This is a genomic window from Desulfovibrio mangrovi (assembly GCF_026230175.1).
GTDB classification, from domain to species: domain Bacteria; phylum Desulfobacterota; class Desulfovibrionia; order Desulfovibrionales; family Desulfovibrionaceae; genus Halodesulfovibrio; species Halodesulfovibrio mangrovi.
Window position 1 is genome coordinate 975,031 of the sequence record NZ_CP104208.1, and the last position, 230,686, is coordinate 1,205,716.

General features: G+C 54.4%; 212 protein-coding genes, 6 tRNA genes, 1 other RNA gene and 1 riboswitch (2 of these 220 running past the window's edge). Of the genes, 127 read left to right on the plus strand and 92 right to left on the minus strand.

Features of this window, described 5'->3' with window-relative positions; translation table 11 throughout:
* The 5 genes from N1030_RS04440 to N1030_RS04460 form a co-directional block, all read left to right on the plus strand.
* Nucleotides 1–990 carry the 3' portion of a cation:proton antiporter gene (locus tag N1030_RS04440; RefSeq protein ID WP_265827932.1) on the plus strand. Its footprint begins 189 nt before the window's first position, so the window shows 990 of its 1,179 coding nt (coding positions 190–1,179); the start codon falls outside the window, past its left edge; its stop codon occupies nt 988–990.
* Between the two features lie 93 nt (nt 991–1,083).
* A complete protein-coding gene (locus tag N1030_RS04445) occupies nt 1,084–1,668 on the plus strand; it encodes a nitroreductase family protein (RefSeq protein WP_338033323.1) in 585 nt (194 codons plus the stop codon).
* Between the two features lie 21 nt (nt 1,669–1,689).
* Complete coding sequence (rsfS, locus tag N1030_RS04450; RefSeq protein ID WP_265827933.1) at nt 1,690–2,073, plus strand: ribosome silencing factor; 384 nt, start codon at nt 1,690–1,692, stop codon at nt 2,071–2,073.
* Nucleotides 2,074–2,078: 5 nt separating this feature from the next.
* Complete coding sequence (gene gpmI / locus N1030_RS04455) at nt 2,079–3,626, plus strand: 2,3-bisphosphoglycerate-independent phosphoglycerate mutase (RefSeq protein ID WP_265827934.1); 1,548 nt, start codon at nt 2,079–2,081, stop codon at nt 3,624–3,626.
* A gap of 14 nt (nt 3,627–3,640) precedes the next feature.
* Entirely contained in the window at nt 3,641–3,886 is a 246-nt protein-coding gene (locus tag N1030_RS04460) for a hypothetical protein (protein WP_265827936.1), read from the plus strand.
* Between the two features lie 75 nt (nt 3,887–3,961).
* Here N1030_RS04460 and N1030_RS04465 read toward each other — a convergent pair whose 3' ends face one another.
* Entirely contained in the window at nt 3,962–4,384 is a 423-nt protein-coding gene (locus N1030_RS04465; RefSeq protein ID WP_265827937.1) for a hypothetical protein, read from the minus strand.
* 628 nt (nt 4,385–5,012) lie between these two features.
* Between N1030_RS04465 and N1030_RS04470 the strand changes: the two genes are divergently transcribed.
* The 5 genes from N1030_RS04470 (at nt 5,013) to mtgA (ending at nt 9,451) form a co-directional block, all read left to right on the plus strand.
* On the plus strand, nt 5,013–6,500 hold the full coding sequence (locus N1030_RS04470; protein WP_265827938.1) for a sodium-dependent transporter: 1,488 nt from the start codon (nt 5,013–5,015) through the stop codon (nt 6,498–6,500).
* 9 nt (nt 6,501–6,509) lie between these two features.
* Nucleotides 6,510–6,620, plus strand: a complete 111-nt coding sequence (locus N1030_RS04475) for a MetS family NSS transporter small subunit (RefSeq protein ID WP_265827939.1) — start codon at nt 6,510–6,512, stop codon at nt 6,618–6,620.
* A 120-nt stretch (nt 6,621–6,740) separates the two neighbouring features.
* Nucleotides 6,741–7,442, plus strand: a complete 702-nt coding sequence (locus N1030_RS04480) for a type 1 glutamine amidotransferase domain-containing protein (RefSeq protein ID WP_265827940.1) — start codon at nt 6,741–6,743, stop codon at nt 7,440–7,442.
* Between the two features lie 164 nt (nt 7,443–7,606).
* Nucleotides 7,607–8,575 (plus strand): calcium/sodium antiporter, encoded by a 969-nt coding sequence (locus N1030_RS04485; RefSeq protein ID WP_265827941.1) that lies wholly within the window; start codon nt 7,607–7,609, stop codon nt 8,573–8,575.
* Between the two features lie 54 nt (nt 8,576–8,629).
* The gene (gene mtgA, locus N1030_RS04490; RefSeq protein ID WP_265827942.1) at nt 8,630–9,451 is read left to right on the plus strand and encodes a monofunctional biosynthetic peptidoglycan transglycosylase; all 822 of its coding nucleotides are present in this window, start codon (nt 8,630–8,632) and stop codon (nt 9,449–9,451) included.
* 17 nt (nt 9,452–9,468) lie between these two features.
* On the opposite strand, the gene N1030_RS04495 is transcribed toward mtgA, so the two are convergent.
* Both N1030_RS04495 and N1030_RS04500 read right to left on the minus strand, forming a co-directional pair.
* Nucleotides 9,469–9,861 carry a hypothetical protein gene (locus tag N1030_RS04495; protein ID WP_265827943.1) on the minus strand — a complete coding sequence of 131 codons (393 nt, stop codon included), beginning with the start codon at nt 9,859–9,861 and terminating at the stop codon, nt 9,469–9,471.
* A 68-nt stretch (nt 9,862–9,929) separates the two neighbouring features.
* Nucleotides 9,930–10,739: a phosphoribosylformylglycinamidine synthase subunit PurQ gene (locus tag N1030_RS04500; protein ID WP_265827944.1), complete on the minus strand. Its 810-nt coding sequence runs from the start codon at nt 10,737–10,739 to the stop codon at nt 9,930–9,932.
* 292 nt (nt 10,740–11,031) lie between these two features.
* Here N1030_RS04500 and N1030_RS04505 point away from each other — a divergent pair, with 292 nt between their 5' ends.
* The 14 genes from N1030_RS04505 (at nt 11,032) to N1030_RS04570 (ending at nt 22,449) form a co-directional block, all read left to right on the plus strand.
* Nucleotides 11,032–12,666, plus strand: coding sequence for a CTP synthase (locus tag N1030_RS04505; RefSeq protein WP_265827945.1), 1,635 nt, complete (start codon nt 11,032–11,034; stop codon nt 12,664–12,666).
* 176 nt (nt 12,667–12,842) lie between these two features.
* Nucleotides 12,843–13,664, plus strand: coding sequence for a 3-deoxy-8-phosphooctulonate synthase (kdsA, locus tag N1030_RS04510; RefSeq protein WP_265827946.1), 822 nt, complete (start codon nt 12,843–12,845; stop codon nt 13,662–13,664).
* Nucleotides 13,654–14,175, plus strand: coding sequence for a KdsC family phosphatase (locus N1030_RS04515; protein ID WP_265827947.1), 522 nt, complete (start codon nt 13,654–13,656; stop codon nt 14,173–14,175). The genes kdsA and N1030_RS04515 overlap by 11 nt, the downstream gene beginning before the upstream one ends.
* Before the next feature lies 1 nt (nt 14,176).
* Nucleotides 14,177–14,788 carry an LPS export ABC transporter periplasmic protein LptC gene (gene lptC / locus N1030_RS04520; protein ID WP_265827948.1) on the plus strand — a complete coding sequence of 204 codons (612 nt, stop codon included), beginning with the start codon at nt 14,177–14,179 and terminating at the stop codon, nt 14,786–14,788.
* The gene (locus tag N1030_RS04525) at nt 14,775–15,314 is read left to right on the plus strand and encodes an LptA/OstA family protein (RefSeq protein WP_265827949.1); all 540 of its coding nucleotides are present in this window, start codon (nt 14,775–14,777) and stop codon (nt 15,312–15,314) included. Before lptC ends, N1030_RS04525 begins: the two co-directional genes overlap by 14 nt.
* Before the next feature lie 5 nt (nt 15,315–15,319).
* Complete coding sequence (gene lptB / locus N1030_RS04530) at nt 15,320–16,042, plus strand: LPS export ABC transporter ATP-binding protein (protein ID WP_265827950.1); 723 nt, start codon at nt 15,320–15,322, stop codon at nt 16,040–16,042.
* Between the two features lie 237 nt (nt 16,043–16,279).
* On the plus strand, nt 16,280–17,710 hold the full coding sequence (gene rpoN, locus N1030_RS04535) for an RNA polymerase factor sigma-54 (protein ID WP_265827951.1): 1,431 nt from the start codon (nt 16,280–16,282) through the stop codon (nt 17,708–17,710).
* Nucleotides 17,711–17,815: 105 nt separating this feature from the next.
* The gene (gene hpf / locus N1030_RS04540) at nt 17,816–18,355 is read left to right on the plus strand and encodes a ribosome hibernation-promoting factor, HPF/YfiA family (RefSeq protein WP_265827953.1); all 540 of its coding nucleotides are present in this window, start codon (nt 17,816–17,818) and stop codon (nt 18,353–18,355) included.
* An 11-nt stretch (nt 18,356–18,366) separates the two neighbouring features.
* The gene (locus N1030_RS04545; protein WP_265827955.1) at nt 18,367–18,816 is read left to right on the plus strand and encodes a PTS sugar transporter subunit IIA; all 450 of its coding nucleotides are present in this window, start codon (nt 18,367–18,369) and stop codon (nt 18,814–18,816) included.
* Nucleotides 18,817–18,830: 14 nt separating this feature from the next.
* The gene (rapZ, locus tag N1030_RS04550; RefSeq protein WP_265827957.1) at nt 18,831–19,718 is read left to right on the plus strand and encodes an RNase adapter RapZ; all 888 of its coding nucleotides are present in this window, start codon (nt 18,831–18,833) and stop codon (nt 19,716–19,718) included.
* Nucleotides 19,719–19,774: 56 nt separating this feature from the next.
* Nucleotides 19,775–20,212 carry a PTS sugar transporter subunit IIA gene (locus N1030_RS04555; RefSeq protein WP_265827959.1) on the plus strand — a complete coding sequence of 146 codons (438 nt, stop codon included), beginning with the start codon at nt 19,775–19,777 and terminating at the stop codon, nt 20,210–20,212.
* Nucleotides 20,213–20,218: 6 nt separating this feature from the next.
* On the plus strand, nt 20,219–20,680 hold the full coding sequence (locus N1030_RS04560; RefSeq protein WP_265827960.1) for a PTS sugar transporter subunit IIB: 462 nt from the start codon (nt 20,219–20,221) through the stop codon (nt 20,678–20,680).
* A gap of 28 nt (nt 20,681–20,708) precedes the next feature.
* Nucleotides 20,709–21,374: a PTS sugar transporter subunit IIC gene (locus N1030_RS04565; RefSeq protein ID WP_265829017.1), complete on the plus strand. Its 666-nt coding sequence runs from the start codon at nt 20,709–20,711 to the stop codon at nt 21,372–21,374.
* A 154-nt stretch (nt 21,375–21,528) separates the two neighbouring features.
* Complete coding sequence (locus N1030_RS04570) at nt 21,529–22,449, plus strand: manganese-dependent inorganic pyrophosphatase (protein ID WP_265827961.1); 921 nt, start codon at nt 21,529–21,531, stop codon at nt 22,447–22,449.
* Between the two features lie 80 nt (nt 22,450–22,529).
* On the opposite strand, the gene N1030_RS04575 is transcribed toward N1030_RS04570, so the two are convergent.
* Nucleotides 22,530–23,651 (minus strand): tRNA nucleotidyltransferase/poly(A) polymerase-related protein, encoded by a 1,122-nt coding sequence (locus tag N1030_RS04575; protein WP_265827963.1) that lies wholly within the window; start codon nt 23,649–23,651, stop codon nt 22,530–22,532.
* 65 nt (nt 23,652–23,716) lie between these two features.
* Here N1030_RS04575 and N1030_RS04580 point away from each other — a divergent pair, with 65 nt between their 5' ends.
* From N1030_RS04580 to N1030_RS04590, 3 genes are all read left to right on the plus strand, one after another.
* The gene (locus N1030_RS04580) at nt 23,717–24,652 is read left to right on the plus strand and encodes a biotin--[acetyl-CoA-carboxylase] ligase (protein ID WP_265827965.1); all 936 of its coding nucleotides are present in this window, start codon (nt 23,717–23,719) and stop codon (nt 24,650–24,652) included.
* Nucleotides 24,653–24,715: 63 nt separating this feature from the next.
* Complete coding sequence (locus tag N1030_RS04585; protein ID WP_265827966.1) at nt 24,716–28,429, plus strand: pyruvate carboxylase; 3,714 nt, start codon at nt 24,716–24,718, stop codon at nt 28,427–28,429.
* A gap of 252 nt (nt 28,430–28,681) precedes the next feature.
* Entirely contained in the window at nt 28,682–32,260 is a 3,579-nt protein-coding gene (locus N1030_RS04590; protein ID WP_265827967.1) for a PEP/pyruvate-binding domain-containing protein, read from the plus strand.
* 386 nt (nt 32,261–32,646) lie between these two features.
* Here the strand turns inward: N1030_RS04590 and N1030_RS04595 are convergent, their stop codons facing one another.
* Entirely contained in the window at nt 32,647–33,957 is a 1,311-nt protein-coding gene (locus N1030_RS04595) for a M23 family metallopeptidase (RefSeq protein ID WP_265827970.1), read from the minus strand.
* 106 nt (nt 33,958–34,063) lie between these two features.
* Nucleotides 34,064–34,492, minus strand: a complete 429-nt coding sequence (locus N1030_RS04600; protein ID WP_265827972.1) for a CBS domain-containing protein — start codon at nt 34,490–34,492, stop codon at nt 34,064–34,066.
* A gap of 197 nt (nt 34,493–34,689) precedes the next feature.
* Here N1030_RS04600 and N1030_RS04605 point away from each other — a divergent pair, with 197 nt between their 5' ends.
* From N1030_RS04605 to N1030_RS04670, 14 genes are all read left to right on the plus strand, one after another.
* The gene (locus tag N1030_RS04605) at nt 34,690–35,331 is read left to right on the plus strand and encodes a protein-L-isoaspartate(D-aspartate) O-methyltransferase (protein ID WP_265827974.1); all 642 of its coding nucleotides are present in this window, start codon (nt 34,690–34,692) and stop codon (nt 35,329–35,331) included.
* A 10-nt stretch (nt 35,332–35,341) separates the two neighbouring features.
* The gene (locus tag N1030_RS04610; RefSeq protein ID WP_265827976.1) at nt 35,342–35,920 is read left to right on the plus strand and encodes a YqaA family protein; all 579 of its coding nucleotides are present in this window, start codon (nt 35,342–35,344) and stop codon (nt 35,918–35,920) included.
* Between the two features lie 134 nt (nt 35,921–36,054).
* Nucleotides 36,055–36,957 carry an Mrp/NBP35 family ATP-binding protein gene (locus N1030_RS04615; protein WP_265827978.1) on the plus strand — a complete coding sequence of 301 codons (903 nt, stop codon included), beginning with the start codon at nt 36,055–36,057 and terminating at the stop codon, nt 36,955–36,957.
* 49 nt (nt 36,958–37,006) lie between these two features.
* The gene (locus N1030_RS04620; protein WP_265827980.1) at nt 37,007–37,609 is read left to right on the plus strand and encodes a transglycosylase SLT domain-containing protein; all 603 of its coding nucleotides are present in this window, start codon (nt 37,007–37,009) and stop codon (nt 37,607–37,609) included.
* On the plus strand, nt 37,590–38,144 hold the full coding sequence (pgsA, locus tag N1030_RS04625; RefSeq protein WP_265827982.1) for a CDP-diacylglycerol--glycerol-3-phosphate 3-phosphatidyltransferase: 555 nt from the start codon (nt 37,590–37,592) through the stop codon (nt 38,142–38,144). The genes N1030_RS04620 and pgsA overlap by 20 nt, the downstream gene beginning before the upstream one ends.
* Before the next feature lie 108 nt (nt 38,145–38,252).
* On the plus strand, nt 38,253–38,525 hold the full coding sequence (locus tag N1030_RS04630) for a hypothetical protein (RefSeq protein WP_265827983.1): 273 nt from the start codon (nt 38,253–38,255) through the stop codon (nt 38,523–38,525).
* A gap of 2 nt (nt 38,526–38,527) precedes the next feature.
* Nucleotides 38,528–38,854 carry an FtsB family cell division protein gene (locus N1030_RS04635; RefSeq protein WP_265827985.1) on the plus strand — a complete coding sequence of 109 codons (327 nt, stop codon included), beginning with the start codon at nt 38,528–38,530 and terminating at the stop codon, nt 38,852–38,854.
* Nucleotides 38,838–39,752 carry a tetratricopeptide repeat-containing protein gene (locus tag N1030_RS04640; RefSeq protein ID WP_265827987.1) on the plus strand — a complete coding sequence of 305 codons (915 nt, stop codon included), beginning with the start codon at nt 38,838–38,840 and terminating at the stop codon, nt 39,750–39,752. Before N1030_RS04635 ends, N1030_RS04640 begins: the two co-directional genes overlap by 17 nt.
* A gap of 77 nt (nt 39,753–39,829) precedes the next feature.
* Nucleotides 39,830–41,086, plus strand: a complete 1,257-nt coding sequence (locus tag N1030_RS04645) for an SPOR domain-containing protein (RefSeq protein WP_265827988.1) — start codon at nt 39,830–39,832, stop codon at nt 41,084–41,086.
* Between the two features lie 25 nt (nt 41,087–41,111).
* Entirely contained in the window at nt 41,112–42,125 is a 1,014-nt protein-coding gene (gene fbp, locus N1030_RS04650; protein ID WP_265827989.1) for a class 1 fructose-bisphosphatase, read from the plus strand.
* Between the two features lie 131 nt (nt 42,126–42,256).
* On the plus strand, nt 42,257–43,348 hold the full coding sequence (gene tsaD, locus N1030_RS04655) for a tRNA (adenosine(37)-N6)-threonylcarbamoyltransferase complex transferase subunit TsaD (protein ID WP_265827990.1): 1,092 nt from the start codon (nt 42,257–42,259) through the stop codon (nt 43,346–43,348).
* 152 nt (nt 43,349–43,500) lie between these two features.
* Entirely contained in the window at nt 43,501–43,824 is a 324-nt protein-coding gene (trxA, locus tag N1030_RS04660; protein ID WP_265827991.1) for a thioredoxin, read from the plus strand.
* On the plus strand, nt 43,824–44,741 hold the full coding sequence (trxB, locus tag N1030_RS04665) for a thioredoxin-disulfide reductase (protein WP_265827992.1): 918 nt from the start codon (nt 43,824–43,826) through the stop codon (nt 44,739–44,741). Before trxA ends, trxB begins: the two co-directional genes overlap by 1 nt.
* A complete protein-coding gene (locus tag N1030_RS04670) occupies nt 44,741–45,472 on the plus strand; it encodes an outer membrane protein assembly factor BamD (RefSeq protein WP_265827994.1) in 732 nt (243 codons plus the stop codon). Before trxB ends, N1030_RS04670 begins: the two co-directional genes overlap by 1 nt.
* Nucleotides 45,473–45,593: 121 nt before the next feature.
* Here the strand turns inward: N1030_RS04670 and yihA are convergent, their stop codons facing one another.
* The gene (gene yihA, locus N1030_RS04675) at nt 45,594–46,223 is read right to left on the minus strand and encodes a ribosome biogenesis GTP-binding protein YihA/YsxC (protein ID WP_265827997.1); all 630 of its coding nucleotides are present in this window, start codon (nt 46,221–46,223) and stop codon (nt 45,594–45,596) included.
* A 143-nt stretch (nt 46,224–46,366) separates the two neighbouring features.
* Between yihA and N1030_RS04680 the strand changes: the two genes are divergently transcribed.
* The 4 genes from N1030_RS04680 to lolA all read left to right on the plus strand — a co-directional run bounded on the left by N1030_RS04680 (nt 46,367) and on the right by lolA (nt 50,730).
* Nucleotides 46,367–46,825 (plus strand): type II 3-dehydroquinate dehydratase, encoded by a 459-nt coding sequence (locus N1030_RS04680; protein WP_265827999.1) that lies wholly within the window; start codon nt 46,367–46,369, stop codon nt 46,823–46,825.
* Nucleotides 46,826–46,905: 80 nt separating this feature from the next.
* A complete protein-coding gene (gene efp, locus N1030_RS04685) occupies nt 46,906–47,466 on the plus strand; it encodes an elongation factor P (protein WP_265828001.1) in 561 nt (186 codons plus the stop codon).
* Nucleotides 47,467–47,615: 149 nt separating this feature from the next.
* Complete coding sequence (locus N1030_RS04690) at nt 47,616–50,003, plus strand: DNA translocase FtsK (protein ID WP_265828003.1); 2,388 nt, start codon at nt 47,616–47,618, stop codon at nt 50,001–50,003.
* Between the two features lie 49 nt (nt 50,004–50,052).
* Nucleotides 50,053–50,730: an outer membrane lipoprotein periplasmic chaperone LolA gene (gene lolA, locus N1030_RS04695; protein ID WP_265828005.1), complete on the plus strand. Its 678-nt coding sequence runs from the start codon at nt 50,053–50,055 to the stop codon at nt 50,728–50,730.
* 96 nt (nt 50,731–50,826) lie between these two features.
* On the opposite strand, the gene N1030_RS04700 is transcribed toward lolA, so the two are convergent.
* Nucleotides 50,827–51,846 (minus strand): pseudouridine synthase, encoded by a 1,020-nt coding sequence (locus N1030_RS04700; RefSeq protein WP_338033324.1) that lies wholly within the window; start codon nt 51,844–51,846, stop codon nt 50,827–50,829.
* Between the two features lie 24 nt (nt 51,847–51,870).
* Nucleotides 51,871–52,485, minus strand: a complete 615-nt coding sequence (gene yedF, locus N1030_RS04705) for a sulfurtransferase-like selenium metabolism protein YedF (RefSeq protein WP_265828006.1) — start codon at nt 52,483–52,485, stop codon at nt 51,871–51,873.
* A 107-nt stretch (nt 52,486–52,592) separates the two neighbouring features.
* On the opposite strand from yedF, the gene N1030_RS04710 reads away from it, so the two are divergent.
* The 5 genes from N1030_RS04710 (at nt 52,593) to N1030_RS04730 (ending at nt 60,005) form a co-directional block, all read left to right on the plus strand.
* The gene (locus tag N1030_RS04710) at nt 52,593–54,410 is read left to right on the plus strand and encodes an ABC transporter ATP-binding protein (RefSeq protein ID WP_265828007.1); all 1,818 of its coding nucleotides are present in this window, start codon (nt 52,593–52,595) and stop codon (nt 54,408–54,410) included.
* The gene (locus N1030_RS04715) at nt 54,411–55,034 is read left to right on the plus strand and encodes a lysophospholipid acyltransferase family protein (RefSeq protein ID WP_265828008.1); all 624 of its coding nucleotides are present in this window, start codon (nt 54,411–54,413) and stop codon (nt 55,032–55,034) included.
* Between the two features lie 15 nt (nt 55,035–55,049).
* Complete coding sequence (locus tag N1030_RS04720; RefSeq protein ID WP_265828009.1) at nt 55,050–55,958, plus strand: lysophospholipid acyltransferase family protein; 909 nt, start codon at nt 55,050–55,052, stop codon at nt 55,956–55,958.
* 90 nt (nt 55,959–56,048) lie between these two features.
* Complete coding sequence (locus tag N1030_RS04725; RefSeq protein ID WP_265828010.1) at nt 56,049–58,418, plus strand: CHASE2 domain-containing protein; 2,370 nt, start codon at nt 56,049–56,051, stop codon at nt 58,416–58,418.
* Nucleotides 58,419–59,405: 987 nt separating this feature from the next.
* Complete coding sequence (locus N1030_RS04730) at nt 59,406–60,005, plus strand: DUF3159 domain-containing protein (protein WP_265828012.1); 600 nt, start codon at nt 59,406–59,408, stop codon at nt 60,003–60,005.
* Between the two features lie 71 nt (nt 60,006–60,076).
* On the opposite strand, the gene fsa is transcribed toward N1030_RS04730, so the two are convergent.
* The 4 genes from fsa to N1030_RS04750 all read right to left on the minus strand — a co-directional run bounded on the left by fsa (nt 60,077) and on the right by N1030_RS04750 (nt 62,919).
* Complete coding sequence (gene fsa / locus N1030_RS04735; protein ID WP_265828013.1) at nt 60,077–60,724, minus strand: fructose-6-phosphate aldolase; 648 nt, start codon at nt 60,722–60,724, stop codon at nt 60,077–60,079.
* Between the two features lie 192 nt (nt 60,725–60,916).
* On the minus strand, nt 60,917–61,225 hold the full coding sequence (locus tag N1030_RS04740) for a transcriptional regulator (RefSeq protein WP_265828014.1): 309 nt from the start codon (nt 61,223–61,225) through the stop codon (nt 60,917–60,919).
* Nucleotides 61,226–61,249: 24 nt separating this feature from the next.
* Nucleotides 61,250–61,774, minus strand: coding sequence for a 2-amino-4-hydroxy-6-hydroxymethyldihydropteridine diphosphokinase (folK, locus tag N1030_RS04745; protein ID WP_338033335.1), 525 nt, complete (start codon nt 61,772–61,774; stop codon nt 61,250–61,252).
* Nucleotides 61,750–62,919 carry an LL-diaminopimelate aminotransferase gene (locus N1030_RS04750; RefSeq protein WP_265828015.1) on the minus strand — a complete coding sequence of 390 codons (1,170 nt, stop codon included), beginning with the start codon at nt 62,917–62,919 and terminating at the stop codon, nt 61,750–61,752. Before N1030_RS04750 ends, folK begins: the two co-directional genes overlap by 25 nt.
* Before the next feature lie 318 nt (nt 62,920–63,237).
* Between N1030_RS04750 and xerD the strand changes: the two genes are divergently transcribed.
* From xerD to N1030_RS04805, 11 genes are all read left to right on the plus strand, one after another.
* Entirely contained in the window at nt 63,238–64,152 is a 915-nt protein-coding gene (gene xerD, locus N1030_RS04755; protein ID WP_265828016.1) for a site-specific tyrosine recombinase XerD, read from the plus strand.
* A 2-nt stretch (nt 64,153–64,154) separates the two neighbouring features.
* Nucleotides 64,155–67,022, plus strand: a complete 2,868-nt coding sequence (locus tag N1030_RS04760) for a CBS domain-containing protein (RefSeq protein WP_265828017.1) — start codon at nt 64,155–64,157, stop codon at nt 67,020–67,022.
* A gap of 270 nt (nt 67,023–67,292) precedes the next feature.
* A complete protein-coding gene (locus N1030_RS04765; protein WP_265828018.1) occupies nt 67,293–67,775 on the plus strand; it encodes an HIT family protein in 483 nt (160 codons plus the stop codon).
* A gap of 84 nt (nt 67,776–67,859) precedes the next feature.
* Complete coding sequence (locus tag N1030_RS04770) at nt 67,860–68,222, plus strand: LapA family protein (RefSeq protein WP_265828019.1); 363 nt, start codon at nt 67,860–67,862, stop codon at nt 68,220–68,222.
* A gap of 4 nt (nt 68,223–68,226) precedes the next feature.
* Nucleotides 68,227–69,351 carry a tetratricopeptide repeat protein gene (locus N1030_RS04775; protein ID WP_265828020.1) on the plus strand — a complete coding sequence of 375 codons (1,125 nt, stop codon included), beginning with the start codon at nt 68,227–68,229 and terminating at the stop codon, nt 69,349–69,351.
* A gap of 101 nt (nt 69,352–69,452) precedes the next feature.
* Nucleotides 69,453–72,170, plus strand: a complete 2,718-nt coding sequence (gene mutS / locus N1030_RS04780) for a DNA mismatch repair protein MutS (RefSeq protein WP_265828022.1) — start codon at nt 69,453–69,455, stop codon at nt 72,168–72,170.
* Nucleotides 72,163–72,621 carry a hypothetical protein gene (locus N1030_RS04785; RefSeq protein ID WP_265828023.1) on the plus strand — a complete coding sequence of 153 codons (459 nt, stop codon included), beginning with the start codon at nt 72,163–72,165 and terminating at the stop codon, nt 72,619–72,621. Before mutS ends, N1030_RS04785 begins: the two co-directional genes overlap by 8 nt.
* Before the next feature lie 22 nt (nt 72,622–72,643).
* Nucleotides 72,644–73,891, plus strand: coding sequence for a diaminopimelate decarboxylase (gene lysA / locus N1030_RS04790; RefSeq protein ID WP_265828024.1), 1,248 nt, complete (start codon nt 72,644–72,646; stop codon nt 73,889–73,891).
* 236 nt (nt 73,892–74,127) lie between these two features.
* Nucleotides 74,128–74,835, plus strand: a complete 708-nt coding sequence (locus N1030_RS04795; RefSeq protein WP_265828025.1) for a LexA family transcriptional regulator — start codon at nt 74,128–74,130, stop codon at nt 74,833–74,835.
* A 95-nt stretch (nt 74,836–74,930) separates the two neighbouring features.
* The gene (locus tag N1030_RS04800) at nt 74,931–75,095 is read left to right on the plus strand and encodes a hypothetical protein (RefSeq protein WP_265828026.1); all 165 of its coding nucleotides are present in this window, start codon (nt 74,931–74,933) and stop codon (nt 75,093–75,095) included.
* Between the two features lie 229 nt (nt 75,096–75,324).
* The gene (locus tag N1030_RS04805) at nt 75,325–76,098 is read left to right on the plus strand and encodes an alpha/beta fold hydrolase (RefSeq protein WP_265828027.1); all 774 of its coding nucleotides are present in this window, start codon (nt 75,325–75,327) and stop codon (nt 76,096–76,098) included.
* 69 nt (nt 76,099–76,167) lie between these two features.
* On the opposite strand, the gene N1030_RS04810 is transcribed toward N1030_RS04805, so the two are convergent.
* The 4 genes from N1030_RS04810 to rimI all read right to left on the minus strand — a co-directional run bounded on the left by N1030_RS04810 (nt 76,168) and on the right by rimI (nt 78,056).
* Nucleotides 76,168–76,254 (minus strand) — tRNA-Leu (locus N1030_RS04810).
* Nucleotides 76,255–76,297: 43 nt separating this feature from the next.
* A complete protein-coding gene (gene secG / locus N1030_RS04815; RefSeq protein WP_265828028.1) occupies nt 76,298–76,639 on the minus strand; it encodes a preprotein translocase subunit SecG in 342 nt (113 codons plus the stop codon).
* A gap of 45 nt (nt 76,640–76,684) precedes the next feature.
* Complete coding sequence (gene tpiA, locus N1030_RS04820; RefSeq protein WP_265828029.1) at nt 76,685–77,437, minus strand: triose-phosphate isomerase; 753 nt, start codon at nt 77,435–77,437, stop codon at nt 76,685–76,687.
* Between the two features lie 82 nt (nt 77,438–77,519).
* Entirely contained in the window at nt 77,520–78,056 is a 537-nt protein-coding gene (gene rimI, locus N1030_RS04825; protein ID WP_265828030.1) for a ribosomal protein S18-alanine N-acetyltransferase, read from the minus strand.
* 56 nt (nt 78,057–78,112) lie between these two features.
* Here rimI and N1030_RS04830 point away from each other — a divergent pair, with 56 nt between their 5' ends.
* Nucleotides 78,113–78,700 carry an NUDIX hydrolase gene (locus N1030_RS04830; protein WP_265828032.1) on the plus strand — a complete coding sequence of 196 codons (588 nt, stop codon included), beginning with the start codon at nt 78,113–78,115 and terminating at the stop codon, nt 78,698–78,700.
* Nucleotides 78,701–78,715: 15 nt separating this feature from the next.
* Here the strand turns inward: N1030_RS04830 and N1030_RS04835 are convergent, their stop codons facing one another.
* The 3 genes from N1030_RS04835 to N1030_RS04845 form a co-directional block, all read right to left on the minus strand.
* Complete coding sequence (locus tag N1030_RS04835; protein WP_265828033.1) at nt 78,716–79,507, minus strand: inositol monophosphatase family protein; 792 nt, start codon at nt 79,505–79,507, stop codon at nt 78,716–78,718.
* Nucleotides 79,508–79,590: 83 nt separating this feature from the next.
* Nucleotides 79,591–80,613: a rod shape-determining protein gene (gene mreB / locus N1030_RS04840; RefSeq protein ID WP_265828034.1), complete on the minus strand. Its 1,023-nt coding sequence runs from the start codon at nt 80,611–80,613 to the stop codon at nt 79,591–79,593.
* Nucleotides 80,614–81,672, minus strand: a complete 1,059-nt coding sequence (locus N1030_RS04845) for a GAF domain-containing protein (RefSeq protein ID WP_265828035.1) — start codon at nt 81,670–81,672, stop codon at nt 80,614–80,616. It abuts the gene before it with no gap.
* Nucleotides 81,673–82,139: 467 nt separating this feature from the next.
* Between N1030_RS04845 and N1030_RS04850 the strand changes: the two genes are divergently transcribed.
* From N1030_RS04850 to N1030_RS04875, 6 genes are all read left to right on the plus strand, one after another.
* Nucleotides 82,140–83,867, plus strand: a complete 1,728-nt coding sequence (locus N1030_RS04850) for a hypothetical protein (protein WP_265828037.1) — start codon at nt 82,140–82,142, stop codon at nt 83,865–83,867.
* Between the two features lie 72 nt (nt 83,868–83,939).
* Nucleotides 83,940–85,037 (plus strand): glycine cleavage system aminomethyltransferase GcvT, encoded by a 1,098-nt coding sequence (gcvT, locus tag N1030_RS04855; protein WP_265828038.1) that lies wholly within the window; start codon nt 83,940–83,942, stop codon nt 85,035–85,037.
* A 198-nt stretch (nt 85,038–85,235) separates the two neighbouring features.
* Nucleotides 85,236–85,997, plus strand: coding sequence for a 16S rRNA (uracil(1498)-N(3))-methyltransferase (locus N1030_RS04860; RefSeq protein ID WP_265828039.1), 762 nt, complete (start codon nt 85,236–85,238; stop codon nt 85,995–85,997).
* Nucleotides 85,994–87,208, plus strand: a complete 1,215-nt coding sequence (locus N1030_RS04865) for a replication-associated recombination protein A (RefSeq protein WP_265828040.1) — start codon at nt 85,994–85,996, stop codon at nt 87,206–87,208. Before N1030_RS04860 ends, N1030_RS04865 begins: the two co-directional genes overlap by 4 nt.
* A 17-nt stretch (nt 87,209–87,225) precedes the next feature.
* Nucleotides 87,226–87,900 carry a glycosyltransferase family protein gene (locus N1030_RS04870; RefSeq protein WP_265828042.1) on the plus strand — a complete coding sequence of 225 codons (675 nt, stop codon included), beginning with the start codon at nt 87,226–87,228 and terminating at the stop codon, nt 87,898–87,900.
* The gene (locus N1030_RS04875; RefSeq protein ID WP_265828043.1) at nt 87,897–88,451 is read left to right on the plus strand and encodes a BON domain-containing protein; all 555 of its coding nucleotides are present in this window, start codon (nt 87,897–87,899) and stop codon (nt 88,449–88,451) included. The genes N1030_RS04870 and N1030_RS04875 overlap by 4 nt, the downstream gene beginning before the upstream one ends.
* A gap of 98 nt (nt 88,452–88,549) precedes the next feature.
* Here N1030_RS04875 and N1030_RS04880 read toward each other — a convergent pair whose 3' ends face one another.
* From N1030_RS04880 to ettA, 3 genes are all read right to left on the minus strand, one after another.
* The gene (locus tag N1030_RS04880; protein WP_265828044.1) at nt 88,550–89,818 is read right to left on the minus strand and encodes a multiheme c-type cytochrome; all 1,269 of its coding nucleotides are present in this window, start codon (nt 89,816–89,818) and stop codon (nt 88,550–88,552) included.
* 143 nt (nt 89,819–89,961) lie between these two features.
* Complete coding sequence (locus tag N1030_RS04885) at nt 89,962–90,543, minus strand: NapC/NirT family cytochrome c (RefSeq protein ID WP_265828045.1); 582 nt, start codon at nt 90,541–90,543, stop codon at nt 89,962–89,964.
* Between the two features lie 171 nt (nt 90,544–90,714).
* Complete coding sequence (gene ettA, locus N1030_RS04890) at nt 90,715–92,400, minus strand: energy-dependent translational throttle protein EttA (protein WP_265828046.1); 1,686 nt, start codon at nt 92,398–92,400, stop codon at nt 90,715–90,717.
* Between the two features lie 296 nt (nt 92,401–92,696).
* Between ettA and N1030_RS04895 the strand changes: the two genes are divergently transcribed.
* The gene (locus tag N1030_RS04895) at nt 92,697–93,476 is read left to right on the plus strand and encodes a lysophospholipid acyltransferase family protein (protein WP_265828047.1); all 780 of its coding nucleotides are present in this window, start codon (nt 92,697–92,699) and stop codon (nt 93,474–93,476) included.
* 657 nt (nt 93,477–94,133) lie between these two features.
* Nucleotides 94,134–94,712 (plus strand): TetR/AcrR family transcriptional regulator, encoded by a 579-nt coding sequence (locus N1030_RS04900; protein WP_265828048.1) that lies wholly within the window; start codon nt 94,134–94,136, stop codon nt 94,710–94,712.
* A 145-nt stretch (nt 94,713–94,857) separates the two neighbouring features.
* Here N1030_RS04900 and N1030_RS04905 read toward each other — a convergent pair whose 3' ends face one another.
* Together N1030_RS04905 and N1030_RS04910 are read right to left on the minus strand one after the other, a co-directional pair.
* Nucleotides 94,858–96,426: an ammonia-forming cytochrome c nitrite reductase subunit c552 gene (locus N1030_RS04905; RefSeq protein ID WP_265828049.1), complete on the minus strand. Its 1,569-nt coding sequence runs from the start codon at nt 96,424–96,426 to the stop codon at nt 94,858–94,860.
* Nucleotides 96,419–96,895: a cytochrome c3 family protein gene (locus N1030_RS04910; protein ID WP_265828050.1), complete on the minus strand. Its 477-nt coding sequence runs from the start codon at nt 96,893–96,895 to the stop codon at nt 96,419–96,421. Before N1030_RS04910 ends, N1030_RS04905 begins: the two co-directional genes overlap by 8 nt.
* Nucleotides 96,896–97,192: 297 nt before the next feature.
* Between N1030_RS04910 and N1030_RS04915 the strand changes: the two genes are divergently transcribed.
* Nucleotides 97,193–99,544, plus strand: a complete 2,352-nt coding sequence (locus N1030_RS04915) for an ATP-binding protein (protein ID WP_265828052.1) — start codon at nt 97,193–97,195, stop codon at nt 99,542–99,544.
* Nucleotides 99,537–100,976 (plus strand): sigma-54-dependent transcriptional regulator, encoded by a 1,440-nt coding sequence (locus N1030_RS04920; protein ID WP_265828054.1) that lies wholly within the window; start codon nt 99,537–99,539, stop codon nt 100,974–100,976. Before N1030_RS04915 ends, N1030_RS04920 begins: the two co-directional genes overlap by 8 nt.
* A 51-nt stretch (nt 100,977–101,027) precedes the next feature.
* Here the strand turns inward: N1030_RS04920 and N1030_RS04925 are convergent, their stop codons facing one another.
* On the minus strand, nt 101,028–101,411 hold the full coding sequence (locus N1030_RS04925; protein ID WP_265828056.1) for a pancreas/duodenum homeobox protein 1: 384 nt from the start codon (nt 101,409–101,411) through the stop codon (nt 101,028–101,030).
* A gap of 174 nt (nt 101,412–101,585) precedes the next feature.
* Nucleotides 101,586–102,602: a tRNA glutamyl-Q(34) synthetase GluQRS gene (gluQRS, locus tag N1030_RS04930; protein ID WP_265828057.1), complete on the minus strand. Its 1,017-nt coding sequence runs from the start codon at nt 102,600–102,602 to the stop codon at nt 101,586–101,588.
* Between the two features lie 179 nt (nt 102,603–102,781).
* On the opposite strand from gluQRS, the gene N1030_RS04935 reads away from it, so the two are divergent.
* The 10 genes from N1030_RS04935 to N1030_RS04980 all read left to right on the plus strand — a co-directional run bounded on the left by N1030_RS04935 (nt 102,782) and on the right by N1030_RS04980 (nt 111,542).
* Nucleotides 102,782–102,858, plus strand: a tRNA-Arg gene (locus tag N1030_RS04935).
* A gap of 451 nt (nt 102,859–103,309) precedes the next feature.
* Complete coding sequence (tmcD, locus tag N1030_RS04940; RefSeq protein WP_265828058.1) at nt 103,310–104,566, plus strand: electron transfer complex subunit TmcD; 1,257 nt, start codon at nt 103,310–103,312, stop codon at nt 104,564–104,566.
* Between the two features lie 15 nt (nt 104,567–104,581).
* Nucleotides 104,582–105,241 carry a TmcC family electron transfer complex membrane anchor subunit gene (gene tmcC, locus N1030_RS04945; protein WP_265828059.1) on the plus strand — a complete coding sequence of 220 codons (660 nt, stop codon included), beginning with the start codon at nt 104,582–104,584 and terminating at the stop codon, nt 105,239–105,241.
* Nucleotides 105,242–105,262: 21 nt separating this feature from the next.
* A complete protein-coding gene (gene tmcB, locus N1030_RS04950) occupies nt 105,263–106,582 on the plus strand; it encodes an electron transfer complex ferredoxin TmcB (protein WP_265828061.1) in 1,320 nt (439 codons plus the stop codon).
* A gap of 16 nt (nt 106,583–106,598) precedes the next feature.
* Nucleotides 106,599–107,006, plus strand: coding sequence for an acidic tetraheme cytochrome c3 TmcA (gene tmcA / locus N1030_RS04955; protein ID WP_265828062.1), 408 nt, complete (start codon nt 106,599–106,601; stop codon nt 107,004–107,006).
* 24 nt (nt 107,007–107,030) lie between these two features.
* Nucleotides 107,031–107,615, plus strand: coding sequence for a hypothetical protein (locus N1030_RS04960; protein ID WP_265828063.1), 585 nt, complete (start codon nt 107,031–107,033; stop codon nt 107,613–107,615).
* A 3-nt stretch (nt 107,616–107,618) separates the two neighbouring features.
* Entirely contained in the window at nt 107,619–108,527 is a 909-nt protein-coding gene (locus N1030_RS04965) for a universal stress protein (RefSeq protein WP_265828065.1), read from the plus strand.
* Nucleotides 108,528–108,558: 31 nt separating this feature from the next.
* The gene (locus N1030_RS04970) at nt 108,559–108,984 is read left to right on the plus strand and encodes a response regulator (RefSeq protein WP_265828067.1); all 426 of its coding nucleotides are present in this window, start codon (nt 108,559–108,561) and stop codon (nt 108,982–108,984) included.
* A gap of 22 nt (nt 108,985–109,006) precedes the next feature.
* Nucleotides 109,007–109,399, plus strand: a complete 393-nt coding sequence (divK, locus tag N1030_RS04975; RefSeq protein ID WP_265828068.1) for a DVU0259 family response regulator domain-containing protein — start codon at nt 109,007–109,009, stop codon at nt 109,397–109,399.
* Nucleotides 109,400–109,571: 172 nt separating this feature from the next.
* On the plus strand, nt 109,572–111,542 hold the full coding sequence (locus N1030_RS04980) for a hybrid sensor histidine kinase/response regulator (RefSeq protein ID WP_265828069.1): 1,971 nt from the start codon (nt 109,572–109,574) through the stop codon (nt 111,540–111,542).
* 91 nt (nt 111,543–111,633) lie between these two features.
* Here N1030_RS04980 and N1030_RS04985 read toward each other — a convergent pair whose 3' ends face one another.
* The 6 genes from N1030_RS04985 to N1030_RS05010 all read right to left on the minus strand — a co-directional run bounded on the left by N1030_RS04985 (nt 111,634) and on the right by N1030_RS05010 (nt 120,187).
* Entirely contained in the window at nt 111,634–112,818 is a 1,185-nt protein-coding gene (locus N1030_RS04985) for a sensor histidine kinase (protein WP_265828070.1), read from the minus strand.
* A 74-nt stretch (nt 112,819–112,892) separates the two neighbouring features.
* On the minus strand, nt 112,893–115,271 hold the full coding sequence (locus N1030_RS04990; RefSeq protein ID WP_265828072.1) for an ATP-binding protein: 2,379 nt from the start codon (nt 115,269–115,271) through the stop codon (nt 112,893–112,895).
* Nucleotides 115,272–115,352: 81 nt separating this feature from the next.
* Nucleotides 115,353–115,889 carry an RrF2 family transcriptional regulator gene (locus N1030_RS04995; protein WP_265828073.1) on the minus strand — a complete coding sequence of 179 codons (537 nt, stop codon included), beginning with the start codon at nt 115,887–115,889 and terminating at the stop codon, nt 115,353–115,355.
* 801 nt (nt 115,890–116,690) lie between these two features.
* The gene (locus N1030_RS05000) at nt 116,691–116,927 is read right to left on the minus strand and encodes a hypothetical protein (RefSeq protein WP_265828074.1); all 237 of its coding nucleotides are present in this window, start codon (nt 116,925–116,927) and stop codon (nt 116,691–116,693) included.
* Between the two features lie 323 nt (nt 116,928–117,250).
* Complete coding sequence (locus N1030_RS05005; RefSeq protein WP_420842824.1) at nt 117,251–119,740, minus strand: Lon protease family protein; 2,490 nt, start codon at nt 119,738–119,740, stop codon at nt 117,251–117,253.
* An 18-nt stretch (nt 119,741–119,758) separates the two neighbouring features.
* Entirely contained in the window at nt 119,759–120,187 is a 429-nt protein-coding gene (locus tag N1030_RS05010; RefSeq protein WP_265828076.1) for an Hsp20/alpha crystallin family protein, read from the minus strand.
* A 332-nt stretch (nt 120,188–120,519) separates the two neighbouring features.
* Here N1030_RS05010 and greA point away from each other — a divergent pair, with 332 nt between their 5' ends.
* A complete protein-coding gene (gene greA, locus N1030_RS05015) occupies nt 120,520–121,008 on the plus strand; it encodes a transcription elongation factor GreA (protein ID WP_265828077.1) in 489 nt (162 codons plus the stop codon).
* A 132-nt stretch (nt 121,009–121,140) separates the two neighbouring features.
* Here greA and N1030_RS05020 read toward each other — a convergent pair whose 3' ends face one another.
* Nucleotides 121,141–121,443 (minus strand): peptidylprolyl isomerase, encoded by a 303-nt coding sequence (locus N1030_RS05020; RefSeq protein ID WP_265829021.1) that lies wholly within the window; start codon nt 121,441–121,443, stop codon nt 121,141–121,143.
* Nucleotides 121,444–121,589: 146 nt separating this feature from the next.
* Here N1030_RS05020 and N1030_RS05025 point away from each other — a divergent pair, with 146 nt between their 5' ends.
* The 5 genes from N1030_RS05025 (at nt 121,590) to N1030_RS17735 (ending at nt 128,786) form a co-directional block, all read left to right on the plus strand.
* Nucleotides 121,590–123,068: a 30S ribosomal protein S1 gene (locus N1030_RS05025; RefSeq protein WP_265828079.1), complete on the plus strand. Its 1,479-nt coding sequence runs from the start codon at nt 121,590–121,592 to the stop codon at nt 123,066–123,068.
* A 152-nt stretch (nt 123,069–123,220) separates the two neighbouring features.
* The gene (locus N1030_RS05030; RefSeq protein ID WP_265828080.1) at nt 123,221–124,657 is read left to right on the plus strand and encodes a DegQ family serine endoprotease; all 1,437 of its coding nucleotides are present in this window, start codon (nt 123,221–123,223) and stop codon (nt 124,655–124,657) included.
* 120 nt (nt 124,658–124,777) lie between these two features.
* Entirely contained in the window at nt 124,778–126,136 is a 1,359-nt protein-coding gene (hslU, locus tag N1030_RS05035; RefSeq protein ID WP_265828081.1) for an ATP-dependent protease ATPase subunit HslU, read from the plus strand.
* A gap of 39 nt (nt 126,137–126,175) precedes the next feature.
* Nucleotides 126,176–127,072 carry an acetylglutamate kinase gene (argB, locus tag N1030_RS05040; protein ID WP_265828082.1) on the plus strand — a complete coding sequence of 299 codons (897 nt, stop codon included), beginning with the start codon at nt 126,176–126,178 and terminating at the stop codon, nt 127,070–127,072.
* A gap of 154 nt (nt 127,073–127,226) precedes the next feature.
* A complete protein-coding gene (locus N1030_RS17735; protein ID WP_476728713.1) occupies nt 127,227–128,786 on the plus strand; it encodes a methyl-accepting chemotaxis protein in 1,560 nt (519 codons plus the stop codon).
* 431 nt (nt 128,787–129,217) lie between these two features.
* On the opposite strand, the gene N1030_RS05055 is transcribed toward N1030_RS17735, so the two are convergent.
* Together N1030_RS05055 and N1030_RS05060 are read right to left on the minus strand one after the other, a co-directional pair.
* A complete protein-coding gene (locus tag N1030_RS05055; RefSeq protein WP_265828083.1) occupies nt 129,218–130,495 on the minus strand; it encodes a CgeB family protein in 1,278 nt (425 codons plus the stop codon).
* 39 nt (nt 130,496–130,534) lie between these two features.
* The gene (locus tag N1030_RS05060; protein ID WP_265828084.1) at nt 130,535–131,782 is read right to left on the minus strand and encodes a glycosyltransferase family 9 protein; all 1,248 of its coding nucleotides are present in this window, start codon (nt 131,780–131,782) and stop codon (nt 130,535–130,537) included.
* A gap of 273 nt (nt 131,783–132,055) precedes the next feature.
* Between N1030_RS05060 and N1030_RS05065 the strand changes: the two genes are divergently transcribed.
* The 6 genes from N1030_RS05065 (at nt 132,056) to N1030_RS05090 (ending at nt 137,361) form a co-directional block, all read left to right on the plus strand.
* Nucleotides 132,056–132,745 carry a precorrin-2 dehydrogenase/sirohydrochlorin ferrochelatase family protein gene (locus N1030_RS05065; protein WP_265828085.1) on the plus strand — a complete coding sequence of 230 codons (690 nt, stop codon included), beginning with the start codon at nt 132,056–132,058 and terminating at the stop codon, nt 132,743–132,745.
* Entirely contained in the window at nt 132,732–133,553 is an 822-nt protein-coding gene (locus tag N1030_RS05070; protein ID WP_265828087.1) for a cytochrome C assembly family protein, read from the plus strand. Before N1030_RS05065 ends, N1030_RS05070 begins: the two co-directional genes overlap by 14 nt.
* 9 nt (nt 133,554–133,562) lie before the next feature.
* On the plus strand, nt 133,563–134,876 hold the full coding sequence (gene hemA, locus N1030_RS05075) for a glutamyl-tRNA reductase (protein WP_265828088.1): 1,314 nt from the start codon (nt 133,563–133,565) through the stop codon (nt 134,874–134,876).
* A gap of 53 nt (nt 134,877–134,929) precedes the next feature.
* Complete coding sequence (locus N1030_RS05080; protein ID WP_265828089.1) at nt 134,930–135,262, plus strand: hypothetical protein; 333 nt, start codon at nt 134,930–134,932, stop codon at nt 135,260–135,262.
* 194 nt (nt 135,263–135,456) lie between these two features.
* Nucleotides 135,457–136,605, plus strand: a complete 1,149-nt coding sequence (tilS, locus tag N1030_RS05085; protein ID WP_265828091.1) for a tRNA lysidine(34) synthetase TilS — start codon at nt 135,457–135,459, stop codon at nt 136,603–136,605.
* Between the two features lie 84 nt (nt 136,606–136,689).
* A complete protein-coding gene (locus N1030_RS05090; protein ID WP_265828093.1) occupies nt 136,690–137,361 on the plus strand; it encodes an adenylate kinase in 672 nt (223 codons plus the stop codon).
* 85 nt (nt 137,362–137,446) lie between these two features.
* Here the strand turns inward: N1030_RS05090 and ilvN are convergent, their stop codons facing one another.
* The 4 genes from ilvN to N1030_RS05110 all read right to left on the minus strand — a co-directional run bounded on the left by ilvN (nt 137,447) and on the right by N1030_RS05110 (nt 140,006).
* Entirely contained in the window at nt 137,447–137,737 is a 291-nt protein-coding gene (gene ilvN / locus N1030_RS05095) for an acetolactate synthase small subunit (RefSeq protein ID WP_265828095.1), read from the minus strand.
* Nucleotides 137,730–139,409, minus strand: a complete 1,680-nt coding sequence (ilvB, locus tag N1030_RS05100) for an acetolactate synthase large subunit (protein WP_265828096.1) — start codon at nt 139,407–139,409, stop codon at nt 137,730–137,732. Before ilvB ends, ilvN begins: the two co-directional genes overlap by 8 nt.
* Nucleotides 139,410–139,526: 117 nt before the next feature.
* The gene (locus tag N1030_RS05105) at nt 139,527–139,661 is read right to left on the minus strand and encodes a hypothetical protein (RefSeq protein ID WP_265828097.1); all 135 of its coding nucleotides are present in this window, start codon (nt 139,659–139,661) and stop codon (nt 139,527–139,529) included.
* A 268-nt stretch (nt 139,662–139,929) separates the two neighbouring features.
* A tRNA-Met gene (locus N1030_RS05110) sits at nt 139,930–140,006 on the minus strand.
* Between the two features lie 89 nt (nt 140,007–140,095).
* Here N1030_RS05110 and N1030_RS05115 point away from each other — a divergent pair.
* Nucleotides 140,096–140,818, plus strand: a complete 723-nt coding sequence (locus N1030_RS05115) for a glycosyltransferase family 2 protein (RefSeq protein ID WP_265828098.1) — start codon at nt 140,096–140,098, stop codon at nt 140,816–140,818.
* Between the two features lie 364 nt (nt 140,819–141,182).
* Entirely contained in the window at nt 141,183–141,854 is a 672-nt protein-coding gene (locus N1030_RS05120; RefSeq protein WP_265828099.1) for a TVP38/TMEM64 family protein, read from the plus strand.
* A gap of 222 nt (nt 141,855–142,076) precedes the next feature.
* Here N1030_RS05120 and N1030_RS05125 read toward each other — a convergent pair whose 3' ends face one another.
* The 11 genes from N1030_RS05125 to N1030_RS05175 form a co-directional block, all read right to left on the minus strand.
* Complete coding sequence (locus N1030_RS05125; RefSeq protein WP_265828100.1) at nt 142,077–143,525, minus strand: TrkH family potassium uptake protein; 1,449 nt, start codon at nt 143,523–143,525, stop codon at nt 142,077–142,079.
* A gap of 6 nt (nt 143,526–143,531) precedes the next feature.
* Complete coding sequence (gene trkA / locus N1030_RS05130) at nt 143,532–144,929, minus strand: Trk system potassium transporter TrkA (protein WP_265828101.1); 1,398 nt, start codon at nt 144,927–144,929, stop codon at nt 143,532–143,534.
* A 275-nt stretch (nt 144,930–145,204) separates the two neighbouring features.
* Nucleotides 145,205–145,465, minus strand: coding sequence for a 30S ribosomal protein S20 (rpsT, locus tag N1030_RS05135; RefSeq protein ID WP_265828102.1), 261 nt, complete (start codon nt 145,463–145,465; stop codon nt 145,205–145,207).
* A gap of 165 nt (nt 145,466–145,630) precedes the next feature.
* Entirely contained in the window at nt 145,631–147,724 is a 2,094-nt protein-coding gene (gene glyS / locus N1030_RS05140) for a glycine--tRNA ligase subunit beta (protein WP_265828103.1), read from the minus strand.
* Nucleotides 147,725–147,744: 20 nt separating this feature from the next.
* Entirely contained in the window at nt 147,745–148,626 is an 882-nt protein-coding gene (glyQ, locus tag N1030_RS05145; RefSeq protein WP_265828104.1) for a glycine--tRNA ligase subunit alpha, read from the minus strand.
* 90 nt (nt 148,627–148,716) lie between these two features.
* Nucleotides 148,717–149,460, minus strand: coding sequence for a DNA repair protein RecO (gene recO, locus N1030_RS05150; protein WP_265828105.1), 744 nt, complete (start codon nt 149,458–149,460; stop codon nt 148,717–148,719).
* A gap of 5 nt (nt 149,461–149,465) precedes the next feature.
* Nucleotides 149,466–150,545, minus strand: coding sequence for a helix-turn-helix domain-containing protein (locus N1030_RS05155; RefSeq protein ID WP_265828107.1), 1,080 nt, complete (start codon nt 150,543–150,545; stop codon nt 149,466–149,468).
* Nucleotides 150,546–150,575: 30 nt separating this feature from the next.
* Nucleotides 150,576–151,535, minus strand: coding sequence for a peptidyl-prolyl cis-trans isomerase (locus N1030_RS05160; RefSeq protein WP_265828108.1), 960 nt, complete (start codon nt 151,533–151,535; stop codon nt 150,576–150,578).
* 212 nt (nt 151,536–151,747) lie between these two features.
* Complete coding sequence (locus N1030_RS05165) at nt 151,748–152,761, minus strand: peptidylprolyl isomerase (protein WP_265828109.1); 1,014 nt, start codon at nt 152,759–152,761, stop codon at nt 151,748–151,750.
* A 9-nt stretch (nt 152,762–152,770) separates the two neighbouring features.
* Nucleotides 152,771–156,145, minus strand: coding sequence for a transcription-repair coupling factor (gene mfd, locus N1030_RS05170; protein WP_265828110.1), 3,375 nt, complete (start codon nt 156,143–156,145; stop codon nt 152,771–152,773).
* A gap of 207 nt (nt 156,146–156,352) precedes the next feature.
* Nucleotides 156,353–156,829: a chemotaxis protein CheW gene (locus N1030_RS05175; protein WP_265828111.1), complete on the minus strand. Its 477-nt coding sequence runs from the start codon at nt 156,827–156,829 to the stop codon at nt 156,353–156,355.
* A gap of 246 nt (nt 156,830–157,075) precedes the next feature.
* Between N1030_RS05175 and N1030_RS05180 the strand changes: the two genes are divergently transcribed.
* Complete coding sequence (locus tag N1030_RS05180; protein ID WP_265828112.1) at nt 157,076–157,303, plus strand: hypothetical protein; 228 nt, start codon at nt 157,076–157,078, stop codon at nt 157,301–157,303.
* A gap of 125 nt (nt 157,304–157,428) precedes the next feature.
* Here N1030_RS05180 and N1030_RS05185 read toward each other — a convergent pair whose 3' ends face one another.
* Nucleotides 157,429–158,766 carry a UDP-glucose dehydrogenase family protein gene (locus N1030_RS05185; RefSeq protein ID WP_265828113.1) on the minus strand — a complete coding sequence of 446 codons (1,338 nt, stop codon included), beginning with the start codon at nt 158,764–158,766 and terminating at the stop codon, nt 157,429–157,431.
* A 194-nt stretch (nt 158,767–158,960) separates the two neighbouring features.
* On the opposite strand from N1030_RS05185, the gene N1030_RS05190 reads away from it, so the two are divergent.
* The 7 genes from N1030_RS05190 to cimA all read left to right on the plus strand — a co-directional run bounded on the left by N1030_RS05190 (nt 158,961) and on the right by cimA (nt 165,570).
* Nucleotides 158,961–159,686: a pyridoxine 5'-phosphate synthase gene (locus N1030_RS05190; protein WP_265828114.1), complete on the plus strand. Its 726-nt coding sequence runs from the start codon at nt 158,961–158,963 to the stop codon at nt 159,684–159,686.
* Nucleotides 159,687–159,725: 39 nt separating this feature from the next.
* The gene (locus N1030_RS05195; RefSeq protein WP_265828115.1) at nt 159,726–160,097 is read left to right on the plus strand and encodes a holo-[acyl-carrier-protein] synthase; all 372 of its coding nucleotides are present in this window, start codon (nt 159,726–159,728) and stop codon (nt 160,095–160,097) included.
* A gap of 37 nt (nt 160,098–160,134) precedes the next feature.
* A complete protein-coding gene (locus N1030_RS05200) occupies nt 160,135–161,718 on the plus strand; it encodes an NAD(P)H-hydrate dehydratase (RefSeq protein WP_265828116.1) in 1,584 nt (527 codons plus the stop codon).
* On the plus strand, nt 161,697–162,149 hold the full coding sequence (locus tag N1030_RS05205) for a CBS domain-containing protein (protein ID WP_265828117.1): 453 nt from the start codon (nt 161,697–161,699) through the stop codon (nt 162,147–162,149). Before N1030_RS05200 ends, N1030_RS05205 begins: the two co-directional genes overlap by 22 nt.
* A gap of 9 nt (nt 162,150–162,158) precedes the next feature.
* Nucleotides 162,159–162,644 (plus strand): tRNA (adenosine(37)-N6)-threonylcarbamoyltransferase complex ATPase subunit type 1 TsaE, encoded by a 486-nt coding sequence (tsaE, locus tag N1030_RS05210; protein WP_265828118.1) that lies wholly within the window; start codon nt 162,159–162,161, stop codon nt 162,642–162,644.
* 74 nt (nt 162,645–162,718) lie between these two features.
* Nucleotides 162,719–163,945 (plus strand): aspartate kinase, encoded by a 1,227-nt coding sequence (locus tag N1030_RS05215; RefSeq protein WP_265828119.1) that lies wholly within the window; start codon nt 162,719–162,721, stop codon nt 163,943–163,945.
* Nucleotides 163,946–163,947: 2 nt separating this feature from the next.
* Nucleotides 163,948–165,570: a citramalate synthase gene (gene cimA, locus N1030_RS05220; protein WP_265828120.1), complete on the plus strand. Its 1,623-nt coding sequence runs from the start codon at nt 163,948–163,950 to the stop codon at nt 165,568–165,570.
* A gap of 142 nt (nt 165,571–165,712) precedes the next feature.
* Here cimA and ribB read toward each other — a convergent pair whose 3' ends face one another.
* The 17 genes from ribB to N1030_RS05305 all read right to left on the minus strand — a co-directional run bounded on the left by ribB (nt 165,713) and on the right by N1030_RS05305 (nt 183,624).
* Nucleotides 165,713–166,366, minus strand: coding sequence for a 3,4-dihydroxy-2-butanone-4-phosphate synthase (gene ribB, locus N1030_RS05225; protein ID WP_265828121.1), 654 nt, complete (start codon nt 166,364–166,366; stop codon nt 165,713–165,715).
* A 110-nt stretch (nt 166,367–166,476) separates the two neighbouring features.
* Nucleotides 166,477–166,639, minus strand: a riboswitch (FMN riboswitch).
* 109 nt (nt 166,640–166,748) lie between these two features.
* Nucleotides 166,749–167,831, minus strand: coding sequence for a GGDEF domain-containing protein (locus tag N1030_RS05230; RefSeq protein WP_265828123.1), 1,083 nt, complete (start codon nt 167,829–167,831; stop codon nt 166,749–166,751).
* A gap of 114 nt (nt 167,832–167,945) precedes the next feature.
* The gene (locus tag N1030_RS05235) at nt 167,946–168,665 is read right to left on the minus strand and encodes a thermonuclease family protein (protein ID WP_265828124.1); all 720 of its coding nucleotides are present in this window, start codon (nt 168,663–168,665) and stop codon (nt 167,946–167,948) included.
* 48 nt (nt 168,666–168,713) lie between these two features.
* Nucleotides 168,714–170,483 carry an RNA polymerase sigma factor RpoD gene (gene rpoD, locus N1030_RS05240; RefSeq protein ID WP_265828126.1) on the minus strand — a complete coding sequence of 590 codons (1,770 nt, stop codon included), beginning with the start codon at nt 170,481–170,483 and terminating at the stop codon, nt 168,714–168,716.
* Nucleotides 170,470–172,419 (minus strand): DNA primase, encoded by a 1,950-nt coding sequence (gene dnaG, locus N1030_RS05245; protein ID WP_265828128.1) that lies wholly within the window; start codon nt 172,417–172,419, stop codon nt 170,470–170,472. Before dnaG ends, rpoD begins: the two co-directional genes overlap by 14 nt.
* A gap of 73 nt (nt 172,420–172,492) precedes the next feature.
* A complete protein-coding gene (locus tag N1030_RS05250; protein WP_265828129.1) occupies nt 172,493–174,805 on the minus strand; it encodes an endonuclease MutS2 in 2,313 nt (770 codons plus the stop codon).
* Between the two features lie 11 nt (nt 174,806–174,816).
* Complete coding sequence (locus N1030_RS05255) at nt 174,817–175,260, minus strand: GatB/YqeY domain-containing protein (RefSeq protein ID WP_265828131.1); 444 nt, start codon at nt 175,258–175,260, stop codon at nt 174,817–174,819.
* 124 nt (nt 175,261–175,384) lie between these two features.
* Nucleotides 175,385–175,588: a 30S ribosomal protein S21 gene (rpsU, locus tag N1030_RS05260; RefSeq protein ID WP_174405635.1), complete on the minus strand. Its 204-nt coding sequence runs from the start codon at nt 175,586–175,588 to the stop codon at nt 175,385–175,387.
* A 162-nt stretch (nt 175,589–175,750) separates the two neighbouring features.
* Complete coding sequence (locus N1030_RS05265) at nt 175,751–175,942, minus strand: hypothetical protein (protein WP_265828132.1); 192 nt, start codon at nt 175,940–175,942, stop codon at nt 175,751–175,753.
* A gap of 17 nt (nt 175,943–175,959) precedes the next feature.
* Entirely contained in the window at nt 175,960–176,232 is a 273-nt protein-coding gene (locus N1030_RS05270) for an HU family DNA-binding protein (RefSeq protein ID WP_174405637.1), read from the minus strand.
* Nucleotides 176,233–176,426: 194 nt separating this feature from the next.
* The gene (rsmA, locus tag N1030_RS05275) at nt 176,427–177,245 is read right to left on the minus strand and encodes a 16S rRNA (adenine(1518)-N(6)/adenine(1519)-N(6))-dimethyltransferase RsmA (RefSeq protein ID WP_265828133.1); all 819 of its coding nucleotides are present in this window, start codon (nt 177,243–177,245) and stop codon (nt 176,427–176,429) included.
* Between the two features lie 94 nt (nt 177,246–177,339).
* The gene (locus N1030_RS05280; RefSeq protein ID WP_265828134.1) at nt 177,340–177,975 is read right to left on the minus strand and encodes a DUF2062 domain-containing protein; all 636 of its coding nucleotides are present in this window, start codon (nt 177,973–177,975) and stop codon (nt 177,340–177,342) included.
* Nucleotides 177,976–178,022: 47 nt separating this feature from the next.
* Nucleotides 178,023–180,071 carry an elongation factor G gene (gene fusA / locus N1030_RS05285; RefSeq protein ID WP_265828135.1) on the minus strand — a complete coding sequence of 683 codons (2,049 nt, stop codon included), beginning with the start codon at nt 180,069–180,071 and terminating at the stop codon, nt 178,023–178,025.
* Between the two features lie 91 nt (nt 180,072–180,162).
* On the minus strand, nt 180,163–181,053 hold the full coding sequence (locus N1030_RS05290; protein ID WP_265828137.1) for a hypothetical protein: 891 nt from the start codon (nt 181,051–181,053) through the stop codon (nt 180,163–180,165).
* 10 nt (nt 181,054–181,063) lie between these two features.
* Nucleotides 181,064–182,254, minus strand: coding sequence for an LptF/LptG family permease (locus N1030_RS05295; protein WP_265828139.1), 1,191 nt, complete (start codon nt 182,252–182,254; stop codon nt 181,064–181,066).
* Nucleotides 182,245–183,417: an LPS export ABC transporter permease LptF gene (gene lptF / locus N1030_RS05300; RefSeq protein ID WP_338033326.1), complete on the minus strand. Its 1,173-nt coding sequence runs from the start codon at nt 183,415–183,417 to the stop codon at nt 182,245–182,247. The genes N1030_RS05295 and lptF overlap by 10 nt, the downstream gene beginning before the upstream one ends.
* A gap of 24 nt (nt 183,418–183,441) precedes the next feature.
* On the minus strand, nt 183,442–183,624 hold the full coding sequence (locus N1030_RS05305; protein ID WP_265828141.1) for a hypothetical protein: 183 nt from the start codon (nt 183,622–183,624) through the stop codon (nt 183,442–183,444).
* A 213-nt stretch (nt 183,625–183,837) separates the two neighbouring features.
* Between N1030_RS05305 and N1030_RS05310 the strand changes: the two genes are divergently transcribed.
* From N1030_RS05310 to N1030_RS05320, 3 genes are all read left to right on the plus strand, one after another.
* On the plus strand, nt 183,838–184,644 hold the full coding sequence (locus tag N1030_RS05310) for an undecaprenyl-diphosphate phosphatase (protein WP_265828143.1): 807 nt from the start codon (nt 183,838–183,840) through the stop codon (nt 184,642–184,644).
* Nucleotides 184,645–184,770: 126 nt separating this feature from the next.
* A tRNA-Met gene (locus tag N1030_RS05315) sits at nt 184,771–184,847 on the plus strand.
* Nucleotides 184,848–184,991: 144 nt separating this feature from the next.
* Nucleotides 184,992–185,068 (plus strand) — tRNA-Met (locus N1030_RS05320).
* Between the two features lie 96 nt (nt 185,069–185,164).
* Here the strand turns inward: N1030_RS05320 and N1030_RS05325 are convergent.
* Nucleotides 185,165–188,827 carry a PAS domain S-box protein gene (locus N1030_RS05325; RefSeq protein WP_265828144.1) on the minus strand — a complete coding sequence of 1,221 codons (3,663 nt, stop codon included), beginning with the start codon at nt 188,825–188,827 and terminating at the stop codon, nt 185,165–185,167.
* Between the two features lie 539 nt (nt 188,828–189,366).
* Here N1030_RS05325 and N1030_RS05330 point away from each other — a divergent pair.
* The 4 genes from N1030_RS05330 to N1030_RS05345 all read left to right on the plus strand — a co-directional run bounded on the left by N1030_RS05330 (nt 189,367) and on the right by N1030_RS05345 (nt 192,460).
* Complete coding sequence (locus N1030_RS05330; RefSeq protein WP_265828146.1) at nt 189,367–189,948, plus strand: hypothetical protein; 582 nt, start codon at nt 189,367–189,369, stop codon at nt 189,946–189,948.
* A gap of 190 nt (nt 189,949–190,138) precedes the next feature.
* Nucleotides 190,139–190,497, plus strand: a transfer-messenger RNA (tmRNA) gene (gene ssrA, locus N1030_RS05335).
* Between the two features lie 230 nt (nt 190,498–190,727).
* Nucleotides 190,728–191,606, plus strand: a complete 879-nt coding sequence (locus N1030_RS05340) for a DUF2971 domain-containing protein (protein WP_265828148.1) — start codon at nt 190,728–190,730, stop codon at nt 191,604–191,606.
* A gap of 215 nt (nt 191,607–191,821) precedes the next feature.
* Nucleotides 191,822–192,460, plus strand: coding sequence for an HNH endonuclease (locus tag N1030_RS05345; protein ID WP_265828150.1), 639 nt, complete (start codon nt 191,822–191,824; stop codon nt 192,458–192,460).
* Nucleotides 192,461–192,685: 225 nt separating this feature from the next.
* On the opposite strand, the gene N1030_RS05350 is transcribed toward N1030_RS05345, so the two are convergent.
* Together N1030_RS05350 and pyrR are read right to left on the minus strand one after the other, a co-directional pair.
* Nucleotides 192,686–193,195, minus strand: a complete 510-nt coding sequence (locus tag N1030_RS05350; RefSeq protein WP_265828151.1) for an O-acetyl-ADP-ribose deacetylase — start codon at nt 193,193–193,195, stop codon at nt 192,686–192,688.
* Between the two features lie 256 nt (nt 193,196–193,451).
* Nucleotides 193,452–193,988: a bifunctional pyr operon transcriptional regulator/uracil phosphoribosyltransferase PyrR gene (gene pyrR / locus N1030_RS05355; RefSeq protein WP_265828152.1), complete on the minus strand. Its 537-nt coding sequence runs from the start codon at nt 193,986–193,988 to the stop codon at nt 193,452–193,454.
* A 243-nt stretch (nt 193,989–194,231) separates the two neighbouring features.
* On the opposite strand from pyrR, the gene N1030_RS05360 reads away from it, so the two are divergent.
* Both N1030_RS05360 and N1030_RS05365 read left to right on the plus strand, forming a co-directional pair.
* A complete protein-coding gene (locus N1030_RS05360; protein WP_265828153.1) occupies nt 194,232–194,555 on the plus strand; it encodes an IscA/HesB family protein in 324 nt (107 codons plus the stop codon).
* A 210-nt stretch (nt 194,556–194,765) separates the two neighbouring features.
* Nucleotides 194,766–195,086, plus strand: a complete 321-nt coding sequence (locus N1030_RS05365) for an IscA/HesB family protein (RefSeq protein WP_265828154.1) — start codon at nt 194,766–194,768, stop codon at nt 195,084–195,086.
* Nucleotides 195,087–195,361: 275 nt separating this feature from the next.
* On the opposite strand, the gene N1030_RS05370 is transcribed toward N1030_RS05365, so the two are convergent.
* From N1030_RS05370 to N1030_RS05390, 5 genes are all read right to left on the minus strand, one after another.
* Nucleotides 195,362–196,186, minus strand: coding sequence for a hypothetical protein (locus N1030_RS05370; protein WP_265828155.1), 825 nt, complete (start codon nt 196,184–196,186; stop codon nt 195,362–195,364).
* 196 nt (nt 196,187–196,382) lie between these two features.
* Nucleotides 196,383–196,646 (minus strand): DUF1653 domain-containing protein, encoded by a 264-nt coding sequence (locus N1030_RS05375; RefSeq protein ID WP_265828156.1) that lies wholly within the window; start codon nt 196,644–196,646, stop codon nt 196,383–196,385.
* Between the two features lie 177 nt (nt 196,647–196,823).
* Nucleotides 196,824–197,489, minus strand: a complete 666-nt coding sequence (locus N1030_RS05380) for a LutC/YkgG family protein (protein ID WP_265828157.1) — start codon at nt 197,487–197,489, stop codon at nt 196,824–196,826.
* Nucleotides 197,482–198,912 carry a LutB/LldF family L-lactate oxidation iron-sulfur protein gene (locus tag N1030_RS05385; RefSeq protein ID WP_265828159.1) on the minus strand — a complete coding sequence of 477 codons (1,431 nt, stop codon included), beginning with the start codon at nt 198,910–198,912 and terminating at the stop codon, nt 197,482–197,484. Before N1030_RS05385 ends, N1030_RS05380 begins: the two co-directional genes overlap by 8 nt.
* Nucleotides 198,905–199,657 carry a (Fe-S)-binding protein gene (locus tag N1030_RS05390; RefSeq protein ID WP_265828161.1) on the minus strand — a complete coding sequence of 251 codons (753 nt, stop codon included), beginning with the start codon at nt 199,655–199,657 and terminating at the stop codon, nt 198,905–198,907. Before N1030_RS05390 ends, N1030_RS05385 begins: the two co-directional genes overlap by 8 nt.
* Nucleotides 199,658–200,104: 447 nt before the next feature.
* Between N1030_RS05390 and N1030_RS05395 the strand changes: the two genes are divergently transcribed.
* On the plus strand, nt 200,105–200,704 hold the full coding sequence (locus tag N1030_RS05395) for a MarC family protein (RefSeq protein ID WP_265828162.1): 600 nt from the start codon (nt 200,105–200,107) through the stop codon (nt 200,702–200,704).
* A gap of 193 nt (nt 200,705–200,897) precedes the next feature.
* On the opposite strand, the gene N1030_RS05400 is transcribed toward N1030_RS05395, so the two are convergent.
* On the minus strand, nt 200,898–202,067 hold the full coding sequence (locus N1030_RS05400; protein WP_265828164.1) for a hypothetical protein: 1,170 nt from the start codon (nt 202,065–202,067) through the stop codon (nt 200,898–200,900).
* Between the two features lie 628 nt (nt 202,068–202,695).
* Here N1030_RS05400 and N1030_RS05405 point away from each other — a divergent pair.
* On the plus strand, nt 202,696–203,619 hold the full coding sequence (locus N1030_RS05405; protein ID WP_265828165.1) for an esterase/lipase family protein: 924 nt from the start codon (nt 202,696–202,698) through the stop codon (nt 203,617–203,619).
* A 7-nt stretch (nt 203,620–203,626) separates the two neighbouring features.
* Here the strand turns inward: N1030_RS05405 and N1030_RS05410 are convergent, their stop codons facing one another.
* A complete protein-coding gene (locus N1030_RS05410; RefSeq protein ID WP_265828166.1) occupies nt 203,627–204,820 on the minus strand; it encodes a glycosyltransferase in 1,194 nt (397 codons plus the stop codon).
* Complete coding sequence (locus N1030_RS05415; protein ID WP_265828167.1) at nt 204,820–206,451, minus strand: glycosyltransferase family 4 protein; 1,632 nt, start codon at nt 206,449–206,451, stop codon at nt 204,820–204,822. Before N1030_RS05415 ends, N1030_RS05410 begins: the two co-directional genes overlap by 1 nt.
* A 355-nt stretch (nt 206,452–206,806) precedes the next feature.
* Between N1030_RS05415 and N1030_RS05420 the strand changes: the two genes are divergently transcribed.
* Together N1030_RS05420 and N1030_RS05425 are read left to right on the plus strand one after the other, a co-directional pair.
* Complete coding sequence (locus tag N1030_RS05420) at nt 206,807–208,276, plus strand: GGDEF domain-containing protein (protein ID WP_265828168.1); 1,470 nt, start codon at nt 206,807–206,809, stop codon at nt 208,274–208,276.
* A 116-nt stretch (nt 208,277–208,392) separates the two neighbouring features.
* Nucleotides 208,393–209,079: a queuosine precursor transporter gene (locus tag N1030_RS05425; RefSeq protein WP_265828169.1), complete on the plus strand. Its 687-nt coding sequence runs from the start codon at nt 208,393–208,395 to the stop codon at nt 209,077–209,079.
* A 214-nt stretch (nt 209,080–209,293) separates the two neighbouring features.
* Here the strand turns inward: N1030_RS05425 and mgtE are convergent, their stop codons facing one another.
* Nucleotides 209,294–210,742 carry a magnesium transporter gene (gene mgtE, locus N1030_RS05430; protein ID WP_265828170.1) on the minus strand — a complete coding sequence of 483 codons (1,449 nt, stop codon included), beginning with the start codon at nt 210,740–210,742 and terminating at the stop codon, nt 209,294–209,296.
* A 160-nt stretch (nt 210,743–210,902) separates the two neighbouring features.
* On the opposite strand from mgtE, the gene nadC reads away from it, so the two are divergent.
* The 4 genes from nadC to N1030_RS05450 are packed head-to-tail and all read left to right on the plus strand — an operon-like array spanning nt 210,903 to nt 214,844.
* Nucleotides 210,903–211,775 carry a carboxylating nicotinate-nucleotide diphosphorylase gene (gene nadC, locus N1030_RS05435; RefSeq protein ID WP_265828171.1) on the plus strand — a complete coding sequence of 291 codons (873 nt, stop codon included), beginning with the start codon at nt 210,903–210,905 and terminating at the stop codon, nt 211,773–211,775.
* 12 nt (nt 211,776–211,787) lie between these two features.
* A complete protein-coding gene (gene nadA / locus N1030_RS05440; RefSeq protein ID WP_265828173.1) occupies nt 211,788–212,822 on the plus strand; it encodes a quinolinate synthase NadA in 1,035 nt (344 codons plus the stop codon).
* 38 nt (nt 212,823–212,860) lie between these two features.
* A complete protein-coding gene (gene nadB, locus N1030_RS05445; RefSeq protein WP_265828174.1) occupies nt 212,861–214,444 on the plus strand; it encodes an L-aspartate oxidase in 1,584 nt (527 codons plus the stop codon).
* A 28-nt stretch (nt 214,445–214,472) separates the two neighbouring features.
* The gene (locus N1030_RS05450; RefSeq protein WP_265828175.1) at nt 214,473–214,844 is read left to right on the plus strand and encodes a hypothetical protein; all 372 of its coding nucleotides are present in this window, start codon (nt 214,473–214,475) and stop codon (nt 214,842–214,844) included.
* Nucleotides 214,845–214,920: 76 nt separating this feature from the next.
* Here N1030_RS05450 and N1030_RS05455 read toward each other — a convergent pair whose 3' ends face one another.
* From N1030_RS05455 to N1030_RS05465, 3 genes are all read right to left on the minus strand, one after another.
* Complete coding sequence (locus tag N1030_RS05455; RefSeq protein WP_265828177.1) at nt 214,921–215,349, minus strand: hypothetical protein; 429 nt, start codon at nt 215,347–215,349, stop codon at nt 214,921–214,923.
* A gap of 113 nt (nt 215,350–215,462) precedes the next feature.
* Nucleotides 215,463–216,860 carry an MFS transporter gene (locus N1030_RS05460; RefSeq protein WP_265828178.1) on the minus strand — a complete coding sequence of 466 codons (1,398 nt, stop codon included), beginning with the start codon at nt 216,858–216,860 and terminating at the stop codon, nt 215,463–215,465.
* Complete coding sequence (locus N1030_RS05465) at nt 216,860–217,312, minus strand: MarR family winged helix-turn-helix transcriptional regulator (RefSeq protein ID WP_265828180.1); 453 nt, start codon at nt 217,310–217,312, stop codon at nt 216,860–216,862. The genes N1030_RS05460 and N1030_RS05465 overlap by 1 nt, the downstream gene beginning before the upstream one ends.
* Before the next feature lie 178 nt (nt 217,313–217,490).
* Here N1030_RS05465 and N1030_RS05470 point away from each other — a divergent pair, with 178 nt between their 5' ends.
* Entirely contained in the window at nt 217,491–218,126 is a 636-nt protein-coding gene (locus N1030_RS05470) for a nitroreductase family protein (protein WP_265828181.1), read from the plus strand.
* 69 nt (nt 218,127–218,195) lie between these two features.
* Here N1030_RS05470 and metF read toward each other — a convergent pair whose 3' ends face one another.
* On the minus strand, nt 218,196–219,071 hold the full coding sequence (metF, locus tag N1030_RS05475) for a methylenetetrahydrofolate reductase [NAD(P)H] (protein WP_265828182.1): 876 nt from the start codon (nt 219,069–219,071) through the stop codon (nt 218,196–218,198).
* A 335-nt stretch (nt 219,072–219,406) separates the two neighbouring features.
* Here metF and N1030_RS05480 point away from each other — a divergent pair, with 335 nt between their 5' ends.
* The 3 genes from N1030_RS05480 to N1030_RS05490 all read left to right on the plus strand — a co-directional run bounded on the left by N1030_RS05480 (nt 219,407) and on the right by N1030_RS05490 (nt 220,999).
* Nucleotides 219,407–219,649: a hypothetical protein gene (locus tag N1030_RS05480; protein ID WP_265828183.1), complete on the plus strand. Its 243-nt coding sequence runs from the start codon at nt 219,407–219,409 to the stop codon at nt 219,647–219,649.
* Between the two features lie 37 nt (nt 219,650–219,686).
* The gene (locus N1030_RS05485) at nt 219,687–220,592 is read left to right on the plus strand and encodes a phosphodiester glycosidase family protein (protein ID WP_265828184.1); all 906 of its coding nucleotides are present in this window, start codon (nt 219,687–219,689) and stop codon (nt 220,590–220,592) included.
* A gap of 101 nt (nt 220,593–220,693) precedes the next feature.
* Entirely contained in the window at nt 220,694–220,999 is a 306-nt protein-coding gene (locus N1030_RS05490) for an FmdB family zinc ribbon protein (RefSeq protein WP_265828186.1), read from the plus strand.
* Nucleotides 221,000–221,136: 137 nt separating this feature from the next.
* Here N1030_RS05490 and N1030_RS05495 read toward each other — a convergent pair whose 3' ends face one another.
* From N1030_RS05495 to N1030_RS05525, 7 genes are all read right to left on the minus strand, one after another.
* Nucleotides 221,137–224,019, minus strand: coding sequence for a chemotaxis protein CheA (locus N1030_RS05495; RefSeq protein WP_265828187.1), 2,883 nt, complete (start codon nt 224,017–224,019; stop codon nt 221,137–221,139).
* A 142-nt stretch (nt 224,020–224,161) separates the two neighbouring features.
* On the minus strand, nt 224,162–224,530 hold the full coding sequence (locus N1030_RS05500; RefSeq protein ID WP_265828189.1) for a response regulator: 369 nt from the start codon (nt 224,528–224,530) through the stop codon (nt 224,162–224,164).
* Between the two features lie 9 nt (nt 224,531–224,539).
* Nucleotides 224,540–225,274 carry a chemotaxis protein CheW gene (locus N1030_RS05505; RefSeq protein ID WP_265828190.1) on the minus strand — a complete coding sequence of 245 codons (735 nt, stop codon included), beginning with the start codon at nt 225,272–225,274 and terminating at the stop codon, nt 224,540–224,542.
* Nucleotides 225,271–226,047, minus strand: coding sequence for a ParA family protein (locus tag N1030_RS05510; protein WP_265828191.1), 777 nt, complete (start codon nt 226,045–226,047; stop codon nt 225,271–225,273). The genes N1030_RS05505 and N1030_RS05510 overlap by 4 nt, the downstream gene beginning before the upstream one ends.
* Before the next feature lie 39 nt (nt 226,048–226,086).
* Entirely contained in the window at nt 226,087–226,965 is an 879-nt protein-coding gene (locus tag N1030_RS05515) for a CheR family methyltransferase (protein WP_265828192.1), read from the minus strand.
* A complete protein-coding gene (locus N1030_RS05520; RefSeq protein WP_265828193.1) occupies nt 226,966–228,894 on the minus strand; it encodes a HEAT repeat domain-containing protein in 1,929 nt (642 codons plus the stop codon).
* Between the two features lie 54 nt (nt 228,895–228,948).
* A complete protein-coding gene (locus N1030_RS05525) occupies nt 228,949–230,028 on the minus strand; it encodes a protein-glutamate methylesterase/protein-glutamine glutaminase (protein WP_265828194.1) in 1,080 nt (359 codons plus the stop codon).
* Between the two features lie 240 nt (nt 230,029–230,268).
* On the opposite strand from N1030_RS05525, the gene N1030_RS05530 reads away from it, so the two are divergent.
* Both N1030_RS05530 and N1030_RS05535 read left to right on the plus strand, forming a co-directional pair.
* Nucleotides 230,269–230,345: transfer RNA gene (locus tag N1030_RS05530), tRNA-Pro, on the plus strand.
* Between the two features lie 191 nt (nt 230,346–230,536).
* Nucleotides 230,537–230,686: the beginning of a hypothetical protein gene (locus tag N1030_RS05535; RefSeq protein ID WP_265828195.1), read on the plus strand. 342 nt of this gene lie beyond the right edge of the window; only the first 150 of its 492 coding nucleotides appear in the window; its start codon is at nt 230,537–230,539; its stop codon lies beyond the right edge, outside the window.

Sequence of the window (230,686 nt, forward strand, 5' to 3'; positions counted from 1 at the left end):
CTGATGCTCATGTTCCAGTCGGGCATGGAGATCGACTTCAGCGTGCTTTCCCGCCAGTCCGCAAGGGATATCGTTTTGCAGTTCCTTGTGTTCTGCGGAACTGTGCTGGGAGCCTTTATTGTCACATTGCTGCTCGGGTTGCACCCGTTCATGGCGCTTGTGCTTTCCACCACATCGCTGGGGCTCGTCATGCCCACGCTACGGGAAATGGGTGTGCTTAAAACCACATTTGGTCAGCGGGTGCTCATTGCATCGACCTTGGCTGATTTTCTCACGTTGCTGGCCATAACCCTGTTTATGCTGTGGGATGAATACGGGCTTTCAATCCGTCTTGTTGCACCTGTCCCGCTGTTCATTGGCTTCACCTTGCTGTTGCGCCTCGGTCGCCTATGGGCATGGTGGAATCCTGACAAGGCCCGCAGGCTGCTGGACTCCGAAGGAAGCCTTGAAATAGGCGTGCGGCTTTCGCTCGCGCTGCTGTTCCTGTTTGTGGCCTTTTCGGAGTTGGTACACCTTGAGCCGGTGCTCGGTGCTTTTATGGGGGGGTGCGTCCTGTCATATGTGTTCCGGGCCAAGGAAGAGCTGGAAAGCAAGCTTTCCGCTCTCGGTTTTGGCTTTCTGGTGCCTGTGTTCTTTATCAATGTGGGCATGCAGTTCGACCTTTCCAATGTCATGAGGCCGGATATGCTCGCCCTGACTGCAATATTGCTGGTATGCGCCTTTCTGGTCAAAGTACTGCCTGCGTTGTTATTCAGGGCGCGCGGCATGCCTTTGCGAGATGCCGTGCGTGCAGGTTTACTCCTTTCTTCGCGGTTGAGCCTTATCGTGGCTGCTGCAGAACTTGGCGTCAGCCGCGGTTTCGTGACGCAGGCGCAGCAGGATGCAATCATCCTTTTGGCCATGTTGACCTGCCTGCTCGGACCTACACTGTTCAAGATGCTCAGTCGCAGGCGGGCGGTTTCCGTGAATGCCACGGATGGCGTAGTGTAGCGACATGATTCGTGGGGTTTGCCACCCGTGCGAGAGTATTGTAGTAATTCCTGAGCATATGTTTGTGCTTTCACTCGACTCGTCAGGAGGCGCATGATGGATTTTGGAAAGCTGGTACTGCAGAATCGCAGTTACCGCAGGTTCAATGAAAAGGACAGGGTGCCTGTACAACTGCTGGAAGAACTGGTGGACTTTGCGCGTCACTCTCCGGCCAGTGCCAATCGGCAGCCTCTGAAGTATGTTCTTGTGACTGGGCAAGACATGTGCGATGACATCTTCCCCGCGCTGGGGTGGGCCGGATATCTGCCGGAATGGAAAGGCCCTGAGGCGGGAGAACGCCCTGCGGCCTATATCGTCGTTCTCGGCGATGACGCCATCAGCACGGACACGCAGATTGACCTTGGCATAGCCTGCCAGACCATCATGCTGGGAGCTGCATCCAAAGGACTCGGCGGATGCATGATGGGCTCCATAAACAGGGAAAAAATTCACGCCTCGCTGGCGTTGCCGGAGGCTCTGCGAGTGCTTCTGGTACTGGCGTTGGGGCGACCGGCTGAAAAAGTGGTCCTCGAACCTCTTGGCGAGGATGGAAATATCAAGTATTGGCGAGACGCCGAGGGCGGACATCATGTGCCCAAGCGCAGTCTTGATGATCTTATTGTCGCCCGACATGCATAATATCTTACCATCGGATTTGTTATGACGTTACCTACCAACAAAAAGTTCGCCGTTGTTCCCGTTGCGGAAAAGGTTGAAAATATTGTGAAGTGGCTTGAAGAAAAGCATGCCGCTGATGTTCTTGCGCTCAGCCTTGAACGTGTGAATTCCTTTACCGATGCGGTTGTCATCGCATCTGCCAAGTCTGTGCGTCAGGCACAGGCCATTGCCGAGCATGTGTATGCCATGGCCAAGCAGTCCAACTATGAATACCTGCGTATTGAAGGCAAGGACTCCGGTCAGTGGATTCTGGTTGACCTGAACGATGTTGTCGTCAACGTGTTCCAGGATGACGTGCGCAAGCTCTTCAATCTCGAAAGCCTCTGGGCTGACGCAACTGTCCTGCATCAGGACGAACCGAAATAAGCATAATGAGCAACTTCACTCCGACCCTGCTGCTGATTCTGGACGGTTGGGGTATTGCACCGGAAGGACCGGCCAATGCCGTCTCTTGTGCCTGCACCCCTTCGCTTGACGCTCTGCCTGCGACCTATTCCTCTACCAGCCTTGCCTGCTCCGGCCGTTCTGTCGGGTTGCCTGACGGCTTCATGGGTAACTCTGAAGTCGGGCATATGAACATCGGTGCCGGTCGTATCATCTATCAGGATATGACCCGTATCGATATTGCCATCGAGAAGGGCGAGCTTGCCGTCAATCCGGCCTTGCTGAAGCTTGTGGCGGACACCAAGGCCAAGGGCGGCAGGTTGCATCTCATGGGCCTTGTTTCCGACGGCGGAGTACACAGCCATTTACAGCATGTGTATGCCTTGCTGGAACTTGCCAGGGCGCAGGGTGTGGAGGTGTTCATTCACGCATTCATGGACGGGCGTGACACGCCTCCCTCAAGCGGCAAAGGATATATGGAGCAGCTTGTTGATGCCTGCAATCGCATAGGTGTCGGCACTGTTGCTTCCGTTTCCGGTCGCTTCTATGCCATGGACCGTGACAAGCGCTGGGACCGCGTGAAGGTTGCCTGGGACTGTCTGGTGCTGGGGCAGGGGGAGAAGGCTGCTGATCCCGTAGCTGCCATGCAGGCCGCTTACGATGCAGGCAAGACCGATGAATTCGTCATGCCGTGCAACATCGTTTCTGCTGACGGTTCTCCCGTTGCCTGCATTGATGATAACGACGGCGTGTTTTTCTTCAACTTCCGCGCCGACCGCGCCCGTGAACTTTCTCAGGCCCTGTTCGACGAATCATTCGCGGAGTTCGAGCGTGTTCGTATGCCCAGGCTGGCTGGCTTTGCCACCATGACTGCTTATGAATCCTCCTTCCCCATGGATGTGGCCTTCGTGAAAGAGAAGGGCACCGATACGCTGGGCGAGGTTGTTGCCTCTCTGGGCTTGAAGCAACTGCGTATTGCCGAGACCGAGAAGTATGCCCACGTGACATACTTTTTCAACAGCGGCCGGGAAGAGCCTCTGCCGGGAGAAGACCGTATTCTGGTCAATTCCCCCCGCGAAGTGGCTACCTACGATCTGAAGCCGGAAATGAGCGTGTACGAAGTGACGGACAAGCTCATCGCGGAATGGAATTCCGGTAAATATTCCCTTGTGGTGTGTAACCTTGCCAACCTGGACATGGTTGGCCACACCGGCATCCTGCCTGCCGCTCTTGCTGCGTGTCAGGCTGTCGATTCGTGTGTGGGGCGCATCATTGAGGCTGTTATTGCATCCGGAGGCCGTGCACTCGTGACTGCAGACCATGGTAATGCCGAGGAAATGCAGGATGCCTCCGGCAATCCGCACACGGCGCATACCATGAACAAGGTCCCCTTTGTGCTGGTGGAGAAGGACTCATCGGTATCTCTGAAAGAAGGCATTCTCGGAGATATTGCTCCCACCATTCTGGATTTGTGGGAGATTGAAAAACCTGCCGTCATGTCCGGCACAAGCCTGCTGGTAAAGCCGGTGGCGTAGTTGGGGATCAAGTAATGTCCCAGAAAAGCAATAAGCCTCTGGCTCCGGTGAAACCTGCCGGGCTTGAGATGATCTTTTTCTATCCGTGTCCGCATTGCGGACACAACGTACCGTTGCTGACGCCTGTACAGCCATCCATGGCTCAGTGCGACGCCTGCGCGCAGCATTTCCCCATCGTTCCGGTGGATGAGAAGACGTTGCGCTTCATGCGGACCATGCTGGCCAACGGCAGGGCAGCCATCGACCCGGATTTCATGTAGAGAAAGAACAGTGACTATAAAAAAAGCCCCCGCAGTGAGAACTGCGGGGGCTTTTTTCATTACCTTCGGCTGCGTTTAGGCCTTTGCGTTTTCATACGCTTCGGTCAGGCGGGCTTTGATGTATGCGCGCATATCTGCGTCATCTTCTTCAAGATTGAGGCAGCAGGCGTCTTCGCCCATAAGACCGCCGGGAACCCAGTCGCCGAGTTCGTCGGGGTCCTGAATCATGTCAGCATAGAAGCAGACGGAGAGCCAACGGGCTTCGGGCTCGTCATCGACAACGTCAACCAGTACAAACAGGCTGCGTTCCTTCTGTGCAGAATGGGTGGCCCGCAGGGAGTAGCTTACACCGGGGCGGCCCTTGAACTGCAGGGTAATGCCATCCATGGTGGCGAGGTGGTCCTTGAATTCAACAAAGGCTGCGCGGGTTCTGTTTTCGTTATCCGTCCACTGCTCGAGCAGTGCGTTCAGTTCCTTTTCGGCATTTTCAGCAAACATGCGAGTCTCCTTGGTCGGGCCATGCGTTCAGCGACGAATGTCATTCATGGATTACGATAAGTAAGTGGGTGCTTTCTCACGATAGGCCGCATCTGTCAACGAATCGCAGGAGCAGGCAAGAATTCGCCAGATCGCCAGCCATATACTTACTGTATGTAGAGAGACTGGCTGATTGATCCATGCCGCATCAGCCGTTTTTGTGCTGATTAGGTCGTCGCTGCAACATTGTGTGCGTGAACATGTGGTTTTGTAAGGAAGGCACTCATTATTTCATGTGCTTACGTTTGTATTCGTTAAAAAATGACAAAATAATGAATTTTCAATCAACAAAATTGTGGACAACTGAACGATACGAACGTAATTCAATCGGCCTTGAATGCCCGATCAGGGCGAATGGGCTTTCCGGAGATTTTTAGCATTCCTTGCCGGATAAACACGGTGTCGGGGCGCCCGGTGTGCCTCTGTCTTTTGATAGTATGTCTATCATGCCGGATTGATTGGTGTTGTTAAGTTGCAACGCATTCTTCCGGACACACCGACAGCGAGTGCTTTCAGTGGCGTGTGTGCTCACTGTGGCGATTTGCAAAAATGGTAAAACGGCAACCAAGACGTTCAGGACGGTACTTACATGAAATCACGTGAACAATGGGGCTCCCGGCTCGGATTCATTCTGGCAGCCGTAGGTTCCGCAATCGGTCTCGGCAATATCTGGCGCTTCCCGTACATGGCGTATGAAAACGGTGGCGGGGCGTTCCTTATTCCTTACATTTTCGCGCTGCTGACAGCCGGGATTCCTTTCATGATTCTGGAATTCGGGCTCGGTCAGAAGTTCCGTGGCTCCGCACCCAAGGTGTTTGCCATGCTCAATCCCAAATGGGAGTGGATTGGCTGGGCGCAGGTCATGGTGGCTTTTGTCATCTCCATCTACTATGTTGCCGTTGTTGGTTGGACCCTCAACTACACCTCCTTCGCTTTTGATCAGAGCTGGGGGGCAGATCCCAAAGCCTTCTTCTTTGGCGATTATCTTGGTCTGACCGACTCGCCGCTTAACCTCGGCGGTATTCGCTGGAATATCCTTGCTGCCTGCGCCTTTGCATGGCTGATCACCTGGGCGGCCTGTACTTCCGGTATCCGCAAGGGTATTGAACGCGCATGCAAGGTGCTTATTCCCTTGCTTTTCGTTCTGGTGCTGGTGCTGATTTCCCGTGTAGTGACGCTGGACGGTGCCATGACCGGTCTTGAATACCTGTTCAAGCCCGACTTCTCCAAGATTGCCGACTTCAGCGTATGGACCGATGCATACGGCCAGATTTTCTATTCTCTGTCCGTAGGCTTCTCCATCATGCTCGCATACTCCAGCTACCTGCCCAAGGAGTCCGACACTGCAAACAATGCAGCCATGACCGTGTTCATCAACTGCGGTTTCTCCCTGCTTGCCGGTGTCATGATCTTCAGCGTGCTGGGCAACATGGCGCATGAAACTGGCCAGTCCGTTACGGACGTAGCCGGTGCCGGCGTCGGTCTGGCCTTCGTGATCATTCCCAAGGCAATCAACACGATGCCCATGCCCACCTTCTTCGGCGTGCTGTTCTTCCTCTGTCTCGTCATGGCAGGCATCAGTTCCCTGATTTCCATTGTTGAAGCTGTCTGCTCTTCTTTCATCGACAAGTTCGGCTGGTCCCGCAAGGCCACCGTTACCGTATACTGTGTCGGCGGCTTTGCCCTGACCTCCATCTTCGCAACCGGCGGCGGCCTGCTGATTCTGGATATTGTTGACCACTTCATCAACAACCTCTGCCTGCTGCCTGTGGCATTGCTCGAAATCGTGCTCATCAGCTGGTTTGTGGGCCTTGAAGACTTCCGTAAGCACGTGAACCTCACTTCTGATTTTACTGTGGGTAACGTGTGGAAGACCTGTCTCAAGGTTGTGACCATTGTTGTTCTTGGTTACGCAACGTTCCAGAACCTGCAGGGCGACATTGCGACTCCCTATGGCGGATACGCTTTTGACGAACTGATCGTTCTCGGCTGGGCGCTGATTCCCTTTGTTCTCATGATGGGGGTATACCTGCGCAACAAGCAGGCTGCTCCCTCCTTCCTGACCAGCCAGCACTAGGAGACAGATATGACAACTTCCTCTATCATCATGATGTGCGTCGGTTTTGGTGTGACTTGGGGGGGAGCATGCTGGTGCATGCGCCTTGCCATACAGAAGCACCTTTCCAGCAAGGATTAGAAAAATGGACGGCCGCCATGAGCGGCCGTTTTCTTTTGCCGGGGAAATATGTAGGGCGTGGCCTTTACACGCCGCAGGCAATGTATACAATGGCAGGAAATGTTCACAAGGAGCGAACTGATGTCCAAAACTGTTCTGATGGTGCTTACTTCTCACGATACGCTTGGTGAAAGCGGTCATCCCACCGGATGGTGGCTTGAAGAAATGGCTGCCCCGTATCTGCTGTTTCGTGACGCGGGTCTTGACGTGACCGTTGCGACCCCGCAGGGAGGCAAGGCTCCGCTTGATCCCCGAAGCACCTTGGATGAAGCCCAGAACGAATGGACCCGTCGTTTCATGCAGGATAAGGAAGCGCAGGATGCCGTAAATGACACCATTCCCGTGGATATGGTGCGTGCCGAGGACTATGACGTGCTGTTCTTTCCCGGCGGTCACGGTCCGATGTTCGACCTGGCGGAAGATGAATCCGTGGCGGATATGATTACGGACTTCATTCTTGAAAAGAAGCCGGTGGCGGCTGTATGCCATGGCCCGGCCGCGCTTCTGTCCGCCATGGATGGTAACGGAAATCCCGTTCTTGCAAAGAAGCGGGTGACCGGTTTTTCCAACGCGGAAGAAACCGCCATTGCGCTGCACGAAGTGGTTCCCTTCCTTCTGGAAGATGCCCTGAAAGAGAAGGGTGCACGCTACGAATGTGGTCCTGAATGGCAGGCACATGTTGTGGAGGACGGCCTTCTGCTCACCGGACAGAACCCGGCTTCCTCTCTGCCTCTTGCAGAAGCCGTGCTCAAACGGCTGGGAGTGAACTACGTACGTAAGTAGGGCGGGTGTCGTCTTGACCAATCGGCCCTTGTAAACCATCTGAAGCGAGCGTATGGAGGGGCGTCGTTGATCGCGATGCCCTTTCTTTTCGAACTACAATCAGGCTGCATGTCTTTCAGCCGATAGTTATTTACCCCTGAGAAACACACAGGATCATTTCATTCATGCTTTACGCTATTGCCAGCATCCTCATAGGGCTTGTTCTGCTCGTCTGGAGCGCTGACCGTTTTGTGGATGGCGCTGCAGCTACTGCCCGCCACTTCGGCATGCCCCCCTTGCTTATCGGTATGGTCATTGTCGGCTTCGGCACTTCCGTGCCCGAAATGCTCGTTTCTGCCCAATCCGCCCTGCAGGGCAATCCCGGACTGGCGCTTGGAAATGCCTATGGGTCAAACATTGCCAACATCGCGCTTATTCTGGGAGCAGCTTCGCTCATAAGCCCCATTGCAGTCCATTCGCAGGTGTTGCGCCGTGAATTGCCGATTTTGCTCGGCATTTCCCTTGTGGCTCTTGTGCAGTTGTGGGATGGCCATCTTTCCCGTCTGGATGCAGCGGTACTCCTGCTGCTTTTCGCCTCCATCATGGGCTGGTCCATCATGCAGGGAATGCGGGAGCGGACCGATTCTTTCGGGACGGAGATGGACGAGGAGATGCGCTCCAATGTCATGCCCATCGGCAAGGCTGTCATGTGGCTTGTCATTGGCCTTGGCGTGCTCATGCTCAGTTCCCGCATGCTGGTGTGGGGCGCAGTTACCGTTGCCCAGTCGCTGGGGGTGAGCGACCTGATCATTGGTCTTACCGTTGTCGCTCTCGGAACCTCATTGCCGGAACTGGCGTCTTCTGTGGCGGCCGCGTTCAAGAAGGAACATGATATTGCTCTTGGCAACGTGCTTGGCTCAAACATGTTCAATACCCTTGCCGTAGTGGGCATTGCAGGTTCCATTCAGCCGCTGGATGTGGACAATGCCGTTCTTTTCCGGGATATGCCCGTAATGATTGGCCTGACTCTGTCTCTGCTGTTCATGGGCCTTCGGTTCCGCAAGGAGTCCCGCATCAATCGTTTTGAAGCGGTGTTGTTGCTTCTGGTGTATGTCGGCTACAACGGTTGGCTGGTGATGACCGCATTGTCATAAAACCTGTTTTGTCGCATGACGGCCCTTCCCGATACGGTGGGGTTGGAGGAGCATATGCGGCAATTGCTGGAATTTCTGAAACTACCCACGCGCTCCCTGTCGGCGGAGGATTCCTCCGATGGGGAGCAGCGTCAGCATATTCTGAAAAGACTGCCGGTAAAGCGCGTGCTGCGTTTTGGGCTGCGCATTCTGCTTATTCTGGCTGTCCTCGGCGTATTGGATGTCGCCCGCTTTCTGATCTGGCCCGATGTGGGGGCATTGAAAAAGCAGAACCCTCAGACCACCGCCTTCATGGAATACCGCAAGGAACAGTGGGCAGAGCAGGGGCGCAAGAAGACCTTGAAGCACCAGTGGGTGAAGCTGCGCGATATATCCCCGAATCTGGTCAAAGCGGTGACCATAGCCGAGGATGACCGCTTCTGGATGCATGAAGGGTTTGACTTTGAAGGCATCGAAGAGGCGTTGCTGCGCAATCTGGAAGAGGGGCGCTTTGCGGCGGGTGGCAGTACCATCTCGCAGCAGTTGGCCAAAAATCTCTATTTCACGCCCACAAAAAGTCTTGTCCGCAAACTGCGTGAAGCCGTGGTGACATGGCGGGTGGAAAACGAACTCAGCAAGTCGCGCATTCTTGAGCTGTATCTCAATTGCATTGAGTGGGGCGATGGCGTGTTTGGCGTCGGCGCAGCTTCCCGTCACTATTTCGGCAAATCTCCCTCTGCCTTGACCCCGAATGAGGCTGCCGCTCTGGCTGCCATACTTCCCAATCCTCTTAAATGGTCTCCCACATCACAATCCCGGGTGGTGAAGCTGCGCAAGCGGATCATCCTGAGACGCCTTGAAAGACGGCTGCAGCAGGATGCGCCTGTGACTCAATAGCACCAAGCAGTCGGTGGTCAGGAGGCGGCAGGAGTCTGCTCTTCGGATACATCGAACTGGCGTATGTGGAGCAGCGGAATGAAGCTTAATGCCTTGTCGGTGCGGGTGATCTGCAGCGTGCTTTGTTCCGTCACTTCCCACGAAAGGCAGGGAATGGTGGCAACGCCGCCGTCAGCATAGCGGATTGTCAGTTTGTAGGTCAGGGGAGCTTTGATTCTGCGGGCATTCTGTTCGTTTTGAGAAACCATGTCCGCCTTCATGGTCAGTATCCAGTGAAGGATGGCCTGCTTCTTGTTTTCCAGCGTGTTGTGCACGGCACACAAGCCCACCTTCTGGCTGTCCGGTGCCGGGACAAAGCCGTGTATGAAGCCGCCCGTGGCGTCTTTGCCGCAGATGAAACAGGGAACCATGACGCGCTCTCCCTTTGCATTGAATGGAAAAATCCCCCTGTGCCTCAAGCGCAGGGGGATTTTGTCAGTTACAGGCTCTTCAGGTATTCAATGCCTTTCTTGAGCAGGATGATGCCAAGCTCGCTGGTTTCGCCTGCCGTCCAGCCGGGGTGGTTCGTCGGGTGGTTGTAGGCCTCGGGGTGAGGCATCAGACCGAGAATGCGTCCGGTGGGATCGGTGAGACCGGCGATTCCCATGGGGGAACCGTTGGGGTTCAGCGGATAGGCTTCGGTTGCTTCGCCCGTGGCGGGGTCGGCATACTGCAGGGCAATGAGGTTGTTCTTGATCAGGGCCTCACGCACCGCATCGTCACGGAAGATGATCTTGCCTTCGCCGTGACGTACGGGGAGGTAAAGCAGATCAATGCCCTTGGTGAATACGCAGGGGCTGTTCGGATTGGCCTTCAGGTGCACCCAGCGGTCTTCGAAGCGAGCCGAATCGTTGTGGGAAAGCGAAACCTGGCGGTCAAAATATTCTCCTCCTATAGCGGGCAGCAGTCCCAGCTTCACCAGAAGCTGGAAACCGTTGCAGATGCCGAGGATGATGCCTCCATTGGCAAAAAAGGTCTTCAACTGGTTGAGCAGGGGTTCCTTCTGCTCTGTGGCGGCGTGGCGCCAGCGCTGTGCAGCGGCCAGTGCGGATCCGAGGTCATCCCCGTCCAGAAAGCCGCCGGGGAAGATCAGGAAGTTGTAGTCGGTAAGCCGGGTACGGCCGGCAACGAGATCGGAAAAGTAGGCGATATCCGCAACATCCGCGCCGGAAAGGCGGGCTGCATGGGCGGATTCCACTTCACAATTGGTGCCGTATCCGGTGATAACCAGAGTCTTAGCCTGGGCCATTGCTGCAATGTCTCCTGAAAAGTTGTCGTGTGGCAAAAAAGGGTCTTTACTTGCTCAACCGGTTCGGGTAGACCCTGTCGCTTTTGGGATGCTCAAATGTCCCCACAGAGTGATCCGCGCGACAAGGCGGTAGAGCAGTGCAGGGACCGATGATCATAGTTGCACACTCGGTAACAGTCAACGGCTGACGTTGGTTGAAATTTTGTGTATTACTGAGCGGATGTGTTGAAATCCGATTGTTCTTAGGATTTGGCACCAGTTTTTTCAAACACATACCCTTAGGCAGGAGTGTATGAAGACCAAGTTTATTTTTGTTACCGGTGGGGTATTGTCCTCTCTGGGCAAGGGTTTGGCAGCCGCTTCTCTCGGCGTGCTGCTCAAGGCCCGCGGTCTCAATGTGACCATTCAGAAGCTGGACCCCTACATCAACGTAGACCCCGGTACCATGAACCCCTTCCAGCACGGCGAAGTGTACGTGACCGATGACGGCGCTGAAACCGACCTGGACCTCGGTCACTATGAGCGTTTCCTCAACGTTCCCATGAGCCAGAAGAACAATTGCACTTCCGGCTCCATTTACTACCGGGTTATTACCAAGGAACGTCGCGGCGATTATCTTGGCGGCACCGTGCAGGTCATTCCGCACATCACCGACGAGATCAAGAAGAGCATTCTCGATCTGGCCAGCGATGATCTTGATGTAGCCATCGTGGAAATCGGCGGTACCGTGGGCGACATTGAAGGCCAGCCCTTCCTTGAAGCCATCCGTCAGCTCCGCAGCGATCTGGGACGTGAGCACTGCATGTATGTCCACCTTACGCTGGTTCCCTACCTGCGTGCGGCCGGAGAGCACAAGACCAAGCCCACCCAGCACAGCGTTAAGGAACTGCGTTCCATCGGCATTCAGCCTGACATCATCATCTGCCGCTGCGAAGAGCCCATCAACAGCGACCTTAAGCGCAAGATTGCTCTGTTCTGCAACGTGGATCACGATGCCGTGTTCTCCGCTCAGGACGTGAAGAATATCTACGAAGTGCCGTTGTTCTTCTATGAAGAAGGGCTGGACCAGAAGGTTGCCATCATGCTGCGTCTTCCTGCCAAGAACGCGGATCTTACCGCGTGGCAGAAGCTCATCCATACCTTCAACAATCCCGTTGGTACCGTTCGTATCGGTATCGTGGGCAAGTATGTGGACCTCAAGGAAGCATACAAGAGCCTTCACGAAGCGCTTGTGCACGGTGGTTTGGCTAACAAGGTTAAAGTTGAGCTTGAATATGTGAACTCGGAAGAAATCACGGCCCACAATGTCAAGAAGATGCTGAAGGACCTTGATGGCATTCTGGTTCCCGGCGGTTTCGGTCTTCGCGGGGTGGAAGGCAAGATTCTTGCCATCCGCCATGCTCGCGAAAACAAGATCCCCTTCTTCGGCATTTGTCTCGGCATGCAGCTTGCGGTAATCGAATATGCCCGCAACGTGCTTGGCCTTGAAGGCGCTACCTCCGAAGAGTTCGATGAGATGGCCAAGGACAAGGTCATCTACCTAATGACCGAATGGTACGACTTCCGCCGTCAGTCCACCGAAAAGCGCGACGAGCTCAGCGACAAGGGCGGGACCATGCGTCTGGGTACCTATCCCTGTACGCTCCGTCCTGATACCAACGCCATTCGTGCCTACTCCGTGGAGAACATCGAAGAGCGTCACCGTCACCGCTTTGAATTCAACAAGGCCTATTTCCAGCGCCTTGAAGAAGCCGGACTCGTGTTCTCCGGTCTTTCTCCCGACGGTGAACTGGTTGAAATCGTGGAAATCAAGGAGCATCCGTGGTTCCTCGGTTGCCAGTTCCATCCCGAGTTCAAGTCTACTCCGATGAATCCGCATCCGCTGTTCCGCGAGTTCATCAAGGCCGCAAAGAAGAACAAGGCGTAACCTGCCTATGCGGCTGCAAAACGGACGCCGCGTGGTGTCCACTCCTGCCTATCCCTAAGAGGTGTAATCGGGGGCTCACGCATGTGTGCCCCCGATTTTATGCTTTCTTTCACGGGATGATTGCGGTAGTTAATTGATTTCATGATCAAGACGCAAAACAGGATAGCAATCTCAGCATGTACGCACACTTAGCTAAGCCATTATATGACTCTTTCGTTTCCGGCCCGTTTGTCTTTGCAGGACCTTGCGCTCTGGAAAGCTTTGAGCTGGCGTTGGAAACCGCCCATGCAGTAAAGGAAGCCGCGGCAGCCTGCGGACTCACCGCCGTATTCAAAAGTTCTTATGACAAGGCAAACCGGACATCTTTGAGCAGTTTCAGAGGTCCCGGCATGTCCAAGGGCCTTGAGTGGCTTGCCCGAATCAAGGAAGAGACTGGGCTGCCGGTCGTGACCGATATTCATGAGCACGAGCAGGCTGCTCCGGTGGCCGAAGTTGCCGACATCCTGCAGATTCCCGCCTTTCTCTGTCGCCAGACAAGTCTGTTGCAGGCAGCGGCCAGTACCGGACGCATAATTAATGTGAAAAAAGGGCAGTTTGTAGCTCCTTGGGATATGAAGCCCGCGCTGGACAAGCTTTTTGCTACCGGCAACCGTTGTATCCTTTTGACGGAGCGTGGAGCTTCCTTCGGCTACAACAATCTTGTGGTGGATTTCCGCTCTTTCCCCATTATGCAGTCCTTTGGGGTGCCCGTGGTGTTTGATGCAACGCATTCCGTGCAGTTGCCGGGAGGCCAGGGCGGTTGTTCCGGAGGCGACAGGCAGTATGTGCCCAAGCTTGCCCGTGCAGCAGTGGCTGCCGGTGTAAACGGCGTGTTCCTTGAATGTCATCCCGATCCGGACAAAGCGCTTTGCGACGGTCCCAACAGTTGGCCGCTGAACAAGCTGGCTCCTCTTTTGAAAGATCTTAAAACATTGTGGGCTGTTGATTATGCGTGCTGAGCAACTTGCCAAGGAAATCAAGGTCATCGTGCTTGACTGCGACGGCGTGCTCACGGATGGCGGCCTGTATTACGATGCTGAAGGAAAGGTAACCAAGCGTTTCAATGTGCAGGACGGCCTTGGCATCAAGGTGGTGCAGAAGGTGGGCATTCCTGTTGCCGTCATTACCGGTCTGGAATCCGATGCCGTTAAGGCTCGTATTACCACGCTGGGTATCGACGATTATTTTTCCGGTTTTCTCGACAAGATGGACTGTCTTGAGATCATCCGTTCCAAGTACGGCATCACCATGCAGAATATCGCATATGTCGGAGACGACTGGGTTGACCTTGGTCCTATGCGCGCCGTTGGTCTGCCCATTGCTGTAGCCAACGCGCAGCCGGAAACCAAGGATGTTGCCCGTTTTGTCACACAGTCCCGTGGTGGTGACGGTGCCGTGCGTGAGGTTATCCGCTTTATTCTCAAGGCGCAGGGCAAGCTTGAGCAGGCCATGAGCCGCTGGAACGTATAGGATGCGCATTCGCTATCTGTTGATCGGGGCAGCGGTGCTCGCTATTGCCGGTGTGGTTGCCATGAATCTGGTCTCGGAAAAGGTGGTGCACGAAGTACGTATGGCTGTGCAGCAGAACCAGCAGGGACCTGAAGGCGTGGTGGACCTTACCCTGAAAGGGGTGGAACTCCTCCAGGGGGAACACGGCGAAGAGTTGTGGCACCTTGAGGCTCAGGGGGCATGGTACGACCAGAAGGAAGGTGTTATTCAGGTCTCCCATCCGGTCATTACCTATTTCCTCAAGCCTGATAAGCAGGAGCTTGTGGTCCGTTCCGTTCGAGGCGTGGTCAATCAGACAGCCAAGATTGCCCGTCTGTGGGAAGATGTTGAAATCGAACGTAATGGCGGATACATCCGTAGCAGTCTGATGATCTATAACGGCACCAGTCACACATTGCATATTCCCGGTGTTGCCCGTTTTGACGGGCCGGATCTGTTCGGCAATGCCACCAACGTGACTTGGCACCTCAATGAAAACTTCGTGCAGGCGGAACAGGATGTCTCAGTCGAAATGCGCATCCGCCAGCGTCTGGATGATTTGGTGGAAGGAGAAAACAAGGATGTTTCGAACTAGTCGTTTACTCATTGCCATGTGTCTTGTGGCTCTTTTTGTTGCTACCGGGAGCGCTGCGTACGCCGAAGAGATGGTACCCATAAAGGTTACCTCCGATAAGCTTAACTATGATGCATCTGGCCAGAAAGTGACCTTTGAAGGCAATGTGCATGTGACGCATCCTGACGCCCAACTCTGGTCCAAGAAAATCACCATCCTGCTTACTCCCAAAGACAACAAGCCCAAAGAAAAGAAAGAAGATGACGGAGCCGCCATGGATCCCGGCCAGATCGACAAGATCATTGCCGAAGGTACCGTCAAGGTTGTCATGACCGACGGCAAGACCGGTGACTGCGAGAAGGCGACGTACAACCTCGGCACCGGAGTTCTGATCATGGAGGGCTCACCCGTGCTGAGAGATGGCGCCAACAGCATTCAGGGCGAGACCATCAATTTTTATGTGAAGGAAAACAAGAGCGAAGTTCTTGGCTCTTCCGCACTTCCTGTAGAAGCCCTTTTCTCCGCTCCCAAGCGCGTTAAGAAGTAGGCAGCATGTCGGTTCTTGAAGCTGAATCTCTCCATAAGCAATACGGCAAGCGTGAAGTTGTTCGTGGTATTTCCCTGAGTATGAAGCAGGGCGAGGTGGTAGGCCTGCTTGGACCCAACGGGGCAGGCAAGACAACGACCTTCTATATGCTCATCGGCATGGTCAAACCCACAAGCGGTATTGTCCGCTACGATGGCAGCGAAATCACGGACTGGCCCCTGCACGAACGTGCCCGTGTCGGTCTGAGTTATCTTCCGCAGGAAAGCTCCGTATTCCGCAAGCTGACAGTTCGTCAGAATCTGGAGCTCATTCTGGAGCATACCGATATGCCCAAATCCGTCCAGCGGAAGAGGGCGGATACATTGCTTGAAGAGTTCCGCATTACCCACATTGCAGACTCCATGGCCATGCATCTTTCCGGCGGTGAGCGTCGTCGTCTGGAAATAGCCCGTGCCCTGATCCGCAAGCCGCGCTTTATCCTGCTGGATGAACCCTTTGCCGGTATCGATCCTCTTGCTGTAGACGATATTCAGGCTATCATTCGGGGGTTGAGCAACCGGGGTATAGGTGTCCTTATTTCTGACCACAACGTGCGTGAAACGTTGAATATCTGTGACCGTGCATATCTTGTGTTCGAGGGGCAGATCATCCTCAACGGCACTCCTGCGCAGATAGTGAACGATCCCAAGGCCAGACGCGTCTATCTTGGTGAAGGATTCAGCCTGTAAGTTTTCCAGTTTTTTCTGACAACTCTCTAAAAAGTTTTGAGAAGAGATTTCTCTATGCCGCAAAAGCCCGATTTTCGGGCTTTTCTTTGTTGCATGGTTATTGCTTGTATGGCAAAAAGGAGCCAGGCATAGAGATTTTGGAATGCTTCTTGATAGGGGTGGATTTTACTCAACGCAGAACAGATCTTTCCTGTCGGTGAAAATCTGGCAGGGTAACGATTTCGGATGACAGCGCCTATGGCACTTGAACTACGTCAGCAACTGAAGCTCTCTCAGCAACTCGTAATGACGCCGCAATTGCAGCAGGCGATCAAGCTGTTGCAGTTGTCCCGTCTTGAGCTCATGGAGACCGTGCAGCAGGAGTTGCTGGAGAATCCGTTTCTCGAAGAAGCTTCCGAAGCCCTCACACCGGCGGATGCCACGGAAAAGCCTGAGCTGCGTTCCGAGACCGCCGAAGCCTATGACAAGGAACTCGCCTCCAATGCCGACTGGGAAGACTATCTGGGAGACTTTTCCAGTACGACCAGACAGGTTGCTTCCCGCGAGACCGAAATTCCCGAGGAAGGCACCTCCTTCGAGGCCCGCTTGTCTTCCCGCCCGTCTCTGGACGGCCATCTTTCCTGGCAGCTCACACTCTCCAATATAACCGAACGCCAGCACACCATAGGCGAGATCATTATCGGCAACATCGGTTCCAACGGCTATCTGCATGCCTCTCTTCAGGAAATGGCGGAGATGGCAGGGCCCGATGTCGAAACGGCGGAAGTGGAAGAGATGTTGCGCCGCATTCAGCGCTTCGATCCAGTCGGCGTTGCCGCACGCACGCCTCAGGAATGTCTGCTGGTGCAGATTGAAGTGCTGGGCTACGACCGCGACCCCGTACTGGTGGAAATCGTCCGGGATCACCTTGAGGATCTGGAGAAGCGCCGCTACAAGCCGCTGTGTCGCAAGTTCCGTATCAACATGGATGATCTTCGGGAGTATCTTGAACTCATCCAGACCCTTGATCCCATGCCGGGTGCCAGTTTCGGCAGCAGCGAACCTCAGTATGTGGCACCGGATGTATTCGTGCACAAATATGACGGAGAGTTCGTCATCATTCTCAACGAAGAAGGTCTGCCAAGTCTGCAACTTTCTGATATAGTTGATACTCTTCCTGTGGTGACAGGATCTGACAAGGATTATTTCCAGGAGAAGATGCGTTCTGCTTCATGGCTCATCAAGAGCCTGCATCAGCGCCAGCGCACGCTCTACAAGGTTATGGAGAGTATCGTAAAATATCAGCGCGGCTTCTTCGAGGAAGGTGTAACCGCACTCAAGCCTTTGATTCTCAAGGATATCGCTGACGATATCGGTATGCATGAATCCACGGTCAGCCGTATTACCACCAGTAAATACGTGGCGACCCCGCACGGAATTTTCGAGCTGAAGTTCTTCTTCAACAGCGCCATCGGTATGGATGATGGCAGCTCCGTAGGCTCTGAGAGCGTTAAGGCCCTCATTAAGCAGCTTATTGGCGACGAAAATCCCAAACGTCCGCTCAGCGATGAGCGCATCGGTGAAATTCTCAAAGAAAAATTGCAATTGAATATTGCCCGAAGAACCGTTGCGAAGTATCGTACAGCTATGGACATCCCTTCATCGTCCAAGCGGAAGTCCGCTTTTTAACGGAGGGAGCTTCCGGCAGCGCCGGGTCGGGTTGGAGGCAACCTCAAAGACGTGAGAGGCATAACTGCACAAAGTGCAGTATCTCGAACATTTAAGGAGGCATATATGAACATCGCATTCACATTCAAGAACTTCGAGCCTTCCGATCATCTGAAGAAGTATGCCCGCCGTCGTTTTGAAAAGCTTGGCAAGTTCCTGCAGCCGCACGGTAAGTCGGAAATGCAGGTGGGAATGAGCGTTGACAATTACCGTCACAGAATTGATGTGACGCTGGTTGCCGACAACCTGAACCTCTCTGCCAATGAGAAGTCTGAAGATATGTATGCAACGGTTGACCTGGTCTTTGACAAGCTCTCTTCCCAGGTGAAGAAGCATGTGGAGAAGGGCAAGGATCACCGTCGCGGTGCAGAGATGGCTCTGCGTGAAGACATCTTCAGCTATGCTGATACCGGTGCCGGTCGCGAACGTACCATTGTCGGTACTGACCGCTTTACCCCCAAGCCGATGGGGATTGACGAAGCCGCTCTGCAGCTCGACTCCCTGGACTATGAGTTCCTTGTGTTCCTGAATGCCGAGACGGAGCGCGTAAACGTCATCTACCGTCGTGAAAACGGAGACTTCGGTCTCATTGATCCGACCTTCTAGGATTCTGAAAAATGAAACTGGGTGATTACCTGGATAAAGAAATGATTCTGCCCGAGCTGACCGCCAGCACCAAAGAGGAGGTGCTGGCGGAGCTCGTTGCGGCCGTGGTCAAGGCAAACCCGAATCTGGACAGTGAGCGTGTTCTCGCTGTTCTCAAGGAACGGGAAAGCCTCGGAACCACAGGCATAGGCGATGGCATTGCCATCCCGCACGGCAAGCTCGACACTCTGGACAAGATTATCCTCGTTGCTGGCCGCAGTACTTCCGGCGTGGACTTTGAATCGCTGGATTTCAAGCTCTGCAATATCTTCTTTCTTGTCCTTGCTCCGGAACAGGTGGCCGGAGTACATCTGCGCATTCTGGCTCAGATTTCCCGCCTGCTGAAGGACAAGGAATTCAGAAACGCCATTATGTCTGCCTCCGGCGTTGATGAACTCTGGCAGCTTCTTGCCGACGCCTGAGGACGCCACGCATTATGGACTCTACTTCTCCGTCATTTCCCGTCCTTGTCGTCACCGGGTTGTCCGGTGGCGGCAAGAGTACCGTTCTCAAGGTCTTCGAGGATCTGCGTTACTATACGATTGACGGACTCCCCGTATCCCTCGCCATGCAGTTGGTCTCCATTCTTGATGAACGGAGTCTGGCCAAGTATCGTGGTCTGGTGCTGGGAATGGACCTGCGCCATTTCGAGTTCGACAGCGGTTTTCATGCCATTCTGCAGGCAATGCGGGACAAGGGGGTGGCTCCTGCGATCATATTCATGGAAGCACGGCCCGACGTAATAGTCCGTCGTTACAAGGAAACACGTCGTCCGCATCCTCTTGAGAGCGGCGGACTGGGCCTTGAACAAGCCATGGAGACTGAACGTAAGCTGCTTGAGCCGGTCCGCGCCATGGCCGATCTTGTAATCGATACTTCCGATTATTCCATTCATGATATAAGGCGGGTCATCCAGCAGAAATGGACCATTATCGAGGGCAACAGGCGCAGCATGCGCGTGCATTTGTTGACCTTCGGCTTCAAGTACGGCACACCTGCCGAGGCCGATATGGTGTTCGACCTGCGTTTTCTGCCTAACCCTCATCATGAACCGGATCTTCGGCCCCTTTCCGGAAAAGACCCCGTCATATCAAAGTATGTGCTCGGTTCCGGCGTGGGGAAGGAATATCTGGAGCGTCTGACAGAATTCCTGCACTTCACGTTGACGCAGATGGAGTCTGAAGGGCGTTACCGCGCCACAGTCGCCATTGGCTGCACGGGGGGCAGGCACCGGTCGGTCGCCGCAGCTGAAGCCCTTTTTGAGGCTTTGAAAAACTTTGATTTTGCTGTATCCATTGAGCACCGGCATATGGAGCTGGTCTAGCTTCGTCAGAACGCACTTTTTGCCTATTATTTCCGCCGGTGGAGAATACTGCCCACATGACTGAATCCATTAAAGAAGTTGCCCCTGTCGGCGTGGTTATCGTTACCCACGCTGATTACGGTTCCGCTCTGCTGCGTGCTGCGGAAGTCATTCTTGGTACGCAGGACGACTGCGGTACGGTGAGTGTTGACGGTACGCAGGAAGTTGCGCAGACCGTTGCCCGCCTCAAGGAAACCGTTGCCCGTGTAGACAAGGGCAGGGGAGTTCTCATTCTCACCGACATGTTTGGTGGCACCCCCACCAACCTGAGCCTTTCTCTGCTCAGTTCCGGCAATGTTGAAGTGCTTACGGGGGTGAACCTTCCCATGCTGCTCAAAGTGTTCGGTTGCCGGAAGATGGATCTGCATAAACTGGCGGAAGAAGCCAAGACTGCGGGCGACAAGGGAATTGTCGTGGCAGGCGAAGTGCTGCGCCGAAAGGTTAAACACGGGTAGCGCGCCATGCAGTGGGTTCGTATAGACAACAGGCTCATACACGGGCAAGTCATCGAAACCTGGCTGCCCTACACACGCGCAAAGCGCCTTCTGGTCGTCAATGATGAAATGGCGGCCGATGATTTGCAGCAGCAGATCGCCTCACTGGCTGTTCCCGGCCGCATCAAGGCAGATTTCATTCACGTGCACTCCCTCAAGGATTACGCAACAAAGCATGCTGGCGAGATGCAGGATACCCTGGTTCTCGTAGCTAATTGCGGTGATGCGAGGCGTATTCTCGAGAATGGTTTTTCCTTTTCTGTGCTGAATATCGGCAATCTTCATTATTCCCCGGGCAAGAAGCAGCTATGCGCTCATGTGGCCGTAACCGAGGAAGATGAGGCCTGTCTGCGCTTTTTCTGCAAACGCAGCGTTGAGCTGGACTTCCGATGTGTTCCCAATGAGCCGGTCCAAGTCAAGGGGTGGTAATAATGGATAGTCTTCTTCCTTCCGTCCTCTGGGTAGCTCCCCTCGCTTTTTTTTTGCCTTCTCGTCTGTTCTGCGATTTGCGCTGAATTTTGGCTTTCTGGAGCGCCCGCTCGCTGCCGGCTTCCTGTGGGGAGTCGCAACAGGAGAATGGGCGCTGGCCATTCACGTTGCCATTTTCTTTGAGCTCATCTGGCTCGACCTGTTCCCCGCCGGTACGTACATTCCCCCCAATGCTGTAGCCTCAATGCTGCTTACTCTGGGTGTTTCTCGCTACTTCAATATTCAGGACGCCTCGCTGCTTGCTTTTCCCATGCTTGTCAGCCTGCCTGCCGCATTGCTTGCATCACGTATTGAATACTGGCAGCGCAAAATGCAGAACGCCGGGTACAACCGGCTTATCCAGTGGGGCAGAAAAGATGTGGAGGACAGCGAGCCGGGCCGGATTCTTTTCCGCTCACTCCTGCAATCCTTTGTCATGCATGTGGCGTTCTTCTGTCTCTGTCAGCTTGTGCTTATTGGCACGATCAGAGGTTTGTCCTGGTATCTTGGTCACCTGCCGGTAATTAATGGGGTGGAGTGGCTGCATCTCTGGTTCGTTGCAGGGCTTGGCGGCGTCATGTCTCTTCGTGTCCGACGTTCCTACTTCGTATTCGCGCTCGGCCTTGTCTCCATTGTCCTGATCGGCATTGCCTGATTTCGCTTTGAACTTCTGATTTTTCCAAAAAAAATGGGGCCTACCCCCTTGCTCCCACTTGGCAGACTTTTATGTTTGTGCTATTTGGCACAAACTATTTTAGGAAGAAGGCGAGCTAATCGCATAGTCAAACCCAATTTGGAGGAGTTTTACCATGGCAATTCTCGTTATGGGTCATATGAACCCCGATACCGACTCTATCATTTCCGCTATCGCTATCGCTGACCTGCTCAGCAAGCGCGGCATGGAAGCCAAGGCTGTTGCTCAGGGCGAAGTGACCCCCGAGTCCGCTTTCGTTCTCGCAAAGTTCGGCCTGACCGCTCCCGAAGTTGTTACTTCCGTTGCCGGCCAGAAGCTGTGGCTCGTTGACACCACCGACGGTGCTCAGCTGCCCGCAGACATCAAGGACGCTGAAGTTGTTGGCGTTGCCGACCACCACAAGCTGGGTGACGTAACTACCTCCAACCCCCTCGAAATGTGGGTATGGCCCGTAGGCTGCTGCGGCACCGTTATCAAGGCCATGTACGACTTCTACGGTGTTGAAGTGCCCAAGGGCATCGCAGGCGGCCTGCTCTGCGCCATCCTGTCCGATACCGTTATGTTCAAGTCCGTTACCACCACCGATGCTGACAAGAAGGCTGTTGCCGAACTCGCAGCTATCGCCGGCGTAACCGACACCACCGCAGTGGGCATGGAAATGTTCAAGGTGAAGTCTGCTGTTGACGGCGCTTCCATGGAATCCCTCGTATTCCGTGACTACAAGGACTTCGACATGAACGGCAACAAGGTTGGCATCGGCCAGCTCGAAGTTGTTGACCTGTCCATGCTGGACGCAGTGAAGGACGGCCTGTACGCAGAAATCCAGAAGGTGAAGGCTGCTGGCCGTCACTCTGTATTCCTGCTCCTGACCGACATCATGAAGGAAGGCTCTGAAATGCTGATCGTTTCCGACGATCCTTCCGTAGTTGGTAAGGCCTTCGGCGTTGAAGCAACCGGCAAGAGCGTATGGCTCGACGGCGTTATGAGCCGTAAGAAGCAGGTTGTTCCCAACTTCGAAAAGGCTTTCAAGGGCTAATCAAACAGCCTGTTGATTGAATGCCAAGGCCCGGTGCGTTTCGCACCGGGCCTTTTGTGTTCAGTGGGGCAGCAGCAAGCTTATCGCCGGATTCGGCTCAAGGCAACGCAACGCATTTCGCGAAGCCGTATGCCTGATTCCGGCCCCTTGTTCCGAAGCTCATCCGGCAGAACGACATTAAGGATTACCTCCCGGTCCTTACTCATGGTGTCAGAATGGTCAACGCCGCAGTCAGCCTTGATCAGTCGGCAAAATGATTCCAGCAGGCTGTGCTTGTTGATTTCCATGAGCAGGTCCACGCGTGTGCCAGCTTTTAACGACGGGTATGCTCCGCATTTCATATGTTGCCGAGCGGCAACCATGCCCGCCCGCATGAGTCTGTTGGAAAGCTTTAGGCGAGTTCCAAGTGCCCATGCCTCTTCCTCTCCCCGGTGTTCATGCTTATAATGATGAGGAAGCACTTCTGCCGGAGTCTTTGTTTTACCCAAATCATGACAGAGAGCCATGTAAACGGCTGTTGGGTCGCCCGCACATTGATCCATGACCTGCGCCGTGTGGACCAGCACGCTCTCCCGATGATAGGGTAGGGGGCCTGCCGGAACATCGGCCGCGCCTTGCAGTTCCTTGAACCATGGGCTCAGGCAGTTTGCCTCCTGCAGGACTCGAATGAATGTGCCGGGCATGGAAGTGTGCAGGGCCTTGAATAGTTCGCCTGCCACACGTTCCGGTGTCATCTGGTCAAGGATGCCGGAAGAGCCGATGTCGCGCATTTGTTGCAGCAGATCCGGGTGGATGGTGAATTCCGGGAGGTCTGCAGCAAAGCGGGCAGCTCTGAAAACACGTATGGGATCATCCTGTAGTGCGGTCGGATTGGTTGCCCTCAGTGTTCGGTTGCGCATATCCGCAAATGCCTGAGGATGAGCATAGAGTTTGCCGTTTGGATCAAGCGCAAGGGCGTTGATTGTAAAATCCCGCAACAACAGGTCTTCGTGGATAGACTTTCCACGTAGTGGGGCATGTTCAAGGCCATGAAGTATGCAGATTGAAAAATCATTTCCAGCCTTGCGTGCCGAGGGATTGCGGCATATAAACCCTTCCACGGTGTCCGCGAAGGCATAATCATATTCGTGCGGAGTGCGCCCGAGCAGTATATCCCTGACAGCTCCGCCCACTAAATATTCTTCCATTCCGGTAGTATGCATGTAGCCTATTCCGATGATCTTATTCGTTAAAAGCTTGATGACGGCATTCTATCAGGTGTGGCGTAATGTTGTATATCCTTAAAGACGGTCTTTCTGATGTGGCTTCGCCCCTTTCTCCAGAGGAGTTGGCAGACTCCTCTCCGGTGTGGGGTGATGAAATACGCAGTGCCCGATGGGCAGAGTGCGAGTTGAACGGGCTCCGGCTGTGGGCAACCTCTGATCTTTCTGTCCGGAAAGAGGAGAGGGGCAGTGCGGAGGCTGAACAATCCGTATTCATATGCGGTGCCTGCTCATCTAGTCTGGATGTTGTACGGATTCTGGCGCGGGAAGGACTTGTTTCGGAGTGGGATTCAGTTCTGGCTCTATCGCAATCTGCCGGACGGGGGCAGTTGCGCAGGCCGTGGAGTTCTCCTGCCGGTAACATCTATTCCGCACTCAGGCTGCCGTATGGGACTCCCCATCTGGATGACATCGCTTCGCTGACTGTGGGCTATCTGTTGGCAGAGGCATTCAGCGCGCAGGGTGTGCGCGTGGCGTTGAAATGGCCGAATGATTTGTTGCTGGGAGATAAGAAAACAGGCGGAATTTTGCTGGAAGATGTTGGTGGGGCGTTGTTCGCCGGAATAGGCGTAAACGTCGTATCCAGCCCCCCTGTGAGAGAGCTGAGGGATGGTTGGGCTGTGCCCGCTACGAACCTGAGGGAAGAAGGCTTTGACCTTTCCGTGACGACCTTGTGGCAAACGCTTGTGAATCAGGTACGTTTTTGTTATGAGACGCAGGTTGTTCGCTGCAACAGAGAAGAGTTGACTAGACGCGTGCAATTACATCTTGCCTGGGTGGGCCGTGAAATCATCATTCACGGTGGAGATGAGGAGTATCGTCCGGGCAGGCTATTGGGTGTCAACGAAAACGGAGCGCTCCGTCTTCTCCTGTCCGGTCACGAATATGCTGTTCATTCAGGCAGCATTGCCCTCTCGTCACATACAGACCTTCCCATTTGATGTTTCGGCTCGCCCTTTAACCCGGTGGCACTATGTCTCCGGATATTGGTATACGAGGATTGAATGGCCAAAAAGACGTTTCATCAGGTTTTGGACGAAGTGAAGGGCAAGCCAATTCTGGTTGCCAACCGCGGTATTCCCGCACGCCGCATCTGTCGTTCCATTCGTGAGCGGTTCGATGGAATCGCCATCATGACTGCGACTGACGTCGATAAAACGTCTCCGGCCGCCTCTGCCGCACAGGAGCTTCTGCTCCTCGGCAAAGATCCCAGAGGATATCTGGACATCGACCGGATAATCGACCTTGCGAAGAAGCGTGGCGTGGTCGCCATCCACCCCGGTTGGGGCTTTGCTTCCGAAGACGACACGTTCCCCAAACGTTGTGCCGAAGAAGGCATCATCTTCATCGGTTCTTCCGCTGAGGCAATGAATCTGCTTGGCAACAAGGTGCAGGTGCGCCGCATTGCCAAGAAGATTGGCGTGCCCGTTGTGCCCGGTTCCGAAGGTGCCGTGGACGTTCCGCTTGCCCGTGAACTTGCCGAGGAGATCGGCTTCCCCATCATGCTGAAAGCAGAGGGTGGCGGCGGTGGTCGCGGTATTTTCCTTGTACAGAATCAGGAAGAGCTGGAATCTGCCTTCATCAAGGCTTCCACCATGGCACAGGCCTCCTTCGGCAACCCCCGCGTGTATGTCGAAAAGTACCTTGCCTCTGTCCGGCATATTGAAATTCAGGTCATCGCGGACAAATACGGCAACGTATTCGCCTTTGACGAGCGCGATTGCACCGTGCAGCGTAACCACCAGAAATTGGTGGAAATCACGCCTTCTCCCTCTCCGCTCATTACGCCGGAACTGCGCGCCCAGCTTAAGGACTACTCCCGCAAGCTGGTGCTTGAAGTAGGCTACGATTCTCTGGCGACCGTTGAGTTCCTCGTTACCGCAGAAGGTGTTCCTTATCTTATTGAAGTAAACACCCGTCTGCAGGTGGAACACGGCATCACGGAATGCCGCTACGGCATCGACCTGGTGGAAGAGCAGATCGCCGTTGCCTTTGGTGCCGAATTGCGTCTTACCGAGGAAAACTGCCCGCCCGCACAGTGGGCCATTCAGTTGCGCATCAACTGCGAAGACCCGCAGGCCAACTTCTCGCCCAACTGTGGTGTGGTTTCCCGTTACGTTTCGCCCGGCGGCCCCGGCATCCGTATCGACTCCAACCTCTCTGCAGGCTACGAATTCCCCTCCAACTACGACTCGGCAGGGGCTCTGCTCATTGCCTACGGCCGTGGCTGGAACAAGGCGCTGGGAACCATTGAACGAGCGTTGAACGAGTACGCCATCGGCGGCGTGAAGACCACGATCCCGTTCTTCAAGCAGGTCATCAAGCATCCCAAGTTCCGCGATGCATCCTATGACACCAACTTCATCGCCAAGACTCCCGAGCTGCTTTGTTACACCGATGTGGCTCCGGAAGCCCTGCGTCTTTCCCGTCTCATTGCAGGCATCAGTGCCAAGGGATTCAATCAGCACGTTCTGCTGGGTGATTATCGCACGCCGGATACTCCCCGTGTTGGCAACGGCAAGTTTGAACCTGTTCTGCCCGCCATCCCCGCCAAGCAGCTCAAGGCTGAACCTCCGTATCCCCGGGGGGACCGCAAGGCTCTGCTGGATTACGTGCGCGATTCCGACTTCGTGCATTTCTGCGACACCACCCCGCGTGACATTACGCAGTCCAACTCCGGCAACCGTTTCCGTCTTGCAGAAGACATGATGATTGCTCCGTATCTGGATAACTGTGGGTTCTTCTCCATTGAAAACGGTGGCGGTGCTCATTTCCACGTGGCCATGATGGCCAACATGACCTATCCCTTCACCGAAGCGGAGCAGTGGAACCGCGTTGCTCCCAAGACGTTGAAGCAGATTCTCATCCGCTCCACCAACGTGCTGGGGTACAAGCCGCAGCCGCGCAATCTCATGCGCCTGACCGGCGAAATGATTTGCGACCACTACCATGTTATCCGCTGTTTCGATTTCCTGAACCACGTGGACAATATGCGTCCGTTTGCGGAAGTGGCCATGAGCAGAAAGGAAGTGGTCTTTGAACCCGCCATTTCCCTTTCCTGGGCCAAGGGCTTTGATGTTGAGCACTACCTTGGCGTCACCGCAGCCATCCTGAAGATGGTGAGCGATGTTGCCGGTGTGGGCGAAAACAAGGCCAGCGAGATGATCATTCTCGGCCTCAAGGATATGGCCGGGGTCTGCCCGCCCAGATTCATCTCCGCACTCGTAGCAGCGCTGCGCAAGAGATGGCCCAAGCTGGTACTGCATTGCCACAGACACTACACCGACGGTCTGTTCGTGCCTTCCGTAGGTGCAGCGGCCAAGGCAGGCGCACACATCGTGGATACCGGCATCGGCGCAGCAGTGCGCTGGTACGGTCAGGGCGAAGTGCTTTCCACTGCCGCCTACCTTGAGGATGAACTCGGTCTCAAGACCAATCTCAATAAGGACATGATCCGCGAGTGCAACTTCGCGCTCAAGCAGATCATGCCGTACTACGATCGCTATACCGCGCCGTACTTCCAAGGTATTGACCATGACGTTGTAGAACACGGCATGCCCGGCGGTGCCACTTCGTCCTCGCAGGAAGGAGCCATGAAGCAGGGGTATATTCACCTGCTGCCGTACATGCTCAAGTTCCTTGCAGGTACCCGCAAGATCGTGCGTTACCATGACGTGACCCCCGGGTCTCAGATCACGTGGAATACGGCGTTCCTCGCGGTGTCCAGCGCCTACAAGCGCGGCGGCGAAAACGAAGTGAAGTACCTTCTCAGCGTACTTGATGAAGTGAACAAGATGGATGCCTGTCAGGATTGCCAGGCAGAACTGGCTGAAGCGCGTCTTGCCCTTTATCAGGACAGCAATGACGCCTTCCGTGATCTGCTGCTCGGCAAGTTCGGCAAGCTGCCCCTCGGATTCCCTCCGGATTGGGTATACCAGAGCGCCTTCGGCGACGACTGGAAGCAGGCCATTGCCAAGCGTACCGAACAGTCTCCGCTGGAAATTCTTTCCGACATGGATCTTGTTGCCGAAGAGAAGAGCTTCATCGAACACATCAAGCGCAAGCCCACTGATGAAGAGTTCGTCATGTATCTCAATCATCCCGGTGACGCGCTCAAGACCGTTCAGTTCCGTAACGAATTCGGTAACCCCAATCAGGTGCCGCTGGACGTATGGTTCGAAGGTCTTGAAACCGGCCGCGAGTTGCAGTTTGTAGATAGCAACAAGAAGCCGCATACCATGACCATTCTGCACAAAACCACTCCGGACAAGTCCGGCAAGAGTGTTGTGCGATATGTGCTCGATTCCGAAATGCTCAGCTACGACGTTCAGGTCGCGCTGCCGCAAGAGGAAGAAGGCATCGGATATGAAAAGGCCGACAAGAACAACAAGAACCATGTTGCCGCTCCTTCCAACGGCGACCTCTGGGTCATGTACGTTCACCCCGGCGATTTGGTGAAAAAGGGCGAAGAGCTCTTCAATATCTCCATCATGAAGCAGGAAAAGGCCGTTCTGGCTCCTGTTGACGGCATGGTGGTTCGTGTAGTCAAGACCGCAGACTTCAAGGAAAACAAGGTCATGGTTCCCGTCAAGGAAGGGGAGCTGCTTGTTGAACTTGGCCCTGTGCCCCGCCGATGTGCAAACGAGGAGTGCCAACGTCCTCTTACCACTGAAGGCGGCGGCTTCTGCCCCTTCTGCGGCGTGAAACTGGAAGCGTAATTGGATAGCCGCCCGCCGGGTTGACCGTGCGGGCGGCATTGAGCGTTGAAACGGCCTATCGCGTCATTATATCAATGCAATCATCATTGACGCGAGTAACCATCAGAGATACATAGGACAATGCCTATACGTGACAGTTAATTCCTAGCCAGATTCAGACTGTTAATGGATGGGGCATCGGGTCCCCGTGAAGTCAACGTTTCCGGTTTTCAACGAAAGGCGCATTCGTCTTTCACCCAAGGAGTAACTTATATGGCCAAAACCAAGGCTGAAGAGGCCAAGGCCACCAAGGCCCCCGCGGCAGTGAATGTAGAAGAGATCAAGAAGAAGCTGGTTCTTACCGGTGCCGATATTGTCACTATAGGTGAAGAAGCCGAGCTCTGGGTTGGGGGCAAGAACTACAACACTGCCATCATCAGTCAGGTGCCCGGCATCCGCGCACCGCAGTTTCGTGCCATTTCCTCCATCGCCTTCCATAAGGTGTTGGATGAAACCAAGGTGAATGCCTCTCTCGTGCGTTCCATCGTCGATAAGGAATATAATCGTATCGACTGGAACGACCCCGAGATTAACAAGGATTCTGATTTTCTGCAGAAGTTTGTACGTAATCTCGCTAAGGAGATTCGTGCCGAAGTTCAGGCTACCGGTGTTACCAATCAGCTCAAGACCCGTACCTTCGTGAACAACGTGGTTGAAGGTTTTGCAACTTCTCCCGAAGGTATCGACCAGCTCCGCAAGCGTTCCGTGCTTGTTCAGGCCGGTATTCTTTCCGTTGAGCTGCCCAAGGAAGTCAACGAATGTGTGCGTCAGGCATACAACGATATTTGCAAGGAAGCAGGTGGCGAAGACGTTCCTGTAGCCGTGCGTTCCTCCGCCGCAGGTGAGGATTCCCGCAAGAAGGCCTTTGCCGGCCTGCAGGATACCTATCTGAACATCGTGGGCGAAACCATGTGCGTTGAGGCCTATCATTGGGACTGCGCATCCGCCTACAACCTGCGTTCCATGACTTACCGCCGTGAAGCCATTCTCGATGCCATGGCCAAGGCCGAAGAAACTGGTGACGAGTCCATCGCCATCAAGGCCAAGGAAGAGTGGGCAATCGAGAATACCTCTCTGTCCGTGTGTGTCATGCGCATGATCAACCCGGTCATCTCCGGTACCGCGTTCTCTGCTGATACCGCGACCGGTTGCCGCGGTACCGCACGCAAGGACCTCGTCTCCATCGACGCCAGCTACGGCCTGGGCGAAGCGGTGGTAGGCGGTATGGTTACCCCAGACAAATTCTACGTGTTCAAGCGTGACGACCAGCAGGAAGTGGTCATCCGCCAGATGGGCTGCAAGGACAAGAAGATCGTATATGATGAGAAGGGCGGCACCAAGATGGTCAAGGTGCCGGACAACGAATCGTATCGCTGGTCCCTGTCTCTTGCTCAGGCTGAAGAAGTCGCCAAGGGTGTCCGCAATATCTCCACCGCCTATGGCGGCATGATCATGGACACCGAATTCTGCATCGACAGCTCCGATCGTCTGTGGTTCGTTCAGGCTCGTCCTGAAACCCGCTGGAACGAAGAGCTGGAACTGCATCCCCACACCATCTTCATGCGCCGTCTGGAAGTGGATGCCAAGGCCGCTGCCGCTGCCGAAGTCATTGTGGAAGGCAACGGTGCCTCCCGTGGCGCAGGGCAGGGCAACGTCAAGTTCCTGCGTTCCGCTCTGGAACTCAACAAGATCAACAAGGGCGACATCCTTGCTGCCGAACGTACCGACCCTGACATGGTACCCGGCATGCGCATCGCCGCCGCCATTCTCGCAGACGTGGGCGGCGACACCAGCCACGCGGCCATTACCTCCCGCGAACTGGGTATTCCCGCCATCATCGGCATCCAGCGCATTGAAGCCCTGCGCGCTCTCGACGGTCAGGACGTGACTGTAGACGGTACCCGCGGCAAGGTTTATCGCGGATTGCTGCCCCTGAACGAGGTCGGCGGCGAGATGGATCTTTCCAAACTGCCCGCAACGAAGACCAAGGTCGGCCTTATTCTCGCTGACGTGGGACAGGCCCTGTTCCTTTCCCGCCTGCGCAGTGTGGACGATTTTGAAGTGGGCCTGCTGCGCGCCGAATTCATGCTCGGTAACGTTGGCGTTCACCCCCGTGCTCTGGAAGCCTATGACCACGGCGAGCTGGATCATGTGGTTAACGCCAAGATCAAGGAACTTGATGCAAGACTGACCAAGCTGCTGCGTGAACAGCTGGCAGCCGGTATTGTCGGCGTCGACATGAAGCTGCGTGATTACGTGGGCCACCTGACTGGGCTGGCGCTTGAAATTGCCCGCCTCACCGAGCAGGAAAACCTGCGTGGTACTGACGAGGTGCTGGCTGTTCACCGCAAGATGCGCGAGCTTGACCACAAACTCGATGACTACGTAGCTTACGCAACCCGTCGTCTGGACGTGTTGAAGACGTCTGCCGACCTCTATGAGCATGTACTGTGCGTCATGGGCTTCAAGGACGAAATCGCCGTTCTCAAGGGCAACGATCCCGAAACCAAGCGCCGTCTTGCCGAGATCGATGCCATCGTGAAGACCCGCGTGGAAGAAGCTTCCAAGATTCCTGCAGTGGCTGAAATGATCAAGAAGATCAAAGCGCTGCGCGATGAAGTGGCACTTACTACTGGTATGAAGAAGGAAATCGAGGATATCCGCCACATCCCCGAGAAGATCCGTGAGATCATCCGTGCACGCGGCTTCCGTTCCGGCAAGGAACATTACGTGCAGACCTTGGCGCAGGGCCTTGCTCTGTTTGCCATGGCCTTCTACGGCAAGGATATCATCTACCGTACCACCGACTTCAAATCCAACGAATACCGTAACCTGCTCGGCGGTTCGCTCTTTGAACACTTCGAAGACAACCCCATGCTCGGCTACCGCGGTGTTTCCCGTAACCTGCACGACTGGGAACTGGAAGCCTTCAAACTCGCCCGTGGCGTGTTCGGCGGCACCAACCTGCAGATCATGCTTCCCTTCGTACGTACTCTGGAAGAAGGCCGCTCCATGCGCCGTTATCTGGAGCAGGTACACAAGCTCAAGAGCGGTGTGGATGGTCTCAAGGTCATCCTCATGTCCGAAATTCCGAGCAACGCCATTCTTGCCAAGGAATTCATCAAGGAATTCGACGGATTCTCCATCGGTTCCAACGACATGACCCAGATGGTGCTGGCTACCGACCGCGATAACGCAAGCCTCTCTCATATCTATGATGAAGAGGATCCTGCCGTAGTCTGGGCCATTCTCAGCACGATCTTCACCGGTCAGAAATTCGGCAAGAAGGTTGGTTTCTGCGGGCAGGGCGTGTCCAACAGCGTTATCCTGCGCGGTCTTGTGGCCATTGCAGGTATCGTTTCCGCCTCTGTTGTTCCGGATACCTACTACCGCACCAAGATCGACATGGCTGCTGTTGAAGGCGAGAACATTCCTCCCAGCAAGCTTGGTGAATGGCTTGGTACCCAGTTCCTCAACAAGGTGCGCTCCTTGCTTGAAAACAACGGTTACGGCCATATCCTGAAAAAGTACAAGACCGCCAAGGACTTGATGGATTGGTATGAAGGCGAACTCTGCCGTCTGCACGAGCAGCTTCGCGACTCCATTGAAACGCCCAAGGAAAAGTTCTACCGTCAGGAGCTGGAACAGTTCCGTGCCACCTTCCATAAGCCTGTTATTTATGCAGGTTGGGATTGGAGCCAGACGGTTGAAGATGCACTGCATCAGGCCGGGTTTGCTAACTTTGAAGAGCAGGCCAAGGCTCTTGAAGCGCAGCGCGCAGCCAAGTGGTAGCAGCACGCCTGTATTGATACGGACAACGGGGCAGTCGAAAGGCTGCCCCGTTTTTTTATTCTGTCGTCAGTGGCAACAGCCTATATGAACCTCTTTGCTTCCGTGTCCTGTGGTCGCTTAGCGCATGAGGAGCCAAGAATCATCTCAGCCCGAAATGCGTTACCATAAAGGGTAGACGCCTTTATTGAACGTAAAATAGTTCGTAATTTCAGTAGGACTTTAACTATTTTGCAACACTTAAAGTAGATCTTGGCCCGTGTTTGCAACTGTACTGGCAGCCATCTGGCCACCTGAGCAGAGCAGATACCAGATATTTTGCGATACAAAAAAGGCAGCCTCCCATACAGGAGGCTGCCGTGAATGTCTGGCGCGCCAGAACGATATGACTAGTTCAGACGACCGGTGATGTTGTCCTGAATCCAGTGCGGGTCGAACCATTCGAGCGGGGTAACAGGGATGCCCGAGACGGTAACGCCATAGTGCAGGTGATCTCCGCCGGCCATACCGGTCAGACCGGTCTTGCCGAGGATGTCACCTTGTAGCACGCTCTGGCCGGGTTGCACTGAAATCTCGGAAAGGTGTGCATAGAGCGTCTGCAGGCCCATGCCATGGTCTACAATAACCACCTGACCGTATATCCCCATGTTGTCTGCAAAAACGATTTTTCCGTTATTGGCGGCAGGCACGGGGGCATGGCGCGTTGAGGCAAGGTCGTGTCCGAGATGGTATTGCTGGTCAACCTCCACGCCGTTGTATACGTATGTGCGTTTTTCTGCGAAACGGGCACGGTTGGCGGCGTTGGGCAGACGCATGAAGGCGCCTTTCCAGAGCATTTCGGGCGAAGTCTGCAGACCGATAGAAATGAGCGATGCACGGTTTGCTACGCGCATATCGCGGTTGACCTTGAGGAAGCGTTCCACGTGAGTCATTTCGCCGGGGAAATCCTGTTCAAACTCGGGCATTTTGGTGGAAAGGAAGGATTCGCTCAGATTGATGCGGTCGGCGGTAAAATCGCGGCCCAGAGGGTAGACGGCAAGAGGTCTGTCATAGGCGTTTCCGGCCAGATCCTTGGCAACGAGACGCGGATTGTATTCCTCAACGGTCATGTAGTACGGGAAGGCGAAGAAACACATGTGGTTGCCGGAGCTCTGCTTGTAGCCGGGGAAGAATGTGTCACCGATCTGAACGCCGGTGGAGGAGACTTCCTCGGATACGGAGTAGGCAACAACACCTACGCCGCCACGGCGGACATAGGGAGGCATGGTAATAACCGACACTCTGGGAGGCGTATTGTCCAGACGGTACGAATACTCGCGGGTTGCGGTATTCCCTTTGCCAAAGGCCGCAAAGGAGCCGTCAGAGGCTTTCACGATGAGTTCAAAAGCTCCTTCCTGCAGGCTTACGGACGAAAGGTTGATAGTCTCTTTGCGTTCCGGGAGCCGGTCCATCCAATCCTGTTGGTAGATGGTGCTCGTGGTGGTATTCTTTCTGATGAGAACAGTAAGATTTTTAAGGCCGGAGGCGTGGTCGGCAAGTGCAATTTCCAGAACGGAGTTCTTGCTCAAACGTCCGTCGCCGGGAGTGACGGTGATAAGAGGAGCCTGCTGGTCCTTGAGCAGCAGATAGCCCCCGCCACCTACAGCACCTAGCAATATGATGAAGAAGAGGGTCAGTAGAATACTTTTGGGCTTGGACATTATGGTTCCTTACTAGATGGCTCGTCGTGCATCATCATGATGCGGTTAAAGGCAAGAGAAAAGCCATCCTTGCGGATGGCTGATTAATAGCCGCCATAATCTGCCCCTACAGAGCTTCCACAGCATCCATAAGGGTAATAGTCAATTTGAGAAAGTCCGCTTCGGTGAGAATGCCGACAAGGCGGTCATTATCCACTACGGGAAGACATCCGTATTTGTGGTTGAACAGGATTTCGGCAGCATCGCGCAGGCGAGTCTCCGGCGCAACGATCAGCACGTCCGTACGCATGATTTCGCTCACCGGAATGCCGGAGTCAATCTCGTCCTGAACGTCCTGTCCCACATCCGCAAAGCGGGATACGGTGGAGGAGAGCAGGTCGCGATGTGTCAGCAGCCCGAGAAAGTATCCAGGCTCATCCACAATGGGAATATGGCGGATGCGCGCAAGGTTCATGAGGGAACGGGCGGTTTTAAGGGAGTCAGTCTGCTTCAATGTAAACAGGTTGGTGGACATGAGGTCGCTGACGTACAGCATGATATAGCTCCCGTGTTTGAAGTGTACGGTTCCAATTTTCGCACACTCTGGGCGTATGTCAAGGGAGTCCATTTTGTTGACTTGGAAGGAAAAATCTGCTTCTCAAACCAAGCACGTTTATTTTGACATACAGGTGAAAGACGTTCAAAGTTCCCAGGGCTGTTTGCATAGAATAAGAAAAGGGGTTCGGCGGTTTGATGGTTGATATGCGGCGTAACCGCGACAGAATGATACGTGAACAGTTGGAGGCCCGTGGCATTTCTGACCAGCGGGTTCTTTCAGCTATGCGCAAGATTCCGCGCCACCTGTTTGTTCAGGAGGCGCTTCGCCTGCAGGCGTATGAAGATCACCCGTTGCCCATAGGGTACGGCCAGACAATCTCGCAGCCCTATATTGTTGCCTACATGTCGGAGCAGCTTGAGGCAGCTCCGGGCATGAGCGTTCTGGAAATTGGCACCGGTTCGGGCTATCAGGCCGCAGTGCTTGCTGAAATGGGCCTTGATGTCTATTCGGTGGAACGCCTCAGGGAACTGCACTTCGCCACACAGAAGCTGCTGCGCGAACTCAAGTACTACCATATTCGTCTCAAGCTGGACGATGGTACCATGGGCTGGCCGGAAATGGGGCCTTTTGACCGCATCATCGTCACGGCAGGCGGGCCGACAATTCCCGAGCCTCTTGTGCACCAACTCGCTGACCCCGGTATGCTGCTTATTCCCGTGGGCAAGAACAAGCGTTCGCAGCAGCTTGTCCGTATACGCAAACAGAATGGCGATGTGACTCTTGAGCGTCTTTGTGGCGTTGCATTTGTAGATTTGGTCGGAACTCACGGATGGTAGCCCCTTGGGCATGATACAAAAATATCTCGACAAACTGTGGCGAGTAGCGGAATCGCAGGGGGCCCTTCGGGTACTTGCGGCTGTCTCCTTTACTGAATCGATTTTTTTCCCGCTGCCGCCGGATCTGCTCCTCATTCCCATGGCCCTTGCCCAGCGCAAGCAGGCCTTCCGCCTTGCCGCCATATGTCTGTTTACCTCTTTGTTCGGCGGTATTTTGGGGTATGCCATAGGCTATTTCTTCATGGATATTGTGGGGATGCCCATCATCCATTTTTATGGTCTTGATGATAAATATCTTATCATCAAAGAGTGGTATGATACCTACAGCGCCTGGGCGGTAGCAGCGGCTGGGCTTACGCCCATTCCGTACAAGCTGTGTACGCTTACGGCAGGCGCATTCCACATCGATTTTCTGGTGTTCATCATCGCCTCCACCCTCAGTCGGGGACTGCGCTTTTTTGCCATTGCCGGCCTGATTTATATGTTTGGTGAACAGGCCCGTTATTTTCTGGAAAAAAGATTCGATCTGGTGCTGCTGGCTACTCTCATACTCGGTATAGCCGGATTTGTGGCCATTAAGTATCTGTAACGGAATGCCCGAAGGGGCAGGGGACGTCCACCGCTCTTGACGGTGGCGTATTGTTGATTACATCTTCGGACAACACGTTCCGTTGCGGCAGCAATGCCGGTAGCCGCGGACGCTTTCGATAAAAGGAGAATGGTATGTCTTCATGCAGTGGATGCTCTTCATCGGGCGGCATTCAGCCCGGTACGGAAATAAAGGCGAGCGCCAAGCAGAATATTCAGGATGCCCTGATCTCTTCTACGCTGGACAAGATTCGCTACAAGCTTTTCATCATGAGCGGCAAAGGCGGTGTGGGTAAGAGTTCCGTCACCGTCAATACCGCAGCGGCTCTTGCGGCGAGAGGCTACAAGGTAGGCATTCTCGACGTGGATATTCATGGTCCCAGCGTTCCCAACCTGCTTGGAGCAACGCAGCTCGGCCTTGAGGCCGACCGCGGTGGCCTGCTGAACCCCGCACAGGTCAACGAGAACCTGTGGGTTGTTTCCATGGACTCCCTGCTGAAGGACAAGGATACCGCCGTGCTCTGGCGTGGTCCCAAGAAGACTGCGGCCATTCGTCAGTTCGTTTCCGACGTCAACTGGGGCGAGCTGGACTTCCTGCTCATCGACTCCCCTCCCGGCACCGGTGATGAACACATGACCGTGCTCAAGACCATTCCTGAAGCCCTGTGTGTGGTTGTTACCACGCCTCAGGAAATTTCTCTTGCCGACGTACGCAAGGCTATCAACTTCCTGCAATACGCCAACGCCAACGTGCTTGGCGTGGTTGAAAACATGAGCGGCCTTGCCTGCCCCCATTGTGGCGGCGAGATCACTCTGTTCAAGAAGGGCGGCGGCAAGGAGCTTGCCGAACGCTATGGCCTTGAGTTTCTCGGCAGCGTGCCCCTTGATCCTGCCACTGTTGTGGCCGCAGACAAGGGCGTGCCCGTGGTGATGCTCGAAGAGGATTCTCACGCCAAGACCGGATTCCTCAATCTTGCCGACAACATTGTAACCGCGCTGGATCGCAGTCTGGAAGCCATTTCCAGTTCCAACGCCTAGCGGGTAACGCATGCAAAGCCGCAACCACGGCAGGTTCGCAGTGGCTCGGATGACTCTGACGGTCTTCCTGCTCAGCTGTGTCCTGCAGGTTGCGGCTTTTACCGTTTCCTTCGCCGAAACGATATATTATTGGAAAGACCCTGCGGGCATTTACCACTTCTACAAGGATCCGCCGAAAGGGTTTGTTCCAAGAGTAAAGAAAGAGTCATCCCCGAGGCAGAGTAAGAAATCCCTTTCGAAACGCCAGATCGACAAACTGGCTGAGGTGTTCGGAAGACGACACCGGGTGAACGCCGACCTTGTGCGCGCCGTCATAGAAGTTGAGTCTGATTATGACCCTCGCAGCATATCTTCGGCTGGTGCACAGGGACTGATGCAGATAATGCCCGAAACCCAGAAAGACCTCGGGGTGGACAATCCTTTTGACCCGGTTGAGAATGTCGAGGCCGGAGTCCGTTATCTGCGCATGATGCTTGATCGCTTTAAGGATGTGCAACTTGCACTTGCCGCGTATAATGCGGGTCCTTTAACTGTGGAAAAATACGGAGGCATACCTCCCTTTGCGGAAACAAGGAAGTATGTTATCCAAGTGCTGAAACGTTATCGATACAACCGCTCAAAGGCCAGACAGAATGTTCAATTTAGCCAATAAAATTACGCTTGCCCGTATTCTCATCGTACCTTTCATCGTTGTGCTCCTGTATTTCCCCGGCAAGGTTACTGGTCTGATAGCGTTTTTCCTTTTCTTTGTGGCCTCGGCAACCGACATGCTGGACGGCTTTATTGCGAGAAGAGAAGGGCAGGTTACCAGCTTCGGCAAATTCCTTGATCCGCTTGCAGACAAGCTGCTCATCAGCTCTGTACTGGTCATGCTGACCTATCTGGGATGGGTTCCCGCATGGGTTACCATCGTCATCATCTGCCGTGAGCTGATTGTGACCGGCCTGCGTGCCATGGCAGCCGATGAAGGCATCGTCATTGCCGCTGACAAGTATGGAAAAATCAAAACCATCCTGCAGATGTTTGCATGCGCTCCTTTAATTATTCATGAGCCTCTCTTTGGTATTCCCATGCAACCTATTGGAGAGATTCTTCTTTACATAGCGCTTGTTCTCACTGTATTTTCTGGTGGAAACTACCTGTACGGTTTTTATGGCAATTGGTTACGAGAAACCGCCAAAGGGTAACAGACGGTACTGCCGGCGCCCGGTTACGAGTGGCGCGACACGAACGCCTGAACACAGCTGCGACTTCTGTCTTGTCAGTCGGGTTGTATTCCTCAAGGGGGGTTGAACATGCAAGAGTATGAAGAGCTGCAAAGCAGATTGCGAAACTGCCTGCAGACAATCCTTGAGCTTGAGCCTGATTTGGAAGGACTGGAACTCGGTCAGGATCTCATGAAGGAATTTGGCCTGCTCAAGTCCTTCATGGAGAAACTGGAGGATGTGGACCTGCAGGAAGAGGATGTGCGCCGCATAGAAACTGCGACAGCGAACTTCCTTGAAGAACTTAAAGGGCCTTTGTCTAATCTACGGGAAAAGAATTCCGGCAGGCGGTTCTTACATTAATCATGTTCTGGAAGCGTATAGTTCTAGGCGGGCTGATAGCCCTGAATATATTCCTCTTCGTGCGTATGCTGGTCAGCGACCAAGGCCTATTCGCGTACAGGGAGCTCAAGGCTGACTATATCGCTCTTGAAGAGCAGTTGGCGGAAGTGCAGCAGAAGAATCTGGCACTGAGTCAGGAAATACGCCTGCTGCAATCTGACTCCGGTTATATTCAGAGGGTTATTCGACAGCGTTTGAATTTTGTTAAGGATAACGAAATTCTGTATATTTTTCCGGATACAACCACAGAGGGTACAGCAGGAGCCGCGCAGGATGAAGGCAAAGATTAAGTGGTATCAGGAAGTGCTGGAGCTTGAACCGAGCTCCAAGGTTTTCTTCCCCCTTGCCAGACTGTTTGCTGAAAACGACCAATACGCCGAAGCGGTGGCAACCCTGAAACAGGGGTTGGAGCGCCACCCGGAACACTTTGAAGCCCGTATGCTGCTGATAGACTGCCTTGGCAGATTGGGCGCAAACGACAAGCTCGCTGCAGAGATTGCTTCCGTGGGCGAAGTCTTGAGCAAGTACCCGTCTTTCTGGAAGAACTGGGCAGCCGAGCAGGCGGCCACCCCTGATGGCAGGGACGCAGCTCTTGCGCTTTCCTTCCTTTCCGCCACGTTCAGCAATACCGATATTTCATGGTCCGCCATTATTGAGCAGGGACTGCGCAGTGTTATGCGCGGCGATTATGCTGCCCCTGCTGCTCAAGTTGCCACTGCCCCTTCTTCTGTTTCGCAGGTGATTGAAGAGATCGACGAGGACGTTGAAGACGCACCCGCTGTCATCGAAGAGGTAGAAGAACCTGTTCTGCGCAGTCACGCACAGTTTACGGAAGCAGAGACTGTCGCCTACATGGGCTTGGCCAGAGAGTCTGACTCCTTTGATGACGGAGAGGAGCATGAAGACGAACCTTTTTCCCTGCGCACTCTTACCATGGCGCATGTCCTGGCAGAGCAGGGCGACATCAAGGGGGCGTTGGATATCTGCGACGAACTTGATGCTTCCGCTCAGACAGACACGGAACGTCGCAGAGTCAACGATTTTCGCAACTCATTGACCAGCACTGACAAATCTTCAGTCCAAGTCTCACAGACAAAGGAAGATGCCCAGCCGCTGCAGGGCAAAACCAAGCTAATCAATACGTTGGAAATGCTGGCAGAAAGACTGGAAGCACGCGCAGCCCGATGAAAGGCTGCGTTTTCGTGTAAAAGGTTTTCCCGTTGCCGTTTCTTATTTCCGACCAAGTTCATATCAGGAGCGTATACGTGCGTCGTTTGATGTCTGTAGCCATTATCATGGCTCTTTGCGTAACCGTGCTCGCCGGTTGCAAGCAAACTGCGAAGAATGTCTGGAAAGACACGAAAAAATATTATCGGGAATATGTAAATACTCCCGCAACTCTTGAATTTGAACCTGCAGATCCAGAGCCGGTGGAGGACCGCCTTGCAACGGTCTATACTCCGGTAGGGATTGCGCTGGAATCCTTCCGCCGCGATATGGAGAATCAGGATCAGTTCCCCACTGATGTCTGGGTGGACAAGATGATGTCCAAGTATCCCTGGCTGAGTGGTATTGCCGTAGTTGCGACCGACGGCACCATCTATCTGCAGAAACCTGCCGTAAGCATGAAGGCGCTTGATTTCGCCCCCTTGTTTGCAGAAGATGAAAAGAGCGGCATGCGTGATATGCGCGCATACGCCGAAAGTAATCCCCTCGGTCCCGAGGTATACGCAGGCACTCCTTTCTTCGTGGATAATGAGCTCAAGGGTATGGTTATTGCCCATTTCGATCCCCGCAGTCTGCTTTCTGTTTGCCCCGATCCCGCACGCCTTGTCATTATTGCGCCTGAAGGGGTGCTGTGGTCCGGACATTACATTTACGATACCACGCCGCTGTCCAAGGTGGACTGGAAGAACACTCTTGAATCAGACAACTCGGACACCGAATCCAACGAATTGGGTGAGTTCTTCTGGGTATCTAAATACCTTGGCAACATGCCTCTCGTTTTTGCCGCCACTACTGGTGAGTTCCCCATTGATCCCAGCCAGTTGAACGCGCTTGTGCGTCCTGAGCCGGTTATGGATGTGCCCACCGTCATGCCTGAAAAGCAGGACAGTGGAGCAGAAGTCTTTGAAGCTGCTCCGGCAGAAGAAGTAGCCCAAGAGGTTGTTGCCGCCCCCATTCTTGAAAACGGCATGGTGCAACCTACTCTGAGCGATACCCCCGGCCCTGCGGCACCGACCAAGGATGTGGTTTATTCGGTTCAGGTTGGCGCCTTTCATAATCCCCAGTACGCACAGGAACGCATGGACCTTGTGCGAAGCCACGGTTTCACGCCCTGCCTGATGAAGCTTTATGACCATCAGGGACAGCTCTGGCACGTAGTTGAAGTATTCGACTCCCCAGACAAGGTTGCTGCTTTCAAAGTGCTGCGCGACTTTGCAAAACAGGCTCCTGGCGTTGAATACACCATGGGGATTCTGGATGCTGGCGTTGTAACTCGTAGAAAAGAGTGCCAATAGGCAAACCGCATTTACGGAGGGCATAATGCGTCAGGTTACTGTAACCGAACATCTTTTGCTGCATCAGACCAAGTCTCCTGCGGCTTCCGGTAAATTTACGGCACTGCTGTACGACCTTATTCTTTCGGCCAAAATGATTGCGCGTAGCGTGAACAAGGCTGGACTGCTCGATATCCTCGGTGCAACCGGTGAGACCAACGTGCAAGGTGAGCAGGTGCAGAAATTGGATGAATACGCCAATCGCACCCTCATCCATCGCATGGAACGTACCGGTGTGCTCTGTGCCATGGCTTCTGAAGAGAATGCTGACATCATCAAGGTGCCGGACAGATTCAAGCGGGGAGAGTACATCCTCATCTTCGATCCTCTGGACGGCTCTTCGAATATTGACGTGAATATCAATGTTGGCACCATCTTTTCCATCCTGAAGCGCACGTCTCCGCAAGATGAAGACGTGACACTGGCGGACATTCTGCAGAGTGGTACGGAACAGGTGGCCGCCGGGTATTTCCTTTATGGTTCTTCTACCATGCTGGTCTATACTTCCGGCGAAGGGGTGCACGGATTCACGTTGGATCCGACTGTGGGCGAGTTCCTGCTTTCTCACCCCAACATCCGCATTCCGGAACGCGGCAAGGTGTATTCCGTCAACGAGTCCTACTACCATTACTGGGATGATCCGACCCGTAAGGTCGTGGAGTATTTCAAGGGTACGGACAACGAACGCGGAGCACCATACTCGCTGCGTTATGTTGGTTCTCTTGTGGCGGACTTTCATAGAAACCTGCTTAACGGTGGTATCTTTATGTATCCCGTTGACTACCGCATTCCCCACAAGCCTCAGGGTAAGCTGCGCCTCATGTGTGAAGCCTCGCCGCTTGCCTTTGTTGCCGAACAGGCCGGAGGTGCCGCAACCGACGGCAAACGTCGCATTCTGGATATCAAGCCCGGCGAACTGCACGAGCGTGTACCGCTGTTCATCGGCTCCTCAAGAGACGTTGAACGGGTATCGCAAATATATGAAGAAGCAGGGCTGTAGCCCCGTCAAGTCAGAGATTACGGAAGCGGGGCCCTGCGTCCCGCTTCTTTCTTTTTCAGATTGAACGAATATTGGCAGCTCGAGCAAGACACCCCTCAGTTGCCTTGAAACCTGAGACCCCAGAGATGACCATGCTGACTCTTGGCATTGAAACTTCCTGCGATGAAACCGCCCTTGCCCTCGTCAAGGACGGAAAACTGCTGCACAGCGTCATGGCGACGCAGATTGACATACACGCCTTATTCGGCGGGGTAGTACCGGAACTTGCCTCGCGTGAACACTACAGACTCATTGGCCGTTTGTACGACGAACTGTTGCAGCAGGCAGGCATAACGGCCGGGGATATAGATGTAGTCGCTGTATCCAGAGGTCCCGGACTTCTTGGCAGCCTGCTTGTGGGACTGGGGTTTGCAAAGGGGCTTGTGGCTGCAGGCAGGGCTCGGCTGGTCGGTGTAAACCATCTGCATGCACATCTGCTTGCTCCCGGACTTGAAGAAGAGCTTGAATTTCCTGCAGCAGGTTTGCTGGTATCCGGCGGCCACACGCACGTTTACCGCATCTGCGGCCCCGATGACTTCACGCTTCTTGGCAGAACGCTTGATGATGCTGCAGGCGAGGCATTCGACAAGGTCGCGAAAATGCTGAATATGCCGTATCCGGGAGGGCGCTTCATAGATCAGCTCGGGAGAATGGCGGAGCCGGACTCGAAGCTATTTACGCGCCCCTATATTGATAATGACAATCTGGATTTCAGCTTCAGCGGGCTAAAAACCGCGGTTAGCTTGTACATTCAGAAGAACCCGCAGCTCGTGCTTGCATCTCAGGACATGGCCCCCAGACTGTTTGATGGCAGTATGGATGTCTCCGGCCTTGCTCATTTGTGTGCTTCCTTCAACCATACCGTGGCAGAGACGCTCCGCATCAAGGTGGAACGAGGCATTGACCAGATGCAGGGTAGGGGAGAGTCTGTCAGATCTCTCATCGTGGCCGGAGGAGTTGCGGCCAACAGCCGGGTTCGCGAAGCCATGAAAGCAGTGGCCCAGCGCTTCGGTATCAGGCTTTCGCTGCCGTCTCTCTTCCTTTGTACGGACAACGGAGCCATGGTGGCGTACGCGGGAGAATTGCTTGCGCAAAAGGGATTGAGCCATGGGCTTGATCTGGATGCCATTCCGCGTGGTCAGAAAATCCCGGATGACTACCTGAGAATGGACCTGAACCGTTGAACAAAGGCTCATAAATAATTACCGTCCCTTGACACGGTCTGAAACCCCTAATATTTGTATTTGATATCGACGCAGGACAGCTACGTGTTGTCGCGTCCCCAGAATGAACGATGAGGCCGAACTTTCGGTCAAAACCTACAAAGGAGCGAACTATGGCAGTTCAGGTAACCGACAGCAATTTCGAAGCTGAAATTCTCAAGTCCAATATTCCCGCTCTTGTTGATTTCTGGGCTCCCTGGTGTGGCCCCTGCCGTGCCATGGGACCGGTGATTGACGAACTGGCCTCTGAATTCGAAGGCAAGGTTCGTATCGCCAAGATGAACGTCGACGAAAACCCCGCTACCCCCAGCAAGTACGGTATCCGTGCCATTCCCACCATCATTCTGTTCAAGAACGGTGAAGTTGTGGAGCAGATCACCGGCGCTGTTTCCAAGAGCAGCATCAAGGACATGATCTCCCAGAAGGCTCTCGGCTAATGAAAGAATATGATTCCTTGGTGATAGGGGGGGGGCCGGCAGGAGTTACGGCCGCCCTTTATCTTTTGCGTTCCGGCATGACTGTGGCGTTCACGGAGATGCTGTCTCCCGGGGGCCAGTTGCTGATGACCGAGGAGATCGAGAACTATCCCGGTTTTCCCAAGGGCATCAAGGGCTACGAGCTTGCAGACTTGCTTGCCGCCCATCTTGAAGGCTACCACTACGACAAGTATACGGACGCCGTGAAGACCATTGAGCACAGCCCCAAGGGCAACAAGGTGCTCATCGGTGACGAGTGGGTGCTCGCAAAGACCATCATCATCTGCTCCGGTGCCAAGTACAAGAAGCTTGGCCTGCCCAATGAGGAGCGCCTCACCGGTCGCGGTATTTCTTACTGCGCCCTGTGCGACGGCAACTTCTTCCGCGGGCAGACTGTGGCCGTTGTGGGGGGAGGCAACTCCGCGCTTGAGGAATCGCTTTATCTGGCCAAGCTGGTAAAGAAGCTGCACCTCATTCATCGCCGGGACGACTTCCGAGCTACCAAATGTGTGCAGGATAAGGTGTGCATCATTCCCGACATCAATATCATCCGCAGTTCCGTGGTGACAGAGATTCACGGGGAAAATAGCCTTACCGGCGTGACCATCAAGAATATGAAGACCGGAGAGGAGCGTCTGCTCGAGCTTGACGGGCTGTTCATCTTTGTCGGGTACGAACCCGTCAAGGAGTTCTATCCTGTTGGTTTGAAAACGGACAGTTCCGGCTTCATCATCACCGATACGGAAATGGCTACCAACCTGCCCGGCATATATGCCGCCGGCGACTGCCGGTCCAAGAATTGCCGCCAGGTCGCCACTGCAGTTGGTGACGGCGCAACCGCCGCCAACTCGGTATTCCACTATCTGGAAACGAATTAATGCGTAGAACTGTCATTCGCTTTTTAGCGCTGCTGCCTGTTCTGTTCGTACTGAACGGATGCGGATTCATAGACTATTTCTATTTGCCGCCCCCAGAAGACACAGCTCAGGAACTTTTTGAAGCCGGGAACGATGCGATGCGTGAAAAAGATTATGCATCGGCCATCGAGTACTTCAACACGCTCAAGGACAAGTACCCCTTCAGCCCTTATACGATTGAAGCGGAACTGTCTCTGGGAGACGCCTATTTCCTTGATGAAGAATATCCGCTTGCAGTGGATACCTACAAGGAATTTGAAACCCTCCATCCGCGTCACGAAGCCATTCCCTATGTCCTGTTCCAGATCGGCAACGCCAACCTGAACAGCTTCATATCCATTGATCGGCCGCAGACGAACATTGCCGAGGCCTACGAGTACTTCCAGCGCCTGCAGGAATCATATCCCGGCACGGAGTACGCCGTTAAGGCTCAGGATTATCTGCACACCTGCCGCAAATACATGGCAGAGCACGAAATCTACGTTGCGGATTTCTACTGGCGTACGGAGCGGTATACAGCGGCTTATCGCCGTTACAACACTGTTGTGGAGCAGTATGCCGACGTTGAGGAATATCAGGAATACGCCCGTGAAAAGGCGAAAATATCCTACCTCAAGAGTCAGCAGCAGGAATCGCAGGAACGTCGTGAAAAGCGTGAAGGCTCGTGGAAAGACTACTTCGAATGGCTGTAGCTTAAGCGCATTGTCATGCATAAAAAAAGGGCGGTTCCTCAAGGAACCGCCCTTTTTAGTGTCGTGTCACAATCTATTCTGCACGCAATGGACCAGGTCGCTACTACAGAGAAGGGAAGGGTCAGGAGTTCTCCTCACCTGATTCAGGGCCTGCTTCGGTAGCCTCAGCCTGTGGTCCTAAGGCATGCAGCCTCATGGTTTCCCAGATGGTGCTGATGCCGATCCCCGAGGAGGAGGAAGAGATGATGGGCTTTACCCCATTAAGCAACCGTGCCCATTCAGCCTGTTTGGCGGCTCGTTCCTTCTGCTTGCACTTGTCGGCCTTTGTCAGAATGGGAAGCAGGGGAATATTGATGGAGCGGGCATAGGCCGTCAGGTCAATGTCGAGTTTCTGAGGCGGAATCCGGCAATCAAGCAATACCGCAAGGGCCTTCAGCGAAGGGGTGCTCGTGAGATAGGCGTTGATGAGCTGTGCCCATTTTTCACGGTCACTTTTGGATGCTTTTGCGTAGCCGTAGCCGGGCAGGTCCACAAGATAGAATCCCCAAGGCTCCACACGGTAAAAGTTGATGCTTTGGGTTTTGCCGGGGGTAGCGCTTATGCGGGCCAGTTTCTTGCGTCCGGCAAGAGCGTTGATGAGCGAGGACTTGCCCACGTTGGAACGCCCGGCAAGAGCAATCTGCGGAGCCTGCACGCTCTGGAGCTGCTCCAGCGTATATATGGTATCTTCCAGAATAAGTTGCGGTTGCATTGTATACCTGATGCTGAGGGAATGCCGGAGACCCGGCTTGACAGAAGAAGTCAGTTTGTAAATTATGCCTTGTTTCAATCCATATTGCGATATGATGCGCAAATGCTATCAGATGGATGGCATAAACACAAAGGGGAATGCGTATGACCCGCTACAGGTTTTTGATCCTCAACGGCCCCAATCTCGGCGCGCTCGGCAAGAGACAGCCGGAGATTTACGGAACGAGCGGAATGGATGCGTTGCCCTTTCTTGTCCATAAGGTGCTGGGTGACCGGACAGATGAGGTTGAACTGAGCTATTTTCAGTCCAACAGCGAGGGGGCGCTCATCGACAGGCTGGAACAGGCTAGGGAGGAGGGCATGCATGGCGTGGTCTTCAACGCCGGCGCATACACGCACACCAGTCTTGCTCTGGCAGACTGCCTTGCCTGGATAAATGTTCCCTGTGTGGAAGTTCACCTGAGCAACGTTCTGGCCCGCTCCGAACCATTACGCCAGAAAAGCTACATAGGCCGCCATGTCATAGGCGTTGTGGCCGGTTTCGGCATGATGAGCTATGCCCTTGCGGTACAAGCTCTTGTGCAGCATCACGAAAAAGAGTAATGTGCCGCTTCCCGTGATGGGGAACCATATTTAATTCAGAACATCACTTTCGGCATCATGCTGATTTTTTTGGAGGATTCATGCATTCCACTACCGATTTCAAGCGCGGCCTCAAGATCCTGATGGAAGATACGCCGTACGAAATTATTGAATTTCAGCACTTCAAGCCCGGCAAGGGCGGTGCAATGATCCGTACCAAGCTTCGCAACCTGCTCAACGGTCGCGTCGTGGACAAGACCTTCCGTTCCGGTGAAAAAGTGGGCAAGCCTGACATCGAACACCGTGACATGCAGTTCCTGTACATCGAGGACAACAATCTTGTTCTGATGGATATGGAATCCTACGAGCAGTACTACATGTCCAAGGATAACACCGACGGCAAGGAAGGCTTCCTCAAGGACGGCCAGCAGGTCAAGATCATGCTGTATAACGGCGAACCTCTCGATCTGGAACTCCCCACATCTCTGGTGCTGGAAGTTACCCATACCGAACCCGGCGCAAAGGGCGACACTGTTTCCAACGTGACCAAGCCCGCTACGCTGGAGACCGGCATCACCATCAACGTTCCGCTGTTCATCAACATCGGCAACCGCGTGAAGGTGAACACCGAAACCCGCGAATACCTGAGCCGCGAAAACTAGTATTCCGCTCCCTGTGCCGCCTGTACGCTCAGGCATTGCACCATGTGGACGGATGCCTTGTAATACGGTAAGGGATATGGCTGTAACAGGCTGTATCCCTTTTTTTCTTTATTGCTTTTACGGAGGATAGCGCTACGGACGGCAATCGCGTGGCCCGTGAACTGTTCGCCTTGTTTCTCGTCTTCTGGGGACTGCTGTTGCTGCTGAGTCTTGCGACCTACAGTCAGGCGGACCCCAGCCTGAACCACATCGTCAGTTCACCTGCTTCCATCAACAACGCCGCTGGCTTCTTCGGAGCATACCTTTCCGGTATGCTTGTGGATTTTTTCGGCATTGCATCATATCTCTGGGCATTCGGCTTCATCTTTGCCGGTGGCCGCAACTTCATACCCGGACTTACGGCCATGTGGTGGCGCTGGTTCGGCATCACTATTTTCGGCATTTGTCTGTGTGCCTTTGCCTCCGCCGTCTCCATGCAGATTGGCGACATGAGTGGCGGCGGTTTTCTGGGCACCAGCCTTTACAAGGTCGGTTGGTACTATTTGCGTCCCACCGGAGCCACATTGCTGTGGCTGTTCCTGTTCCTTTGTTCCTTGCAGCTGACCTTTGGCAGCACCTGGGCTGACCTTCTCAAACGTTTTCAGGGGCTCACCATGGACCGTATTCTCAAGGTTCTTGAGCGTCATAACCGTCGTTATGTCCTGAAAGGCAGCGGTCCCCATGATGATGCCGATGAGAAGGGGGGAGCCATCGGACGAAAGGTCAGCCGGCTTTTCCGCCCCAAGAAAAAGGCAGAGAGCAAACCGTTGGCGCTTGCCAGCGATAATGACGACCCCCATGTGCCGGAACTCGAACTCACTCAGCATGATGCTCAGGCCGTGAGCCCCGCCGCAATACGTGTTCGTCAGAGAATGGAAACTCCTGAGGAGTCGTCTGGCAGCGTCATCATAGATGAACGCCCAGTCGCTCCGGCCGGAGAGCTGCTTTCACCCTTCCCCACTATGCCCGTGGTTGAATCAAAGGCTCCCAAAGCTGCCCCCAAGGTTGCTGTCAAACCGCCTGCAAAGGGCAGGGTGCAGTTACCCAAGTTGGATCTGCTTTCGGATCACACCTCGGACATGAATCGGACTCCCAAGGAAGTGCTGGAGTCCAAGGGCCGTATGCTGATTGAAACCCTTGCCGACTTCGGCCTGCAGGGGGAACTGCAGCGCATTACACCCGGGCCGGTGGTAACCATGTTCGAGATCAAGCCCGCCCCGGGGGTCAAGGTGAGCCGCATTGCGAATCTCTCCGACGATCTCGCCATGGCGCTCAGGGCTCTCTCTGTGCGTATTCAGGCACCCATTCCGGGCAAGGATAGCGTAGGCATTGAAATTCCCAATGAACACAGAGAAATTGTCTGCCTGCGAGAACTCATCGGCGCAGAGGTCTTCCGCAAGTCCGACCTGCCCCTGACTCTTGCCATCGGCAAGGATATCTCCGGCGTTCCTTTTGCCACGGACCTTGCCAAAATGCCGCATTTGCTGGTTGCAGGCGCTACAGGACAGGGCAAGAGCGTATTCATCAACTCCGTGCTCATGAGCCTGTTATACCGCACCACCCCCGATGAACTGAAGCTGCTGCTCATCGACCCCAAGCGTATTGAACTGGCCGTATATGCGGATATGCCGCATCTGGTTCATCCGGTGGTGACGGACATGTCGCAGGCCAAAAATGCACTGGATTGGGCTGTGCATGAAATGGACAAACGCTATGAGGCCATGGCCGTGCTCGGCGTGCGCAATATCATTGGCTACAACGATAAACTTAAAGCAATGGGTGAAGATCGGCCGGAAGAATATGCCGCTCTGGAGTCCATGCCATATCTCGTTATCATTATTGACGAACTTGCAGACCTTATGCTCACGGCCGCCAAGGAAGTGGAAACCAGCATCGTCCGTCTTGCCCAGTTGGCCCGTGCCGCGGGCATACACCTCATTCTGGCTACCCAGCGCCCCAGTGTGGATGTCGTGACCGGCCTGATCAAGGCCAACTTCCCCTGCCGCATCTCTTTCCAGGTGACGGCCAAGCATGACTCCAGAACCATTCTGGATACTGTGGGAGCCGAGCATCTGCTGGGCAAGGGCGACATGCTCTTCAAGGCAGGCGGCGGCAGGCTGCAGCGCATGCATGGCGCCTTTGTCAGTGACGAAGACGTAGTATCCGTGGTCAGCTTCTGGAAAGGCCAGATGCCCCCGTCCTACAAGGTGGACTTTGCCGAATGGGGCAACGAGGGAACCGGCGATTTCGGCGGCATGGATGGAAACGGAGGTCCCATGGGGGCTGTTTCCGACGATCCCATGTACAACGACTGCGTCTCCTTCGTCATGCAGCAGGGCAAGGCTTCCATTTCGCTTATTCAGCGCCGGTTCCGCATCGGTTTCAACAGAGCGGCACGCTATGTTGAGCAAATGGAACAGGATGGCATTATTGGTGCAGCGGATGGCAGCAAGCCCAGAGCCGTTATCGGCGCTCCGGCGGGACGAGATGATTTTTGATGACAACCTGCTTTTATCATAAACAATCTTAGTTGGAGTACAACGCACAATGTGCCATATTCGTTCCATATTCCGTTCCGTTGCCATCGCAACGGGCCTCAGTCTGCTTCTGGCCGCTCAGGTCATGGCAAGCGATGTGACGGATGGTATTCAAAAACGCTACAGAGCGGCAAAGTCCATGACGGCGCAGTTCTCACAGGTGTTGCGTCACAAGGAAAGCGGTTCGGTTGAAAACCGCGCAGGGAGTTTCTACTTCAAGGCCCCCGAACGCATCCGCTGGGTTACGGAAACGCCTGCACCGGAATTGTTGGTGGTGAATCCCGAAGCTGTGTGGAACTACTTCAAGGATGAAGAAGTAGCTTACAAGTATCCGGCTTCTTTGGTGCACGAAACCAAAACTGCCCTGCGGTTCATCACCGGCAAGGCCAATCTTGAAGATGATTTCTATGTTGAAACGGCTCCTTCGCAGGATGGGCTGACCGTCCTGCACCTTTTTGCCAAGGAACCGACCACGGATCTCACTGAGGCTACACTCTGGATCTCTCCTGAATATGAAGTAGCCCGTATTCTTACCGTGGATTTCTATGGCAACGAGAATGAGATCCGCTTCAAAGACATGGCCTTTGACAAGCCGCTGGAAGATAATTTCTTTGACTTCACTCCGCCCAAGGGCGTGGACGTGGAAGACCGGACTCAAAGCGTGCCCGAGCAGAAGATCAAGGAGTAGCCTTGACTGGACGGGCAGTGGGCCTTGCCGCTTCCTGATTTCGTTACAGCCTTAAATTAAAAGCCCCTGAAGATGTCTTCAGGGGCTTTTAATTTTCTATTCAAGGCCGGTAGCTCGTCTGAGCATTCCAATTTCTGTGACATCAAGATAGCGGGCCTTGCCTTTATCAAGATTCCCCAGATCAAGGGGGCCGTGACGGAAGCGTTTCAGAGAGAGAATGGTCAGGTTCAGATCGCGGCACATGCGACGAATCTGGCGGTTAATGCCTTGCATGAGGTGCAGTTCAAGCGTGGTAACGCCATTTTCTTCACGCAGTACATTCACCTTGACGGGAGCCAGTTCTTCCCCCTCGGCCAACGTCATGCCCGAGCGCATAGTTTTGAGAGCTGAATCCGGCACGGTTCCGCGAATACGTACGCGGTAGACCTTGGGAAGATGCCACTTGGGGTGGGTAAGCCGGTAGGTCAGTTCGCCATCGTCGGTCAACAGGAGCAGTCCTTCTGAAAAGAAGTCCAGACGACCGACAGGGAAGAGCCTTGCGTTCTTCATTTCAGAAGGCAGGATGTCCAGAATGGTCGTGCGGCCTTGCGGGTCCTTGACCGTAGTGACGACTCGCACCGGCTTGTTCACGATGACATAGGTGAACGTCTGGCGGGAAGTGTTCAGATTCACGGTTACGCCGTTAACCGTAACAACGTCCTTGCTCAGCACGACTTTGACGCCGGGAGTCGTGACTACCTTGCCGTTGATGCCTACTGCTCCTTGAGCAATCAGCTCGTCAGCTGCTCTGCGGGAACAAATGCCTGCAAGAGCGAGGGCCTTGTTAAGGCGGACAGGTTCGTCAGGATTCATATAGGATGCAGGTACCTGCTCACGGGGAGCTTTCGGGCTTTGAGCCTCCCGCACGTAAGGCTTGTCATATCCTTCGGCTTTGGCAGGTCGATGTTGCGGCCCTTTTCTGTCGGAGCGGAAATGGCCATCACGCTGGGGATCGCCATCTCTTCCGGAACGGGAATGGCCGGATTCACCGCGTCGAGGTGCGGAGCGCTTTTCGCCTTCCGTCTGTTCCCGGTAGTTTCTTCTTGCTCCTGACGGCTTGTCGCTATTTCTGGACATGGGGTTCCTGAGTACTGTTGTCTGTTAGGGACGAATGACTTTGGTTGCGAGTTGCATGCTGGTCACAACGTCCAGCATATTGGTGGTCTGGCCTACGGCCTTGGCATCGAGAATGCCGAAGAAATCAAGGCAGGTGCCGCAAACCAGAATGGTTGCGCCTGCAGCTTCTAGCTTTTGCAGTTCTGCAATCACGGGGCTGTCCTTTACGGCAAGTTTGACGCCGCCGTTCACCAGAACAATCCGCCATAGCTCCTTGCCCAGTTCGGGCAGGGTGGCAAGAAAATTCTTCATGAGCTTGCCGCCCAATTCGTCATTTCCAGTACCGATAACATCAGAGGCAATAAATACGCAAACTTTCTGCTCCTGCTGCAAGGACTCCATTTGTGCCGGAGTCATGACTTCGCAGTCACAAGCCTTTGCATTGCCGCCGGAAGCAACGAGCCGCCAGCCGCCGGAGACAGCTTCAACGGCAACGGAATAGCCTTTTCCGGATACGAAACGCGTGACATTTTCCTTGGCAGCTTCATTGTCAAGCAGTATGGAGAACGCCGCAGGGGCGCTGCTTTCAATGAGCTTCTTGCATTCCAGAACAGGCTGGGGGCATGCAAGGTTCTGGCAGTTCAGTTCAATTTCTGGCATGGTGTTCCTCCTGCGCTTAGGAGATACCAGCCGTACGCGGCCGGTCAAGTTAAAACAGCACTATCAATACAGCAACGAAGCCCTTATTGGGCCGGGAAATACATTTCATGTCCGAATCGGCGAAATATGACAGAAAAAGTGAACATGTAAAGAGCATTCCTCTTCTCAAGCGGTGTCTCGGTTATTTCAAGCCATATTCAGGCAAAATCACCATAGCCATACTGGCCATGCTCATGGTTTCCGCAGCGGAAGGAGGCACTGCCTACATCGTCAAGCCAGCCTTCGACGAAGGTCTGAACGGCAAGGATATGAAATCGCTCATGTTCGTGGCGCTTGCTGCTGTTGGCATATTTTCGATGAAGGCTGCCGGACGGTACGTACAGAACTATCTCATGCGTTACAGCGCACTGAAGGTTCTGGAGCAGTTGCGTAACGAAATGTACGACAAGATGATCTTCCTGCCCATGAAGTTCTTTGAACGTGAGCAGGTGGGCAACCTCATGTCGCGCATTATTCAGGACGTCATTCTCATCCGTTCCAGTCTGCCAGCCGTCGTCATGATGGTGCGCGAGATCATAACCATGCTGGCTCTGGTCGGTGTGGTCTTCTATCAGGACTGGTACCTGGCCATATGGGCCGTTCTGGTACTGCCTGTTGCCATCATCCCCATTGCCTTTTTCGGACGCAAGCTCCGCAAGCTGGGACGCAAGAATCAGGTCAAGCTGGCTGATATTTCAGTGTTCTTGCAGGAAGTGTTCAGCGGCGTCAGAGTTGTAAAAGCCTTCCATACAGAACGTAAGGAAGGGGAAAATTTCCGTAAGGAAAACGGACGCCTGGTGAAGATCGCCATCAAGGAAGTCATCTACAGTGAACTTTCGTCACCTGTGATGGACGTTGTCGGCGCTATTGGAGCCGGAGCAGTGCTTATCGCAGGCGGTATGCGCGTCATCGATGGCCACATGACTGTGGGGGGGCTCATGTCCTTCCTCGCGGCTCTCGGTCTTTTGTATGCGCCGGTCAAAAAGTTCACCTCGGCCAACCTTGATGTACAGCGTGCGCTGGCCGGTGCCGAGCGTGTCTTCGAAATTCTCGACTCCACCGAGATAGTTGAGGAAAAGGACGGCACCGTTGCGTTTGAACCTCCGCTGCAGGAAGTGGAGTTCCGCAACATCACCTTTGCCTATGAAGACTGCGCCACTCCCGCGTTGGATAACGTGAGCTTCACCGTGCGTGCTGGTGAGCGTGTGGCAATTGTGGGGCCGAGCGGGGCGGGCAAGACTACTTTCGTCAACCTCATCCCCAGATTCTACGAACAGCAGGGCGGGCAGATACTGATCAACGGAAAGGACGTTCGTGATTACACATTGGCAACTCTGCGCCGTAATATTGCCATGGTTTCTCAGGATGCCTTCCTCTTCAACATCTCCGTGCGCGACAACATTGCATACGGGCAGGCCGAGATTAACGATGAAGCCGTATTCGCCGCTGCACGAGCTGCCTATGCCCATGACTTCATCGAAAAACTGCCCGAAGGCTATAACGCCGTGGTCGGCGAACGTGGCACCAAGCTTTCCGGCGGCCAGAAGCAGCGCCTGACCATTGCCCGCGCTATCCTCAAGAACGCACCGTTGCTCATTCTCGACGAAGCGACCAGTGCACTGGATTCAGAATCCGAACGCATCGTACAGAAGGCTTTGGAAAACTTGATGGCGGAACGCACCAGCATCGTGATCGCGCACCGTCTTTCCACCGTGCTTTCCGCAGACCGCATTCTGGTCATGGACAAGGGTAGAATCGCCTCACAGGGCAGACATGAAGACCTGCTGGGCAGTTGTCCTCTCTACACCAAACTCTACGAAATGCAGTTCAACACTCCTGAACCTGTTGAGTCTGCCACCTGCGTCATGGTTGAGGAGACTGCCTAGATGAAGATCCCGCCGAAGTTGCTCTATTCATGCATATATTGGGTTGTGCGTGCCATGTATGCCACTCTGCGCTTTCGGGAAACAGGTCGGAAGAGGGTGGATGCCATGATTGCGCAGGGCATTCCCATGGTCTTCTCCCTGTGGCATGATGAACTGTTTCCAGTGGTTCACGCCAAAAGGGATCTTGAACTCATTGCAGTGATCAGCCAGAGCAAGGACGGCGAGTTGCTTGCCGATTTCATGGAACGCTTCGGCGTGAAGACGGCTCGTGGCTCAAGCTCCAGAGGCGGAGTTAAAGCACTACTTAAAGTTTCGAAGGCCATGGAACGCGATCGCCTAAGCAGCTGCATTACTGTGGACGGGCCACGAGGGCCCAGACATAAGGTCAAGGAAGGGGCGGTATTCGTCGCCAACCGCGCCAATGCCCCGATCGTGCCCGTACGGCTGCACATGTCCCGCAGCTACAAGTTCAAGCGCGCCTGGGACAAGTTTCAAATTCCCATTCCGTTCTCCAGTGTCCATGTCGCCTTCGGCGAACCATATTATGTTCCGGAAGGCTCTCTTGAGAAGGACGCATTTGACCGGGAATGCCAGAAACTTGAAGATCGTCTTAATGCCCTTTAACCTTATGGATCATTAATGCGCCCCCCGTATTCCTATATTGCCAGAACAGCCCCCAAGCTCGGCTTCAAGGGCACAAAGAGACTTGCCTGCGTGCTGGGCGGCTGCATGTGGCATTTAGTCGGTTCACGTCGTCGACTTGCCGTGAACGCTATTGAGCATCATCTGAACGTATCCAGAGTGAAAGCTGAGGAGATCGCCAAGGCAAGCTTCATCCATAACTTCAGGTCTTTTCTGGAACTTGTTCTTGTCGGACGCATTGATGAGGACTTCTGTCGCAACACCATAAAAGAAGGGCGTCCGGGCGTCATTGAGCAGATTGCCAGTATTAAGGGGCCCGTTGTGGCTGCCACGGCGCATCTTGGTGCGTGGGAAATTCTCGCAGGCATGCTTGGCAGCCTGATTGCCTCCAAGCAACGCGATGCGCTGGTCGTCGTGCGCCGTAACAAGAATGAAGGATTACATGAATTGATCTGCCATTTCAGAGGCAGCCAGGGAGCCAGAGTTGTTGATCACCGCAAAGCCGTGTTCACCGTACTTAAAGCACTTAAGCGTGAAGGTCTGGCAGCTTTTCTTGTTGATCACAACTGCCCGCGTAATGAGGCAATTTTCCTGCCGTTTCTCAACGATATTGCTGCGGTAAACATGGGCCCCGCAGTTCTGGCCGTCAAAGCCAACGCCACAGTTGTCCCTGTTTTTCTCATACGGGACGAGCTGGGGGGCTATGTGTTCCATGTTGATACTCCCCTCACGCCGGATCAGCTGCAAGGCTCCCGCGATGACAAGATTCGCCAAGTAGCCGAGTTTTATACTGGTGCCGTTGAAAAGTATGTCAGAGACTACCCGGAACAATGGTTTTGGATGCACAAGCGCTGGAAAACCCGCCCTGAAGGGGCAGAGGCATCACGGAGCCACGACAGGCAATAGCTATTCATAGTCTGCGTATTCCGCTGTTCCTGCACCATTCCCCCTGCTGTCGCATGGGTTGGCTTTTCCGCGCACGAGGAGAGGGCAACTATGCGATTGGGCTTTCGCAGACTTCGTCTTTGGCTGAAGACTCAGCTTGGCGGACGCATAGCCGTTCTGATGACCGGCGTATGCATTACCGCCTTGATGCTCCTGTTCTATCTTTGGAATCCCTTTTCCCTCCGCGGGCTCGTTTACAAGGTCTATGACGAGCTGCTCATTCAGACACACACCCGTGAAACCACAGGTGTTCCCATCATCATTGATATTGATGAGAAATCATTGGAAAAATTCGGCCAATGGCCATGGCCCAGATACCGCGTGGCCATGCTGCTGGCGTTGGCGCAACGCTACGGCGCTGCCGCGGTCGGGCTTGATATCGTCTTTTCCGAGCCAGACCGGACCTCTCCGAGGATCCTCAAGGAAAGACTTGCCGAAGACTTGAAGGTTCGGATGAACATTTCCGGCCTGCCGGACGCCTTGCTGGATAATGATGTTTTGCTTGCCGAGAACCTGAGGCACGGCCCCTTTGTCCTTGGATATCACTTTAACTTTGAATCTTCTGGCTCTAACGAAAAAGCGTGTACGCTTCATCCTGTCAAGCCTGTCATTCTTTCAAGTGCCGGTGCAGCCGCCCCTGAAGACGTGCTCTATAACGCCCCGGAAGCCATATGCAATTTGCAGGTTCTGGGCGAAGCTGCTCCCAGTTCAGGTTTCTTCACCACCGTGCCGGACATCGACGGCATGCTGCGTCGCACCCCCCTCATCATCTATTTCAAGGGCAATATCTATCCCAGCCTGGCTCTTGCCATGCTCATGCAGGCCAGTGGTAATTCCCAGATTACTTTAAAGATGAAGGAGGGCGGTGTTGAGTCCATCAAATTCGCGGATATGGTCATTCCGCTTGATGAACGAGGCAGAATGCTTCTCAAGTATCGGGGGAAAGGGGGCACATTCGATTATATTTCAGCTGCGGACATCCTGGAACAAAAGCTGAAGCCCAATGCGCTTAAAGGAAGACTTGTCCTTATCGGGACATCTGCCGCGGGCCTCAAGGACTTGCGGGCACAGCCCTTTGACCCTGTTTTTCCGGGAGTTGAGGCGCATGCCACGGTGCTGGACACCATTCTTGCCGGCGACTTCATTACACGCCCATGGTATGCGCGAGCGTTGGAGTTCAACGCCATACTGCTGGTCGGTCTCATTTCAACAATAATCCTGTCGTTGACAGGGGCCATGCCGGCCCTTGTTGCCTGTATCATCATGGGGGCAGGGCTTCTTTTCGGCGCTAAATGGAGCTTTGCCACGCATGGCTTCTTCCTTTCCCCGCTCACAGCCATGTTCACACTTATTCTGAACTTTTCGCTGCTAACCCTCATGAAGTTCAGAAGGGAAGAAGGGCATAAGAAGTTCCTCACTGCAACCTTCAAGTCATACTTATCTCCTGAACTCATTGAGGAAATGATTGCGGAAAGAACCATGCCCGAACTGGGTGGCGAAGCCCGCATAATGACGGCCTATTTCACGGACATTCAGAAGTTCTCGACTTTCTCGGAAATCCTCACGGCCCCGCAACTCGTCGAACTATTGAATGAATACCTTTCCGCCATGACGGATATCCTTATTGCGGACGGTGGTACGCTGGATAAGTATGAAGGTGACGCCATCATCGCATTTTTCGGGGCTCCGTTGGATTTGCCGGATCACACGTTACGGGCCTGCAAGGTGGCTCTGGCCATGCAGAACTCATTGCTTGCCCTGAGAAGGAAATGGCTGGCGGAAACCTATGATCCTACGGTTGAAGACCGCAACACCAAGAGGTACCCGCCTGAAGTCTGGCCTCATGGCAGTAAATGGCCCGTGAACGTACATAACATGTGCATGCGCATAGGGATTAACAGCGGAGAAATGGTAGTGGGCAACATGGGGAGCGCCATACGAATGAACTATACCATGATGGGCGACCCCGTTAACCTTGCCGCACGTCTTGAAGCCGGCGCCAAGCAGTTCGGCATCTATACGGCTGTCAGCGGACATACACTTGATGTTTCCTTTAAGGATACACGTGGAGGCATGGTAACCGTCCGGGATTATGTGGAAACACGCTTTATTGACCGCATTGCTGTTGTCGGAAAAAGCGAACCGGTTGAAGTGTATGAACTTGTGGCCTTGAAGGGAGAACTCAGTGAAACTGAGCATTCATTGTTCGATCTCTTTGCTTCCGGCATCACCCTCTATCAAGCACAGCAGTGGGATAAAGCCATAGCCGCATTCACCGAAGCAAAGGCGTATGAACGTTTTCCCGATGCCCAGACAACGCCGTCAGATGTGTTTATCAAGCGCTGCTTGCAATACAGGGAGAATCCCCCGGTACCGACAGGGGAGCCATGGGACGGCGTGTATCGCATGACGAGCAAATAGGGTTCTTTTCGATACAATACAGCCCCCTTGTCATTTCAGGCCACGGAGTTTTAACACTTCGTGGCCTTTTTCATTCATATCTCAATTCTGAGGCCTGAAATGAAAATGGGGCGAGCCGTTGCCCATAAATCCAAAAAGGAAGCCTCAAATCTCCACGTAGAGCTTTGGCTCAAACCGCATAGAGAGAGGTGCACCATATGCCGTGGTGTCAGCCTGTCTGAATGATGGGTTTACAGAATTCAAAGAGAGCATTCGGGCGAGTGGCTGTGGAAAGCTTATCGATTGTTTCACGGATATCCACAGTGGAGTAACTTTGTGATTTTACTTATCATGCCATATTTAAAAGTTAACATAATTTACATTATGAGACATTATACAGTGACTTTTACTCCCCACTTTGGTCCATGCTTCAGCACCTGAGAATGTTCTTTCAAACATAACCACCTTTCCCGACAGCTGCCTCATTTCCAATCTTGGGATCGGTATTGCTGTTCATCCTTCCTGATGGACTGTCACGTTCTTCAAGTCATTCTCCACAACATGACAGGCATTCTGCCTCTGTCCCCCAAATCCATTTTGGGGGCTCAAAACGAAAAGTGCGATCCTGACCTTGGAAAAATAAAAAATGGAAGCTCTCGTCGCCGTACCCACTCTGGGGCGACGGCGTGGTCTGCACCATGGTCAGCCATCTTGACTGAGCCATGATCCCTAAGTGAAGAATCAGATGTAATCCGTCCTTTTCCCATGCCCGTAGGCCGCTGGCAGACCATTTACAAATGATTGCTCAATGAAAAAATACAAGGATTCAGTGGGTTGACGTAATCATCGACCTAGGGCACATACTCATTTCTTCATCGAATTGTTTGTCCTTCTTTCGGAAGGACCGTGCTCTACTACTTGTGCGAGTAACGTTTTGACGTTTTTGGGCTTTTCTCACTTGTAAACGGGTACGGAATGACAAACTCAGTGTTCAGAGTTGTGCGCCGCATGGTCGGCAAAGCTCAATTGGTGCGAATGCTCACGGGATTGGGCATTCCTTTCGGTGTGTATGGCATCATGTCCGGCATTGGTTTTCCCTTTGAGGGGCTGATGTGGGCTACTGCCGTGTGTTTTTGTATTCTGGGATGGCGTGTTGTGGCCGACAACAGGCTAGACGGGTTTTCCGGGGTGGCCTCGCTGCTGGTCCTGGTCGAATTCGCCGCGCTGTTTTCCGAACGCCACGAACTGACCGGAAAAACACCGGCCCTTTACGCCTTGCTTCTTGGTGCCGGCCTTTTGGTGTTTGCGCTGTTACGTATACCTCTCTTTCAGGGATTGGCAGAAGACCTGCTACAGGAGAGTTTTTTCCCGGAAAGGCTTCGACAGTCGCCCTACTACAATCGCGGCTGGCGTCTGGTGAATCTGGGCTGGGCGTTTCTTTTTCTGCTGAAAGGAGCCATCCTTTTCTCAAGTTATGGCACTATGCCAGACAATTCTCTGGCGGGTGTTCACCTGATTATGGGCTGGCCGCTCTTTGTATTTATGATGATACTGAGCATCTGGTTCATCCGTATCTATTGGAACAGAAAAGCACTCTGGGCCAGCTAACTCCCCTGCGTTGAATAAAAAAAGCGCTCCGGCACAAGCCGGAGCGCTTTTATCGTTTTTCCACACATCCCCTACTTCTGCACAACCTTCTTCCAATCTGCGAGAAAAGCTTCCAGACCACTGTCAGTCAATGGATGTTGGGTGAAGGACATGAGTACCTTGAAAGGAACCGTTACCGTGTGTGCTCCCATTGTGGCAGATTCCACCACATGCCTCGGATGACGTACACTGGCAACAAGCACCTTGGTGGCAAATCCGTAGTTGTTGAAAATGGTCACAATCTCATGAATGAGATGCATGCCATCCTGTGCTATGCCATCCAGACGTCCCACAAAAGGGGAAACGTATGTTGCCCCGGCCTTGGCAGCAAGCAGCGCTTGCAGGGGGGAAAAGACCAATGTCACGTTGGTTTTGATTCCCAAATCAGTAAGTCTGCGTACGGCCTTGATTCCTTCTGGAATCATGGGGATCTTCACAACGACATTTGAGCCGAATTTTACAAGCTCCTCGGCCTCGGCAACCATTTCATCGGCAGTAAGGCCAACGACTTCAAGGCTCACCGGCCCTTCAACCTCGTTGCAAACTGCCTGCGCAATCTCTCGCCAATTTCCTTTTTCTCTGGCAAACAGCGTCGGATTCGTGGTTACACCATCTATGAGTCCATAGGACTTGGCCTCGCGTATTTCATCCAGATTCGCCGTATCAATAAAGAATTCCATGTCGCCTCGCTTGGTGGTCAAGTGGTTCACGCGAATGATACAGTCATATTTTTCAATATATCATGCAATTCCAATGGATGACAATACAAAGCCGTCTGTTCCTTCCGGATACCTCCGTGTTTCCCAAATAAAAAAGAGGCCCGAAAGGACCTCTTGCTACGTTCGTTGAACGTTAAAAAAACGATGAAATGGTTAGGCCTCTTCTTTGACCTCTTGGGCAATCTCACGGCCGCCCTGCTCCAACTGGGCAAGATACTTGTCGCGGCACTCGTAGCTGCAGAAACGGTGAATGGTTTCCCCGTTGCGTACCCGAATTTCCTGATCAAGGGAGACGTATGCTCCACAGACAGGATCTTTGACCATCTCGCCGGTGGCTACCTTGCGTTCGATATCCTTGGCTTTTTTGGCGGCGTCCTTGTCTGTCTTTCGCTTGCTGTCGTTGGTGAACATTTTGAAGAGAGCCCAGCCGCACACGGCAAAAATCAGTAACTTGATGAGCATTGGCCTTCCCTTGTCGTTGTCGTTTTATTGCCAGATCTGATCGCCTACCAATCTGAATTGCAAGGCGTTCAAGGCTTGTAACAAAGTTTTCCCGTCGGGAAAAGTCAGTTCAGGGGCAATTTCGTGCAGAGGTATAAGAACAAAGGCGCGTTGCTGCATGCGCGGATGCGGCAGAACAAGCGTTTCTGTTGCCATGACGGAACTGCCGAACAGCAGCAGGTCCAGATCAATGATGCGGGGACCGAAACGGTCTTCAGGGGCGCTGCCGTCACGGCAACGCCCCATGGAAGACTCGATATTCAGCAAAGAGGCAAGAAGCGTCTCAGGACTCGTACGGGCATCGCACGAAACACGGATTACCTGATTGGCAAACCATGCCTGATCCTTTTTCTCCTGCGGCTCGGTCCGGTACACCCCGGAAGCGGCTTCCAGTGAGACTCCTTCCAGAGCGGATATGGCTTCAACGGCACGGGCAAGATTGCCGTCCGTATCCCCCATGTTGGAACCGAGGCAGATGAACGCTTCTACAGCTTGGAGGCTATTCTGGATACCGCCTCCTCAAGGCGTGCGTCGTTCACGGTAAGGGAAATACGGAAGTAGCCTTCGCCCGGAGCACCAAAGCCGTTGCCGGGGGTTACGACTACGCCGGTTTCCTGCAGCACCTTGGTGACGAATTCGGACGAGGTGTAGCCTGCCGGAACACGACACCAGATGTAGAAGGTGGATTCAGGCACGTTGCAGTGAATGCCCACCTTGCGCAGGGCTGCGATCACGGTGTCGCGACGCTGCTTGTAGATCTTGCGAAGCTCTGCGGTGAAGGGGTCACCGTCGCGCATGGCCACGATGCCCGCTTCCTGAACAGCCTGGAACACACCGGAATCCACGTTTTCCTTGATCTTGCCAAGGCCGTGAACCAGCTGTGGGTTGCCTACGGCCATACCCACGCGCCAGCCGGTCATGTTGTAGGTCTTGGACAGGGAGTGGAATTCAATGGCCACGTCCTTGCCGCCGGGAACGGACATGATGGACAACGGCTTGTTGTCTTCATTGTAGTAGATTTCAGTGTACGCGGTATCGTGAACCACGATCACGTTGTACTGCTTGGCAATCCTGATGAGCTTTTCGTAGAACGCCACGTCAGCCATGGCGGCCGTGGGGTTGTTCGGATAGTTCACGAAGATGGCCTTGGCCTTGATCCACGTTGCTTCATCAATGGCATCAAGGTCGGGCAGGAAGCTGTTGTCCTCGGTCAGAGGCACGAACTGCACAATGCCGCCGGCAAATTCGGTGGCAATATTGTATACGGGGTAGTTGGGGGTGCACACCAGCACCAGGTCGCCGGGGTTGATGAACGCCAGCGGGAAATGGGCGATGCCTTCCTTGGAACCGATAAGGCTGACAACTTCAGTCTTCGGATCAAGGTCTGCATCAAAGCGTCTCTTGTACCAGTCGGCCACGGCCTCACGGTAGGACAGCATGCCCACGTAAGAGGGATATGCATGGTTGGCAGGCTTTTCCACCGCTTTCTTCATGGCCTCAATGATGAAATCGGGGGTGGGCATGTCGGGATCGCCAATTCCCAGACTGATGATGTCCACACCGCGGGCGGCAACCTGTGCCTTGATCCGGTCGATTTCTGCGAAGAGGTACGGGGGCAGTTTAGCCAAACGGTCTGCAAGCTGGAACTGTGCCATAGCGTTGCGTTCTCCTTGAAATTTCAATCCCTTTTGCCGGTAAAAAAAGAAGGGCTCTGCCATAAGCCCTGTTCCTTCTCTATTGACTTGTGAGGCATATGCCATTTGTACGTCTAAAATACAAGTGTTTAGTGGACGTTCAATCACTCTCGAGCGCCAGTTTATAAAGCTGCTCCGGAAGGAAAGAGCAACCGGCTGTTGGTCAGATCTGTTCGACGCCAAGAAATCATCATCCCCTGCCCTTGTCTGCCATACCGACAGCGTGTAACCTGTTATGGCAATTGATATGTAACCAGCCAGTTCACCCATGGAAAACTGATGACCCAACAGGCACTCACCACTCCCCCAACCCATCCTCTTGTTGACAGCTACTTGCAGCACCTGCTTGTCACACGCGGGCTTTCAGAAAACACCATTGCGTCGTATGCCGCCGATCTGGAAAGCTTTCTGCTGTTCCTTGAAGAAAAACGCTTTCAGCTTGAAGCCGTAACCGACCAGTCGCTCTTTTTATATGTTATGTACCTGCGCAGGCGGGGACTCAACAGCCGGAGCCTTGCCCGGCACCTTTCCGCCTTGCGGGGATTTTTCGCCTTTTGTCTTGAAGAACGGACGCTGAGTGACAATCCGGTACAATACCTTGAGAATCCGAAGCTGCCTAAAACCCTTCCGGATGTGCTTTCGCAGGAGGAGGTAGCCGCCATCCTTGCCCAGCCCGACCTCAAGACCAAGCTTGGGTTCAGGGACAGAACCATGCTGGAACTGCTCTATGCTGCCGGGTTGCGCGTCTCCGAACTTATCTCCCTTGCTCCGGTGGATTTTGATGCCCAGACCGGCCTTGTCCGGGTCTTCGGCAAGGGCAGCAAAGAGCGCATTGTGCCGGTTCATGACGCCGCAGCCCAGTTTCTGACGAACTACCTCCGGGACTGGCGTCCGGCTTTTTCGCCGGTAGAGAACTTTGTGTTCCTGAACCGTTCCGGCAAGCAACTCTCGCGGCAGGCCATCTGGAAGAATATCCAGCGCTATGTGCTGGAAAGCGGCATACGTAAGAATGTGTCTCCGCATACATTCAGACATTCTTTTGCCACGCATCTGCTTGACGGCGGGGCTGATCTGCGCACTGTGCAGCTATTGCTCGGGCATTCCGACATTGCAGCCACGGAAATCTACACGCATGTTCAGGCCGACCGGCTCCGGCAGGTGCACCGCCAGTTTCACCCCCGCTCAAGGATGTAAGCGTGCCCAGCAATTCAAACAACAATGGTAACGGGCAATTGATTCACGCTCCCGTACTCATCACAGCGCACGCAAACGCGGATTTCGACGCCCTTGCGGCCATTGTCGCGGCCAGCAAGCTGTATCCTGATGCAGTACTGGTCTTTCCCGGCAGCCAGGAACGGAACCTACGCAATTTCTTCATTGAAAGCGCTACCTACATGTTCAACTTCAAGCAGGCCAAGGACATAGACTTCAGTTCCGTACGAAAGCTCATTGTCGTGGATACCCGCCAGCGCTCGCGCATTCCACACGTGGCGGCTGCACTCGACAATCCTGATCTGGAAATCCATCTTTACGATCACCACCCCGAATCCGATGACGATTTACCGGCGTCACTAAGCGTTTACCAGTCATGGGGCGCGACCACGACAATCATCACCCTGATGCTGCGCGACAAAGGCATCTCCGTTTCTGAAGAGGAAGCCACCCTGCTCGGTCTTGGTATTTTTGAGGACACGGGCTCATTTTCCTTTGCTTCGACAACGGAGCATGACTTTGCGGCAGCGGCGTGGCTCAAGACCAAGGGGATGGACCTGAACGCCATTTCCGAACTCATGACCCGCGAGCTGACGACAGAGCAGGTGTCCATTCTCAGCGCCTTGCTGCAAAGCGCCTCAACCCATGACATCAATGGAGTTTCCGTCGTCATGGCTGAAGCCACGATAGAGCATTATGTCGGCGACTTTGCCCTGCTGGCCCATAAAATGCTCGACATGGAAAACCTGAAGGTGCTCTTTGCGCTAGGGCGCATGGGGGACAGGGTTCACGTTGTGGCCCGCAGCCGTCTGCCTGAGGTGGATGTAGGCCAGATATGCTCTTCTCTCGGAGGCGGCGGCCACCCTTATGCTGCGTCCGTCTCCGTCAAGGACAGGACACTCTCTCAAGTAAAGGATGAACTTTTCGCCCTGCTCTTTTCTTCCGTGAACAAGCAGAAGCTTGTGCGCGACCATATGTCCGCCCCCGCCGTCAGCATTGATGATGGTTCAACCATCGCCAAGGCGGAAGAGGTCATGAATCGCTACGGGCTCAAGGCCATTCCCATTATCAAAAAAGACAACCACTTCGAGGTGGCCGGTTATCTGGAATACCAGACGGCAACCCGGGCCATGACGCATGGTCTGGGCAATATGCCCGTAAGCGTCTATATGCAGCGGTCAGTGCAAACGGTGCATCCGGACGACAGCTTGTATCCGGTAATGGAAATCGTGGTCAGCAACAGACAGCGACTTGTGCCCGTTGTCGAAAACGGAGCCATCATCGGTGTCATTACCCGCACGGACATCATCAATACCATTGTGGAAGAACCGGCACGCATTCCGGAAACACTGCTTCCTGAAAAACGACGGGAACGCAATGTGAAGTCCCTGTTGCGGGAGCGGCTTCCCTCACGCCTGTTCACTCTGCTGGAAGTGGCGGGGAACCTGGGAGACTCGCTCGGCATTCCGGTTTATGCTGTAGGCGGCTTTGTCCGTGACTTGCTGCTTTCGCGCACCAATCTCGACCTTGACCTTGTGGTGGAAAGTGACGGCATCGCCTTTGCCCGGGAGCTGGCAAGGGTGCTGAACGGCCGTGTGCGTGCCCACAACAAGTTCAAGACGGCGGTAGTCATATACAAGGGAGAGAACGGCAACCAAGAGCGTGTGGACGTAGCCACCGCCCGCCTTGAGTATTACGAATATCCTGCGGCCCTGCCTACGGTGGAATTGTCGTCCATCAAGATGGACCTGTACAGACGCGATTTCACCATTAATGCGCAGGCTATTCAGCTGAATAAAATGCAATTCGGTCGTCTTATCGACTTTTTCGGTGCGCAGCGGGACATGAAGGACAGAATGCTGCGCGTGCTGCATTCCCTGAGTTTTGTGGAAGACCCCACACGCATTCTGCGCGCCATCCGGTTTGAGAAACGCTTCGACTTTCAGATTGGCCCGCAGACCACCCGCCTGATCAAGAACGCGCTGCAGTTGGGACTAATGGACAAGCTTACCGGCAGCCGCATTTTCAACGAAGTGGATGCGATTCTGCATGAAGGTCGCCCCCTCGCCTGTCTGCGTCGGATGGAAGAGTTCGGCATTTTGACCATCATTCATCCGCAGCTGCGGCTCACCCAGACCAAGGAACAGGTGCTTGGAGAATTGGAAAGCGTGGCGAGCTGGTATCGCCTGCTGTACCTTTCCGATGTTCCTGAACCATGGATGCTGTATCTCATGGGCCTGTTGATGAACGCGACCTATGTTGAAGTGAAGGAAGTGGCTGCGCGCTTCAACCTGACCAAACGGCAGGAAGAGGATTTCCTCACGCTCAGGGAGAATATCCGCGAAGGCATTACGCTTCTGAATACCTGGGGGCGGCATGACCGCACCATGAGCGGACTGTATCGCACGCTTTCACCTATAGGTATAGAAGGCTTACTGTTCATTATGGCCCGTACCAAGGCCGATGAGCTTCGCAAGAGCATTTCGCACTACCTGACGCATCTGCGCGGCATGAAGATTGATATCTCCGGCGAAGATTTGAGAATCATGGGCGCACCGCCTGGTCCTGCCTATGGCAGGGTCCTCTCACGTGTTCTGGCAGCCAAGCTGGATGGAGAAGTCCCCACCCGTCAGATGCAACTTGAACTGGCCATGTCGCTGATATTGAAAGAAACAGAGAAAGATGCCGAATACTTTGCCAGAAGAAAGGTCTGTCACATCCCTGCTCCGGACAGCAATCCGGCGCATGCCGTGTTTTCTGAGGATATCCCGCTTGAGCCGGCGGCCGGTGGTTCGGATGGGCCTGCCCCTGAACAGAATGAGCCCGTTATCCCTCCGGATGACAGCAACTGATCTGCAAACGAAAGCCCGCAGTTTACTGGCATAAACCAAACAACAGCAACAGCCTAAGGGCTTGCCCTTGTGTCGTATCGCGTGTAGACCCAACAGACTTTATCTGCACATGAAGCAGTGCTGCATACATCCGGCTTCGGTCATGAGGCGGATACGGAGAAAACTCAGTCTCCGTTTGCAACCATCTTGAATGCTGAGGTATATCATGCATTGCTTGCATGAGCTTTGTTCATAATAAAGTTAAAGTAAAGGTTGAGACAAGGTCGAGATATGGAAGTGCTCTGGGCCCCATGGCGGCTCGATTACATTCTTGGTCCCAAGCCGGACTCATGTGTTTTCTGTCTGCCAGAACACACAGACGAAGATGAGCAGCGCCTCATTTTATATCGTGGTAAGCACAACTTCGTTATCATGAACAAGTTCCCCTACAATAATGGCCACTTGATGGTTACCCCGTACCGTCACGTCATGAATCTGGCCGACCTTACTCCGGAAGAAGCCCATGAAAACATGGACCTGCTGCAGGTATGCGTGCGCATCCTCAAGCAACGCTTCAACCCTGGCGGCATCAATGTGGGGCTCAATCTTGGTGAAGCGTCCGGCGCCGGTATCCGCGAGCACCTGCACTTCCACCTTGTTCCCAGATGGAACGGCGATTCATCCTTCATGGCTGTCATGAATGAAACTCGCGTGATTCCTGAACATCTGCATTCAACATATCAGGCATTAAAACCGTTGTTTGACGCGTTATAATATTGCATAACCATCAGGAAGGCCGGAAATTGGGACTGCCACAAGAACACCCCGAACCGGCATGAGTTAATTCAGGAGGAATATATGCGTTTTATCAAGGTATTGGGGCTCGTTATTGTTTTCTTCCTTACCATGGTCTTCTTCCAGCAGAATACCGCGGAGCTTTCCCAGACAATAACCCTCAAGTTCGACCTGCTCTTCCAGTCCTGGTCGACCATTCCCCTGCCCATCTATTTCCTTATTCTGGGCGCTTTTGCCCTTGGTGCCATGGTAGTCATTCTGTTCTTCTTTGTTGAGCGTATCCGTCTTGGCGCTGCAGTCCGCAAAGCCCGCAAGCAGTCCAAGAAGCTCGAAAAAGAAGTAAATGCCCTGCGCACCCAGCCGCTGGAAGCTTCCGAGCCTCTGGCTGTTGAAGCCGTTTCTGCAGAGTCGGAGAAGGCGGAATAACATCGTGTCCATTCTGCGACGTTTCTGGCCCGGCGTTTCCGGAAAACGCTCAGGGAACACCATCCTTTCTCCTGTCCGGGGTACTCCGCCAGGTGAACGGGATACACGAGCCGCCATACATGAGCTTTCTCAGGCTGTTCGCAACGATCCGGACGCCGTGGAGATATACCTTGCCCTCGGCAACCTGTTCCGTTCGCAGGGCGAAATTGAGCGCGCCGTCCAGATACGAAGCAATTTGATCGTTCGCCCGGGCCTTGATGATAAATTCAAGGCCCGGGCCTATTTTGAACTCGGCCACGACTACAAACGCGGCGGATTCATGGATCGGGCCATGCAGGCCTTTGAGCAGGCCAGAAAGCTCGGCGGCGAAACGGAAGATTTGCTTCGCTCCATGGCGCGCCTCTCCGCCGAGACCGGCAACTTCCAGAACGCATCCTCCCTTTACGGCAAACTGAACCACCGCATCGCACAGGCCCACTACATGGTCCGTCATGCGGAGGAACTCTACGATTCCGGAGCTGTTTCAGACAGCAAACGCCTGTTGAGCAAGGCACTGAAAGTCTACAGCGGATCTGTGGAGGCATGGCTCGCGCTTATCTCGCTGGCGACGACAGACCGGGAGTGGAAGAAGACCGGCTCCCTGCTGACGGAGGCCCTACGGGCCGTTGCGCCCTCCATGCGCTTTCTGCTGCTTGAAGGCATGATCGGCTTTGCCCCATCCAAGGCAGACATCGGCACGGAAGATGATGCCCAGTTTACCGCCAACCTCTGCAAAGTGATCATGCCCGCCATAGAAGCACAGGAGCCCGACCTCATTCTCCAGTACTACGGAGCTCTGTTCCTTCTACGCTGCGGTAATCCTGAAGAGGCAAATGCATGGCTTGCCAAGACCATGGTGCTGTGTCCCGATTTCTGGGCTGCACGCCTTGAGTTGCTGGGACTGTCCATGGACGACCAGCCTCTTTCGCCTGTCTTCCGCAACCACCTCGCCTTCTTTGTCGATCAGGCCAAAAAGGTGAAGCGTTTCGTCTGCAGCAGTTGCGGTATGCGGCGCTCAAATACCTTCTATGTCTGTCCGCGTTGCCGCAGCTGGCATTCCGCCGCTTTCAGAGTCTCGCTGCAAGACTGATTTTTCCCGCCGGACCTTCATGTCCGGCCCTCCTCCGAACAATTGGACATCGTGACAACTCTTACTATATTTTCATGACGTTACAGCCGAACAACAATACCATGAGCGATGCCGCAATTCCCAAATTGACTCCCATGTTTGAACAGTACCTCCAGATCAAGGAGGACTATAAGGACTGCCTGCTCTTCTATCGAATGGGCGACTTTTACGAGCTTTTTTTTGAGGACGCCGAGATCGCGGCCCGCGATCTGCAGATCACCCTCACCAGTCGTTCCAGCCCCAATGCCGACTACCGCATTCCCATGTGCGGAGTGCCTTATCACGCGGCTGAAACATATCTTCCCCAGTTGCTTGATAAAGGCCACAAGGTAGCAATCTGCGAACAGATTGAGGATCCCAAGGAAGCCAAGGGGCTGGTTAAACGCGCTGTTAAACGCGTGCTGACCCCCGGCACCGTGGTTGAAGATGCCAACCTTGCCGCCAAAGGCCATAACTTTCTGGCCGCACTCTTCTGGGATGAAGCCGCGGGAAGCGGCGGACTGGCATGGCTGGACTATTCAACCGGCGACTGGTCCGGTCTCTCTGTCAGCAAGGTCAATGAGTTATGGCAATGGGCCCAGAAGATGGGACCACGCGAACTGCTTGTGCCTGATAACGTGAACGTTCCCGAAGCCTTTGCACTGGTGGAAACGCATGTAAACCGCATGCCCGCACGTCCCGGATTTGATTACGCCAGCGCCCGCGACCGTGTCATGCAGTTGCACAGCATCACGGATCTCGCCGTCATCGGACTTGAGAAACACAAGGAGCTGACCCGGGCCTGCGGCGCCCTGCTCTCCTACCTCGGACAGACGCAGAAGCAGGAATTGACGCATCTTGGCCAGTTCAAGTTGCTCAACCTGAGCAAACACCTCATCCTTGACGAGATCACCGAACGAAATCTTGAAATTTTCCGGCGTCTTGACGGCAGAAAAGGACTGGGAACCCTGTGGCATGTTCTTGACCAGACCCAGACCCCCATGGGTGGACGCCTGCTTGAGGAGCGTTTGCGACACCCGTGGCGCGAGCTTGCTCCCATTACAGAGACGCTTGATGCCGTTGAGCATTTTTCAAGCCGTGACAGTTTGCGGAGCGAGTTCCGTGCTGCCCTGAAAGACGTCTACGATATTGAGCGTCTCAGCACGCGCATCCAATTGAATCGGGCCACACCCAAGGATTACATTGCCCTGCGAAATAGCCTTGGTGCCTTGCCCCGCATCCGCGCCATACTGGAAAAACCGGAGAGCACCGATCCGTATATTAATGCCGATGAGGAACAGGGGCTTACCATTCCCGCTTTCCTCAAACGCCTGCTCACCAACTGGGATGATCTCTATGATTACAGTGAGTTGCTTGATCGCGCGCTCGTGGATAATCCACCCCATCTGCTGACTGAAGGGGGGCTCTTCAAATTCGGCTACAAGCCGGAATTGGATGAGCTGATTGAGCTGACCGAGCATGGCGAAGCAAAGCTTGAGGAACTGCTGGCAGAAGAACAACAGGCCTCCAACCTTCCCAAGCTCAAGATGAAGTATAACCGCGTGTTCGGCTACTTCTTCGAGCTTTCCAACGCGGTTCGGGAATCCGTTCCGGAGCACTTTATCCGCAGGCAGACGCTGGCCAATGCCGAACGTTTCACCACGCCCCGTCTCAAGGAGCTGGAAGAAAAGCTGCTCGAAGCCTCAGACACCCGCAAGAGCCTTGAATACAAGCTCTTTCAGGAGTTACGCGATCTCGTGGCGCAGGCTCGTCCGCGACTGCTCTTCATGGCGGACATGCTGGCCTGCCTCGACTACTGGCAAAGCCTCGCCGAGACGGCCCGCAAGTGGAATTGGACCCGTCCCGAACTGCATAGCGGGCAGGATATAACCATTGTGGAAGGCCGCCACCCCGTTGTGGAAGCCGTGCAAGGCAGCAGCAATTTCATTCCCAACGACTTGCGCATTGATGACAAGCGGCGGGTATTGCTCATCACCGGCCCCAACATGGCAGGTAAATCCACCGTGTTGCGACAGGCCGCCATTATCTGCATTCTGGCGCAGGTTGGCTCCTTTGTTCCCGCGCGAGAAGCGCGCATCGGCCTGACAGACCGTATTTTCTCCCGTGTAGGCGCTTCAGACAACCTTGCGCAGGGGCAGTCCACTTTCATGGTTGAGATGATGGAAACCGCACGCATCCTGCGACAGGCGACCAAGCGAAGCTTCGTCATTCTGGATGAAATCGGCCGCGGAACATCCACCTTCGACGGGCTTTCTCTGGCCTGGTCCGTGGTGGAAGAGCTTTCCCGCAGGTCTGACGGCATCCGCACCCTCTTTGCCACGCACTACCACGAACTTACGGCCCTTGAAGGGGCCATTCCCGGCGTGCACAACATGAATATTGCCATCAAGGAGTGGAACGGCGATATCGTGTTCCTGCGCCGTCTGGTTCCCGGTCCTTCCGACCGGAGCTATGGCATTGAAGTGGCCAAACTCGCCGGAGTACCCGGTGGCGTTGTACGCCGCGCCAAGGAGATTCTCGGAGATCTGGAACGCAAGGCCAAGGCATCTGGCCAACATTTTGAGGCCCCGAGGCCTGCGCAGTCCATGTTGCCCGGTATGCCCGCCCCGGAACCACCCAAGCCCAAGGAACGCCCTGTGGTGGAAGCCCCCGTGCATCCCCTGCTGACGGCGTTACGCGATATTGATACGGATAACATGACACCGCTGGATGCCCTGAAACGCCTTACCGAATGGAAAATGCTCTGGGGCCACACCACAAGCGAGGAAAGCGATGAATAATTCCACTGTAGCCAGAATTTGCTCGGGTCTTCTTGTGGCGCTGCTTGCCGCTACTCCCCTGATTGCAGGATGCGGCAAAAAGGGATGGCCGCAGCCCCGAAACACCAACGATACCTTCAAGTGGATCCGCGCCAGCGCCGCTCCTGCCAATGAAGAATGCATCCGCTTTGAAGCGGAATTGAATGGAAATTTGCGCAACATAGAGTATATTGCTTTGGAGTTGCAGACTGCCGGTTCCGCAGAGGACTGCCCCACCTGCCCCTTCAATCCCAATGAACGGATGGAATACCTTCCGGAAGAATTGGGCATTACCTCGCAGCAGGGCGCGTTCTCCAGGCTGTATTGCCCCAAGCGCAAATCCTCCGCGTATCGCTGGCGATTTGTCGGGGTAAACGTACACGGCACGCTGGAACATGCCATCTCCACCGTTCGCGGTGTTGAGATGGAATAACCCTGTTCCCTCTGGAGGTCGCATGCATCATTTCGAATACCGCAACGGCGAACTGTACGCCGAAGACGTGCCTGTTCGCCAACTTGCGCAGGAACACGGCACTCCGCTGTATATTTACTCTTCCGCCACGTTCTCACACCACTTCAAGGCGTTTGATTCCGCGTTCGAAGGCATTCAGCACCTTACCTGCTATTCGGTGAAAGCATGCTCCAACGTGAGTATCCTCAAACTGCTCGGCGCTCTTGGCGCGGGCATGGATATCGTTTCCGGCGGGGAGCTGCATCGCGCACGCAAGGCAGGCATCCCTGCTGAGCGCATTGTCTATTCGGGGGTAGGTAAAAAACGCTCCGAGATTCGTGAGGCGCTTGAGGCCGGCATCCTGATGTTCAACGTGGAATCACGTCAGGAATTGGAACGCATAGCCGTTGTTGCCCGTGAAATGGGTGTAGTAGCCCGCATATCACTGCGTGTTAATCCGGATGTGGACCCCAAAACCCATCCGTATATTTCCACGGGCCTGAAGAAGAATAAATTCGGTCTGGATATCGAGCAGTCCCTTGCGGCATACCGCCGAGCAAAAGAGCTGGAGGGAGTGGAGCCTATCGGCATCGACTGTCATATAGGATCGCAGCTGACCAGCATCGAGCCCTTTATTGAAGCGCTTGAGCGGGTCATGAGCTTCTATGAAACCCTCAAGACGGAAGGAATAGACATCCGTTACCTTGATCTGGGCGGCGGCCTAGGCATCCCTTATAATACGGAAGAACCGCCCCACCCTGTGGAATATGGCAAGGCTGTCACGGAGCGCCTGAAGGGAACCGGGCTCACGCTCATTCTCGAACCGGGACGCGTTATTGCCGGCAACTCGGGCATTCTGGTTACCGAGGTTGTTTACACCAAGGACACGCCCAGCAAGCACTTTGTAATCGTGGATGCCGCCATGAACGATCTGGTTCGCCCCTCGCTCTACCAGTCCTTCCACCGCATAGCCGAAGTGGTTCCGCAAGGTCGCGAGCCTCACGACGTTGATGTTGTCGGCCCCATATGCGAATCAGGTGACTTTCTGGCGCAGGACAGAACCATCCCCGCAGTTGAGCAGGGTGAATTGCTCGCACTATTCTCGGCAGGTGCATACGGTTTCTCCATGAGTTCCCAGTACAACTCACGACTGCGAGCAGCTGAGGTCATGGTCGAAGGCAACACCGCCAAGGTCATCCGCAAGCGTGAAACGTACGCCGACCTCATCGCACTTGAAGAGGGTGCGTTGTAGCTCTTCGTTTTCCGACATCCGCCTGATCGCAAGACAGGTGCATATACCAAATAAACAATATGGGCCGGAAGCAATGCTTTCGGCCCTGTTTTTTTAGCTCATAGAAAAAATCTTTCACAATTTCAGCATATTAAATTTTACAATTTATATTTATAAACTTTATCGCAAAAAAAGCTTGCGTACGATGTTTATCTTTGTTTATAAACAGCAACAGAGCAACACAATAAGGAGAAAGCATGGCCTCACTGGATTTCCACACGTTCTTCCGCCGACTGGAAAAAGCCACAAGCATCAAGAGTCAGCAGGATCTTGCAACGGCGCTGGGAGTCAACCGCTCTGCCATTACGCAGGCGAAGCGACGTGATGCTGTGCCTCCCAAATGGATTCTGGCCTTGTCACGTCAATTCGGCCTTAATCCCGACTGGCTTGAATTCGGAAAAGGGGTGCCGCAGCAATCAAAAGCGGATGTTGCTGCACCGGTCTCCCCTGCTCCTGCCACTCATTCTGAGCACGAACAGGTGGCTGACATTCCTGCCATAGCGACAGTTCCCAAGGTCTATGCGCGCCTGTGCGCAGGCGGCGGCTCCTTTGACGTGGAGGCAGCCGTGGTGGAGGAACACATCTTCAGACAGGACTGGCTGGCCAAAAAAGGCAAGCCCGGCTCCATGGTTCTGATGGATGTTTTCGGCAACAGCATGGAACCCGAAATCCGGGAAGGCGACATGGTGCTTGTGGACCAGTCTCAGAAAGACATTTTTGCCGGTTCCATCTACGCCGTAGGCCTTGAAGATACTGTCATGGTGAAACGACTTGAACGCAAGATGAGAGAAGTTGTCCTGCACAGTGACAACCCGGATTACTCGCCTATCCACGTTCGGGGCGATGAGTTTGAAAGCTTTCGCGTCATAGGACGCATTGTCTGGATCTGTCGGGAATATCGCTAGATTTTACATAACCAATACAAAGGGCTATGCCCTTTTTTTGGCAACACGAAGTTAACTTACATAAACAATATTTGCAGCATACAAGGAGAACGGTCATGCAAAAGCGTTTCTGCACCTGCGGCTTCATGGTTCTGGTCGATTACATCATGAATACCAATTCCTTTGCCTACCGGATCTTCTCCGCAGGTATCAATGCCGGTCGAAAAGTTGAAACCTGTCCCTGCTGCGGCCGTCCGCTGGATATTGACTCCCTGCGATAATGCTGCGGCCTGTCTCTGTTCAGTCAGCATTGTCCTGTGCGGGATTCGTCCCGTTTTTTTGGCCCCTTCATGTTGCATTTTATAAACTTTTGATCGTGCGAAAAAACCGACTCTCGAAAAGGCTTCCCCGGTCGGTTGTTTCACTCAGCGCGGCATTCCGGTCTGCCCCCGGAGTGCCGCGCATTTTTTCATATAAACATTTCCGGTTTGTGACATGGGAGAACATTACATGATTCCATTCAATCATGCAGATGGTGAGCATCTTGAGGTAGAGGGAGCAAGGATCTATTTCGAAATTCAGGGAGACCCTAAAGCCACTCCCCTGGTCTTCCTTCATGGAGGCTTCGGCAGCATTGAGGATTTCAGCCAGATCATTCCGCTGCTTGATCAGCCTTACAGACTGATCGGCATAGACAGCCGTGGTCAGGGAAAATCCACCCTCGGTTCCTCCTCCCTCACCTATTCGCGCATGCAACACGATGTGGAAACTGTGCTAAGGCATCTGGGTATCACACAGACAAATTTCATCGGGCACAGCGATGGAGGTATTGTGGGCTTGCGCCTGGCTGCCGCACACGTCATCGAGATCCCGAAGCTTGTAACCATAGGGTCGCACTGGAGGCTGACTGAGGATGATCCGGCGCGTCCTCTCTTTGCAGGGATTACCGCCGAAAACTGGAAGTCCATGTTCCCGGAAAGCTACAACACCTACCAGCGCCTCAATCCGGAACCGGATTTCCCCATGCTTACACGCGAAATCGTTAGATTATGGCTGGATACCAGTTCTGGAGGCTATCCTGCCGAGGAGATTCGGAACATCACTTCCGACCTGATGGTTGTTCGGGGAGATGAGGATATTCTCATTACCAGGCAACATGCCATGGAATTGGCTGATATGATTTCCGGAGCATGTTTGCTTAACGTGCCTTTCAGCAGCCACGTTATTCATCAGGAAAAGCCTGAACTGCTCATGGACAGCATCAATGAGTTTCTGAACAGGTAAACGAGATAGCACCTGGGACACATAAAGGAAAAAGGCCTGCAGCGTTAAGCTACAGGCCTTTCTACCTTATGGTGCCGAGGAAGGGACTCGAACCCTTACGAGATTTCTCTCACTACCCCCTCAAGATAGCGTGTCTACCAATTCCACCACCCCGGCGATTTCCCGTGTATAGCAAGGTCACTAAGACCCGAATACCAATTTACTGAGCAGGCTTTTCAGCAGGCTCTTTGGGAGCAGCTTCTTCCAGAAGAATGGGCTTTTCCTGTGCAGACTTTTCTTCGATCTTCACATCAATGATGCCGGACTCGTCGGAACCCGTGTGACCGGTCATATAGTTGTAGCTCAGGGAAGTAAAGAGGAAGATCACAGCCATGATGCCGGTCAGTCTGGCAATCATACCGCCAGCGCCGCCGCTTCCGAACATGGACTGGCTGCCGCCGCCGAAGATGACCCCCATGCCTTCCTTGCCAGCCTGAAGCAGAACAAGGATAACAAGAGAGACACAGGCTACGATATGCAGGATAAGAATCAGATTTTCCACTGAGATTGTCCTCCTAGGAACAACGGAGATCGTTGAAATCCAGTTTTATGCGAGCACGATGCGGCTGAAGCTTTCAGCCTGCAAAGAAGCGCCTCCTACCAGAACTCCATTGACATTGTCAAGGCTTACGATTTCCGAAGCATTGTCAGGCTTCACGCTGCCGCCGTACAGAATGGGCATTTGCGCACCAATTGCGGGGAACATGCTCACCAGTTTTTCACGCACAATGGCGTGTGCTTCAAGAATTTCCTTGGGTCCAGCCACTTTGCCCGTACCAATAGCCCACACGGGCTCATACGCGATGGCAATATTCTCAGGAGCCAGATCCTTCGGCACATCCTTGAGGCCAGATTCAAGCTGGGTATGAATCACAGCGGTCAGCCTGCCTGCCTCACGCTCTTCCAGCTTCTCGCCGATGCACAGACAGACCTTGAGGCCCTTTGCGAGGCAGTAAGCGGTCTTCTGGCCGACAAAAGCATCAGATTCACCCAGAACATGACGACGCTCGGAATGCCCGGTCAGCACCCAGTTGCAGCCGCAGGCGGCAAGCATGGACGGAGAGATTTCGCCGGTAAAGGCCCCCTCATCGGCCGGATAGACATTCTGTCCGCCGACATTGAAGCCTGCTGCATCACGCAGGGCTTCCACGGTGCCGTGCAGGGCGGTAAACGGAGGGAAGATGAGCACTTCCCGGTCTGCAGGCAGTGCGCCAACCTTTTCCACAAGGGCACTCGCCGTTTCCTTCGCCTCATCGGCGGTCTTGTACATCTTCCAGTTGGCGGCCATCAGCTTCTTCATTTCCGTCGTCTCCTTCAGTAATATGCCAGCGTTCTGTGCGATGGTATGTGATGGTATATCGGACGCACAATGATTCATGCAACTATTTCGAAGCACCTTCATCCGACTGCAGCGCCTTGGTGTACACAAGGGCATCCTCGTTGGTGTCGGCATAATAGTGTCTGCGGACGCCACACTGCTCATACCCGTAACTTTCATACAGGGCTATGGCAGCACTGTTGGAGCGCCTTACTTCCAGCACCGAGTTCTCTATGCCCATCTTTACGCCAATCTGCAACATCAGGCCGAGCAGACGCTTGCCGAGCCCTGACCTGCGGTAGTCTGGGTGCGTGGCGATATTGAGGATTTCCAGTTCATACTGGGTGTGATACACGGCCACATAGGCAACCAGCACCCCCTTGTAGCGCAGGCCGAAGATGGAAAAGATCTGCTGTTCAAAGGCCAGACGGAACTGCTCCTCCTGCCATGGCATGGAAAAACACCGCTTTTCCAAAGCGGCAACTTCCGATATATGCTCCGGCCCGAGCTTGAAAAACTCCGTTTCCTGCGCACTGACGCAAGGGGCTGCCGCGGCGTCTGCAGACTTTTCCTGCATATTTTTCGTAGTGTTATCAGACATGGCACAAACTTGAGCTATCCGAGAACAGAATCCGGAACAGCCTGTATCCTGTAAATATGATTGAAACCATTTATTCCCAACTCAAGGAAGGCATCGCCGACCTTGTCGAGGTGGTCGACAGCAACGACAGGCCATTCATGGTCATGCCGGTCGCCGATGTTCATACTCAGCCGTTGCGGCACAGGGTGGTACTCACTCTGTTGTATGATGCAAAAGGCCGGCTCTACCTGCAGCGCCGTGCAAAAAGCAAAAAACTCTATCCCGGACGTTGGGATCTTTCATCCACAGGTCACGTTCTCGCCGGAGAGTCCAGAGAACACGCCGCCTTGAGAGAACTGAACGAAGAGCTCCGCGTCTTTCCGGGAAAAGTAAACCAGATCGTCAGCATTCCGGCTTCAGTGGAAACGGAATACGCCTGCATTTCCCTTTTCTCTGCAAGGCTTGCCGGTGACAAGCCCTGCCCCAACCCCGAAGAAGTAGCCGAAGGCATTTTTCTGGATCAGGAAGAGTTCGCAGCCATGCTTGAAGGTTTCCGCGAGCTGCTGACGCCAGCTGTCATTTGGGCTGCGGAAAACGGCTACCTTTTTTCCGACCTGCCCGCCGTTGCCAACGAAGACGAGGATGAGCCACCGGTCGAACCGTAAAGCACCGCGTTCTGGTTACTGCCCTTTCAGCAGCGAGAACATCGTATCGTGCAACGCGCCATTGGTCGCCAATACGCCACGGGAATAAAGCTCAAAAGGCGCATTGGTATCCAGCTGAGTTACCTTGCCGCCTGCCTCTTCCACCAGAAGCCATCCGGCAGATGTATCCCACGGACGCAAGTCGATTTCGTAAAAGGCATCATACCGCCCTGCGGCGACAAAGGCGAAATCAACAGCAGCAGCCCCGCAACGTCGTACGCCACGCGAAGTCACCAGCGCCTTGGATAGCCACCCCATAATCTCGTCCACATTGTCACGGATACTGTAGGGGAATCCCGTTGCGATCAGGGCGTGTTCCAGATTGTCAGTGCCGGTCACGTACATCGGTTGGCCGTTCAAAGCGGCGCCCTGCCCGCGGGCAGCGGTGAAACACTCCCGCAAAATGGGCGCATTCACGATGCCGAGCACCATCCTGCCCTTGTGCCACAGCCCCACTGAGGAAGCCACTAAAGGAATCTGATGGGCAAAATTGGTGGTACCGTCCACCGGATCGATGATCCATGCCAGATCGGTCAGCGGTGCAGTTCCCGCACTTTCTTCCGCCAGAAAGGATGCTTCCGGAAGAATGGCGTGCAGGCGGCGCTTCAGATCCTCTTCAACGGCAACATCGGTTTCCGTCACCAGATCAATTCGCCCCTTCAGAGTTATCTTGCGCGGCTTGTACCAGCTATCCAGTATGACGTTGCCGGACTCGCACACGGCAGCGGTTGCTTCTTCCAGAAGCGATGCATATCCAAACTCATCCATAACATTGTCCTTTTCGCACTCACTGCAATTTTCCCGCAACAAAAAAGCGGCCCGGAGGCCGCCTTTCTGGCGAAAGGGAAAACTTAGTTGATGTACACCTTGCTGTAGAACTTGCGGTCATCAAGGGTACGACCGGTACCGCGAACCACCGTGGTAAGGGGATCGTCATCGATCACAACCTTGAGATTGGTTTCCTTGGTGATCAGGGTATTCAATCCCTTCAGCAGGGCGCCGCCACCGGCCAGCAGCAAACCATTGTCTGCAATATCGCCAGCAAGTTCCGGGGGTGTCTTCTCAAGCGATTTACGAACGGCCATGACAATGGCTTTAACGGGGTCTGCAAGGGCTTCACGCACATGCCCGTCCGTGACGAGCACGGATTTAGGCGTGCCGGTTACCATGTCCTTGCCGGAAACATCCATGGAAAGGGTTTCAGGCAGCGGGTGCGCGGACCCGATTCTGATCTTGATACGTTCGGCCATGTTCTCGCCGATAAGCAGCTTGAACTCTTCCTGAAAATAGCGTTGCACGGCACTGTTCATAGCATCGCCTGCCACGCGGACAGACTCTGCATAGGCAATGGCGGAAAGCGAAATAACGGCCACTTCCGTGGTGCCGCCGCCGATATCAACGACCATGTTGCCCATGGGCTGGTGAATAGGCATATCGGCCCCGATGGCTGCCGCCATGGGTTCCTCAACAAGCCGCACATCGCGGGCACCGGCCTGCTGTGCAGATTCTATGACGGCCCTTTTCTCAACCTGCGTAATGCCGGTAGGAACACAGATAACAATATTGGGCTTGGCAAGGGAAAAACCGGTAATGACCTTCTTGATAAAGAAGGAAATCATCTGCTTGGTGACTTCAAAGTCGGCAATAACACCATCCTTCATGGGGCGGATGGCACGGATGCGCTGGGGGGTACGGCCGAGAAATTCCTTGGCTTCCTTACCCACCGCAAGCACGGTGTTCCGATCGTTATCTATGGCAACAACGGACGGTTCGTTCAGCACGATCCCATCGTTCTTGGTATACAAAAGCGTGTTGGCGGTGCCGAGGTCCATGGCAAGGTCTTTGCCGAACAGTCCTAACAATTTGCCGAACATTTAGGCACTCTCTTCTTGGGTCGAGGTGGAAAAATCAAATTCAAAGTCCTCAGACTGCTCTGTTTTTGTTGCTGCCGCCTGCTGCAACTGATGCAATTGTTGAGCGGCTTCATGCAGCCGACTCCGTAAATACAAGTTTTCAAGAAATAATGCCAGATGTTCGGAAGCCATCTGGCAAAAAACCTTAAGCTCGTCCGGAATTTCCTTAGGATTTTCGCTCGCAAAGACAAGCACACCGCGGGTGATGCGTCCGATGGTCAAAGGCAGACAAATGACGCTTTGAAAGCCGGGGTGCGTGGAGACTTTGCCGTACAGCGGAGAAGACTGCGTGCCCGAATCGGAGCCGCCCATGAAAACAGGCTTGCTGTTCTTGAACACCCACCCCACAAGTCCCGTGCCATAAGGAATGGCCTGTGCTTCACCCTGAACGTAGGACTGGGTTTCGTCTTCGATGTAATAGTTGTGCCCTGCTTCGTCTCTAGAGGCAAAACTGCAATAAGAAAAACCGGATGTCTCGGCCATTATGCCGAGATATTGTTCAAGAAACTTTGACCAGTTCTTGTGCCGTTTGCGCAGACCGTAAATCAGCTGCAGGCAGCTGTAATACTTGCTCAGATTCACCTGCTCGGCAGCGAGGCAGGAGCTGGACTGAACCTCGTACACAAGGTCGGCAAAAAGCTGAAGAATCTTCTGGTCCTTGTTGGAGAAGGAGTACTGACGCTTACTGTCGAGGCAAAGCGCTCCGGTACCGTTCCTGAGAGGAACCCCCATAAAGGCCTTTATCTTCGATTCCTCGTTGCTGGAATAATAACCGAGATGATACTGGCGCGTATCGAAATCGTTGACGAGCATTGGCCCCTGATTGCTGACAATCCAACCGACAAGCCCTTTGCCGGGCACAAACTGCGCCCCCTTGTCGACAAGGTCGCCCAGGCTGAAGCTGCCGACAACGGCAAACTCTCTTCCGGAGTTGTCGGGCATTATCAGAACAGCCGAATACGCATCAAAGACGCTGCAGATTATTCCGAGAATGCGTTCATAGCAGGACTTGGTATTCATTAAAATATACCTGCCGATTCAATTGGAATCGGCTAGAGTTAGCATGCTTCTATGTAGTAAAGAGCGTTGCCTGTCAGGACAGTTGCGTTGCAGCTCAAGCCCCCCCTTCTGACCGCCATCTGTGCGAAAACAGTGGCCTGTCATAAGCCACTGACTCAAGGCGTGCAGGGTGAGACATGAAGAACAGGTCAACAAGGCTCCCAATTCCGCATATTAATATAGTAATCCTGCGGTTGTTTCAATCACCGCTTATAGTCACCTGAAAGCGGAACTCGTCATAAACACGCTAACACCATGCAATCATTAGCTCATTTTTTTCTACGAAGCCATTTGTCCGCCTAGTGGGTATTTTCATGAAATGGTAGAAATTTTTTAGAGAATACAATACGATGTCCAGAAAGAAGCTGGGCATTCACCATGACGCGCCCCGCAAGTAATTTCATGCTTCACGACAGGGATTCTACTCCATGAGTTTCGATTGGAAAAAGGCGTTCACCAAATGTGGCATTCCATGGGATGACCACAACACATTTGCTGCGCCGGTCAATCTGAACTCGCTCATGGAATTGAAACAATTCCTGGACATAATCCACACAAAGTTCTGCCTCCTCAAACCCTACTTCGAGAATCCGGATTATCCCGTTGTGGACAACAGGGAACTGCTTCCCTCTTTTGAATCCGACATATGGGAACACAAGAATCTTCCCGGCTTTTCCATGGTAGCGTTTGACCGTCAGATCAACTATTTTTCGGAAATTTTCCAGTTCGACATACTGCATTCGCTGATGGATGAAACTGCAAATGCTGAAGGTAAATCCTGCCCGCTTGAGCATACTGTCATCTCACAGAACGTGCAGGCCATGCAGAACCGCATGCCCAAAAAGCTGCAGGAATCCTTTAAGCAGCGTTTTATGAAGTATGATGTTTCAGTATTGGATCATTACCCAATGCTGCTTCCATATCTGCTCGAAATGGACCGCGCGCAGGTAATGGCTCTTGATTCATTCGGGAACTATTACCTTTCAGGAATTTACGCATCATTCCCATCGGAGTTGGATGCAGAAATAAAGCGCTTCGGCATGCGTACGGGCAAATTCAGCATCGGTGACAATGAAAAATACGAACGCAATCGTCTGTTCGTATATCAGTATTTGATGGAGTTGTACGGATTCCCCATTGTTTCCGAACGCAGAACATCAAGTGCCTTGTTTTCGCGCCGTTTGCACAAGATGGGTGAACGATTCCTTGTACGCGTGCTCGGGCAAAGCGATCGCACTCTCACCACGCTGTACACGCCGACCAAGCGCAAACACTACCCGACCATTGAAAAGATTGCTCTGGTCAAGGTGCACAACGACCAGACTGAAGTCATCCGCAGGCTGGAAGAAGGTGGTTTCTTTGTCGACGAACAAAAACGCGTGGTCATTTTGCGCGTCACCTACTCCCAGCACAAATTCAACCCCGACAACGTGCGCCAGGAACGCGCTCTTTCCGTGGTCAAGCAAGAGGTAATACACCCCATCACAGCACGGGTGGTAGACGACCTCAACATCATCAAGGATACGACCAACATGTTCCTGCGCCTCAACGACATAGTCCGGGGCGAATACACGGGACGCATCACGTACAAGCGAAATGAGATCGTAGAAAACACGGATACAGACGAAAAAAGGCTCAAATTCCTCTACGCATGGCTCTCCAAGCACCAGCGGCGAATCATCGGTTATTCCGACGAATTCTTCGGCAATGTCGTCAAGGTGCTGGACGGCTATCTTCTCTCGCCGGACAATTACGAGGTGTTTGGCAACCTCAATGATCTGTATCAGGAAGTCTGGGCTCGCTACAGTTTCATCCAGCAGGCGCGCAAGATCCGTATTCTTGAAGACCTCCGCACCCGCGAATACAAGGGAGAGCGGATAAGTTACGGCACCATGCTCTCAGAAGCCGTGAATCTGCTGCACGGCCTGAAATTCGAGATCGTCAGCTATTTCGATGAACTTGTGGCCAGCGTTATTTCCATTGCCGAGTCCATTCTCAACGACCGCTATATCATCCGCAATTACATCGACAAGAAAGACGACCAGCTCTCGCCGTACGGACTGGAGATGAAAAAACAGTACAGAAAACTCGTCTCTCTACTTGACGAATTCAAAGCAATCCGCAAATCTCGTCGCGAGTTCAGCCAGAATCGATAATATGAACACGCGATTCTGCGGGAACCAGCAACCACACCACAACATCCACCATCAACCGCTCAGGAGGACGCCTTGTCTGACCTGCTCCAAACACCGTTAACGTCGTGGCACAAGGCTCAGGGCGCCAAAATGGCCCCCTTTGCCGGCTGGGATATGCCCATTCAGTACAAAGGCATCATCGTCGAGCACAACCACACCCGTGAGCATGCCTCCATCTTCGACATCTGCCACATGGGCGAATTCACGCTCAAGGGCGCAGGTGCGAAGGATGCTCTGTCCAAGATCGTGACCCACAATCTGGACACCCTCGGGCCCGGCAAATGCCGTTATGGTTTTCTGCTGAACGAGGAAGGCTGCATTCTGGACGACCTCATCGTCTACTGCATGGCTGAAGACGATTACATGCTGGTGGTCAACGGCGCCTGCACCGAATCCGACTTTGCATGGATCGCCAAGCATCTGCCCGCCACTCTCTCCTTTACAGATGTTTCCGCTCAGACCGCCAAGATCGACCTTCAGGGCCCCGAAGCCTATGACGTGCTTGAAGCAGTTCTCGGCACCGGCTACCGTTCGCTCAAGTATTTCTGCCATGTCACTGCGGAATTCAACGGCGGCCCCATTATCATCAGCCGCACTGGCTACACTGGTGAACTGGGCTATGAGTTCTACCTGCCTTCCGAAAACGCTGCCGCCCTCTGGGACAAGCTCATGGCAGACGAGCGTGTAGAAGCCGCAGGCCTTGGCGCACGAGACACTCTTCGTCTTGAAGTGGGTCTGCCCCTCTACGGACAGGATCTCGACACCAAGCACAATCCCACGGAAGCCGGCATGGGCTGGCTGCTCAAGTCCCCTGCCGCTTACATCGGCAAAGGCAAGGACGCAGAAGTACGTGAAATGCTCGTTCCGCTTACCATTCCCGGCCGCCGCGCGGCACGTCATCACGACGTGGTCTGCCTGCCTGAGGCCAAGGGCGGAAAGGAAGTGGGCGTTGTCACCAGCGGTTCCTTCTGTCCTTCCGTAGGCAACTCCGTGGCGCTGGCCTTTGTTGCCAAGGAATACGCTGACGAGCCTGCGTTTATAGTCAAAGCCGCTCGCGTAAACCTTGAAGCCACCCGCTCCGACCTTCCTTTCTTCAAAGGCGGCACGGCCCGCAAGAAGCTGGAAGAGTAAGACGTTATCCGTTCATTCCCGTACACTTAAAGGGGCAGCTTAGGCTGCCTCTTTTCGTTTTCCCGGTCTTCGGGCAAGTTCATCAAGGGAACACAGCGCATTGGAGTTGGCAGAGTGCGCCATGCCTGTTAATACTGCGCAATACCGTTGCCGTCTTCAACCGGCAGCCATTGCACATCATCTCCACCGGAGCACGACTTGAAAACGTTCTATCTGCCGCCAGAAGAATGGCGGGAACCATATACGCTTGAAGGACAGGAAGCCAAGCATCTCGTCAAAGTGCTGCGCGCCCGCGAAGGGGACGCCATTCGCCTGCTCGATGGCCGCGGACGCGAAGGCATGTTCCGCATTACCGCAACCGAAAAGCACCGCGTTCACCTTACACTTGAAGAATTGGTTGAACATCCGGAACCGGTCGGTTCCGCGGTGCTGGCGCTTGGCTGGGCAAAGTCCGTCAGACGCGGCTGGTTGCTGGAAAAGGCTGTGGAGCTGGAAGCCGGGGGCATCTGGCTCTGGCAGGCTGACCGTTCGCAATCAAGCGTTCCCACTGACATCAAGGACTCGTGGGAAGGCCAGATGATTGCTGGTGCCAAACAGAGCCTCAACCCGTGGCTGCCGGAACTGCGAACCATACCGGACGGCGTTGAAGGGCTCGTGAGATTGGCATCGGCATTCGACAACATCTTCATTCTCTGGGAAGGCCAGTCCCCTTCCGCTCTCCTTTCGCCTGCCATGCTTGGCGGCAAGGGACGAACCCTGTTCGTGGTTGGTCCTGAAGGCGGCTTTTCGGACAGGGAAGTTCGCGTGCTCACGGAAGGCGGCTTTACACCCGTCAGCCTTGGGCGACGCATTCTCCGCTGGGAAACTGCCGCCCTGCTCTGTCTCGGACTGGACTGGTGGCACCGCGAGCTTGTGGAATCCTCTGAAACGGAACATGAACAATCGGGAGGCGCAGCGTGAGCGTACGCCAGCCTCTGGCAGACAGAATCCGGCCCGAGTCCTTTGACGATTTTGTGGGACAGGAACACCTGAAGGCACGGATCACCGCACTGGGTAACGCAAAAAGGCTCCCAAGTCTGCTTCTGTTCGGCCCTCCCGGATGCGGCAAATCTACCCTTGCATTACTTCTTGCGCGACAGACAGGACAAAACTGGCTGCGTGTGAGCGCACCGGAAGCGGGCCTGCAGCAACTACGCAAATCCCTCACCGGTGTGGATGTGCTGGTGTTGGATGAGTTGCACCGTTTTTCCAAGGCACAGCAGGACTTTTTTCTGCCCCTGCTGGAATCCGGTGAAGTCACCCTTATTGCCACGACCACGGAGAACCCCTCTTTCAGCGTCACACGGCAGCTGCTTTCCAGACTACATGTCCTGCGCCTGCGTCCCCTGAGCAGACCGGAGATGATTCAGCTTGCCAGACGGGGCTCAGAGGCCAGCGGCTTCACCCTTGAAGATCAGTCCTACGACTTTATCGCGGGTGTTGCCCACGGCGATGCACGCACCATGCTTAACCTCATGGAGTACATTGCGGCCTTGCCTGAGGAATCCCGTTCGTTCGAGAATCTCCGCACTGCGCTTCCTGAAGTGGTCATCCGCCATGACAAAGATGGAGACAATCACTACGAACTGGCCTCAGCACTCATCAAATCCATTCGCGGCAGCGATCCTGATGCAGCCTTGTATTATCTTGCCTGCCTGCTGGAAGGCGGCGAAGATCCCCGCTTCATCACACGCAGACTCATTCTTTCCGCTTCCGAGGACATAGGACTGGCAGACCCCACAGCCCTGCAGTTGGCTGTCGCCTGCCAGCAGGCCATTGAGTTCGTCGGCATGCCGGAAGGATTTATCCCGCTTGCGGAATGCGTGGTTTATCTGGCCCTTTCCAAGAAGAGTAATTCCACCTACGCCGCCTATCTGGCCGCCGCCAAGGAAATACGTACCAATGGTCCCCGCCCTGTGCCCCTGCACCTGCGCAATCCTTCCACCAAATTGCAGAAGGACTGGGGGTACGGAAAGAACTACCTGTATCCGCACAACTACCCTGAAGGGCACGTGGAACAGCAGTACCTGCCTGACGGACTTGAGGACAGGCATTTCTATCAGCCCAAGGACCATGGCATAGAACCCCGCATCGCCGCATGGTATAAACAGCTGCACAAGAAACGCCCATAACCCGACGGAATGCGCCCATGGCAACAGCCCCTCTCTACAGCATAATCACCCCCAGCGCGGGCAAGCGCCCTGCTGCGCTTGGGCATGCCATAGACAGCGTCCATGAGGCGATGATCCGTGCCGGTCTTGATCAGGATTCCGTGGAAATGCTTGTCGGATATGACGGCATACAGGGACCGGCGGTCCGCGAGTATCCTTTCGTACAGTTCCTGAACCTGCCGCAGCAGGGAAATTTCGGCAACGGCATACGCCAGATGCTGCTGCGTGTCTCAAAAGGGAATAGGATCATTTTTCTTGATGACGACAACGCGCTGACCCCCGATGCACTTGCCGTTTACAGCCGGTATCCGGACACGGAACTGGTGATTGCCCGCATAGATGTAAGCCGCGCGTTCGCCAACCCTTATTTGCCGGAACAGGTTGAAGGCCGTGACCTTTTTCGTCCTACCAACGTAGATCCTTTGTGTATGTGTCTTTCACGGGATCTGGTACAGGACCGATGCGGAGGCTGGGAGATTTACGAAGGCTACGAATCGGATTATCGTAATCTTGTGCGTTATTATCGCAGAGCACATTCCGTCACCATTACGAACGACATTGTAGGTATTTATGATGCGGGACGCGGCATGGATCAGGGGGGCATGAACCGCAGACAACAGCAAACCGAATCACCACAGGAGATAACAGAATGAAAAGAGCCATATTGATCCTTGCTGGCCTGCTGCTTCTTTCCATGACCACAGGCTGCGGCACCATCTACAAGACAGCCGTTGATGAGCGAAACGTGAAAACCGTTGCCTCGGATGAATATATTACCGCAGAAATCAAAGCCCGCTTCCTTGATGACAAGCTCGTCAGCGTGCTGGACATCGGTGCAAACGTCTATGAAGGGCATGCGTACCTTTATGGCGAGTATGAAAGCGACGCACAGCGCGCACGGGCAATATCCATTGCCAGCAACGTTGAAGGCGTGACGGAAGTCACCTACTACCTGCTTCCCAAGGTAAAGAGTGATACCTGCGGCACAACGGACAACCTGATGATTCGCGGCTCCTTGGAAAAGGAGCTGATCTCGGATGACAGGATATGGTCCACGAACGTGGATGTGGCCGTTATCCAGTGCAACGTCGTATTGATGGGCCTTGTAGGAACGCAGAAAGAGATAGACCTCTCCATTAAGTATGCAAAAGAGATTGAGGGGGTGCGGCGGGTACGTTCCTACCTCAAGGTCATCAGCAAATAGCTCCTGCCCCTTTTCAAACATAACAGCGCCCCCGATCTCTCAAGGTCGGGGGCGCTTGATATTGGGGAGGCTGCCAACCTCTCCCGGCATTAGTGCTGCTACTTCTTGCCGAATATCACCTCGGGCTTGGTCGTATCGCCGCCGGTGTTCGGGAAATCAGGATAGCGGTAAGCGGGCTTATTGTGCTCTATCAGCTCGCGTGCGCCTTCCATGAACCGGTTGAAACGGTTCTTGCACTCGTAGAAGCCGTGCCACCACGCGTAGTCCGGAGCCATCATCATGGCGCCCATGCGTGCGCGACGGCCTTCGTGATGCCAAAGCTCGTAATATTCCACTTCAAGTTCTTCGTCGAAGAACGTGGTGTTATCAAGAAGCTTCTTGGCATACAGATCGTCCAGCATGGCCTTGGCAGGCTTAAAGTACTTTTCATTGTATTCTTCAACAGCGTTGTCGAAATCCACATAGAAGTCGTCCACCCATGCCACGCCGTGACATTGCAGACACACTTCCTTCATCTTTGCACGCTCTGCCTTCCAGTCTGTCTTGGCCGGGAACGCCTTGAACTCAGAGGGGCGCACCGTCAGAGGAGCCTGTGTTTCCCAAGACAGACGTTCCGTTACGTCATGGCTGGTCATGACCTTGCCGGAGCCGGACATATGACACCCCGCACAGGTGGGGGCGCGGTAATCAACGCCTGCCGTCCATGTTCCGCCTGCAGCATTCCAGTTGTACTGATCGCCGAAGGTATCATAGATATCGCCGTGCTTGGATTCCTTGTAGATTTCGATCTGCGGGTGGTCCGGACCAAGGTGACACTGGCCACAAGCCTCGGGCTTGCGCGCTTCCATGACCGAGAAACGGTGACGGGTATGGCAACTGGTACAGGAACCCAGCGAACCGTCAAGGTTCACTCTGCCCACGCCGACATTGGGCCACGTGGAGGAATCAAGCTTGCCATCCTTAACTTTCAGGATGGTGCCGTGGCAGTAGTAACAACCGGTTTTGCGTTCGTTATCCGAATTCATGCCCTTGTTGAGCCACGGGTCGATCTTCCACATGATCTCAATGGTGTTGGCATGCTTGGAACGGCTGTACTGGGTTACTTCGTCAGGGTGACAGCGGGAACAGTCCTTGGGCGTTACAACCGCTGCAACGGGGATTTTGTACTGTGACTTGCCATAAGGCATGTCGCTGCGATTGTAGTATTCAAAATGAGCCTTTGAAACATCGGCATCTTCATCCGAAGCCTGGTGGCAATCCAGACAGGTGATGTTGGCGGCCGCATGACGGCTTGCCGCCCAGTCTGCAAACAGGCCGGGGGTGGTTACACGGTGACATTCGATGCAGGCTACAGCCTGTTCCGGCATACTTCTCTCAATCCGGAATTCCTTGAGTTTTGGATAGTTGTTCGCAGCAAAAGCACTGGCACAGACAAGGACCAAAACCAGGGCAACGATCAATGACAGCCAACCCTTCTTCAACATTGATTTCATCGGGCATGCCTCCTCAATTACCTGATTTGAAGCTGAAAGTTGAGCCCCGTAGCTCTGTACGGAGGCAGGAACTGCTTGTACTGATAGTGTTGACGATCAACATGGACCAGGTTTCTGTGACAGTCCACGCACTTGCGCTCGTAACCGGGGCGTGGATTCAGGATCGTTCGATGCGCGAGCATTGCGCCCCTGTTACCGGGGAGGTACAGGATGTTACGATGACACTTCTGGCATTGCTCATTCTTGAAGCTTGCATAGGCGCGCTCCCGCATGGCTGGCCTGTCGTATTCCTCGACAGGATTGCTCATGGTGAAATGGGCATATACATCCTTCAAGCCATGGTAGGTTTTCGAGTAGAAGAAGTTCACCGTATCATGCGGTGCTGGCAGGTGGCAGTCCATGCAGTCCGCAACAAAGCCTTGCGCATTGTTGACATGGGTGGATGTTTTCCACGCTTCCCATGCCGGACGGATTTCATGACAGGAAGCACAGAAGCCGGGCGTTGAGGTGCGAACCATTGTATAATAGGTCATGCTGAACACGGGAAAGCCGAGCAGCACTCCTACAAAAGTCCACACGGCCGGCTTGTACCAACGCATACGCACCCCCTTTGGGCGCCTACGCCCAGTTCAAGGTTTGGTATCGGCAAGCATTAAGCCAAGATAGATTCAACAATACCAAGCGTGGCAGTAAGCCCAATTATAATCTGAAAAAAAAAGAGAGGCGGAACATGTCCGCCTCTCTTCATGAGTGATGTAAAAAAGTACGCGTTAGCGGGTAAGCTTGCGGTACTTGATACGGGTGGGCTGGTCTGCGTCCTTGCCGAGGCGCTTCTTACGGTCTGCTTCGTATTCGCTGTAGTTGCCGTCGAAGAATACTACGGAAGAATCGCCCTCAAACGCGAGGATATGCGTTGCGATGCGGTCGAGGAACCAGCGGTCATGCGAAATGACCAGCACGCAGCCGGCAAAGTTCTCAATGCCTTCTTCCAGGGCGCGCATGGTGTTTACGTCGAGGTCGTTGGTGGGTTCGTCAAGAAGGATGACGTTGGCGCCGGACTTAAGGGTACGGGCCAGATGCACACGGTTGCGCTCACCACCGGAAAGCACGTCCACCACCTTCTGCTGGTCGGAGCCTGTGAGGCCGAAACGCGAGCAGTAGGCGCGGGAGTTTACTTCCCTGTTGCCCAGCTTGATCGTGTCGTAGCCATCGGAAATGACATCATACACGGTCTTGCCGGCGGTAAGGGTGTCACGTCCCTGATCTACATAGGACAGCTTAACGGTCTCACCCAGCTTCATTTCACCGCCATCGGGCGTTTCGGAACCGATGATCATTTTGAACAGCGTGGACTTACCGGCACCGTTGGGGCCGATGATGCCAACTACGGAGCCGGGCTGGATAAGGAAGCTCATGTTGTCCACGAGCAGCTTTTCACCCATGGACTTCTGTACACCCACAGCCTCGATGACAGACTTGCCGAGACGCGGTCCCGGAGGAATGTAGATTTCCAGATCCTTGGCATGCTTCTCGGACTCGGTGGTCAGAAGGGATTCGTATGCATTGATACGAGCCTTGGACTTGGCATGGCGGCCCTTGGGAGACATGCGGATCCACTCAAGTTCGCGCTGCAGAGTCTTCTGACGCTCGGATTCCTGCTTTTCTTCCACAGAAAGCCGCTGCTGCTTCTGCTCCAACCAGCTGGAGTAGTTACCCTTCCACGGAATGCCGCGGCCGCGATCGAGTTCAAGAATCCAGCCCGCCACGTTATCAAGGAAGTAACGGTCATGGGTTACGGCAATAACGGTACCGGGGAAGGTCTGGAGGAAACGCTCCAGCCATGAGACGGATTCAGCGTCAAGGTGGTTGGTGGGTTCGTCGAGCAACAGAATGTCGGGGTTCTGCAGCAGCAGACGGCACAGAGCCACACGACGCTTTTCGCCGCCGGAGATAACGGAAACAGGGGTGTCGGCAGGCGGACAACGCAGGGCATCCATGGCCATTTCAAGGCGGGAATCGATATCCCAGCAGCCCTTGTTGTCCATGAGTTCCTGAACAACGGCCTGGCGCTCGATAAGAGCATCCATTTCCTCGGGCTCCATGGGCTCGGCGAACTTGGCGTTGATCTCGTTGAATTCCTTGATGATGTTCATCTCTTCGCCAACGCCTTCTTCAACAACCTCGCGTACGGTGCGGGTTTCGTCCACCAGAGGCTCCTGTTCAAGGTAGCCTATGGTGAAACCGGGCGAACACGCGGTTTCGCCGTCAAAATTCTTGTCCACGCCTGCGAGAATCTTCAACAGAGAGGATTTACCGGAACCGTTAAGGCCCAGCACGCCGATCTTGGCGCCGTAGAAATAGGAAAGGGAAATATTTTTCAATACTTCGCGCTGCCCGTGACGCTTGGTCACGCGCATCATGGAATAAATTATCTTATCCGGTTCATTCTGGCTCATGAGCACTCCGACGTTGGAAATTTCTGCCATCGTATGGCTTGTGAAGCTTTTGCCGTGAAAATCGCAGGTTGTCCAGAAGAGAACGCAAATACCCTACAGCGCCAAGGCCACAGGCGAGTTGCCTGCAATACGGGGGGTGCATGATTGCTTTTAGAGGCAAGAGCGCGTAGGTTTCGCGCCGTTGGCATTGTGACAAACAAGTCACAGCCAATTCTTCAGTACAAAAAAATCATGATGTTAGCGCCCAAACTGGCTGCGCGACAACAGCAATTCATTTACGACGCAAAGGAAGGTTCATGGCCGCTTATCCTGTAATGTACGGCAACACCTATCACACCCCGGAAAACGCTTCCAACCCGATTGCCCGCATTCTCCCGAACCTGTTCTTCTACCCTTCAATGCTTGCCACAGTAGGCTGGGCATCCCGCCTTGCGAAGTTGGACAAACTGACTCCGGAAGCATGGGTCAACAGCAGCCTTGGCATCATTCGAGCCTTTGAACGCGTTGGGGTCACCTTTCATTTCGAAAACCTGCAGGCCTTTGCCCAGCTGAATACCCCATGCGTCTTCGTCGGCAACCACATGAGCACGTTGGAGACCTTTGTACTCCCTGCTCTGATACAGCCCTATCGTAACGTCACCTTTGTCGTGAAACAGAGTCTGATGGAATATCCCTTCTTCAGATGGATAATGCATTCCCGCGACCCCATTGCTGTTGGCCGCACAAACCCCAGAGAAGATCTCAGAGCCGTGCTTGATGGCGGCATCCAGCGTCTGGAGAAAGGCATTTCCGTTGTCGTGTTCCCGCAGGCCACACGCAGTGTTGAGCTTGATCCTGCCCATTTCAACAGTATCGGCATCAAACTCGCCAAGAAGGCTGGAGTACCTGTTGTACCTCTGGCTCTGAAAACAGATACATGGGGTGTTGGGGCCCTCATCAAGGATTTCGGTCCGGTCAATCCGGCCATCCCTGTCCGGATGCGGTTCGGTAACCCCATATCCATTGAAGGCAATGGCAAAGCTGAACACCAGCACGTTTGTGACTTCATAGCCAACGCGCTTAAGGAATGGGCATAGTTCCTCACCCCGCACACGCATATGTCTTTGTACACATCCTGTGCGGGCAAACACTCTTGCCAATCGCACCAAAGTTCATTTTAAAAAGATCGGCATATCAGCATATTAGCTGATGCACCTACAACAGGAAGAACATTTTCTCTCTTTTTTGTTGACAGACAGGAGTGAGGATACTAATTACAGACATCGACTGTTTGAGCGCACAGTTCAAGAAATGAAGCTCGGATCGTCTTCCGCATCAGATCTGGGTTTCGTCAGCATGAGCCGCAAGCTCAGACTGTACTATATTTCTAACACGCTCCTCTTCTCTCTTAGCCCCCGCAAGGGGGCTCTTTTTTTAAAAGATAACGGAAGAGTTTAAAGAGTGGCGAAAGACAACCCATTGGTAAGACGCTACGACATTCCAAACAATTGTATGACGCAGCCCACTTCACACCTCTGAATAATGAACTGCTGCTAAACCATACGAGAGTTGTACTGAAGTGAAGATGTCAATAGTCTTCAGACGGTTGATTGACTGTTCGACTATTGTGAGCTAATGGACTTTTGGGTGCTCAAACAGTGTTCTAACTCACGGCTTGAAGGGCAATTCTTCCGCCGGTTGCAATGGGCTGCAGCCGGGTATTGCCTAAACCACATAAATAATGGGCCAAGTGTATGACAATTACTAAAAAGGATGCGCTGCTCCTTGCAGCCAAGGAGCTATTCGGGGAGTACGGATACGCTGAGACGACCTTCAAGAAGATTTCCGAACGCGCTGGGGTTGCGCTGGGTCTTCTTACCCATCACTACGGCAACAAGGAAAAGCTGTTCCTTGCCGCAGGACTGGATGTCCTGGACAACTTTCTTGTTCACCTGCGCGAAGCATGTGCCCGTGGAGAGAACGGATACGAATCCGTCATCAACTTCAGCAAGGCATATCTTGAGTTCTCCGTGGACAAGGATTCCTACTTCATGGTTCTGGTTCGTTGTTCCCCTTATTCGGACATGAAGACCAAAACCGATCGGGACACCATGTACGAAAAGTTCAATCAGGTTCCCCGCGAACTGGAGTACCATGTTCGTCGCGGTATTGAGGACGGATCCATAAAGAAGGACCTGCCCCCTCATGAAACCTCAACTGCCATCCAGTGCAATCTGGTTGGCGCCATCCGTACCAAGTTGCTGACGCCTTACGCTCCTCCGAGCCTGTATGACGAAATGGTACGTTTCATCTCCAGAAGCATCAAAGCGTAACGCTAGTTGCTGGTTGCACTAAAAGGCGGAAGGGAAACCTTCCGCCTTTTTCATGGTCGATCACCAATACCCCCTACTCTCCTGTTATTATTCAAAATAAAAAAGGGGGCTCATTTCTGAGCCCCCTTCATCAGTTCGGCGCAACCTAGCTCTTGGCAGGTTCAGGCACAAGTCGCTTGTTTCCTTCCCACACCTTTTCGGACTTGGGGAAAGGCTTGAGGTACTTGAACCACTCATGCGTCTGCAGGTGGGCAGGATCCATCATCAACTCGCGGCTGTGTTCCTTGATCGGAGGAACCAGTTCCTTGATGTCACGATCCATTTCCTTTGCAATAGCGTAGTTTGTGGCGCTTATAGCTGCTTCTACAGACTTCTGGCTGTATTGCTGAGACTTGGCAAGGGTATCCAGCGCCTTGGTGGGGTTGTGGAAACCGACACTGTTTTCAGCGGATACATAATCCCAGAAGAACTGGCCCTTACGGCACCATTCACGGGCTTCGATCATCAGGTCTTCATAGTTGGCAGGCTTGGGACCGGTGAATTCGGACGCCCGGCGAATGGCCTCATGCGCACGTACAGAAATATCCTGAGCAATGAGCAACTGGGAGAACACCTTTTCCTGCGTGTTCACTACACGTTCCTTCAGATACTCGGGAGTCTTGTCGGTATGGCACTGACGGCAAGCATTCAGGTTGGCATCCTTGAGCGGAGACATCCACTGGTGGTCGGAGATCTTCTTCTTACCGTCCAGACGCTTGTAGGGCATATGGCAATCAGCACAGGAGACACCGGCAGAACCGTGAGGACCGTTGACCCAGGTTTCATACTCAGGGTGCTGCGCCTTCAGCATAGGCGTTTTGGAGACAGGGTGAATCCAATCATAGAACTGTCCTTCAAAGCCCTTGATCTTCGAATTACCATGCCCTTTGTAGTAGGTGTAGATATTCTCGGGATCAAAGCCTTCAGTCCACGGGAACACGGGACGCTGGGCAGCACCGAACTCGGGCTTCTGGAAGTAGTATTCCACGTGGCACTGCCCGCACATAAGGGCGCGCTTTTCGTTACGCGGAATATCCTTCCATTCCCTGCCCTGAGCCTTGATGAAATCCTGCAACGGTTCGCTGTAAGGCTGCAGCTCCATGGTTTCGGCTTCATGGCAGTTGGTGCAGCCGATGGCGTGATCCTTCACATCCATGGCCTGACGGAACTCGTTGAAGTCCTTTTTCCAGAAGTCGTCACCGTACTTCTCAATGAACTGGGGCATCATGGTCGTCTTGCAGTTCCAGCAGGTGGAAGGCAGGCCGCCCTTTTCGCTGTAACGGTTAATGCGGTCGATGTTCATGATGTCTTCAAGAGCATAGGTATGGCCACGAGCAGCACGATATTCAAAACTGAACGCATAGCCGAGCCACAGATTCTTCAGATAGGGCTGCGCATGCTTATAACCCTTGGGCAGAGGATTAACGTTGTCATGCTTGTCATACGGCACGGACCCGCCGTATTCGGTCATGATCTTATCTTCATTGTTGCGAAGATAGGTCTGGTAATGAAGCGGAAATACCTTTCCGAATTCGGAGTTGCGGATTTCCTTCTTATCAAGGTTGGTTTTGAACGTGGGGGTCATAGGCTCAACGGCATCGGAACAGCCGGTCAGCGCAACAGCAGCACCCAGCACGATGACACCGGCAACGGCAGATAATTTCTTCTTAAGCATCGGCGGCCTTCCTCGTCGAAATTGGCTTCTTGGGGGTATGGGGAACATGGCGGTGGCAGGACATGCAGTTTTCCTTACTTCCCATGTTCACGGTCATCACGGTGGCAGAATGGCAGCGAACACAGTTGGCCTGAACGACCTTCAGGGTATCCCCCTGAGGATGAATCAGATCCGGAATGGTTCCCAACGTGTTGACATAGATATCCTTTGTCCCTGCAGCGGCCTTGAACGGAATCTTGGCCATGAGATTGTTGGGTGCATGACACTCGTTACAGGACAGTTTGGCATGAACCGACTGCTTGTGCGTAAGCGCCGCTTCAGCCATGGCATGACAACTCCCGCAGAACCCAGCCTTGTCGGTAGTCACCATTGCCAGCCCCGCACCGAAGGTCAGCGCAACACCAGCCAATCCGGCCAGCAGCATGGCTCTCCACCTTCGACCGGAACGGCCATCATTGGTCAACGACATCACTTTCCTCCTGAATGGCTTCCCTTCACACTATTGGACAATAACCATGAGATATTCATGGTTGTTCATCGCCTTGCGACGAATAATTACACTATGGATCACTCCAAGATACGTGCCAGAAACCAAACAGGATAAGCAAGAAATTTTATCCATATTATCAGCATGATATATATAATAATATAACCAGATAGACCATTTTCAGAACATGTGTCATATTTTTATGACACAGTAGTCATATATTCCTGACAAGTGCTGTCATAAATTCCTGACAACCAATTATCTGAGCAGGATACCACCATGCGTTTACATCAGAAGATACCTTTTCTGCCCGGCCTGTTTCTCCTGGTCTGGACTCTCCTACTGCTCGCCCTGTTCAGCTGGAGTGCTATCAGCGAAAAGAAACACGTCAACGATGTCGCCCTGCGACAGGCACGGGCGTTTTTCATGCAGATTGTTACCACCAGACAGTGGAACGCTGCGCATGGCGGTGTGTATGTCCTTGAAGTGGATGGCGTGAGACCCAACCCCTACCTTGATGATCCCAACCGCGATCTGGTCACCACCAACGGCGAACGCCTCACCAAAATTAATCCGGCTTACATGACCCGACAGATTTCCGAGATTCTGTCGGACAATGAAGGGGTGAGCTTCCACATCACGAGCTTAAGGCCTTTGCGCCCCAATAACGCCCCGGACTTGTGGGAACACAATGCGCTGAAAAAATTTGATAGTGGAGACAAGGAAGATTTCCAACTCATTAACGAACTGGATGAACAGGCCCGATTCCGCTATATGGCCCCGCTTGTTGCCACAAAAGCCTGCCTGAACTGCCACAAGGAACCGGAAGACAAGGTTGGAGGTGTGCGCGGGGGCATAAGTGTTACCATTGCAGCCGCCCCGCTCCTTCAATTAGGGCAGGACAATATCAATCGCATGGGTATGGGCTACTTCCTCATCGGTATTGTGGGCCTGATCGGTATCGGCACCTCTACATTCCAGATCATGCGCAAACGCGAACAGGCGGAAGTGGCCAACCAGATGAAAAGCATGTTCCTTGCGAACATGAGCCACGACATGCGCACGCCGCTTACGGGCATCATCGGCATGGCTGAACTGCTGCACCGCGATGCCAAGACCTCTGACCAGACAGAATACGCGGCTCAGCTCCAGCTTTCCGCCGAAACCCTTCTCGATATTGTTAATGATATTACAGACTTTTCTCGCATTGAGTCTGGCAGAATGGAACTGACCATAGCTCCGTTCTCTCTCCCGGCGCTTGTGCAGAACTCCATGAAGGTGGTCCAATTCTCATGCAACAGAAAGGGCATTTCCCTTTCATCATCCATAGCGCCGGATGTTCCGGCAACGCTGGTGGGAGACGCTTTCCGGCTCAGACAGATGCTCGGCAATCTTCTCGGCAATGCCGTCAAATTCACTGAAAAAGGAAGCATCACCATCTCGGTGACGCTGGTGAAAGAGACACCGGAAGGATGTGTTCTCTCCTTTGCCGTCAGCGACACAGGCATGGGCATCCATCCAAGCCAGCATTCGGCCATATTCGAAAGCTTCACGCAGGGAACTGAGGCACGCACAAAAGGTCATGTGGGAACAGGTCTCGGTCTGGCAATCACCAGACAGCTTGTGGAGATGATGGGCGGCACCATCACCGTTTCAAGCTTACCCGGAAAAGGCTGCACCATATCTTTCACCGCCCTGTTCTCTCCTTGCGATACCGAGATTCCGGCCGAAGCCCAGCCCCCGGCATCACATGAATTGCCTTGTCTCAAAATTCTTGCGGCTGACGACAACCAGCTGAACAGAACCTATCTGAAAGATGTGCTGACAGGCTTTGGACACGATGTTCAGGTGGTTTCAAACGGCAAGGAGACACTGAACGAACTGCGGAAGACACACTATGACGTCGTACTCATGGACGTTCAGATGCCGGAAATGGACGGGGTGGAAGCCACGCGAGCCATTCGCTCCGGGATGCATCCGGACATTCCCAAGGATATTCCCGTTATTGCAGTAACCGCATTTACCGTTGAAGGAGACAAGGAGCGTTTTCTTGATGCCGGCATGAACGCTTATGTGAGCAAGCCCATGACGTCCAGATCGCTTGCCGCAGCCCTGTGCAGCATCTTCCCTGATTCGGTGGCACATTCGCCAGATACTCTGACTTTGGCGACCGTAGAAACAGATCAGCCCGGCTCAACCGCTGTGGTCAGTGAGGGGGAGCCCAACACGCCGCTGCAGGCAAGTACTATCCCCCCAACATCAGTCCCATATTCCCCTGCTCCACCCATGGACCGGAACAAGGCACTGGTCGGCATGGGAGATAACAAAAGGCTCCTGCTCAGACTCTGTTCGGCCTTCCTCGAAGAAGTCCCTGCCCGGTGCACCGAATTGCAGGTTGCCGTGCAGCAACGGGACTGGCTTGAATCACGGCGTCTTGCACATGCCATCAAGAATTCGGCAGCCATGCTTTATGCGTCGCAACTCTTCGAATCTGCAAAACAAATTGAAGAATTGTGTTCAAAGCAGGATGTGCAGGCAGATTTTGCCCTTAAAGCGTTGCTTGAACTCCTCCCCCCACTACAGGAATACATACTCTCCATCCTGAACGAAGGTGACAACTCTGATGTCTAGAATAGTGATTGTTGATGATGAGCTGATGGTACGCACGATGCTGGGCGATGTTGCCGAAAGCATGGACCATGAGGTACACGCCGCCCCAGACATTTCGGGAGGTCTCGCACTGGCCCGGGAAACCGGTTGCGACATTGTATATCTGGATGTTCTGCTGCCTGACGGTAACGGGCTGGAGCACCTGTCTGCCTTCAAACAACTGCCATCACAGCCTGAAATCATCGTCATAACCAGCTTTGGTGATCCGGACGGTGCGGAGCTGGCCGTACGTCATGGTGTGTGGGACTACCTGCAAAAGCCGCTCGTGGTTGATCAGGTTAAACTGTCTCTCGCACGGGCCCTTGCCTTTCGTCAGCAAAAGGAAAACGCCAACAACCTCAAGGCCTTTTCCAGACCGGAGATCATCGGCAACAGCCCTGCACTGCAACAAGCCATCAGCCTTGCCAAGGAAGCTGCCTCAACCAGTGTCAACGTGCTGCTGCAGGGCGAAACAGGCACCGGCAAGGAGCTGTTTGCGAGAGCCATACACCAGAACAGTCCGCGCAGCGCCCGACCTTTTGTCACGCTGGATTGCGCCTCCATCACGGAATCCCTTCTGGAAAGCCAACTGTTCGGTCACGTGAAGGGATCCTTTACCGGTGCCGACAGAAGCCGGGAAGGTCTTCTGAAGCTGGCCCACGGCGGCACGCTGTTTCTGGATGAAATCGGCGACCTGCCCCTGCATATTCAGGGGGCTTTTCTCAGGGCGCTGGAAACCAAAAGGTTTCGGCCCCTGGGGGCAACGCTGGAGCTTGAGAGTGACTTCCGCCTCATTGCCGCGACAAACAAGGATCTGCATGAAATGGTCAGACTCGACATGTTCCGTGCAGACTTACTCTACCGCCTGCGCGGCATGACCATCACCCTGCCCCCGCTGCGTGAAAGGCAGGAGGATCTCCCCCTGCTCATCGGGCATTATCTGGACAAGCATTGTACTCGCTACGGCGTATGCAACAAGGTGCCTTCAGATGACTTTCTGGAGGCCATCGCAACCTATGACTGGCCCGGGAACATCCGTGAGCTTGTACATGCCCTTGACCGCGCGTGCACAGCTTCCATCGATGATCCGGTACTTTTCGCCCGTCAGCTTCCCACTGAGATTCGCGTTCAGGTGGCCCGCACTGCAACCGGCAGAAACGGCAATTCGTCAACTTCGCAGGTAATGCGTCCAGTCAGCCCCACGCCCTCGGCACAGTTGTCAGAAGTCATGTCTCCGATTGCGCCGCCACAGGCTCCTCCAACGCTCAAGGAACACCGGCAGCTCACAGAATTTCAATACCTGCAGGATGTCCTCCGGCATGTCTCCGGCAACATACCCGCCGCAGTTGAAATAACAGGAGTATCTCGGGGACACCTGTATGAGCTTCTTAAAAAGCACGGCATAACCCCATAAAAAAACGGCACCTTCGGGTGCCGTTTTTTATGTATCACTAAAGATAATCTGCTAATTGAAACGGATGTAGATCGGAATGGTGTGAATCTCGCGAGACTGTTCTCTGGTAGGGCCAAGTTCATACTTGATGGCACCGGGATCGGTCTGCAATTCGCGGGCAACGGATTCAACAAACCCTTTAAGGTTGATGATGGGATGCCTCATGAACACCTGCGGCAACCCATAGGTCAGATTGCATGCCAGACACTTGCCGGGGCGCTGGCGCAACACAAAGGCGAACTGTGCCTCCTTGGCATTTCCCTTCACGAAATCTACCGAAATATCATAGGAACCATCTTCTGCGCCGCCAAACAAGGCATCGAAAAAGGCGTCTGTCCGCTCCTGAGGAAACAGCACATCCAACTTCTCTCGCGTAAAAATCAGCTCAAAATCCATACATGCCTCCCTGGCGCAATCCCCTCTTAACACAGAGAACGCACTGTTTTTTCAAACAATATTACCGACGCGCGATTGCCGGAAAACATTGGCTAGCATGACGCGGCAAAGACGGCAAGGAGAAACCCGCCCTTCCCATCGGGCAACCAATACTCTGCCCGGCCTGCCAACAGCCTATAATGATGAAAGAACGTTGATGATATCTTGCTCAAGTACGACACGTACCGGCGGCACCTTTTCCAGCATGAACGAATGGCTGAATGCCTCCGGTCTCGCTGGTGCCGGTTCGGGCTGCAAACCGGCACGAAACGCCAGATAGCCGACAACAGCCTCGGGCCGGACCCCCGCCTCGCGAAGCATACGCAGCTCAAAGTGGTGATGGCGTTTGGCAAGACGTTCCCCTTCATGGTCGAAAACAAGAGGAACATGGGCATAGGAAGGAGCCGGTTTGCCCAGAAGGTGATAGATGAGAACCTGACGCGGGGTGCAATGCAGAATATCGTCCCCGCGCACGATCTGCGTAATATGCTGATCAGCATCGTCTATGACAACGGCGAGCTGATAGGCAAAAACGCCATCAGACCGGCGCACGGCAAAATCACCGCCGCACTCTTCCCATGTCAGACAGATATCTCCGCGAAGCAAATCATGAAACCCGAGGGAATGGTCGCCACAGTGCAGACGCAGGGCTGCGTTGCGGCCCTGAGCCGTGCGTTCTTCCCTTTCCGCCTGCGTCAGGTTCAGGCACAGGCCGGGGTAGGCTGCGCCGTAGTCCTCTGCATGGGGGGCCGAGGCAAGGGCACGCAGCTCCTTGCGGGTGCAGAAGCAGGGATAGACATGCCCTTGTTCCTGCAACTGGCGGATGACCTCTTCATACCGGTCATACCGCTGGCTCTGCACGTACGGACCATAGGGTCCGCCCACATCCGGCCCCTCGTCCCAGTTCAGTCCCAGCCATTCAAGGTCGCGCATAATGCCGTCCACATACTCGGGACGGGAGCGGTCGGGATCAATATCCTCCATCCGGAGAACCAGCGTTCCCCCTTTGCTGCGGACGGAAAGCCAGCACAACAGAAAGGACCACGCATTGCCAAGATGCATATACCCTGTCGGCGAAGGGGCAAGTCTTCCCCTGACGGAGGCAGGCTGTAGCAAGCCGATCCTCGCGGATTCTGGAACGATATTCGTCATGAAGATTCTGGAACCATGAGCCCTGCCAAAAGTCAAGCGCGACCACCACGGTATCCTGTCGCAACCTGCTGACAAAACGGGAGACATTGTTTAGCGGAAAGCCCATGCCTTGACACCGCTTCCGCAATAACCTACATATCCAAGCCTCTTGTACAGGCCAGCTCCAATCGGCCTGGCGTGCGCCCGTAGCTCAGTTGGATAGAGCGGCGACCTCCTAAGTCGTAGGCCACAGGTTCGATTCCTGTCGGGCGCACCACCGCACCTCCAAGCCGCACTCTTGTGCGGCTTTTTGTTTTTCTGAACTGCACGCAGACAAACAATAATCCCTTCACTCCCAGCACTATAGACAATGCAATACTATTGTATACCAGATTGGTATACTAATAGTTCCTTTGCGCATCATTCCAGACCACGACGGTACGCTTTATACAACACTTAACAGGTTGAATATAACGAACACAACTCTCTTCGCATAAGACGCCGAATTCAAGTGAAATAATACAATACCTGATTTGTAGTATTTATTTTATACCCACCACCTCTCCTACTATATAATTAAAATACCTTTACGAGATGCGATGTTGTGATAACTATACTTGCAAGATAGAGTTAGTCGCGTGCAGCAAAATGCCACATGCGACCACATGCGACTAACATACCTTGAAGATACAACATTGTGTATCAAGTGGTGCAACAAGGAGGCGTGCATGCAACTTTCCGATTCGTGGGATTGGGAAAGCGGAGAGCGTGTCGTCGCGGAATCGTTGGCTCCCATGGAGGAGCATAAATGGCAGGAAGAAATTCAGGTTTCGCCGGATGGTGAAACCGCTGCCGCCATCGTGTGCATTGATGACGGAGAATTCGGACTGCGCATGAACGACACCGTGCTCGACAACACGTTCGAGAAGGCTTGGAGGCCCTGCTTCTCGCCGGATGGGCGGTACTGTGTCTTCGTACAACAGGATGAGGAGTGGACCCTCGCTGAAAACGGGGAACCGTGGGAAGAACGCTACGGCTTCATCTGGAACCCGCAGTTCAGTGCAGAGGGGAACGTCATTGCCACGGCAGTTCAGCAGGACATGGAATACGGCATGTCCGTCAACGGAACCGCGTGGGAAAACCTTTATGAAAACGCCAACGGGTTTACCCTGAGCGCCAACGGCAAACGAAGCGCTGCCGTGGTGCAGGTAAAGTCGCTGGGACAAGCCGACCTTTCCACCTTCAGGGAAGGTATCTACACCGTGGCCGTGGACGGCGAGGCGTGGGAAAGCACATTCATGAATGCGTGGGACCCCGTCTTCAGCCCTTACGCCCACAGAGTGGCGGCCCAGGTCAGACTGAGTCTTTACGACTACACCATTGCAGTGGAAGGCACCCCTTGGCCCATCCACTTCCAATGCGTCTGGAATCCCTGCTTCCACCCCAACAGCAGTTCCGTGGCTGCTCCGGTCCGACAGGGCGGCAAGTGGGGCGTTGCTGAAGACGGCAACATGCTCTGGAAGCCCCGCTACTTCAACTGCTGGCAGCTTCAATACTCGCCGGACGGCAGCAGGCTCTATGCCGTTGTCGCCCCCGAATACGGCAGGTTCACCGTTGCCATGAATGAAAAGCCGTGGACCATCACCGCCCCCGTCGTCACCGACCTCACCCTCTCCCCGGACGGAACACGCGCCGCAGCCCTCGGAAACCATGACAACAAGGCATGGCACATCATGCTGGACGGCAAGGCATGGCAGGGGCGTTACGACATGGCATGGAAGCCCGTTTTCAGCGCAGACAGCAGAAGTGTTGCCGCCCGCGTTCGAATCAACGGCAAATACGCCATTATCGTCAACGACAGACATGTGAACGGTGAGTTCGACAAGGTATGGGACCCCGCCTTCAGCCCCGACGGGTCAAAGGTGCTCATCCGCGGCATGCGGAACAACACCCTGCGCCGCATCGTGGCGGATGTACCCCGATAACCGTGGAGGCAGGAAATGAACACATTCTATAACTTCGTGACCGGCCCCCTTGCATGGGCGTCCTTTGCCATCTTCATCGGCGGATCAATCTACCGGATATGGTCCATGATACAGCTGGCCAAGCAGAAAGAAGCGGCATTCATCAGCTACATGAGCCTGCCGCATGCCCTGCGCTCCATTCTCAGGTGGCTTACCCCCTTTGCAACCTTGGGCTGGAAGGAGAATCCGGCACTCACTACGGCAACGTTCCTGTTCCATGCATGCCTTTTCACGCTGGTGCTCTTTACACCAGCCCATGAAGTGCTGTGGGACTATGCTTTCGGCATCAGCTTCCCTGCCCTGCCGCAGACAGCCTCTGATGTGTTGACCCTTATCGTCATCGGCGCATGCTGTTTCTTCGTGCACCGCAGACTCACCAACGCACAGGTCCGCTATGTCTCCACCGGCAAGGACTGGCTGGCCCTCGGCATTGCCACGGCTCCTTTTGTTACCGGCTTCCTCGCTTCGCAGCAGTTCGGCAATGGACAGATCATGACCTTGCTGCATGTGCTGAGTGGTGAAGCCATGCTGATAGCCATTCCCTTCACCCGCCTCTCGCATGCCCTGTTCCAGCCGCTCACCCGCGCCTATATCGCGTCGGAATTCGGTGCGGTTCGCCACGTACAGGACTGGTAGCAGCACAACAGGAGGTATGAAATGTCCATTCTGGATAGAAAGATAGAGGATACCGAGCTTAACCGCGCTACCGCCTCGCTCACCCCGGACCGCATTGAACAGGTCATAAACAGCGTTCTGCAAGGTGAAACCGGTGCGCGGCTCAAGGCGTACAGCGAAACCTGCATGCGATGCGGCATGTGCGCACAGGCCTGCCATTACTGCATCTCGCATGATATGGAGCCCAGCTATTCGCCGGTAGGCAAGGTGGAACAGACCATGGGGCTCATATTGCGAAAGCATGGCCGCCTTACTCCCGACGAGGTGTACGGCATGGCCCAGCTGGCCTATACGGAGTGCAACCTCTGCCGCCGCTGCGTGCATTACTGCCCCATCGGCGTGGACACGGGCTATATCATCAGCACCGTGCGCCGCATCTGCCACAAGCTGGGCGTCACCCCCATGTATATTCAGGATACTGCGCACAGCCACTCCGGCACCATGAACCAGATGTGGGTCAAGGAAGACGAGTGGGTAGACAGCCTGATGTGGCAGGAAGACGAAGCCCGTGACGAGTTCCCCGGCCTGCGGATTCCCATGGATGTGGAAGGCGCGGACATACTCTATTCGGTCATCGCACCGGAACCCAAGTTCCGCACCCAGCTCATCTATCAGGCCGCAGCCATTCTCAACCATGTGGGGGCGGACTGGACCATGCCCTCCACGCCGGGTTGGGACAACAGTGACATGTGCATGTTCACGGGCGACTTCGAGATGATGGGCAGGCTCAAGCGTTGCCACTTTGAAGCGGCGCAGAAGCTGAAGGTCAGACGCATTGTCATGGGCGAATGCGGGCACGCCTTCCGCTCGGTTTACGACGTCGGCAACCGCTGGCTAGGCTGGAAGAACCACCCCGTTCCCGTAGTACACTCCGTGGAATACTTCTGGGAGCTGTTCAACGAAGGCAAGATCCGCCTGACAAGGCAATTTGAGGAACCGGTCACCATTCACGACCCCTGCAACATCATCCGCGGTCGCGGCCTCATGGACAAACTGCGCGAGGTCACCCGCCATCTGTGCAAGGAAGTTGTAGAGATGTCACCCAACCGCGAGCACAACTTCTGTTGTGCAGCAGGCGGCGGTGTCATCAACTGCGGACCGCCCTTCAAGAGCGTGCGCCTTGAAGGCAACAGGATCAAGGCAGACCAACTTCGTGACACGGGCGTCAAGGTTGTGGTGGCCCCCTGCCACAACTGCCACGGCGGGCTTGAAGACATCATCCATCATTATCAACTCGGCATTCACACCAAGTTCCTCGGCGACCTGATCTATGAACTGATGGAAAAGCCGGAACCGGAATAGCGTAAAGGAGACCACCATGAACAAGCGTGTACGCAACATACTTGCCCTGCTGGCTTCCCTGCTGCTTCTGGTGCTCGGCCTCAGTCTCGCACCTGTATCGGCGCAGGAGGAAATGAAGCAGCTGCGACCGGATGCGTTGCAGCCGGCCACACGTCCGGCAGCGGTGTTCAACCATGATGAACACAACGCCAAGGCGAATCTGGAAGACAATTGCATCGCCTGCCACCACAGCGGAGCCGACGGCAAGCTCGTGGCCGAAGAATCCTCGGAAGGCACGGCATGTGCGGACTGCCACAGTGCGAAGGGTAGCAGCAAGGAAACACCGCTTCGGCGGGCATACCACCGGCAGTGCATGAACTGCCACAAGGCAAACAACGGCGGCCCCACGCATTGCAGCGGGTGCCACGACAATCGTCATCCCTGATGACCCTGACGGCAGGAAAGGCATATGGATACGGTAACACTCACCAGAGACGGCAGATTGCTGAGCGGACAGCCTGAGCACCATGCCGGAGACATTCGGGAGCACAGGCAGGAGGCCTCTGACATCCTCCCTTGTCTGGGAAGCCGTGTGCAGTTGGAAGAAGGCTTCACCCTAAGGTCATTCTTTACGCTGACCGAGCGTTATCCCGACCTCAGACGCATGAGTCAGTTTCTCATCGCAGCCGCATCCGAAGCAAACAACTGCCCGTCAAACGGATGTACCACACCGGACTTCACGGAACTGGTCTTTGCTAAAACCGTGGAACTTACCGGAGCCCCGGGAGAACCTGTCATGAACGTATTCACGACTTTCCGCGGCATGCTCCCAGACGAGGGCATGGCCCCCAGAAGCGGCGAAATACGCTTTCACAGTCTGAACATGCTCCTCGACATGCCCATCCGGCTCGGCCGACTGCGCCATGTGGTCTTCGGCGACCGGACCAGCATGCTGGAGTGCGACACCACGTTCTCCCTATTCGAAATAATTGAAGGAATCGCATGGGAACTGGGTTTTCAGGGCGGTTCTCAACAATGCAGCCTCAGGAGGTAGCGTATGTTTAAGAAGATTCTGTTCGCTACATCGGCTTCCCCGGCTTGTGACAACGCCGCCAAGGTCGCCTTTGACCTCGCAAAGCGCAACGGCGCGAAGTTGTATCTGTTCCACGTGCTCGGCGTTCCCAGCAGGGGCTTCAGCACTACGGTACGCGACCTGCGTTCCGGTGAAGACGAAGCCGTGGATGGTGATTACAGGGCATGGGTTGAAGAAGAAGTCCGCACCACCTACGCGGAACAATTCGAAGAATATGGCGACAAAACTACCATGCAATTGGCCGTGGGTGTTCCGGCAACGGAAATCCTGCGCTTCGCCCGCAAGGAAGATGTGGACCTCATCGTCATGGGGGCTAACACCCGCGACGACGACCCCGAATCAGCCCGAGCACGTTCCATCGTAGGACGCACCATGGAAAAGGTGGCCCGCCTCGCCAAGTCGCCGGTGCTCATCGTCAACCGTCCCTGCACCACCTGCTGGAACCTCTTCTCCAACATCGTGTATTGCACGGACTTCTCCAAGGCAGCCGACCAGGCTTTCAAGTTCGCCAACAGCACGGCGCAGACCATCGGCGCCAAGCTCTATATCTTCCATGCCTTCGATATCACGAGCGCAAAGCTCGGCGTTTTCCCGGGACAGGCAGACATAGAGCGGCACATTGAACGCGCCCACGAAAAGATCAAGGAACGCTACATCTCCCAGCTGGGCGACTACGACAACTATGCTGTGGAAATATGGGAAGGAACGCCCTATGTTGAAATCCTGAAGTTCGCTCGGGAAAAGAAGGCCGACCTGATCATCATGGCCCATCACACCAAGGAAGTGGAACCGGAAGAGGCCTCCATAGGCTCAACGGTGGAACAGGTGGTGGTTCGTTCCGCCTGTCCCGTAGCCAGTGTAGCGCGCGCATAGCGCCCGGAACACCTCAACCTCGGAGGTGCTCATGGGTGGGCCTTGTATTCTGGTGGTGGACGATGAACTCAGCTTCAGGCTCTTTCTGAAGACCCTCTTCGAAACGGGCGGTTATCAGGTAATAGCCGCCCGCAACGGAAAGGAAGGGTTGGAAAAGGCCCGCACCAAGCGCCCGGCGTGCATCGTGCTTGATGTGATGATGCCGGAACGCGGAGGACTTGAGATGTACAAGGGGTTGAAAACAACCTCTGAACTGCGGGACATTCCCGTGGTGATGCTCTCTGCGGTGGCAGCCAAGGGATTCGCCCACGCACTGAAGATGATAGGATTGGCAGCGGGAGAGCTTCCCCCTCCCGAAGCGTATGTGGAGAAGCCCCCGAGACCGGGGCCGCTGCTGGAAGTAGTTCGCGGATTGGTGGACCAGCCTCTGCCCCCGCACGATACCAAAACAGGCTAAGGAAACCTCAGGGAGTGTAGCAATGCCGCACAAGATCCTTGTCATAGACGACGATCCATACATCGTTAAATACCTCGTGGATATCCTGAGCGACAACGGATACGCCACATGCTCCGCCTCGGACGGGGCGGAAGGACTGGAGCTTCTGAAAAAGGAAAAGCCGGACCTCGTTACCCTGGACCTTGAAATGCCCAACGAATGGGGCCCGCGCTTCTACCGCAAGATGACCAAGGAACCAGAGTTCAAGGAAATGCCGGTTATCGTCATAAGCGGCCTTTCGGGAATTCATCTGGCCATCCGCAACGCGGTTGCCTCGTTGAAGAAACCCTTTGATCCCAACCAGCTGCTCGAAATCATAAGAGAGACTTTGAACAGCAAGGACAGCACGGGAAAGGTGCCCCTGAAGGACGATTAGACTCCGGCGCAGCCTGAACCGCCATAAACGGCTCATGTACCAATCGGGCGCCGCTACAAGCGGCGCCCGACTCCTCCCCTTGCCCATTCCCCACAAACGGGGTATGGAATCAACTAGCTGTACTCGCAGAACTTTTCTCCTCAGCCATTCCAACTCGCGCACAGGGGGTTCCATGCAGCATGTCGTACTGCTTGTCGATGACGAAGAGGGTATCCGCACTGTCCTTGGACTTTCCTTGGCAGACATGGGATATCGCGTACACACCGCCGCAAATGGCGAAGAGGCCCTGCGCGTCTTCGAAGAAGTACGCCCCCACATTGTCCTGACCGACATCAAGATGCCCGGACTCTCGGGCATAGACCTGCTGGAACGCATCAAAAAGACATCGCCGGAAACCGAGGTGATAATGATCACCGGCCATGGCGACATGAACCTTGCCATCCAGAGCATCAAGAAAGACGCTACCGACTTCATCACCAAGCCCATCAATGACGATGTGCTTGAGATAGCCCTCAAGCGCGCGCATGAACGCATAACCATGCGCGCCAGCCTGAACCGGCACACCGAAAACCTTGAACAAATGGTTGAAGAACAGGCTGCGCGGCTCATCGAACAGGAACGGCAGCTTGCCGCCCTGCAGGTGGCGGAGGGCTTTGCGGACGGCATGCGCGCCCTGTGCAATTCCATCGACGGCGCAGAGGGCATGTTCAACCAGCTCCCCTGTTTTGTTGCCGTACATAACGCCAAGATGGAAATCATCGCCTCAAACCCACTGTACAAGGAACGCCTTGCTTCCGGCATCGGCGCCCGGAGTTGGGACGTATATCCCTACTGCAAAGGCGGCGGCGACGAAGCCTGCCCCGTACGCAAGGTCATTGAAACGGGAGAGGGGCAGCGGTGTCAGGAGTTCGTACGCGACAAGGATGGGCAGGATATTCCCGTCATCGTGAACGCAGCCCCCATTCTGGACAACAATGGCGAAATAGAACTGGTGCTGGAAATCGCTGCAGACATCACGGAAGTGAAACGACTGCAGGAAGAACTGCGCCTGTCACGCCACCGGTATCAGCAACTTTTCGAGGAATCGCCCTGCTACATCAGCGTGCAGAACCGCGACCTCAAGATCGTGGCCAGCAACCGCCTGTTCCGAGACGATTTTGATGAGACAGCCGGTTGTTTCTGCTATGAGGTTTATGCCCACAGAACCACCCCCTGCGCCGGATGCCCCGTCATAAAGACCTTTGAGGACGGACAGCCGCACCAGTTCGAAACCGTGGTCACTTCACGCCGGGGCGAACAGCGCAACGTGCTGGTCTGGACCGCCCCCATCCGCGACGCCAACGGCCAGATCAGAGAAGTCATGGAAATGTCAACGGACATCACGCAGCTCCGCACCCTGCAAGACAGACTCTCCAACCTCGGCCTGCTCCTCGGCTCCACTGCCCACGGCATCAAGGGCCTGCTCACCGCACTTGACGGGGGCGTCTACCGTCTCGGCTCCGGCATAGACAAGAGCAACCCGGAACGCATCAAGGACAGCTATCAGGATATCCGCCTCCTTGTGGAACGCCTGCGTAAGATGGTGCTCGACATCCTCTACTACGCCAAGAAACGCGCCCTGCAGTGGGAAGTGGTCATGGCCTCGCGCCTTGCCGAAGATGTGGCTGCACTTGTAGAGCCCAAGGCAAAGGAAGCGGGCGTGGATTTCTCGCTGGAGGTGGCTGCGGATGCCGGCACCTTTGAAGCGGACGCCGGAGCCTTTTCCGCCGCCATGGTGAATATTCTGGAGAACGCTGTGGATGCCTGCACCGCCTCGCGCAGACGCGAACCGCACTTTGTCCGGTTTGCCGTCCATGGCACCGCGAGCGAGGTGGAATTCACTATCCGGGACAATGGCGTGGGCATGGATCGCGAAACCCGCGACAAGCTCTTTACCCTCTTTTTCTCCTCCAAGGGCTCTTCAGGGACAGGCATCGGCCTTTTCGTGGCCAATCAGGTGGTGCAGCAGCACGGAGGCAGGATTATCGTGGCTTCCGAGACAGGCAAGGGCAGCACCTTTACCATCACCATGCCCAGACGCCTTTCTGAAGATGCCAAACAAAGCACGGAACCGGCGGGGATCGAGCTCATGCCGAACGCCTAGCCGATCAGGAACATACCAGCCCCATGAAACAGGAACAGGGCGGAAGCTGCACGCTTCCGCCCTGCTTTTCTTATCAGAACCAGACTGACATTTATTTCGGTTTAAGCGGCAGGCGCAACGTGGCACGCACCCCGCCCTGAATACCGTTTTCCAGCACCAGCTCTCCCCCCATCTCACGTGCGGCTTTACGGGTAGCCATAAGCCCGAAGCCTGTGCCTCTGGCCTTGGTGGTAAACATGCCGTCATCGATGCTCGCGAACACCTCGTCGGAAAGCCCGCGCCCGTTGTCTTCAACAACATAACACACCTGCCCGCCGTTACATTCCGTATGCAGAATCACCCTGCCGTCACCATGGTCTATGCGTCCGGCCTGAATGGCTTCCTCAACGGCTTCCACGGCGTTGGTGGCAAGGTTCATGATGCAGGCATGAATGGCTTCAGGGTCAAGCATGGCCTCAGGCTGCGGGGCTGATGCATGCATGAGTGTACCGCCCGCTTCACGAATACGCGAAGCCAGAAGTTCCGCCACCTCGCGTACCGGCTGATCAGGATCGATAGGTTCAGGACGAATCTCCATGGGACGGGAAAGCTGCAGCATGTTCATGGTCAGATCGCGCACGCGGGTGACATCCCGCTTCACCATGCCCCATCCTTGTTCAAGATATTCGCGCTTGTTAAGCTCCAGTCCTTTTTCAAGAACAAAAAGCGCGCCTTCAAGACCACCGGCAATATTCTTGATGGCATGCGCCATACCCGCAACGGTCTCCCCCATGGCCGCAAGGCGCTCGGCCTGCAGCAATTCACGAGTCCTTTGTTCAACCATCTTCTCGAGATTCTCTGTATACCTGCGCACAGTCTCGCGCAGTACGACCCGCTCAACGGAACGACGCAGGGCGAACTCCAGCAGATCCGGATTGATCGGCTTGGTCAGAAAGTCCGTGGCGCCCAGCCGCAGACTCTCTATGGCCAATCCCATATCCGCATGCCCAGTGCTCATTATCACTTCCGTATCCGGCCACTGCTTCTTGATCTGGCGCAGCAGCTGTACTCCATCCATCCCTGGCATGCGAATATCCGTAATCACAACCGGAATGGCCTGTGCGGACAAGAGGTTCAACGCCTCCTCAGCCGATTGTGCAGGAAGCACGCAGTAGCCCATATCCGCAATCAAAGCGCTCAGCACCTTCAGGATGCCTGCCTCGTCGTCAATGAGCAGCACTTCCGGCAACACATCAGACTCGCAACCGTTATGAACGTTATTCAAACTCGTGGACATATATCCTCTCGGTCTTCTGCGACACGGTTTCGACCCGGATCCCCCCTTGAACCACACCAAGGAACTGCATCATTCTACAGCAAACTGGTTGCCGGAGGAGTCTCTCCGCCCTCTTCCGAGGCTGCTTCTACGTCACTCCCATCCTTGCCGCACGCGCTTCCAGCGCGTTCCGTGCCGCCCGATGCGCCCCCTGTGGACGACGGAAACTTCAAGGTAAAGCGGGCACCGGAACCTTGGGTATTCTCAGCCTGAATACTGCCTCCAAAATCCCTTACCAAACCGTAGCTGATGGACAGCCCCAGCCCCGTGCCCTTGCCGACCTTCTTTGTGGTGAAAAAGGGTTCAAAAATCTTGTTTTGCAAAGACTTGGGAATGCCTGTTCCCGTATCTTCAATCATCACTTCAACTTCTCTGCCCCTGCTCTTGGTCGTCAGGGTGATGCGACGGGGCGCGTGGGGATTGGAACCACTGCGTTCTTCAATGGCATCACGGGCGTTGAGCAGGAGGTTCATGAACACCTGCTCAAGACGGTTGGGCATGGCGAGGACAAGCGGGATATCCTCATCCAGATTCCATTCCACCGAGATCTCGCGGGAGGACAATTGACGATAGAAGAACTCGAAGGAAGAACGAAGCACAACGTTGAGATCGACCAATTCAAGGTTCAGGTCAGATTGCCGCCCGAATTCGCGCATATGATTGATGATCTGGCTGGCTCGATCCACATGGGAATCAATCTCTGCAGCCATGGTCTGCAAGATCTCGGGCGTCATGGCATCGCCTCTGCGAATCTTGCGCATGATGAAGCTGCTGGCTGTCTTGATGACGGTGAGGGGCTGGTTCAACTCATGTGCCACACCAGTCGCCATCTCGCCCAGCGTAGCCATTTTGCCTGCTTGAATGAGTTTACGCTCCGTTTCAAGGCGTTCAGTGATGTCGTTGGTTGTCACCAGCAGTATCTGCCGCTCGTGATACTCGGCAGGTGAAAGCATGATATCCACATAAAACGGGCTGCCGTCGCTGCGGAAGTTGCGCGCTCTGTTCAGCACCGTGAAGGCACGCAACTGGGAGGCGTATCTGTCCTGTTCTTCGGGAGAGAACCTTGAAAGGAAGGATTCCCCGCGAATACGAGCCCGTTCCACCCCGTACACAAGCTCGGCAGTGGTGTTGCAGTCTATAATCTCAAGCGATTGTGCATCCAGTACGAAGACCGAGTTGGGGATGTTGTCAAAGATGGCGTGATACTTCTGCTCCGAACGCCGTAAACGCTCTTCCACGGCACGACGGGCAGAAATGTCCAGACTCATTTCCATTGCGGCCACCACATTGCCCGCATCATCAAACACCGGCGACGTGTGAACCAGCCAATATGCGCGGGTGCCGTCAGGGTTCACCCGACTTTCCTCCGAACAATGGGCAAGTCCCGTGGCGAACGTCTTCTCCACGGGACAATTGGGGCATTTATCCGTCCGGCCCTTGTAGGCTTCATAGCAATGGATGCCGGAGGCAGGATTGAACCTCTCAGCAAACTCCCTGTTATATTGGATAAGCTTGTAGTCGCGATCCTGCACGGTGATACTGCAGGGCACCTGCTCGAAGAGATGCTGATACTCCTTGCGTTGACGCTCCAGCGCTTCGCGCTTTTCAGCCACCTCCAGCTGCATGCGGGCAAGGGCCGTTGCCAATTCGCCCATCTCGCCAAGCCCTACCATGTGCCCGAAAATGACACGCTCGCCCCGCCCGATACGCTTGGCGGAATCAATCAGCATGGCCGCTGGGCGCGTGATAAAACGCCGCAATAACATGATGATGAGTGTGGATGCAGCCAGAAACACGCCCGCCGTGAGCATCAACACACGGTTCTGAAAAGTTATAATGTCCTGCTCGGCAGAGTCGGCTCTGAGCACCACATCCAGCGCCCCGAGCACAATCTTGTCCGGTTCATGCGCGTGGCAGGCATCCTCCGCACAGCCTTTCTCATTCTTGATGGGCATAAGGCTGCCCAGTCTCGGGGCTCCGGCTTCGTCATCAAAAACACGGATGCGCTCTTCCACTGTCAGGCTTGTCTTGGGCGTATCTGTAACATGGCAGGCATGGCAGGCTGTGGCACGGATATCCGTACGGGTATCAACTTCTTCAGGGTGATTCGAGAACTTGATCTCGCCAGCCTTGTTGTAGATGCGAATGGAAACGATATCGGGGTGTTCCGCCACGTCGCTGATGATCTGATTCAACTCGTGCCGAGCATTCCCCATCATGGCGTACCGTGTACCCAGCAGAATGGTCTGCCCCATGCGGTCTGCACCGGCGATCAACTCTTTTTCTGCGTGTGAGTGCTGATAACGGATGCTCAGCCATGCGTGCAGACCAAGGCACACGAACAGGGTTATGCCAGTAATGGCCAGAATACGTACGGCCAGCGAAGCCCGCAGAAAGTGTAGGTAGCTGTTCAAGACAACACCCCTTCCATCCGAGGTCAGTTGCAAAGCCTGTATGTCCGGCACTCATTACGAGAGCCGCAACATAGGGTACATCTATAAGAAATCCTCAAGACCTGTCAGCGTCACATCCGCCAGGGAACACTTTGACGAAACGGGAATCTCCCGTTTGAATTCAGGGTGCTCGGTAATGGTCCGAACGCAATAGTCGCCGAACTTCACCCCTTTCTCCGCATAATTCACAAGCTCTCCAAAACAGAACTTATCCAGATGCGTATACATGGCCAGGCTCGCTTCCTTCCAGAGCAGGCGGGTAAGACAGCCCGGGGCATGAGTACAGGTAACAGCATCCTTGCCGCACCCTACCAGATCGGTTCCTCCTTCAAGTAGCCGCACCACTTCACCTACGGTGATGGAAGAAGGCTCCACCGCCAGCATGTGCCCGCCATTGGGACCGCGTCTTGTCGTCAGATACCCACCATTCTTGAGTTGGCGGGCAATCTTCTCCAGATATTTCTGAGAAATACCGAGCCGCTTGGCAGAATCACGCATCAAGACGGGTTCTTCCCGCCCATGAACGGCTATGTCGAGCAATAGCCGCGTACCGTACCGACTGTTCGTTAGTAACCGCATAAAGCCACGCCTCCCTGTTTACCCAAACCCGGCGTTACCACCACTTTCCTGACCAGACATACTCCAAACAAGGGCCCCCCAACCCCATGCAAGGAAGTGCTCACTAACCAGACACAGCCTACTTACCTCAATATACCCTACCTGAAAAGTAGGTACAACGAAAAACTAAACCAAACCCTCAAGGTAGACTATTCATGATTTCAATAAGATCGGAAGGAAAATGGGGGACAGTTCGCCCCCAGAAAACGTAGGCGGACTGTATTGTCGACAGCATGCATACAACCAGGCACCTGGTCGGAATATTTTCTGAAGTATTTGTGGTCGTTTTGCAGACAATGCTATTCAGAAAAACAGTACTAATGTCACACAGAGATTAGCTGCATGATTATTTACCTGACCCATCATGCTTGCATTGCAAACATGAAAACCTGTGCTACTGTGCACGATGCGAACATCACATGTTTGGAGGCAACCATGAACAAGGCAACATTGTTACAGGGACCATGTAACGGCTGCGCTTTTCATCAAAAGGCGTGCAGCCCCGGAATCAAAGGCATATACGGTGCATTTTGCAGGGAATTTGTTCCCATGTGCCTGACCTGCCAGTACCCGAATCACTTCTGCGCAACCTGCTCCATCAGGCGTTACAGCAGCCTGAAGCCCATGCCGCGAGAGCTTCCGTCACAACCGGAACACACATACGCCTGCCGTTGGTAACTCTGAATTTTCCACCTGCCACAAAACGAAAGTGCCGTCCCCGGCTAGCCGGAGCGGCACTTTTTCGTGACGTGCAATGGAAGTTTAACAGGCCAGCAGACCTTCAAGATCCTGTTGGATGCTCTTGATGAACTGACTAGCCTTCTGGCGGCGTTCTTCAGTCAGTTCTGTCCACCGCTCTGCCACGTTCATGGTACACTTTTCACCGGTTTCAACGTCGATGTATACCATGCCGTTCTCACCAACTTCAACTTCGATACGCTCTCCGTTCGGTTTGGTAAGCACGACTTCCACCCTGCCCAAAGAAGTAGACTTGCCCATTAGTCATCTCCTTACAGGTAGAAGGTTTAACGGAAAATCCCGAAATCCCTGCGTACACTACCACAGGATTAAAAACCCGCAAGCGCGCACCCACTTTGCCCACACGACTTGTGAAGTTACGCACTAACCGGTAATTTCAGTATTTTTTTCCGTTTTCTCTATTTCCCCTATAGAAACTGGACCCTTCTAGTCCAAATTTAACCTTTTGTGAAAGATTATTTTTGCAGCCTGCAATTGATTGACTATACAATCACAACAGACAATGCAAAAAGGGCCGCCCAATGGGGACGGCCCTGCTGTTTTACATCAGTTAAAGGAACGAACTATTCATCATTCTCCACTCCGTTCCCATTTCCATTTCCATTGGACGCTCCCTTTGCCTTGGCAAAGTCACGAAGCCCCTCGGCCAGAGAACGCAATTTCTCATTAACAAGCGCATTAATGGAGCCTTCCGGATAACATCCCTCGGGGTCACGCTCACCGGCAGCATGGTCTGTCAGAATCTCAATGCCTTCATTGATGGAAGCAACCGACCAGACGTGGAAAGTGCCATTCTTCACGGCATCCACCACTTCATCCTTGAGCATCAGGTCCTTCACATTGGCCTTGGGGATCATAACCCCCTGTTCTCCTGTAAGACCACGGGACTTACAAACCTTGTAAAAGCCCTCAATTTTCTCGTTCACGCCGCCAATGGGCTGTACTTCGCCCTTCTGGTTGACTGAACCGGTTACGGCTATGCCCTGTTTGATGGGAACTTCCGACAAGCTGGAGAGCAATGCATACAACTCAGTGGAAGAAGCCGAATCACCATCGATTCCTCCATAGGACTGCTCGAAGGCTATGGAAGCCGCAAGGGTCAAAGGCTTATCCTGAGCAAAGTTCCTGCGCAGATACCCGCCGAGAATAAGGACACCCTTGTTGTGCGTGGAACCTGAAAGATCAGCTTCTCGTTCAATATTGATGATACCATCCTTGCCTATCGAGGTAGCACAGGTAATGCGCGAAGGCTTGCCAAAGGCATAATCGCCAAGGGAATACACCGCCAATCCGTTAATCTGGCCGACCACGGCACCTTCCGTGTCAATGAACACGCTGCCGCGATCAATCATTTCCTGCATGCGGTCTTCCATCTGGTTCGTGCGATAGATGCGCGCATCATTGGCCTTGCATACATGCTCACCCCGGACAACGGATTCTCCCGCCTCTTTCGCTATGAAGTTGGCCTCTTCCATGATGTCGCTGAGGATGGGGAAAGCCGTGGAAATGCGCTCCTGCCTGCCGGAGATACGCACCCCGTGCTCCATGAGCGCGGCTACGGCATCCGCATGGAAAGGCATGAGCTCATTGTCCGCGACAAACGTCTTTATGAGACGGCTAATCTCCTGCACGGCCTTGTCGTCCCGGAGCATGGAGGATTCAAAATCCGCACGAACCTTGAAGATCTTGTCCACGTCTTCATCATAATTCCGCAACATATGGTACAAGTAAGGGGTTGCAATGACGACGACCTTTACTTCCATGGAGATGGATTCCGGCTTCAACGAAGTCGTCGCCATAAGATAGTACGGATCAAAGGTCTGAATCTCGATCTCTGAAGTTTTGAGAGCACGCTTGAGCGTCTGCCATACTCCGGGCTCCAGAATGGCATCCATGAGATTGATGACCAGATACCCGCCATTCGCCCTGATGAACGAACCGGCAAGAATCTTCTTGTAGTCGGTGCGCCACAGTCCGTTGCGGTCCATGACACGCTCAATGCTGCCGAACAGGTTTCGGTACGTGGGATGTGACTCCACAATAACGGGCGGCCCCTCGCTTTCGCTATTGTCTACGAGCAGGTTCACACCGTACGGGTGCAGAACGGCCTCTGCGGAAGCACCGGGGAAACTCATACCCATGGGCCCCTGCTGAGGCTGCCCGATGGACTTGATGGCATCAAGATTCTCGGCCATATCTTCCAGCATGGCATCCACGTGCTTCTTCACTTTTTCCGAGTCACGCCAGCCGTTCAGCAAAGGCTCTGCCAGTTCCCGTGCGATGTTTATGAACATGAGCTTGTCCACTTCCTCGCTACGGCGCTTCACTTCCTTCTGCAACGTGCGTACTTCAAGAAAAATGGCGTCGATATCTTCCTTCAGTTCCTTGTATTTAGAGCTCAGCTGTTGAAACTCCTCGCGGGGGAAGCGCCCTTTCTCCACAAGCTCTTCAAGCTTGAGCAGATGAACCGGTTCGCCATCTATGACGGGCACGATGTCCGGACGCTGGATCTGGCCCATCTGCATGTTCACCATGACGAACCCCGCATCCTTCACCCGCTCTTCTAGCCCCTTGAAGAACTCGCGAGTTTTCTTGTCGTGCTCTTCTATGATGGCATTCTTGCTGTTGATGTACTCCTGACTTTCGAAAAGCTGGGGTACTTCGCGCTTGATGCCTTCAAGATACTTATCCACGGCATTCTTGAACTTGACGCCGTTTCCGGCAATAAAACGAAGCAGGATAGGTTCTTCCGGCGTTTTGAAGTTGTTAACGTAGCAAATGTCATCCGGCGTTTCCTGCTTGCGGGTCGAATTCTCAAGAAGGCGCTTCACCACCGCCATCTTGCCAAGATTCACTGAACCCGTGACAAAAATATTATACCCCTTGGTCTCCATGCCCATGCCGAACTTGAAGGCCTCTACCCCGCGATCCTGGCCTATGATCTTGTCCTGCACTTCAAGCTCATCGGTTGTGCTAAAGGGCAAGGTTGCAGGATCAAGCCTCCAGCGCAGATCTTCCACGGCAACTTTCGCAATATCTCTGATAGCAGTCATGGTTTCCTCCTGGCAGGCTTAGGGCTTCTGCTTCAAAACAACCGGAATGCGACGCGATTCCGGCTTTCTGCATTTAGGCATGGTAATCCGCAGCAAAGCTCCGTTGAGTTCTGCCACAACCTCTTCAGACCGCACCTTGCAGGGCAGCCTGAAACGATGCTCCATCACACTGGTCTGGGTACCTGACTCGCTGACTTCCTGCTCCCTGCAGCTGATCGTAAGAAGTGTATCATCAATCACTATGCTGATATCCTCGGGTGAAACGCCGGGCAACTGGGCCTCGACGACCACCTCGTCCGGCAAGTCCTTGATGGTAAGATCCACCTCCATCAAAGGCTGACACACGGAAGGCAGCCCGAATTCCGAGCACAATCTGTCGAAAAGCCGCTCGCTGTCATTTCTGAGTCTCTGCAACTGCTGGCTTTTCCAAATCTTCAAGTTGGGCATATCCCATCCTCCTGATACAAAAGCCTGGGCTGTCGGCACCCTCTCTAACCTGTAAGGAACGGGCTGCCGGATCGATCTCATAAGTTCTAACCATAGTTATACATTTTTTCCTATGAAAGGGAATGACTAATAGGCTATTTTCTTTCTCGGATGTTCGCCAAGGTGCAACTCCTCCTTGACCAACAGGCCACAATGACTTACCCAAGCATTTCGGCGGACGTTGTTCGAAGTCCAACCAATTCCGACTCCGCCTCTCTGCTGTCACCGGCACAACCGCCGATCTGACCATCCCCGAAAAAACAGATTAGAATGATTGTAAGGATACGCAAAGAATGGATACTATCCCGATTTCCGTTGAAGGTTTCAAAAAGCTCGAGCGAGAACTCGATGGACTGAAGAAGGAACGCCCGGCCATCATTCAGGCTATCAAAGAAGCCCGCGAGGAAGGCGATCTTTCGGAAAATGCCGGATATGATGCTGCCCGCGAACGCCAGGGAATGCTTGAGGCACGCATCAACTACATTGAATCGCGTATGCCCAAGTTCAATGTCATCGATATCAATACGCTGAGCGGCCCCAAGGCCATCTTCGGCTCCACGGTGACGGTAGAAGATCTGGAGAGCGGCGAGCAGAAGACCTACACCATGCTGGGCCCGGATGAAGCCGATTTCAACAACGGCAGCATCTCCATCCTCTCCCCCGTCGCCAAGGCCATTCTCGGCAAGCAGGTAGGTGACGAGGTTGTGGTAAACGCACCCAAGGGCCGCATTGAGTACGAAATTATCTCCATCCAATTCAAGGGCTCTTCCCCTGCGGCCTAACACCGCAAGGTAGATTTTGTATGCAATACCGGCCAGCCTGCGCTGGCCGGTTTCTTTTTTTGGGCAAAAGAAAAGGCGGCCTGCAAAGACCGCCGATCTCTACCGCCACAAGGCGGAGCAATACAGAAAAAACTAGTCCACGCGTTCGGTCACTTCAACAAGATGATAGCCGAACTGGGTGCGCACGGGGCCGTGCACTACGCCAACAGCTTCGTTGAAGCAGACATAGTCGAACTCGGGAACCATCTGACCGGGGCGGAACTGACCCAGTTCGCCACCACGGCGGCCGGAGGGACACTTGGAATACTGCTTGGCCACCTCGGCAAAATCTTCGCCGCCTTCGATGCGGTTTTTCAGTTCGACGCAGGTAGCTTCGGAATCAACAAGAATGTGACGCGCTTTGGCTGTTGCCATTGAATGCTCCTTATAATTCATTTTGTCGGAAAAGAATGCCATGCCTTCGCTTGCGAGGCAACATGTGCCTGGCCCCTTTTTCGTTCTTGCTTCTCAGGCAGATGAAAGATATAGCCCCCTAATCAATTTCATGAACCTTTAACAGTGATGTTTTCAAGGAGAACTGGATGGCCGGTTCCGACGACAGCCGCCAGATGGGCGCTGAAGAAAGTTTTGAAGCGATGCTGGATGCCTACACGGGCTCCATGGGTGAAAGCCTTAAGGTTGGCGACCGCGTGAAAGGCACGGTCATCAGCATTACCGCTGACAGCGTGTTTGTGGACACCGGCACCAAGGTAGACGGCGTTGCCGAGCGCAACGAATTCCTTGATGATGCAGGCGAACTGACCATCAAGGACGGCGACGAAGTTGAACTCTACGTCATGGCCGCTTCGGCACAGGAAATTCGCCTGTCCAAGGCTCTTTCCGGAGTTGGCGGTGCCGCCATTCTGGAAGATGCCTACAAAGCCAATTTGCCTGTAGAAGGCCGCGTTGTTGCCACCCGCAAGGGCGGCTACGATGTTGAAGTGCTCAAGCGCCGTGCATTCTGCCCCGTCAGCCAGATCGACACCCGCTTCGTGGAAGACGCGGAAGCCTATGTCGGTCAGACCTTCCAGTTCCAGATCATCAAGTTTGAACAGAACGGCCGCAACGTAGTTGTTTCCCGCCGCGTACTGCTTGAGAAGGAGCAGGAAGCCAAGCGTGCCGAGTTCCTTGCCGAGATCAAGGAAGGCTCCGTTGTTGACGCCAAGATCGTCCGCCTTGCTCCCTTCGGCGCTTTTGCCGAAATCCAGCCCGGCATTGAAGGCCTGATTCATGTTTCCGAGCTCTCCTGGGCCCGTATCGGCGCTGCCGATGAAGCCGTGAGCGAAGGCGACGTAGTTCGTGCCAAGATTCTTTCCATTGAGACCGACAAGAAGGGCCAGCTGCGCATCTCCATGTCTGCCAAGCAGGTTATGGAAAACCCCTGGACCCGTGTTGCCGAAGACCTCAAGGAAGGCGAAGTACGTGAAGGCAAGGTTGTACGCCTCACCAACTTCGGCGCATTCGTTGAAGTGCTGCCCGGCATTGACGGTCTGGTTCACATTTCCGAAATGTCCTACACCAAGCGTGTTCACAAGCCCGGCGACATGGTTGCCGTGGGTGACAAGGTCATGGTGAAGGTCAAGGGCATCGACCTCAACGCACAGCGCGTTTCCCTGAGCATGAAGGAAGCAGAAGGCGACCCGTGGGCAGGCGTTGAAGAGCGCTTTGCTGCCGGCTCCACCGTGGAAGGCAAGGTTGAATCCCGCACCGACTTCGGTCTGTTCGTGGCACTTGCCCCCGGCATTACCGGCCTTATGCCCAAGTCCAACATGGCCAAGGCTGACAAGGCCGCCAATCTGGACAACGCAAAGCCCGGCGACACCCTGCAGGTTACTGTGGCTCAGGTTCGCACCGCCGAACGCAAGATCACCCTTGCCCCCGTGGGCGTGGAAACCGAAGAAGACACCTCCTGGAAGGAATACCGCAAGCCCAAGGCCGAAAAGACCACGGTTTCCGGTGACACCTCCGCCTTCTCCAACACGCTGGGCGCAGCTCTCAAGAACGCCCTGAAGAACAAGTAAGCTTCTTCACATCTGAGTATATGAAAGGCCGGTCTCTGACCGGCCTTTTTTATTTTTCCGGTTTACAAGCTGAAAAAACGGACTATTATCTAGGGGTCGGAAATTCTGCCGTTGCTACCCATTTTCATGCAGAATTCTCAAGGAGAACCGAAATGAATCGTCATACCCCAAAAGCTCTTGTCGTTTCCCCACTGCTGGTGCTGCTCATGGCTGCAGCCGCAATTGCGGCAAACCTGCCCGACTTTACCGTCCTTGCAAAGAAGGCCGGTCCCGCCGTGGCCAACATCAGCACGGAAAAAACCGTTGAAGCATCCAACAATAAAGGGTTGCAGGACTTTTTGCGCAAGCATCCGCGCGGCACTCCCTTTGACGACTTTTTTGACCAGTTCGACCAGTTTTTCGGCAACCGCGGAGATCAGCAGCCCCGCAAGGAACGCTCTCTGGGCTCCGGCTTCATTATCTCGCCTGACGGCTATGTGGTAACCAACAACCACGTCATCGAAAATGCGGATATCATCCGCGTAAACATCGAAACCGGCCAGAACAGCTCCGAATCCTTCATCGCCAAGGTCATCGGTGCCGACCCAGAGACCGACCTTGCGCTTCTGAAGGTGGAAGCCAAGCGCGCCCTGCCCTTCGTCAGCTTCGGTAATTCGGACAACCTTGAAGTAGGCGAATGGGTCATGGCCATCGGCAACCCCTTCGGGCTTGACCATACCGTGACCGCGGGCATTGTCAGCGCAAAGGGCCGCAACATCCGCTCCGGCCCGTTTGACAACTATCTGCAGACCGACGCCTCCATCAACCCCGGCAACTCCGGCGGTCCCCTTATCAACGGCGACGGTGAGGTCATCGGCATCAACACCGCCATCATTGCGCGCGGTCAGGGCATCGGCTTTGCCATTCCCAGCAACATGGCCAAGCGCATCATCAACCAGTTGAAGACTGACCAGACCGTGCGCCGAGGCTGGATTGGCGTAAACATCACCGATGTGGACGAAAACACCGCCAAGGCTCTCGGCCTCAAGAGTGACAAAGGCGCATTCGTTGCAGGCGTCATTCCCGGCCAGCCTGCGGACAAGGCCGGTCTCAAATCCGGCGACGTCATCACCAGCGTGAACGAAAAGGAAATCACCTCCTCCAGCGAGTTGATCAATGCCATTGCCAACCTGCCCCCCGGCGACAAAGCCAAGCTGACCATCGTACGTGAAGGCAAGCCCCGCACCGTACTGATCACCCTTGGTGAACGCAGCAAGGAAGTGGCCAAGGCTCCCAGCCAGCCCTCCAAGGAGGCCAGCTTTGACCAGCTCGGCATCAAGCTTCGCCCCGTGACAGCCACGGAAGCCAAGGCGCTTGGTCTGGATGCGGTTGCCGGCATTCTCGTCACCGAAGTTGATCAGACCAAGGCGGCAGCAGAAGCTGATATCCGCCCCGGAGATGTCATTCTGCAGGCCAACCTCAAGCCCGTGAACACCGTTGAGGAGTTCAGCAAGATCCTCAAGGAGGAAGGCGAAGCCCGCGGTGCCATCATGCTGCAGATCAAGCGGCGCGGCATTGTGCAGTTCCGTTCCATCGCCATCACCCGATAATTCATGACAAAAGAACGCGGGCGTTCCGACCGGAGCGCCCGCTTTTTCATTGGCTTTCACCCTCTCCCCTGCTACTATTCCGGCCCGCTGCACGGATAATTACAGCTTTCAGGAGTTTCCATGAGCGCTCTTACGCCTAGAGAAATCGTTTCCGAACTGGATAAGTATATCATCGGCCAGAAGGATGCCAAACGCATGGTGGCAGTCGCCATGCGCAACCGCTGGAGACGCCAGCAGATTGAGCCCGCCCTTCGCGACGAAATAGCCCCCAAGAATATCATCATGATGGGTCCCACCGGCGTGGGCAAGACCGAAATCGCCCGCCGTCTCGCCAAGCTTTCCGCCTCCCCCTTCGTGAAGGTGGAAGCCACCAAGTTCACCGAAGTAGGCTATGTGGGACGCGACGTGGAATCCATGATCCGCGACCTGATGGAACTGGGCATCGCACTCATCCGCGAGGAAGAGACGGAGCGCGTCCGCACCAAGGCCGAGGCCAATGCCGAAGAAAGCCTGCTGGACCTGCTGTTGCCCGGCTCCCGCGCCTCTTCCCCCATGACCTCTTTCGACGCTCCTACGCCATCTCCCGCGCCTGCGGGCGACTCCACCCGCGACAAGATGCGCCAGTTGTTCCGTCAGGGAAAACTGGATGATCGCGAAGTGGAGATGGAAGTGGAAATGCAGGCCGGTCCCCATCTTGAGGTAATGACCATTCCCGGCATGGAAGAGATCGGCTCCCAGTTCAAGGATGTATTCAGCAAGGCTTTTCCCGCCAAGAGAAAGAAGCGCCGCATGCGTGTAGGCGACGCCTTTGCCCTGCTCATAGAACAGGAAGCCGCACGCCTGATTGATCCCGACAAAGTCTCAGAAATGGCCCGCGAACGCGTGGAGCAGACGGGCATCATCTTCATCGACGAAATCGACAAGATTGCCAGCTCCCAGCATGGCGGAAAATCCGCCGACATTTCCCGCGAGGGTGTGCAGCGCGACCTGCTCCCCATTGTGGAAGGCAGCGTGGTGAACACCAAGTACGGCATGGTGCGCACAGACCACATCCTTTTCATCGGTGCAGGCGCATTCCACTACTCCAAGCCTTCGGACCTCATTCCCGAGCTGCAGGGCCGCTTCCCACTGCGCACGGAGCTTTCCGCTCTAGGCAAGGACGAATTCCTTCGCATTCTCAAGGAACCGAAGAACGCCCTTACCATCCAGTACAAGGCCCTTCTGGCCACGGAAGGCGTCACCATAGAGTTCACCGAAGACGGGCTTGAAGAGATTGCCTCCTTTGCCGAACTGACGAACCAGGAAACCGAGAATATCGGTGCCCGCCGCCTCTATACAATCATGGAACGCATACTTGCGGATATCTCGTTTGAAGCGCCGGACCGTTCAGGCGACTCCCTCGTGATAGACCGCGCCTTTGTACAGCAGCAACTGGCCGACGTCCGCGAAGACCGCGACCTTAGCCGGTACATTCTGTAACCCTGACACAGAAACTCGATTAGTACGGGAGCATAGTGCATGGACCAGCATGAAAAAGACAAAATGAAGTCGCGGGTTCTTATCGAATCCCTGCCCTATATGCGCCAGTTCCACGGCGAGACCGTCGTCATCAAGTACGGCGGCCACGCCATGAAGGATGCTGAACTCGGCCGTGCCTTTGCTCTGAACATCGTACTGCTCAAATATGTGGGCATTAACCCCGTGGTCATTCACGGCGGCGGCCCGCAGATTGGCAGGATGCTGGAAGCGCTGAACATTCAGAGCCACTTCCGCGAAGGACTGCGCGTGACCGACGATGCCACCATGGACGTGGTGGAAATGGTGCTCGTAGGCAAGGTGAACAAGGAAATCGTGAACATGCTCAACCTTGCGGGGTGCAAGGCTGTGGGGCTCTCCGGCAAGGACGGCAGACTCATCCGCGCCCGCAAGATGGAGATGGTCATTGAAAACTTCAAGCGCACCCCCGAGATCATCGACCTCGGCAAAGTGGGCGAGGTTGTGGGCGTGGAAACCTCTCTGCTCCGCTCGCTGGAACGCGATGGATATGTTCCCGTTATCGCCCCCGTGGGCGTAGACGAAGAAGGCATCACCTACAACATCAACGCAGACGCCGTAGCCGGTGCTGTGGCCGGTGCTCTCAAGGCCAAACGCCTGCTGCTGCTCACGGACGTTCCCGGCATTCTGGACAAGAACAAGGAGTTGCTCTCCTCCCTCACGGTTCGCCAGGTACACGGCCTCTTTGAGCAGGGCATCCTGCAAGGCGGCATGATCCCCAAGGTGAAATGCTGTCTTGAAGCCCTTGAAGAAGGGGTGGAAAAAGCCATGATCATTGACGGCCGCGTTGAGAACTCCGTGCTGCTCGAACTCTTCACCGACAAGGGCATAGGCACCCAGATCACTCAGGACGCCAGCTAACAGCCCCGCCTCTCACAAACATAAGCCCCTGCCACATTACGCGGCAGGGGCTTTCTGCTTTTCTGAAGACAGGATTATCATACCTAATCTCATGATTCCGGTTATTCTTTTATAGTAATTAGAACTACTATCTCTCAATACCGGGAGGCGCGCCATGAGCATACGATTTCGATTGATTCTACCCGTCTGTGTCCTATTCCTTATTATAGTCGCCATGTTCGGGGGCACTCTCTATGTAACCCAACATCAGGCAAAAGATGGTCTTGCAATCAATCTTGGCGGTCGCCAGCGAATGCTGACCCAAAAGATCGCCAAAGAAACACTCGGCTTCATGACTGCGGAGGATAAAACAACCGCAGAAAAACAGGTTCGTGCCTCCATGGAAGTATTCGAGGTGTCGCTCGATTCGCTGATAAACGGAGGCTATGCGCCGCTAACTCTCGATATCTCAGGCCCCAAAGGCTTTCTCCCGATACCGGATGCTGATGTTCAGCAGCAGCTCACAAAGGGCAGAACTATCTGGTCAGAATATAAAGGAATGATCGAAGCCGCCCTGAAAGGTGACACCACTGCAGTCAAACAGCTCACCGGATTCAGCGTGAACGTGCTGGCTGCCATGAACAAGGCTGTCGTCATGTTGCAGGACAAGGCAGAAACCAACATCCGCACCCTGCTCATCATTCAGGCTTCATGCCTTGGTCTGGCAGTTCTTGCTACTGCCGCCATTCTGTACATCCTGAAGAAACGCATTCTTGCTCCGCTGGACAACTGCGTGAATGCTGCCAAGGAAGTGGCTGCCGGCAATCTGGGTACACGCGTCAACGTATCCGGCAATGACGAACTCGGCTCTCTGGCAATGGCGCTGCAAACCATGATAGACGAAACCAGACGAGTCGTAGCCAGCGTTCAGTCCAGTTCGTCAAGCCTGAACACAAGCATGCACGAGCTTTCCAACTCCAGCAAAACCCTCTCCGATGGCGCAACCGAGCAGGCTGCCGCCGTTGAAGAAATATCCGCTTCGGTGGAAGAAATGACTTCCAATATCAAGCAGAACGCCGAAAACACGCGCAAGACGGAACACATGGCTCTGCAAGCAGCGAAGGATGCCGAAGAAGGTGGCGAAGCGGTTAACAAGACCGAGTCCGCCATGAAAACCATCTCCGAAAAAATCATCATCATTGAAGAGATTGCCCGGCAGACCAACTTGCTGGCCCTGAATGCCGCCATCGAAGCCGCCCGCGCTGGTGAACACGGCAAGGGATTTGCCGTCGTCGCGTCAGAAGTCCGCAAACTCGCGGAACGCTCGGGGTCTGCAGCATCCGAGATCAGCATCCTTTCCGTTTCAAGCGTCAAAATCGCACAGGAGGCCGGTGCCAAGCTCCGCTCCGTTGTGCCCAGCATCCGTCAAACTGCGGGACTGGTTCAGGAAATCACTGCGGCAAACAATGAACAATACGCAGGTGCGGAACAAGTAAACAAGGCCATTCAGCAGCTGGACTCTGTTGTACAGAGCAATGCGGCAGCTTCTGAGGAACTGGCGGCGTCTTCGGTCCAACTTTCCGATCAGGCCCAGAACCTCATGGATGCCATCAGCTTCTTCTCACTCGGAAAAATGACCACCACTACATTCTCTCTGGCGCATACCTATGCTCCCGAAGAAGAGCTGGAGGAAGATGAGGATGGCCTGATTCCCGTACCGGCAGAACTGAGATGATTATATCGGAGTTTGCAAAGAGGCGCACTTGACATTGCCTTCCCTCCCACTACCCTTCATATAGGAACCATGCCGGAGTTGCTGATTTCGAAGGAGGTACGTACCATGAAAGGCACAGGTTGTTACACGTGGCCCACAAGCTTTAAGGACACCATGATGTGCGCCACCTTCGCAGAAGCCAATCTGGAATGCCCGTGCGCCGAATGGAGAGCATGCAAGACTTCTTGTGAAATCTGCAACCGTCCGAGATCCTATGAGGATACGCTTACCTGTATCCCGTACGCTGAAGCCGGTGTGGATTGTCCTTGCACGTGCGGCAAGTCCGACAACAACGCAACCCATTGAGCACATCTGTTCGAACGGAACTCATGAAGAAGGGAGCATTCCCGACAGGAATGCTCCCTTCTTTACGTCCACATGAAGAATCGCAGTTACTTCTGGTACTGCTTCTTCCACTCGTCCAGAAAAAGCACCGCTGTCTCTACCGAAGACAACTGCCCGTTCTGCTGCCTGATGGCCCATACGATATCCTGAAATGCCGCATCGGCCGGTATGTTGAGCCGCTGCATCAGTGCGGCAAGTTCAACACGCAGTTCCTCCGGAATATCATCGGGCAGCATGGCTGATTCGCTGCGGGGGACAGGCCACCCTTCTCTGCGGGAAGCAATGAACTCCGTAAGCGTGCGCATGCGATTGGCGTAGGTGTGATCACGAAGCACGCGGGCCTGAGCCTTTTCCGCAATGGCCTGCCGTTCGGCTTCATCGCCGAGGTAAGTCTGAATCTTATCGAGCATCTCTTCCATTGAACCAAAGGTAACCAGCTCGTCAGAGTCAAACAGGTCGCTCATGAGCGAACGACGGTCCACCAGCTGGAAAGCGCCACATGCGGCAAGCTCAAACGTTCTGGGATTGACGAAATCGCCGCCGCTGACCAGTTCTCTGGCGTTGACGCTGGAATGCAGGTTCAGGTTGATCTTGGTGGCATTGTAAATCTTTACGCAATCCTCGGAGGAAATGCGCGCGCCCTTCATCTGCACGTGCCGCTCCAGCAAGGGTTCACCGTCCCATTCCGTCCCCCATATCTTGAAGTCCAGATGAGTCAGCTGCCGGAATGCAATGCGCCGGTTCGGATAGCCCGCCCCGAGGAAGGAAACGTCCGATCCGTACTTACGCTGCTCCATGGGTGAAAGCTCCAGCTTTCTGTGCATGGAGGGCAATGCGGCCATGGGGAGATAAAGGGCGTTATCCACGCCGATGTCCCGTAATTCGCTGATAAAGGGCTCATACTGGATAACAGCGAAATAGTCGTAGAACGGGGCAAAACTGCGCCAGTAGGTAAAGAGTCGGAAATCTTCAACAAACCACATGGCCGTGGCGACTCCGTCCTTGCGCAGTCGCTTGAGCGCCTGACGATTCAACGGAGCCTGTGCAAGACAGAACACAAGATCAGGCTCAAAGGTCTCCACTTTGGCCAGCACGGCCTGCGAAACGACTTGCAGGAAACTGTTCTCAAGATACTCAAGCCTGTCCGTGGTGACGCGCAGGTCTTTCAGTGCGGAAAATGCGGAATGAAAGGAAGGAGCTTCAAACACTTCCACGGTATGCCCCAGTTCCTTGAGAGCTTCCACGCAGAAGCGCCCCACCGGAAGCGAGCCGCCGTAGAGGGGAAGCACCACCAGAACACGCAGGGAACGTGATAACGTCGTCATCATACTGTCCTTGTGAGATTATTCATCTTTCGCATGCAGCTACTCGTCGCCGGGCGCAGTGCGTTCATGCGAAAGCATCCAGTCCGATTCCTGATACAGGGAGGCGGCTTGCGTGTTATCCGCCACGGGGGCCAGTTCCATAAGCCCGAACCGCTCGGCCACAAGGCCGCGCTGGTCCTTGCGCTGCGGAGTGCCGTCGTCTAGTCCGAAAACGGGCATATACGTCACCCCAACAGCATCCAGCATGCTTACAAGACCAATGATATTCGCGGGGTAGTCGTCATCAAACTTGCCTGCCAGAATTCGCAGGTACTTGGGATCAGCAAAGGCATTCAGGCATTGGGTGTCGATGGGGCATGGCCGGGATTCAAGACAGGGAGAGCACGGCAGCACGGCCTGCCAGATGCGATGCCCAAGTCCGTAGGGCCCTGTTTCGTGTGCCCATGCCGATGAGAGGAAGAAGGCTTGCACAGGGGTACCCAGATGGGCCGCAAGGTGCATGGTTCCGGTGTCCGGTGTAAGCAGCACATCCAGCCCGCCTACGGTATCGATCAACCCTGAAAAATCCGTACGGCCCACAAGGTTCTCCGTACGCTGCAAAAGCGGCCCGCTGAACTTGCGCATGAGCTGGCTGCCCAGTTGCGCTTCCGCCTTGGTGCCAAGCAGCGTCACCTTCGGGCCACCGTGGGCTTCGAACACGGCCTGTACGCAATCGGCCAGCATGTCCACAGGCAGAGAACGACGGGAGTTGCGTCCGGCGAGCACCACACCAAGGCCCCCGCCCTTACGCATGGCAATGGGGTTAACGGCTTCCGGAACTATGGGGGCAGGGGCAAGAAGTCCCCAGAAATCCATGAGGTTCAGCGGGCTTGTCCTGCGGTTACGCGTCCAGCGAAAGGCAAGGCGCATCCATTGATCCTTCAACGGCTGCCCGCCTTCGCTGCGATAGCCATGAACCGTTTCCGGATCAAACAACGTGGCTATGGCAAAGCTCAACCCGGAAAAATTGAGATTGTAGACGGCATCGTACTTTTCCGCCTGCATGGCGGAAAACACGGTCAGATTCGCAAAAAGCACCTCTTCGGCTGTGGACGTGCCGTGAGCCTTGATGGCGTGCACCTTCACGTCAGGATATACATGTGCTGCAAGTGCCGAAAGGGATGAATCAATACACAGGTGCACCTCGGCAGCCCCCTGCCCCAAATCCTGCTGCAAAGAAAGGATGAGCCGCTTTGTTTGCAGAAGGTCACCGAACCGCGCCAATTGGATAACCAGATATTTTGCCATTTCTTTTCCAACTGAAACGGGAAGGACGGCTCAAAAGCTGCGGCCCGCCCGTTTGATCTGATGACATATGACTACGCCTCTTCCGCACGCTGAAATGCGCTCGAAAGGACATGCAATTCTTGAAAATGGATACCTATTTCCCCGACATCATTACCGGATTGGCACCCATACGGCAAGGGTGCAGCATACGCGGGCATCGTCGCCGCCAAAACAAGTCCCGACCGCAGGCAAATTCGTGTTTTACTTTACGGTTACGCCTCTGTATAAAGCCCCATGCGGTATTATCCAACCTTTCTAGACATGCGTGGCAAGCGTTGCCTCATCGTCGGCATTGGCGATGTGGGACGCCGCAAACTCACGTCGCTGCTGGCGGCAAATCCTGAAGAAGTGCTGGTGTTGGACACGTTCCTTTTTGTGGAAATCGCCGATCCTGAACTGAAGGAATTGCTCTCCCACCCTGCCGTGACCTATCAGCACCGGCCCTTCGTCAGTTCAGACGTTCAGGGACGCGCGCTGGTATTTGCCTGCACGGGCAGCCGCACCGTGAACGAAACCGTAGCCCGCGCCTGTGACAAGCGCACAGTTCTGTGCAACGTCATAGATGCACCGGACGAGGGAGACTTCATCGTTCCGGCGCATTTTGATGCGGGCGAACTGATTGTGGCCATCAGCACTGGCGGCAACAGCCCTGCTCTGGCGCGCCGTATCCGCATGGAACTGCAGGAATTCGTAGGCAACCGCTTTTCCCGCCTGGTCACGCTCATGGGCCGGCTCCGCCCGCTAGTCCTTGCGCGCGGCGCAGAGACAGGGCACAATACCAAGCTGTTTCGCAACATCGTCGGCTCCGACCTCATGGACGCCCTGCAGGACAGGGACAGAGGCAGATCCGAAACAATACTGACAGAACTGTTACCGCAAGAACTGCACCCCCACATAGGAGAGTTGCTGCATGAACTTGTCTGAGCTGTTCTCTCTGCTCATTATCGTCCTCTATGCTCTCGGCACCCTGTTCATCATTGCTGGTACCGCACTGAGAAAGGACCCGCTCAAAAAACTGTCCAACTGGTCGGCAGTGGCCGGTTTCGGCCTGCACAGCGCCATGCTGCTGTTTGCCATGGTGGGCAGCGACTTTGACCTGTCCAAGGGCTATTACATCCAGTTCCTCTCATGGAGCCTGCTGTTCATCTATTTCTTCCTGTGGTGGCGCATGCGCCTTTCCTTCCTCGGGCTTACGGCAGCGCCCCTGGCCATGCTGCTGTTCATAGGCTCCTTCACGCTCACCACAGTGCAGGGCAAATTGCCTGAAGAATGGACTGGCATGTTCTTCGGCCTGCATATCGGCACGCTGTTCCTCAGCTTCGGCCTTCTGGCCATGGCGTTCGGCGCGGGTCTTATTTTCATCCGTCTGGAACGCAAGATTAAATCCAAGGAACAGCTTACCGAATTCGACAAGGATATGCCCGCGCTGGCCACCTTCGACCGCGTGAATCACGTTGCGGTCATGGCCGGTTTCCCCTTATACACCATCGGCATGGCATCGGGCTTCATCTGGGCGCGCCTTGCATGGGGCAGGTTGCTTTCCGCAGACCCCAAGGAAATCGTTTCCATTTTCGTCTGGTTCGTCTTCGCGTGGCTGTTCCATCAGCGCCTTACGGCGGGCTGGCGCGGACGCAAAGCGGCCAAGGCCGTCATCTGGCTGTTTGCCATCAGCGTTTTTTCTCTCATCGGAATCAACGTCTTCATGCCTACTCACCACAGCTTCATTCAGTAGTAGTTGAACATGGATCGCGATATATATCTCATCGGCCTCAATCATAAGACCGCCAGTGTTGAAGTGCGCGAAAAATTCGCGCTGACCGACTGCAAACACCTTGAACCGGGCGTTGTACCCGTTGAAGGCTGCATCAAGGAAGCCATGGTTCTCTCCACCTGCAACCGCGTGGAGCTTATCGTGGTGGGCGAAGGCGACGGCGTCATCAATCATGTCATCAAATGCTGGGCAGATGCACGCGGACAACGCGTGGATGACCTCGAACCCTATGTATACAAGCATAAGGGTCTGGAAGCGGTGCAACACCTCTTCACCGTTGCGTCAAGCCTCGACTCCCTTGTTGTGGGCGAACCCCAGATTCTTGGGCAGCTCAAGACAGCCTACCATGAAGCGGTGGACCGCAACGCCACCCGTGTCATTCTGAACCGGCTTCTGCACAAGGCATTTTCCGTTGCCAAGCGCGTTCGTACCGAAACGGGCGTGGCATCCAGCGCGGTATCCATTTCCTATGCTGCGGTTGAGCTTGCAAAGCGCATCTTCGGCGACATGGGCGAATACACCGCAATGCTCATCGGCGCAGGCGAAATGGCTGAACTTGCGGCAACCCATCTGCTGAACAACGGCATAAAGAAGATCTACGTTGCCAACCGCACGTTCGAGCGCGGGCAACTGCTCGCCGAACAGTTCAACGGTGAAGCCATCGCCTTTTCCGACCTTTTCACCCAGCTGGAGAAGGTGGACATCATCATCTCCTCCACCGGTGCGCATGAGGCCGTCATCCGCGCCAAGGACATCCGCACCGTCCTGAAAAAGAGAAAGAACCGCCCCATGTTCTTCATCGACATCGCGGTTCCCCGCGACATCGATCCGGACGTGAACGCGCTGGACAACGTCTATCTCTACGACATTGACGACCTGAAGGAAGTGGTGGAGGAAAACCTCGCCCAGCGTCAGGAAGAGGCCCAGAAGGCCCGCGCCATTGTTGAAAGTGAAACCCAGACATTCAGCAAGTGGCTGCGCTCGCTGGAATTGCAACCCACGATCGTGGATCTTGTAAACCGTTCCGAAAACATTGTTGAAGAAGAACTCATCAAGTGCATGAAACGCCTTGAAGGCGCCAACGGCGAAACAGAAAAGATTCTGCGTTGCGCCATGACCGCCGTGGCAAAGAAGATGAACCACGAGCCCATCTCCTTCCTCAAGCGCAGACACGAGGAAGAAGAGGCCGGGGACCGCTACATAGACATCACGCGCCGCATGTTCAATCTGGACGACGATCCCGTACGCGCAGATGCGCACGGCCATCGCCGCAAGAAGCACTAGCATACACTGATCTGCACTCTACTACTCGGCATACTGATATTCGGAGACAAAGCATGCGACTCTACGTACTGGAAGATCTGACTGCGGAAGACCTGAAAAAGGTTCAGGGCCATCTGGATGCCATGGAACTTTCCGGCGGCATGCCGGGCATCTACTGGCTGCCCCTGCCCAAGGACATGCTCAACGAAGTGCAGCTTGAACACACGGAATGTGCCCCGCATTGCATGGCTCTGGAGATAGTGGGCGACTCCCTGCGCATGGAACTGCTGGTCCGTGCCCGCAACAAACTGCGCTGCGACTGCGTATCCTATCCATCACCGGAACTGCGGGCACACATGATCCAGTACATGGACGACATGCTCAAAGACCTCGGCATCTACGTATAATCCGGCCAGCGTTATGGCAGCCATCTCCCTGCCATTCCGTCGAAAGTCCCTTCGTTTTGCAGACTGATGCCGGTGCATTTCTGCCAGCCGTATCGCCCATACAGCGCCGAAGATGCTGAGGGCAACCTGAACACAAAGCTTCAGGCTCAAGGGCTTGCCGGTTCTTGGCGAACCGGGACGACGGAAGGAACATCATGACGCCAGAAACAGTTACGCTACCGCAACACCTCCCCCGATCCTTACGCGAGCTTACTCCCGCGCAGGCTCGTCTCTGTCTGCAGGCGGAGCAATTCCTGCGCGAAGGCTCAGGCCTTGAAAAAAACGCCCTTACCGGCAAAGGCCTGCTCATCGCCTGCTCCGGCGGCTGCGATTCCACTGCCCTGCTCTTCATCCTGCTGTGTCTGAAAAACCGTCTTGGCTGCCGCCTTACAGTGGCGCACCTTGACCACTGCCTGCGCCCTGAATCCGCTGTTGAAGCCGACCATGTCCGCCGTCTGTGCGCCCTGCTTGATCTACCCTGCTCTGTGGGCAGGGAAGATGTAGCAGCACGGGCACGGCAACACGGCATCGGTATTGAGGAAGCGGCCCGCGACGCCCGTTATGCTTTTCTGGAAAAAGCGCGGCAGGAGCATGCCTGCGACTTTATCGCCACGGCCCATCACCTGAACGATCTGGCGGAAGATGTGCTCATGCGTCTGCTGCGTGGTACAGGTTGGCCGGCATTGGGGGGTATGGAGGCGTTTTGCACCGATAGACAGCTCATTCGGCCCCTGCTTGTGACAGAACGGAACAAGCTGGAAACATTTCTTGCAGAATCCGCCATCGGCTGGTGCGAAGATGCATCAAATGCCGATCCTGCCTACCTTCGCAACCGTATTCGTGCAGACTTTCTGCCCCTGTTCCTGCGGGAGAACCCCGCGTTTCTCACATCCATTGCCGGATTATGGCGTCTGGCCCGGACAGATGCGGAACACTGGACCTCCGCTGAAGAGAACATCCTTTCATCATTGAAGAAAACAACTTCTGCGAAAGATTCTCTAGAGTCTTTCTCTGAACATAAAGAAGGAACAGCCCCGCTTTCTCCTCCTCCCGCTTTCCCCGGTTATGACAAGAAGCAGGATATTCTGCTGCCCAAAAAGCACTTGGCAAGTGCAGGAAAAGCCCTGCGATTACGGCTGTATAAACGGTGTCTGGAAAAACTCGGCACTGGACAGGCGCTTTTAGAGGGGTTGGAAAAGCTTGATGCCGTATGGCTGCGCAATGAAGGGGGCAAAACCATACAGTTCCCCGGCGGAAAAACCGCAACGATCACAGGCGGAAATATTCTGTTTTCACGGGGATAATCCGGCTTTTTCACATGCCTGCCGTTGACAGTAAGTCTTGCTTCACGCTAAGAGCATGTGAAATATTTGACAAGGAGGAATGAGGTGAACATTCTCACTTTCGGACCTAACGGCAGCGGCAAGGGCACCCAGGGTGCTCTGGTGAAGAAAAAATACGACCTTGACCACATCGAATCCGGTGCAATCTTCCGTCAGCACATCGGCGGCGGCACCGAACTCGGCAAGAAGGCCAAGGAATACATCGACCGCGGCGACCTCGTACCGGACGACATCACCATTCCCATGGTTCTGGAAACCCTGAAGGGTGCTGGTCCCAACGGCTGGCTGCTCGACGGTTTCCCCCGCAACATGGTTCAGGCCGAGAAGCTGTACGACGCTCTGCAGGCTGAAGGCATCAAGCTGGATTACGTTATCGAAATCCTCCTGCCCCGCGAAGTTGCCAAGAACCGCATCATGGGTCGTCGTCTCTGCAAGAACGACAACAACCACCCCAACAACATCTTCATCGACGCTATCAAGCCCAACGGCGACGTTTGCCGTGTATGTGGCGGTGATCTGTCCTCCCGTGCTGACGACCAGGACGAGGGTGCCATCAACAAGCGTCATGACATCTACTACAACACCGAAGACGGCACCCTCGCTGCTGCCTACTTCTACAAGGATCTCGCTGCCAAGGGTGAGACCAAGTACATCGAACTGAACGGTGAAGGCACCATTGATTCCATCAAGGAAACCCTTCTCGCCCAGCTCGCCTAGTTCCCTCGTTCGTTACATACCTATGGGTACAATAAAAGCCCCCTGCAATCGCAGGGGGCTTTTTGCATGCTTCGCTACACGACGACTACTGTGCCATCACGGTGCCGAGCTGACTGAACACGGCCGTATGTTCACTGCTAACGCGCACGTCGTGCACGTCCTGCAGCTTGCGCATCTGACGGATCATCTGCTCAAGACGGTCATCCTCATTCACGAGCAGCCAGATGCGGCTGACCTCGCCGCCATTCACCGGCAGACAGAGAATGGCTTCCACGTTGAAGGCGCGGCGGGAGAAGAGGCCGCACACATGCGACATAACGCCGGGGTGGTTGCTCACCGTTACATCAAGAACCGTACGGGCAATCTGATTAGGCATTGGCTTCTCCTTCAATCATCATGCGGTTGGCCGCTCCGGGGGGAACCATGGGCAATACCTTTTCCTCCCTGCTCACAGGCACATGCACAAGGCACGGTCCGCGCTGGGCAAAGGCATCCTTCAGGTCGGCGTCGGGATCTTCGCTCTTGGCCAGATCAACGGTGCGCCAGCCGAAGCCTTCGGCAATCTTCATGAAATCCACTGCAATCTGGTATTCAGAGGAGAAGTAATTCGCCTTGAAGAACAGCTCCTGCTGCTGGTGTACCAGCCCGAGGCAGTTGTTGTTCAGCAACACCACGGTCACGTTCACGCGCTGCTCGGCCGCCGTAGCAAATTCCTGAATATTCATCAGCAGGCTGCCGTCACCGCTGAAACACACAACCTTGCGCTCGGGAGCTGCCAGAGATGCACCAATGGCTGCCGGAAGACCAAAACCCATGGTGCCGAGGCCGCCGGAGGTAAGCCACTGGCGCTCCTGCTTGAAGGGATAGCTTTGCGCCGTCCACATCTGGTGCTTGCCCACGTCGGTGCAGACGATGGTGTTGTCGTCCACCAGTTCGCCAATACGGCGGATGAGCTTCTGAGGGCTTTCATAACCGCCTTCAAGCGGTGCCTGCTGCGGGAACGCGTTGCGAAGCGCAGAAATGAAGTCCAGCCACTCGGCACGGGGGTTCTTCTGCACCTTGGGCAACAGGGCATCCATGACATCGGCAATGTCACCGAGAATGCCGACAGATGCCGTGCGGATCTTGTCGATCTCGCTATGATCGATGTCTATGTGGATAACCTTGGCCGTGGGACAGAATTCCTGCACCTTACCCGTTGCCCGGTCGTCAAAGCGCACCCCGGCCGCGATGATGAGATCGCAGGCTTCCAGCGCCATGTTCGTATAGCGCTCAGCATGCATGCCCAGCATACCAATGGACAGCGGATGATCCTTGGGAATGGCCCCAAGGCCCATCAAAGTCATGGTCACCGGCATGGACGACTTGGTGGCCAGTTCAAGAATTCTGTCACTGGCGCCACCGGCCACAACACCGCCGCCAACCCACAGCACAGGGCGCTTTGCAGCGTTGATCATGCCTGCGGCAGCTTCCAGATCAGCATCAAAGGCACGGGGCGCAGGATCGGCGTCTCCGGCTTCAGGCCACTTGGCAAAGGAAACTTCGCCCACCTGAATGTCGCGGGGAATGTCGATCAATACCGGACCGGGTCGTCCCGAGGAGGCAATCCGGAAGGCTTCGGGAATGACAGAAAGCAGTTCCTCACCCGAACGTACAAGGAAATTGTGCTTGGTGATGGGAATGCTCATGCCGTAGGTGTCCACTTCCTGAAAAGCATCCGTGCCCATCAAGGGGCTGGGCACCTGTCCGGTGATGCAGATGACGGGAACCGAGTCCAGCTTCGCATCCGCAATGGCGGTAAGAATGTTGGTCACTCCGGGACCGGAGGTTGCAAAACAGACTGCGGGGCTGCCGGTAACTCGCGCCATGCCCTGCGCGATGAAGCCTGCCCCCTGCTCATGACGGGCCAGAACATGATGAATATGGGTACTGCGGGAAAGCGCATCGTACAAAGGCAGGTTCGCACCACCGGGGATGCCGGAAATGATACGCACGCCCTGCCGTTCAAGCAGCTGTATGGTAAGCTCTGCGCCTGTCATCCTGAACATTGTGCACTCCTCTTCTGACCCGTTTTCTTCAACCGGTGGGGGGCGGGTCAAACAAGAACCCCCACCGGTGCCTGAGCGCTGGCGGGGGTTGATTTCAGTTTGTTCTGAACGAGCCCGTTACATCGCTGAGGCACCGACGCCATGCGAGACGATGACGTTGACGACGACGTTGACGACGACCACTAGAACGACCACAGCCTGAATCAGGCTGTCAGCGATGAATGCTTGGGCGTTTTGAGTGGTATGTCGCATGTGGGTTCCCGTTCTTATTCAGGAAAAACGTTTGTTTTCGGGAGAGTAGTTCCAGAAAAGCAGAATTGTCAAGGTATGGAGTACAATTGATGGGGAGTGATGTGATTACTCCGGTGAACGGTAGAATATGCTCGGTGAACGGTAAACACGCTCGAACAGGCGCCATGATAGGGGCACCGCACAGCCGTCTGAAGAAAGCCACAAGCGGGAGGTCGTCCGATACACAAATGAAAAAGGGTCCGACATTTCTGTCGAACCCAGATTCTCTTGGTAGCGGGGGCAGGATTTGAACCTACGGCCTTCGGGTTATGAGCCCGACGAGCTACCGAGCTGCTCCACCCCGCGTCACGTGTGAAAGGGGGTTTACGTTGAAGCGGCAGAACTGTCAATCACTGATTTACATTAATCGGCCAATTCGCTATTAGTGCCCGGTTATGACAACAATCAATTCAATCTCCATAGTTGTTCCCGTATATAACGAAGAAGACAACCTCCCCATTCTGTTCGCCGAAATCGATCGCGCCATGTCGCGCACCGACAAGGACTGGCATGTCATCTTTGTGGATGACGGCAGCAAGGACAGAAGCCTTGAGGTCATGCGTCAGCTTGCGGAAAAGCACAGCACCGTCCGCTACGTAGCCTTTGCCCAGAACTGCGGCCAGTCCGCAGGCTTCAAGGCCGGCTTCGATGCAGCAACCGGTGATGTTGTCGTCACCATGGACGCCGATCTTCAGAATGACCCTGCCGATATTCCTGCCATGCTCAAGGAGTACGAGCGCGGCTTTGACATGGTCATCGGCTGGCGCGCCAAGCGTCAGGACTCCATTGTAAAGAAGATCGTCTCCAAGATCGGCAACGGCATCCGCAACCGCCTGAGCAACGAAACCGTGAAGGATACCGGCTGCTCGCTCAAGGTGATGCGAACCAGCATGGCGCAGAGCATTCCCATGTTCACGGGCATGCACCGTTTCCTGCCCACGCTGATGAAGATGCAGGGAGCCACTGTTTCCGAAATCCGCGTCAACCACAGGGCACGCCAGCACGGTGTTTCCAAGTATGGCGTATGGGATCGTACCAAGGCTACCTTCTTCGATCTGCTTGCGATCCGCTGGATGCAGAGACGCTCCTTCCGGTACACGATCAAAGAACAGAAGTAACCGGACAAGGCGCAGGATACCGAATGGAATTCTGGCTGCAATGGACAAGCACACTTCTCGGGGCGGCTCTGCAGGCCGCCTCTGTCATTCGGATTATCATCCAATCCGTCCGTAGCCGTGTTCCCTTCCCCGCTCCTTTCAGGTATGCGAAAAAAGGCAACGCGACTGCAGTTGCGTCCACCTGTGACCGGCTCTGGCTCGCCGTCTCCCAGAGCTCATGCATACTGATCGGACTCCCTGCCGTAATGGACAGAGATCCTGTCACCCTTGCAGGACAAATACTTCTGGCCTTCTTTTTCCATACCGACTTTCAACGCCGGAATCCGGTACAATCATTACCTGAGACAAGACAAGGATACATAGATTGATCAACGCCAAGACCAGAAAGGCCATCCTCAAGGCCTTCTTCATATTCGCGGTGCTGGCAGCCGTCATATATCTGTTCAGAGTTTCCGGGCTGAACGAAGTGCTGGACAAGCACTGGATGGATGTCCACATCCGCGACCAAGGCCTTTCCGGCTATGTCCTCTTTCTGGCCATTGCCGCAGGCTTTACCGCAGCAGGCTTCCCCAGACAGATGATCAGCTTCTTTGCAGGATACGTCTTCGGCGCAGTGACCGGAACTGTTATGGGTACCGTGGGAACCGCCCTCGGCTGTGCCGTGGCGTTCTATTATGCCCGCTACGCCGGACGAGCAGCCATCGAACGCAAGCTGGGCAAAAAAACAGCCAAGCTCAACGCCTTCCTACAACGCGAGCCCTTCCAGATGACCGTGGTCATCCGTCTGCTGCCTGTGGGCAGCAATATTCTGACCAACCTGCTGGCAGGCATCACCTCCATATCCTCCCTGTCCTTTCTCGGCGGCTCCACGCTGGGCTACATCCCCCAGACGTTCATCTTCGCCCTTCTGGGCAGCGGCGTTAATGTGGACCCAGTCTGGCGCACTACAGTCAGCGCGCTGCTCATGATCATATCCAGCCTGCTGGGATACCGGCTCTACAGAAAGTATCGCGTCGAATCCGAACTGGAATCATAAAAAAAACGCCCCGCCGATTATCGACGGGGCGTTTCATATTTTGCGTAAATCGCACAATCCCAACGTCTTCGCCCCCCTTCCCTTCAACGCCCATAGCGGCATTCTTCCTGATTAATGACAAGAACAGTTCGCTTCTGACGACGGTGAACAGGTACAAAAACACGCCCTGCCGCGATTAACGGCAGGGCGTGTTCTTTCTGGGATCCTGCTGGATACTCAAGCCTACTTACGCCAGAACTCCGGCACAAAAAGGATGAATACAGTGTAAATCTCAAGACGGCCAAGCAACATGCACCATGTGAGAATCCATTTGGCCGCCAAAGGCAGATGCGCAAAGTTCTCCGCAGGGCCTACAGTCCCAAGACCGGGGCCAATGTTGCCGATACAGGCCGCCACTGCCGCAAAGGCCGTCAGCACATCAATACCCAGCGCAGAGAGCAGGAAGCTTGAAACTACAAAGAGTGCCACATAGAGGATGAAAAAGCCCCATATGCCGGACATGACCTCAGCAGGTACAATACGCCCCCCCAGCTTGATGTGCTTTACCGCTCTGGGGTGCACCAGCCTGAAAAGCTCATGGTAGCCCTGCTTCAGCAACAACAGGACACGCATGCACTTGATACCACCGCCCGTTGAACCGGCGCAGCCGCCAAGAAACATGAGAAATAGCAGAAGCGCCTGCGGGAAAGGCAGCCACAATTCGTAGTCCGCCGTGGCAAAACCGGTTGTCGTGCAGATGGAAACCACCTGAAACGCGGCATACTGCAGGGATTCAGCCACGCCGGTTGCGTTGCGCCCGTAGATATAGACGGCAATCAACCCGGTAAAAATGATCGTGGTGACTGTGTAGAAACGGAATTCGGAATCCTTCCAGAAACAACGCACATCGCCCAGAAGCGCCCTGTAATGCAGAGAGAAGTTGGCTCCGGCGATGAACATGAAAATGGTGATCACCCAGTGGATGTAGGCGCTGTCGTAGTGTCCGACCGAAGCATTCTTGGTGGAGAAACCACCCGTCGCCATGGTGCCGAACGTGTGGCAGATGGCGTCAAACAAGGTCATTCCGCCAACCATGAGCAGCAGGCACTGTGCGACGGAAATGCCCACATAGACCTTCCAGAGCACCATGGCCGTATCCTTGATACGGGGCTTGAGCTTGTCCGGTACAGGGCCGGGCACCTCAGCCTTATAGAGCTGCATGCCGCCGACTCCAAGGAAAGGCAGGATGGCCAGAGACATGACGATAATCCCCATGCCGCCAAGCCAGTGCGTGAGACTGCGCCACATGAGAATGCTCTTCGGGGTTGCCTCTATGTCCGTCATGACGCTGGAACCGGTAGTCGTGAAACCGGAAATGGATTCAAACACACAGTCGGTCCAGGTGGGAAACACATCTGCCAGCAGAAAGGGCAAAGCCCCCGCAAGCCCTGCACCGAGCCAGCCGAGGGCAACAATTGTCATGCCTTCGCGATGATTCATGATCTGTTTGTCCTTGCGCCTGAACGCAAGAAACAACAGCAGGCCCGCCACTACCGAGATGAACATGGCCTGAACCAATGGCCACAGACCAGAGTCCTGATAGTACAGAGCCCAGCCGATGGGAAACAGCATGGTCAGCCCGACGGAAACCACAAGGGCGCCAATGACATAGAGGCAATATGTAAATCGCATATCAGCTTACAGTTGCTTCAAGGTTACCGTCAGCGCCTGCTCCACGCGGGAAACATTTTCGCGCGTGGTCAGGATGATGATTCGGTCCTCAGGTTGCACCATACTGTCGCCGCTGGGTATGACCACATCCTTGCCACGAACGATGGCCAAGAGCAGTGTGCCCCGCGGGAAGGGAAGATCCTTCACCGGTTTGCCTACCAATTCCGAATCTGCCTGTGCAATGGCTTCGAGCGCTTCGGCTCCCTCTCCCCGAATGGAAACGGAAGAAAGTACCTTGCCCCGACGGATATGGTGCAGAATGGAGTTCACTGCAGAGAGACGCGGCGAAACCGAGTGGTCAATGCCAATGGCGTTTACCAGAGGCTGATATGCCACCTTGTTCACACGGGTGACCGTCTTTTTGGCACCAAGGTTCTTGGCTAGCAGCGAGGAAAGGATATTTGTCTCCTCGTCGGAAGTCAGGGAGATAACCACGTCCATCTCCCCCACATTCTCCTCGCGCAGAAAATCCTGATCCGTTCCGTCTCCGCGCAGAACCAGCGTAGAGTTCAACTTCTCGGCCAGATACTGGCAGCGCGACTCGCTACGATCCACAAGCTTCACGTGCAGACCTTTGCGTTCAAACAGCACGGCCAGACGCAGTCCTATATTGCCGCCGCCGATGATGAGCACGTCGCGCACGGGGTCGATATTACGACCGCAAACCTTGCGCACGGCTTCCAGACTTGTGTCCTTGCAGGCGAAATAGACGACGTCGCCTGCCACAATCTCATCACGGCCGCTGGGAATTATGAGGTCTTCGCCGCGGACAATGGCAGCGATAAGCACATTGGTGTCCGGCACAATCTCGCGGAAGGCCATGAGCTTTTTGCCCACGAGCGGCCCTTTTTCAACCCGTATGCCTACAAGTTTGACGCGCCCTTCCGCAAACTCGCTGAAATCCACGGCACCGGGCACGGCCAGCATGCGGTCAATGGCCTTGATGACTTCAATCTCGGGATTGATGATGGTGGAGATATTCAGAGGCTTGTTGGTAAGAGCATCCTGATAGAGGTTGTATTCCTCGTTACGGATACGGGCAATCTTGATGGAATCCGGAGAGATGGCATTGGCGAAAAGACAGGAGATGATGTTGATTTCATCGCTGTCCGTTACGGCAAGAAAAATATCGGCATCCATAACTCCGGCATCGGAGAGGACAACCGGGCTGGAACCGGACCCTTGGAAGGTCTGTACGTCCAGCACTTCAGAAACTCGGCGAAGAGCTTCGGCACTCTGGTCAATAATGACCACTTCCTTGCTCTCCTGAGCAAGACGGTGGGCAATGTGGTACCCCACTTCACCCGCTCCGACAATGACCACCTTGAGTTGTTCAACTCGCGGCGCACGACTGAAAAAACCCATGATTGGCGTTTCCCCCGGGTATGACCAAAGCCGGGACGGAGAGATGCGGCCCATGGTTGCATGAGGCCCCTCTCACACCGGCCACATGCTTCATGGAACAGCCATGACGCACCGTGATCGGACTTTGGCGGATTGAGCAATCTCGCGACTATTACCAAATTGCGTGTATCACTGCAAGGTTGGCGAAACCCTCAACTCGTAAGGATAGTGGCAGACAAAACAAAAAAGCCCGCAATAAAGCGGGCCTCTTTGCAAACGTATTCTTGCAAGGCGTACTAGATCTCAGAAACGGCCTTGCTCAGACGAGAAATGTTACGAGCGGCATTACGCCAATGAATAACACCCTTGGTGGCAGCCTTGTCCAGAACGGACGTTGCGGTGCCGAGCAGGACAGCAGCCTGGTCCTTGTCCTTGAGCTGTACAGCTGCGCGAACAGCCTTAACAGTGTTACGGACACGGGTCTTCATTGCGCGATTACGAGCAGCGCGCTTCAGGCTCTGGCGATGCCGCTTAAGGGCAGACTTGTGGTTAGCCACGATAAATCCTCCGAAAGACTTGTATGTAAGAATCTTAATGACAATTACTGGAACACGGGAAGGCAGTTCATTACGCTGCAACCCCCAGCATGTCAAGCATTATCCAAATTTTAATCACCAGTCAGGGTAATTTTCCGCAAAAACCCTGACCGGCGAAAGTATTTTTTACATCTGCAGCGCTGCGAAGTCTGCAAGACGTCCGAGCTTCTGCACCAGGGCGGTCAGCAGATTCAGACGGTTGCTACGCACTGCCGCATCGTCGCACATGACCATGACATTGTCGAAGAAGGCATCCACGGTCGGACGCAGCTCACCGAGCAGACCAAACAGCGCATCAAAGTCACCGGCCTGCCACAGGCTTTCGAATCTGGGTTCTACGGCCTTGAGAGCCTCGCTCAACGCCTTTTCGGCATCATCTTCGAGCAAAGCGCTATCCACTACGCCGGAAAGAGCCACACCTGCCTCCTCACCCTGCTTGCGGATGATGTTGGCCGCACGCTTGAAGGTAAGAACGGCCTGCGCGAACCCTTCGGACTTGCTGAAGGCATCCAGCGCCTTAAGGCGGGCAGCGGCATCACAGATATCGCCGGAACCGGCATTAAGTGCGGATTCCACCAGCAGGGTCTCATAGCCCTGCGAAACAAAGTAGTTCTTGAGACGCAGGTTGAAGAACTCGACCATCTTCTCAAGAGCTTCTTCAGGAGCAAGCTTCCACTTGATCGCATCACCATATCCAGCCTGTGCGGCACGGAAGATGTCACGGGCAGCAACACGGATGTTTCTGTCCAACATGATGCGGGTAATGCCAAGGCAGCAACGGCGCAGAGCGTATGGGTCTGCCGCACCGGTGGGAATCATGCCCAGACCGAAGCAGCCGGCCATGGTATCTGCCTTGTCAGCAATGGAAAGCAACGCACCGCAGGGGGAAGAAGGCACGGGGGTATCAGGGCCGGCCGGCAGATACTGTTCTGCAATGGCCTGCGCAACCACCTCGTTTTCACCCATCTTGCGGGCGTAGATGCCACCCATAATACCCTGCAGGCTGTCGAATTCGTAGACCATCTCGGAAACGAGATCGGCCTTGGAAAGACGCCCTGCCCTTTCGGCATCGGCCTTCAGAGCGGCGTCTACGGATTCAGCCAGCGCACCGCAGAGAGTGGACAGGCGGCGAGTCTTGTTACCCATGGAACCCAGAGGCGCAAGGAAGATGACGTTATCGAGCTTGGCAAGCCATGCATCAAAACTGTTCTTCAGGTCATTGCGCCAGAAGAAGCGGCCGTCTTCAAGGCGGGCACGCAGCACGCGTTCCCAGCCCTTGCGCACCACGTCCATATCCTTGGGCGTGATGTTCAGCACGGTCAGGAAGTACGGCAGCAGATTGCCATCCTTGTCTTCAAGGCCGAAGCTTTTCTGGTGGCTCTGCATGCTGGTCAGCAGAGCTTCCTTGGGCAGTTCGAGGAAGGAAGGATCAAAGCCGCCCAGACAGGGCACGGGATGCTCGGAAAGCCCCTGCACTTCGTCCAGCAGGCTATCCTTCCAGAGCACGGTGCCACCGATGGCAGCGGCAAGGGCATTGCCCTCCTCTACAATTCGGGCACGACGCTCGGCACCGGAGAGGGTGACGGCACACTGTTCGCGCACGACATCAGCAAACTTTTCAGCATGCGCCACGGCAAAGGGACCGGGGCCATGCACACGGTGGCCGCGAGTGGTGTTGCCCGCGGCAAGGTCGGCTAAAGAGAAGGGAACGACCTGATCGTCAAACATGGAGAGCACCCAGCGCAGGGGGCGCGCATACGTGTATTCAAGGCTGCCCCACTTCATCTTCTTGGGGAAAGGCAGCGCGCCGATGATGGCGGGACACCCTTCCGAAAGCAGGTCAACAGTGCGGGCGCCGCCAATCTTCTTACGCACGGCAAGGTACTCGCCCTTGTCGGTCTTCAGGGTAAAAGCATCGGCAAGGTCAACGCCCTGCGTCTTGGCGAAACCTTCAGCTGCCTTGGTGGGCTTGCCTTCCGCGTCATAGGCGATTCTGACAGGCGGACCGGAAACCACTTCCTCCGCCTCATTCTGAATGGCGGAAATACCGGCAACGGTGGCTACCGCGCGGCGGGGAGTGGATTCCACGATGACGGATTCGAAATCAACATGCGATTCCGTCAGAAAGGCGGCAAGCCTATCCTTCAATTCCTTTTCCAGCCCGGGCAGGAAGCGGGCGGGCAACTCTTCGGTGCCGATTTCCAACACAAATACGGACATGATATGCTCTTCCTGTGGGCTTACTTGGTTTCGGTCTTGGGCAGCATGGGATACCCGAGGTCTTCACGCTGCTTGGCGTAGAGACGTGCCACTGCAGATGCCAGAGCGCGGACGCGACCGATGTAGCCGGTGCGTTCGGTGATGGAGATGGCGCCACGGGCATCCAGCAGGTTGAAGGTATGGGAACACTTCAGGCAGTAGTCGTATGCGGGCCAGGCCACACCCTCTTCACACAGGCGCTTGCACTCGCCTTCGTACATATTGAACAGATTCAGCAGCATACCTGCGTCGCTGAGTTCAAAGTTGTACTTGGACATTTCCACTTCGTTCTGATGATACACGTTCCCGTAGGTCACCTTGTCATTGTACATGAGGTCGTACACCGACTCCTTGCCCTGCAGGTACATGCACAGACGCTCCAGACCGTAGGTGATTTCCACGCTGGTGGGGAAAAGGTCAATGCCGCCAACCTGCTGGAAATAGGTGAACTGCGTAACCTCCATGCCATTCAGCCACACTTCCCAGCCAAGCCCCCACGCGCCGAGCGTGGGAGATTCCCAGTCGTCTTCAACGAAACGAATGTCATGAACGGCGGGATCAATGCCCAGAGCCTTCAGGCTTTCAAGGTACAACTCCTGAATATTATCGGGAGAAGGCTTCAGAATGACCTGAAACTGAAAGTAGTGCTGCAGGCGGTTGGGGTTCTCCCCATAGCGTCCATCCGTCGGACGGCGGGAAGGCTCCACATACGCGACATTCCACGGCTCAGGGCCGATAACGCGCAGGAAAGTCGCGGGGTTGAAAGTGCCCGCACCGCATTCGACATCAAACGGCTGTGCAAGCACGCAGCCCTGCTCGGACCAGAAGTTCTGCAGGGTGAGAATAACGTTTTGGAAGTGCATGATGATCCCCTGAAGTCAATATTCTATACACGTAGTAACCGTGTTGTTGTGGTCAAAAACAAAGGCGGCAGAGACAAGGTCTCATTGCGCCTAAACGCGCCGGAACATGCCTTTTTCCCACGCCAGCCCTATATGGAACTGGATGAAGCCGTCCACGGCACGGGTAATCTCTTTGCGGGCTCTTGGCGACAGCAAAAGAGAAGACCAGCAAAGCGGTGGATTGTCCTGCACAAATCGCAAAGCGTCAAGTGCTTCGTTACCCATTCTGAAGCGAGGTCCCGAAGGCGCTGTGCAATTTCCACAAAACAATACGCCCTCTTGCACATGGAACACGCCGCCCCCCTCGCCTATGGGGGTACCGCATTGCATACAATGCCCTGTCTCCGGCCGATACCCTTGATCAAAGGCAAAACGGGCGCGAAAAAGCAACGGCAGAAGCGGATCAACCTGATCAACATCCTGCAGAAGCTCAAGTATTCCTTCAAAGAGCGAAAATGCAGACTGAGCTCCTTCTGCCGAAACCCCCATAGCCTCTATGAATTTCTGGCAGTTCACGGCCAGCCCCAGTCGCTGCAGGTCCGTACGCAAGCGCACCGGAGAACGAAGAAGCGTGCCCTCCTCAAGGCTGTTGTAGGCAGCCATGCGACTTCCCTTTACCCTGAAGAGCACCTGATTCAGGTGATCCAGACAGCCGCTGAAGCGCTGCCTGCTGCGGCAACCGCCAAATGCGAAGGCCGTGAATATGCCACGCTCCGGAGACAAAAAGCGGACCCACAGGTCCGCTTCCTTAAACCGCCCGATGCGGAGGATGATTCCTTTATCCGTAAAATCCATCAGGACTAACGGGACTGGATAAAATTCACGGTCAGCACCTTGCCGTCAGCACCGTCAAGCTTGACGTTCTTGCCGTTGAGCGCAAGAGCAACGCCGCCGGAGTTGCCCAAACGAAGAGTAAGCGTTTTGGGGAAACGCAGAACAAACTTCTGGCCGGAACGCAGGTACATTTCCTTGCGTTCAAAGCGTTCTCCCCATGCTTCAACCCAGCATTCTGCCGATGCGGAAAGGGTGATCTTCTGTTCGCCGCCCCCCTTGTTGATCGCAACATCCTGCATGGCAGAGCCGCTCGTCACCACACTCACGTGCCCAGCGTCAGCCGAAGGCTCCACCTCAGGCTTTGCTGCAACGATTGGCTTCTCAATGGCGGGAACCTCTGCGGGCTCTTCCGCCGGAGGTTCAACCACGGCAACAGCCTCCTCCCCTGCAGATACTGCAATGGCAACAGAAGGTTCAGCCTCGGGCTGAACAGCTTCAGGAGCAACGACGGCAGATGGAGCGGACTCAGCAGCAGATTCCTGCGACACTACACTTTCAGAATTCTCAGCCGGCACGTCCGGAGAAACAGGCTCGCCCGCAGCAGGAGCGTCCACCACAGAGGGAGACTGCTGCACAGCCGACGGCTCAACAACAGCCGGTGCAGGCTGGACAGATTCAGCAGGGAGCGATTCGCCTGCCACTACAGCAGGAGTCGCAGGGGTGCGAAAAAGGAAATACCACCCACCTCCGGCAACGACCCCCAGCACCAAAACGATGGCCAGAACCCAAATCAGACCGGAAGATGAAGGTTGAACATTCTTGCTCGTATACACCGGTTCCGGATCTTCCGGCTCACCGTAGGCTTCAAGATAGATCGCATCCACGGCAGCGCCAAGTTCATCGGGATTAAGCCCGACCAATCGCGCGTAGGACTTCACGAATCCCTTGGTATAGACAAGATGGGGCAGTTCCTCCAGATCCCCGCTCTCCAATGCTTTCAGTGTCCGTATGGCTACTTTGATATTTCGCGAGACGTCCTCGCGCGAAAGCCCCCTGAGTTCTCTCTCCTGTTGCAGAAGAGCCCCCAATTCGGTCATTGAAGTCATTACGCCTCCGAAGAGTCGGATGTTGAAGGATTACAGATTGATTTTAACCACAGCCTTTTCACGCAACTTGGTGGTGTATTCACCAAAACGCGCTTCCAGCATGGGCTGACGCAGGGTGTTCTCAATGGTGCTGTACACTTCTTCAAGCGGAAGCAGATCGCCATTGGTCGCCTTATCCAGCTTCAGCAGAATAGTGGCGCCGTCCTGTTCAAAAGGCTCGGCCACCTGCCCTGCAGAGAGGGGCTCAAGAGCGCTGCGCCAATCGGCAGAAATGTCCTTCCATGCCAGATCGCCGAGAAGGCCACCGTTATCCTTGGCCGGACCGATGGAGAACATCTTCACTGCATCTTCAAAAGACAGCTTGCCCTCACGAATCATGGCAATGGTCTTTGCTTTGTCGGCATTGGGAGCAAAGACAAGCATCTTCACTGTAGCCTTGCGTTCACTGGAAAATTCCGACGCATGCTGTTCGTAGTAAGCCTGCACATCTTCCTTGGTCACCACGACCTTGCGGCTGACCATGAAGTTGATGAGTCGGGTACGAACGATGCTTCTGCGGATTTTCTCAAAAAACATATCGTAGGAGACGCCGTCTTTCCGCATCTGTTCCTTGACCTGCTCAAGGCTCATGTTGCTGCGCTGCGCCAGCTTGCGGACCTCATTTTCCACTTCGGCATCCTTGACGGTCAGCTTGTAGCGCTCCGCTTCCTGCGAAAAAAGCTCGTCCGTAATCATGGCATCCAGCATTCTCTTCTCGATGGCATAAACATGGTCAGCATCTGCGGGGTTCGTACGGGAAAGTCCGGCCTTCAGAAGGTCAGGCGCTACGGCCTCCTGTACATCATATTGTGTGATGATCGAGCCGTTAACAAAGGCGACGATCTTGTTGAAAACGGCTTCAGCCCCAGCTTGTCCTGCGCTCAAAGTCAGCACGGCAAGAATGAGGGGATAGATGAGCAAAGTTCGAAAGGTCTTGAAATTGGAAGACAAAGGCCACTCCCAGAAGACAATGGTTAAGAAAAACATACGTTGTCGCTACAAAGGGTTACGGTTATTTCCACACCATAACAGCAACGCATCATCAGCTTACGATTCGTGTAATCTGTTTCCAATTGTTATGCAACATTACGAAAAAAATACCGACAGTTCACGGAACCTGCCGTGAACATTGCAGGATTGCGGTAAGATTGTACCGCAACGGCTCATTGCGCTTTAGCGTCCTGTCCGGCGGAAGGAACTTCCTTCCCTTTCGCCGCCCCGTCTGCGGCCTTCTCTTCTGCAGCTTTCTCTTCTGCGGAATGCAGAAGCAGGCTTGAAATACGGATATCAGCCTTGGCCAGCTCAGATTTGAGCCACTCGTCAAACTCGGCCTGAAGCTTCTGCTCAAGCAGCACCTTTTCAACAAGAGGATAAGCATGCGAGGGGCCAAGCACCTTTTCCGGAAGATTTTCCAGCAGAACAAGCACCTCAAAACCGTTATCGCCGGAAAACACCGCGCTGGATTCTCCTTCCTTGAGCTTATCGAACGTGGACTTCCAGTTCACAGGCATCATGTTGACCCGCATGCGCAGTTCCCTGATGGCAATCCCATCAAACGAACTCAGAATTTCATCAACAGAAGTGCCCCCAAGCCACATTTCCCGCGCCTTGGAAACATGCTCCCTGTCTGCGCCGGAAATATGAAGAAACCGGACACGGGGAGGAAGATAGAAGTCAGCCAGATTGGCCTTGTAGTACGCTTCCGCTTCCTGAGAAGTCAGCTTGATACGGGGACGCAGGATGTCAGACTTAAGAGTCTCCATGGCCAGCTGCTGACGAAGTCGGGAGCGCCAGACTTCGATATCAATATACTCTTCGACAAGCGTTTTTTCGAACTGGCCTTCAGGGTAATCCGCCCTGATCGTGGCCTCGGCCGCCGTCACATCAGCATCCGTCACACTCAGTCCGACACGGGCAAGCGCCTGATCAACCAACTCGTTGACGATAAGACGGGAAAGTACATTGCCGTAGTCTTCCCGTAACGCGTCAACGGCTGGTACCATGCCGCCCGACCAACTCAGGTTGTTCAAATCATAAAGAGCCTCGAGCTGGGCAAGATAGATTGGTTTGCCGTTGACCGTGGCAACCACTCCCTCCTGCTCCATATCCTTGGAGCAGCCGCAGAAAACAAGCACTGCCAGCAGCAGCAGCGTGAGGGTTAGATACTTGTTGGGCATTACTGGTCCTTATTTCTTCAGAATGAGGGGCTCAAGCTCGGCCCGGGCGTGTTGCAGCCGTTCACGGACATCTGCTCCGGACTCCATACGAAACTCCAGACAGGCCGGGGGCACGAGCCGAGCCTGCGAAGCATGGGAGCTTACCCATTCCACAAGGGCTGCCGGGGAAACGGCATCCGACTTTTCACCCCATACAAGGCGTACCTTGTCCTTGAATATATCGGCCCGCTGTACCTGCATGGACATGAGGAAGCGCTTAAACAGGAGCACACCAAGAAAGTTGGACAATTCTTCCGGCAAGGGCCCGAAGCGGTCCCGCATCTCCAACTCAAGATCCTGCAGCATCACGGCGTCCACTGCCGATGAAAGCATTTTGTAGAAACGAAGCCGCTCGCGGCCATCCGTAATGTAATTTTCAGGAATATGGGCGTTGAGGCCGATATTGAGTTCTGTTTCCACGGCGATAAGAGACTCTTCTCCCTTAAGCCGTCTCACTTCCTCTTCCAGCATTTCCAGATACAAGTCCAGCCCCACACGGGCCATCTGTCCGGATTGCGCTTCACCAAGGATGTTACCGGAGCCGCGCAGACGCAAATCTTCCATGGCCACCTGGAAACCAGCTCCAAGGTAATCCATCTCCAAAATGATTCTGAGACGCTTTCTGGCGATATCTGGCACTGTTTCAAGGTTATTTACCACAAACACCGCATGCGCCTGAACATCCGAACGCCCTACTCTGCCCCGCAACTGGTACAGCTGCCCAAGGCCGAACATCTGGGCCTGATCAACTATCAAGGTGTTGGCCCGCGGGAAGTCGAGACCGGATTCCACAATGGCTGTACATACCAGTACGTCCAGTTCTCCATGCCAGAACTTGTGCATGGTGGTTTCCAGATCCTTCTCCGACATCTGGCCGTGTGCCTGTCCGAGTCGGGCTTCCGGCACCAGCTGACGGACATATTCCGCCACCCGCTCCAGGCCCTCGATACGGTTATGCACCCAGAAGACCTGTCCGCCACGGTCAAGCTCGCGTTTGATATAGCCGCGCAGCATGTCTGCATCGCGTTCTATGAGATCGGTCTCCACCGGCTTTCGACCGAGAGGGGCCGTTTCAATGACGGAAAGCTCGCGTATGCCGGACATGGAAAGCTGCAAGGTACGAGGAATGGGCGTTGCCGACAGCGTCAGTACGTCCACATTCTTCCTGAACTTTTTGAGCTTCTCCTTGTGGCGTACCCCGAACCTTTGCTCTTCGTCCAGAATGAGGAGTGCAAGGTTGGGCAGGTCCACATCATCCGAAAGCAAGCGGTGCGTACCGATAAGAATATCAACCTGTCCCTTGGAAGCAGCCGCCAGAACTTCCTTCTGCTTCTGGCGCGTTACAAAGCGGCTGAGCATGCCGATATTGACGGGAAAGCCCCCAAGACGGCTTTTGAACGTCTGATAGTGCTGTTCCGCCAGTATGGTGGTGGGACAGAGCAGAGCCACCTGCTTGCCCTCGCAAGCCGCGCGGAAAGCGGCACGCATGGCCACTTCCGTCTTGCCAAACCCAACGTCTCCGCACACCAGTCTGTCCATGGGATTGGGCTTTTCCATATCATCCAGAACATCCTGAATAGCCCGAGCCTGGTCAGGGGTTTCCTCAAACCCGAAGGATGCCTCGAACTCACGGTAGAGCTCATTGACAGGACCGTAGCCAAAGCCCTTGGCAAGCCGCCGCCATGCATACATCTCCACAAGGTCATGAGCAATTTTCTCAATAGCCTTGCGGGCCCGCGACTTTGAGGCAAGCCAACCGGAACCGCCCAGCTTGTCGAGAGCGGGCGCGCCGCCGTCCGGCCCCTTGAATCGTTGGATCAGACCAAGCCGGTCAACAGGAAGGTACAGTTTGTCATCGCCCGCATAGCGAAGCAGCAGATAATCGTTGGAAACGCCGCCGAGTTCCATGCGATGCAGGCCGTCGAACACGGCAATGCCGTAATCACGGTGCACCAGATGATCACCCGGAGTCAGGTCATCATATTCCTTGAGTCCTGCAAAGGCACCGGTCCGCGCACGTTCTCTCCGCTCTGTCTTGGGCTGGATGACGTCCTCGCCCAGAATGAGCACCTTGTCCCATACAAGGTCAATACCACGACGAAACGGGGCCACAAGTGCAAAAAGGCCCTTCTCTCTGGGAGCATAGCGCAGGTGGGGCATAAGCCCGTCCTGCTCGGCAAGCTTGAGGAATTTGGCCCTGCTTCGCTCATTGGCAAAGGCGAGCAGCACCTGACGCTTCTCTTGGGTCCATTTGCGCAAACGGCTGACAAGAGCCTGCCAGGGACGGTCCTGATCCTGCGACGAACTGAAAATATCTTGAAACGCTCCGTAAGAACGTTCAGCCAAATCCTCTCCCTGCTTTTCAACACCGATAACCAGGTCTTCAAAATGAGCCCTACGGTTGGCGGACCATACAGCCGTAGCCTGTTCCGGTGTACGCAACGCCATGGATGCGGGCTGTCTTAAACCGGTCTCAGCTTCCTGCTTATCCAGAAACGCGTGCCAAGTGCGCTCCGACTCTTCAAGTGATTCTTTAAGCTCCCGCTCGGAAGGCAGAATGAACACCGCATCCTTGGGCAACCACTGCTCTAGAAAGGCTGCCTGCTCGTAGTAGCAGCCGGGCAATAGCGGCGTTCCGCCTTCATCAGCAGCATGCGAAAAGACTCCGGCCTGCCCTTTGGCAAGTTTTCCTTGTCTTTCCAGCGATTTCCACCAATCAGCAGCAATCTTTCTTTGCCCCGAGCCCATGACCAAGGGAGAGGTGGGAAGCAGCACAAGCTCCTGCATATTCCCTTTGGAACGCTGGCTTGAAGGCTCGAAAAGACGTATTTCCTCAATTTGATCGCCAAAGAACTCAAGTCGGACAGGCCGCGCATAGCCGGGACAGAAGATGTCCAGAATATCGCCACGCAGGGCCATTTCACCCGGCTGGGTTACCATGGGAACGCGCGAATACCCCCACTCCACGCACTGCTCAAGCAGCAGGTCCGGACCGGTTTCATCTCCAACCGGCAGAACAAGCTCATGCGTGTCAAAAAGGGTTACCGGCGGCAATTTGGGGAGAAAGTTATCAAGGGAGACCAAAACCCCTTGGTGCTTCTTGCGAAGACTCAGCGAATACAGGCTGGCAATGCGCGAGGACCAGGCGCTTTTCCCGTGGGAGCCTGCCGGATGCTGAGGAATGACAGTCCATGGCTGCTCCCAGACCGGCGTGACAAGGCTGGATTCCTCTGTGGAACTTTCCGGCGTGAAGAGGGTAAGCAGCCCCTTCAATTCTGCCAGTTCCTGCGAATTTCGCACCACCAGAACCACATGTTCATCCCTGTTCCTCAGGGAATGTGCCATGCGTGCCTGAGAAGCGGGCCCGCTTCTCGCTACCTGAACAATTCGCTGCTTGGAGTTCTGCAGCGCCAAAATTATTTCATCAAACAGCACAGAAAAATCCGTCGTGTTGGCATCCGCTCACTCAAGCCTCACGCATGAATGACACGACAAAAAGCCGCCGTGCCCTTTGCGGGCAACTGGCGGCTATTATATCGATACGGACGCGGTTTAGATCTGACCAAGCACGTTGAGGTCTTCGTTGGAGAGCAGGCGATCAAGATCAAGCAGAATAAGCAGACGATCCTGGAGCTTGCCCACCCCGCTGATGTATTCCGATTCCATACCGGCCACAACGGGCGGCGGGGGCTCAACCGTGCTCGCGGGTATACGCAGCACTTCCGATACGGAGTCCACAACAAATCCCACGATCATATTGTTGATCTCAATAACAATAATTCTTGTGTGCTTGTCGTGCGCCTTGGAAGTCAGACCAAAACGGCGACGAAGGTCAATAATCGGAATGACCTTGCCGCGAAGATTGATGACCCCTTCAACAAACTCGGGTGCGCGTGGAACCTTGGTGATTTCCATGGTACGGATAATTTCCTGAACTTTCAGGATATCCACACCAAACTCTTCATCACCGATACTGAAGGTCACGAGTTGCAGAAGTTCGTCATCCTGCTTTCTCTGCGCTTCATTCATTTCGCTACTCCTTCTAAGAAGTCTACCCCGTTTACTGGGGGACCGAAACGTCCTGTTTCAACTAGGTCAGTTTACAATGTACCGACATTGCGTACACATGGCAACTAGTTTGGATAAAAGACACAAGCGAAGGCGTTATAAAAGTCCGTATAAAAGGGGTTGTAAAAGACGATACGGTCGGATATTAGTAGTCCGTCATCGGATGAAGATGACAAAACCGCCTGTACGGCAAGGAGTCTCATTTTGATGGCGAACATGTTTCCCTACCCCGAGGATGCCCCGCTCCACATGCAGATCAAATCACTTGGAGATGACGAGCTTCTTGATTTCTGGGAAGAAACACAATTTCTCGAACGCTTTCTTGAAGACGACATGCAAACCCGCAATCAGGCCTCCATGCAATATGAACGCCTGATCCTTCAGGAACTCCAGCTGCGGTCCTGCAGACGTTGCATCTCGGAACGCAGAGCCTAACACAATGCCCTTTGCAAGGCGACCGTAAGGTCGCCTTTTTTTATTGCTGTCATTCCTCCCCGCGACTCACAAAAAAAGGCTCCTGGCCGTAAGGTCAGGAGCCTCGTCATTCTATTCAAATTCCACTACTTGGGATCGGGCCGGCCCACGCAGAAGTAGGCGAAGCCAAGCTCTGCCATCATCTTCGGCGGGTACAGGTTGCGGCCGTCGAACAGGATAGGCGCAGTCAGAGAGCCCTTGATGCGCTCGAAGTCGGGAGTACGGAACTGGTTCCATTCCGTCACAACCAGCAGCGCCTGCGCACCTTCAACAGCATCGTACTGCTTGTCAACGATCTCAACCAGCGGATCGTTTTCAAACATGGACTTCACCTTCTCGCCTGCCACCGGGTCAAAAGCGCGGATACGCATTCCCTGTGCGGTAAGCTCCTTGATCATGGCAAGGGAAGCCGCCTCACGGGTGTCGTCGGTGTTAGCCTTGAAGGCAATACCCCAGACAGCCAGAGTCTTTCCTGCCACTCCACCCTGCGGGGCAAAGTATTCGATAATACGTTCCGCCATGCGGAGCTTCTGGCGATTGTTCACGTTGTCCACGGACTCAAGAAGTTCGGGACGGAAATCATATTCATGCGCGGTGTTGATCAGCGCCTTGACGTCCTTGGGGAAACAGGAACCACCGTAGCCCACGCCGGGATAAATAAAGTGGTAACCAATGCGATGGTCGGAACCGATACCGATACGCACGTCGCGGACATCCGCACCAACGCGTTCGCAGATATTCGCAACTTCGTTGATGAAGGAAATCTTGGTGGCCAGCATGCAGTTTGCGGCATACTTGGTCATTTCCGCACTGCGCACACCCATGACGATCATCTTCTCACGGCTGCGGGCAAAGGGGGCGTACAGAGTGCGCAGATATTCAGCAGACTTCTCGCTTTCCGTACCGACCACAACGCGGTCCGGCTTCATGAAATCGTTAACCGCATCGCCTTCCTTGAGGAATTCAGGGTTGGACACCACGTCGAATTCGATATCTGCGCCACGCTTTGCCAGTTCCTCGCTGATAATGCCACGGACGCGATCGGCAGTGCCAACCGGTACGGTGGACTTATCCACAACGATGACGGGCTTGTGCATGTGCTGACCGATTTCACGGGCAACCTGCTCCACATAGCAGAGATCGCAGGAGCCGTCAGGACGGGAAGGCGTGCCAACGGTAATGAAAACAAACTGCGCACGTTCCATGCCTTCAGCAAGGCTGGTGGTGAAAATGAGATTGCCTTCTGCGTAATTGCGGCGGACCAGATCTTCAAGACCGGGCTCGTAGATATGCACCTTGCCGGCTTGAAGGGTCTTCACCACTTCGGGGTTCACATCGACGCAGGTGACGGTATTACCCATTTCTGAGAAACACGCTGCGCTTACAAGACCTACATAACCAGTACCAACTATACAAACGTTCATTCTATACCTCTGCTATATAGAGCGGATTATCTTTATTGACAGTTCACGCAGCATTTACCCTTCACACATCGTTTCGTCAACAGCACAAAGGATCGTCGAAAACCTTGACGGAATCACGTGATATTATGCATTTACGCTTGACTTTGAAACAAGCCCTCACGATCATGCAGATATAAAAATAAGAGGAGGCTTCCATGCCCGTTCTAGTAGTCAACGTCGATCATGTCGCCACGCTTCGTCAACAACGCCGGGGTATTGAGCCGGAACCGGTCACCGCAGCCCATCTTGCCGAGCTTGCCGGTGCGCGCGGCATTATCGTCCACTTGCGTGAAGACCGCAGACACATCATCGACCGCGACGTCCGGTTGCTTTCGCAATGCCTGAACTCCCGCATGCACCTTGAAATGGCTGCCACGGAAGAGATGCAGCAAATCGCACTGGAAACCACCCCCTACATGGTCTGCCTCGTACCGGAGAAACGTGAAGAACTGACGACTGAAGGCGGACTTGCAGTTGCCGGACGCGTCGAACACCTGCGAGACTTTCTGGCTCCCATCCATGCCCAGGGCATCAAGTCCAGCCTCTTTATTGAAGCTGACGTAGCGCAGATTGATGCGGCCAAGGCCGTTGGCAGCGAGTTCATAGAAATCCATACCGGCCATTTTGCTGACGCCAAGACCCCCGAAGCACAGCGGAAGGAATTTGAAAAGATTGTGCGCGGCATTGAATATGCTCGCTCCCTTGATCTTCGCGTCAATCTCGGACACGGCCTCAACTACAATAACATATTCATGTTCAAGGACGTTCCCGGTATCGACGAGTATTCCATAGGTCACTCCATTGTTTCCAGGGCTGTGCTCGTGGGCATGGACCGCGCTGTGCGCGAAATGGTGGAAATCATCCGCACGTTTGCGGAATAACTCCTCCGCCATAACGTATACTGCCACGGAGAGCACAACGTGATCGTAGGACTGGGACTGGATGTCTGCGAATTGGACAGAATAGAACGCTCCTGGAAACGCTTCGGAGAGAAGTTCGCAGCACGCATACTGCACCCCAACGAACTGGCATCGCTCCCGACCTTACCGATTGCATTCCTCGCCTCACGGTTCGCCGCCAAGGAGGCGGCCGTGAAGGCGCTGGGCACCGGTTTCACGGAAGGCATCTGGTTCACTCACATAGAAGTGGCTCGTGCCGACTCCGGAAAACCCTCCCTGAAACTGCACGGCAAGGCAGCCGACAAAGCCCGCGAACTTGGCGCGTCACGCTTCCACATATCCCTGACACATGGCAAAGGCGTTGCGTCTGCCGTAGTCATTCTGGAAACCTGATTCCATCAGCCCCCCGCAAGTGGGGCAGAGACCGCACATGAACAAGACACGGTTTACCCCCCTGCCCTCTCCGGCCGAAATGACCCTCTGGGATACAACGAGCATCCACAGCTTCGGCATCCGTGAAGAAATGCTCATGGAGAACGCCAGCCGGGAAGCCCTGCATGCCCTGCATGACGAGATCGGCCCGGTACAGGGAAAAAGCGTGCTCCTGTTCATGGGCAGCGGCAACAACGGCGGAGATGCCGCCGCACTCGCGCGACACCTGCATGGCCTTCAGGCCAACGTGCTTGTGCTGCACACGCGACCGCTTGCCGCCCACAAAGGAACCGCAGGGTATCATATAAGATTGGCACGCAGAACCGGCGTGCAATTCCAACTCCTGCGCCAGCGAACAATGGAATCACTGTCCGCTTCATGGTGCAATCCCGACTGCATCGTGGATGGCCTGCTCGGCACCGGATTCAAGGGCACGCTCAGGCAGGACATTCTCCCGCTCGTCCGCTGGATCAATGAACAAAGGGGCCGAAGCTTCATTTTTGCCCTCGACATTCCCTCAGGCCTTGACGGAATGACGGGCACCCCCTGTCCGGAAGCGGTTGAAGCACATGCGACAGTCACTTTCGAAGCTGCCAAGACCGGTCTTTTCATGCCCGGTGCCAACCACTACACCGGCACACTTCACATCCGACCAATAGGCATCCCCAGAGCGGTAAGGGAAAAGCATACTCCATCCTTCGAACTGCTGGACGCCTCAGTTGCAAAGCTTCTGCCGCGGCAGCAGCCAGACATGCACAAGGGTTCATCAGGCCACGTATTCATTATAGGTGGCTCCAGAGGCATGACAGGCGCGCCCATGCTTGCAGCTCAGGGAGCCCTGCGGGGCGGCGCCGGATACGTCACCATAGCAGCCCCCGAGCCCCTGCTGCCCCAAATTTCTTGCGGCCAACCGGACGTGCTTACCTTGGCAGTTGCCTCCGGCGACTTATGGGAAGGTATGGCGGGAGCAGCCCTCTATCAGGCGACGCAGCGTGCATCTGCATGCGTCATCGGCCCGGGCATGGGGCGTTCCGCCGGAGCGCTCTCGGCCCTTGAAGCCATACTTGGCAACATAGAACGCCCTCCCCTTGTACTGGACGCCGACGCCCTGTTCCTTCTGGCGCAGAGCACCTCTCTACGATCGCTGCTCCGGGAAAGCGACATTCTCACCCCGCACCCGGGCGAGGCCGCCCTGCTTGCAGGCATAACTACTTCGGATGTTCAGGCGGACAGACTAGCCACAGCCCATCGTTTTGCGTTAGAATACCCTTGCGTTACCATATTGAAGGGTGCAGGCACCATCATCGCCAGCCGGAATGCGCCGCTTGTCATCTCGCCTTTTGCCGTGCCCCAGCTTGCGGTGGCGGGCTCAGGCGACGTACTGGCGGGATTGACGGCCAGTCTGCTTGCGCAAGGTCTTTGCGCGCGAGACGCGGCTTGCCTGGGAGTATACCTGCACGGTTTGGCCGGATCGCTTCTGCAAAAGGAATTTCCCTGTCGCGGCAATACGGCACAGGATATTGCCGCCGCGCTCATTGCTGCAAAAAAGGAGACCGCATCATGCTTACCGCCCGCGATATAATGTCTACCAACGTTATTACGGTCACGCCGGAAACCGACATCCCCACTGCAGCACGCCTGATGGTGGACAACAAGTTCAACGGCCTGCCGGTTGTATCCAAAGACGGCACCCTTGTAGGCATCATCTGCCAGAGCGACCTTATCAGCCAGCAAAAGAAACTGAATGTCCCCACCCTGTTCACGGTACTGGACGGCATCATCCCCATGCGCTCCATGTCCGATCTGGATGCGGAAATGCGCAAGATTGCCGCCAGCAAGGTGTCGGAAGCCATGACCTCTGCCCCCACAACCGTACGGCCCACAACCCCCATTGACGAAATTGCCTCTCTCATGGTGGATAACCAGTATCATTCGCTGCCTGTCGTCGAAAACGGACAGGTGGTCGGCATAGTCGGCAAGGAAGACATTCTGAAAACCCTCATACCCGGATAACAGGCTACCGTGCATCTGAAGTTACACGATTCCGAAACTACCGAACTTCTGGGGCGGGCCGCCGCCTCGGCCTTGCAAAAGGCTGGCGCGGTCTGTCCCATTCTCTTTCAGGGGCCGCTCGGCAGCGGCAAGACAACGCTGGTAAGAGCCCTTGTCGAATCCCTGCCCGGCGGAGAAAACGCCGAGGTCAGCAGCCCCAGCTTCAACGTCTACAACATCTATCCCACCCGGCCGGAAGTGATTCATTACGACCTGTACCGGCTGGAAGGATCTCCCGTGGACAGCAGCTACCATGAATTCCTTGATGAAGGTCGATCCCTGCTGCTCGTCGAGTGGGCGGAATTCATTCCGCAAGCCGAATGGCCCGATGAGTGGTTGCTTTTTCGCTGGGTTCCATGCGATGAAGGCCGTCACGTCGAGATTTCATACTGCGGTGCTTCCGCAAAACGTTTCTACGACGAATTGCGTCTTCTGGTGGAACATATACGCCAGTAGGGTTGGGTGATGGGTCGAAGACGGCCAGAGGGCCGTCCTGTGGTATAACCCCTTCAACAGACAAAGGAATCGGTATGCGTATTCTGGTTCAGAAATTCGGGGGAACTTCCGTTGCCAACCTTGAGTGCATGAAGCAGGTTCGCGAGAAAACTCTTGCCGCGAGAGCCAAGGGGTACAAGGTAGTTGTTGTCCTTTCCGCCCGTTCGGGAGACACCAACAAGCTGCTTGCCCTCGCTGATGAATATTCTCGCGATCCTGATCCTGCGGAAGTAGATTCCCTTGTTTCCACCGGCGAACAGGTTTCTGTCGCCCTGTTCTCCATGATTATGAAGGATGCTGGCATCAAGGCCCGCTCGATTCTGGGATTCCAAGTTCCCATGAAGACCGATCAGGCTTACGGCAAGGCCAGAATCCTTGGCATAGACAGCGAAAAACTCACTGCGCTGCTCGATGACTATGACGTGCTGGCAGTTGCCGGTTTCCAGGGCATTACTGAAGACAATCGCATCACGACCCTCGGTCGCGGCGGTTCCGACACTTCTGCCGTGGCACTGGCCGCAGCCCTTGGCTGCGAATGCGAAATCTACACTGACGTGGACGGTGTTTACACCACCGACCCCAACATGTGCAGCACCGCCCGTAAAATGGACAGAGTGTCGTATGACGAAATGCTGGAAATGGCCAGCATGGGTGCAAAAGTTCTGCAAATCAGGTCCGTGGAGTTCGCCAAGAAGTACAAAGTGCCCGTGCACGTACGCTCCACCTTTACCGACACTCCGGGAACATTAGTAACGCAAGAGGATTCTACCATGGAAGCAGTTCTCGTTTCTGGCATTGCCTATGACAAGGATCAGGCACGTGTAACGCTGCGCGACGTACCGGACGTTCCCGGTGTGGCCTACAGCCTTTTCGGCCCCCTTGCCGACAAGGGTGTGGTTGTCGACATGATCGTCCAGAACCCGAGCCGTAACGGCAAGACCGATATGACCTTCACCGTACCCCGCGGTGATCTGAAGAAGACTCTGGCCCTGATGGAAGAAATCAAGCAGGAAACCGGTGCCGCCGAAGTGCTGCACGACCTGCACGTTTGCAAGGTTTCCGCCATCGGCGTAGGCATGCGCAACCATTCCGGTGTTGCAGCCAAGGCTTTTGAAGCTCTTCGTGCCATGAACATCAACATTCTCATGATCAGCACTTCTGAAATCAAGATTACTTGTCTGATTGAAGAAAAGTACACTGAACTGGCGGTTCGCACCCTGCACGACGCCTTCGGGCTGGATAAAGACTCCATGCTTGGCTGATCATGAAAAAGATACAGATATACGACACGACGCTTCGGGACGGTACCCAATCTGAAGACATCAACCTCAATAACGAGGACAAGATCAAGATCGCGCTCAAGCTTGATGAACTGGGCGTGGACTTCATCGAAGGTGGCTGGCCGGGTTCCAACCCTGTGGACCGTGCATTTTTCAATGAGATACAGAACTATCAATTGAAAAATGCGCGCATTGCCGCGTTCGGTAGCACTCACCATCCCAACTTCCTGCCGGAGAACGATCCGAATCTGCGCAGCCTGTTGGATTCCGGTGCCAGCGTATGCACCATTTTCGGCAAGACATGGAACATCCATGCCACAGAAGCCCTTCGTGTTCCCGAAGAGCGGAACCTTGAAATTATTCACGATTCCGTGGCATACCTGCGCTCTCAGGGCAAGCCGGTGTTCTTTGATGCAGAACACTTCTTCGACGGATACAAATCCAATCCGGAATACGCTCTTGCCGCCATAGGCAAGGCATTTGAAGCCGGTGCGGAAGTGCTTGTGCTCTGCGACACCAACGGCGGAACCCTCCCCTCCGAGGTTTCAACCATCATAGCCGAAGTGCGCAAGGCACTGCCGGAAGCCAACATAGGCATCCATACGCACAACGACTGCGAAATGGCAGTTGCCAACTCCATAGCGGCCGTACAGGCAGGTGCTGTACATATTCAGGGAACCATGAACGGTGTGGGCGAGCGCTGCGGCAACGCCAACCTCTGCTCCATCATTCCCGTTCTTGAACTGAAGTGTAACGGTGCTTACACCACCATACCGCGCGAGAAGTTGCAGCTTATTACGGCAGCCTCCGCATACGTCTCCGATGTCGCCAACCTGCAGCCCTTCAGCCGCCAGCCCTTTGTGGGACGTTCGGCTTTTGCGCACAAGGGCGGTATCCATGCCAGCGCCGTCAACCGCCTGGCAATGCTGTACGAACACGTAGACCCCAAGGAAGTGGGCAACCGCCAGCGCGTGCTGCTCACGGAACTGGCCGGTCGCGCCAACATCGTAAGCATGGCCCGCCGGTTCGGCTTCCATCTGGATAAAGACGAACCTGTGGTGAAGGGCCTGCTCAACGAGCTGAAAACCCGCTCCAGCATGGGCTATGACTATGCTGCCGCGGAAGCCTCGGTTGAACTGCTACTGCTCAAGAAACTGGCCCGCCGCGGGGTCCGTGAATTCTTCAACCTTGTCCAGTTCCGCGTACTGGAACAGAAGGATTCACAGGGCAGGGAGCCCTTCTCTGAAGCTTCTGTCATGGTCGAAGTTGAAGGCATAACCGAGCATACTGCCGCAACGGGCCGGGGCCCGGTCAACGCGCTGGACAACGCACTGCGTAAGGCGCTGATCGGCTTCTATCCCCGCCTCAATGAAATGCGTCTGCTCGACTTCAAGGTACGCGTCATGACTGCGACCAACCCTGACGGGGGCGGCACAGCATCCGTCGTGCGCGTACTCATTGAGTCCGGCGACCATCAGTCCCGCTGGGTGACAGTCGGCGTCTCGTACAACATTATCGAGGCAAGCTGGCAGGCTCTTGTGGATTCCATCACGTACAAACTCTACAAAGACGAGTACGAGAAACGGAAAAACGAGCAGGAAGCCTAGCCCTCCAAAGAATAAAAGGCCGGAACTTGAGTTCCGGCCTTTCTTATTGGCTTTTGGTAAAAACGTCGGAAGGATATCGCCATACACGCCGCTAGTCGTTCAGCGCGGGGCAGAGAGGGGTATACGGTATGCGTAACGCGGATTAAGAAGCCTTGCGTTCCATCTCCATGCGGTACTGAACCACATCTTCAACCGTCAAAACAGGCATTTTATACTTCTTGCCCAGTTCGACAATGTCCGGCAGACGGGCCATGGAACCGTCCGGGTTGGTCACTTCACACAGTACGCCGCAAGGTTCGAGCCCTGCAAGGCGCATCAGGTCAACGGTTGCCTCCGTGTGGCCACGGCGGACAAGCACGCCGCCATCACGGGCGCGAAGCGGAAACACGTGCCCGGGACGATGCAAGTCGGCTGGTTTGGCCGTGGCGGATGCCGCGGCCTTGATCGTACGCACGCGGTCCGCTGCGGAAACACCGGTGGTTACGCCTTCGGCAGCCTCAATGCTGACCGTAAAGGCCGTCTGGTGTTTGCTGTCGTTCTTTTCCACCATCATGGGCAGCTTGAGCTGGCGCACTTTCTCATCCGTCAGGCACAGGCAGACGATGCCACTGCACTCACGGATAAGCATGGCCATCTGCTCCTGCGTCAGATGCTCTGCGGAAAAGATGAGATCTCCCTCGTTCTCTCTGTCCTCATCGTCAGAGACAAGTACGCCCTGCCCGTTGCGCAACGCTTCCAGCGCACGCTCAACACGCTCAAACGGGGTACCGAAAGAGGACAACAATGACTGATTCATGGTAACTACTCCTGTAGTATACAAACCAGAATCAGGGCGCGGAAAAAGACAGAAGCCGGAAAGAGACTCCGGCGCAGGGGACACGAATGCCCTCGGCGGGATGCTGACTGTCTTATACTCTTCCATCCGGACTATGACCGTCGGCTCTGGCATTTCACCAGATCTGCTGACCTCCGCATCCATTGACCATCGCCGGAGCGGAGCGCTCGCGGGCTCTCCGAAGCAACTCGGAATACCGCCGGTAGGGAGTTTCACCCTGCCCTGAGAATAAGCAGCCGGAATCTATCTCCCAATCCCCCGCCCTGTCAACAGCAGAGAGCATACCCATAAAAAAACCTCCCTGAACGGGAGGTTTTAAGACTGATAGAAGCCAAACGTCAGGCTATTGGCCGGAAACAATCACAAAGGTATTTGACTTGACGCCGGGAACGCATTTGGCAACACGGTTACGCCCGGCACCCTTGGCATAATACATCGCTTTATCCGCAGCATCGATCAAATTCTCCTGATAGGCCCCCTTCCATGAAGGGTCTGCCTCGGCGATACCGCTGGAAATGGTGATATTGATCCCCTTTCGAAGAATATCCCCATTACTGTCGCGAATAACAAAATTATAACGTTCCATGCGCTTGCGGATATCACTGGCAAGCTCTTCGGCAATAAGCGCAGAGGAACCACGAAGAATGACAGCAAACTCCTCGCCGCCATAACGGCAGGGATGCACCTCAAGCCCTTCACTGCCGAAAACTGCAATGGACTGACGAATAAGACATGCCACCGTAGTGAGAGCCTGATCGCCTATGCGATGGCCAAACTCGTCATTGAAGTCCTTAAAAAAGTCGATATCGAGCATCATCAGTGCAAGGGGAGCATTATTGTCCTTCCAGTCCGCAATGCCCCTCTCAAGCACCTCGTCAAAGGCACGGCGGTTATTGAGTCCGGTCAGCGCGTCGGTCTTGCTCAGTTGATCCAGCGTCTCCATATCCTGCTCCATCAGGTTGATCACCTCACGGAACGTGGCTTGAAGCAAGGAAACGATCTCTGCCGAATCCTGACCGCTCGTCACGGCCTCCACGCTACGGGCCTCCAGATGCTTTACATCACCCTTGCGACGCTGCATCAACCGCTTGAATTCCTCGGCGAGCTGCACCGTTTCCTGCAGGGCAGCATTGAGACGCTGCTCATAGGGAGCAACAAGAATCTCCCGGTCACGCATGAGCACTTCACTGAAGCGCTCCTCGCTGAAGTCCTGCTGCTTGAGCACATCGACCAGCAAGGCCTGAACCTGACTCTTCTGCATTTCGGAAAGATAGGAATAATCAGCCAACCCGCGCATATAGAGAATCAGAGTACGCCACTTTGCGTCACGCGGCACTCCGGCTTTATCCAGCATCTCGCAGAATTTGCCATCCTGCGTAAAGTCACAGGAAGTTGCACGGTTGCACTGAGGATCAAGTAAAGGCATTACCATTCAACCTGTATGAGCTAGATGGATCCAGCCCCCATAACCGGGAGCAAACACACTATGATTATGACTATTCCTGAATATGCCTCAAAAACAATCAGATGTCATCGCATTCTATTGGTCGGGCCAAATGCCGCAGTGGCGTGCGGGGCTATACCCAAACGCAAACGCCTCATCAATGCTTGAAAACTCAACCCTGTTCTTTCGTGCTATTCTTCCCGCTCCATCACAGGACGGGGTAAACAGGCGCATACTTCGACGATTGGCTACATAAAGCGCACCACCAGTGTTCATGCTTTTCAGAACTTGCCACATGCCGATACGAATCTTCAAGGCTCTGCGTTGCAAAGCAAGCAGGGAGTTGAAATACCCTTCGGGCAGATCGTCATGATAATAAACCATGGCAGCCCCCTCAGAGACCAGTATTTCGTTCACATTCTCCCCGCCCGGCAGCATGACTTCAGCCAAAGTGCGACCGTAACGATCTTTGGACGGAGAGGAAGGTCTGACGATCACGATGTTTCCCAGAACCATGGAAGCAAGAAGCGCACGTGCCTTGGCGGCATAAAACTGATCAGACGCGCCATTTTTCCCCATTTCCGGTGCATCTATCCCGAGCAGCCGGACCACCTCGCCATGAGCAAGGACAAGGGTATCGCCATCCGGCACAAAACGGACCACCGCCCTTATCTGCTGCTCTTTGCCGGCATCACCCGCAGATGCATCTGTAGCAGAGACTGCAACAAATGCGCATACAAAAAACAGAGTGAGGAGGCGTACCACCGCCGTGGACGCGTAAGCAACCCGTAACCGTAAGACAGAAATGCTTTTCATCTTCATACCTGAAAAAAAAGGGCGGCCCAGAGGCCGCCCTTTTGTCTGCTAGCTTTCGTAGTACGAACGCAGCGTCTGGCTACGCACAGGATGGCGAAGCTTTCGAAGCGCCTTGGCTTCGATCTGACGGATACGTTCACGAGTAACGTTGAAGAGCTTGCCCACTTCTTCCAGCGTGTGGTCGGACTTTTCGCCGATGCCGAAACGCTTGCGCAGTACCTGCTCCTCACGGGGAGTCAGATCTGCCAGCACGCTGGCAATCTGCTCGCCGAGCTTGGTGTTAACCACTTCTTCGGCAGGCGCAACAGCCTTCTTGTCTTCAATGAAATCGCCAAGGCTGGAATCTTCTTCGTCGCCAATGGGAGTTTCAAGAGAAATCGGCTCCTTGGCAATCTTGAGGACCTTCTTCACCTTGTCGATGGGATAGTCCATACGCTCCGCAATTTCTTCAGGAGTGGGGTCACGTCCCAGTTCCTGAACAAGGTAGCGGGAAGTGCGGATAAGCTTGTTGATCGTTTCGATCATGTGCACCGGAATACGGATGGTGCGCGCCTGATCCGCAATAGCGCGGGTGATGGCCTGACGAATCCACCATGTGGCGTACGTGGAGAACTTGTAGCCACGCTGGTATTCGAACTTGTCCACCGCCTTCATGAGACCGATGTTGCCTTCCTGGATCAGGTCGAGGAACTGCAGGCCACGGTTGGTGTACTTCTTGGCGATGCTCACCACGAGGCGCAGGTTGGAACGGATAAGTTCCTGCTTGGCACGCATGGCGGCGCTGTTGCCGCGCTTGATGCGCCAGAGCACTTCCTCAAGATCGGTCACGTTGTGACAGCACTTTTCCTGCAGGCGCTTGAGGATTTCGATCTTGCCCATGATCATTTCCTTGAAGGAGAACAGCTCCTCCACGGTCAGGCCAAGCTCGTCCGCAGCAACAACAGGATTGATTTCACGTTCCTCCAGCTTGGAGAACAGGGTCTGAATATCAGCCTGCGTCTTGCCGGTGGAAAGGATATACGCGGAAAGATCGCGCTGACAGTTATGCATCTGTCGCACATAGTCTTCCACAGTCTCGATAATGCGGTCGATGAGCGTCTTTTCCAGCTTGATGTCGCGCAGACGAAGGACGATCTCTTCCTTGTAGCTGATGATTTCCTTCTGCAGGCCGGCAACACGCTTGTCCAGCGTGGCGCACTCGTCCAGCTTCAGGTAAATCTTCTTGCGCTTCTTGTAGACGGACTTGATCTCATCAAGCAGCTTGATAACGCGTTCGCGCTGGTTGAGCTCGTCTTCGCTGGGATCATCTTCCTCAATGGTTTTAACCACATCCTTCAACTTGATGCGGTTTTCCTTGAGGTCGTCACCCACATGGATAAGCTCTTCAACAGCAACGGGCACTTCAACAAGGGCGTACAGTACGTCCTGCTCGCCCATTTCTATCTTCTTGGCGATGACAACTTCACCGTCACGGTCCAGCAGGGGCACAGCTCCCATTTCCCGCAGATACATGCGCACGGGGTCCGTGCTGCGGGTGGCGTAATCGGCAGAATCTTCATCGTCAGTCAGTTCAATATCGACCTCACCGGCATCCTCGTCAGACTCGCTGGGCGTAACGGCAATGGCCTTGCCTTCTTTTTCCGTGTCGACAATGGCAATGTCGAGCTGGTCAAAGATGCCGATGATCTCTTCGATCTGCTCAGGCGTGTTGACTTCGGCAGGCAGCGCCTTGTTGACCTCGTCAAAAGTCAAAAAGCCGCTGACCTTACCCTTGGCGATGAGGGTTTTGATCTGCTGGATGTCCTTAATATTCCCCATTGGACCTCCCCAAGGATTCTTTTAACACACGAAGAAATTCCATATCCGCGTCCGGTTCGCCACCCTGTTTCATATGCCGCATGGCGGCTACGAGGGATTGCCCTTGCTGCTGGCGGCGGTTTCGTTCCAGAAACTCGCAGACATCACGAAGCTCTTCCTGTTCCTTTTCAGCCGGAACCGAGCTTTCAACCCTGTTCCGTATCCAAAATTCCTTTTCTTTTCCACTAAGGTACATGGCGACATCGCCTGTACCGTATTCCAGGACCGCCTCCCACAACCGTTCTGCCCACGGCGACTGCAGCAATTCACGCCCGCCGTGCTCCTCAAGTACGGATTGCAGGTGCGGATAACGCACTAAAAACAAGAGAACAGTTTCTTCCAGCGGCACCGCCAACGAAGGCTTTACCGCAGGTGGTTGCGGAACAGACGGCTGGCGACGTGCGCCTCCCCTGTTCCCGGCAGGACCACCGGAGCGTCCGGCAGGAGCCTGGGCCTGCGCCCCCGACCATCCCTGTCGATCACCCTGTCTATTCTGATACTGACGATTCGGCTTTCCGCCCTGCCGCTGTGCATATGCCGGTCCACCTGCGGTGCGGCCACCCGCTTCTGGGTGCCAGCCCGGACCGTTTTCTATGCCATATCGGGTAGCGGCCGGTCGCTTCGGAGCCATGGTGCTGCGCAAATCCGCCTCATCAAGCCCCAAGCCACTGGCAAGCCGGGAAATATAAAACGAGCGCAGCTCAGGCTGCACCAGAGAATCCAGAAATTTCGTCACCCATTCCAGCACTTCGCGGGGAGCCCACTGCGAAACCGTGCTCATGCAGTAATCCACACCGTCCGGCGCCGCCTGCAGTTGCTGCTCAAAGGCTTCCGTGCCCTGCCCCTGCAACAGGCTGTCCACATCCTCGCCATCGGGCATGAGCACCACGCGGCATTGCATGCCCCGGCTCAGGATCATCTCACAGCTTTTGAGGGCCGCTTTTCTGCCGGCCTCGTCCCCGTCGAAAATAAGATCGATGCTGGAACAGAAACCGCCAAGCCGCTTCACCTGTTCAGGCGTCAGGGCCGTGCCAAGCACCCCGCAGGCATTCTCGTAACCGAACTGATGCAGGGTGAGAACGTCCATGTACCCTTCGGTGAGCAACGCGCGCTTCTGGGCAGTAATGGCTCTGCGCGCCTGAAACAGTCCGTAAAGGTGCTCACCTTTCTTGTAGATGGGCGTATCGCTGCTGTTGATGTACTTTGCCTGTTCCTTGGCCTCATCCTTCACGATGATGCGGCCGCCGAACGCGATAACCCGCCCTGCCAGATCCTTGATCGGAAAGATCAGTCTGCCACGGAAACGATCATATATATTGCCACGGTCATTGCGGGAAAGCAGACCGGATTCCACGCCCTGCTCCGGGGTAACCCCTTCCGCTTGCAGAGCATCGCCCAGCGAATGCCATTCATCCGGTGCCCAGCCAAGCTCAAAGGCTTCCACAATCTGCGGCGCCATGGAGCGGCCTGCAATATACTCACGACACTGCGTGCCCTTGGGAGACTGCAGACAAGCCGTGAAATGATTCCGTGCAATATCATACATGCGCAGGCACTGACGTCTGACATCACGATCCTGCTGCACGCGCGGATCAGGCTTGTATTCCTGAAGCTCCACACCGGCCTCTTCGGCCAGCTGGGCTATGGCTTCGCGAAACTCGAGGCCATTGATCCGACAGTAAAAATCGATCAGGTCGCCGGATGCATGGCACCCGAAACAATAAAAGAACCCGTCATGTTCATTGATAGTGAACGAGGGGGTCTTCTCCTGATGGAACGGACACAGACCTTTCCAGCGCCCGCTTACATGCCGCAACTCCATATAGCGCCGCGCCAAGTCTGCGAGGTTCAAACGGGCCTTGATTTCCCGAACTGCTGAATAGTCCCGACCGCTCATGTGAATACTCAAAAGGGTGCGCAAAAGCACACGCCGGTCTCATATTCCAACCGGCGGCGTGCAGCAGCCCGTGCTATCTGAAATCCACTATGGTCATTCCGTCGCCGCCCATATCCTCCGGTGCAAGCCGGAACTCGGAAACAGCTGGAAATTCGCGCAGCAACCGGTGCACTTCCTTACGGAGAATGCCGGTTCCGCGTCCATGAACAATCTCGACCTGTGATACACTGCCAAGCAAGGCTTTATCAAGAAAACGTGAGAGTTCACTTAATGCTACATCAGTACGCATTCCACGTAAGTCAAGTCTCAACGCAATATTTCTTTCAGCTTTGACCGTGGCGCCGGACACAACCGATGCCTTGGGGCCTGCAGAACCCTTTTCGTCAACAAGCGCAAGGTCTTTACCTTCCGCCCACATGGAAACACCGGAAAGATCAATCTTTACCCGATTGCGACGCCCGTCCACCTCTTCAACCACGCCGACCTTGTTCCAAGGCAGATACGAAAGGCGCTGTCCGGGCTGCACATCTGCAACATTGAAAGGCTTGACTGCAACAGCAGGTTCGGCAACCGGCTTCACCAGTTTCTCACGGGTCTTGGAAAGCTCTTTCAAAGCCGACTTGTGGCTGACCTTGCCCGCCTTCCAATCCTTCAGCACGTCCTGCGCCTGTGTCTGCACTTCGGTAAAGAGCTTTTCACGGTCACGTGTAAAACGTTCTTCAAGCTTGTCACGTTTCACCCGAAACTTGTCTCGCTCCTTGTACAGATTCTCTATCTCCTTCTCACGCGAAACAGCGAGGGAGTTCAGACGATCAATCAGAGCGGAAGTATCTTCGCCATCCATGAGCAGATAGCTTTCAGCACGCCTGAGCACCGATTCAGGCATGCCATGCTCACGCGCCACATCAAGCGCCTGCGAAGCGCCTACCTGATCGTAGGCAAGACGGTACAAAGGCTTCTTGGTGCTGGGATCGAAAAGAACCGAAGCGGCACGCACCTTCTCACGGCTGAGGGCATAGGCCTTCAGAGCGGGGAAGTGCGTGGCGGCAGCAATGGAAGCATCCTTGTCCAGCAGCTCGTCAATCACCGCCTGAGCAAGAGCAGCCCCCTGTGCGGGGTCAGTACCTGCACCAAATTCGTCGAGAATGACAAGCGTTTCAGAATCTGCCTTCTCCCACAGCGCACTGAGGTGCTTGATCTGGGCGGTAAAGGTGGACACATGCCCTTCAAGGCTTTGCTCATCGCCGATGAAGGCAAAGACCCTGGTCCACAGAGGCAAGGTGCTACCGGCAGCCACCGGAACAGGCAGACCACTCATGGCCATGAGCGTAATCAGCCCGACGGTCTTGAGACACACGGTCTTGCCGCCCGCGTTGCCACCGCTGATAACCAACGCCTTCTGCCCCGGCTTCAACTGCAGGTTAACGGGCAACGAGCCTTTATCGGTCAGAGCCAGCAGAGGGTGGCGCGCATCGCGCAAGTTCAGGGGCGTTTCTGCGGAAAGCTCAATGGCGGTGCCGTCAAAAGCCGCAGCCATGGCACACTTGGCCTGCAGCACATCCACCTTCACCAGAAGGTCGTGCACACCGCGCACGGAAGCGAGCTGAGAACGCACAAGGCCTGTCAGGTAGACAAGCACTTTGCGCTCTTCTTCACGCTCCTGCTGCTTCAGCTCCTGCAGTTCATTGTTCAGTTCCACAAGGAACAGCGGTTCGAAGTAACAGGTTTCCCCGGTCTGCGAATAATCGTGAATGATACCCTGAACACGGCCTTTGAAGTTGCTCTTGAGCGGCAACACGTAACGGTCGTTGGCAAGGGTAAGATACTCGTCCTGCATGTACTGGAGCAGGTTATAGGTCTGCACCACTTCCTTGACCTTGCGGGTGCAGGTCTGGTGGATGCGGCGCACCTCCTGCCGGACGAGCAGCAACTCGGGCGAACTTTCATCACGAATCTGGCCGTTGTCGCCTATGCAACGCGCAAGCCCCGACCAAGACTGCCCGGGCCACGGATAGCGGTCCACTGCCTCCTGCAACAGGGGCCACTGCAAGGAACCGCCGGGAGCGGCAGCAATGGAATCCACCAGCTCCTTGGCCTGCGCTAGCACCTGCCGAAGCGCCCACAGATCGTCCAGATCAAGAACGTTCGCGGGAGTATCGACATAGTCGAGCATGCCTGAAAGCGGCGGAAACTGGCGCAGACGGAAGGAAGTATACTGAGACCACACCCGGCCCTGACTAAAGAAGTCGATCTCTGCACGTGCGGAATCCGGAGACAAAGGCGCTACCTTACGACAGGCTTCGGCTCCGGCATCGGACACGGCGAGTCCGGCAAGATGCGCAAGCACCTTGTCGAACTCGAGATTCTGAAGAGTACGCTGTTCCATGCAGCCAAATACTAGGAAAGCTTTTCGCGAACCAGCGCGCTCAGCTTCTTGCCGTCAACACGTCCCTTGTAGTTGGCCATGATGGGATTCATCACCTTGCCCATGTCCTTCATGTCCGCGGCACCGGTTTCAGCGATGGTCTCGTCGACCAGCGCAGCCAGTTCCTCGTCGCTCAGGGGCTGGGGAAGATAGGTCTTGAGCACGTCAAGCTCGGCAGCTTCGATTGCGGCAAGGTCGGGACGGTTGGCAGTATTGTACTGCTCAATGGAATCCTGACGCTGCTTGGCCTGTTTCATGATGACGCCGAAGACGTCTTCATCCGTAAGCTCGCGAAGAACTTCAACCTGAAGATTCTTGGTTGCTGTCTTCAAATGGCGCAGCACACCGAGCTTTACCTGATCCTTAGCTTTGTACGCGGCAATGTAATCCACTTCAATCTGCTTTGCGAGGCTCATGGCGGTGACCTGTGATGGTGGGGGGTGTAAAGAATAAGGCGGGGACTCGAAACTAACCGAATCCCCGCTATAGTGCACCATGATATGCTACATGAATGCTCCCGCTTACGCGGGTTACGCGAGGCTAGCTCGCGTTCATCTTTCTCATCTTCTTAACAAGACGCTTGCGTGCGGCGGCTTTTTTCTTCTTGCGCATCACGCTGGGCTTTTCGAAGTGCTGACGCTTCTTCATTTCGGAGAGAACACCAGCCTTCTCAACCTGCTTCTTGAAACGACGAAGCGCGATGTCGAAGTTGTAGTCACCTTCTTCAAGGAATACACCGGGCATTAAAAATCACCACCTTCATGCAATTGTCCCCTGAACGACAAAAGTCGCCAAGGCAAGAAGACTTGATACCCCCTCACCTTTTTCTTGGCAAGCATTTTGTTGATCGGGCAACAAAAAAGGCCTGTTCCGAAGAACAGGCCTTCATACCAGACAGTAACGATTCTAGTGGCTACCGTGTCCGTGCCCGTGTTCGTCCTGACGTGCCTGCATAACGGACTTCAGGATGACATAACCGAGACCGGAACAGAGAACAAAGAGAACAGCGTACAGAACACCAAAAAATACGAAATGGTCAGCCATCCACCACGGAACATCCATGGGCAGGGGGCTTTGAATTGTTTCACCGTGCAGCATTTGGGCCTCCGAAGCTACTACTTAATAGCTTCCTTAAGAAGCTTGCCGGGGCGGAACTTTACCACCTTGGCGGCGGGAATGGAAATTTCAGCACCGGTACGGGGATTGCGACCCTTGCGCTCCTTGCGCTCTTCGACAACAAAAGTGCCGAAACCGGTCAGAGTGAGCTTGCCTTCCTTGACCAGGACATCTTCCACAGCGTCAATGAAAGCGTTAAGGGAACGCTCAGCATTGGCCTTGGTCAGGTTCGCCTTCTCAGCAATCTTTTCAATAAGATCCGCTTTAGTCATCTGCCACATCCTCCTCTCTGGGGTTTACCAAATAACACGCTTGGCAAAAAATATATCACCTAGGGCTCATTCACGCACCGAGGTGACTTTGAGATTTTTTTCTCAAACCCAGAAAACCCTTATCAGATGCGTAAATCTGGCGCAACGGTAAATATTGCCTACCCAAGTAGGCAAACACCATTTTACCCTTCAAGTCAAGCAGGAATCCAATTTTTTACGGTAGTTGCGAGTATCTGGAACTGTCTTGGTGAAAGGTTCTCAGGCCGGGCCGTGGGGAGCACTCCTGCCGCCGCAAAGGCTTCGTCCAATTTTTCACCAAAATAACCACGCAAAATAGTTTGCATTTGCTTTCTTCGCTGCTGAAAACACACCTTGATAATCCACGACAAGGCAGTCGGATCAAAATCCAGCTCATGCTTGGGGAACGGCTCAAAACGCAGCACTGCAGAATCCACTTTGGGGCGCGGCTTGAAGACCGTGGGTGGCACGATAAAGGCCCTTTTAAGCTTGCAGAAACTCTGCAGCCAGACGGAGAGACCGCCGTACTGTTTGGAGTCCGGCGCGGCGGTGATTCTGTCCCCCACTTCCTTCTGGATCATGAAGACCGCCCTGACCAGTCCGGGAGCCCTGCTGAGGATGTCCCACATAAGCGGCGATGCCACATTGTAGGGCAAATTGCCGATGACCTTCCATGAAGGCCCCTCGGCGAGGTTCTCCCACGGAAAAAGCAGGGCATCGGTCAGCACCACGTTCAACTCAGGTTCTCCGCTCGGAGGATGCTTCCGGTGCTCCGTCGCCCAGTGGTAGTCCTTTTCCAGAATGGTGAACCACTGTGGTGCGCGCGCATGGATGAGGTGCGTCAAGGCGCCGGGACCAGGGCCTATTTCAATCACCCTGTCATCGGACGTGATGCCGAGTTCATCGACAATACGGTTGGCAATATTCTTGTCTTGAAGAAAATTCTGGCCGAGACTCTTTTTGGCACGAGGGCCGGAGTGAATATCAAGGGTCATGCAGGAACATCCTGTCGGAGGTAAAAAATAGAAGCAGACAACTGCAGAAAACAACAGCCCCGAATGCCAACCGCACCCTGCACCGGAGGGGGAGCTAGTGGGAAGAATCTGAAGAAATGCCGCTGGCCTTACCGGAATCACGCATGGCAGCGACCGAATCAGCAGCTCCGCCAGCAGAATTGGTCAGCTGACTGTCCAGCCCACCCTGCCCTGCAGCAGCTGCTGCCAACTCGCGTTCGGCCTTTTTCTTCTGATATTTCTTGATCAGCCTGATCATGCGCTTCTGCCTGTAACTGTTCACAATCCTGAAGGACACGACATACGTAACAAAAGCACCGGGCACGCCAAGAATGACTCCACCTGTGAACATGACCACCACAAGCCCCCAGCCCTGCTGAATCATGGACTCAAGCTCAAGGTGGTGAAAGTCCAGCTCGGGGGTATCCACAGGCATGAAGAAGCGCCCCACATAGTAGAGCATGGTATAAAAGGGAATCAGATTGACGGGGTTGGAAATCCACGTTCCAAGCGCAGCAGGAATCTTACTGGCTCTGAACACAAAGGCAAAAGCCAGGGCGATAACGGTCTGAAACGGAATAACGGGCAGAAAGCCCACAAAAACTCCCACAGCCAACCCCATGGCAACGGCATGCGTAGAGGCCTTCAGGCGCATGACCCGAAGGTAATTGTATCTGAGTGACCGCTTTAATGTTTCCCACCACTGCTGCACGAGTCAGAATCTCCCTGAAAGTTCGACGAGGTCTAAATCAAGATCGATTACGAAAGCATGTCGAAACGGGCAAACTTGAGCATGAGCCCTGCCCGTCCCTGTGTTGCGGAGCGCAGATCCGTCGAGAACCCGAACAGCTTCCGCATTGGCGCAAGAGCCTGTACAACCTTCAGCCCCGCATGGTCAAACATGTTGCCCACACGTGCACCTTTCATCCCCAGCAGACTGATGACATCACCGACATAGGCATCCGGCACATTCACTTCCACATGCATGATAGGCTCAAGCAGCACTGGGCCCGCAAGCGCAAGAGCTTCCTTCACGGACATGACCGCCGCCATATGGTAACCTGCGGGTGTTGATACACCATCCCGACGCTCCATTCCGACGATCGACACATCCACATCCTGCACCGGATATCCTTTCTGAACACCGCTGAGTAAACTATCAGTAATGCCTTGCTCAACGGCGTCAAGCCACTGTGTCGGCCACCCTTCGGTATCCATCTCAAAGCGCACGCGATTCCCTTTGTCACGATCGCGGGGAGCAACGCGAATGGTCACCTTGCCGAAATGGTGCTGATCGCCGAGCTCCCTGTCAAACTGGCCGGTGGCCTCTGCCGTTTGGGAAATGGCTTCCTGATACACGACCTGCGGATTGCCTACTCTGGGGGATACCTTGTATTCGCGACGCAGCCTGTCTATGACCACCTCCAGATGCAGTTCGCCCATACCGGAAATGATCCGCTGGCCTGTCTCTTCATCCTGCACGAAGGTGAGAGTGGGATCTTCCTGAAGATACCGGTCAAGCACCTCGTCCAGCTTGTCACCCTCTTCGGAATTCTTGGGTTCAAGGGCGAGGGAGATAACAGGTTTGTATCCGGCAATATTCTCAAGAAGGTAGGGAACCTCCTGCGTGGCGATGGTGTCGCCGGTACGCGTCCCCTTGAGCCCTGCGGCGGCAACGATGTCTCCGGCCTTCGCAAGCTCTATCTTTTCATGATGGCTCGCATGCAAACGGAAAAGACGCGAAACACGTTCGGATTCTCCACGGGTGACGTTGCGGTAGACCTCTCCAACCTTGAGTTCGCCGGAATAGATACGCATGAGCACCATCTTGCGGCCGTCATCCATGAATACCTTGAAGGCCAAAGCCCCCAAGGGTGCAACAGGAGACATCTCAAGCTCACGCTTCTGGTTGGTGCCAGCCATGAGAGCAACGGGAGGCACAACATCCAGCGGGCCAGGAAGATAGTCTATAACCCCGTCAAGAACCAACTGCACGCCGGTATTCTTCAGGGCAGAACCGGCAAATACGGGAACCGCCTGCAGCTTCAGCGTGGCAGAACGCAGCACCCTGCGGATATCATCCGCAGAAGGCTCTTCCCCGCCGAGGTACTGTTCCATGATGTCATCATCAAAATCCGCAACACTCTCCACAAGCCGTTCTCTCCACGGCTGTGCAAAGGCAAGCTCGTCCTCAGTAAGGGGATGGCGCGAATACTCGCGTCCCTGCGATTCCTCATCGAACTCCACCCGTTCCATGGTCACAAGATCAACAAGGGCATAGAACTCCTCGCCCTGCCCCAACGGTACAACGACCGGCAAGGGATTCGCCTTGAGGCGTGAACGCATAGCTTCAAGCACTGCTTCAAAGTCGGCACCCAGCCTGTCCATCTTGTTCACGAATGCAAGCTTGGGCACCTTGAACTTTTCGGACTGCCGCCAAACGGTTTCGGATTGAGGCTCAACGCCACCCACGGCACAGAACACGCCGATGGCCCCGTCCAGAACGCGCAGACTGCGCTCAACCTCTATGGTAAAGTCCACATGGCCGGGCGTATCGATAATATTGATAGTGTGCTTGCCCCACTGACAGGACGTGCAGGCGGAAGTAATGGTTATGCCGCGTTCCTGCTCTTCCGGCATAAAGTCCATGGTAGCGGTGCCTTCATGCACCTCCCCCATGCGATGGATACGGTCGGTATAGTAAAGAATACGCTCCGTCAGCGTGGTCTTGCCCGCATCGATATGGGCAATCACCCCGATATTTCTGAGAAACTCAAGATACTTGGAAGATACTGCCTGCTTACTCATGAATCCCGCTCCAGCGTCTGAAAGGAAGGTTGGTTGCGGTCAGCCCCGCAAACCTGTGAACTGAATTCGCGCACATTCCAGCTACAAGCATTTATATCTCGGTCACCAGCGTCAATCGGCGCTGCATGAAGAATCCCGGCTCCAGCTCCGGCCACACCCAGCAACCTTCCTGACCGGGGCCAATCATCAGAGGAATGAAATCGGGCACTACATCGATGCAATCCGAAGAACCGGCAAAGGCAAGGACAGGCCCTTGAGTATCGCTTGCAAAAGGAAGTTCCGCTTCCCCCTCCCGTAAAAGGGCAAGCCGTTCTTCATCAAGACGGATACAGGCCAGATCTGGATGAGCCCATGAAAGCAGGCCTTCATCAAGCTCCTCCGAGTCGCCGCCATCTGCAACGACCAGAGTCGCCGGAGACGGCTCCACCCAGCATGCAATCTGGGCAGCATTGGCCGCGGCAAAGGCCAGAACCGTTTCGGTGATGGCAGCAGGCACTGCGCCGAGAACAACAACACGCCCGCTTCCCTTGCCCTTCATGTCAGCAAGCAGGGAAGTGATTCTGTCTTGCGGAAGAGATACGACAGCTTCCTGTCCCGCAAGTTCAAAACCGGCCAGTACCGGATCTGCCCAAGGCGCTTCCACATCCGCCACACGAGCCACAAGCACATGGGGAACTCCAGCAAAAAGAGCAGGCATGAGAGCAGCTACAGAACGGGGGCCTGAGGAGTAATCACCGGCCAGCAAAAAGACGGTCCAGTCAACCGGCCGCGACTCCGCCACAGACACGAAACCTTGCCGCCACTGCTTTTCCGAACGTCCCCAAGTCATGCCGGAAGCACCATATAGCACATGCAGACGGGCGATGGCGGTTTTGAGCCACGCCCTTCTCTCAGGCATAGCAGCCTCATAGGCATCGCCGAACACATCGTCCTGTACAAGGCAGGCTTCAAGCCAGTCAGGAAAAAGACTCTCTTCAAACATCTGTCGCCCCTTACTTGGCTGTTCCGTCGGAGTCGCGTTCAGTGTGGCCCTTGCGACGAACCATGGGATTCATGCGGCGCGCATGCAACCAGCGCCTGCGGGATTCCGCACCGATACGGCGTATCTTTCCACGGGAACGGGTAAACCAGAGAATTCGCCCGAGCGCCAGACCGCCGAACAGGAAATCAGCACCCCATGCCGCAAGGACAGGAGAAACGATCCCCTTCTCTCCCAACGTGCCACCCAAGGTGAACATGGCGTAATAGACAAACGTGAGCAGCAGGCCGGTTCCGATGCAAATATACAGATTATCCTTCCACGTTGCCAGCATCAGCCCGACAAGCCCCATGACGATAACGGAACAGGCATAGGCCAGCTTCATGTGCAATGCGGTTCTAAGCGCTTCCACGTTGGAACCGGTGGCCTGCAGCTGTTGAATTGCCGTCCAGAGTTTCCAGAGCGGCAATTTCTGCAAATCAGCTCTCGGATCCACAACCTGAAAGGCTGCAACGTCCTGCTTCAATGGCAGGCTATAGCTGTCGGTTCTTCCGGTCGTCAGCATACCGGGATCAAGAATGCGCACATTCTCCAGCATCCATGAGCCGGAGGTTGCGGTAAAGCGCTCCGCGCGCAAGACCTGCCTGATCTCCCTGTTATCCTCGCCAAGTTCATAAACGGTGATATTGGTGCCGACCCGCTTGGAAGGAACAACCGATCCCAACTGAACAATATATGCGCCTTCTGTGAACCAGACCTGCCGTAATTCAACATCACGCACGCTCTTCTTGCGGACCTGCTCTTTCCAGACGCGGGAGGCAAACTCTTCGCCCTGCACCCCCAGAAACTGGGAAAATGAAAGCTGCGCCACCGCCCAGACCACACCGCAAAGAATAAAGAAACGTGCCAGCCGGAGAAAGGAAATACCACCAGCCTGCAATGCAACCAATTCACGACTGCGGGCCATGATGCACAGCTGCAGAATGCAGCCGATAAGGAACACTGCAGGAAGAATCTGGGAGATGATGAGTGGAGTCTTTGCCACAAAATAGGTCACAACAACCTTGGCCGAAACGCCGGCTTCAAGGAAATCATCCAGCCGGTCAAACAGATCGGAGAGCAGATAAAGCCCTATTCCCACCCCCAACACCATGAACATGAGAAACATGTTCTGCCGGAGCAGGTAGCGAGTCATCAATGACATGCATCACGCTCCTTGCGACGGTGAAAAAGGGTAGCGTGCCGCAGCATGGCCACCACGTTGAGCGAACGCTCGCGCGCAGCGCGTTGCAAGCCTATGGCCGCAATAACGGCAAAAAGCAGATTTGGCAGCCACACCGCAACAGCAGGAGCCACGGTGCCGGACTCGCCAGCCGAGAAACCGATAGACAGCAAGCTGTAGTATACCAGAAAATTCACCAATGCCATGACAACGCCCATCTGCCGTTCCATACCTTCAAAGGCGCAGGCCAACGGCATGGCGAACAGGCCCAGAATAAAACAAGCAATCGGCAGGGCCAGGCGTTTCTGAATCTCCACGGCAACCTTGCGCATGTAATTCAGGTTCTCTTCGTACTCTCCGGGATTAGCCTGCAGTTTCTGCAAACCGCCCCACGACATCTCCTTGGGTTTGACCTCGCCAAGGTCAAAGCCCATGAACAACTTGTTAAGGTCAAGCCGGACCACATATTCGCCGAAGGAGAGAACGCTCACAGCCCCCTTCTGCTGCCGGTAGATCTTGCCATCGGCAAGGCGCACCAGAATATCGCCACGAATCTTATCCGTTTCGATGACGCCCGTTGGGGCGACAATGGCAATAGTGGCTCCCTGTCGCGTGCTGTCTTCAACCATGACATCTTCCATCTTGCCGCTGGCGTTATCAACCTTGCGGGCATAGACCATAATGCCCGGGATACTCTGGTTGAACACACCTGGCTGGACAACAATACGCGCCCTCGTCTGAACGATATCAACGATGGTAGAGCGAAAATTACTCATGCCCCATGAAAGGCCGTACATGGATATGCCCAAATTGAAGACCGTACAAAGCAGGCAGAATATGACAGGGGCCGGAAGAAGCTGATACAGGCTCAGCCCCCCCGCCTTGAGAGCGACGAGTTCCCTGTCCGTACTCATGCGCAGGAACGTCAAAAAAACGCTGAGCATGCAGGCAATGGGAACAATAAGCAGCAGGAAAAACGGCCCGAGATAGATAAAAAGCATGGCCATATCTGCCGGTCCGACTTCAAGACCGAGAAACAATTCCCGCAATTGAAGAACTCGACCGATCAAGATAAGCGACAGCAACGAGCCGAGGCAAAGACTGAAAAGGGACGACAGTTCCTTGAAAATCTGACGATGGAGCAAAGAAAGAGTAAGCAGAAAAGCCCCCTACTCTCCGTTATTGTCGGATTTAAACAGGTCACGCAGCATCTCTGCATCCTTAGGGCTCAGATTGAAACGCATCCCTGCCTCATCAAGAAGCACGGACAGGCTCTTTCCTTCCTTCAACATTTCATCAATATATTGTGCTGCCCTGCGAACCAGTTCGCTTTGCGGCATTACGGTAGTCATTATCGGCATCCCCATGCTTGCGGTTAAGGGAAAAGGGCAAAGGGCCGCTTCCTCTGACTCGGAGAGGGCACCACGCCAAAAACACCTACACTTACACCAGTCGTCCTGTGCTTGCAACACAGCCGCGGTTGCGGTATCCCGTGACAAACCATAATTCAACCCTTTTCTTAACCTACTTCACGAAATCTCACCTTTCCTTCAAGGATAGCAAACATGCATGACATTCTTTCGGCAGTATGGCTGGGCATAGTCGAAGGCCTCACCGAATTCCTGCCCGTCTCTTCCACGGGCCACCTCATCATCACCGGCAACCTGCTGAATGTGACAGGCCCCAAGGCTGACACATTCGAAGTGGTTATCCAGCTGGGAGCCATTCTGGCCGTGGTGGTGCTCTACTGGGAGCGTTTTCTGGCCCTTATCAAACCCCGTCAGGACATGCGTTTTTCAGGCATGCGCGGCCTGTGGCTGCTTTTTCTCACCTCGCTTCCCGCCAGCATTGCGGGTCTGCTTTTTCATGGCGCCATCAAGGAACACCTGTTCACTCCCGTAACCGTAGGGCTCGCTCTCGGTGTCGGCGCACTCTACATCCTGTATGTTGAAGGACGCACCTCACGCAACGGAGAACGCGGCACCTACTCCACGCTCGACGACATTACCCCGGCGCTGGCTCTCGGCATCGGCCTTTTCCAATGCCTAGCACTCTGGCCCGGCTTTTCGCGCTCAGCCGCCACCATCATGGGAGCCATGCTCCTCGGTGCCCGCCGTTCGCTGGCAGCGGAGTATTCCTTCATCGCAGCGGTTCCCATCATGTTTGCCGCAACAGGTTACGACCTGCTCAAAAACTACGCCCTGTTCACGGCTGACGACATGCTCTTTCTGAGCGTCGGCTTTGCAGTCTCATTCGTGGCGGCATGGGCGGCCGTAAAAACCTTCATCACGCTGGTCGGCCGCATCACCTTCCGCCCCTTTGCATGGTATCGCCTTGCTCTCGCCCCTGTAGTGCTCTACTTCTGGTACTAGCAAACCAACCCCGCAGACAGAGTTTTTTCTGCCTGAATGCAAAAAGGGACTTGCCAAGGATACACGATTTGTATAATCAATTCCCCGTCGCGCGGGACCGAACAAACGGAACGGTGTGACACATATGGCGAGGTAGCTCAGATGGTCAGAGCATGCGGCTCATATCCGCAGTGTCGGGGGTTCAATCCCCTCCCTCGCTACCAGTAATCAAAGACCCTGCATTGCAGGGTCTTTTTTTTGCTTGTCATTATCCCACACGCCCCAAACCTCTCCCTGACGAACTTTTTTCTTTTTTTACCTTGACAATCAGGCCAACTTCCAGCAAAAGCCTCTCCACGCAAAGACGTGGCGAGGTAGCTCAGATGGTCAGAGCATGCGGCTCATATCCGCAGTGTCGGGGGTTCAATCCCCTCCCTCGCTACCACGAAATCAAAAGCCCCGGCCGGTAATGGTCGGGGCTTTCTTCTTGCCGTGATTTCGCCGTCTGTCCGGCGCAGACTGCCGGGCACCAACTCTTCAACTATGATGCCTCGGAAATAATATCGGGCTGCACGGGCACACCGATGGGCAAAATAATGGTAAACGTAGTTCCCTGCCCTTTACGCGTATCCACGAAGAACTGTCCCGAATGGTTTGATGTGATGATGAAGTAGGAAACGGACAGCCCAAGCCCTGTGCCCACCCCGACAGGCTTGGTGGTAAAAAATGGTTCAAAGACACGCTTACGGACAGATTCATCCATGCCGGGCCCGTTGTCTTCCACTTCTATACGCACCCTGTCGGCTTCCTGTGCTGTTCTCAAAATAATACGGGGCTTCTCATCCGGCTCGTAACCTTCCTGATACATGGCCTGAGCCGCATTGCGGAGCAGGTTAAGAACCACCTGCTCTATTTCCATACCGTTGCAGTGCACCTCCGGCAGGTTTGGAGCATACTCCCTGACAACATCCATCTGCCTGAAATCATACTTCTTCTTGAGATCATAATCGTTCCATGCCAGCTCAACAGCCTTATCCAGCAGTTCTGAAATATTGACTGGTGAAAACCGAGTCTCGCTTCTCCGGCTGAATTCAAGCATGTTGGAAACGATATTTGCCGCACGCTCACCTGATGAACGAACCCCATGCAGCAAATCCAGAACCTTGCGCTCTGCCAGATACTCCTGCATGCGCTCCAGAGAAAGCTCCATCCTTTCCGCCACATCCCTGTTAGCCTTTCTCTCAGGATCAAGCCGTCTGGTAACGTTTTGCACTCCAAGCAGAATCGCCCCCAAAGGATTATTAATCTCGTGCGCCATACCGGCAGCCAAGCCCCCGACAGACATCATTTTCTCCGTCTGCACCATCACTTCTTCCAGACGGACACGACTGGTGGCGTCATCCAGGCGCAACACCACCTGGGTTGAGGTATCAAGGGCTTCAATCGGATACACAACAACATCCAGGATGAACAACTCTCCCCGCAGTTCTTCATTCAAACGAGGCAGGTGCTGAATCTCTCCCGTAGCCAACGCGGCATGGATTGTTTCCTCCAGGGGATACAACCAGGGGAGCAGCTCCAGAAAAGCCTTGCCAATCGCCATATCCTTATTGATTCCATAGCGATGCTCTGCCTCCCGGTTCCAATGCGCCACCGCCATATCATTTGACACGGCAATCATTACAGAAGGCATGGCATCGATAATATTCCGCACAAACCGGGTTGCGCGATACATCTCCTCTTCTGCTCGCTTTCTCTCCGAAATATCTTCTGCAATCCCCTCGATACGGACCATCTGGCCCGATTCATCAAAAATGGCACGGGAATGCAACGCCACCCAGATTTTGGAACCATCCTTCCGATACAGGCGGGTTTCGAAACGGCTTACCTCACCGTCACTGGAAAGCAGGCGCACAAAGCGGTCGCGGTCTTCGCCGTCAACATACAGATCTTCACGCAAACTACGAATGGAAGAAATAAGCTCATCAAGACTGTCATACCCGAGCATGCGAAGAAGCGCTGGATTTGCATGGGCAATTTTGCCTTGCGGCAATGTCTGGAAAATTCCCTCAACAGCATTCTCGAAAATGGAACGATACTTTTCTTCGGCAACCACGAGCTCCTGCTGGGCTTTTTCCCGCTCTGCCATCTCGTTCCGGAGCAAGGCATTGGCCTTGCCGAGCTCATTGGCATGGGCCTCAAGCAAGTGCTCTCGCTCCCTGTGGAAATCAAGTCTACGCAACAGCTCTTCAGGAGAGATATCCATATTCGCAAGCATTATCTTGTAAGCACGGGCGAGCTCGCTCCGCTCGGCTTCCGAAAAAAGCCCACTTGAACGGATAAGCTTGCTTGCCGATGCAGATCCTACGACACCAGCGAGCCGCTTTTCCGTTTCTGACGCTAACGTCGCCAACTCCACAACGGTAACGGATTGCCTTTCATCAAATCCAACTGCCTTGAACAAGCTTTCGACAAGAGATTCTGCAAAGTTTTCAGGATAGTACTGGCTGAACAAGGCCACGAGCGTATCCTTCTTGCCTGACACCGAAATATTCTTGGCAAACTCGGAATCATCTGCCAGCACGCCCCGATCAAAATCACGGAAGGCTGAAAAGTCGCGCGCCGAGACGATGTCACGTTCAGCCGGGCTCCAGAGACAGGATCCGATGACATAACACAGTACGTTTAATCCGAGACTCCAAAAGACCGTGTGAGAAAGAGGGTCAAAAACATCAAGCCCGAAAAGACGCTCCGGACGCAACCAGCCGATCCCCCATGGTCCGTTCTGTAAAATCATCCCGCCGATCAGACCGCTTTTGACGAAAACCGGCAGAATCAACGTGTAACCCCACATGAAAAAACCGATGGTCAATCCGCTTATGACGCCAGCCCTATTGCCCTGCGGCCAGTATAACGCTCCCAAAGTAGCCGGTACCAACTGGATGGCTGCAATCATGGAGATTATGCCGAGACTGACAAGCGTATTCGACCCGCCCACCAGCAGGTACAGCACATAACTGGCCCCCAGATACACGCATACCACAACCCAACGGCACTGAAGAATGTATCGACGCAGCCAGTTCATCCGCTGGGATAAACCAAAGACCGGCAAAAGCAGGTCGTTTGAAATCATGGTGGCCATGGTCATGGTCGTTACCACGATCATGCTCAAGCCCGCAGAAAACCCCCCGAGAAACACAAGCGTTGCCAGTCCGAAATGCCCCTCTCTGAGGGGCAACAGCAATACAAACAAGTCGCCCTTTGATGCTTCAAGCCCCATGAGCAAGCCAGCTAAAGCCAACGGCATGACAAACAGGCTCATGAGCAGCATATTCAAGGGCAGCATCCACATTGCCGTTCTGATGTGGTTCTCGTTCGAATTCTCAATGACAGCCACATGGAACTGCCGCGGCAGCAGCAGAATGGCAGGGGCAAAAACCAACACCCTGAAGAACCAGTCCATACGGCTGAAATGCTCTCCTCCCACCGAAAACAGATTGCCGTATCCGGCAGCAATCGCCTTGGAAAACACGTCCTCAAATCCATCAAAAAGTCCATATGTCACAAAGATGCCCACTGCGCCGAAGGCCACAAGCTTGACAAGTGCTTCCACTGCAATGACAGAGACAACCCCGGGATGACGTTCAGTCGGATCCAAATGACGAACACCGGCCAGTATCGTGAACACTATGGTAAACAGAACAATGAAGGGACCGACAACGGATGAATGAGCATACTGCCCTCCCTGACCAGCCTCGAAAGCCAGTACGATATCAAGCGTGGCAAGTATGGCTTTGAACTGAATAGCTACATAAGGAAGACTGCCGACAAAGAATACTGAAGCAACCAGCCCGGCAACAAGATGTGATTTTCCGTAACGCGAGCTGATAAAGTCGGATATGCTGGTGATTTTCAATCGGTTCTTCACGCGCACGATGCGGCGCAACACCCACCACCATGCAACGGAACCGAAAAAGGATCCCGTAAAAGTAAGAAGATAGTCAAGGCCGGACTGAGCAGCCTGCCCTACGTTGCCGTAGAAGGTCCACGCCGTCATATAGATGGAAAGCGCAAGCGAATAAACATACGGGCTAGAAGTTACAGCGTTGCGCAATGCAGGCGTTCTCTCCACTTTCAGCGCAAGAAAGAGCATGAAAGCCACGTAGAGCAGCATGGCAATGAAAACGGCAGTTCCAAAGCTCATCGCCTGCCTCCATGTCTATCTCTATTTTCCTTCTCAAGCACCTCCTGCAGAGACTTCGCCCTGCGCGCCGAGAAACGGGAGTGGGAATACGCCCAGACAGCCACGCACAAAATGCCTCCACCCCAGCCCAAAAAGAGAAAACGATACAGGGCAACAGGCCCCATCTGTTCAAAGACAACAGGGAACGGCCAGACAAGAATAAGGAACGCCATGAAGAAAATTAACGCCAAAAAAACGTTTGAAGCGAAAAACGGCCTGTTCTCTCTCATATCCCTCACCAATGACTGTGCCCTAACGCAGCAAGAGAGCTCCCGAACCAATTCTGCCATACTTCCAATTACCACAATTATCACAACAGTAACAGTATGATTCAAGAGCACCAAGCAGTAATATATAACCTTATCACACGATGAACGTCTTTTTGCTTAGCTGTTCACGCAGCCACCACACAACATCCCCCTATGGCACCCTTCTTGCTGATTACCCGCCGAGAGGGAGAGTGAGGAAATATATGCAGGCCATCATAGGAGGTGATAGCCGTGACTGTAGATGGCATTAATAGCAGCCTGAACAGCATGATAAGCATCCGGCAGCCGGATGGAGAACGGGATCAGCCTGCCGGATCAGGGACTTTGGATCTGGCCAAGCTCACGGACTCCATCAGCCTGTCGTCCATAGATCCAAAACTACGATCGGTGCTGGAAGAGATTTCCGAGCGCGGGGGGAACGTTGTTGACGCCTTGGAAGGCAACATCAACACATTGCAGGACGGCTTTCTCGAAACCCTGCATACGCGTCTCTCCGAAGCCGGAGTAAGCCTTGACGAGAAGATTACGCTTCGGCACGGCGAAGGCGCCTCTCTGACGCTGATCGGGCAGCACCCAGACAAGGAGAGCATCGAGGGAGTTCTTGCGAACAGCCCCGATCTGACCGAGGCATTTGACGAAATTACCGGACAATCCGAGCTTGTCAGGGACATCCGGAACATCCGCAAAGTGGTTAAAAGCAGAAGTGCCATGGCTCAATATGCCGAGGCGGCAGCCGAAGGCGACAAGGGCAATGACACATATCAACTGAGCATGCGGGGGGCCTTCTCGCACTTCTACTTCACCAAGGAATAACCGGCATCTTTGCCGGTTTTTTCCTGTAATTTCCCCTTGCACGATCCGGTATGAAGAGGTATTGCCTACCTCCTGTTCGGGCGACCCTGCGGATTGAATTTATTTTCACCAAGGACTTGTCATACCCGCGACAGCGATTATATTCACTGCGACAGGAAGTTGGCCCTGTACGGCATTCGCCTTTATGAATGGGGGCGCCCTGGTTTCGACGGGGATTGAAGATGCCGGAGTGGCAGGCCGAGGCGCCGCTGGCCTCGTTAAAAGCGGCACAAAAGTAATTGCCAACGATAATTACGAATACGCTCTGGCTGCTTAATTGACAGCCACATCTGCCGGGCCGATGTCTGATAAGCCTTGCAGATGACAAACTCATCAGGCTGGCTTCCGATGGCGTTCATCCCTGAAGAAGTAAGAACTTTTAGATGGACTGGCTGCAGGCCACCTGGTCATGGGTAACACTTGCAGCAAGATTATGAACATGACCTAAGCCTGTAGAAGCTTCGAGCGGACCATTCTCGGACGCGAGTTCGATTCTCGCCGCCTCCACCATTCAAGGAATTTTAGGGTTTCACGCCGTCTTAACCGACCGTGAAACCCTTTTCCTTTTGTGGGGATAGCTCCCCACCCCACCTCACCACATCACTTCACAGCGCACACAAAGCAGGATACAAGGGGCCGCACAATATTGGATGAACATCGGAAGATGGTGCAGATACGGGCAAGCATCTGGAATACAGCAATGCACACTTCCGGGATTAATCAATCACAGAAAGAGATAGATGATGAACGACACGCCTTCCAAGCTTTACAAATACACATCCCCTGACTCTGCAGAGCAGATAGTAGCCAATTCTTCCCTTCAGTGGTCAAGCCCTTTGATATTTAATGATCTTGAAGAACTGCAAAAAGTTCCGACACTATCTCCAAGCATAGAAGAATCTATGCCTCTTTTTATTGACAAGGTCTTCAAGTGCGCATTCATTAGTAAAAAGAAAAATACAGCCCAGTACTCCAAGGAATTTGCGGAAGTCGCAGAAGCCACCAAATTCGCAATCAAACAAGGCATTAAAGAACAGCACCTTCGACTTTCTTTTCCAAAACTGGAAAATACCAACAGAATTGCTCAAAATCTGAAGAAACTTGTCCATAACGCTTTCAGCATTCCACAATTGAGAATACTTTGCCTTACAGAGGCAAACGATAACGAAACCATGTGGACGCAATACGCTTCAGACAGCACAGGATGCTGCATTGAATTCACACCAGGCACATCATCTGATTCGTATTTCTCAAACGCTAAAAAAGTCGATTATCACGCTGCCAAACCAATTGTTGGAAGTGCGTACGACATGCTGGTTCATGGCGTACCTGACAACATTGCCGAAAAAGCAATCGATGCCATATACTACGCAAAGCCACCTTCCCGTTCACATGAGAAAGAATGGCGACTGATCACCTCCAAGCCAGATGAAAATGGAAAGCTATTCAGTTTCCACGAATTCAACACACAAGACCTCACTGCCATAACGTTTGGACACAAAGCAGAACCAAGCTTCATAGACAATCTATCTGAAATTGCAGTTCAAAAATATGAACATATCAGAATTTATAAAGCAGAGAAAATAGATAGCGAAACACAGCTAGTCTGCTTGAGATAACGCACACAACAATAGCCCCCCGGCGTTAGTCGGGGGGCTATTCATTTCCTCTATCGCCCACTACCTGCCGCGAACTCCTCAATAAAGATTCGCCCAACCCCGACCACCGGCAAACAGGGCGGGAACATTCGCAGCATAACGCTTTTTATACTTGGTATACCTATGCGGTAGCGGCAAAATTACACTGCCCCTACCACTCTATACAAGGAGTACCAATGACCTACTCAACCACTCCATTAAAACGCTGTTTTCGGGAGCCCATCCCTGCCGTAGAGCTCGCCGCCAGCCTCCTTAATCAAGCAGCTACAGCCATGCTCAAGGGAGATCATGACACAGCACAATCACTGATCAGGCAGGCAGACTTGCCGGAAGTATATGCATGGCTCGACTCCATTTGGGGAGCAAGGAGCCCCTACGTCCACAAAGTCATCATTCCAGACTCACCACCAATTATTCCCAAAGCACAACGCCCTAAATATAGAGAGGCCAACAAGCAGCTCAAGCAAGCACTTATTGAAAGAGATGGTTACCACTGCCGATTCTGTGGAACCCCCGTTATCCGAAAAGAAGTAAGAAACAAATTCCGGAAGATGTACCCAGAGACCGTGCGGTGGGGAAAGATCAACGTTGAAAACCATGCCGCGTTTCAAGCCTTGTGGCTACAGTATGACCACATACTCCCTCATTCTCGCGGAGGAGTCACGAGCCTGGACAACATGGTAATAACCTGCTCTGCTTGCAACTACGGCAGGATGGAAAGCACACTTGAAGAGGTAGGAATTGAAGACCCGCGGAATCGTGAACCGATACGATCGGACTGGGATGGGCTTGAAAGAATCATGTCGTTGCCCTGACACCGACCACTCATCACAGCTCTGCCCAGTTTAAAGGAACATTCAGCCGAGTTAAACAGAAACAGGATTACAACACCACGTGCTACTGCAAGGGATCAGTATCGTGCAGGACTCATTACACTGCATGATATTAAAACGGGCATCCCGCCCTCTTCATGAGGTTCCAACCAAGGCTGCAAAACTACTATTGCCATTGAGCTCACAGCCTCCCCCGTTTTCCCTTGATTAACACTCCCCTTCGCGCAGAACTGCCTCATACTGCCCCTTCATCCGGTCGGAGAAACAGACAAAGATCACCCGCTCCGGAATCGGATTTACAGCCATAAACTCACGCACTTCACGAACTGCAATACGGCAGGCCTGATCAGCAGGAAAGCCGTACACGCCGCAGCTAATGGCGGGAAAAGCTATGGAACGGACGCCGTTCTCCCTGGCAAGACGAAGGCACTGTCGATAGCAAGAAGCGAGAAGCTCCGGTTCTCCGGCGTTGCCATCCTTCCAGACAGGGCCGACAGTATGAATCACATGCCGCGCGGGCAAACGGTAGCCGCGCGTTATACGGGCTTCTCCCGTGGGACAGCCGCCAATCCCCCGACACTCCTCAAGCAATTTAGGCCCGGCAGCCCTGTGAATGGCGCCGTCCACACCGCCTCCGCCAAGAAGGGAACTATTGGCAGCATTCACAATGGCAGCCACGGACAAAGTGGTAATGTCACCCAACCAAACTTCCAGCATACCAACACCTCCCGACAATAACGAACTCGCTAGTCAGACGCTCTCTCTGTCTTCTGCATTCTCATATACGGCCTAAACCACGCATAATCGAATACAGATGATAACTGCATGGATGATAACTGCAAGAGGCCACAGTAAGAAGAAAACACACTGGCCGACAGCACCGGACTGAACAAACGTAATCTCATATCATATACAAAAAAAGCCCGAGCCGCCGAAGCGACACAGGCCTTCATTCTTATCAGCATACAGCCAGTTACTTTGATCTGAGCAGAACCACATCCTTGCCGTCGCGCTCCTTGGTGAGCACGTCAACCCGCTCGTTACGAGCCGTGTTCATGGTTTTACCCACATAGTCCGCATGAATGGGCAGTTCACGGTGCCCGCGATCGATCAGCACCATCAATTCCACACACTTCGGTCTGCCGAAATCAAGAATTCCCTCCAGAGCGGCACGAATGGTACGTCCCGTGAACAACACGTCGTCCACAAGCAGGATGTTCTTGCCGTCAATATCGACAGGCAGCTCCGTGCGGTTGATCATGGGCTGCGACTCAAGAGAGGTCCAGTCGTCACGATACAGGTTGATATCAAGGGCACCAAGCGGCAGGTCGCGTTTAAGCCTTTCGGCAAGAATGCCTCTGAGACGCGCAGCAAGATCAACGCCGCGTCGCTGGATACCTACCAGACACAGCTCCGTGCACTCACCGTGACGTTCAAGCACCTGATACGCCAGTCGCTCCAGCGTCCGGCGAATTTCCTCTTCCGACAGAATCATCACATCATCAGACATGCTGTTCCAACCTTGCATCGTCAAAAGTATCGCGATTCGTCCCGCAAATGTCATAAGGACGTAAGATCAACCTCATAGTCAACTATTGTCTCTTATAGACAGATGCCGCCTGCAACGCAATGCTCATAATCCACAAGTCAGTTTGACATTTCTCCAACAATTTGATATATTTATGAAATCTATGGCTGATAAGAAAAAGTATTTATCCTACAAATAGCACCCTATGTGCACATTGGAGGCACCATGGTTTCTCTTGAGCAAAGCGCCAAAGCAGAGCTTGACGCTTACTTCTCCGATAAGGACAAAACTCCCATCAGAATATATCTCGCTCCGGGCGGATGCAGCGGCCCCCGTCTGGCTCTTGCCCTTGATGAGCCGAATGACGACGACGCCACCACCGAAACCGGCGGCTACACCTTTGCCATCCACAAGGACCTGTTCGAACAGGTGCAGGGCGTAACCATCTCCGTTAGCTGTGGTGGATTCTCCGTCATTCCCCAAGTACCCCTGCCCAGCATGGGCGGCGGCTGCAGCGGATGCGGCTCCTCTTCATCCTGCTGCTCATAATCATCCCGACATTGAACAAACTAACGGCCCCCTCGGGCCGTTTTTTTATCCTTAAAAAAATACCCGAAATCAAACTAGGAGCAATTCCTAACTAAACCTACAAGTTATACACCTTATCTAGTTGTGAAATCTATAACTATAGGGCCAATCCATTGACAATCCCTTGGGGTGTACGTACTTGTACCTCTCACACCCAAGCGGAGGAAAGCAATGTTTACACTGACCGATAGCGCCCATAAAGAACTTGCGGCGTATTTCGCGGATAAGGAAAAGTCCGGCATTCGCATCTATCTTGCTCCTGGTGGCTGAAGCGGCCCCCGACTGGCATTGGCTCTGGATGAGCCAAACGATGACGATACCGTATTTACCGAAAAAGAATTCACCTTTGCCATCAACAGCGCCCTGCTTGCTCAGACCGGCGCTATCAAGATCGACCTGTCCTACATGGGCTTCTCCGTCGAATCTGCCAATCCCCTGCCTGGTGGCGGCTCTTCCTGTGGCGGTTGCTCCAGCGCGGGCAGCTGCGGTTAGTTCCGCTCCTGAACAAGGATATTATAAAAGCGGCCTTCGCATGAAGGCCGCTTTTTTGTTTACCGATCAAGACGCAGAGCCATATTTCTTCTTCACGAAAAGGATACGCATTTGCTTTCAGTGTGTCCTTCACGCGCTGAGCTACGCGGGGATCTACAGCGATGTGCCCCTCCCCTTTCAGCAACATTCCATCGCGGCTGCATCATGTTTTAAAACCCAAAAAGAACCCCGCACCATTTAGGTACGGGGTTCAGTATTTCCGGGAACCAGAACCACTATTCGTCAATAACGGTCGGTCCAGCAGGAAGACTCCGCGGCACCTGACTACCCTTGGAGGCTGAACTCACGGGAAGAGCTTCAATGGTCTTGCCCGCTACCTCTCCGCCTGCGGTAAGCATGCGGCCATCAGCTGTTATGGCTGTTTTTCCGTCGATGATGGCGATACCGGTCTTTTCAAGCACCTCGCGGCGGAAGGCATACTCTTCAGCCATCTTGCGGGTGCGATACATAAGCCACAGCTTGGCAATGTAGCTGACAAGCCATGCGGCAAACAGGCCCAACCCAGCCCACAGGGCGAGTTCCGCAGCAGTTTCTCCCAGCTTGAGCAGGAAGTTCATCACCACGTCCATGTTGTAAAGCACAAGCCCCACAAGCAGCAGACCGGCAAGCATGATGATGGTGGGCATTCCCTGTACAAGGCTGACCCAGCGCTTCATCTTTTCGGGCATCACTTCATTGGCAGCCGCAGTAAACTCCGGATCGCCCTGAATTATGCGCGAAAAGCCCATGCCGATTATCTGAATGATGAACATGACCCCTACCGGAGCCAGAAACACGGAGACAAGATACGCCTTCCAGGGGAAGCTGTACTCCATGGTTCCGTCGGGCAGGGTCTGCATATTGGTAACACCGTGCAGAATGGCCACCACCGTGACCACAAACTCCACAATAATGACGCCCAGAGCAATGTAGGCAAGCAGGGACTTTCGCTCTTTTTCATTGAGCATGGCTCCCAGACCACCGGGACCAGCCCCCTTGAAAGCGGCGCTTGCGCTGCCTGCTTCTTCACGGGCTTCCTGCTGCATGTCCTTTTCGCTCATTCTCACAATTCCTTTCATGGCGCGCAACAAGCGCCTGTTTCATAAAACGGTAAACGCCTTGCTACAGGACGCAAGGATAATTTGCAAGCAGATGGAAATGTGTATTTTTTCACACAATTCAGCCTGCAAACCGTAAGCAAATGTATGTCTTGGCAACATGCATATCAGCCTGACAAAACAGCGAAGGCTGGCATAATTAAGGCAGAGGCAGAACACTCAGCACATGCAATTGCGCATCTTCAGGCAGGTCAGCAGCATCAACAGGGGCGAACCGAGGTTCAACGGAGCCCTCACCACGGTCAACAGTGCCGAAAAACTCATCGTAAGGTCGTGTAAAAAGAGAATAATCAGAGAGGTAGAGCGTGCGGTAAACAACCACTTGGCCTTCCGTTGCAGTATCCAGCCCCGTACCTACAACCTGATAATACTTCCCTTTGAAATGTCGATAGAAGGCGGTCATGTTTTCCTCCGGTAAGTACCGCCTGTCGGCGGCCTTGCTTTGCAGCGCCACATCCATACCCGTTTCGGCATGCGGAGGCAATGCAAACGGAATAAGCATCCACACCACTCAAAAAAAGCGCCGGAAGTATCCTTCCGGCGCTTTGAAGACAGATGCGGATAAACCAGAGAGTCCGGCTTAGTCGACCACAAACACGATGAGGTCGGTGGGACCATGCACGCCGAACTGCAGAATCAGTTCGATATCCGCGGTCTTGGAGGGACCGGAGATAAGCAGTGCGTTGGTGGGAGCCTTGGCATTCCAGTCAAGAGCTTCGATAGCCTCGGCAAAGGAAGTCCAGATTTTGTCCGCCTTGACCACCGCAAAGTGTACGGGGGGAACAAGAGACAGCAGGCGCGGCTCTTCGGGAGAAGGCCACAGCACCATGGCTGCAGATTCGGCAATGCCACCCATGGTGGTGGTGATGCCTGCGGATGCTTCGAACAGTTCATCACGGAACTCTTCGATGTCTGCGGTCCACGGCACCAGAGGCGCGATATCCTTCTGGCCCTTCCATGCGGCTTCCAGCTTCTTGGAGATCTCGGTGTTCTGGCCGTACACAAGATTCTTAAGGCCGCGCTCCTTCATGATTTCCTGAAGCTTGCCAACCCACTCGTCCCCCTTCACCTGATGCACTTCAGTGCGCATGGCGCTCATCAGTTCCACAAAGCGGGCTACACGTGCGGCTTTATCTTCAATGGGAGCAGGAACCCACTTCTCCGCAACGGGAGCATAGGATGCTCCGGCAATGCTGGAGGCGTGGAGACGGGCGAAAATGTTTTCGCGGGCGCTAGTATTACTCATTGCGGATACCCTCTTTCTTCGCCAGATCCTTCAGGCTCTGACGGGCGAACTTGGGAGAAGTGCGGACACTGGTCCACGCCTTCAAAGGACCAACCTTGGGCAGCATGTTACCGAACAGCTGCACGCCGAGAAGCATGAGCTTGTTGCAGGTAGCATTGACCTGGGTGAGCTTCCAGCCCTTCCAGACAATCGTCTCGACCAGGCTCTTCTTGAAGCCGTGGCCCTTGACGACGCCCTCGCCATCCATGTCGTAGCTTTCGTCTCGCAGGCGGCGGATAAGGTTGGGAATCGGAATCATGACCGGACATACTTCTTCACAGGCGTTACACAGGGAAGAAGCGGTGGGCAGGCTGCCCTTCTTGTCCAGACCTTCCACCTGCGGCATCAGTATTTCACCGATGGGGCCGGGATAGGTGGAACCGTATGCGTGACCGCCGATACGGGTGTAAACGGGGCAGTGGTTCAGACAGGTACCGCAGCGGATGCACTGCAGAGTCTGACGCAGCTGCTTGTCTGCAAGAATCTTGGAACGGCCATTGTCCAGAATGATGAGGTGAACTTCCTTGGGGCCGTCCTTTTCGCCAGCCTTGCGGGGGCCCTTGATCATGTTGAAATAGGTGGTGATGCGCTGGCCGGTGGCGGAACCGCACAGCAGGCGGTACAGCGGAGGAATGTCTTCCAGCTTCTCAACAACCTTTTCAAGACCCATCAGGGCAACATGCACGGGCGGCACGGCGGTACACATACGACCGTTGCCTTCGTTTTCCACCAGACAAAGGGTACCGGACTCGGCGATGGCGAAGTTGACGCCGGAAAGACCGATGTCGGCAGTGCGGTAGTGTTCACGCAGCTTGTGGCGGGCAATGGCCAGCAGCTCGGAGGTGTCTTCGGTGTAGGAAACGCCGGGAATGTTGTCGGCAAAGATCTGGGCGATCTGCTTGCGGTTCTTGTGTACCGCGGGAACGATGATGTGGGACGGAGGCTCGTTGTTCAGCTGAATGATGTATTCGCCGAGGTCGGTTTCCAGAGGCAGCTTGCCCTGATCTTCGAGGAACTTGTTCAGGTGCATTTCCTCGGACACCATGGACTTGCCCTTCACCATCTTGTGGGCGCTGTGCTTTTCCATGAGGTCGAGCACAATATTGTTGGCTTCGTCCACAGTTTCGGCCCAGTGAACGATGATGCCATTTTCCTTGCACTTGGCTTCGAGCTGTTCAAGCAGTTGAGGCAGCTTGGTCAGCACGTTGCGCTTCAGGCCGTTGCCAACCTTGCGCAGGTGCATGGTTTCTTCAGGGTCGGAGAAAACTGCCAGACGCTTGCCGCGCAGAGTATCGGTAGCAAACTTGAAGTTGGCACGAAGCTGCTTGTCTGCCAGCGCGTCGGTGATGCTCTTCTTGAAATTGAATTTTGCGTTGCTAGCCATTGATGCGCTCCAAAATGAATTCAGCAATGTGCTGGCCTTCGATGGCTACTTTTTCTTTACCCATGTGACCGGTGATATTCATCATGCAACCGCAGTCACCAGTAAGGAACTTCTTGGTGCCGGTGTTCTTGATGTCTTCAACCTTGTCATGGACCATGGCCGCAGAGATTTCGGGCTGCTTGATGGAGAAGGTACCACCGAAGCCGCAGCATTCATGCTCACGCTCAATCTCAACGAGTTCGACATTCTTGAGCTGACGGATAAGGGCCTTGGAATCATCAGTGCAGCCCATTTCGCGACGTGCGTGGCAGGAAGAATGCCAGGTCAGCTTAACGGGAGAGCCCTTGTCGGTGTACTGGGCCTTGAGCTCGTTGTTCAGGTAGGAAGTGAGTTCGTGCACGCGGTCACAGAACTTCTTCACTTCGTAGTATTCCGGATCATCCTTGAAGAGTTCGAGATAGTGATACTTCATCATGCCGGCACAGGAACCGGAAGGCACGATGATGGGATAGTTGTTACCGGAAAAAACCTGAACCTGCTTCCAGGCTACATCCTTTGCTTCCTGACGGAAGCCGGAGTTATAAGCAGGCTGACCGCAGCAACCCTGTTCCTGCGGGAAAATGACTTCCACGCCTTCGCGCTGCAGCAACTTGATACCGGCCATACCAGCCTTGGGATAGGCCATATCCACAAGACAGGTACCAAAATAGTAAACTGTTTTCACTTTTGCTGGATTGTTACCCATAGTTCCTCTCGCTTCGTTAATCGGACCCGGCATTGAAGTGGCAATACCGACCCCTGCTGATATGTCCCGTTAGCCATCGGGCAAACCCCATAAGCCTGATGAGGGACATGTGACGGACTTAGAGATATAACATGGTTACACGAGAATAGTCGACATCCGGATTGGTTGAACCAATGAGAAATCATGGTTGATTTACCAATCAACCCCTTGAAGACACTGAAACAAGAGCGTACAAGCCTTTCGCTTGCCCAGTGCGTTTTTTTTATTCAACCGCTACGCAAAGTCAGAGCAAGCCAGCCCCATAAAAACACAACAGTCTGAAATAATTGAAAACAACAAAATCGCCTCACAAAGTGGTTTGACCAATTATTTTTCGTATTTCGTTTACCAGCCCATTGCGGTATACAATGGGATTGTCCTTCCCCCTAACCGCCTCAAGGAAACGCCATGGAACACCTTACGCTGTTCATTTCCACATACATCAAAATGTTCTTCGTGCTCGCGCCGTTCTTCGTCATGACCATGTTTCTGGCTCTGACCAAGGACATGCCGCCGCAACGACAGAAGGCTACCGCGCTGCGCGTGACGCTCGCGGTCATCATCATCTGCATCTCCCTGTTCTTCTTCGGCGACACTATCTTTGCCATCTTCGGCATCACACTCGATTCCTTCCGCATCGGGGCAGGCGCTCTGCTCTTCCTTTCTGCGGTCGAGCTGGTGCGTGGCACAAAGACCCCCGTCAAAGCCGATCAGGAAGGGGACATCAGTGTTGTTCCGTTGGCCATTCCCATCACAGTCGGCCCTGCCACCACCGGTGCCCTGCTCATCATGGGAGCCCAGATGAACGGCGTATCCGCCATCGCGGTAGGCACTCTGGCGCTTGTAGCGGCAATCATTTCCATGGGCGTTCTGCTGTACCTCGCCCCCAAGGTGGAGAAGATCATCGGCACCATCGGCCTTTCCATCATGACAAAGATCACCGGCCTCGTGCTGGCAGCCCTTTCCGCCCAGATCATCTTTACCGGCGTGAAGAACTTCCTCGCCTAACAGCAGCCACATTCCCGCACCAAATAGGCCCGGACAGAATCATCTGTCCGGGCCTTATGTTGTTAAAGCACTTCTTTAAGCATCCCTTCCAACCATCTGGCAAAAGCATCCGGCGACACACTTCTGTCCCAAGAACACAAAAAAGCCGGAGCATTGCTGCTCCGGCCTGAAAAGACTGCGGACACGACAAGGGTTAACCGCTGACGGATACGATGCCGAGCTTGCTCTTGATAAACTGCTTCATCAGGTCATGAACAAGTTCATCCCGATTCAGATGGGCGGCGTACCCCGCATCCTTGATGAGCTTCTGGAATTCCTTGCGGGAAAGAATATCATCTGCGGATGCGACCGATTCGACCTTGCGGCAGAAGGGCTGCATGGAGGCAACAAGCTCTGCTTCAGATGCGGATTCAAACTGACGCATCTGCTGTACAATAGCTTCTGCCGGAGGAAGGTTCGAATCCTCTATGATGCGACGGAATCCATCCAGAAAACGGCGGGTGCCGGAAATGATGTGGCTACGCTTGACCACGTTGAGATTTGCCCAACCAGCCTTGAGCCACTTGAACACTGCGTACTGGGTGCTCCGGCTGCCGGGGCCGTTGTCAAAAAACACGGTCACGGTAGAAGAGTCGTACATGTAGGTATCCATCCAGCCGATGCCACGGGCGGTTGCACCGTCTTCGTCGGTGTAGACGTAATCCCAGTTGGCATCGTTACCCACAATGGCTCCCTTCTTGCCTACGGAAGACGTATCCTGCTGACGGGAGACGGAAACGAACATCCTGTGCCCCTTGTACGGCAGTACAATGAGCAGGCGGTCAAGGTTATAGCCATAATAGGAACCGCTGAATTCGTCGGGAGTAATTTCTTCATACTCCACACCCCGCAGTACCACCGGGTCTTCAAGGCCACCGAGCACTTCCCACAGTTTCACACCGCTGTTGAGGATGTCGCTGCCTGCGAGCCAGTGACCACGCCGGATGGAGTTGGGAAACAACACGGAAGGCGGAACGCTGGGATCATAGCAGTACCGGACCAGCTTCTCCATGGGCACCTGAATCTCTTCACGCATGAAAATGCCGTTACCCTGCTCTCGCTTGCGGGGCATTTCCTTCTGCAACTCAGGGGAATTGGAGGCAATGGCAAAGTCCAGAACCGGCGCAAATGAAGCCATATCCGGAGAGGCACTCTTGTCACGGACAGCCTTTATGAGGAGGTCAAGACCTGCCTCAATGTCCTTGGACATGCCCGTATCAACGGCGTCGGAAGCCCGCGAAACGGAAAGGCCGGCTCCACAAACCAGAAACGCCGCAATAACGGCGCAGGCTAAGACTTGGGAAAAAAAGGTGTTTCGTATCAAAGAGTCTCTCCAAAAAAGTAAGAAAAAGAAGTTCGTCACTTCTTGTGAGAGATACAGTAATGCGTTACTTTATACTCGTCAAGGAACGACAAAGGTAATGACAATGCGCTCTCGCGCCGGGCAGACGATTCCGGACAGGGATGTCCTGGGATACTGCGAAGATACTCTCTTCAGTCTGATTCCATCGCATGGGGGCTACCATGGCATATGACAAATCCATGATGTGGGACGCAGTCGTCGCACTGGCAAAGGTATCGCATTCCTACACGAGCAACAACCAACGTATGCTGAGCAAGGTTTACAAGAACCTGCATACACTGGGTCTTGCGTCACCAGACTTACCGCAATCCGTCACCATTCATCCTACAATCGAATCAACCACGGGCAAGGTAATCAGCAAGATAACCTGAACTCCAGATGTATTCCCGTTGCAGCGGACACCAGCCATCTCGACCTCGCTACGAACGGTTCCGGAAACATCTACAGCACAGAGGGATGAAACCGGCTTCCATTTAGCTTTCCCCGCCATTGCCGTTCCCTTGGAAAAGAGGTCCATTGCTTGACCCGTTCCTTCCTGATATTGTTATTCAACCCCATATTATCAGGCACAAATCAACAGGAAACCACTATGCTCTGGTTGCTGATAAAGCTGTATTTTTCTGCCCTGCTGACAGTATCCGCCATTACCTATCTGCTCTTCTGGTATGAAGAAGGCAGCCGTCCTTACGGCCCTCACCCCGGTGTCTGCACCCGTGCAACCTGCATCCTGCGCGGCCTCATCATGAGCTTCTTCAGCATGCTGTTCGTTACAATAAGTTATCCGCTGGGATTCGTCCCGGACCGCCTTATGTTCGGCAAGCGCGGAACGGCAAGTCCGGAGAATCCGCCGATTCTGCTGGTTCACGGCCTGTACCACAACGCCTCCGCGTGGCTGGCCTATCGCCGTTGGTTCAAGCAGGCAGGTTTCACAAACTCCCATGCGTTCACCTACTTCAGCTTTTTCACCCGATTCGAGACTCTGCTGAGCAAATTGGAAGAAGAGGTTGCCGCACTTGAGAAACGCCACCCGTCAACCAAACCGATTCTCGTCGGCCACAGCCTTGGTGGTCTGCTCATACGTGCATGGTTGTCGGAGGGAGATAACGAACAGCGGGTCGCAGGCGTCATCACGCTGGGCACGCCGCACCAAGGGAGCAAGCTGGCCGGATTGGGTGCCGGCGCGCTATCCCGAAGCCTCATTTTCCGCGGACCGCTTATCCGCACCATTGAAGCCAACGACATTGCCCCGAGCATCCCCTGCTACAGTCTCTCGTCGGCACTGGACAATATGGTGCTCCCTCAGGAAGGTCTGCACATCCGCAATGCGTCGTGGATAGAGGAAAGAGCTCCGCAGGTCAGCCATATCGCCATGCTCTTCCACAAGGGAACCGCGTTGCAAGCCATCAACGCTCTGTGTGCCATTGTGGACGAACAGACGGAACCGCGCGACATTCTGCCTGACATGGGGACTATTGAAGATACACCCGCAACGACGCATCCTGACGATGAGTAGCTTCGCGCTAGAAACCGCACTCCTGCAGAAATCGCGCATAGACACCTAAATATCCCTGCACCATACGCTGCTGCATAAAGCGCTGCCGGTAACTCTCCATACCCGCGAGAGACAATGACCGACGAAGACTGCCGGAACCAAGCACGGACACGCAAGCATCCACAAAACCAGTCCACTCTCCGGCCGTTACAAGCAGGCCCGTTGTTCCGTTCAACACCTGCTCCTTCACTCCGCCCGCATCAAAGGCAACCACAGGACATCCCAGAGACAACGCCTCAAGAACAACCAGCGGATGATTATCCGCAATGGTGGGATAGGCAAAACAGTCCGCAGCGGCCATGCACAACTGGGCATGTTCCCTGTCCAGATACGGCCAGCGGACACAGGCACCGTCGCGCGAATGTGATTCGCCCCCGACCATGAAACACAAGGCTCCTTCCACCCGGGACCGTATTTCCTCCCACACTGCCTGCCAGCGATCACCGGACTTGTATGCGGCCTGCTCTCCCCCATGCGCCATGAACAGTACCATTCTCGCCTCGGGAGCAATTCCCAGTTGCTGCCGTGCAACAGAACGGGAAAGCCCGGCGGGGGGCTCTTCCACCCCATTGGGTATGACACTGCACGGCACCTGCGGCACAACAGTTCTGACCAGCCCTTTGAGCCAGCCCGAAGGGGCAACAAGCTGCACGCCCGCGGCCTCGTGTGCAGCCTGCAATGCAGCAAGTCTGCTCCGCTGTTTTTGGGCAGCATCCGCATATCCGCGGGGACATGGTTCATAACAGCCTTCAAAAATGCCGCGACACTCCAGCGGATACGGGCAGCCGCCTGTCAGCAGCGAGCAGTCATGCAAGGTCAGCACAGCCGGCACACGAAGAGCGGCCATTTCCGCAAGACAGGCAGCCCAATCCAATGAACCGTGGAGATGCAGCAAACGGCGGGATTCAGCTATGGAAACAAGGTACGCGGCAAGCTCTGCCGCAGGAAGGGTACTGTCCGACAGTGCAAGCGGTTCCTTCGCCGAACCTGTGTCGTTAAGCTCGCATGACGCGCTACAGGCAACACAGCACTCTTCGAGTCCAGCCCTGATCATGCTGGCGACACGGGCCGCCCCGCCACGCCATGCAAGCACGGAATGCATATGCACGCCTGCATCGAACAGAGGTGAATCGGAAGGAATCCGGAATCCGGCATCAGACATCAGACGCGCTCCAGAAAGTCATGCTTGAGCGCCCAGAGCAGCATAGCCTGAGCATGACAGGAAGAAACGGGGGCCCATGCACTTCCATCACCGGACGCCTGCCCTTCTTCCTGCATTCTCTTCACAAGCAAGGCGGTCAAAGCGGTAACGGTTACGGGCTTGCGGGCACTGAACAACATGATCCGCAGCATATCGGCATCCACGATGGAAGCGACGCCTTCATAGATGACAGGCTGCTCAACGCCGCGATACACGGCCTCACCCGCCCTGCTCCAGACCACCTGCATGTCGTCGGCAAGGCGTTTTGAGGGGTACCCGCCAAAAATCTCCGCATAATCCGTACGCAATGGATGACGCGCTCCCCGCAGGACATCCTCCTGCACAGGCACTTGATTCAACGTCTCCCACAAGGCGAGATGCCGGTCGATCTGGGCATCCCAACCGTAATTGCCGCGTACATGCTTCCTGGCCGTTTCGCCCATCGCCTTGCGGCGTTCGGGTGACGAGATCAGTGCATGCAGCGCCTGCGCCAAGGCGGGCACATCAACCACCGTGCGCTGCGCCATGCTAAGATGTGTGGACGTGTCAAAAGCAAGATGCGCCATGGCGTCAATATCGGAAGAGTCCGAGGGGCCGAGAGTGGGAACGAGCAGCCCCGTCTTGCCGTCAATGACGAGATCACGATAGCCGTCGTAATCAGAGGCGACAACCGGAAGCCCCATGGCGCCAGCTTCCAGAATCGTCAGACCGAACGTTTCCTGCATGTTATCCACGGGAGACACGAAAATATCCGCGGCCGCATAGAGCCCGTTGCGGCTCTCGTCCGAAGGATTGGCCTGCACGTGCAGTTTAAAACCAAGCGCTTTGGCGAACCCTCCCAGAACATTCGGGGTTCTGTCTCCCTGCTGCATGAATCCGGCTACAACAAGATGCAGCGAATTCATGGGAACCCCCATTCTGCCAAGGCGTTGCACAGCCCGCAACAAAGGCAGCAGATCCATCTTGGAATAGTGGGATATACGCGCGAATACCAGAAGCACGACGGCATCTTCCCCCGCGCCCAGACCGGAGCGGACAGCCGCCCGCGTTCCGGTATCCTGCACAGGCAGCATGGAAAGGTCCACGCCGAGAGGGATGCGCTCCACACGCGGAGCAACACCCGCTCCATCCTCAAAACGGCATTCCTTGCGCAGGCGGTCGAACACCGTAGTCACCATGTCCACAGCAGCCCGTGAAGTCGCAATCACGGCATCCCGCGCGCTGGTACCATTCCATACCTGCTGCTGAAACAGAGGCATATACCGGGCATAGCTCAACGTATGGGTGCAGCCTGTGATGGGAAACAACCGCCTTGCATACCGGTTGCGCAAGACCGCGAGCTGACTGTTATGCAACAGACAGTCGGAAAGATGAAAACAATGAAATTCATACTCCTGCAACGCGCGGGGAAGGTCGGCAAAGGTACCTAGAACAAACCGCCCCTCCTGCAGCATTTCTCCGAACTCCTTTCCAAGCCGGTTCTGCAGAATAGCAAGCTGGTTGTTATCTGAAAGGTAGAAGTGATAGGCCTCAAACGGGTCATTACGCAGCAGCGCGCGGATGAATCCCTCGTTGGCCACGCTGCGCCCCATTATCTCCCCACCCTCGAAAAAAGGATGCAAGGTTCCCCAAATTCCAGTGTTTTTCATGGAATGAAAAGGACACATATTCCTGCCATTGTCAAACCGCTTTTACATTCCCGATAACGCCCACCGGATTCATACGACAGTTTACTGACGTTTCCTGCATTGCGCCCCCTCCCAGCCTGCGGCCAAATCCTGTCATAAAGCCTAAAAAACGTGGCAACAGTATGAATTCATAGCACATTCACCCAGCAATACAGAAATTTACATAAAGCTGGTCTTTATCTTGCATGGATTCGACAAACGCCACGTCTTTTTGACTGATACGGCACATTCTGCCGTATTTCCGGGAGGGATTAACGCTATGCGCGGTACTAGCAAAAACATAATGTGGGGCCTCGGCTTATTGCCAGAAGACGAAGCCCTCATTCGCTCGGTTGGCAACGCCGAGTTCACACTCATTTCGTTGCCCATAGGAACCATTCCGGATGCTGAAGCCATGGATCGGGACGAGCCCAGCATCATCTGGATTTCCAAATCCGCGTGGGATGCCCTGAAGGTCATGCCCACCACGACCACTCGCCATCTGGACATCACGCCCCGGGTCTTGCTGCTTGGCGGTGAGTACAGCATGCTTGAACTGGAAGAAGCGCTTGATAACGGCTTCACGGACGTCATCAAGCCGCCACTGACAGAATCACGCATCAAAGACGTGCTGCTGCGCACCGCAGAGACGCACAACCTCTATCACGACATCATGCGCATGACGCGTGAAATCTGCCTTGAGCGTGAGCTGCTTGAACGCAAAAACGACATTCTGTCATTCATCGTGTCCTTCCTTTCCCGCGCCACTGAAAGCCTTGAGCCGGAAGAGATTCTGCAAAGCGCTCAGGAGGAACTGGCCACTCTGCTTCCCGTCGCCGCAATAGGCGGCATATGCTGGGTTCCGGGTACAGGGCGCGACCTTGATGCGACACTGTATATTTCTACGCAGGAAGAACACCCTGCACATAACGAATGGAAAGAACTGCTGCTCGGCGGAGCGGAAAAGCTGACCGGCAAGCGGGTCAGTGCCTACGCCACAGAGCTGCTTTCTCCCATTGATGCTACCGGCCATCTCATGCCGGAATCCGGCAAGGTGGCCATTCTGCCCCTGAAAACCGCCGGAGAAACATTCGGTGCGGTAGCCTTGCTTACCCGCACTGAGCTGCATCTTGGCAAGGACCAGGTTCAGGTTCTCAAGTCGGCCATGAAGCATCTTGCTCTGGCGCTGCGAAACGCCATGCTCTACAAGCAGATGAAGCTGCATGCCGACCTCGACGGCCTGACGCTCGTGCATAACAGACGGCATTTTGACAAACGCCTTAATGAGGAGCTTGAAAGACACGCTCGCTACAACCAGCCTCTTTCCTTGCTCATGCTGGATATTGACCATTTCAAGATGATTAACGACACGCATGGGCATCAGGCTGGCGATACGGTGCTTAAGGAGCTGGCGGCCCTGCTTCGCAACACCCTGCGCAATACGGACTATGTATCACGGTATGGCGGCGAGGAGTTTACGGTTATCCTGCCGCATACGCAGGAACAGGATGCCGCTCAGTTGGCGGAACGCCTGCGACTCAAGATTGCGGAATACACCTTCATGCACGACTCCACGAGCATTCCTGTAACAATCAGCGTGGGGCTTGCTGCCAACGCGGACAACCACTTGGAGTCTGCCGACCTGATTGCAGAAGCCGACAAGGCACTGTATCGGGCCAAGGAACAGGGCCGTAACCGTGTCTGCACCTCTGATCGCTGTTTCAGAAGGCTTGCCTCTGTCGCCTCATGAAGGCCGCGCCTTGACTGCCATCCTTAATTAGGACAATAGTTCACGCACATGTGAGAACCCCGTGATTTTCAGGGGCTGGATATTCCGGCCCCTTTTTACTTTGTGAGGTAGTTTTTGTGAATGAAGTTTTGTGGTTAGGCTTTGCAGTCATAGACCTCATCATAACCCTTGCCGTGTACCGTTTATTCGGCAAGAGCGGCCTGTTCGGCCTGATCGTCTTCAACCTGCTGCTGTGCAATATTCAAGTCCTGAAAACGGTCGAAATTTTCGGCATGACCACCACCCTCGGCAACATTCTTTACGCCGGGGTATTTCTTGCCACCGACATTCTGGGCGAGTTCCATGGAAAACAGGAGGCAAAGAAAGGCGTTCTGCTCGGCTTTGTCACCCTGCTGATGGCTACCCTGTACATGCAGGTTGCCCTGAAGTTCATTCCTGCCCATAACGATTTTGCCCAGCCCCTGCTTGAAGGCATCTTCGGCTTCCTGCCCAGACTGGCCTTCGCCTCCATGGCAGCCTATCTGATCTCACAGTTGCATGACGTATGGGCCTACCACTTCTGGATGCGCACAACCAACGGACGGGCTCTGTGGCTTCGTAATAACGCCTCCACCCTTGTCTCCCAGTTGCTCGACTCGACCATATTCTGCCTGCTGGCCTTCTGGGGCGAATACCCCACCGAAATACTCATCGAGATTACGGTTACGACCTACATCTTCAAAAGCATTGTAGCCCTCATGGATACTCCTTTCATCTATCTTGCCGGCCGCATACGCCCGCAGGAAGCCGAGTGCACAGCCTAGGCTCAAGCATCTCGCTATCCATCAATATCATGAAGGCCGTCTCCCTCCGGAGGCGGCCTTTCCTTTGCTCACGGGATAATGCTTACGAATCCTCTATCCCGTTCTCCTGCACAATTCTCCCACAATCCATCTGATGCAGATTGGGAAACGCATAGCAGAAAAAAGGCCGCCCCCATAAGGAGCGGCCTGAAAAGCTTCGCTTGGAATAGTCTGCCTAAAACAGAATCAGAGATGCCAAACCGAGGAATATGAAGAAACCGGCACCATCCGTGAGCGTCGTCAGAAAGATGCTTGAAGCCTGCGCGGGGTCACGTCCCAGTTCCTTGAGAATAAGCGGAATGGAAGCACCGGCCAATGCCCCCAGCAGCATATCCATGGCCAGCGCCACGGACATGACCTGAGCCAATTTCAGGTTATGGGTAAAGCCGAATACCGCCAGCATAACCACAATGCCGATGATCAAACCGCTCAAAAGGCCGATCTTGGCTTCTCGCAACACGGCAACCCAAGACTTCTTACGGTCGAATTTCTCCACTGCAAGCTGCCGGATCATAACCGCCAGAGCCTGCTGCCCGGTGTTCCCTGCCTGATTGGCGACAATGGGCATAAGCACGGCAAGGATAGCCATGGATGCGATGGAACCTTCAAACATGTATACAACACAGGCGGAAATGGCCGAGTTGAACATGTTCACCAGCAGCCACGGCAGACGAACCTTCACGGATTCCAGCCATGGCGTATCCACGGTCTCGTCCTGACCTGCACCCACCATGCCGAGCATGTCTTCCGATGCCTCGTCATGAATGATATCAATGATGTCGTCATAGGTTACGACACCGAGAAGGCGTCCTTCGTAATCCACAACAGGCAGGGCCATGAAGTCGTAACGGGCAAGGGTATGCGCAACCTCTTCCCTGTCCACGTCAAAAAGGACGGAGATAAGGCTCTGGTCGGAAAGCTCGTTTTTAAGGATGGAGCCAGGACGGCACAGCAGAAGGTCGCGCAGGGAAAGCACGCCGACCAGACGCTGCTTCTCGTCAACGATATAGGCGTAGTAGGGAATTTCCTTGTCTTCCATCTCCCTGCGGATATGCATGATGGCCTGATCCGCGGTAAGATGGTCGCTGAGGATGATGATTTCCGTGTTCATGATACCGCCGGCTGTGTCCTCGTCAAAGGACAGCAGCGTGCGGATTTCTTCGGCATCCTCGGCTTCAACGAATTCGAGCAGCTTGTCTCGGTGAACGCTGTCGAGTTCACTCAGAACGTCTGCCGCGTCGTCAGGAGACATTTCGCCAAGAATCTTGGCGGCAACGTCGGGATCAAGGTTCTGCAGAATGTCTGTCTGTACGCGCTCTTCCATCTCGGCGAGCGCTTCCGCGGCGTCTTCCGCGGTCAGACGACGCATCATGCAGACCTGTTTTTCCAGCGTAAGATTCTGGATATGCTCTGCAGCGTCCGCGGGGTGGGCGAACTCTTCGGCGGAAAGAACAGCTACCTCGTCACGGCAGTCGACAACATGTACAGTGGCACCGGAAGGGGAATCCGAACTATCGTCCGGTCCTCCGGATGCAACAGAAGAAGCCCCCTCGGGGAGCTTTTCAGGAGCAACATCTGGCGTTACTTCAGGTTCTGTGGGAGTATTCTTGGGCGTATCGGTCATGACCTGTAATCCTGCCGGAGTTGCTGGTGTGTGCCCGCCCCGTTCCAAGACTGCTTGACGAAACAGTTACAGGCACCTAAACACGCAGAGAGAAGTGAAAAGACAGCCGCTCCTCACTCGGCATACAGCATCTATCATTAAGACGTCTCTATCACAATCCATGAATATTGAAAAATTTTCCAGCTTCTTCACAGGTGACGCCCTTCTGTTTATGGAAGAAGCCATTGATCTGGCTCTTCGCGAAGACGGTCGCGACCTTACCTCCGAGGGTGTCTTCCCGCCGGACCATCGCCTCAGCGCCAAAATCATAGCCAAAGAAGACACGCTGGTGGCAGGTTTACCCATAATCCCACTGGTCATGGAACGATGCGGCACAGGGGAATGGTCGTGGCAGGCTTTTGCAGATGACGGCGACCTTGTGGCAGACAGAACCGTTGTTGCCACCATCGAAGCAGGGGCAGCGCGCCTGCTCAAAGCGGAACGCATCATCCTTAACTTCATCACGCACATGTCCGGTATTGCCAACCTCACCCGCCGCTATGTGCAGCAACTTGAAGGCACCGGCACCCGCCTTCTGGACACACGCAAGACCCTGCCTGGGCTACGTTATCCGGAAAAATATGCGGTTCTGGTAGGCGGAGGTATAAACCACCGCAAAAACCTTGAAGAAATGCTCATGCTCAAGGACAATCACGTAGATCTGGCAGGCGGCATCACGCCGGCCGTCACGAGACTGCGTGCAACCTACTCCCCCTGTCCTCCCATAGAAGTGGAATGCAGAACCCTGACCGATGTACAGGAAGCGGTTCTCTGCAAGGTGGAGCGCATCATGCTGGACAACATGGACATTCCGCAAATGCGTGAGGCACTTGAGATAATTCCAGACTCCATTGAGACGGAAGTAAGCGGCGGCGTTACGCTGGACACCATTCGCACCCTTGCCAGCGCCTCGCCCAAGGGACCGGACTTCATTTCCGTGGGCAGACTGACCCACTCCGCCCCCATCGCAGACTTCAGCATGCTTGTTCAATAGAAAGGATCAATCATGACCACACATTCCGAGATCATCAGCCGCATTCGCTCAGAAATGGGCGACTCTCTCGTCATCATGGGCCACCATTACCAAAACGACAGCGTCATCCGGCACGTGGACCTCAAGGGCGACTCTCTAGAGCTGGCCCGCAAAGTCGAATCCGTTCAGGCTGAGCATATCGTTTTCTGCGGCGTCTATTTCATGGGCGAATCAGCCGCCCTGCTCGCCCGGGAAGGCCAGAAGGTCTATCTGCCGGAGCCCGATGCCAACTGCGTCATGTCCCAGATGGCTCCCGCAGCCCGCGTGGACAAAGTCCTTAACCGCCTTGCCGAATCCGGCCGCACCATTGTGCCGCTGACGTACGTCAACTCCTCCGTGGGTGTGAAGGCAGTCTGCGGCAAGCATGGCGGCTCCGTGTGCACCTCCGCCAATGCGGAGACCATGATGCGCTGGGCCATGGACCGCGGCGATGCCATACTCTTCATTCCGGACAAGAATCTTGCCCGCAACACGGCAAACCGACTGGGAATTCCCGAAGCAGACTGGCACATGCTCAATATCACCAAAGAAGGTAACGCGGTGGATACCACGGCCGCCGAATCTGCCCGCCTTCTGCTCTGGCCGGGCCTGTGTGCCATCCATGCCCGCTTCAACCTGCGCCAGATTCAAACCGCCCGCGAAACCCATGCTGGCATACGCGTGGTGGTGCACCCCGAGTGCTCACCAGAAGTCGTTGCCGCAGCCGATGCCGCAGGATCAACCTCCTTCATTATCAACTACGTGAAGCAGGCTGAGGAAGGGGCTGCCATAGCCATCGGAACCGAGATCAACCTTGTGGAAAGACTCGCCAAGGAATACGCAGGTCGCAAGACCATCGTGCCGCTGCTGGAAAGCAGCTGTTCCCACATGGCCAGCGTTACCGAAGACAAACTCTCCATTACCCTGCAGGAAGTGCAGAACGGCACTGCGGACCCCGTCCGCATTCCCATCGGCTTTACAGACCACGCCCGCGTTGCGCTGGAACGCATGCTCAAGGCCTGCGCTTAGCTTTTCGGACTCTCCATCGAAAAGGATCTATCCCGCACATGTCCACATATCGTCACACAACCCCCGTGCTCATCATCGGTTCCGGCATTGCCGGCTGCACCACAGCGCTGTCGCTGGCCGACAGCGGCATTGAGTGCACTCTTATCACGACCGGCGAAAAGCTTGACGGAGGGAACTCCGCCCTTGCACAGGGCGGCATCGTGTACAAGGCGGAAGAAGGCGACCCGCGCCTCCTTGAAAAAGACATCCTCACCGCAGGACACAACTACAACTACAAGGCTGCCGTACGCTACCTGTGCACGCGCGGCCCGGAATCCGTCAAACGGATTCTCGTGGACCGTCTGCATATCCCCTTCGCCCGCAGCAAGGATGATTGCGAATGCGAGTGGGACCTCACCCGCGAAGGCGGCCATGGCGTTCCCCGCATTCTCCATTGTGCGGACTACACCGGCCGGGCCATCATGGATGGCCTTATCGCTGCGGTGACCGCGCACCCCAACATCACGGTGCTGCCCAACCGCACCGCCGTAGACCTGCTGACCAGCCACCATCACGCGCGCGACCTCGAGTTCCGCTACCAGCTCAACAATCAGTGCGTGGGAGCATATGTCTTCAACGAACAGCTCAAGCGCGTGGAAACGGTTCTTGCCAACTTTACCGTGCTGGCAACGGGCGGTGTCGGGCAGATATACCTGCACACCACCAACAGCACCTCATCCATCGGTTCCGGCCTTGCCATGGCGTACAGAGCCGGCGCCCGCATACACAATGCGGAATACGTGCAATTTCACCCCACCGCCCTGTATCACCGTTCCGACAGACGCTTCCTCATCACGGAGGCCATGCGCGGCGAAGGCGCCCGTCTTGTGGACGGCAACGGCGTCCCCTTCATGCAGAACCACGATGCCCGCGCAGACCTTGCGCCGCGAGACATCGTGGCCCGCGCCATTGTGGAAGAGATGCTCAAGCGCGGGGACGATTGCGTCTACCTGGATACCAGCGAGGTCAAGCATGACCTTGCCACCCGTTTCCCCACCATCTTCAAGCGTTGCCTTGCTCTCGGAATAGACATCCGCACCCAGCCCATTCCCGTGGTTCCCGCTGCGCATTACTTCTGCGGAGGCATTCTGGCAGACTACAGAGGGCGCACCACCGTTGAACGTCTCTATGCCGTGGGTGAATGCAACTGTACCGGCGTGCATGGCGCAAACCGGCTTGCCTCCACGTCCCTGCTGGAAGCGCTGCTGTGGGGCCATTCCTCCGCCGAAGACATCGGCAAACGCATCACGCGCAAGCTCAGCAAACGGCTCAGGGACTCCATGCCGGACTGGGAACCAACAGGCGAAGAACACAATGACGATCCCGCCCTTATTGCGCAGGACTGGGCTCGCGTTCGCCATACCATGTGGAACTATGTCGGCATTACCCGGACATCCAGCCGTCTGAGCAGAGCGGTTGAGGATATGCGCGAACTCTCCAAGAACGTACACGACTTCTACAAGCGCACCCCGCTATCCAAACGACTCATAGACCTTTTCCACGGCTGTCAGGCCGCCTATGTCATCACCCTTGCCGCCAAGCGCAACAAGGTGAGCACGGGCTGTCACTACCGCGTGGATTAACCATTCCGAAACCGACCAAGGTGAATCAATGACTTTAACGGAATTCAGACTGCTGCTGGGCAATGACTGGGGCATCATGCTTCTTTCCTGCATTCTGCTGTACATGTTCATTCTGCGCCTGCGCCGTGTTGGCGGCTTTTTGGGCATTGCCGGCACCATCGGCACCTCGGTGCTTCTGGCACTGCTTGTCTGGCTGCAATGGAACAAATACACCGTGGGGCAAGAGATTCTCAGCATCGTTGAACAGCAGGCCGCGGGCTACAATATTCTCACCATGGAAAATAAGCCGATGACGGCACCGCGAATTCTTGAGGTGAACGGCGTACGTTATATTATCGATGCGGCAGAGCCGCACCAGAAACGCCATCTGCCCTGGACGCTCATCGCCCTTCCTCAATAGCGGCAACAAATCGCATACAAAAAAAACGGCCCGTTCAAGACGGGCCGTTTTTTTTGTTGAAGGGTCATTCGTTGACTCAGCGGCAGGTGCCGGGATCAACAATGATGGAAAGGTAATCAAAAACGGTACGCTGCGTAGCCGGAGTGCTGTACGCAGTCACCTGCGTCCTGCCTGATCCGAGCGGCTCAAAGTCAATCCATGCATCTACACGAAAGGTTCGCGCATCAAGCTGCTTTCCCCAAACCATCTGCCGGGGAGCCCCTTCCTTTGCAGGCTTCATCCAGCGACCATTGCCACATCGGGCATGGTACTGCACGAGGTTGTTCTCAATTTCGTTGGTTGAAAGCAACACCACATTCTGCGTCGTGCTGTATTGCTGAGTCCGCAGCTCCACAATGGGAGATGTCAGGCAACCGCTCAGCACAGTCGTCATGAGGAAACAAAGAACAGACGGCAGAACTGTGAACCTGCGCCAAGTATGGAAGACATACCATGCATGGACCATAGCAGCGCCTCCTTTCCTTTACCATAGTACAGGAAAAGAAACGTGACCAGACACAAATGGACTGCATGATACTGCGTAGCACGCACCTTCAATGCGAAGTTAAAGACAGGATCTCACGCGGCCTGTTGCACGTCTTCCTTCCTCCCGAGCCTGCCCAGCGAGCAGAAGACACCAAGACAGCAAAGCCCCGCAAAGATGCTCAAGCCTAACTGCATGCTCCGCAAAAACGCAGGGTATGTCTCAACCGTAATGGCATGCCCGCCGAGAAGCATGGAGAAAACAACCGTAATGATGGTCATGCTGCTCATCATGCCCAAAGTCCGCATGCTGGCAACAAGTCCCGAGGCAACACCAAGGTGGGCAGGCTCAATGCTGCCCATGATAACTGTGGTATTCGGCGATGAGAACAGGGCAAACCCTCCCCCCAGCAAAACCAGCATGACATACAGATGCCAAAGTGGAGTCGTCTCTCCCACAGTCGCCGCGAGTGCAAGTCCGGCAACACACAGAATCATGCCGAGTGTTGCAACATTGGCGGCAGGATACCTGTCTGCCAGTCTGCCGCAGAACGGAGAAAGAGCCGCCTGAACAACGGACTGAATCATCAGCACCGTTCCTGCCTGCGCCGGAGTCATCCCCTTGATGTACTGCAGATACAGACTCACAAAGAATGCAACCCCAAACGTTGCAGCATAGTTCAGCAACGCCGCAAGGTTGCTGAAGGCAAAAATACGGTTTCCCCGGAACAGTCCAACCGGAAGCAAGGGATACGGCTGACGCGATTCGAAACGGACAAATAGGACCAGCCCTATCCCACCGATAGCCAGCGACACATAAGCCCACGGGCCGATATCAAGGTTGGACGCTCCGAGAATCAGCACAAGTATTGAGGTTGCATAGATAATGCTGCCTTTCCAGTCGAAAGGTTCTTTTCCGGATGTCACCTTTTCAAGCCGCAAGCGGAAGGTGGTGAGCAGAAAGGCTGCCAGTCCGAGAGGGACGCACAACAGGAACACGGCCCGCCAGCTCCAATGGCTGACGATGACCCCACCAATGAAAGGACCGCAGGAAATGCCTGCATACACACTGGATACCGCAATACCCAGGGCCCGCCCCCGCACATTTGCCGGAAACGCATTCACCACCATTGCCATGGAGGTAGCCATGACCATGGAACCGCCGATTCCCTGCAGAAACCGCAGTGCAATGACAGCTTCCGCAGACCACGCAAAGGCAAGGAATCCGGCCATGACCGTGAACAGCGCTATACCAAGCTGAAACAACCGGCGACGCCCATGCATATCTGCAAGCCTGCCCATGGACAAAAGAAAGATGGAGGCCGAAAGAACATAGACCGTCTCCACCAGTCCCATCTGCATGGCTGTCGCGTGAAACTCACGCCCCATGGTCGGCAGCGCGATACCAACAGCCGACATCATGAAGGGCATGAGAAAATGCGCCACACATACAACAAACAATGTGGCTCGTTGAAATGCTCTCTCTTCTTCCACTATAAATCTCCATCTTCCGGCTTGATGCTGGCAAGCATATTCATGGTCATGCGGTCCAGAAACTCAAGGGCAACGGGACGCTCTTCATCCGAAAAGCCGTGTCCAAGCTGGCCAGTCAGCGCATGTAAATGCCCAAAAAACTCATCACGCCGGGAATGCATATCGTCAGACAGAAAGACCAGTTTCTGCCGTTTATTCTCTTCATTAACACGCCGTACGATCAACCCTGCCTGCTCCATGCGGGCGAGTTGGCGCGCCGTGACACCTTTATCAATGAACAACCGCGAAGCCAGAACATCCTGCGGCACACCGTCTTCATGAAACAATTCCGCAAGAAAGGGGACCTGCCCCTGTTCCACCCCCATAGTCGCCATCCTTTCACGAATATAGCGGGCCACCAGTCGGTGCAGCTTGCTTATCCGATAGCCGAACGAAGTTGCTCGTGAGTGCATGGCTCCCTTCCTCTTTTATTTGTTGCCTAGGCAACGGTTAAATATGACTGACCGACCTCCAAGTCAAGCACCCGCATGATACTCCTTGTCAGAGAGAGACAATTGCCTGTTCATTTTATAGGAAAATCGCTTATACTACGCTCGGATGCAGGCAAACAGCCAACCAAGGGAGCCAGCTATGGATTTCAGCACGATTCTTGAGCGCCGCCGCGCCATCAACTTCTTCGATCCAGCCAGAGACGTTCCGCAGACCCTGCTGGAACAGATGATACAGGACGCCTCGTTAACGCCTTCCAGCTACAATCTTCAGCCGTGGAACCTCATTGCCCTGAGGGAACTGGATGACAAAATGCGCTTGCGCAACGTCGCCATGAACCAACCCAAAGTAAGCGAAGCGCCTGTGGTGCTGATTGTTCTTGCAGACACCAAGGGCTGGGAAAAGGGACACCCCACTGTTGAACGCAACTTCGAGGAAATGCTCAAGGCGGGATCGATAAAACAGGAACGGAGAGATTGGTTTTACGGTGCCTGCGCCAGACTCTACGGTAAAAGCCATGACACGCAGTTTGCCTTTGGCGTGAAGAACACCGCCTTCTTTGCCATGTCGCTCATGTATGCCGCAGCCAACCTCGGACTGGATACCCACCCCATGGACGGCTTTGACCATGACGGAGTAAGGCGGGAGTTCAACATACCTGACCACTACTGGATTCCCCTTCTCATGGCCGTTGGTTACTTCAATGAGGAAGAAACAAAGCCCGCAAGAAAATGGCGCAAATCCCCTGCCGAAATTCTGGTCCGCTTCGACAAGTAGCAGGATCAATAAGAAGCGCCCCGTATGGCAACATACGGGGCGCTTTTCATTGGTCTTGTCAGATCAAAGCTACTTGAGGCCGACGCGATCTGCTATCTCAAGGCACATGCCCGCCTTGTTCAGCGTATACAAATGAATACCGGGAGCCCCGCCATCTATGAGGCGACGAATCTGTTCCACGGCAAAGGCAAGGCCAGCTTCCTTCACGGCCTGATCTCCGCCCTTCTCGTTAGCTTCTTCAAGCGCAAGGTAAAGCTTGCCGGGAATGTTAGCCCCGCAGAGCGTGAGAATACGCTTAACCGAAGACAGGCTCTGGATGGGAAGAATACCGGGAAGCACAGGGGTATGTACGCCCATGGCGCGCAACTGTTCCACAAAGCTGAAGTACTCACGCACATCAAAGAAGAGCTGGGTAACGATGAAATCGCTTCCGGCATCAACCTTTACCTTGGTGAAAGCAAGATCGTCACGGAAGGTCTGCGACTCGGGATGCGCGGCGGGATAGCCAGCCACGCCGATACCGAAATCCGGGCAGCAGGTGCGCACAAAGGAAACAAGATCAGAAGCGTACTTGAATTCCTGATCAGCCCAGTCAAAATCACCGTTACGGGGAGCATCACCACGCAACGCGAGGATGTTGTTCACGCCTTCGCCACGAAGACGCTGAAGAAAATCGCGAATCTTGCTACCGTCAGCGCCAACACAGGTCAGGTGCGCCATCGGCTCTATGCCGATCACGTTCTTGATATGCGCCGTGATTTCAAGTGTATTATCCTGCGTGGAACCGCCTGCACCATAGGTAACAGACGCAAACAGAGGATTCAGGGCCTTGAGGCGCTCCACGGTACGGAAAAAGCTGGGCCAGTTCTCGCGTTCTTTCGGAGGAAAAAATTCAAGAGAATAAAACGGGGAACTCTGGGCTCTGATAAGGTCAATGATCTTCAATGTTCTATCCTCGTACATTTGGAGCTTGCGTTACGAAACTGCACTGCCGGCAACTTGGCAGCCACCACCACACCTGCTTTCTCAACTTTCATTATCTGAAGATGATACTGAACCAAGCAGGATGGCACCGTTTCCCTTCTGTTGAACTCATATATATCAGGAAATCTTGATACGTCAATATCTAATTATGTTGATTATCGCAAATAAGCATCCCTCGTGCTGGACATTGGGACTGGGGAGATGTACCTCTCAAAAAACACCGGATAATCCTGCGGGGATAGTCATCTCCCCGTAAGTGGAATCGATACGGTTAATACTCTGACACAGGATGATACATGTATTTCTGGCAAATTCTTTTTCTGCTTCTGGCTGCGGCAGTCGCCGCTTATGCCCATCTCCGCCCGCAAAGCGACATAGCTGCCAAGCGTCTGCGCAAGCTGATGATCTGGTTTTTCCCCTATGCATTCATCACAATCGGGCTCTGCGCCCTCTTCCTGCAACCGGCGTGGGTAGCGGTAGTCTTTCTGCTCAGCGCAGCCGCGTGCTTCATCCTGTTTCTTAAAAAAGACATACAATAGCCGTTCATAATATAGCACTACAGCCAGCATATCAGACATGAAATCAGCACACGGCCATACCCAAAGCCCCCGGAAGCGTTGCCTGCAGGCAATCCGCTTCCTCCTTACGGCTTTACTGTCACTGGCTGCCATTCATGCCCATGCTGCTGAGACATGGATCGAACTGGAACCCGGGCTGCACATGGCCTCATTTCCGGTATCCATCACCGACATTTCAGGAGACTCCTTCACACAGGAAGACGGCCTGACTATATTACGCATCCAACCTGCGCACTATGAGTTTGTTCTGCTGACAAGTTCGGAAAAGGGCATCCAGCTGACTCCGGCCCAATGGGCGGAACAGAACAACCTGATTGCCGTAATCAACGCATCCATGTATCTGCCGGACAACCGAAAGAGCACAGGCTACCTGCGCAACGGTGATCACATCAACAACGACTATATCAACAAGCGGTTCGGCTCATTTTTCGTAGCCTCACCGATTCCCTCCCCTGCTGCCAGCTACAACGGTACCACAGCCTCAGCCGCAAAACTGCCTCCGGCGACGATTCTGGACAAACAGGCTGACGACTGGGAATCAATGATTCCCCAATACCGCATTGTCGTGCAGAATTTCCGCATGATCAATGCGTCGCGCGTACCTCTTTGGCCTGAGGCAGGCGACGAGTTCTCCGTCGCCGCCATAGCTATGGACAATACGCAGGCAATACTGTTCATCCACTGCCGCCCTGCAGTGACCGTGCGGGACCTGACGGAACTTCTTCTCGAGTTGCCGCTAGGTCTTCAACGGGCCATGTATGTGGAAGGTGGGCCCCAGGCCAGCCTGCACATAAGGACCGACAAGATCCGCAATACCTGGTCAGGACGCCACGCGGGCGATTTCTGGAGCGGCACCCGGACGGAGTGGCCGCTGCCCAACGTGCTGGGCATTCGCAAACGCTGATGTATCTCCCATTCGGATAAAACGCCTTCCACATGGTTGCCATGCCGAAAAAGAGGTATTAAGTTCTGCCCACATGAACGAGATAGTGTGAGGAGCTTTTCATGCCGTTATACGATTTTATGTGCCGCAAATGCGGCGAGATTTTTGAAGAAATTACCGCCCCCGATTGCACAGGAGGCGAACCCTGCCCTGCTTGCGGCAGCGTGGAAACCGACCGCAAACTCAGTGCCCACTGCGCCATTCCCGGATCCGGCGTCAACCGTATCCCGGGCAGCCTGCAGCGTGGCGGCGGCGCCAAGATGGAGAAGGTTCCCATGCCCAAGAAACCCATTCCACAGCGCCCCAAAGCGGCTGCCTGCCCCAAGGCCGGTGCTTGCCCCAGCGCCGGGGGATGTGGTTCAAAATAACAACATAAGGCCGGGTACCCCGGCCTTTCCTTTTTATGGAGCATTGCGGTGCAGTTCTTTGTAAGGGCCCGCCTCTCCTGCAAACAAAAAAGGCCGGAACTATGTTCCGGCCTTTTCAATTTCTGAAATCAGCTTGACTACATGGCTTTGGAAGTAGCCAACATGTATATCTCGTGCGGATCAAGGATGAGCACAACAGAGCCATCACCCATAATGGTGGCACCGGAAATGCCCTTGACGTCTCCAAGATATTCACCAAGCGGCTTGATAACAATTTCCTGCCGCTCATGCAGCTTATCCACAACAATACCGAGGCGACGCTGGTTATCGTGAATGACGACCACGGACAGAACTTCAGGCTGCTCTTCCGGTTCAGAAAGCTCCAGCAGTTCCGCCATATTCACGATGCCGAGCACTTCGCCGCGCAGGGTAACAGCCTTGCGTCCCTTCACGTCTGTCAGACGGCGTGCCTCAATCTTGGTCGTCTCGGAAACGGCGTCCAGAGGAATGGCGAAGTTCTCACCGGCCACGTTAACCATCAGGGCATCGATGATCGCCAAGGTCAGGGGCAGAGACAGGGTGAAACGCGTGCCCTTGCCGATCTCGGAACTAATGGTGACGCTCCCCTTCAGGTTCTTGATGTTGGTGCGGACAACGTCCATGCCAACGCCTCGGCCGGAGATATCGGTAATGGTTTCGGCAGAAGAGAAGCCGGGGGCGAAGATAAGCTCCATGGCTTCACGGTCATCCAGATTCTTCGCTTCTTCGGGTGAAATGATGCCCTTGCGGATGGCTACTTCGCGCATCTTTTCAGGGTCAATGCCCTTACCATCGTCCTCGATTTCAATGGCGACCGAGTTACCGCGGTGGTAGGCACGCAACCACACCTTGCCCTTGGCAGGCTTGCCTGCGGCAATACGCACATCTTCCGGCTCAACGCCGTGGTCCATGGCGTTTCGAATAAGGTGCACCAACGGGTCACCAATGACTTCCACAACGCTCTTGTCCAGTTCAGTTTCTTCACCTTCCATGAACAGGTCCACTTCCTTGCCGCTCTTGCGGGAAAGGTCACGAACCAGTCGGGGGAATCGTGAAAACACGGAGGACACCGGCACCATTCGCACCTTCATGATGGTATCCTGAAGGTCGTCGGAAATGCGCGCCATGGCATAGGTGGTTTCAGTGAGGTTCTGGGCCACGTCCGCAACATCTACATCCTGCCCGCTTTCCAAATGCCGCGCGAGCATGGTGTAGCGGTTACGGTTGATGATAAGCTCACCGATGAGGTTCATCAGATGGTCGAGCTTTTCATGGTCAACTCGAATGGTGGACGAAGACTTACCCTTGGCCTGATCTCCCTGTGCCGGAGGCGCTGCGGGAGCCGCGGGAGCCGCAGGTTTGGCTGCTGCTGGCTTGGCTGGCGATGCAGCGGGCTTGGCTGCAGGCTTGGGGGCGGTTTTAGGCGCAGCCGGGGCTGCTTTTGGAACCGCCGGGGCAGGCTTGGGGGCCGCAGGAGCCTGAGCAGGCTTAGCCTCAGGCTTCGGCTCAGGTTTGGGTTCGGGCTTCGGAGCAGGGGCAGGTTCTGGCTTGGGAGCGGCCTGAGGCGCAGGTACTTCTTCCTCGGAGACTGCTTCAGCACCAACTGCCACAGGTGCAGCGGTCATCTTGCTCTTGTCTATGCCAAGCTTATCAAGTTCTTCCCCCAGCATGTCGAACAGGATGTCTATTTCCTGCGACAGGATGGGCAGCATGAGGCCAAAATCAAGATCGCTGCTGCGAGCATTATCCACCAGCCCTGCCGTACGTCCGGCATGCACCTTTACGGCTTCAAATCCCATGTAACCGCTGGAATTCTGCACCGTGGTCAGGCTTCTGAACAAAACATCGATGTAATCGCGCTGGGAGGCATCCTTTTCAAGCTCGCTCATGGCCAGATTGATGGCGGCATTCTGCTGTGCGGTTGTTGTGAGGAAAAGGTCCACATCCTCCTCATCAAGCCCGCTGTCCCCTGCTACCTCTGCAGAATCAGGCACGTCAGCAGCCGAAACATCCGCAGCAGCAGGCGCAGGTGCGGCAGCTTCCTGCCGTCCTCTCACCGGAGCCTCGATAACACCTTCATTCACAGCCTTCTGCAACAAGGTTACGGCATCCGTAATAACCAGAGGAGTCACGGTACCGGATGAGGGATCCACCTTGGCAACGAGGCTGTCTATAATATCAACGACGAAAAGCAAAAGATCGATCAACCCCTGAGAAACAGCAAGTTCGCCCTTGCGAGCACGATTCAGCAGGGTCTCCGCCTCATGCGTGATGCTGTTCAACTCGTTAAAGCCGATAATGCCGCTGTTGCCTTTCAAGTTATGGAAATAGCGGAAGATATCGTTAACAAGTTCGCCTGGCTCCTGAGGGTTCTTCTCAAGTTCAAGCAGACCGCTACTGAGGACTTCCGTCATCTCGCGAGCTTCTTCAATAAAGTCGCGCAGATGCCCTTCACCAAAGGCGGTCAGGGAATACGGAGTGCCTTCTCCCATCTCCAGAGAGGATGCATCATCAGACAGTACGCCCTCTGCAGCCACTTCAACAGGTTCTGCCGGAACTGCTTCGGCTGCAGCTGTAGCAGGAGATTCTCCTGCAAGCAGGGCATCAAGCGTATGGATAATGGGCTCCGTCTCTACATCACCTTCGCCCCCTTCCGTCTCCAGATTGTCGATCATCTGGCGCAGGGCATCAGTGGCAGACAGAATTACGTCCATGATCTCGGCCGTGACGCTCATGTCGCCCTTTCGCAGCTCGTCCATAATGTTCTCGGCCTTGTGCGCAAGAACATTGATTTTGTTCAAGCCCAAAAAACCGGAAGCGCCCTTGAGGGAATGCATGGGACGGAAAATTTCGTTGAGCAGCGAGACATTGCCCGGCTCCTTTTCGAGCTCAAGCAAGTTCGGCTCGATGGTCTCGAGATGCTCTTTCGCTTCAACTATAAAGTCCGCAAATATTTCCGGATCCATGAAATCTTGACTCATGTTGCATCCTCAACGTTGGAGAGCCCTGCGCAATAGAGAACAGTAACCAACTGATTTTTCAGGAACATCATTCAATTCAAACTAAAGAGACGATAAAAACACTTGTTGTTGCAATAACATATCGGCATCAACTTAAAAAAGCTTAGCCCAAAAGCATTTTTACGTTCTTAACCATCTTCTCGGGCTGAGCGGGCTTAACCATGTAGAGGTTTGCACCAAGACTCATCCCCATCTGAATATCCTTATCCTGCCCTTCCGTGGAAAGCATGACAATGGGGAGATCCCTGTAGGCATCCTGCTCACGGACGGTCTTGATGAAGGTAAAACCGTCCATGCGGGGCATGTTCACGTCGGAAATAATCAGGTCGACACGATCGGCGGAATACAGTTTCTCCAGGCCATCAAGCCCGTCTTCAGCCGTAGTTACCTTGAATCCTTCCTTTTTCATAATGAAGGCCACCAAGTTACGAACCGTCTTGGAATCATCAACAATAAGAATATGCTTGCTCATTCCGGCCTCCTAAATCTGAAGAACACTATCTACTATATGATCAACAGAAATTATTCCGATCAACTCATCCCCGGATTTCATCAGCCCGGAAATGAAATCAACATTCACCCCGAGGTGCGACTCAATGGCCCAGTCTATCATATCCTGCGTTGCTCTATACATCGTGTGCACCGCTTCGATCATCAATCCGATCTGCAAACCGTGCCGACGGCAGACAACAATGAACTGGTCCTGATTCTCCTTGGAGGATGGTATACCGAGCAGATCCCGCAGACGGACAAGAGGTGTCACCCTGCCACGAAGATTCACCACCCCGGCAATGAATGAAGGTGCGGCCGGCAAACGGGTCGGCGGCATGTAGCGCAGCACCTCCTGAACGGTCATGATCGGCACGGTAAATTCCTGAGAACCGACATAAAAACTTACCAGCTGCAATTCCGGCGCATTCCGCAGTTGCTCCGCAAGGTCAGGCTCGCGTTCAATGGCAGGAGCAGTCCTGTTTTTGGCCTTCACAGCTCCTGCCGCAACGGACTCTGCTGCGCCAGCCCGTCCGCCGGAAACAGCTGCCGTGGCCGCAGTTGCCTGCGGAGGTTCCAGCCCCAGCTTCTTGAGAGCTGCAGCCTGATCCATGCCGAGATACTTCTGCATGAATGCCAGCTCTGCAGGGGTAAACTGTCCCTTTTCTCCAGCCGGAGCAGTTACAAACTCCTGATCCTGGAAATACTCTTCCGGTGTCTTGATCATAGCAACATCACTATCTCGTTAGCGAGGAGCTCATATCCTTTAGCCCCGCGACATTCCGGATCAATATCGTACACAACCTTGCCAAGGGCGCTTGCATCACGAAAGCGCGTATCAATGCCAATAACAGTCTTAAACATTTTGTCGCCCATTTTCTTACCCAGCAACTCCAGAACCCTGCGACAGGCACCGGCACGCTTGTCATACATCGTGGGCAGAGCGCGATAGTTAATTGGCTCGGGTAACACCTTGTTCAGCAGGCGTATACTGTCAAACAGCAACTTCAGACCATGCAACGCCAGAAAATCCGTCTGAATGGGAATAATCAGCAAGTCGCAGGCCACCAACGCATTAATCTGCAGCAATCCGAGATGCGGGGGGCAGTCCAGAATGACGTAGTCGTATTCCTTGCTAACCAATCCAAGCGAAAGTTTGAGAATCCCGCCCTTTCCGGGCCTGTCCCTGAGATCTCCCTCCAGCTCCGAAAGCCGGATAGACGCAGGCACCATGTCAAACAGCTGCCCTTCCTGCCGGTAACGAATTTTCTGCCAGACCTCCATCCAGCTTTCTTCCGGACTCGTGAACAGGTCATACGCCGTGAATTCAACCGAATCCGGATAATAACGCTGGTGCACCGAAGCGCATGCATGCGGGTCCAGATCCATGACCAGAATCCGTTTACCCATTCTTGCCAACGCAGCTCCGAGAGACAGAGCCGTGGTCGTCTTGCCCACGCCCCCTTTCTGGTTGGCCACTGCCAGAATTCTACTGTTCATTACAGCACCCCTGCAGCCCGGTGTGTCACACGTCCTCCGTTACTCCAGCTTCCTGTAGACAATAGCCCCTTTATGATGTTCCGGCTTGAAGGCGCGCGTTATGTTATGCAGCGACTCTGAATGGCCGATAAGCATGGAACCGCCCGGGAGCAGGTTGTCGTAGAAGGACCCGATAACCTGCTTCTTCATGTTGTCATCAAAGTAGATGATAACGTTGCGGCAGAATACGACATGCGAAGGCTCAACCCGTTTAAGCTGCATACGGTCGCTCAAATTGATCTGACCGAAGGAGACAAGACGCTTTACTTCAGGCTTCACCTTGTACACCAGATCGCTCTGCGTAAAGTAACGGGATACTATTTCCTTGGGAGTCGTCCGCAGCGCATATTCCGTATAGATGCCCCTTCGGGCAGACATGAGCACTGCCTCGGAAAGGTCGTTGGCCGTAATCTTGATGTCCCAAGCACTGATCTCTGTCTTGAGAACATCGTGCAGAATCATGGCAATGGTATACGGCTCTTCACCTGTGGAACAACCGGCAGACCAGATGCGCAGTTTTTTCTGACGCTTTTTGCGCAGATCATCCAGAAGCGGAGGCAGGACATTCTCCTCAAAAACCTTCAGCTGCGGCGGATTCCTGTAGAAACTGGTTTCATTGGTGGTGACCACCTCGAACAGCTTCGACAATTCCTGACGCTTGCCCGCATCGTAACGCAGGAAATAATAATACTCCCCGAAGGTTTTGAGATTCAGTTCCTTGAGCCGGTTGGCAAGACGGTTTTCGATGAGATACTTGCGGTTATCCGCGATGTAGATACCGCATTGATCATAAATGAAATCCCTAAGTTGTCGGAATTCCTCATCGGAGACCTTCTGCTCCTTCTTCAGGGTGATCGTCTTCGAGAACAGTGAAGACATCTACTCTCCCTCCCCTTCGTTCTGGCGAATCTTCTCCGCCGCTTCCTGCGCCGCCTGCTGCAATTCCGGATCCTCATGATCCAGAAGCGCCAGCAACGCACGGAAGGCCATCTTGCCGCCAATTTCGCCAAGAGCCTCGGCAGACTTCAAACGAACCAGCGGACTCTCGGATTCAAGCAATTCGATCAGACGTGTTACGCCAGCCTTGCTGGCCCGTTTTCCCAAGGCCTCAATTGCGCGAACGACAACCCAGTCATCTGAATCCTGCAAGGCTTCAATCAGATGAGATTCAACATCTTCAGATACACATCCGCCGATAAGGTCGACTAGCGCCAGACGTACTTCACGGTTTTCATCATGCAGACGGGGAACAACAAGAGAAAGCCTGTCAAATTCGGCCGAACACCCCTGAAACAACGACTCAAGCGCTATCTTGCGTATATCCGGCACTTCGTCTTCCAATGCCGCAGTCAAAATCTCCAGATTCTCATCCACACCCAACTTGCCGAGAGCATAGACAGCCATCATACGCTGGAGCGGGTCGGGACTGTTGTGATAATCACGGAAACGTTCAACCATATGCGGATCTTCAAGCGCAATGCAGGCATCAAGAGCGGCTTCCTTCACGTCGTCATAAGGATGCTCAAGCAGGGCAAACAGCCTGTCGCCGCTTTCAACGGATTTGATCCTCTCGCCAAGGAAGTAAAGGGCAGACTTGAGAACATTACCATCCTTATGACGATCAAGCACGTCAAGGAAGAACTCTCTGGCCTCTTCATCAGCCGTTTCCGCAAGGGCATGTATAATCGCCCGCTGCTCATCGCGATTCTTGCTCCAGAACTCATCAATAAGGAGCTGAACAGCGGCCTTGTCCTCCATATGCAGGATGGCTTCCACGGCAATACGAACGGAGTATTCGTCACCAGTGCGGACAACTTCCGCGATGGCGGGATTAAACCCGATGGAGGCGATGCTTTGGACAATCGCAAGTAGACGCTCATGATCCCTGTCCGCATCAAGCGTAGCTGCAAGGCGCATCAGCTCCGCAGAGGCCTTCTCGCCCCCAACGTATCCCAGTCCCAGCACGGCGGCGTCCTGAATATCCTCGTCTTCATCCTCAAGCGCTGCCAGCAGGTACAGGCGGAATTTGTCGCGCTCCTTGTCTACAAGCAAATTGAGCGATTTGCCGCCCAGAATCTGGACAATGGCCTTCACGATCTTGTTGCGCAATGGTCCGGGAGAGGAATCCAGTCGCTTCATGAGCACGCTCACGGCCTTGATGTTGCCCATTTCGCCAAGCGCTTCCACAATCATGGAGCAGACAAGATCCGAACTGGTATCAAGCGCCCGCGCCAGCGCATTCACCGATGAATCGACACCGATCTTGGCAAGCGCCTCAATTACGGAAAACTGCACCCACTCCTCATCCTTCATGGCCTTGTTAAGACAGTCTGCCGCTTCGGAAAAACCGAGAGTGCCAAGGCTGACTGCAGCCTGATACCGCACATTGACCTCGGGGTCCTTGAGCAGAGCCTCGCACAAAGGAGCAACCGCGATGCGATTGTCGGAGGTGCCGAGAATATCGGACATGAATATGCGAATGTCCGGATCATCATCATGCAGCAGGTCAATAAGGGCTTGCAGGTCATGCGCCCCTACCTCGCGCAGAATATCCATGGATATATTGCGCAGCGGCGCGTCATCAGAACGCAACAACGGAATGACGGCCTGAACGACCGCATCGCCACCAATCTGGCGCAACGCCCTGTCTGCGGCCTCCTGAACCCCAAGGTTGGAACTCTGAATGTGTTTTGCAAGTAACGGGATAGCTTCTGCGACCTTCATCTGACCGGCGGCAAAAGCTGCCTCACGGAGCTCCGCAGGCTCTGAACTATTCAACTGCTTCAGTATATCGGTATGCTCAGACATGTCCCCATCCTTGCTGCAAAGTCGATCATCATTTCCAAACGGAGGCCCGCTGGACTATTTGTACAATCCCGCCATAATGGCTTCCGCTATGTCATCAATATCATGAATTTCGTCAGCGAGACCGGCATCCACTACCGCCTTGGGCATTCCATACACAACGCAACTGGCGTCGCTCTGTGCAATGGATCGTCCACCCTTCTGTTTCAATACGCGCATACCTTCTGCTCCGTCACTTCCCATGCCGGTAAGGATAACACCGAGCGCTTTGCGACCAACGCTGTTGCCCACCGATTCCATGAGCACATTGGCAGAAGGCTTGTACAGAGCATCAGCAGGTTCAGGCGTAACAACAAGCTCCATCCGGCCACCACGCAGATCCAGACGGATATGCTTGCCGCCCGGAGCCACATAGGCCATACCGGGAGCTATTTTATCACCGGTTTCCGCTTCCTTGACTGTAATCTTGCATACGCCGTCCAGACGCTTTGCAAAGGGTCCGGTGAAAGCGGCTGGCATATGCTGGGCTATCAGGATGGTAGCCGGAAAATCAGCCGGCAACTGGGAAAGCACTTTCTGAACAGCAGGCGGACCGCCCGTGGAAACGCCGATGGCCACGATATCTCTCGTTGGCCTGCCATTGCGTGCCACAACCGGCTTGGGAGCTGCCGCAGTTGCAGCTGCGGTTCCGTTAACCGCAGCAACAGGACGGACAGGACGGCTGGGGCGGGGCGGAATGAAGCGTCTGCGTGAGATGTGCTTCACCTTTTCCTGAAGATCCTCTTCTATCTTTACTATATCCAGAGAGACCTTGGAAAGCTGTTTGGGAATAAAATCAACTGCCCCAAGCTCCATGGCCTTCAGAGTTGCCTCTGCCCCCTCAACGGTAAGGGAACTGACCATGAGAACGGGCCTTGGCATTTCCATCATGATATGACGAAGAGCGGTAAGCCCGTCCATGCGGGGCATTTCAATATCAAGCGTCACAACATCGGGGTTATGCTTGCGGATCATTTCAAGGCCCTCCTGCCCGTCACGGGCAGTGGCCACCACTTTGATCTCCGGATCCTTTTCAAGCATGCTGCTCAACGCCTTCCTCATGAAAGCGGAATCATCAACTACAACAACTGTAATCACCCGTCACTCCTTGCGAATCTCGGTGACAAAAATCAACTCGGGCTTATGTGATTGAAAAGAGCGAGCTATAGGCGCCACGGGGCTGTCGAGCCTCGCTGCATGAGGGACGGCTCTTGTCCCCATAGCCCTATGGTAGATAATTTCGAATGTTAATCAATACTAAATAAAATAAAATATTTTGGCAACGCACGAAAAAAAGCTTGCATTCATTTGGGAGCTACGATAGTTACCACCTCCTCACGGGATGTGGCTCAGTTTGGTAGAGCGCTGCGTTCGGGACGCAGAGATCGAAGGTTCGAATCCTTTCATCCCGACCATAAAAAGCAAGGGCTTGCGGAAAACTCCGCAGGCCCTTTTCTTTTCCGGCAAACAGTAAGATAAGGGGGGCGTTGTTCCCCGCAACCTCTGCCAACAATGTATTGTGCATCACAAAGGACATGCGACAATGCGTAACAAGCTTATCTTTTTGTGCATTTTTGCCCTTTGCTCCGCCTGCACCGCACGGAGCATGAATCAGTATCAACCTAGCCGAACCCAATGGGAATCCGGCAATGTCGTGTATGCGGTTGTGGACAAGGATACCACCGAACTCGTCAGAGTAAGCACCTTGCTGCAACGGGTTTCCGTCTCCGGCGACAGCACGGAGGCCCGCTACACC

Excerpts from the sequence above, each read along its gene's own strand:
- N1030_RS04965 (WP_265828065.1), top strand. The coding sequence starts at position 107,619 with ATGTTTAAGAAGATTCTGTTCGCTACATCGGCTTCCCCGGCTTGTGAC.
- N1030_RS04885 (WP_265828045.1), bottom strand. The coding sequence starts at position 90,543 with ATGCGTTGGTACAAGCCGGCCGTGTGGACTTTTGTAGGAGTGCTGCTC.
- argB (WP_265828082.1), top strand. The coding sequence starts at position 126,176 with ATGGACCAGCATGAAAAAGACAAAATGAAGTCGCGGGTTCTTATCGAA.
- fusA (WP_265828135.1), bottom strand. The coding sequence starts at position 180,071 with ATGAGTAAGCAGGCAGTATCTTCCAAGTATCTTGAGTTTCTCAGAAAT.
- N1030_RS05230 (WP_265828123.1), bottom strand. The coding sequence starts at position 167,831 with ATGCCTTTACTTGATCCTCAGTGCAACCGTGCAACTTCCTGTGACTTT.
- N1030_RS04570 (WP_265827961.1), top strand. The coding sequence starts at position 21,529 with ATGGCAATTCTCGTTATGGGTCATATGAACCCCGATACCGACTCTATC.
- N1030_RS05255 (WP_265828131.1), bottom strand. The coding sequence starts at position 175,260 with ATGAGCCTCGCAAAGCAGATTGAAGTGGATTACATTGCCGCGTACAAA.
- N1030_RS04445 (WP_338033323.1), top strand. The coding sequence starts at position 1,084 with ATGATGGATTTTGGAAAGCTGGTACTGCAGAATCGCAGTTACCGCAGG.
- N1030_RS05455 (WP_265828177.1), bottom strand. The coding sequence starts at position 215,349 with ATGGTCCATGCATGGTATGTCTTCCATACTTGGCGCAGGTTCACAGTT.
- hemA (WP_265828088.1), top strand. The coding sequence starts at position 133,563 with ATGGATCGCGATATATATCTCATCGGCCTCAATCATAAGACCGCCAGT.
- N1030_RS05105 (WP_265828097.1), bottom strand. The coding sequence starts at position 139,661 with ATGCGACATACCACTCAAAACGCCCAAGCATTCATCGCTGACAGCCTG.
- N1030_RS04515 (WP_265827947.1), top strand. The coding sequence starts at position 13,654 with ATGCGTGCTGAGCAACTTGCCAAGGAAATCAAGGTCATCGTGCTTGAC.
- N1030_RS05345 (WP_265828150.1), top strand. The coding sequence starts at position 191,822 with ATGACCTACTCAACCACTCCATTAAAACGCTGTTTTCGGGAGCCCATC.
- N1030_RS04710 (WP_265828007.1), top strand. The coding sequence starts at position 52,593 with ATGTCCGAATCGGCGAAATATGACAGAAAAAGTGAACATGTAAAGAGC.
- N1030_RS05500 (WP_265828189.1), bottom strand. The coding sequence starts at position 224,530 with ATGAGCAAGCATATTCTTATTGTTGATGATTCCAAGACGGTTCGTAAC.
- N1030_RS05470 (WP_265828181.1), top strand. The coding sequence starts at position 217,491 with ATGGATTTCAGCACGATTCTTGAGCGCCGCCGCGCCATCAACTTCTTC.
- N1030_RS05055 (WP_265828083.1), bottom strand. The coding sequence starts at position 130,495 with ATGACGACGTTATCACGTTCCCTGCGTGTTCTGGTGGTGCTTCCCCTC.
- N1030_RS04835 (WP_265828033.1), bottom strand. The coding sequence starts at position 79,507 with ATGGATGAGTTTGGATATGCATCGCTTCTGGAAGAAGCAACCGCTGCC.
- mtgA (WP_265827942.1), top strand. The coding sequence starts at position 8,630 with ATGCGGCAATTGCTGGAATTTCTGAAACTACCCACGCGCTCCCTGTCG.
- N1030_RS05350 (WP_265828151.1), bottom strand. The coding sequence starts at position 193,195 with ATGCTGGAAGTTTGGTTGGGTGACATTACCACTTTGTCCGTGGCTGCC.
- N1030_RS05520 (WP_265828193.1), bottom strand. The coding sequence starts at position 228,894 with ATGTCTGAGCATACCGATATACTGAAGCAGTTGAATAGTTCAGAGCCT.
- N1030_RS05200 (WP_265828116.1), top strand. The coding sequence starts at position 160,135 with ATGAACAAGACACGGTTTACCCCCCTGCCCTCTCCGGCCGAAATGACC.
- tilS (WP_265828091.1), top strand. The coding sequence starts at position 135,457 with ATGACGCCAGAAACAGTTACGCTACCGCAACACCTCCCCCGATCCTTA.
- N1030_RS04765 (WP_265828018.1), top strand. The coding sequence starts at position 67,293 with ATGGAAGTGCTCTGGGCCCCATGGCGGCTCGATTACATTCTTGGTCCC.
- glyS (WP_265828103.1), bottom strand. The coding sequence starts at position 147,724 with ATGTCCGTATTTGTGTTGGAAATCGGCACCGAAGAGTTGCCCGCCCGC.
- N1030_RS05395 (WP_265828162.1), top strand. The coding sequence starts at position 200,105 with ATGGAACACCTTACGCTGTTCATTTCCACATACATCAAAATGTTCTTC.
- N1030_RS05265 (WP_265828132.1), bottom strand. The coding sequence starts at position 175,942 with ATGCTGCACGGTGAAACAATTCAAAGCCCCCTGCCCATGGATGTTCCG.
- dnaG (WP_265828128.1), bottom strand. The coding sequence starts at position 172,419 with ATGAGCGGTCGGGACTATTCAGCAGTTCGGGAAATCAAGGCCCGTTTG.
- rapZ (WP_265827957.1), top strand. The coding sequence starts at position 18,831 with ATGGACTCTACTTCTCCGTCATTTCCCGTCCTTGTCGTCACCGGGTTG.
- N1030_RS04485 (WP_265827941.1), top strand. The coding sequence starts at position 7,607 with ATGCTTTACGCTATTGCCAGCATCCTCATAGGGCTTGTTCTGCTCGTC.
- hpf (WP_265827953.1), top strand. The coding sequence starts at position 17,816 with ATGAACATCGCATTCACATTCAAGAACTTCGAGCCTTCCGATCATCTG.
- N1030_RS05190 (WP_265828114.1), top strand. The coding sequence starts at position 158,961 with ATGCCCGTTCTAGTAGTCAACGTCGATCATGTCGCCACGCTTCGTCAA.
- N1030_RS05385 (WP_265828159.1), bottom strand. The coding sequence starts at position 198,912 with ATGGCTAGCAACGCAAAATTCAATTTCAAGAAGAGCATCACCGACGCG.
- divK (WP_265828068.1), top strand. The coding sequence starts at position 109,007 with ATGCCGCACAAGATCCTTGTCATAGACGACGATCCATACATCGTTAAA.
- N1030_RS05340 (WP_265828148.1), top strand. The coding sequence starts at position 190,728 with ATGATGAACGACACGCCTTCCAAGCTTTACAAATACACATCCCCTGAC.
- N1030_RS04925 (WP_265828056.1), bottom strand. The coding sequence starts at position 101,411 with ATGGATTTTGAGCTGATTTTTACGCGAGAGAAGTTGGATGTGCTGTTT.
- N1030_RS04610 (WP_265827976.1), top strand. The coding sequence starts at position 35,342 with ATGATACAAAAATATCTCGACAAACTGTGGCGAGTAGCGGAATCGCAG.
- N1030_RS05175 (WP_265828111.1), bottom strand. The coding sequence starts at position 156,829 with ATGAATGAAGCGCAGAGAAAGCAGGATGACGAACTTCTGCAACTCGTG.
- N1030_RS05515 (WP_265828192.1), bottom strand. The coding sequence starts at position 226,965 with ATGTCTTCACTGTTCTCGAAGACGATCACCCTGAAGAAGGAGCAGAAG.
- N1030_RS04585 (WP_265827966.1), top strand. The coding sequence starts at position 24,716 with ATGGCCAAAAAGACGTTTCATCAGGTTTTGGACGAAGTGAAGGGCAAG.
- N1030_RS05415 (WP_265828167.1), bottom strand. The coding sequence starts at position 206,451 with ATGGGGCGCAGCGTGGCCAACGAGGGATTCATCCGCGCGCTGCTGCGT.
- pyrR (WP_265828152.1), bottom strand. The coding sequence starts at position 193,988 with ATGTCTGATGATGTGATGATTCTGTCGGAAGAGGAAATTCGCCGGACG.
- N1030_RS05375 (WP_265828156.1), bottom strand. The coding sequence starts at position 196,646 with ATGACCGCCTTCTATCGACATTTCAAAGGGAAGTATTATCAGGTTGTA.
- N1030_RS04545 (WP_265827955.1), top strand. The coding sequence starts at position 18,367 with ATGAAACTGGGTGATTACCTGGATAAAGAAATGATTCTGCCCGAGCTG.
- N1030_RS05180 (WP_265828112.1), top strand. The coding sequence starts at position 157,076 with ATGGCGAACATGTTTCCCTACCCCGAGGATGCCCCGCTCCACATGCAG.
- N1030_RS04980 (WP_265828069.1), top strand. The coding sequence starts at position 109,572 with ATGCAGCATGTCGTACTGCTTGTCGATGACGAAGAGGGTATCCGCACT.
- ettA (WP_265828046.1), bottom strand. The coding sequence starts at position 92,400 with ATGAGCCAGAATGAACCGGATAAGATAATTTATTCCATGATGCGCGTG.
- N1030_RS04805 (WP_265828027.1), top strand. The coding sequence starts at position 75,325 with ATGATTCCATTCAATCATGCAGATGGTGAGCATCTTGAGGTAGAGGGA.
- hslU (WP_265828081.1), top strand. The coding sequence starts at position 124,778 with ATGAGCGCTCTTACGCCTAGAGAAATCGTTTCCGAACTGGATAAGTAT.
- N1030_RS04875 (WP_265828043.1), top strand. The coding sequence starts at position 87,897 with ATGAAAAGAGCCATATTGATCCTTGCTGGCCTGCTGCTTCTTTCCATG.
- lptB (WP_265827950.1), top strand. The coding sequence starts at position 15,320 with ATGTCGGTTCTTGAAGCTGAATCTCTCCATAAGCAATACGGCAAGCGT.
- N1030_RS04670 (WP_265827994.1), top strand. The coding sequence starts at position 44,741 with ATGCGTAGAACTGTCATTCGCTTTTTAGCGCTGCTGCCTGTTCTGTTC.
- N1030_RS04900 (WP_265828048.1), top strand. The coding sequence starts at position 94,134 with ATGACAATTACTAAAAAGGATGCGCTGCTCCTTGCAGCCAAGGAGCTA.
- N1030_RS04475 (WP_265827939.1), top strand. The coding sequence starts at position 6,510 with ATGACAACTTCCTCTATCATCATGATGTGCGTCGGTTTTGGTGTGACT.
- N1030_RS04480 (WP_265827940.1), top strand. The coding sequence starts at position 6,741 with ATGTCCAAAACTGTTCTGATGGTGCTTACTTCTCACGATACGCTTGGT.
- rpsU (WP_174405635.1), bottom strand. The coding sequence starts at position 175,588 with ATGCCCGGTGTATTCCTTGAAGAAGGTGACTACAACTTCGACATCGCG.
- N1030_RS04880 (WP_265828044.1), bottom strand. The coding sequence starts at position 89,818 with ATGCCGGAACAGGCTGTAGCCTGCATCGAATGTCACCGTGTAACCACC.
- N1030_RS04830 (WP_265828032.1), top strand. The coding sequence starts at position 78,113 with ATGATTGAAACCATTTATTCCCAACTCAAGGAAGGCATCGCCGACCTT.
- N1030_RS04630 (WP_265827983.1), top strand. The coding sequence starts at position 38,253 with ATGCAAGAGTATGAAGAGCTGCAAAGCAGATTGCGAAACTGCCTGCAG.
- N1030_RS17735 (WP_476728713.1), top strand. The coding sequence starts at position 127,227 with ATGAGCATACGATTTCGATTGATTCTACCCGTCTGTGTCCTATTCCTT.
- gpmI (WP_265827934.1), top strand. The coding sequence starts at position 2,079 with ATGAGCAACTTCACTCCGACCCTGCTGCTGATTCTGGACGGTTGGGGT.
- cimA (WP_265828120.1), top strand. The coding sequence starts at position 163,948 with ATGAAAAAGATACAGATATACGACACGACGCTTCGGGACGGTACCCAA.
- N1030_RS05310 (WP_265828143.1), top strand. The coding sequence starts at position 183,838 with ATGCATGACATTCTTTCGGCAGTATGGCTGGGCATAGTCGAAGGCCTC.
- N1030_RS05125 (WP_265828100.1), bottom strand. The coding sequence starts at position 143,525 with ATGCGATTTACATATTGCCTCTATGTCATTGGCGCCCTTGTGGTTTCC.
- N1030_RS04505 (WP_265827945.1), top strand. The coding sequence starts at position 11,032 with ATGAAGACCAAGTTTATTTTTGTTACCGGTGGGGTATTGTCCTCTCTG.
- N1030_RS04750 (WP_265828015.1), bottom strand. The coding sequence starts at position 62,919 with ATGGCACAGTTCCAGCTTGCAGACCGTTTGGCTAAACTGCCCCCGTAC.
- N1030_RS05165 (WP_265828109.1), bottom strand. The coding sequence starts at position 152,761 with ATGCCCAACAAGTATCTAACCCTCACGCTGCTGCTGCTGGCAGTGCTT.
- N1030_RS04500 (WP_265827944.1), bottom strand. The coding sequence starts at position 10,739 with ATGGCCCAGGCTAAGACTCTGGTTATCACCGGATACGGCACCAATTGT.
- lysA (WP_265828024.1), top strand. The coding sequence starts at position 72,644 with ATGCATCATTTCGAATACCGCAACGGCGAACTGTACGCCGAAGACGTG.
- N1030_RS05065 (WP_265828085.1), top strand. The coding sequence starts at position 132,056 with ATGCGGTATTATCCAACCTTTCTAGACATGCGTGGCAAGCGTTGCCTC.
- N1030_RS05505 (WP_265828190.1), bottom strand. The coding sequence starts at position 225,274 with ATGATCAAGACACCGGAAGAGTATTTCCAGGATCAGGAGTTTGTAACT.
- N1030_RS05405 (WP_265828165.1), top strand. The coding sequence starts at position 202,696 with ATGCTCTGGTTGCTGATAAAGCTGTATTTTTCTGCCCTGCTGACAGTA.
- N1030_RS04715 (WP_265828008.1), top strand. The coding sequence starts at position 54,411 with ATGAAGATCCCGCCGAAGTTGCTCTATTCATGCATATATTGGGTTGTG.
- N1030_RS05290 (WP_265828137.1), bottom strand. The coding sequence starts at position 181,053 with ATGTTTGAAGAGAGTCTTTTTCCTGACTGGCTTGAAGCCTGCCTTGTA.
- N1030_RS05270 (WP_174405637.1), bottom strand. The coding sequence starts at position 176,232 with ATGACTAAAGCGGATCTTATTGAAAAGATTGCTGAGAAGGCGAACCTG.
- N1030_RS04605 (WP_265827974.1), top strand. The coding sequence starts at position 34,690 with ATGGTTGATATGCGGCGTAACCGCGACAGAATGATACGTGAACAGTTG.
- N1030_RS04915 (WP_265828052.1), top strand. The coding sequence starts at position 97,193 with ATGCGTTTACATCAGAAGATACCTTTTCTGCCCGGCCTGTTTCTCCTG.
- N1030_RS05490 (WP_265828186.1), top strand. The coding sequence starts at position 220,694 with ATGCCGTTATACGATTTTATGTGCCGCAAATGCGGCGAGATTTTTGAA.
- N1030_RS05000 (WP_265828074.1), bottom strand. The coding sequence starts at position 116,927 with ATGGGCAAGTCTACTTCTTTGGGCAGGGTGGAAGTCGTGCTTACCAAA.
- mgtE (WP_265828170.1), bottom strand. The coding sequence starts at position 210,742 with ATGACCGATACGCCCAAGAATACTCCCACAGAACCTGAAGTAACGCCA.
- N1030_RS04575 (WP_265827963.1), bottom strand. The coding sequence starts at position 23,651 with ATGCATACTACCGGAATGGAAGAATATTTAGTGGGCGGAGCTGTCAGG.
- N1030_RS04620 (WP_265827980.1), top strand. The coding sequence starts at position 37,007 with ATGACTCTGACGGTCTTCCTGCTCAGCTGTGTCCTGCAGGTTGCGGCT.
- N1030_RS05005 (WP_420842824.1), bottom strand. The coding sequence starts at position 119,740 with ATGACTGCTATCAGAGATATTGCGAAAGTTGCCGTGGAAGATCTGCGC.
- N1030_RS05465 (WP_265828180.1), bottom strand. The coding sequence starts at position 217,312 with ATGCACTCACGAGCAACTTCGTTCGGCTATCGGATAAGCAAGCTGCAC.
- N1030_RS04720 (WP_265828009.1), top strand. The coding sequence starts at position 55,050 with ATGCGCCCCCCGTATTCCTATATTGCCAGAACAGCCCCCAAGCTCGGC.
- fbp (WP_265827989.1), top strand. The coding sequence starts at position 41,112 with ATGCGTCAGGTTACTGTAACCGAACATCTTTTGCTGCATCAGACCAAG.
- trxB (WP_265827992.1), top strand. The coding sequence starts at position 43,824 with ATGAAAGAATATGATTCCTTGGTGATAGGGGGGGGGCCGGCAGGAGTT.
- lolA (WP_265828005.1), top strand. The coding sequence starts at position 50,053 with ATGTGCCATATTCGTTCCATATTCCGTTCCGTTGCCATCGCAACGGGC.
- pgsA (WP_265827982.1), top strand. The coding sequence starts at position 37,590 with ATGTTCAATTTAGCCAATAAAATTACGCTTGCCCGTATTCTCATCGTA.
- N1030_RS05070 (WP_265828087.1), top strand. The coding sequence starts at position 132,732 with ATGAACTTGTCTGAGCTGTTCTCTCTGCTCATTATCGTCCTCTATGCT.
- N1030_RS05485 (WP_265828184.1), top strand. The coding sequence starts at position 219,687 with ATGAAATCAGCACACGGCCATACCCAAAGCCCCCGGAAGCGTTGCCTG.
- lptC (WP_265827948.1), top strand. The coding sequence starts at position 14,177 with ATGCGCATTCGCTATCTGTTGATCGGGGCAGCGGTGCTCGCTATTGCC.
- N1030_RS05495 (WP_265828187.1), bottom strand. The coding sequence starts at position 224,019 with ATGAGTCAAGATTTCATGGATCCGGAAATATTTGCGGACTTTATAGTT.
- nadC (WP_265828171.1), top strand. The coding sequence starts at position 210,903 with ATGAATATTGAAAAATTTTCCAGCTTCTTCACAGGTGACGCCCTTCTG.
- tmcB (WP_265828061.1), top strand. The coding sequence starts at position 105,263 with ATGTCCATTCTGGATAGAAAGATAGAGGATACCGAGCTTAACCGCGCT.
- nadA (WP_265828173.1), top strand. The coding sequence starts at position 211,788 with ATGACCACACATTCCGAGATCATCAGCCGCATTCGCTCAGAAATGGGC.
- N1030_RS04590 (WP_265827967.1), top strand. The coding sequence starts at position 28,682 with ATGGCCAAAACCAAGGCTGAAGAGGCCAAGGCCACCAAGGCCCCCGCG.
- N1030_RS04800 (WP_265828026.1), top strand. The coding sequence starts at position 74,931 with ATGCAAAAGCGTTTCTGCACCTGCGGCTTCATGGTTCTGGTCGATTAC.
- N1030_RS04910 (WP_265828050.1), bottom strand. The coding sequence starts at position 96,895 with ATGTCGTTGACCAATGATGGCCGTTCCGGTCGAAGGTGGAGAGCCATG.
- N1030_RS04850 (WP_265828037.1), top strand. The coding sequence starts at position 82,140 with ATGAGTTTCGATTGGAAAAAGGCGTTCACCAAATGTGGCATTCCATGG.
- N1030_RS04635 (WP_265827985.1), top strand. The coding sequence starts at position 38,528 with ATGTTCTGGAAGCGTATAGTTCTAGGCGGGCTGATAGCCCTGAATATA.
- N1030_RS04640 (WP_265827987.1), top strand. The coding sequence starts at position 38,838 with ATGAAGGCAAAGATTAAGTGGTATCAGGAAGTGCTGGAGCTTGAACCG.
- N1030_RS05390 (WP_265828161.1), bottom strand. The coding sequence starts at position 199,657 with ATGGGTAACAATCCAGCAAAAGTGAAAACAGTTTACTATTTTGGTACC.
- gluQRS (WP_265828057.1), bottom strand. The coding sequence starts at position 102,602 with ATGACGAATATCGTTCCAGAATCCGCGAGGATCGGCTTGCTACAGCCT.
- N1030_RS05480 (WP_265828183.1), top strand. The coding sequence starts at position 219,407 with ATGTATTTCTGGCAAATTCTTTTTCTGCTTCTGGCTGCGGCAGTCGCC.
- N1030_RS04970 (WP_265828067.1), top strand. The coding sequence starts at position 108,559 with ATGGGTGGGCCTTGTATTCTGGTGGTGGACGATGAACTCAGCTTCAGG.
- mutS (WP_265828022.1), top strand. The coding sequence starts at position 69,453 with ATGAGCGATGCCGCAATTCCCAAATTGACTCCCATGTTTGAACAGTAC.
- N1030_RS05450 (WP_265828175.1), top strand. The coding sequence starts at position 214,473 with ATGACTTTAACGGAATTCAGACTGCTGCTGGGCAATGACTGGGGCATC.
- N1030_RS04770 (WP_265828019.1), top strand. The coding sequence starts at position 67,860 with ATGCGTTTTATCAAGGTATTGGGGCTCGTTATTGTTTTCTTCCTTACC.
- efp (WP_265828001.1), top strand. The coding sequence starts at position 46,906 with ATGCATTCCACTACCGATTTCAAGCGCGGCCTCAAGATCCTGATGGAA.
- tmcD (WP_265828058.1), top strand. The coding sequence starts at position 103,310 with ATGCAACTTTCCGATTCGTGGGATTGGGAAAGCGGAGAGCGTGTCGTC.
- yihA (WP_265827997.1), bottom strand. The coding sequence starts at position 46,223 with ATGCAACCGCAACTTATTCTGGAAGATACCATATATACGCTGGAGCAG.
- N1030_RS04600 (WP_265827972.1), bottom strand. The coding sequence starts at position 34,492 with ATGCTGTACGTCAGCGACCTCATGTCCACCAACCTGTTTACATTGAAG.
- N1030_RS04985 (WP_265828070.1), bottom strand. The coding sequence starts at position 112,818 with ATGTCCACGAGTTTGAATAACGTTCATAACGGTTGCGAGTCTGATGTG.
- N1030_RS04895 (WP_265828047.1), top strand. The coding sequence starts at position 92,697 with ATGGCCGCTTATCCTGTAATGTACGGCAACACCTATCACACCCCGGAA.
- fsa (WP_265828013.1), bottom strand. The coding sequence starts at position 60,724 with ATGGAATTCTTTATTGATACGGCGAATCTGGATGAAATACGCGAGGCC.
- N1030_RS04730 (WP_265828012.1), top strand. The coding sequence starts at position 59,406 with ATGGTCGGCAAAGCTCAATTGGTGCGAATGCTCACGGGATTGGGCATT.
- N1030_RS05185 (WP_265828113.1), bottom strand. The coding sequence starts at position 158,766 with ATGAACGTTTGTATAGTTGGTACTGGTTATGTAGGTCTTGTAAGCGCA.
- mreB (WP_265828034.1), bottom strand. The coding sequence starts at position 80,613 with ATGTTCGGCAAATTGTTAGGACTGTTCGGCAAAGACCTTGCCATGGAC.
- N1030_RS05215 (WP_265828119.1), top strand. The coding sequence starts at position 162,719 with ATGCGTATTCTGGTTCAGAAATTCGGGGGAACTTCCGTTGCCAACCTT.
- N1030_RS04725 (WP_265828010.1), top strand. The coding sequence starts at position 56,049 with ATGCGATTGGGCTTTCGCAGACTTCGTCTTTGGCTGAAGACTCAGCTT.
- N1030_RS05115 (WP_265828098.1), top strand. The coding sequence starts at position 140,096 with ATGACAACAATCAATTCAATCTCCATAGTTGTTCCCGTATATAACGAA.
- N1030_RS04680 (WP_265827999.1), top strand. The coding sequence starts at position 46,367 with ATGACCCGCTACAGGTTTTTGATCCTCAACGGCCCCAATCTCGGCGCG.
- N1030_RS04470 (WP_265827938.1), top strand. The coding sequence starts at position 5,013 with ATGAAATCACGTGAACAATGGGGCTCCCGGCTCGGATTCATTCTGGCA.
- tmcA (WP_265828062.1), top strand. The coding sequence starts at position 106,599 with ATGAACAAGCGTGTACGCAACATACTTGCCCTGCTGGCTTCCCTGCTG.
- N1030_RS05250 (WP_265828129.1), bottom strand. The coding sequence starts at position 174,805 with ATGGAACAGCGTACTCTTCAGAATCTCGAGTTCGACAAGGTGCTTGCG.
- N1030_RS04615 (WP_265827978.1), top strand. The coding sequence starts at position 36,055 with ATGTCTTCATGCAGTGGATGCTCTTCATCGGGCGGCATTCAGCCCGGT.
- trkA (WP_265828101.1), bottom strand. The coding sequence starts at position 144,929 with ATGGGTTTTTTCAGTCGTGCGCCGCGAGTTGAACAACTCAAGGTGGTC.
- N1030_RS04845 (WP_265828035.1), bottom strand. The coding sequence starts at position 81,672 with ATGAATACCAAGTCCTGCTATGAACGCATTCTCGGAATAATCTGCAGC.
- N1030_RS04785 (WP_265828023.1), top strand. The coding sequence starts at position 72,163 with ATGAATAATTCCACTGTAGCCAGAATTTGCTCGGGTCTTCTTGTGGCG.
- trxA (WP_265827991.1), top strand. The coding sequence starts at position 43,501 with ATGGCAGTTCAGGTAACCGACAGCAATTTCGAAGCTGAAATTCTCAAG.
- N1030_RS04960 (WP_265828063.1), top strand. The coding sequence starts at position 107,031 with ATGGATACGGTAACACTCACCAGAGACGGCAGATTGCTGAGCGGACAG.
- nadB (WP_265828174.1), top strand. The coding sequence starts at position 212,861 with ATGTCCACATATCGTCACACAACCCCCGTGCTCATCATCGGTTCCGGC.
- N1030_RS05025 (WP_265828079.1), top strand. The coding sequence starts at position 121,590 with ATGGCCGGTTCCGACGACAGCCGCCAGATGGGCGCTGAAGAAAGTTTT.
- N1030_RS04700 (WP_338033324.1), bottom strand. The coding sequence starts at position 51,846 with ATGTCCAGAAATAGCGACAAGCCGTCAGGAGCAAGAAGAAACTACCGG.
- N1030_RS05370 (WP_265828155.1), bottom strand. The coding sequence starts at position 196,186 with ATGAGCGAAAAGGACATGCAGCAGGAAGCCCGTGAAGAAGCAGGCAGC.
- N1030_RS04460 (WP_265827936.1), top strand. The coding sequence starts at position 3,641 with ATGTCCCAGAAAAGCAATAAGCCTCTGGCTCCGGTGAAACCTGCCGGG.
- N1030_RS04795 (WP_265828025.1), top strand. The coding sequence starts at position 74,128 with ATGGCCTCACTGGATTTCCACACGTTCTTCCGCCGACTGGAAAAAGCC.
- N1030_RS05305 (WP_265828141.1), bottom strand. The coding sequence starts at position 183,624 with ATGACTACCGTAATGCCGCAAAGCGAACTGGTTCGCAGGGCAGCACAA.
- N1030_RS04740 (WP_265828014.1), bottom strand. The coding sequence starts at position 61,225 with ATGCTCATCAAGTTACTGATTTTTGCCGTGTGCGGCTGGGCTCTCTTC.
- N1030_RS04525 (WP_265827949.1), top strand. The coding sequence starts at position 14,775 with ATGTTTCGAACTAGTCGTTTACTCATTGCCATGTGTCTTGTGGCTCTT.
- N1030_RS04580 (WP_265827965.1), top strand. The coding sequence starts at position 23,717 with ATGTTGTATATCCTTAAAGACGGTCTTTCTGATGTGGCTTCGCCCCTT.
- tmcC (WP_265828059.1), top strand. The coding sequence starts at position 104,582 with ATGAACACATTCTATAACTTCGTGACCGGCCCCCTTGCATGGGCGTCC.
- N1030_RS05030 (WP_265828080.1), top strand. The coding sequence starts at position 123,221 with ATGAATCGTCATACCCCAAAAGCTCTTGTCGTTTCCCCACTGCTGGTG.
- N1030_RS05360 (WP_265828153.1), top strand. The coding sequence starts at position 194,232 with ATGGTTTCTCTTGAGCAAAGCGCCAAAGCAGAGCTTGACGCTTACTTC.
- N1030_RS05325 (WP_265828144.1), bottom strand. The coding sequence starts at position 188,827 with ATGAGCTTTGGAACTGCCGTTTTCATTGCCATGCTGCTCTACGTGGCT.
- kdsA (WP_265827946.1), top strand. The coding sequence starts at position 12,843 with ATGTACGCACACTTAGCTAAGCCATTATATGACTCTTTCGTTTCCGGC.
- rsfS (WP_265827933.1), top strand. The coding sequence starts at position 1,690 with ATGACGTTACCTACCAACAAAAAGTTCGCCGTTGTTCCCGTTGCGGAA.
- mfd (WP_265828110.1), bottom strand. The coding sequence starts at position 156,145 with ATGGCACATTCCCTGAGGAACAGGGATGAACATGTGGTTCTGGTGGTG.
- N1030_RS05380 (WP_265828157.1), bottom strand. The coding sequence starts at position 197,489 with ATGAGTAATACTAGCGCCCGCGAAAACATTTTCGCCCGTCTCCACGCC.
- N1030_RS05020 (WP_265829021.1), bottom strand. The coding sequence starts at position 121,443 with ATGAATTATAAGGAGCATTCAATGGCAACAGCCAAAGCGCGTCACATT.
- N1030_RS05205 (WP_265828117.1), top strand. The coding sequence starts at position 161,697 with ATGCTTACCGCCCGCGATATAATGTCTACCAACGTTATTACGGTCACG.
- N1030_RS05420 (WP_265828168.1), top strand. The coding sequence starts at position 206,807 with ATGCGCGGTACTAGCAAAAACATAATGTGGGGCCTCGGCTTATTGCCA.
- N1030_RS04870 (WP_265828042.1), top strand. The coding sequence starts at position 87,226 with ATGGCAACAGCCCCTCTCTACAGCATAATCACCCCCAGCGCGGGCAAG.
- ilvN (WP_265828095.1), bottom strand. The coding sequence starts at position 137,737 with ATGCCTAATCAGATTGCCCGTACGGTTCTTGATGTAACGGTGAGCAAC.
- yedF (WP_265828006.1), bottom strand. The coding sequence starts at position 52,485 with ATGCCAGAAATTGAACTGAACTGCCAGAACCTTGCATGCCCCCAGCCT.
- ribB (WP_265828121.1), bottom strand. The coding sequence starts at position 166,366 with ATGAATCAGTCATTGTTGTCCTCTTTCGGTACCCCGTTTGAGCGTGTT.
- rimI (WP_265828030.1), bottom strand. The coding sequence starts at position 78,056 with ATGTCTGATAACACTACGAAAAATATGCAGGAAAAGTCTGCAGACGCC.
- N1030_RS04555 (WP_265827959.1), top strand. The coding sequence starts at position 19,775 with ATGACTGAATCCATTAAAGAAGTTGCCCCTGTCGGCGTGGTTATCGTT.
- rsmA (WP_265828133.1), bottom strand. The coding sequence starts at position 177,245 with ATGACCCTTGATATTCACTCCGGCCCTCGTGCCAAAAAGAGTCTCGGC.
- N1030_RS05510 (WP_265828191.1), bottom strand. The coding sequence starts at position 226,047 with ATGAACAGTAGAATTCTGGCAGTGGCCAACCAGAAAGGGGGCGTGGGC.
- N1030_RS05080 (WP_265828089.1), top strand. The coding sequence starts at position 134,930 with ATGCGACTCTACGTACTGGAAGATCTGACTGCGGAAGACCTGAAAAAG.
- ilvB (WP_265828096.1), bottom strand. The coding sequence starts at position 139,409 with ATGTTCAGGATGACAGGCGCAGAGCTTACCATACAGCTGCTTGAACGG.
- N1030_RS04495 (WP_265827943.1), bottom strand. The coding sequence starts at position 9,861 with ATGGTTCCCTGTTTCATCTGCGGCAAAGACGCCACGGGCGGCTTCATA.
- N1030_RS05010 (WP_265828076.1), bottom strand. The coding sequence starts at position 120,187 with ATGCCCAACTTGAAGATTTGGAAAAGCCAGCAGTTGCAGAGACTCAGA.
- rpoD (WP_265828126.1), bottom strand. The coding sequence starts at position 170,483 with ATGGGGAATATTAAGGACATCCAGCAGATCAAAACCCTCATCGCCAAG.
- tsaD (WP_265827990.1), top strand. The coding sequence starts at position 42,257 with ATGCTGACTCTTGGCATTGAAACTTCCTGCGATGAAACCGCCCTTGCC.
- xerD (WP_265828016.1), top strand. The coding sequence starts at position 63,238 with ATGACCCAACAGGCACTCACCACTCCCCCAACCCATCCTCTTGTTGAC.
- N1030_RS04995 (WP_265828073.1), bottom strand. The coding sequence starts at position 115,889 with ATGCGGTTACTAACGAACAGTCGGTACGGTACGCGGCTATTGCTCGAC.
- glyQ (WP_265828104.1), bottom strand. The coding sequence starts at position 148,626 with ATGCACTTCCAAAACGTTATTCTCACCCTGCAGAACTTCTGGTCCGAG.
- N1030_RS05235 (WP_265828124.1), bottom strand. The coding sequence starts at position 168,665 with ATGAAAAGCATTTCTGTCTTACGGTTACGGGTTGCTTACGCGTCCACG.
- greA (WP_265828077.1), top strand. The coding sequence starts at position 120,520 with ATGGATACTATCCCGATTTCCGTTGAAGGTTTCAAAAAGCTCGAGCGA.
- recO (WP_265828105.1), bottom strand. The coding sequence starts at position 149,460 with ATGGATTTTACGGATAAAGGAATCATCCTCCGCATCGGGCGGTTTAAG.
- N1030_RS04595 (WP_265827970.1), bottom strand. The coding sequence starts at position 33,957 with ATGTCCAAGCCCAAAAGTATTCTACTGACCCTCTTCTTCATCATATTG.
- N1030_RS05410 (WP_265828166.1), bottom strand. The coding sequence starts at position 204,820 with ATGTCTGATGCCGGATTCCGGATTCCTTCCGATTCACCTCTGTTCGAT.
- N1030_RS04905 (WP_265828049.1), bottom strand. The coding sequence starts at position 96,426 with ATGCTTAAGAAGAAATTATCTGCCGTTGCCGGTGTCATCGTGCTGGGT.
- N1030_RS04920 (WP_265828054.1), top strand. The coding sequence starts at position 99,537 with ATGTCTAGAATAGTGATTGTTGATGATGAGCTGATGGTACGCACGATG.
- N1030_RS05060 (WP_265828084.1), bottom strand. The coding sequence starts at position 131,782 with ATGGCAAAATATCTGGTTATCCAATTGGCGCGGTTCGGTGACCTTCTG.
- tpiA (WP_265828029.1), bottom strand. The coding sequence starts at position 77,437 with ATGAAGAAGCTGATGGCCGCCAACTGGAAGATGTACAAGACCGCCGAT.
- N1030_RS04560 (WP_265827960.1), top strand. The coding sequence starts at position 20,219 with ATGCAGTGGGTTCGTATAGACAACAGGCTCATACACGGGCAAGTCATC.
- rpoN (WP_265827951.1), top strand. The coding sequence starts at position 16,280 with ATGGCACTTGAACTACGTCAGCAACTGAAGCTCTCTCAGCAACTCGTA.
- N1030_RS04465 (WP_265827937.1), bottom strand. The coding sequence starts at position 4,384 with ATGTTTGCTGAAAATGCCGAAAAGGAACTGAACGCACTGCTCGAGCAG.
- N1030_RS05155 (WP_265828107.1), bottom strand. The coding sequence starts at position 150,545 with ATGACTTCAATGACCGAATTGGGGGCTCTTCTGCAACAGGAGAGAGAA.
- N1030_RS05295 (WP_265828139.1), bottom strand. The coding sequence starts at position 182,254 with ATGTCATTGATGACTCGCTACCTGCTCCGGCAGAACATGTTTCTCATG.